Raw genomic sequence first — 221767 nt, 5'->3', positions numbered from 1 at the left:
TGATTCCAACAAGACCGGCCTTGCTGCCAAAGGCGGCGTGGCCATCTGGCAGGCCATCGCCGAATCGCTGCGCGCCGACATCGCCGCCGGGCGCTTCCCGGCGGGGCAGCGGCTGCCCTCGGCCGAGGTTCTGGCAGCGCGATTCGGGGTGCATCGTCATACGGTGCGCCAGGCCATCGCTGCCCTGACGGCCGAGGGGCTGACCTATTCCCGCCGCGGCGCGGGCGTGCTGGTGACGGCAGTTCCGGTCGACTATCCGCTGGGCGGGCGGGTCAGCTTTCGCCGCAACCTGGCTCTCGCCGGGCGCCTGCCGGGCAGGCGCATCGCCGCCATTGTCACCCGTCCCGCCGACCCGCGCGAGGCCGAGGCACTGGGCCTGGCCCCTGGCGCCTTGGTCCATGTCGCCAATGGCGCGTCGCTGGCCGATGGCGCGCCGATTGCGCTTTTCCAGTCGGCATTCCCGGCCGAGGCGCTGCCCGACTTGCCGCAGGCCCTGTGGCGCGAGGGTTCTGTCAGCGCCGCGTTTGCCGCATGCGGCATTCCCGACTGGCGGCGCGCCTCGACCCGGATCGCGGCCGAGTTGGCGGATGCAGCGCAGGCGGCGCAACTGGGCCTGCCTTCCGGTGCGCCCCTGCTACGGACCGACGCTATCAACATCGATCACCGTGACCGTCCGATCGAATATGGCCGCAGTTGGTTTGCCGGCCCGCGGGTAGTTCTGACGGTCGGGGGCTGAGGGGGGTGGCGGCCCGCCGCCTATGCGCCGCCGACTGTCACGGCGCCGTCACCGCATGTCGCCACGGTCCGGCCGTAGGTAACGAGTAGCGTTGTTTCGGCGTGGGCGCCCCCTGGCGTCCGCGCCTGCGCCCGTCCTAGGCCATCTTGTCCAACAGCCGCGCCGATTCGTCGCGAAGCGACGCCAGTTCGTCGCGCGATGCCTGCAGTTCGGCGATCTGGCCGTCCAGCACGCTCAACTGCCCGTCCGCAAGTTCCAGCCAGACCTGGTACTGCTCGCGCGTGCCCTTCTCGCCATAGATGCCCAACCACTGGCGAATCTGCTCCAAGCTGAAGCCGAACCGGCGGCCGCGCAGGATCAGCGTCATGCGCGCCACCTCGCGCGGGCTGTAGTAGCGGGCCCGGCCCTCTTTACGGGGGCTGAGCAGTTCGATGTACTCGTAATAGCGCAGTGTGCGCGGGGTCACGTCGAACCGGCTGCACATTTCCTTGAAGGTCAGTTCGGGCGCTTCGATCATCGGCTCGTCCCGCAAGGAGGATTTACGCCACGGTAGTGCGGCTGGCCGCCGATCTCAACCGCGACGGGTCCGGTAGCTCGGCTTGCGCCGCGCCGCAGGTCCGGTAAGCGTGGCGCGGGCAATGCGGAGGATCAGACGCATGGATGACGAGACGAGGGTCCGCGTGGCCCGGCAGTTCATCGAGGCGATCCCGCTGGCGCAGGCTCTGGGCATGCGGCTGGTGAACATCGGTGCCGGCGAGGCCGAGATCGCGATGGACTGGGACCCGCGCTTCGTCGGCGATCCGGCCAGCGGGGTGATTCACGGCGGCGTCGTCTCGGCCCTGCTGGACACCGCCTGCGGCGCAGCAGTGATGAGCGATCCTGCCCAGCCGGGCAGCACCGCGACACTTGATCTGCGGATCGATTACATGCGGGGCGCGGCGCCGGGACAGGGCCTGCGGGCCAAGGCAATCAGCTATCACGTCACTCGCAGCGTCGTGTTCGTGCGCGCTACCGCCCATGACGACGACGAGGCGCGGCCGGTGGCCACCGCAGCGGGGGCGTTCACGAATGGCTGAGGTCGAAAAGAAGACTGAGCCTGCCGCGGCTGATGCACCCGGCCCGCGCAACGAGCCGCTGGCGCAGATCAAGTCGCGCCGCGATGGCGTGCTGCAATCGATGGTCGAATCGATTCCCTACCTGCAATTCCTCGGCATCCGCTTTGACCGGCGCGGGGACGAATTGACGGCGGTCATGCCGTTCGATCCCAAGCTGATTGGCAACCCGCTGCTGCCGGCGCTGCATGGCGGCGCCACCGCCGCGTTCCTGGAGACCGCGGCCATTGTCGAACTGGCCTGGAGCCTGCTCTGGGACGAAATGGAAAGCGCGCCGCGCGCCGCCGATGCCGCGATCGGGGACCGCCTGCACCGGCTGCCCAAGACCATCGACCTTACCGTCGATTACCTGCGTTCCGGCCTGCCGCGCGATGCCTATGCGCGGGCGCGTGTGGTGCGTTCGGGGCGGCGCTATGCCAGCGTTCAGGTCGAGGCATGGCAGGATAACCGCGCCAAGCTGCTGGCGCAGGCGACCGGGCATTTCCTGCTGCCGCAACGCCGTGACTGAGGCGACGGCCACCGTGCCCATGCCCCTGACGAACCGCCGCGTGCTGGCGGTGGCGGTGCCGATCGTGCTGTCGAACGCGACCATCCCGCTGCTGGGTGTGGTGGATACCGGCGTCATCGGCCAACTTGGCTCGGCCGCGCCCATCGGGGCTGTCGGCATGGGCGCGGTGATTCTCGCCTCGATCTACTGGGTTTTCAGTTTTCTGCGCATGGGCACCACCGGGCTGGTGGCGCAGGCTCATGGTGCGGGGCGCAACACCGGCGTTCACCTGATGCGGGCGCTGGTGATCGGGCTGGGGGCGGGCGCCTTGTTCATCGCAACGCAGTGGCTGTGGATGCGCGCCGCCTTCGCGCTGTCACCAGCTTCGCCTGAGGTAGAGGCGCTGGCCCGCCAGTATCTGCAGATCCGCATCTGGGGCGCCCCGGCGACGATTGCGCTGTACGCGGTAAACGGCTGGCTGATCGGGGCCGAGCGGACGCGCGCCGTCATGGTCCTGCAATTGGTCATTACCGTGACCAATATCGTGCTGGCCCTGTGGTTCGTCCTCGGCCTGGCCTGGGGCGTGCCCGGGGTGGCGGCGGCGACGCTGGTCGCCGAATGGGCCGGTCTGGCACTGGGCCTGTGGCTGGCGCGCCATGCCATCGTGCCGGCGCTGCGCCGGGCCGATCTGTTTGCGCGCGACCAGATGGTGCGGTTTGCGCGGGTCAACAGCGACATCATGGTCCGCTCGATCCTGCTGCAGGGGGCGGTCACCGCGTTCATGTTCCTTGGCGCGGGGCTTGGCGATGTCACGCTGGCGGCCAACCAGGTGTTGCTGCAATTCCTGCAGATCACGGCCTATGCGCTGGACGGTTTTGCCTTCGCGGCCGAGACGCTGGTCGGGCAGGCGGTGGGCGCGGGGCGGCCGGCGTCGGTGCGCCGCGCGGCGGTGCTGACCTCGCAATGGGCGCTGGCTGGCGCGGCGCTGCTGGCGGTTGCCTTCTGGGTCGGCGGCGGGCCGATCATCGACCTGCTGACCGTCGCCCCCGACGTCCGCGGCGCGGCGCGCGAATATTTGCCCTGGCTCGCCGCCGTGCCGCTGGTCGGGGTCGCGGCGTGGATGCTGGACGGTGTTTTCATCGGCGCCACGCTGACCGCCGAGATGCGCCGCGCGATGATGGCGGCGGTCGGCCTCTATGTGGTGGCGGTGGTGGTACTGATGCCGGTCATGGGCAATCACGGGCTCTGGGCGGCGCTGACCATCCTGAACCTTACGCGGGCAGTGATGATGTACCGCCTTTATCCCGCAGCCGAGCGGGCCGCGCTGGCGAACGCCTGACCCGTCAGCCCTGCGGGTCGGCCTCCACGGGCGCAGGCGGCCGGACCGGAGTGGGAGCCGGCGCAGGGGCCGAAGTTGGCGCGGCCGGGAACTCGGCCGGGGTTTCCTGGCGCGCCGGTGTCACGGGCGGCACGGGCGGCAGGGGAGCGGGGGTCGTGACTGGCGGCCGGGCCGCGGGCGTGACGACCTCAAGCGCGGGCGCGGCACGAACACCGCGGCGAAAAATCAGCAGGTTGTGCCAGACGGTCGTGCGCCCGGTCAGGCCGCTACGCTCCTCCGAGGGCAGGGTCTCGGCACGGACATATTCCCAGCCGCGCTCCGCCATGTCATTCAGCACTGCCGTTAGCGACTGGGCGAAGCGGTCGCCCGGCGTCTTGGCGCCGCGGACCTTGTCGCCGCGCTGGGGGGCGGGGATGGCGGTGTATTCGTATCGGCTCATCCGGCGGCTCCGTTCGGGTGGCTGGGGGCGGGTGTAGCAAGGCCGGGCCCCGCGCGCCAGACGCGCGCGCCCGGCCGGCGCCCCGCCAGCAAAGCCGTGCCACTGGACCTGCGCACCCCTTTGCGCGATACAGCGGACCAACACTGACCCGCCGCCATCCAGGGGATGCCGCCATGAGTTTTTGGACCCGCGTTTTCGGCTGGTGGGACCGCCAGACCCTGAACACCCGGCTGTGGACCTGGCGCCATGGCGAACGGGTCGGCGAGGATTCCTCGGGCAACGTCTATTACCAGACCGCCGGCGGCAAGCGTCGCTGGGTGATCTACCAGGGCGAGGCCGAGGCGAGCATGGTCCCGGCCGAGTGGCACGGCTGGCTGCACCACACCTACGCGCTGCCCCCGACCCGCGATCCGCTGCCGCGCAAGGATTGGGAAAAGCCGCTGCTGTCGAATCTGACCGGCACGCCCGGGGCCTATTACCCGCCCGGCTCGATCATGAATGCCGTGCCGCTGCCGCGCAGCGATTACGTCGCCTGGTCGCCGGATCAGCAATGACTGACACACCGCGCGCCGAACTGATCGCGGGGGCGGTTGTGCTGGCCGTCGCGGCTGGCTTTCTGGCGTGGTCGACGATGCGCGGCGGCGCGGCGGCCACCGGCAGCTATGTCCTGCGCGCGGCCTTTCCCAATATCGAGGGGGTCGAGGTCGGCACCGACGTGCGCCTGGCCGGGGTGCCGATCGGCCGCGTGACCGGCATCCGCCTGAACCCCGAGACCTACTATGCCGAGGCGACGCTGTCGGTACCCAACAGCGTCAAGCTGGCGGTCGATAGTGCGGCGCTGATCCAGCAGAACGGCTTGCTGGGCGGCGGTTATCTCGAGTTGCAACCCGGCGGCAGCCCCGACTTGCTGGCCCCGGGCGACGAGATCGAGGACGTGCAGGGCAGCGTCAGCCTGCTGTCGCTGATGATGAAATTCGTGGACAGCAAGGGTGCGCCGGCTCCGGAAGGAGCGGCCCCCGCAGGCGCGGCCCCTCCGCCTGCGGCGGCCGCCCCCGCGACCTCTGCGCCTGCAGAAGTGACCCCCACATCGGGTCCGTCCGATGCCACCCCCGCCCCGGTGCCGGCACAGTGACCCGGGCGTGGCTGATCGTGGCAGCGATGGCGGTACTGCTGCCGCTGCCAGCCCTCGCGCAAGACGACAATCCGCCCGCACCGGCGCCGCCGTCAGGCGCGGCGCGGTCCGATGCCGCGTTGCTGCGCGGGCTCGACAAGATCACCGGTACGACCCGCGACATGCCGTTGAAGGTGGGGGAGGCGACCAATTTTGGCCGTCTCGAAGTGCGCCTGGGCGAGTGCCGCTATCCCGCAGACGATCCCGATTCGGACGCCTTTGCCGAACTGACGATCACTGACAGCATCCGCAAGCAGACCGTATTCGCCGGGTGGATGATCGCCTCGTCCCCGGCCCTCTCGGCCCTCGACGACGCGCGCTATGATATCTGGGTGGTCAACTGCGTAACAGGCAAAGCACCGCTGCAGTTCGAGCCGGACCCGGTGCCGCCGGAAGACGGCGAGACTGCCGCGGATGCCGAAGCAGACCTTGGCGAAACCGCGCCGATCCAGCCCTGATCGGGCCGCCTGCGCTGCATATCGGGCGCGCGAGCAACTCAGTCGTGACGCGAGCGAGGCCGGCGACCGTCCATACTTCCCGGCGGCGTCTCGCGTCTCTTGTCGGGGCTCTGGCGGCGGCAGTTCGGCGCCGAACAGGGCAACGCCGCGGCCGCGCAGCCGTGATCGCAGCTGCCTGCGAGCCCTCCTAGCCGCGGGCCAGCAAATCGCCGGCGTCCGGCAATGGCCCAGCCAGCCGGGCCTCCGCCAGGATCGCCGTGGCGAGGCGGCGGTGATAGGCGGCGCGGCTGATCTCCACCCCGCCGAGGCTGGCGAGGTGCGGCGTCAGGAACTGGGTGTCGAACAGCTTGAAGCCGCAGTCCTGCAACTGCACCGACAGCCAGTGCAGCGCCAGTTTCGAGCCGTTGGTCCGGGTGGAAAACATGCTCTCGCCAAAGAACGCCCCGCCGAGGCTGACCCCGAACACCCCGCCGGCGAGGGCGCCGTCCTGCCAGACCTCGACCGAATGTGCCCGCCCGGCCGCGTGCAACTGGGCATAAAGGCGGTGCAGGGGGGCGTTGATCCAGGTCTCGGGCCGGGCGGCGCAGGCCTTCACGGTGCCGGCGAAATCGGCGTTCAGCGTCGCGCGCCACCCGCCGCGCGCGAGACTGCGACGGGTCGAGCGGGACAGGTGGATGCCCCCGACCGGCAGCACACCACGCCACGGCGGGTCGACCCAGTAGAGTTCGGGATCGTCGGCCCGATCGGCCATGGGAAATACACCCGAGGCATACCCCGCCAGCAGTTGCGCGGGGCTCAGCATGCAGGGGACTCGGAGGGACTGTGGCAGGATCTGACGCGCCTCAGTCCCGGGTCTGGGTCGAGATCCACCATGTGGTGCCATTCCCGTCCGCGACTCCGCCGCGCAGATCGCCCTCATCGTCCTGGGTCGGCGGCTTGACCACCTCGCCGCCGGCGGCAAGTGCCCGCTCGTAGGCGGCCAGCACGTCGGGGACATAGATGTGGACGTGGCTCGGCACCGCCTCGGGCATCTCGCCCATCATGACGACGCCACTGCCAATGCGCGCCTCGGCATGCATCAGCCCCTTGCCGCCCTGCCGGGGCATGACGCGCAGGCGCGTCGCCCCGAAGGCACGTTCCAGAAAGGCCAGGGTGCGCTCGGCGTCACTGACGATCAGATAGGGGCTGACCTCGGGGTAGCCGTCCGGTTTCCAGGCCATCGTGATCATCCTCGGGTTGCGGCAGGACCGCCTCAGGCCAGGTTCTGCGCCAGCCAGCGCTCCAGCCAGTGGATCGAATAATCGCCGCGCTGGATGTCGGGCTCTTCAAGCAGCGCGCGGAACAGCGGCACGGTGGTATCGACGCCATCGACGATCAACTCGCCCAGCGCACGGCTGAGGCGGGCGATCGCCTCGGGGCGGTCGCGGCCGTGGACGATCAGCTTGCCGATCAGGCTGTCGTAATAGGGCGGGATCTTGTAGCCGTCGTAAATCGCGCTGTCGATCCGCACGCCGAGGCCGCCGGGCGCGTGATATTGGGTGATCCGGCCCGGCGAGGGCGCGAAATTGGGCAGCTTCTCGGCGTTGATCCGGACCTCGATGGCGTGGCCGCGCGGGACCAGGTCGGCCTGCGCGAAGGACATCGGCTCGCCGGCCGCGACGCGGATCTGCTCGCGCACCAGATCGACGCCATAGACCGCCTCGGTCACCGGATGCTCGACCTGCAGGCGGGTGTTCATCTCGATGAAATAGAACTCGCCGTCTTCGAACAGGAACTCGATGGTGCCGGCGCCGCGGTAGTTCAGCTTGGCCATGGCCTCGGCGCAGATGCCGCCGATGCGCGCGCGCTCCTCGGCGGTGATGACCGGGCCGGGCGCTTCCTCCAGTACCTTCTGGTGACGTCGCTGCAGTGAGCAGTCGCGCTCGCCCAGATGGACGGCGCGGCCGTTGCCGTCGCCAAAGACCTGCACTTCGATGTGGCGCGGGCGCTGGAGGTATTTCTCCATGTAGACTTCGGGGTTGCCGAAGGCGGCCTTGGCCTCGGAGCGTGCGGTGCGGAACGCGACCTCCAACTCACCGGCGTTATGCGCGACCTTCATGCCGCGCCCGCCGCCGCCAGCCGTGGCCTTGATGATGACCGGGTAGCCGATTTCCGCGGCGGTGCGCAGCGCGGTCTCGACATCGGCGACGCCGCCGTCGCTGCCGGGCACGACCGGGATGCCCAGGGACTTGGCGGTTTCCTTGGCGGTGATCTTGTCGCCCATCAGCCGGATATGTTCGGCCGAGGGACCGATGAAGGTGATGCCGTGATCCTCGAGCACCTGAACGAAGGCCGCGTTCTCGGACAAAAAGCCGTAGCCGGGGTGGATCGCCTGCGCGCCAGTGATCTCGCAGGCCGAGACGATGGCCGGGATCGACAGGTAGCTGTCGGTCGAGGGCGGCGGCCCGATGCAGACGGATTCGTCGGCCATGCGCACATGCATCGCGTCGCTGTCGGCGGTCGAATGGACCGCAACAGATGCGATCCCCATCTCGCGGCAGGCACGCACGACGCGCAGCGCGATTTCGCCCCGGTTGGCGATCAGGATCTTGTCGAACATCGGCCCTGCCTCACTCGACGATCATCAGGGGCGTGCCGAACTCGACCGGGGTGCCGTCCTCGACCAGGATGCGCTTGACGATGCCGGCGCGCGGGGCCGGGATGTGGTTCATCGTCTTCATCGCCTCGATGATCATCAGCGTGTCGCCCTCGGCCACCTGTTGGCCGACGGTGACGAACACCGAGGCCCCAGGCTCGGGCGAGAGATAGGCCGTGCCGACCATGGGCGAGGGCACCGCGCCCGGCAGCGAGGCCGGATCGGAGGATGCCTCGATGGCGGCGGGCGCGGAGAGCGGCGCCGGGGCGTAACCGCCCATCGGCGTCGGCATCTGCTGCATCATCGGCGCCTGAACCAGGACCTGTCCCGCCTGCTTGACGACGCGCACGGTCAGGCGGTCGTTTTCGCCGTATTCGCGGTCGACCTTCAGTTCGGTCAACTCGTTGCTGTTCAAAAGCTGGGCCAGCGACTGGATGAAGGCCACGTCGGCCTCGTGCTGGCGGCCGGCCTTCGGGGTTCCGGTGTCGTCGGTCATATGCCCTCTGCCCTTGTGGCAAGCCGCATTCGGGGCGGCCCGTTGCGCCGCTTTATAGTCCGGAATCTGCCATGAGGGAAAGCGGCGTCAACGTGCTGCTTTCTCGGCAAGACCCGAGGTCGTTTCGCGCCGCGCCAGCTCGGCCTCGACGTCCGCGAGGGTCAGATCGCGCGCGGCCAGCATGACCAGCAGGTGATAGAGGACATCGGCCGCCTCGGCGGTCAGCCGGGCGCGATCGCCCTTGACCGCCTCGATGATCGCCTCGACCGCTTCCTCGCCGAATTTCTCGGCGCATTTCTCGGGGCCGCGCGACAGCAGTTGCGCGGTCCAACTGGCCTGCGGGTCGGCGTCCTTGCGGGCGGCGATGGTCGCGGCCAGCCGCGCCAGGGGGGTGGCCCCGCTCATTGGCGCACCGGGATGCCTGCAACGGCCATATGCGCCTTTGCTTCGGCGATGGTGAAGGTGCCGAAATGAAAGATCGAGGCCGCCAGCACCGCCGAGGCATGGCCTTCCACGACCCCTTCGACCAGATGGTCGAGCGTCCCGACGCCGCCCGAGGCGATCACCGGGATCGGCACGGCATCGGCGATGGCGCGCGTCAACGGGATGTTGAAGCCGGCGCGCGTGCCGTCGCGGTCCATGCTGGTCAACAGTATTTCCCCCGCGCCCTTTTCGGCGACCGTCCGTGCAAAAGCGACGGCGTCGATGCCAGTCGGCTGGCGGCCGCCATGTGTAAAGATTTCCCAGCGTCCGGGCGCGACGGTCTTGGCGTCGATCGCAACGACGATGCACTGGCTGCCAAAGGCATCGGCGGCAGCGGCGATCACGTCGGGGTTGGCGACGGCGGCCGAGTTGAACGAGACCTTGTCGGCCCCCGCCAGCAGCAGCGCCCGGACATCCGCCGGGCTGCGCACGCCGCCGCCGACGGTCAGCGGAATAAAGCACTGCTCGGCTGTGCGGGTCACCAGATCGAACATGGTGCCGCGATTTTCGTGGGTGGCGTGGATGTCGAGAAAACACAGCTCGTCCGCGCCGGCGGTGTCATAGGCCGCGGCCGCCGCGACCGGATCGCCAGCGTCGACCAGATCCACAAAGTTCACGCCCTTGACCACGCGGCCATCGGCCACGTCGAGACAGGGGATCAGGCGGGTCTTGAGCATCATGCGCCCCCTTGGAAGTGGGAAACCTCTAGCCGCGCCGGCCGCCGGAGGCCAGCGGCAGGTGCGCGAAAGCGGCCCCGGACAAGCGGCTCAGCGGAGCGCCGCAAGCGCCTCGCCAAGGTCCAACGCCCCGTCATAAAGGGCGCGGCCGCTGATTGCCCCGGCGATGACACCGGTGTCGCGCAGGGCGGTCAGATCGGCCAGGCGCGACACCCCGCCCGAGGCGATGACCGGAATTGTGACGGCGCGCGCAAGGGCCTCGGTCGCCTCAATGTTGGGCCCGCCCATGGCGCCGTCGCGGTCGATGTCGGTGTAGATGATGGCGGCCACGCCTGCGTCCTCGAACCGGCGGGCGAGGTCGGTCACCTCGACCTGCGTTTCCTCGGCCCAGCCGCGGGTGGCGACGCGTCCGCGACGGGCGTCGATGCCCACGGCGATCCGGCCGGGATGGGCGTCCGCCGCCTCGCGGACGAGCGCCGGGTTCTCGACCGCCACGGTTCCCAGGATCACGCGCGCGATGCCCTTGGCCAGCCAGTCCTCGATTCCCGCGCGGTCGCGGATGCCCCCGCCCAGCTGCACGGGGACCTTCACGGCGCGCAGGATTGCCTCGACCGCGTCGGCGTTCACCGGTTGGCCGGCAAAGGCGCCGTTCAGATCGACCAGATGCAGCCACTGCGCGCCGGCATCCGCAAAGGCCTTTGCCTGCGCCGCGGGGTCGGTGCCGAACACGGTCGCCGCCGCCATGTCGCCGCGCAGCAGACGCACGCAGGCGCCATCCTTCAGGTCAATCGCGGGGTAGAGGATCATGGCGCGGTCCCGTGTTTGTTGCCCGGACGCCCTGCCACAGTCTGCCGCCGCCGGAAAGATGCACCGGCCCGAGCCGGCGGCGCGTCGCGATCAGGCGCGGAACCCCACGTCATTCTTGATCGGCGGCCCGGCGCCCGCGCAATTTCGCGACAGGGATCGCAGCGATGGGGAGGATCATGATGCGGACTTTTCTGGCGGCGGCGGCGCTGGCCGTCCTTGGCAGCACGGCAGCGCAAGCCGAGGGGATCAACGGGATTTTCCAGACCCAGGCCAATGACCAGGGCGACGTCGGCATGGTGCAGTTCGCCAAGTGCGGCGACAAATATTGCGGCAAGCTGATCAAGTCGTTCCACAAGGACGGCAAGGAGTTCGCTTCGGCCAGCCACGGCCGCAACATCGTGGCGAACATGGTCGACAACGGCGGCGGCAGCTTCAGCGGCGGCACGATCTGGGACCCGGGCGCCGACAAGACCTACAAGTCCAAGATGACGCTCAGCGGCAAGACCTTGAACGTGTCGGGCTGCATCGCGGTGTTCTGCAAGACGCAGACCTGGACCAAGGTGCAGTAAGCGCGGCCCGGGCTGGCGTGGCCGTTGCCGGTCATGTCGGCCCTGAATGCATCGACTGGCGAAGTCAGGCACTGCTGCGGGTCACCGATCCAGCGTGACTGATCGTCACGCTGGGACCTCGACCCACATCCTAGGGCTTCCAACGCAGGAAGTTCTCGATCATGCGCAGCCCGGTCGCCTGCGATTTCTCGGGGTGGAACTGCAGGCCGACGATATTGTCCCGGCCGACGACGGCGGCGACCGGGCCGCCGTGGTCAACCTCGGCGAACAGATGCGCGCTGCTGGCGACGGCAAAGCGCCAGGAATGGACGAAATAGGCGTGATCGCCCGCGCGGATGCCGGCGAGGACTGGGTGCGGCCGGCCGACCTGCAACGCGTTCCAGCCCATGTGCGGCACCTTGAGGCCGGGGCCGGGTTCGATCCGCACCACCTCGCCCGGCACCCAGCCGAGGCCCGGGGTCGTCCGGTACTCGTGCCCGGTGCTGGCCAACAGCTGCATGCCGACGCAGATGCCCATGAACGGCACGCCGCGCGTCAGGACGGCATCGGCCAACGCCTCCGCCATGCCGGGCGCGGCGTCCAGTGCCGCGCGGCAAGCCGGAAAGGCGCCGTCGCCGGGCAGCACGATACGGTCGGCGCCCGCCACCTCGGCCGGGTCGGCGGTGACGATGACCTGATCGCCCGGGCCCGCCATCCGCTGGAACGCCTTGGCCGCCGAATGCAGGTTGCCGCTGTCGTAATCGACCAGCGCCAGACGCATCAAAGCGCCCCCTTGGTCGAGGGCAGAACGCCGGCCATCCGCGGGTCAGGTTCGACCGCCTCGCGCAGGGCGCGGGCGACGGCCTTGAAGGCGGCCTCGGCAATGTGGTGGCTGTTCAGCCCGGTCAGCCGGGCGACGTTCAGGGTCATCCCGGCATGGGTCGAGAGGGCCTGAAAGAACTCGCGCACCAGCTCGGTATCGAAATTTCCGATCTTCGCGGTGGGGAAGGGCACGTCCCAGACCAGGAATGGCCGGCCTGACAGGTCGAGCGCGGCGCGAATCAGCGCGTCGTCCATGGCCAGGTGAAAGCTGCCGTAACGGCGGATGCCGCGCTTGTCGCCCAGCGCCTGCGCCAGCGCCTGGCCGATGGCGATGCCGGTATCCTCGACCGTATGGTGATCGTCGATGTGCAGATCGCCGGTGGCGCGGACCGTCAGGTCGATCAGCGAATGACGCGCCAACTGGTCCAGCATATGGTCGAAAAACCCGACGCCCGTGCGGTTGTCATAGCTGCCGCTGCCGTCGAGGCGGACCGTGACCTCGATCTGGGTCTCGGCCGTCTGGCGGCTGATCGTGGCCTCGCGCATTGCAATCCTCCACCGCTGCTGGGCGCGCTTCACCTAGCGCGACCTTGCCGGCGTGGCCAGCGTGTGCGTCAGGTTCTTGTCACCCGGTGACGCGGGTGCGACAACAAGGTGACCTCCGAAGGAGCCGACACGATGAGCGATATTGCCGCCAGCGAGCAGCGCCTGATCGCGGCGCTTGATCGGATTGACCGCAGCATCGACGCCGGCACTGCCCGGCGCGCCGATCTGACGGCTGCAGTTCCCGCGCCCCCCGACGACGGGGCGCTGGCTGCGGCGCAGGCGGCGATGGCGCGGCTGACGGCGGAATTGGCGGACCTGCGCGTGCAGCGCGCCGCCGATGTCGCCCAGATGGAGGCAATGCTGACCACCATCGAGGGGCTGCTGGCGGATGACGCCGGCGCCCGCGACGACGATCTGCCCGCGCCTGCCGCGAGCCTGTCGGACGATCCGTCCGGGGCTGCCCTGGATTCGGTTTTCAGCGAAGCGGAGGGCCGCTGACATGGCCACGGTCGAATTTCAGATCGGTCACAAGGACTATACCCTCGCCTGTCAGGCCGGCGAGGAGCGCGCGCTGCGCCGCGCCGCGCAGTTGCTGGACGCCGAAGCCGCCCAGATCGTCGAGCAGGCGGGCCGCATGCCCGAGGCGCGGCTGCTGTTGCTGGCCGGCCTGATGCTGTCCGACCGCATGGCCGGGCTGGAGGATCGCATGGCCGCCACCGAGCGCGAGTTGACGCGGTTGAAGACAAATCCGCTGCAGGTCGAGGTGCCGGTGATCCCGCAGCAGATCGGCGAGGCGCTGGCTGAACTGGCCGCGCGGGCCGAGGCGATTGCCTTGCGGGCCGAGGATGCGCTGGCCGATGAAGGAGCCGGGGACGAGGGCGAAAGTACCGCTGGCGCCCCTGCCTGAGACCCCCCGCGGCAGCGATCACTCCAGTGGAGCGGCCTCGCCTTAGGCCAGCCGTTCCACCAACGCGCCCAGCTTGGGATCGGACAACCGAGCACGGTTGGCGAACAGAGTCGCCTGGCTCGCATGGATCAGCGCATCCGGCAGCACCTTGAGGTGGTTGGCGCGCAGCGTCTCGCCCGAGCTGGTGATATCGGCGATCGCCTCGGCCGTGCCGTTCGCAACGGTCCCCTCCGTCGCGCCCTTGCTGTCCACCAGTTGATAATCGGCGACCCCCTCGGCCGCGAGGAAGGCGCGCACCAGACGGTGATACTTGGTTGCGATCCGCAGGCGGCGGCCGTGGGTCGCGCGAAAATCGCGGGTCACGTCCGCGAAGTCGTCCAGATGCTCGACATCGCGCCAGCAGGCCGGCACGGCGAGGATCAGGTCGGCATGGCCAAAGCCCAGGGGGGTCACCTCGGTCACGTCGCTGCGCCAGCCTGCCATGGTCTCGCGCAGCAAGTCGCTGCCGGTAACGCCGAGGTCGATCCGCCCGGCCGCCAACTCGCGGGGGACCTCGGCCGCGCTCAGCAGCACCAGCGTCAGGCCATCGGCCCCCTCGACCCGGCCCGCGTATTCGCGCGTTCCGCCGGCCCGGCCCAGCGTGATGCCGCGCCGCGCGAACCAGGCGAAGGTATCCTCCATCAACCGGCCCTTGGAGGGCACGCCGAGCCTCAGCATGCGCCCTCCATCTCGGCGACAAGGCCGGGGCGGATGATGCCGCCGACCGCCGGAATGGCGGCGCCGCGACCGAGTTCGGCAGTCAGGCGGTCGTAGCGGCCGCCCGAGGCGACCGGTGGCCAGTCCGGCCGCGCAGGGGCGATGAAGGTAAAGGTCATGCCGTCGTAATATTCCATCGTGCCGCGCCCGTGGCTGGCGTCGAACCGCAGGCTGCCCGGCGCGATGCCGGCCCGCGCCAGATGGGCCAGCCGCTCGGCGAGCCGGTCGATGGCCGGCGCCAGCGCCGGCTGGCCGAGGGCCTGCAGCTCGGCCACGGCGCGGTCCGCCGGGCAGGCAACGGCCAGCAGCGCGTGCAGACGGTCGACCGCGGCAGGCGACAGGGGCGGCTGGCCCGCGTCGTCGTCCATGCGGGCGATCCGGGCAGCCATCTCGGCCTGGGTGCGCAGCCCGGTCCAGGGAGTCTTGCCTGCGGGGGCGAGGTTGCGGGTGGTTCCGGGGAGGGAAAACCGGACCAGCAGGCGATCGAACCGGCCGGGCCGCCAGATGTGATGCGCCAGCGCGGCGCGGCGCGGCTCCGACAAGGGGAGGGCTGCGATTGCCGCGTCGATCAGGGCCATGTCGCCCAGCGTCGCGGTCAGGCCGAACGGCGCCAGCAGGCGGTGGAACAGGGCGAACACTTCCGCATCCGCGCGGGCGGTATCGCGCGAAAAGGCCTCATAGCCGACCTGCAGGTATTCGTTGTCGCGCGGCTTTTCGGGGCGGGTGTCGCCGTGGTCCTGCTTGCGGAACACCTCGCCCAGATAGCAATAGCGGGCCGGCTCGGCCCCGCCGGCCATGTGCATCTGCACCACCGGGACGGTGAAATCGGGGCGCAGCATCACCTCGCCGCGGATCGGGTCGTCGGTGACATAGGCGCGGGCGCGGATGTCCTCTCCGTAAAGCTCCAGCAGGGTTTCCGCCGGCAGCAAGACGTCGGGCGCAACCTCGACCGCGCCTGCCTCGCGGAATGCGGCCAGCAGGCGCTGGCCGGTGCGGGCGCGGGCGGATTTGGGCGTCACGACTGCGCCCGCTGCGCCTCGCGGGCGAGGATCGCGCGCACGCCCGCAACCAGATCGGCGCGGGGCGCCTCGACCTGCGCGGGCTGGGCCTTCCATTCGTCATGGCTGACCTCGGCCGCCAGACGCGCGCCGAGGGCGAGGTCCTTCAGCTGCACGACACCCCGCGCGGCCTCGTCGGCGCCCTGGATGACGGCAACGGGCGAGCCGCGTTTGTCGGCATATTTCAACTGGTTGCCAAAATTCTTCGGGTTGCCCAGATAGGCTTCGGCGCGGATGCCGGCGGCGTGCAACTCGGCGGCCATGGCGAGGTAGTCAGCCATGCGGTCCCGGTCCATGACCGTCACCACGACCGGCCCGGCGCCGGCCTGACCGCCCACGCGGCCCTTGGCCCGCAGCGCGGCCAGCAGGCGGTCGACGCCGATGCTGACGCCGGTCGCGGGGACCTTTTGCCCGGTAAAGCGCTCGACCAACCCGTCATAGCGCCCGCCCCCGGCAACGCTGCCGAACTGGCGCTTGCGGCCCTTTTCGTCCAGCACCTCAAACGTCAGTTCGGCCTCGAACACCGCGCCGGTATAATAGCCAAGGCCACGCACGATCGAGGGGTCGATGACCACCCGGTCCGGTCCCATCCCCAGCGCAGCGAGCATGTCGGCGATTTGGGCCAGCTCGGCCACGCCCTCGGCGCCGGCGTCCGAGGTGCCGACGGCGGCGCGCAGGTTCCCCAGCGTCGCGGCGTTGTCCCCCCCGCGCGAGGTCAGGAATGCCAGGATCGGCGCCGCGCCCACATCCGACAGGCCGACGCCCTCGATCTCGGCGCCGGACTCGTCGCGGCGGCCGGCGGTCAGCAGCGCCCGGACCCCGTCCACGCCGACCTTGTCGAACTTGTCGATGGTGCGCAGGACGGCGTCGGACTGGTCCGCCGCAACGCCCGCAGCCTCCAGCACGCCATTCAGTACCTTGCGGCTGTTGACGCGCACCAGATAGTCGCCGCGCGGAATGCCGGCGGCCTCGAGCGCGTCGGCGAGCATGGCGATAATCTCGGCGTCGGCGGCCGGGCTGGCGCTGCCGACCGTGTCGGCATCGCATTGATAGAACTGACGAAAACGCCCTGGCCCCGGCTTTTCGTTGCGCCAGACCGGGCCCATGGCATAGCGGCGGTAGGGGCTGGGCAGGTCGTTGCGGAACTGCGCCGCGACACGCGCCAGCGGCGCGGTCAGGTCATAGCGCAGCGCCAGCCAGTCGCCGCTGCCGCCGCCGGGCACGGCCTCTTCCTGCCAGGCGAAGACGCCGGCATTGGGGCGGTCGACGTCGGGTAGGAACTTGCCCAGCGCCTCGACCGTCTCGACCCCGCTGGTTTCCAGCGCGTCAAAGCCATGGCGATCGTAAACCTCGGCGATGCGGTCCAGCATCGCCTTGCGTTCGGTCACGTCGGCGCCGAAATAGTCGCGAAAGCCCTTGGGCGCGTCGGCCTTGGGGCGGCGGGTCTTGTGGCTGTCGTGCATTGCAATCCCGCTGTCAGATCGTGTGCGGGTCTAGCGGAGGAGACGCGCATGAACAAGAACGGCGACGCCGACCGGATGGCACGGTTAGAGGAGGCTCTGGCCCACCTCACCCGCACCGCAGATGATCTGTCCGAAATCGTCGCCCGCCAGGAGGGGGAACTGGCGCTGCTGCGTCGCCGGGTCGGGCTGTTGCTGGACCGCGAGGCCGAGCGCGAGGCGGACGCCGGCGGGACGATCCCGCTGGCGGATCAACGTCCGCCGCACTGGTAGGGCACAGCCGCTTGCCGGCCGCCGCCGCGTCGCGCGCTATCAGCGAGAGCGGATCAGTCCCATGATTTCCTTGGTTCGCGCCAGAATCGGCTGGGCCAAGGCATCAGCGCGGTCCGCGCCTTCGCCCAGGATGCGGTCGATCTCGGCCGGGTCGGCCATGTATTCGCTCATCCGGGCGGTGATCGGCGACAGGGTCGCCGCGGCGAGGTCGGCGAGCGCAGGCTTGAACGCGCCAAAGCCCTGACCCTCGAACCGGGCCAGCACCGCATCCGGCCCCTCGTCTGCGAGGGCCGCGTAGATGTTGACCAGGTTGCGGGCCTCGGGGCGGTCCTTCAGCCCGTCCATGCTGCCCGGCAGCGGCTCGGCATCGGTGCGCGCCTTGCGGATTTTCTGGCTGATGGCATCGGCATCGTCGGTCAGGTTGATTCGGCTCGCGTCCGAAGGGTCGGACTTGGACATCTTTTTGGCGCCGTCGCGCAACGACATCACGCGCGTGGCCGGCCCTTCGATCAGGGGTTGCACCTCGGGGAAGAAATCAACGCCGTAGTCGTGGTTGAACTTGGCCGCGATGTCGCGCGTCAGCTCAAGATGCTGCTTCTGGTCGTCGCCCACCGGCACGGCATCCGCGTGATAGGCCAGGATGTCGGCCGCCATCAGCGAGGGGTAGGCCAGCAGCCCGAGGCTGACATTCTCGCTGTTCTTGCCGGATTTGTCCTTGAACTGGGTCATGCGATACATCCAGCCCAGTCGCGCGACGGTGTTGAACAGCCACGCCAATTCGGCATGCGCCGGAACCTGGCTCTGGTTGAAGAGGATCGAGCGCGCAGGATCGACGCCAGCGGCCAGGAACGCCGCCGCTGCCTCGCGGGTCTGCTGGGTCAGGCGCGCGGGGTCCTGCCAGACGGTGATCGCGTGCAGGTCCACGACACAATAGATCGTCTGCGGGCCGGTACCCTGGAAGGCCGCAAAGCGTTTCAGCGCCCCGAGGTAGTTGCCCAGCGTCAGCCCGCCCGAGGGCTGGATGCCCGAAAAGATGCGGGTAGGTGCCTTGGTCGCGGCCCCGCCAGAGGATGCGTCTGCGGGCTTGGGGTCTGCGTTTGCGGCGTCGGTCATCGGGGAACCTGCTGGTCTCGGGGACCGGGGTCGGATACATCCGGCCGGTCAGGGGCGCAACCGCCCGGCATGGGGGACGTCATGCGCCACGGTTTCGAAGAATCGCCGATCAATCCGCTGCCGGTGGTGGTCTGGGCGCTGGCCCTGCCGATCATCGCGTCCGAGATCGTCTTCGCCCTTGGCGGGGCGGGCATGATCGGTGGCGCGCAGGGCATCGGCCTGCGCCAGCAGGCGTTGCAACTGGCGGCCTATCCGCCCGAGATGGCGCTGGTGTTCTGGCAGCGCGGCGAGGTGCTGTGGGGCCAGGCCTATCGCGTCCTGACCTATCCGTTTGTCCATTACGGCTTTACCCACGCGGCCTTCGTCACGGTGTTCATCCTGGCGCTCGGCAAGGTGCTGTCGGAGGTGTTCAGCGCGCGCGCCCTGCTGGGGCTGTTCTTCGGCAGCGCGGTGATCGCGGCGCTGGTCTATACCGCCTTTTCGGCCTTAATCCCGGTGCGATTCAACCCGCTGGTCGGGGGTTATCCGCCGGTCTACGGATTTGTCGGCGCGTTCACCTTTCTGCTGTGGACGCGGCTGGGACAGACCGGCGGCAGCCGTATGCGGGCCTTCAGCCTGATCGGCATGCTGCTGGCGTTCCAGTTGGTGTTCGGGCTGATCTTCGGCAATGCCGGCACCAGCTGGATCGCCGAAGTGACGGGCTTCGTCGCCGGCTTCGGTCTCAGCTTCTTTCTGGTGCCGGGGGGCCCGGCCCGTGTGCGGCGCGCGCTGCGTCAGCGCTGACGGCGCACCGCGCGTTTCAGCTCGGACGGGCTGATGGCGCGCAGGGCGACGGCCGCCAGCCCATAGCTGGCAATCCCCGCCGCGATCAGCAGCGCCAGCGCCAGCACCCGCTGGCCCGGCGCCTGCAGCATCTCGGCGAGCCCGCGCTGCGTCAGCCATAACGCTCCGCCCATCAGGGCCGAGGCCGCGATGATGCGCGGCAGGCGGTTGCTGAGGCGGGCGTCCATGCTGGCCGCCTCGCCAAACGCGCGGCTGCCGCGCCAAAGCTGGTAGGCCATGGTCCAGCCGGCGGTGGTGGTGCCCCAAGCAGCGGCGGAAAAGCCGATGAGGGGGGCGAGGCCCACCGCCAGCGCCGCATTCACAACCATTGCCCAGAGGGCGTAGTGGAACGGGCGCCGGGTATCCTCGCGCGCGAAGAACAGCGGCTGCTGGACCTTTTGCAGCACAAAGGCCGGCAGCCCGAGGCCGTAGATCGCCAGCACCAGCGCGGTGGGGCCGATGTCGGCGGCGTCGAACGCACCGCGCCCGAACAGGACCGCAATCAAGGGCCGGGCGATCACCACCAGCGCCACCGCGCAGGGAATGGTCAGGAACAGCGCGAATTCCGCCGCGCGGTTGTAGGCGTGGCGGGCGCCGTCGTGGTCGGCGACCTTCAGCCGGCGCGCGATGTCGGGCAGCAGTACGATCCCGATGGCGATGCCCACGACGCCCAGCGGCAGTTGGTAGAGGCGGTCGGCATAGGTCAGCCAGCCGATCGCGCCCTCGAAAAAGCTGCCGACCTGGCGGCCGACCAGCAGGTTGATCTGCACGACGCCCCCGGCCAGTACCGCCGGGCCGGCGATGCCGAGCAGGCGACGCATGTCGGGGGTCAGGCGCGGCCGGCGAAAGCGCAGCGGAAAGCCCATGCGGGCTGCGGCGATCCACACCATCGCCAGTTGCGCCATGCCAGAGATCGGCGTGGACCAGGCCATCGCCGCCCCCATGTCCCAGCCGAAGTGGTCGGCCAGCACCATCGCCCCGATCAGGATCAGGTTCATCAACACAGGCGCCGCCGCCGCCGCAAAGAACCGCCCCCCGGCGTTCAGCAGCCCCGACAGCAGCGCCGTCAGCGAGATGAAGAAGATGTAGGGAAAGCAGATGCGGCCGTAGGCGACCGCCAGCGGAAACCGCTCGTCATCCGCAAAGCCTGCGGCCATGGCGAGGACAAGCCAGGGCATCGCCAGGCTGGCGATCAGCGTCACGGCCAGCACCACGGCGGCAAGGCCCGACAGCGCATCCTCGGCGAAGCGGTGTGCATCCTCGCCCGCCTCGAGCTTTTTGGCGAACATCGGAACGAAAGCGGTGTTGAACGCGCCCTCGGCAAAAAAGCGGCGGAACATGTTGGGCAGGGTGAAGGCCACCAGATAGGCCTCTGCCACCGGGCCGGTCCCGAGGAAGGCCGCGATCATCATGTCGCGGACAAAGCCCACCACCCGGCTGCCCAGCGTCCAGCCGCCAACAGTCACAAAGCCGCGGATCAGGCGGATCGGTTTCATGGACGGCCCCTCGCGCGCCTTTGTTTTGCCGGACGGCATGGACCCTTGCGGGGACGGGTGCAAGCGGGGGGGCAAAGAGGCCGGGCGGCGCAGGTGCGAGTGGATGGCTGCCGCTGAGGCTGCCAGGCGACGGCTGCGGCGCGCGGGCCATGGCTTGCTCGTGATCCTCGCGCTTACGCAATTGCCCAGCGACAAGCGGGCCAACGGCCGACGCTGACCGCCCTTCTGATCCTCAGCGTCATCGGCTGCTCTGGCCCCGAGTGCGGCCGGTGGGGCGCGGGACACGGTGCCGGGCGCAACCGTGCGAGCGAAGCTTGCACTCAGACGCGGGCGCGCTCGGCCCCTTCGGCGATGGCCTTGCGCAGCTTGCGCTCCAGCGCGTCGCGGCGGCCCTGCTGGTGCAGTTTCAGGCCGAACATGTCCTTGACGTAGAAACTGTCGATCACCTGCGCGCCGAAGGTCGCGATCACGGCGCTGGCGATCTGGATGTGGTTCGCGGCCAGCGTCCGAGTCAAATCGTACAGCAGGCCCGGCCGGTCGCGGGTGTCGACCTCGATGATGGTGTAGATATCGCTGCCCTCGTTGTCGAAGGTGATATGCGTGGGAAAGCGGAACTCGCGCTCGCGTTTCTTGACCTTGTCGCGCCCGGCGAGGGCGTCGCGCGGCACCACCTCGCCCTTCAGCGTGCGGTCGATCATCTGGCTGAGGCGCGGCAGGCGATCCTCGGCATAGGGATGGCCGGCCTCGTCCTGAACCCAGAATACCGCCGTCGCATAGCCATCGCGGCTGGTATAGGTGCGCGCGTCGACCACGTTCGCGCCCATCAGCGCCAACGCCCCGGCGAGGCGCGAGAAGATGCCGGGGTGGTCCGCGAGGGTGAAGGCCACGCGGGTCGCATCGCGGTCGGCGTCGGCGCGCAGGTCGATGCGGATCTCGTCATCGCGGATCCCGGCCAGAAGGTCGGCGAACACGGCATGGGTCTCGGTCGGCAGGCCGCTCCAATAGCCGTCGTAATGGCGCTGGGTCTCGGCGCGGATGGCCTTGGCGTCCCAGTGACGGGCGATCAGCAGGTGGCGCAGGGCACGCTTTGCCTCGCCGGTGCGGCGCTCGCGGTTGATCTCCTCCAGCCCGCCCTCCAGCACGGCCGCGGTCTCGGCGTGGAGGCGCCTGATCAGCATCGCCTTCCAGTTGTTCCAAGTGCCCGGCCCGACGCCGCGGATGTCGCAGACGGTCAGTACCGTCAGCAGGTCCAGCCGCTTGCGCGTCTTCACCGCCTTGGCAAAGTCGCGCAGCGTGCGCGGGTCGGAAATATCGCGCTTTTGCGCGATGTCGGACATCAGCAGGTGCTGGCGCACCAGCCATTCGACGGTTTCGACCTCCTCGGCCGAAAAACCCAGCCGGGCGACTACGCGTCGCGCAATCTGGGCGCCAATGATCGAGTGATCCTCGGGGCGGCCCTTGCCGATGTCATGCAGCAGCACCGCCATGGTGATGACCCGGCGGTTGATGTCGCCGCGCATGATCTCGCTGGTCAGGGGCAGGTCGTCCTCGGCCTCGCCACGCTCGATCTCGGCCAGGGCGGCGACGCATTGGATGGAGTGCTCGTCCACCGTGTAGTGATGATAGACGTTGAACTGCATCATCGCGACGATCGGCCGGAATTCGGGGATGAAGGCCGACAGCACGCCCAGTTCCGACATGCGGCGCAGCGGTCGCTCGGGGTTGCCGTGGTTGACCAGAAGATCGACGAACAGCCGCGCCGCCTCGGGATCGTTGCGCACCGAATCGTCGATCAGATCGAGGTTCGCGGCCACCAGCCGCATGGCGTTGGGATGGATCAGAAGGCCGGTACGCAGCCCCTCGGCGAACAACCGAAGGATGTTCAGCGGGTCTGCCAGAAAGGCCGCCTCGTCGCTGATCCCGAGGCGCCCGGCTTCCTCGCGAAAGGGCTTGCGCAGGCGACGGCGGCTGCCGAAGAGCCGCGTCAGCACCGGCGCGCGGTAAAGGTGCCGCGCCTCGAGCGCGGTCAGGAACACCCGCGTCAGATCGCCGACGCGGGTCGCGTGCAGGAAGTAGTCCTGCATGAAATGCTCGACCGCGCGACGCCCGCCATAATCGTGATAGCCCATGCGCCGGGCGACCTCGGGCTGCAGGTCGAACCCTAGCTTGTCAGTTGGCCGCCCGGTGATCAGGTGCAGGTGGCAGCGCACCGCCCAAAGGAAGTCCTCGGCCTGCCAGAAGGTCTGGTGCTCGTCGCGTGTAAACAGGCCCAGATCGACCAAGTTCTGCGCGCGGTCGACCTGATGGATATACTTTCCGATCCAGTAGAGGGCGTGCAGATCGCGCAGCCCGCCCTTGCCCTCCTTGACGTTTGGCTCCAGCACATAGCGCTGGGTGCCCTGACGCTGGTGACGGCCCTCGCGTTCCGCGAGCTTGGCCTCGATGAACTCGGGGATCTCCAACTCGAACAGTTCCGGCCAGAGCCGGGCGCGCAACTCCTCGGTCAGGGCCGGCTGGCCGGCGACAAAGCGGTGCTCCAGCAGGCTGGTGCGGATCGTCATGTCGCCCGCGGCAAGGCGCAGGCAGTCGTCGAGCGAGCGGGTCGCTTGACCGATCTTCAGTTTGAGGTCCCACAGGATGTAGAGGATCTCCTCCACCACGCTCTCGATCCACGGGGTGGTCTTCCATGGGGTCAGGAACAGCAGGTCGACGTCGGACTGGGGCGCCATCTCGGCCCGGCCATAGCCGCCCACAGCGACGACCGCGAGGCGGTCGGTCGGGTTGTTCAGCGGCAGAGGATGACGGTGGACGGTAGCCACGTGATGGGCGGCGGTGACCAGCCCGTCAGTAACGGCGGCAATGGCGCGCACGGTTTCACGCGCGGCGCGCGGATGGCTCTCGAAGCCGGCGATGACATCGGCCATCGCCTCGCTGCGCCAGCGGGTCAGCAGGGCGACGGCGGCCGCCCGCTGCTCGGCCCCGGGGACCGGCCCCAAGGCGTGGTCGATCAGTGGCAGCCCGCGCGCGGGGTCGAATAATGGATGCGCCCCCGGCAGGGCGGGGGCGCTTTGCACCACGGGGCGCGCCGGGGCGTCGTCCAAGGTTACGAGCCGAAGCCGCCGAAGCTGCGCGGCGCCGGATCGAGGATCACAACCTTGCCGCCGCGAACGGTGGCAACTGCGAGCCCGCGCTCGGTCGTCCCGTCGCCCTTGAGGCGGAAGACGCCGTTGACGCCGGCAAAGCCCGCGTTGCGGGTCAGCGCGGTCGAGGTCAGCGCGTCCTTGCGCCCGGTCCGGGCGAGGGCGGCAATGGCCGAGACGCCGTCATAGCCCAGCCCCGCCAACGCGTGCGGCCGCTCGCCGTAAGCTGCCTGGTAGCGGGCCTCGAACTGCTGGCGCAGGGCGGTGTCGGGCAGGGCAAAAATCCCTTCCTGCAGGCCGGGCAGCGACAGGCGCATCGCCGGCTCGTCAAAGCGGGTCAGGCCCATCAACTGCGCTTGGTTCGGCGTGATGCCGGCAGCGTGCAGCTTGTCGGCGAGGTAGGGCAGCACGGCGTCTTGGTTGGCGGTGACAAAGACCGCGTCGATCTTGCCAGCCTGGGCGGCGGCGGCGACGCTGGGAACGATCGAATCGACCCCGGCGCGCGAGACCTCGTGGCTGACTTTGCCCATGTTCATCGCGCCGGCGCGGCTGATCGCCGCCTCGATCGCGCGTGCGCCGAGTTGGCCGGCGACATCGCTTTCCGCGACGACCATGTAGCGCCGCTTGCCCTGGCGCACGCCGTAGCTGACGAGGCGGTCGGCGACGTTGCCAAAGCCGGTGCCGAGGGTAAAGACGTTGCCGCCCGCGACCTCGGAGTTGTTGGAAAAGCTCAGCAGGTTGACGTTCGAGCCCCGGGCGACGTTGCCGGCGGCGTTGGCGGCTTCGGCATGCAGCGGGCCGATCACGATCTTGGCGCCCGCGCGAATCGCCTCGCCCGTACGGGCGGCAGCAGTCGAGGCGTCACTGCCGGTCGAGTAAATCCGCAGATCGATATTGGCGCCCTGCGCGTCGGCCGCCGCCATCTTGGCGGCATTGGCGAGCGAGCGGCCAAGCCATTCGAGGTCCGCATTGCCGCTGCCGGTCGGCACCAGCAGCGCAACCGGGATCGGCTGGCCGGGGTCGATCATCTGCCCGGTGGCCGGGCCGCTCGCGCTCGAGCCCGTGCCCATCGGCTGACAGGCGGCCAGGAACGCGGCGGCGAGGCCGGCCAGCGCCGCACGAAGCGGGCGCAGGGCGGGCCGGCGGTTGCAAGGGGGGGCCTGCAGCGATTGGAACATGACGAACTTTCCTGATGGCTTGCCGTTGGAGCGTCTAGGCGGTCATGGAGACATGCGGCGAGGCTAGTCAATTCGCCCTGACGCTGCAACGAAGCAAAGGAGGGGCGCAATGGCATTGGGCATGGATCGGCACGCGGGCGGCGAGGACCGGGCAGAGCCCGTTCCGCTGAGCGTGCTGGCGGAGCGCGCGGCACCGGGCTTGTACCTCGTCTCGACGCCGATCGGGGCGGCACGGGACATCACGCTGCGCGCGCTGGACCTGATGAACACCGCCGATGTGCTGGCGGCCGAGGATACGCGCACCCTGCGCCATCTGCTGTCGATCCACGGCATCCCGCTGCGCGGCCGGCGCCTGCTGGCCTATCACCAGCACAACGAGACCAGTGGCGGCGACACTCCGATCCTCGCGGCGCTGGCGGGCGGCGCAGTTGTCGCCTACGCCTCCGAGGCGGGCACGCCGCTCGTTTCCGACCCCGGCTTTCGCCTGGCGCGCGGGGCGATTGCCCAAGGCGCGCAGGTGTTTGCCGCGCCGGGCGCCTCGGCAGTCCTGGCAGCTCTGGCGGTTTCGGGCCTGCCCAGCGACAGGTTCCTGTTCGCCGGTTTTCCTCCCGCCACGGATGCGGCGCGCAACCGCTGGCTGGACGGCGTTTTGGGGATCGATGCCACCGTGATCGCTTTTGAAAGCCCGAGGCGCGTTAAGGAATTCTTGAGAAACCTGTGCGAAAAGGATGGCGAGCGGGGTATCGTGATCTGCCGGGAGTTGACCAAGCGGTTCGAGGAGGTGTTGCGGGGAACGGCAGCCGAATTGGCCCGCGATCTGCGCATTGAGGGCATGAAAGGCGAGGTCGTGGTGCTGATCGACCGCAAGGTCGCTGAGGGGACCTCGATGGAGGAGGCGCGAAAGATGGTTGCAGCGGCAATGAAGGGCGGCTTGTCGATGCGCGACGCCGCCCAGGCCGTGGCCGAGGCAAGCGGTCTGCCACGACGCGCGGTCTATCAGGCCGCCTTGGCTGGGGGTGGGGAATGACACGCAAGACGCCATGTGCCCAGCGTGCCAGTCGGGGGGCGCTGTCGCACGCGGCGGGTCACGCCGCCGAGGATCAGATCGCCCGGCGCTACGAGATGGCCGGCTGCGATATCCTTGCCCGGCGCTGGCGTGGGGCGGCGGGCGAGATTGACCTGATCGTCCGCGACGGCGAGACGATTGTGTTTGTCGAGGTGAAGAAGGGGGCGAGCCACTCGGATGCCGCGGAGCGGCTGCGCCGCCGCCAGATGGACCGCATCTGTCTCGCTGCCTGTGAGTACTGCGGGATGGACGCCGAAATGCGCTTTGACGCGGCGTTGGTCGACGACCTGGGCCGGGTAGAACTGCTCCACAACGCATTCGAGGCCGCCTGAGCTGGACCTTGCGAAGCGGCGCGATCCGTCCCAAGAACCGGGACCGAACTTGGGCGCAAGGAACGACCGCATGGCATTGAGCGTCGCATTGCAGATGGATCCGGTCGAGCATGTCTCGATCACCGCCGACAGCACGTTCCGCCTCGGCATCGAGGCGCAGGCGCGGGGCCACCGGTTGTTCCAGTACACGGTCGACCGGCTGATGTTCGTTGATGGCCAGGTGCGTGCCACCGGCCGTAGGGCGACCCTGCATCAGCGCGAAGATGCGCATGTGACCTTCGGGCCGTGGGAAGAGGTTGATCTGGCCTCGTTCGACGTGGTCTGGCTGCGCCAGGACCCGCCGTTCGACATGGGCTATATCACCTCGACCCATCTGCTCGAGCGGTTGGCGCCGGGGACACTGGTCCTCAACGACCCGTTCTGGGTCCGGAACTGTCCGGAAAAACTGATGGTCCTGGACTTCCTCGACCTGACCCCGCCGACCATCATCACCCGTGATCTGGCGGCGATTCGCGCATTTCGCGCGCGTCACGGCGATATCGTGGTCAAGCCGCTCTACGGCAACGGTGGTGCCGGCGTGTTCCACCTGCGGCCCGAGGATCCCAACCTCGCGTCGCTGATGGAGACGTTCACTGCCATCAACCGCGAGCCGGTGATCGCCCAGAAGTACCTGCCCGCGGTGACGCTGGGCGACAAACGCATCATTCTGGTTGACGGCGAGCCAGTCGGGGCCATCAACCGCGTTCCCGCGGCGGGCGAGGCGCGCTCGAACATGCATGTCGGCGGCCGCCCCGAGCCGGCCGCCCTGACCGAGCGCGAGCGCGAGATCTGCGCTCGGATCGGGCCGGCCCTGCGGGACAAGGGCCTGCTGTTCACCGGCATCGACGTGATCGACGGCTGGCTGACCGAGATCAACGTGACCTCGCCCACCGGCATCCAGGAACTCGAGCGGTTCGACGGCACCAACGCCGCCGCCGCTATTTGGGATGCCGTTGAGCGGCGCCTCGCCGAAGGGGTGACGGTCCGCCGTTAAGGCGTTCGCGGTTCGGCTTTCCTTGAGGCGTTAACCCTATCTTAAACCCGTTATGCGACCTGACGGGTAAGCTCAGCGCGGGGCAGGAGGGTGAATGGTCGCGATCGCCTATACTGTCGCTTTTCAAGGGGTCGAGGCCCGGCTGGTCGAGGTGCAATGCTCGGTGGCGGCCGGCCTGCCGGCCTTCACCCTGGTCGGGCTGCCGGACAAGGCGGTCAGTGAAGCCAAGGAGCGGGTGCGGGCTGCATTCGCGGCCCTGTCGATCGCGATGCCTTCCAAGCGCATCACGGTAAACCTGTCGCCGGCGGACATGCCCAAGGAAGGCTCGCATTTCGACCTGCCCATTGCGTTGGCGGTCCTGGCCGCGCTCGAGATCATTCCCGGCGAGGAGATCGAGGGTGTCGTCTCGCTGGGCGAACTGGCGCTCGATGGCCGGCTCGTGCCGGTCGCCGGCGCTCTGCCTGCCGCGATGGCGGCGGGCGAGGAGGAGCGGGCGCTGATTTGCCCGCGCGCCTGCGGACCCGAGGCGGCCTGGGTCAGCGCGGTCCCGGTCTTTGCCGCCGGCCACCTGCGTGAGGCCGTCGATCATCTGACCGGCCGAGCGCCGCTTGCCCCGGCGCGGCCCGGAGAGGTGACGCGGCCCGTTGCGAGCCGCGATCTGTCGGAGGTGCGCGGTCAGGAGATTGCCAAGCGCGCGCTGGAGATTGCGGCCGCCGGGCGGCACCATCTGCTGATGGTTGGACCGCCTGGCGCGGGTAAATCGATGATTGCCGCCTGCCTGCCGGGGCTGATGCCGGCGCTGACCCCGGCCGAGGCGCTGGAAACCTCGATGATCCATTCGCTGGCCGGCACGCTGGAGGAGGGGGGGATCTCGCGGGTCGCGCCTTACCGTACGCCCTCGCAGACCGCCTCGATGGCGGCGATGACCGGGGGCGGGCGCGCTGCGAAACCGGGCGAGGTCAGCCTCGCGCATAACGGCGTGCTGTTCCTCGACGAACTGCCGGAGTATTCCCGCCCGGTGCTGGAAACGCTGCGCCAGCCGATCGAGACTGGCGAGGTCGTGGTTGCCCGGGCCAGCGCGCATATCCGCTATCCGTGCCAGTTCCTGCTGATCGCCGCGGCGAATCCCTGTCGTTGCGGCTATCTGGCTGACCCGGCGCGGGCCTGTTCCAAGGCGCCGATTTGCGGCGCCGATTACATGTCACGGATTTCGGGACCACTGCTCGACCGCTTTGACCTGCGCATCGAGGTGCCGGCGGTGTCGCTGGATGATCTGTCGCAACCGCCGCGCGGCGAGGGCTCGGCTGCGGTCGCGGCGCGCGTTGCCGCGGCGCGGGAAATCCAGTTGGCGCGCTTTGCGGAGGAGGATGGGGTGCGGGTGAATGCCGCGGCGACGGGCGCGCTGCTGGAGCGAATCGCGCCCCTCGACGAGGCCGGGCAGGCGCTGATCCGGCGGGCGGCCGACCGCCTGGGCCTGACCGCGCGTGGCTATCACCGCGTGCTGCGCACGGCGCGCACGATTGCCGATCTGGACGGAGCCGAGGTGATCGAGGTGAACCACTTGGCCGAGGCGATCAGTTACCGGCTGCCTTTCGTCGCTGGCGGCTAGGCCCCGCGCCGCCCTGCGCCGTGGATCGCCTGCAGAACCGCGCACCTAAGTCGGCCGCGCGGACTGGCTGGCCGTTCCTTGCCGCGACGGCGAGAGCGGCTTAGCTAGGTGCCGGGACAGGTCGGTTCTGCGAGGGCGCGATGCACGGCAAACGGGTTCTTCTGGTCATCGGCGGCGGCATTGCGGCATACAAGACCCTGGAACTGATCCGGCTTTTGCGCCGCGAAGGGGTCGAGATCGCGCCAGTGCTGACCGAGGCGGGTGCGGAGTTCGTGACCCCGCTCAGCGTCGCGGCGTTGGCGGGGCAGGCGGTGAATCAGGAGCTGTTCGACCTGACGCGCGAGGCCGAGATGGGCCATATCCAGCTGTCGCGCGCGGCCGATCTGGTGGTCGTCGCCCCGGCCACGGCCAATCTGATGGCCAAGCTGGCGGCGGGCCTCGCGGATGATCTGGCCTCGACCCTGTTGCTGGCAACGGACAAGCCGGTGCTGATGGCGCCGGCGATGAACGTGCGGATGTGGGATCACGCCGCGACCCGTCGCAACCGGGCGCAGTTGGGCGCCGATGGCGTCAGCTTCGTCGGCCCGGACGAGGGGCCGATGGCCTGCGGCGAGTTCGGCCCCGGCCGCATGGCAGAGCCGCCGGCGATCCTTGCCGCGATCCGGCGGGCGCTGGGCGGTGCATTGCAACTGACCGATCTGGCAAATCCGCCGCTTGCCGCCCCGGCGCCGCTGGCGGGGCGGCGGGTTCTGGTTACCTCGGGGCCGACGCACGAGCCGATCGATCCGGTGCGCTACATCGCCAACCGCAGTTCAGGCGCGCAAGGCACGGCGATTGCCGCCGCGTTGCGCGATCTGGGGGCGGAAGTGGTGTTCGTCACGGGACCTGCCGAGGTGCCGCCGCCCCCCGGGGTTGAGGTGGTCAAGGTCGAGACCGCGGCCGAGATGGCGCGGGCCGTGGAAGCCGCGTTGCCCGTCGACGTGGCGGTCATGGCGGCCGCTGTGGCAGATTGGCGTGTTGAAAACGGCTCGGACCGCAAGATCAAGAAGGACGGCAGCGGCCGCCCGCCGAGCCTGCAGATGGCCGAGAACACCGATATTCTGGCGACCGTCAGCCAGCCCGGGCCGTGCCGGCCGGCGCTGGTGGTCGGTTTTGCAGCCGAGACTCACGACGTGATCGCCCATGCCACGGCCAAGCGTGCACGCAAGGGCTGCGACTGGATCGTGGCCAATGACGTCAGCCCGGGCACCGGGATCATGGGCGGGACCGAGAATGCCGTCACCCTGATCACACCGGCGGGCGCCGAGGAATGGCCGCGCTTGCCCAAGGCCGAGGTCGCCCGCCGCCTTGCCACGCGGGTTGCCGAGGCGCTGGCGGCGCCGGCGCCTCTTGTGCCGCCCGCCCCGCGATGAGTCGAGTCTATCTGGACTGGAACGCGACCGCGCCCCTGCGCCCCGAGGCGCGGGCGGCAATGGCCGAGGGCTTTGCACTGGTCGGTAACCCGTCGTCAGTTCACGCCGAGGGGCGGGCCGCCAAGATGGCGCTGGAACGCGCCCGCGAGGCGGTGGCGACCGCGCTGGGCGCAGAGGCGGCCGATGTCGTCTTCACCTCGGGCGCGACCGAAGCAGCGGCGCTGGCCCTTGCGGGGCGCGATCTGTCCTCAGCCGCGGTCGAGCATGACGCCATCCTCGCCTGGACGCGGGCCGATCTGGGGGTGGCGGACGACGGCCGGGTGACGGTGCCCGACCCGGCGCGCGCGACCCTGCAGGCCGCGAACAGCGAGACCGGGGTGCTGCAGGACCTGCCACCGGGCCTCGCCCTCAGCGATCTGACGCAGCTCTTCGGCAAGCTGCCCTTTGCGTTTGACTGGTCCGGCATAGATGCCGGCATCGTCTCGGCCCACAAGCTGGGCGGCCCCAAGGGCATTGGCGCGCTGGTCCTGCGCAAGGGGCTGGACCTGCAGGCGCGAATCAGGGGCGGCGGGCAGGAGAGCGGACGCCGCGCGGGGACCGAAAATCTGGTCGGCGCCCTGGGGTTTGCCGCCGCGGCAACCGCCGCGCAGGCCGATCTGAGCCGAGGTATCCCAGAAAAACTGTCGGAGTTGCGCGATTACCTGCAAAGCAGGGTGGAAGCCTCCGCCGGAATGACTAGATTGCCGGGACGCGAGACGCGGCGTTTGCCGGGCACGCTGTGCATCCTGACGCCCGGCTGGCTGGGCGAGACGCAGGTCATGCAGATGGATCTGGCCGGGTTCGCCGTTTCGGCAGGCTCGGCATGCTCGTCCGGGAAGGTCCGGCCAAGCGGGGTCCTGCGGGCCATGGGCGTCAGTGAAGACGATGCCTCGTGTGCCATTCGCGTATCGATCGGACCGGACACCAGCCGGGACGAAGTTGAACGTTTCGCCGACGCCTGGTGCGCTGCCCGTGATCGCTGGCAGGCACGCAGGCGCGGATCCGGCGCAGGCCGGGCAGGAGGTTGACCATGGCCGAGGCCGCACTTGATCTTGACGTCCGCGAGGGTGTCGACGCCGCGACGGTTGCAACCGTGCAGGGCATGGGCGCCTACAAATACGGCTGGGATACCGAAATCGAGATGGAGTATGCCCCAAAGGGCATTTCCGAGGATATCGTCCGACTGATCTCGCAGCGCAACGAAGAGCCGGAATGGATGACCGAATGGCGTCTGACCGCCTTCCGCCGCTGGCAGCAGATGGAAGAGCCGCGCTGGGCGATGGTCGATTACCCCGACATCGATTTCCAGGACCAGTATTATTACGCGCGCCCCAAAAGCATGGTGGTGCGCCCGCAATCGCTGGATGACGTCGATCCCAAGCTGCTGGCGACCTATGCCAAACTGGGTATCCCGCTGAAGGAACAGGCGATCCTCGCTGGAGTCGAGGGCGAGGACGCGGCCCCCGCCGAGGGCCGCCGGGTCGCCGTCGATGCCGTCTTCGACAGCGTCAGCGTGGGCACCACCTTCAAAGAAGAACTGGCCCGAGCCGGCGTGATCTTCTGCCCGATCAGCGAGGCGATCCGCGACTATCCCGAGCTGGTCAAGAAGTACCTCGGCAGCGTCGTGCCCCAGTCGGACAACTATTTCGCGACGCTGAACAGCGCAGTGTTTTCGGACGGCAGCTTTGTCTACATCCCGCCGAACACCCGCTGCCCGATGGAGCTGTCGACCTATTTCCGCATCAATGCCGAGAATACTGGCCAATTCGAGCGGACGCTGATCATCGCCGACAAAGGCAGCTATGTCAGCTACCTCGAGGGCTGCACCGCGCCCAAGCGCGACACCGCGCAGCTGCACGCCGCGGTGGTCGAACTGGTGATCCTCGAGGATGCCGAGGTGAAATACTCGACTGTCCAGAACTGGTTTCCGGGCGACGAGGAAGGCAACGGCGGAATCTACAACTTCGTCACCAAGCGCGCTGATTGCCGCGAGGCGAACGCCAAGGTGATGTGGACCCAGGTCGAGACCGGCAGCGCGATTACCTGGAAATACCCGTCCTGCATCCTGCGCGGTGATGGCGCGCAGGGCGAATTCTATTCGATCGCGATCACCAACAACCGCCAGCAGGCCGACACCGGAACCAAGATGCTCCATCTTGGCCGCAACACCCGCTCGCGCATCGTATCCAAGGGGATCAGCGCCGGCCGCGCCCAGAATACCTATCGCGGGCTGGTGACGATGCACCCCAAGGCGACCAATAGCCGCAACTACACGCAGTGCGACAGCCTGCTGATCGGCGATCGATGCGGCGCCCACACGGTGCCCTATATCGAGGTCAAGAACATGTCCTCGCGCGTCGAGCACGAGGCGACCACGAGCAAGGTCGATGACGAGCAACTGTTCTACTGCCGTCAGCGCGGCATGGACGAGGAGGAAGCCGTCGCCCTGGTCGTGAACGGCTTTTGCCGCGAGGTGCTTCAGGCCCTGCCGATGGAATTCGCCATGGAGGCGCAGGCGCTGGTCGCCATCAGCCTCGAGGGCAGCGTCGGCTGACAAAGCCGCCGCCCCGTGCCTGGGGCGGTCGCCATCAAACCATCGTTCCGGCCAATGGCCCAGCCCGCCATGGGAATGTCTTGAGCATGTCTAACGCGCCCAGTCCCATATCGCCCCAAGGCACATGCGCCTTTGGCGCCCCGCGCCGGATGGCGGACGGTCTGGCCGCGCGGGGGAAATCGGGATAGGCGATGGCCTGCGGACGACACGAACTTTGACGGATCAGTTATTCTAAGCCCGGCCGACCGCGGCGGGCCTTGCGGACAGGTAGGACCATGCTGGAAATCAACGACCTTCACGTCAAGCTCGAGGACGAGGACAAGCAAATCCTCAAGGGCGTCACGCTGAGCGTTCCGGCCGGCGAGGTCCATGCCATCATGGGGCCGAACGGCTCGGGCAAGTCGACCCTCAGCTATGTGCTGTCAGGTCGCGACGGCTATGAGGTGACCGAGGGTACAGCCACGCTGGACGGCGTCGACCTGCTGGAGATGGAGCCCGAGGACCGTGCCGCCGCGGGCCTGTTCCTGGCGTTCCAGTACCCGGTCGAGATCCCGGGCGTGGGCAATATGACCTTCCTGCGCACCGCGATGAACGCCCAGCGCAAGGCGCGCGGCGAGGCCGAGCTTTCGGCCGGCGACTTCCTCAAGCTGGTGCGCGAGAAAGCCAATGCGCTGAAGATCGACGCCGAGATGCTGAAGCGTCCGGTCAACGTCGGTTTCTCGGGCGGCGAGAAAAAGCGCAACGAAATCCTGCAGATGGCCATGCTGGAGCCGCGGATGTGCATCCTTGACGAGACCGACAGCGGCCTCGACGTTGATGCCATGCGCCTCGTCTCCGAGGGGGTGAACGCCCTGCGCGCACCGGATCGCGCCTTCCTGGTCATCACGCACTACCAGCGGCTGCTGGACCATATCCGCCCGGACGTGGTGCACATCATGGCTGATGGCCGGATCGTGCGCAGCGGCGGCCCCGAGCTGGCGCTGGAGGTCGAGCGCGACGGTTACGGTGCGATCCTGTCGGAGGCCCGCTGATGGCGGACCTGTCACCTGTCCTGACCCGAACCCCGGCGAGCGATTCGCCCCTAGGCGTCGCCCGGCAAGCGGCCGAGGATCGCCTGGCGCAATTGGGCCTGCCCGGCCGCCGGGACGAATACTGGCGCTTTGCCGGCCCAGCCGATTTCTCGCAGGGCGATGCGCCTTCCGTCGCCCTGCCGCAGGGCGACGGCACGCTGTTCTCCGATCTGGACCGCCTGACGCTGGTTTTCGTGGATGGCCGTTTTGACGCCGCAGCCTCCGATCCGCTGCCGCTGGACGGGGTCGAGATTGCGCCCTTGGCGGCAGCGCCGGACTGGGCGCGCCGCGCCTACGGCGCGCGCGAGGCGGCGGCGCATATCCCGGTGCCGCGTCCCCTGGCGGCGATGAATACCGCAAGGGCCGCGGATGGCCTCGCGATCCGCGTCACCGGCCGCCCCACGCGGCCGCTTCACATCCTGCATCGGCGCACCGAGGCGGCCGGCGATGCGGTCTGGCACCATGTCATCCACCTCGAACCGGGGGCCGAGCTGACACTGATCGAGACCGGCTCGGCCGGCTCGCGACAGAACTCGGTGATCGAGGCCGATCTCGCCGACGGTGCCAAGCTGCACCTGATCGCCGCCAAGCGCCGCGGCGACGAACTGGCGCTCTCGCATCTGTTCGCGCGTCTCGGCAACGAATCGGTGCTCAAGTCCTTTGCGCTGGCGCTGGATGGCCGGCATCTTCGTCGCGAGGCAGTGATCGATGTCGTCGGCGATGACGCGGTGGTCCATCTGGCCGGCGCCGCGCTGGGCGATGGCCGCGATTTCATCAACGATGACACGGTATTCATCATTCACGGCGGCCTGCGCGGTGAAAGCCGCCAAGTGTTCAAAAAGGTACTACGGGGCAGCGCGACCGGCATCTTTCAGGGCAAGATCCTGGTCCGGCCGGGCGCGCAGAAAACCGACGGCTACCAGATCAGCCAGTCGCTGCTGCTGGATGAACTGTGCCAGTTCCTCGCCAAGCCCGAACTGGAAATCTACGCCGACGACGTGAAGTGCAGCCACGGCAGCACCACCGGCGCGATCGACGAGACGGCGTTGTTCTACCTGCGCTCGCGCGGCGTGCCCAAGGCTCAGGCCGAAGTGCTGTTGGTGCTCTCCTTCCTCGCCGACGCGCTGGCCGAGATCGAGGATGACGGCCTGCGCAGCCGCATTTCTGCCCGCGTCGAGGAGGCGTTGACCGCCGACGCCGGCCAGATTGGCAACGGCGGGTGAGACCGGCGCCGCCCCGCGCCGCCCGCGGCCTGGCGCCGCGCGTGCTGGAAAGCTGGTTCGCACCGGGGCGGGTCGTGCGCGGATTGCGCGGCATGCCCGAGGGCGCCCTGCTGGCGCTCCTGCTGGCGGCGCTGCTGGTCTTCCTGATCGCGCAGGCGCCCGGCCACGCGCGGGCAGCGGCGCTGGACCCGGGGATTCCGTTGGGACCGCGCCTGGCCGGGGCAGGGCTTGCCGTCATGTTCCTGATGCCGCTGGCTGCCTACGGCGCGGCGCAGGCGCTCAGTTGGCTGCTACGCCTTGGCGGATGGGTGCTCCACCCAGCCGATTCGCGGCTCGCGCTCTTCTGGGCACTGCTGGCCGTTGCCCCGGCGATGTTGCTGGCTGGTCTCACCGAGGGGCTGGTCGGTCCCGGCCCGGCGCTGACCGCGACGCGGCTGCTGGCCGGGACCGGGTTCCTGTTCATCTGGCTCTCGGGTGTGCGGGCGTTGATCGAAAGGCCAGGAAAATGAACCCGTCGGCCTTCACGCGCATGGCCATGCTGACCCTGCAAAGGCCGGACCGCGCCATCGCCATGATGCGCGGGCTGCAACTGCCGATGGCGGACCGCTGGGCAGCCCTGGCCCTCGCGACGGTCCTGTCTTCGATTCTGGCCGGCCTTGCAAACCTGATGTTTCCTTCTCAGGCCGGGGGCGCCAGCGCGCTGCTGGTCGCCTCGCCCATTGTACTGACGGTGCTGCAGTTCTTTGCCCTGACGGCTGCCGCCGCGCTGATGGCGCGCGTCGGCCAGATGTTTGGCGGCCATGGCAATTTTCCTGACGCGTTGCTGGCGCTGACCTGGATCGACCTGATCATCATCGCCGCGCAGGCCGTGCAACTGGCGCTCATGGTGGTCCTGCCCTCTGCCTCTACCATGCTGTCGCTGGCGACGCTGGCGCTCTATGTCGTTCTGGCGGTGCGAGTGACGACCGCGCTGCACGGATTTTCCAATCCCTTCCTCGTCGCCCTTGGCATGGTCTCGACGCTGATGTTGACCGGCGCCGTCCTCAGCGTCGTTCTGGCCATGCTTGGCCTGCTGCCCGCCCCGGAGGCGCTGCCATGACGCTTGATCTGCCCGCCATCCGCGCCGATTTCCCGATCCTGTCGCGGCAGGTCAACGGCCGGCCGCTGGTCTACCTCGACAACGGCGCCAGCGCGCAAAAGCCGCGCGTCGTGATCGACGCCATCTCGCGCACATACGAAGGCGAATACGCCAACGTCCACCGCGGGCTGCACACGCTGTCGACCCTTGCGACCGAGCGTTACGAGGCGGTGCGCGGCACCATCGCCCGCTTCCTCAAGGCGCGCCATCCGGCCGAGGTGATCTTCACCTCCGGCGCGACCGAGGCCATCAATCTGGTCAGCTATTCCTGGGCCGCCCCGCGCCTGAAGGCCGGGGACGAGATCCTGCTGTCGGTGCTGGAGCACCACGCCAATATCGTCCCCTGGGCTTTCCTGCGCGAGCGTCAGGGCGTCGTGCTGAAATGGGTCGAGCCAGAACCCGACGGCAGCTTGCCGCCGGAAAAGATGCTGGCTGCGATCACCCCCCGCACCAAGCTGATCGCCGTCACCCACATGTCGAACGTGACGGGCACCGTCGTCGATGTCGGCGCCATCGCGCGCGGCACTGACGTTCCGGTTCTGGTCGATGGCAGCCAGGCTGCCGTCCACCTGCCGCTGGATGTGCCGGCGCTTGGCTGCGCCTTCTACGCCATCACCGGGCACAAGCTGTATGGCCCGTCCGGCTCGGGTGCGATCTGGATCGACCGCGCCCGCCAGGACGAGATGCGCCCCTTCATGGGCGGCGGTGACATGATCCGGGAGGTCACGCGCGAGGCCGTGACCTATGCCGACCCGCCGCTGCGGTTCGAGGCCGGCACGCCTGGCATCGTCAACCAGATCGGCCTGGGCGTCGCGCTCGACTACATGATGGGCCTCGGGATGGAGAACATCGCCGCGCATGAGCGTGCGCTGCGCGACCACGCCCGCGCGCGCCTGCGGGAATTGAACTGGCTGACCGTCCAGGGGGATGCACCGGGCAAAGGGGCGATCTTCTCGATGACGATGGAGGGGGCGCATGCGCATGACCTCTCGACCATCCTCGACAAGCGCGGCATCGCCATCCGCGCCGGCACCCACTGCGCCATGCCGCTGATGCAGTTCTACGGCGTTACCGCGAGCGCCCGTGCCAGCTTTGCCCTCTACAACACCGAGGCCGAGGTTGACGCCCTGATCGACGGCCTGATCTTCTGCCGCGAGCTGTTCGCCTGACCTTGCCCGGTCCCCGCGCTGCGTGTAGGAACGGCGCCAGGCACCCGTAGCTCAGCTGGATAGAGCGCTGCCCTCCGAAGGCAGAGGTCACAGGTTCGAATCCTGTCGGGTGCGCCACTTCATCGCTGATCGCCATTGCCCGTCTGAGGCGAGCCAGCGCTGAACTGCGGGTCCGCGCGCCCGTTCGACGGCGTCAGAGATCCGTCTGAATCCAGGTTGGCGAATGATGGATGTCGATGGTTTGCAGCCGGCCCGGCCCGAGATTTTCAAATCTATGCGGGATGGCGGCGGGGCCGAACACCACCTCGCCGGCGGCTGCGTCGATGGTCGTCTCACCAACATGGAAACGCGCGTGACCGGCGATTACGACGAAAGTTTCATCGTAGGGGTGGACATGAAGACGCGGCCCCTTGCCTACCTCGTCAGTGCCGTAAGCCAGAACCGTGATCGGTCCCCCTAACGCCAGACCCTCGAGGCTTCCGCGCCAGGGGCCTTCGTTCCCCGCTTTAACCAGAACGCCCTTGGACGGGGCACGCCCGTCGGGCTTGACCGTCGCGGGGTCGAAATCTCTGCGCGCCATGGTCTCTTGTCCCTGCGCCTGGCACTCGCGGACAGCACTGGCGTGCCGCGAGACCCTCCTGGGTTGGCATATCTGAACACTAAGCAGGTTAGCTGCGCTCACTTCCACCGGAAAACGAAGATCGTCTCCCGCGCTCCGAGCGCACGACGCGGTGACGTTGGCGCGATGGCGCTTGCTTTAACGACTTGCTCGAAGCCGCCGCTGTTCCGCCCGGCTGATGTTTGTCCGGCTGAAGTGGACCCTGCCGGGGACCCGCGCGGTGGGTTGCCCGAGAATTACGGTAGAATTGCCCCTTTTCACATCGATGCGGATGCGGTGTCGCGCCGCGCGGTCTTGTAGTCCGACGCCCGGTCGGGGAGTTTGGCGCCAGCTTCAGCGCGGACCACGGCATGGGCCGGCGCCACCATCAAACCTCAGATGCACCGGGCCTCGGCGCCGCGCGCTTCGACTGACAAGGACCAAGACATGACCGAAATCGCCACGACCGCCCAGGACATCCTGACCCGCCTTGGCGTCCAGCCCGCGCGTTACACGGACGGTACTCTGGAGAGCTTTTCCCCCGTTACGGGCGAGCGTATCGCCGCGCTGCCGGAGCAGAAGGCGGCCGAGGTGACCCAGGCGATCGATCGCGCCGCCGCCGCCTTCCGTGAATGGCGCCTCGTTCCCGCCCCGCGCCGGGGCGAACTGGTCCGCCTGCTGGGCGAAGAGTTGCGCGCAGCCAAGGATGACCTCGGCCGGCTGGTGTCGATCGAGGCTGGCAAGAGCCCCTCGGAAGGCGCCGGCGAGGTGCAGGAGATGATCGATATCTGCGATTTTGCCGTCGGCCTGTCGCGCCAGTTGTACGGCCTGACCATCGCTACCGAGCGTCCCGGGCACCGGATGATGGAAACCTGGCATCCGCTGGGGGTCGTCGGGGTAATCTCGGCCTTCAACTTTCCCGTCGCGGTCTGGTCGTGGAACGCCGCGCTCGCGCTGGTCTGCGGCAACCCGGTCGTCTGGAAGCCGTCGGAAAAGACGCCGCTGACGGCACTTGCCTGCCAGGCGATCCTCGAGCGGGCCGCGGCCCGCTTTGGCGATGTGCCGGACGGGTTGAGCCAGGTCATCATCGGCGGCCGCGAGACGGGCGAGGCGATGGTGGACGATCCGCGCGTCGCGCTGGTGTCGGCCACGGGTTCGACCCGCATGGGCCGGCAGGTCGGACCCAAGGTCGCGGGCCGCTTTGGCCGCGCGATCCTCGAACTCGGCGGGAACAACGCCGGCATCGTCTGCCCCTCGGCCGATCTGGATATGGCGCTGCGCGCCATTGCCTTTGGTGCGATGGGCACGGCCGGACAGCGCTGCACCACGATGCGCCGCCTGTTCGTCCATGAAAGCGTCTATGACCAGTTGGTGCCCGGGCTGATCAAGGCCTACGGCTCTGTCTCGGTCGGCAACCCGCTGACGACGCAGGCGCTTGTCGGACCGCTGGTCGATGGCCAGGCGTTCCAGGCGATGCAGGACGCGATCGCGGCGGCGACTGCTGCGGGCGGCAAGGTCCACGGCGGCACGCGTGTCACCGAAGCCGGTCCCGAGGCGGCATTCTATGTGAAGCCGGCCCTGATCGAGATGCCCGAGCAGACCGGTCCGGTGCTCGAGGAAACCTTTGCCCCGATCCTCTACGTCATGCGCTACGGCGATTTTGACGAGGTGATTGCCCAGCACAACGCGGTGGGCGCGGGCCTGTCCTCGTCGATCTTCACGACCGATCTGCGCGAGAGCGAGATGTTCCTGTCGGCCGCGGGGTCGGACTGCGGCATTGCCAACGTCAACATCGGCACCTCGGGCGCCGAGATCGGCGGCGCCTTCGGCGGCGAAAAGGAAACGGGCGGCGGGCGCGAAAGCGGCTCTGACGCGTGGAAGGCCTACATGCGCCGGGCGACCAACACGATCAACTACTCGCGCCAGTTGCCGCTAGCCCAGGGCGTCGTTTTCGACATCTGATGGTGCTGAGCGTCAGCACGAAATCGTTCCGCCGCAACGTGGCCGTTGCGGCGGGCTTTTTTTGGGCCATCGGGATTTTCACAATGCGAGGCTGGAGCCTTTGTGCGGCGCACCGCCGCCGCAGATGCCGTTGACCTCGCGAGCCGAGTGGGCAGCGGATCGGCGTAACTCCCCTTACCGAAGAGATATCTAAATCCCGAATGACGCGAGGATCGGGCAGGGGCCCTTGACGCCATGCTCGCATTCGTTTGCGAGCCGCCGCAGGGCGTCCCTTGCGCGCTCTAAATCGGCGATCTTGGCGTTCAGATGCTCGACCCTTGCGTGGGCGAGTTCGCGCGCCCGCGCGCGGTCCTCGCCGGCGTCGAGGAGCAGCAGTTCCTTGATCTCCTCCAGTGTAAACCCGGCCGCCTGTGCCTGGCGGATAAAGCGCAGGCGGCGCAGATCCTCGCCGCCGTAGCGACGGATCCCGCCAACGCGGTGGGGCGTGCCGAGCAGACCCTTGCGCTGGTAGAATCGGACCGTCTCGACCCCGACCTTCCCGCCTGCTGCAAGGCCGCCAATCGTCAGCGTGTTCGACTCTTGACTCTGTACCATGGTACAGACCCTATATCTGCCCCGGCCCCACCACAAGGAACGTGAGATGTCGGACCTGAGCAAACATCCAGCACCCGGAACGAAAGCGGCGCTGTACCGCATGGTGATGCCCGGGCACACCTGCCCCTATGGGCTGAAATCCATGCATCTGCTCAAGCGCGCCGGCTACCAGGTCGAGGATCATCACCTCGAGACACGCGAGCAGACCCAGGCCTTCAAGGCCGAACACGGCGTTGCGACCACGCCCCAGATCTTTATCGACGGCAAACGAATCGGCGGGCATGACGACCTGCGCCGCTTCCTCGGCAAGAGTGTCGCGGATCCCAAGGCGACCAGCTATCGCCCGGTCATCGCGCTGTTCGCGACGACGGCGTTGATGGCGATGGCGGCAAGCTATGCTGTCACCGGAAACCCGCTGACGCTGATGGCCGCGGAATGGTTCATCGGCTTCTCAATGGCCGTGCTGGCGCTGCTCAAGCTGCAGAACGTCGAGACGTTCGCCACGATGTTCCTGAACTACGACCTTCTGGCCGAGCGCTGGGTGCCCTACGGCTATATCTATCCCTTTGCCGAGGGGCTGGCAGGCGTTCTGATGATCGCGGGCGCGCTGACCTGGCTGTCGGTGCCCATCGCACTTTTCATCGGGACGGTCGGCGCGGTGTCGGTCTTCAAGGCGGTCTATGTCGAGAACCGCGAGTTGAAATGCGCCTGCGTCGGCGGGGGCAGCAACGTGCCGCTGGGCTTTATCTCGCTGGTCGAGAACCTGATGATGATCGCCATGGCGGTGTGGATGGCCCTCGCTGCATTCGGCGTCGCGCCCGAGGGCGTCCACCGTCTGGGCTAGCGCGGTGCAGGATGGCGGGCCGACCCGCAGCGGGAGGGTTACCAGAGGCGGAAGGCGGCCCCGTAACCCGCTGCGTGCATCGCCTGGATCGCCGCGGCCAGCGGGATTGCGGTCAGAAACACCAGTGCATCGGCCAGGTTGCGGCGCAGGACGGACAAATCGACCGTGATGCGCGGGGGGGTGTGAAAATTGGACAGGCGCGGCATCAGGCGGGGCACGTGGGCGGCGTAGGCGTCGTAAGCGGGGCCAAAGGCGGCGCGCAGGAAACGCTCCTCCCGTCGGGCGGTCAGCCACAGGACAGCAGCGGCGAGCGCGCCGAGCGCCACCGCCAGCACCACGCTGCCGAGCGCGAGGCCAAAGCCGACCACCCCGATGATCGAGAAGGAATAGAGCGGGTGGCGGCAGAGCGAATAGGGGCCGTCCTGCATGACTGTCGCGTTCTTGCGACCGCCGATATAGAGAATCGCCCAGAACCGGCCCAGCACCGCGGCGATGATCGTTAAGGTGCCCAGGGTGTGCACCAGCGACAGCGCGGCGCCGTGCCAGACGGGAACGCCCAGGAGGATCGGCAGGGCGGCGAGCACGAACAGGATGCGCAACACCGCGATCCGAAGGCGCTGGTTGGCGGGGGTGATGGTGTGGTTTGAGTCGGCGGTGACGCTCATCAGCTGGCAAATCCCATCTCGGGCTCCAGGGCCTCCCAGCTCTGGTCCATGGGCCAGGCGGCGGTCAGCGGCAGCGAGACATGGCCAAAACGGAAAGATATCTGCGACTCGGCTGCCTCTTCGCCGCCGCCGTGACGCGCTAGCCACAAGGCGGACGCGAGGCCGGTACGGTCGGCCCCCGACTTGCAGTGGATCAGCACCGGGCCGGGCATTGAATCCAGCAACGCGAGCAATTCGTTGGCCCGGGCCGGGGTCAGATGCTCGCCGGCGCTCATGCGGAAATCGGCATGGGCGAGGCCAAGGCGCTTCGAGGTTGCAATCTCGTCGCGATACCAGTCGGAGTCCGAGGCGCCACGCAGGTTGACCACGCTGCGAATGCCGTTGACGCCAGCCCAGTTGGTCAGCGCCTCGGGGCTCGGCTGGGCCGAACGATACATCTCGCCGGCGCGAACCGGATGGAAGTTGCCGCGGTATTGCAGGAAGCCCGCCCAGCCGGCGGCGGCGATCAGCAAGCCGATGAAAAACAGCCCCGCCCGCAGCAAGAAGCGCAGGGCGAGGCGTGAGGGCGGGCGCGACGGCATCAGCGAAGTCATCCGGATATCTTGCGCCTTCAACCTGAACGCTGGCTGAACGCATCTGCCAAAGGCTGGTCTTGCCTTGCATTTCGCGTCACCGTGCGATCCTGTCGCGTGGGGACGTCGGGTGCGGATCTTGCTGATCGAGGATGACGAGGGGATCGGCGCCGCGGTGCGCGACCGGATCGCCGCCGACGGTCACCTCCCCGACTGGATGACCACGCTGGACGATGCGGATGCCTGCATGTCGGCCATGAGCTATGATCTGGTGCTGCTCGATCTGATGTTGCCGGATGGCGACGGGCTGGCCTTCCTGCGCCGGCTGCGGGCGGCGGGGCACCAGGTGCCCGTGATCGTGATGACCGCGCGCGACCGTATTTCCGAGCGGATCGCGGGGCTCGACGCCGGGGCGGACGACTATCTGGTCAAACCCTTCGATCTGGCCGAACTGTCCGCCCGGATCGGCGCCGTCGCCCGCCGATATGGTGGCAACCCCAGCCCGATCATAAGCCTGGGCGCGTGTCAGGTCGATCTGGCCCGGCGTCGGGTCACCGGCCCGGACGGCCCCGTCGAGGTCGGCCGCCGCGAATGGATCGTGCTGGAAACCCTCATCGCGCGTGCCGGCCGCTTTGTGAGCCGGGCGCAGATCGAGGACCGCATCTATTCCTTCGAGGAGGGCGCCGAGAGCAACACGGTCGAAGTCTATATCAGCCGGCTGCGGCGCAAGCTTGGCCGCAGCGCGATCGAGACGCAGCGTGGCGTCGGCTACCGGATCGCGCCGTGACGAGGACGCCGCCGCGAAGCCTGACGCGCGATCTGACGCTCGGCTTCGGCTGCGGGCTGGTGGCGGTCTGGCTGGCCGCGCTGGCCATCGGCTGGGCTGTTCTGGGGGTGGAAATTGACGAGATCTATGACGCAGCTCTGACGCGTACATCCGAGCGTCTGGCGGTGATCGGGGCGGGTGCGGGTGCAGCGGGACTAGGGGATCGCCGCCCTGCTGGGGCGCTGCGGGCGCGACTGACCGCGACCGATGGCCAGACGGTTTACGCTGTCGGCGAGTTGCCCGCGGAAACGCCCATCGGCTTTTCGCGCGTGGATGGCCTGCGGGTGCTGACGCAGCGACTGCCCGATGGCGGACTGCTGCAGGTCGCGGACCCGCTGGCCGAGCGACGTGAGGCGGTGCGCGAGACGCTGCTGTCCGCGCTCGTGCCCTTCGCATTGTTACTGCCGCTGGCCATTTTCGGGCTGTGGCGCTTTGTCCGGCGGCAACTGGCCCCGGTCAACGCCTTGTCGCGCGAGGTCGCGGACCGCGGGGCAGCAGATCTGCGACCGCTGTCGGCGGCACCACTGCCGGTCGAACTGCAGCCGATGCATGACGCCGTCGACCGACTCATGGGGCGGCTCGACGAAGCGCTCGCAGCCGAGCGCGCCTTCTCCTCGAACGCCGCGCATGAGTTGCGCACCCCCATCGCCGCCGCCCTCGCCCAGGCCGAGATGCTGGAGGCCGAGGCGACCGACCCGCGCCTGGCGCGGCGCGCCTCAACTCTGGCGGCGCAGTTGCGCCGGGTCGGCCGGCTCGCTGGCAAGCTGCTGGAACTGGCCCGGGCCGAAGGCGGGGCCGCTTCGGGGCCGAAGGCGGCCCCACAGGATGTGCGGCAGGCGCTGCAACTGGTGGCGGCCGAGTTTCCGACGACCGAACTGGCCCTGCCGGAGAAGCCACACCTGCTGGCCGTCGATCTGGACGCCTTTGCCGTCATCGCCCGCAACCTGATCGAGAACGCGGTCTTGCACGGGACCGATCCGATCACCGTGGTGCTGGCAGGCGACACGCTAACAGTCTGCAACGGCGGGCAGGTGCTCGATCCCACTCTGCTCAATCAACTGACCCGGCGCTTCCAGCGCGGCGCCAGCCGCGCGTCAGGCAGCGGCCTTGGCCTCGCCATTGTCGAGGGCCACGCCCTGCGGGAAGGCGCGGCCCTGACCTTGGCCTCGCCCGCACCGGGGCGGGGCGACGGCTTTTGCGCGACGGTCCGGTTCCGCACCTAGCGGGGTGGGATGCTTTCCTCAGGCGCGGACCTCGGGGGCCGGGTCCTTGCGACCGCGGCGGCGGACCATGCGGGTCGCCTGCATCACCGCAACATAGAACACCGGCACAAGGAAGATACCGATGGCGGCGGAGGCGGCCATGCCACCCAGAACGCCGATGCCGATGGACCGCTGCGCCCCGGCACCCGCGCCGGAGGCGATCGCCAGCGGCATCACCCCCAGCATGAAGGCAAAGGTCGTCATCAGGATCGGCCGCAGGCGCATGCGCGAGGCTTCAATCGCAGCCTCCAGCAAGGGGCGTCCCTCCTTGACCAATGCCTGCGCGAACTCGACGATCAGGATCGCGTTTCGCGCGGCGAGGCCGATGGTCGTCAGCAGGCCGACTTTGAAATAGACGTCGTTCGACTGGCCGAAGTAAAGCGCCGCTGCCAGCGCGCCGACGATTCCGATTGGCACGGTCATCATGACCGCCAGCGGCACCGTCCAGCTCTCGTAAAGGGCGGCCAGAGCAAGGAACACGATCAGCGCCGACAGCGCGAACAGCATGGGTGCCTGGTTGCCGGACAGACGCTCCTGATAGGACAGCCCGGTCCAGGCGGTCGCGTAGCCGCCCGGCATGGCGCTGACCAGTTCCTCCATCGCGTTCATCGCGGCACCCGAGGACAGGCCCGCCGCGGCGCTGCCACTGATCTCCAGCGCCCGGGTGCCGCCGAAGCGGGCCAGCGCCTGCGCCTGCTCGTCCCATTCGCGGCTGGCGAAGGCGCCGAACGAGACCATCTCGCCGCCGCTGTTGCGGGCATGCCAGAGGTCGATGTCCTCGGGTTGCGAGCGGGCAGCCGCCTCGCCCTGCACGATCACCGGCCGCAGTTCGGTCCCGAGGGCAAAGTCGTTGACCTCGCGCCCCGAGAAGATGACCGACAGCATGGCGTTCACTTCGGATACCGAAAGGCCATAAGCGGCTGCGCGTTGCTGGTCGATGTCCAGCCGCAGCGCGCTCTGGTAGGGGGCGTCGTTGCCGCGCAGGTTGGTCACGCGGCCATCCTTTTGCGCCGTCGCGACCAGCGTGTCGGCGGCCTTGGCCATCTGTTCCTGGCCCTGGCCGCTCTGGTCGAGCAGATACATGGTAAAGCCCGACGAGGTGCCCATGCCCTGAATGGCCGGCGGTTGCAGCACGAACACCTGCCCGGCGCGGTTGGTCATGAAGAAATGGGCGTTGGCCCGATTGACCAGCGCGGCGGCGTCCTGCCCCTCGCGCTCCGCGTAGTCCCGCAGCTTGACGAACACCATCGCGGTGTCCTGCCCCGGCCCGGTGAAGCCGAAGCCAACGGCGGCGAAGACCGATTCCACGGTCTCTTTTTCTTGCTCCAGCAGGTATTTCTCGATGTCCTCGACCAGCGCGGTCGTCTGCGCGATGGTCGAGCCGTCGGGGGTCGAGACCATCGCCATCAACACGCCCTGGTCCTCTTGCGGGATGAACGAGCCGGGCATCTTCTGGAACAGGGTGAAGGCGCCGTAGCCAAAGGCCAGCAGCACCAGCAGCATCATGAACGGCCGGCGCACCAGCCGCGTGACGACCCCGGCATAGCCGCCCGTCACCTTGTCGAGGCCGGTGTTGAACCAGCGCGCCGGGGCGATGCCGCCACCATGGGCGCGCTTTTTCAGCAGGCTGGCGCACATCGCCGGCGTCAAGATCAGCGCCACCCCGAGGGACAGCACCATCGCGGTGATGATGGTGATCGAGAACTGGCGATAGATGACCCCCGTGGCGCCGCCCATGAAGGCCATCGGCAGGAACACTGCCGACAGCACCAGCACGATGCCGACCAGCGCCGAGGTGATCTCGTCCATGCTGCGCTCGGTCGCGGCAACGGGGTCGAGCCCCTCTTCCTCCATCACGCGCTCGACGTTCTCGACCACAACGATGGCATCGTCGACCAGCAGGCCGATGGCCAGCACCAGCGCAAACATGGTCAGCGTGTTGATCGTGAAGCCCGCCATGGCAAGCACGCCGAATGTTCCCAGCAAAACCACCGGGATTGCGATCACCGGGATCAGCGTCGCGCGCCAGCTTTGCAGGAAGACGAGGATCACGAGGAACACCAGCACTACGGCCTCGGCCAGCGTCTTGTAGACTTGGTTGATTGATTTCTCGACGAACGGCGCGGTGTCGTAGGGATAGACCACACTGACCCCTTGGGGCAGCGAGCTTTCGATCCCGGCGATGGTCGCGCGAACGGCGGCGGCGGTGTCGACCGCGTTTGCGCCAGTGGCGAGGTTCACGGCGAAACCCGCTGCCGGATGGCCGTTGTAGCGCGAATCGACGCCGTAGGATTCCTGCCCGATCTCGATCCGGGCGACATCGCCCAGGAACACGGTCGAGCCGTCCTCGGCCACGCGCAGCAGGATGTTCTCGAACTCGGGCACGGTCGACAGTTGCGACTGGGCCGAGACGGGGATCGTGATCCGCTGTCCCTCGGCCGAGGGCTGGCTGCCGAGGTTGCCGACGGTAACGTTGGTGTTCTGCTCGGACACCGCGGCCATCACGTCCGAAGGCGTGACCTGGTACTGGACCATCTTCAGCGGGTCCAGCCAGACGCGCATCGCGTAACCCGAACTGAAGGTGTTGATCGAGCCGACGCCCGGCGTGCGCTGGACCGGGTTCTCGATCATCTGCGCGGTGATGTCGCCCAACTGGACCGAGCTGTAGCGCCCGTCCAGCGATGTCAGCGCCCCGACCAGCAGGATCGACGAGGTCGAGCGGGTGACGCTGACGCCGCTCTGCTGCACGACCGAGGGCAGTTGCGAGGTCACCAGTTGCAGCTTGTTCTGCACCTGCACCTGCGCAATGTCCGCATCGACCGTGTCGTCGAAGGTCAGCGAGATCGACGCCGAACCGGGCGTCGAGGAGGAGGTCATGTAGATCAGCCCCTCGATCCCGGTCATCGCGTCCTCAAGGACGGTCGTCACCGAGGATTCGACGATTTCGGCCGAGGCGCCGGTATAAGTCGCGCGCACGCTGACCGTGGTTGGCGCGATCTGGGGATATTGCTCGATCGGCAACTGCGTCAGCCCGAGGCCGCCGGCCAGCATGACGATCAGCGCGATGACCCAGGCAAAGACGGGCCGGTGGATGAAAAAGCGGGCCATGGGACTACTCGGCCGGTTTGGCCGCCGCGTCGCCATTCGGCTTCGCATCAGCTGCGGGATCGGTTTCGGGGGCCGCCGGTGCCTCGGCGCTGTCCGTGGCGTGGGTGCTGGCTGGGGCGGCCGCCTCGGACGAGTTCGTCTCTCCGCTACTGGCTGCCGCATCGGTGCCGGTTGAGACGGCTGCTGGGGCCTTCGCCGCCGGGGAAGCCGCGCCATCGGTCGGGGTTGCGGCCGGCGCGCCGCCAGCGGGGGTCGCCTGTGCCGCGCGCACCACGCCCTGCTCGTCATAGGTCACTGGCAGGGTTTGCACCGCCGTGCCGGCCGTCAGGCCGGTCAGGTTGTCCGCCACCACCAGATCGCCCGCCTTCAGGCCATCGGTGATAATCCAGTTGTTGTTCCAGCTGCCATCGTCCTTCAGCTTGCGCTGGACGACCTTGCCATCCTCGACCACCCAGACCGAAAGCTCGCCGATCCGGTCGCGCGTCGCGGCAGATTGCGAGACGAGGAAAGCCTGGGTTGTCCCCAGCTCGATCGTGCCGCGAAGGAACATGCCGGGCAAAAGCCTGCGGTCCGGGTTCTCGAACCGGAAGCGGTTGTCGACCGACCCGGTCGTGGTCGAGACGCTGAAACCGGGGGCCACAAGTTCGCCCTTGGCCTTGTAGGTCTGCCCGTTCTCCAGCGTCAGGGTGGCGTTCAGGGTCTTGTTCATCTTCAGCCGGCCCGATTCGATGTCGTCGATCACCGACTGCAGCCGCACTGACGGCACCAGGATATCGACTTCGATCGGATCGAGGCGCGTGACCGTGGCCATCGCCTCGCCCTGATTGGCGGTGACGAGATCGCCGACCGAGACTGCGGCCACGCTTGCGAAGCCGTCGATGGGGCTGGTGATGGTCGTCCAGCCAAGCTCGGCCTTGGCGACGTCGAGCGCGGCCTTGGCCGACCGCAACTGGGCGGCGGCCTGGTCGGCAGCGGCCTGGGCGCTGTCCGCCTGCACACGGGTCGAGCCCGAGCCGAGCAGGCGCTTGGCCCGGCCGGCGGCGGCGTCAGCCTCGGTCGAGGCGGCCTGTGCGGATTCCACGTTCGCCTCGGCCGTCACGACGCCGGACTGGTAGGTGGTTGCGTCCAGCCGGAACATCGGCGCGCCGGCTTTCAGCGGGACCGCCGGATCATAAAGGATCTCGGTGACCATTCCCGAGACGCGCGGGCGGATCGCCGCCTCGGCCCCGGCAACCGCACGGCCGGGCAGGGTGACGATGCGCGGCACCGGCTGCAGCTGCATCTCGACCACGCCGACCTGCTTGGGCGGCATCTGCCCCGGGACCTGGGCGAGGGCCGGGGCGCCGGGGGCGAGCCCCGCGAGGCTCAGCGCCAGCAGGCCGGCGGCGATGGGGCGATGGAACATGGCAAACCTCGGCGGCAGGGCAAAGGGGCGGGATAGGGGGTTAGGGGCGTACATGCAACGAAGCGGCCTGCCGCAACAACCGTGAAACCGAATACCGTCGCGACGTACCGCGCCATTCGACAGTACCACCTCAGGTTGAGGCTAGCCGCGACGATTTCGGCGCCCAGCGCCGATATGCAGTTTGTCGGGCGCCAGATCGCTGACAGGGACTCGCTGCCGGGCGCCCTCGCCGAGCCGGCGCGTGCCCTCAGACCACCCCCGACAGGTCAAGCGCGGCGGTCTGCAGGACGTCAAGGTGACGCAGCCCGTCCTGCAGGCTTAATCGCTGCGAAGGCGCGTGGAATGACAGCGTGGCGCAAAAGCGCCCCTTGCGGTCGCGGATCGGGACGGCGACGGCGATCATGCCCTCGACCAGTTCCGCGCTGTCGGTCGCGTATCCCGCTTGCCGGACGCGGGCGATCTCGGCGCGCAGGGCGGCGGCGGTGGTGATGGTGCGCGCGGTGTAGCTGCGCATCCGCACCCGCGCGAGGTAGCTTTCCAGCGCCGCGTCGCTCAGCTGCGACAGGGCCATCTTGCCCGAGGCGGTGGCATGCAGCGGCACGCGCGAGCCGATGCCGAGGTCGATGCGCAGCGGCCACTGCGTCTCGACCCGGTCGATGTAGACCATCGCATCACCGTCCGGGATGGCGAGGTTGCAGGTCTCGCCGACCTTCTCGGCCAGTCCGACCAGCACCGCGTGACGCGGCAGCAGGCTCAGGCGCGAGCGCATGACCCCCAGCATCATCTCGCGCAGCCGCGGGCCAGGCAGAAACCCCCTTCCTTCAAGGTCGCGGGCCAGAAACCCTTCGGTCTCCAGCGAGACGACGAGGCGGTGGATGGTCGGCTTTGGCAGGCCCAGCGAGGCGTTGATCTCGGCCGCGGTCAGTGCGCGCGCGGCGGACGCGACGACCTCGATGATCTGAAGGTTTCGCAGGCTGGTCTGGCTCGTGGCCGCGGGCGCGGTGGGGCGGGTGTCGATCTGCGGCTCCATCAATTCTCATTCCAGGGCGGCTCCCTGCTACCTTAGCCGGAGCTTACGCCAAGGCAACTTTCGCGCGGCGATTAATGAGACCAAGATTCTCAAAAACCGTTGACACGATGTGACGTCGCGTAAAACATGGCCCGATCGGCGCATCCGTTTGCCGACCCGATGGGGAGTCGGGACAACAAGGTCAAAACCTGTGGGAGGGATGAGATGTCGGATATGTCCGGTCTGGGCCGCGTGCCGGCGGCCGCCGTGCGAACGCGCGAGCAGGACGTCAGAAAGGTGGTCTTCGCCAGCCTCGTTGGCTCGACCATCGAATGGTACGATTTCTTCCTCTATGGCGTGGTTGCCGGGATCGTCTTCAACCAGCTGTATTTCCCCGTCCACGACCCGACCATCTCGATCATGCTGGCCTATGCCACCTTCGCGGTGGGCTTTGTCGCGCGGCCGCTGGGCGGTCTGATCTTTGGCCATTTCGGCGACCGGCTGGGCCGCAAGACGATGCTGGTCATCACCCTGCTGATGATGGGCGGGGCGACCGTGGTGATCGGCCTGCTGCCGACCTATTCGCAGACTGGCATCGCCGCGCCCCTGCTGCTGCTGCTCATGCGCGTGCTTCAGGGCATCGGCATCGGTGGCGAATGGGGTGGCGCGGTGCTGATGGCCTATGAATACGCGCCCGAAGGCAAGCGCGGCTTTTACGCCTCGATCCCGCAGATCGGCCTGTCGCTGGGGTTGTTCATGGCCTCCGGCGTGATGGCGCTGCTGACCATGCTGCCCGAGGCATCGTTCATGGCCTGGGGCTGGCGCGCAGCGTTCATCGCCTCGATCCTGCTGGTCGCATTGGGCACCTGGATCCGCAGCAACATCGACGAAAGCCCCGAGTTCCTGGCCGCCAAGGAGGAATCGCGCGGCCGCGATCAGGGCCTGCCGTTTGCCACCATGATGCGCCGCTACCCGGGCAACGTCGCGCTGGGCATGGGCGCGCGCTATATCGACGGCGTCTTCTTCAACGTCTTTGCCGTGTTCTCGATCGTCTACCTGACCAAGTATGTCGGGATGGAGAGGACCTTTGCGCTGTGGACCGTGTGCACGGCCGCGGTGGTGATGATCTTCCTGATCCCCTTCTTTGGCCGCGTTTCGGACCGCTTTGGCCGGCCGCAGACCTACGCCGTCGGCTCGGCCCTGCTGTGCCTGAGCGTATTCCCTGCGTTTGCGCTGCTCTCGACCGGCAACCCGTTGCTGGTGGTACTGGGGATCGTGCTGCCGTTCGGGATCGTCTACCCGATCTGCTATGGCCCTGAGGCGGCGTTGTTCGCCGACCTGTTCGATCCCAGCGTGCGTTACACGGGCGTGTCGTTCGTCTACCAGTTCTCGGGCATCTTCGCCTCGGGGATCACGCCGATGATCGCGACCTGGCTGCTGGCCAAGAACAACAACGACCCGTTCTGGCTATGCGCCTATGTGGTGTTTGCCGGCGTGGTGTCGATGATCTGTGCGATCCTGATCGCAAGACGCGGTCAGCGCACGGCGTTCGTGGCCTGACCTCCGGCGCTCCGCTGCTGCGGGCGCCCAACAATCCTTCGGACGAAATGGCGGCGACATGACCCAGGCACCCGAGATTTCCGATTATATCGTCGTCGGCGCAGGCTCGGCCGGTTGCGTCATCGCCAATCGCCTCAGCGCCGATCCGGGCGCGCGGGTCACCCTGCTGGAGGCGGGCAACCGCGACAGCAGCCCCTGGATTCACGTTCCGGTCGGCTATTTCCGGACCATGCACAATCCTGCCTTCGACTGGTGCTACGAGACCCAGCCGGATGCGGGCCTTGGCGGGCGAAGCTTGCACTGGCCGCGCGGCAAGGTGCTGGGTGGGTCATCCTCGCTGAACGGGCTGCTGTATGTCCGTGGCCAGCGCGAGGATTACGACCACTGGGCCCAGATGGGCAATCGCGGCTGGTCCTGGTCCGAAGTCGGGCCGATCTTCGAGGGGCTGGAGACCTTCCAGCGGCCCGACACCGCGGAGGGCCGTGGCCAGCAGGGCGAATTGCAGGTCTCCGACCCAGCCCTGCGCCGCGAGATCTGCGAGCGTTGGATCACGGCGGCCGAGGCGAATGGTTATAGCTACAACCCCGATTACAACGGCCCCGTGCAGGAAGGTGTCGGCCATTTCCAGCTGACGGTGAACCGGGGCCGGCGCTGCTCAGCTGCGGTGGCATTCCTGAAGCCCGTTCGTGACCGGGCCAACCTGTCGGTAGTCACAAATGCGCAGGTACTGCGCGTAGTCATCACTAACGGCCGCGCCACGGGGGTCGAGATCCGGCGCCCGGATGGCGTCACCCAGATCCTGACCGCGCGGCGCGAAGTGATCCTGTCGGCCGGCGCGATTGGCTCGCCTCAGATCCTGATGCTGTCGGGTGTGGGCGACGCGGCCGCCCTTGCCGGCCATGGCATCACTGTCCAGCACCATTCGCCCGAGGTCGGGCGCAACCTGCAGGACCACCTGCAGGCGCGGCTTGTGTTCAAGTGCCGCGAGGCGACGCTGAATGACGAGGTGCGCAGCCTGGTGAACAAGGCCCGGATCGGGCTGGAATACGCCTTGTTCCGCACCGGCCCCATGACCATGGCGGCCAGCCTCGTGTTCGGCTTTCTCAAGACGCGGCCGGATCTGGCGACGCCCGACATCCAGTTTCACATCCAGCCGTGGTCGGCGGACAGCCCGGGCGAGGGAGTGCATCCCTTCTCGGCCTTTACGCAGTCTGTTTGCCAATTGCGGCCCGAAAGCCGGGGCACGATCACGCTGGCATCCGCCGATCCGGCTGAGGCGCCGCTGATCCAGCCGAACTACCTGGCCACCCAGACCGACCGCGACACGTTGGTCGCGGGGATCGAGATCGCGCGCCAGATCGCCCGGACCGAGCCGCTCGCCTCGGCCATCAGCGAGGCCTTTCGCCCGACCGAGGACGTGCAGGGCTATGACGAGGTGCTGGCCTGGGCGCGCCAGAACTCGACCACCATCTACCACCCGACCGGCACCTGTCGGATGGGCCCGGACGAGGGCGCGGTCGTTGATCCGCGCCTGCGCGTCAACGGCGTCCACGGGCTGCGCGTGGCTGACTGCTCCATCATGCCCGAGATCGTCTCCGGCAATACCAATGCCCCGGCAATGATGATCGGCGCCAAGCTGGCGCAGATGGTGATCGAGGATCACCGCGCCGACGCACTGCCCAACGTGGCGTAGAGGGTGGCGGGCCGGACCGGGGCGCTACCGCGCGCCCCAGGTATCGCTTAGGCGGTAGCCCCCAGGCCAGGGATCATCCGGGTCCAGCATGTGCTGGTGCATCCCGGTGATCCAGCCGCGGCCCGAGATTTCGGGCCGGATCGCCGGCAAGCTGCCAACCGCGGTCTCGCCAAGGATCCGGCCGCGAAAGGTCGAGCCGATCACCGATACCGCCTCGAGGCTGTCGCCGACCGCCATGTGTCCGCGCGCATGCAGCAGGGCCATGCGCGCGGACAGCGCCGTGCCGGTGGGCGAGCGGTCCACCTTGCCGGGCCGGATCGCAACCGCGGCGCGGGCGCGCAATCCGGCCTCGGTCCGCTGCAACGGACCCGCAAAGAGGCAGAACGAGATGTGGCGCAAGTCGGGGTTTTCCGGATGGATAAAGCCGAGTTGCTCGGTCGCGGCGTCGCTGATGCGCACGCCGAGGCGAGCAATGTCATGCGCCTCATCCTCGGTCAGGCCGAGGCCCATCCGCGCGGCATCGACCACGACAAAACTGTCGCCGCCATAGGCGGTGTCGACCGTCAGGCTGCCGAGGCCTTCGACCTCCAACGCGGCATCGAGACGGCCGGCAAAGCTGGGTAGGTTTTGCACAAAGATGCGCTGCGCCTTGCCACCGCTGCATTCGGCACGCACCTCGACCAGCCCGCCCGGCGCCTCGAGGGTCAGGTGCGTCGCCGGCTCGGTCATCGGCAGGATACCGGCGTCCAGGAGGACGGTCGCGACGCAAATGCTGTTCGAGCCGGACATGGGCGGCGTGTCCTCCGGCTCCATGATGATAAAGGCGGCGTCGGCGCGCGGGTCCTTGGGCGGAACCAGCAGGTTGACGTGGCGAAAGACGCCGCCGCGCGGCTCGTTCAGGACAAAGGCGCGCAGGGTGCCGTCGCGGGCGATCCAGCGCGATTGCTCCCACAGGGTTGCGCCGGGGGGCGGGGTGACGCCTCCGACGATGACGTCGCCGACCTCGCCCTCGGCATGGGCGGAAATGACGTGGACGATCTTGGTGCTGCGCATGAAACCCTCAGGAAAGCCAGGCGGGGGGCGGGGGCGCGACGCCGCCCAGCGCCGCCTCGACGCAGGCGGCAAGGCCGCCAAAGCGGAAGCGGCGGCCGGTCAGGCCGGGGCCGTAATGGGCATATTTGCCCGAATTGGTCATCACCACGCGGGCCGAAGGCGGGAACACCGGCTCGCTGATCGAACACCAGCAGAGGTCTGGCACGACCCGGACGCCGCGCGCCGCCAGCCGCGCGGCAATGCCGCTGCCGCCGAGTTGTTCAAGCGTCTCGCGCCCCAGCGTCACGATCAGCGACAGGCGCGGCGCCAGCGGGCGCGGGTCGGCCTCCAGCGCCGCCAGCAGCGCCCGGCACTCCGCGGCCGAGGCATGAGGGCTGCCGATCGCCACCAGATCGACCCGGTCCGGCGCGTCGTTCAGCGCCGCGAAATCGGCCGCCATTATCGGCAGGCCGACGGCGATGGTCCGCGCGCCGGGAACAGGCGGCAGGGTCGCTTCGGGCGTGTGCCCCTCCAGATGCAGCATCGGCGCGGCCGAGGTGGTGCCGAAGGCGGCGCAGAGTGCGCGCAAGTCGTCGGGCGAGACCGGCATCGCCGCGCAGCCGCGGATCAGGGGGATGGCGTCGGGCGCTAGGCTGCCGGCGAGATGGCCAAGCAGCGGCCAGAAGGCATCATCTGCCTGCGGCGGCGGGGTCACGTCCAGAATGACGGCCGGTCGCCGCGCCTCGGTCTGGTAAACGCCGGCCAGCGGCGCGCGGCCGGTCAGGGCGATGCACAGGTCGAGAAAGTCGGGATGCTTCAGCGTCCGCGCGCCCAGCACGCTGTTGGCATAGATCACCGCGTTCGATTCCGCCCAGCCGATCACTTCGCCAAAGGCTGGCGGGTCGTTCTGGTAGGGTGCGCAGGTAAAGCTGGGGCTGGCGCCCATGGCCACGTAAGCATCGGCCAGCGCCTGCGCCGGCTCACCAAAGGACGAGGGCACGCCCTGCGCTGGCCATCCGTCATGATCGACCGAGATCGCGTTGGTCGTCGTCGGCACGCGCACCCGCGCGCGCATTGCGGCCATTGTCTCGGCAAAGCGCAGGTTGGCGGGGCTGGCGTAGATGCAGCCGTCGATATGCACGCGCGAGACATCTGTCAGCTCCGCCGCCCCCTGCTGCGCAGCCGATGCGATCAACAGGCGCATGGCGATTTGCACGGCCGGTCCGTCACGCCCGTCGCGCATCGCCCGGTCGTCGTCGCTCAGCGCGAGTTCGGCGGTCTGGGGCCTCAGGGGGATGTGCAAGCCGGGCGCGATGATGGCGTCCGGCGTGATCGCGGCCGCCGGCACCGCCGCAAGCGATGCATAGGCACTCGGAGCGAGACGCGCGACGGGCAGGGGGCGTCCGAGCATGATGTCGGCGACCCGGGCGCCCAAAGTCAGGATGTCCTCCGCCTCGCGAAACACCAGGGCGGCGGGCGCGGTGCCGGACAGCGCCAGGTTCAGCAACACGCCGCTGCCGCTGCACGACCCGCGCGAGGTCGGCATCAGCACCACCCGCCCGGCGAGATCCTGCCCCGCCTGCGGGTGATGTGCATCGATGATCCGCCCGCTGAGCGGGTCGACCCCGCCCCAGAGGCTGAGGCGTTCGGTCAGTTCCAGCACCGGGCCGCTGGCCGTGCCGGGAAGGATCGCGAGGCCCGTCACGTCACGACAAAGCCATGCGCGAACGGGTCGCGGTCGTCGATGAAGATCGTGTTGATCCCGGTCTGGCGCGCCCATCCGGCGATCGAGGGGATGATCGCCGGCTGGCTGGCATTTTCGCCGCTACCCACCGTCGCGGCAGCCTCGACGCGGCCCTTGAACAGGCTGCCGATGATCGATTCGTGGACGAAATCATCGCCGACCGCGAGGCGCCCCTTGGCCGCGAGCTGCGCCATGCGGGCCGAGGTGCCGGTTCCGCAGGGCGAGCGGTCGATGGCCTTGTCGCCATAGAACACTGCGTTCCGCGCATGGGCGCCGGCCTGCGTCGGTGCGCCGGTCCACTGGATATGCGACAGGCCGCGGATTGCCGGATGGTCGGGATGCACGAACTCGTATTTCGCGTTCAGCGCCGCCCTCAGGCGGCGGGCCCATTCGATCAACTGGCCCGCGCTGTGGTCGGCCATGTCGCGGAAATTGGCCTGCGGCTCGACGATGGCGTAGAAGTTTCCGCCATAGGCGACGTCGACCGCGATCTCGCCCAGGCCCTCGACCTCGGCGGTCAGACCCTCGGCATGGAGATAGCTGGCGACGTTGGTCAGCCGCACTTCCTCGATGAAACGACCCTCCTCGACGTAGGCGACCTCGACCCGGCCGGCGGGGGCGTCGACCGCGAGGCGACCCGGTGCGCGCGGGGTGATGAGGCCGTTCTCGATGCCCATGGTAATGGTGCCGATCAACCCGTGGCCGCACATCGGCAGGCAGCCCGAGGTCTCGATGAACAGCACGCCCACGTCGCAATCCTCGCGCGTCGGCGGATAAAGGATCGAGCCGGACATCATGTCATGGCCCCGCGGCTCGAACATCAGGCCGGTGCGGACCCAGTCGTGGTTGGCGAGGAAGTCGGCCCGGCGCTCCAGCATGGTGGCACCATTGAGGCGTGGGCCGCCGCCCGAGACCAGCCGGACCGGGTTGCCGCAGGTGTGCCCGTCGAGGCAGGAAAACATGTGAACGGCCATCAGAACCTCGAAAATCTTTGGGGCGAGAAGGGGGACAGATCCAGCGCGGCTGGCCGTCCGGTCACCAGGTCGGCGACCAGCCGCGCCGTGCCGGGCGATTGCGTCAGGCCAAGATGCCCGTGGCCGAAGGCGAACACCACGCGCGATGTAGCGCGCGCTGGGCCGATGGCGGGCAGGCTATCCGGCAGCGAGGGGCGAAAGCCCATCCATTCCGTGCCGCCCGATGGATCAAGGCCCGGCAGGAACGCGCGTGCCTTGTCCAGCATCGCCCGCGCGCGGCGAAAGTTCGGCGGGGCGGTCAGTCCACCAAGCTCGACCGCGCCGCCGACGCGGATGCCGGTCGACAGGCGCGTGACGACAAACCCGTGACCGCCAAAGGTGACCTGGGTGCGCAGGTCGAAGGCGCCGGGGGGCAGGGTGGTGTTGTAGCCGCGCTCGGTCTCAAGCGGGATGCGCTCGCCCAAGGTGCGGGCGATGCGGTGCGAATGGGCGCCGGCGGCGAGGACGACGTTCGCAGCGCGGCGGATGCCGGCGGAGGTCGCCACGCGGACGCCGCTATCGAGAGGGCGGAGGGCGGTGACCTCTGCCTGTTCGATCCTGCCGCCCATGGCGATGAGGCGGTCAGCGAGGGCGAGCGTGTAAAGCCGTGGATCGGCTATGGAGAACCAGCCGGGGGTGAAGGTTCCGCGCAGGAACCGGGGTGCCAGGCCGGGCTGGATCGCGGCCATGCCGGCGGGGTCGAGGTGCTGGAACGCGATGCCATGCGCGGCGCGCGCATCCCAGCCCGGCAGGCTCGCCTGAAACTCTGCCTTGGATTCATAGACCTGCAGGTTGCCGTCGCGGCGCAGCATGGCGCTGGTGCCGGTGGCGGCCAGAAACCCCTCCAACTCGGCCCGGGACAGGTCCATCAGTGCGGTCTGCGCGGTGGTCGAGGCGGCGACCCGGCTGGGGGCGCACGCGCGGGCAAAGCGGATCATCCATGGCGCGACGCGCAGCGCATAGCGCGGCGGCACGCTGAGCGGGCCGAGTGGATCGAGCAGCCAGGCCGGCGCCTTGCGAAAGATGCCGGGCGAGGCCAAGGGCAGGATATCGGTAAAGGCAAAGGCGCCGGCATTCCCCGCCGAGGCGCCGGCCGCGGGGCCCGCGCGATCCAGCACCGTGACCTGCCGGCCGCGCGCCGTCAGCGCCAACGCGGCCGACAGGCCGACCACCCCGGCACCGATGACTATGACATCCGCGGCATGGCCGCCCGCCGCGCCGATCATGTCAGTGGGTTGCGGCAAGGAACTTGCGCAGTTCGGGCGATTGTGGCGCGTCGAACAGCTGGCCGGGGGGCGCGATCTCGGCCATCACCCCCTGATGGAAGAACGCGACGCGGTCCGAGACCTCGCGTGCGAATTTCATCTCGTGCGTGACGCAGATCATGGTCATGCCTTCGTGCGCGAGCAGACGGAGAGTATCGAGCACCTCACCCACAAGTTGCGGGTCGAGGGCCGATGTTACCTCGTCGAACAGCATGTAGTCGGGCGACATCGCCAGTGCCCGGGCAATGGCCATGCGCTGCTGCTGGCCGCCCGACAGTCGGCCGGGATAGACCTTCAGCTTGTCGCCAAGGCCGACATGGGCCAGCTGCCGCTCGGCGATCGCCTCTGCCTCGGCCCGCGCCAGCCCCAACACCTTGCGCGGGGCGAGGGTGACGTTTTCCATCACCGTCAGGTGCGGAAAGGCGTTCCATTGCTGGAACACGATCCCGACCTTACGCCGCAGCTTGTTGAGGTCGGTTCCCTTGGCATGAACCTCGGTCCCGTCGATGGCGATGCGGCCGGAATCGATCGGCTCCAGCCCGTTGATGCAGGTGAGCAGGGTGGACTTGCCCGACCCCGAGCCACCGATCACCGACACCACCTCGCCGCGCTGCACGGTCAGGTCGATCCCCTTGAGGACCTCAAGCGCGCCAAAGGATTTTCGGACATTCTGAATCTCAATCATTTTCACGCCACCGTCGTTCAAGGCGACCGCCCAGGCGGGCGATGGGAAAGCTGAGCAAAAAGTAGATCGCCCCGGTCAGCAGCAGGATCGTCATCGGCTCTTGCAGGCGGGTGACCAGGATCTGGCTGGAGCGCAGCAGTTCGATGATGCCCAGCCACAGGACCAGCGCGCTGTCCTTCATCACGCCGAGGACGAGGCCGATCCAGCTGGGCAGCCCCACGCGCAGCGCCATGGGAAAGACGATCTGCGTCATGTCCTGGCCCCAGGTCAGCCCCAGCGAGCGGGCCGCCCGGCGCGTCGTCTGCGGCACGGCAGAAATCGCGCCGCGCACGATCTCGGTGCAATACGCTGAGGTATAGAGGGCAAGGACGATGCAGCTGACCGTGAAGGGGCTGATGCCGAGGCGCGCGATGGCCTGAAAGGCATTGGCCAGGATCAGCTGGATGAGCAGCGGGACCGATCGGAACACGTCCAGCACGAAGGTCAGCGGCAGGGCGAGGACCGGGTTCAGCACGCTGCGCACGACGCCGAACATGAGGCCCAGAAGGGTGCCGAACAGCACCGCAATGGCTGTGATCCACAGCGTCATCCCGGCGCCCCTTGCCAGGAACAGCAGGTCGGAAGCGGTGAGGCTGGTGTCAAACATGGTCAGCCCCCTCAGTACCGGAACATGCGCCAGGCGAGCAGCCGCGCGCCGACGGTCAGGATCTTGGCCAGCGCGTAGTAGATCACGGCCGCCAGGGCGAAGAATTCAAAGGTCCGGAAGCTGCGCGAGTTCAGGTCTTGCGTGACGCCCGCAAGGTCGGTGTTCATGCCCACGGTGACCCCCAACGACGTCATCAGGATCGCCCAGACCATCTGGTTGGTGGTCGGCAGAAAGGCGATGCGCAGCATCTGCGGCGCTACGATCAGCCGGAACGCCTGCGCCGCGCCCATGCCGAGCGAGCGCGCGGCCCGCGTCTGGGTCGCGGGAATGGCGCGCAGCGCGCCGCGGAAGGTCTCGGCCAGGTAGCCGGCGTTGTTGAAGGCGATCCCCGCGAGCAGCGAGGTGTAGGGCGACAGGTGAATGCCGAACGAGCCCAGGCCGAAATGCGCCATGTAGATCTGGAACAGCGCGGGTGTGTTGCGGGCGACCTCGACCCAGGCGGTCGCCGGCGCGCGCAGCCAGCGCGATTGCGAATTGCGCGCCACCGCCAGCAGGATCGCAAAGGCGCCGCCGATCAGCATCGACAGCACAGCGATCTGTAGCGTCACCAGCGCGCCGTCCAGCATCTGCGGCAGGGCGCGAAACGCCTGCCGCCACTGGAAGGTATAGTTGAACATCGGTCCCCCCCGATGGAATTGCCGGGCGCGCGGGCTGTCCCGCGCGCCGCGCGCCTTAGCGGTAGACCTTGGCGATGGTCAGGTCGGGCGCCTCGCCGCCGACATGCTTTTCAAACAGCTCCTGGTACCGGCCGGTGCGGACCTGCTGGTTGACGAACAGATCGAGGTAATTCAGCAGCCCGTATTCGTTGCGCAGCGCGATCAGCGCGACATAGTCGATGTTGTAGGGCGCATCGCCCTTGATGGTCAGGCCCGGGAACTTGCCCGACTTGACGGTCGCCGCGGCGACGGTCGAGGTCACGACGGTGGCGTCGATCTGGCCCTGCGACAGTGCAAGGAACACGTCGGCCTGCGTCTGGTAAGGGCGGAAGCTGCCGGCGCCCCATTTCTTGACGTCGTTTTCCAGCGCGATCGCCTCGTAGGTGCCGGCGACCGAGCCGACGGTCTTGCCGTTCAGCGCGTTGAAATCGGCGATGCCCGCATCCTCACGGGTCAGCACGACGTTCTTGAAGGCGAAATAGGGGATCGAGAAGCCGACGGTCTTTGCCCGCTCGAGCGTATCCGAGGTCGAGGCGACGCCGATATCGGCGCGGCCCGAGACGAGCGCAGGGATGCGGTCGGGGAAGGGCGTCTCGACGATCTCGGCCTTGACGCCAAGGGCGGCGGCGAGGTCGTTGCAGTAGTCGACGTCAAAGCCGACCGGGTTGTTCTGCTCGTCCCGCGCGCCCATCGGCGGGAAATCCAGCACCACCGCGCAGCGCAGCGTGCCCGAGGCGATGATGTCGTCAAGCTGGTCGGCTTGCGCCGCGGGGGCGAAGGCAGCGGCAAGCCCTGCGGCGGTGGCAGCGGCGGCAATGAAGGCTTTCATGACGTCTTACTCTCCCATGTGTCGAAGGCTGTTCTGAATTCTTGTCGACTATGTGTCGGCAAAGTGAGTCGGGCAACAAATTTTTGTGGCTGCCCGACCCTCCGGTCTGGATTTTTTCGTCAGTATTGCAGGTCGTCGGGCATCAGTGCCCGGGGCAGGTTCTGGTAGGCGACCGGGCGCAGAAAGCGGCGGATCGACAGCGTGCCGACGCTGGTTGCGCCGAAGTTGGTCGAGGCCGGGTAGGGGCCCCCATGGACCATCGAATCCACGACCTCGACCCCCGTGGGAAAGCCGTTGACAAGAATCCGGCCGGCCTTGCGCTCGAGGATCGGCAGCAGCTCGCGCGCGATGGGCAGGTCGGCGTCGTCCATTTGCAGCGTAGCGGTGAGCTGGCCGTCAAAGCCCTGAGCCAGCGCCAGCATCTCGGCGCTGTCGGCGGCGCGCACGACGAGGCCGAGCGGGCCGAAAACTTCGTCGCCAAGGTCGTGGTCCTGCAGCCAGTCTGCGCCGCGAACCTCGTAAAGGTTGGGCGCTGCGCTGCGGCCCTCGGACCGGGTGACGTGCACCGGCCGGACCGCGTTGCGGGAATCGAGGCGCGCCTGCCCCTCGCGATAGGCGGCGGCGATGCCATCGGTCAGCATCACCTGCGGCGCGACTGCAGCCAGCGCGGTGCGCGCTGCCTCGATGAAGGTATCGGCGCCAGGGCCGTCCTGGACGATGGCGATGCCGGGGTTGGTGCAGAACTGCCCCGCGCCCAAAGTCAGCGATCCGGCCCAGCCCTGCGCGACCGCCTGCCCGCGCGCCGCGGCGGCGGCGGGCAGTACGAACATCGGGTTGACGCTGCCTAGCTCGCCAAAGAACGGGATTGGCTCGGGGCGCTGCGCGCAGAGGTCGAACAATGCGCGCCCGCCTGCGAGGCTGCCGGTAAAGCCGACCGCCTTGATGCGCGGATCGGTCACGAGCGCCTGTCCGACCGCGCGGTCGCCGCCCTGGATCAGCGAGAAGACGCCGGCCGGCATGCCGCAGCGCATCGCGGCCTCGGCAATGGCGTCGGCGACGATCTCGCCGGTGCCGGGATGGGCGGAATGACCCTTCACGACGACGGGGCAGCCGGCCGCAAGGGCGGCGGCGGTGTCCCCACCGGCGACGCTGAAGGCCAGCGGAAAATTCGAGGCCCCGAAAACCGCGACCGGCCCGATGGGCCGCTGCATCATGCGGATCTCTGGCCGCGGCGCGGGCTGGCGGTCGGGCAAGGCCGGATCGACCCGGCGGTCCAGATAGGCGCCGTCGCGCAAATGATCGGCAAAGAGGCGCAGCTGGCCGGTGGTCCGGCCGCGCTCGCCCTCCAGCCGGGCGGTAGGCAGGCCTGTTTCCTGGGTGCCGATCTCGGTGATCTGGTCGGCGCGCGCCTCGATGGCGTCGGCAATGGCCTCGAGAAAGACCGCGCGCTGCTCGCGCGTCGTCGCGGCGTAGGCTGCAAAGGCGTCCTCCGCCGCGGCGCAGGCCTCGGCAACCAACTCAGGCGTGCCGACGGCATAGTCATGCGCGGGACCGGTTGCCGGACTGGAGGCAAAGCTGCGCGCGCCCGGTACCTTCTGGCAGGCGATGATGTGCTGGCCGTGGGGGGTAAAGCTGCTCATGATGGTTCCTCGGGTGTCGGCGACTGGCCGGCTTGCTCGAATTTGCATACCTCTTGTATGCAAATACAATGAATGGCCGGAGGCAAGACATGACCGCACCCCAGACCCTGACGATTCCCGCGCTTACTGCGAAGATCGAGGCGATCTTCCAGCGCGCCCGCTTCAGCGCCGCGCAGGCTGCCGCAATCGCTCCGGTCATTGCCGCGGGCGAGCGCGACGCCTGCAAGTCGCACGGTGTCTACCGGATCGAGGGCTGCCTGCGCTCGCTCAAGATCGGCAAGGTCAACCCGGGCGCAGTGCCGGAGGTCATTGCCTCCGAAGGCAGCATCGTCCGCGTCGATGCCAAGGGCGGCTTTTCCCCACTGGCCTTCGAGCTGGGACTGCCGCTGCTGGTCGAGCGGGCGCGCACTCAGGGGCTGGCAGCACTGGTCATCAACGACTGCTTCCATTTCTCGGCCCTGTGGGTCGAGGTTGAACGGCTGGCGGCCGAGGGCTTGGCGGCAATGGCCATGTGCCCCAGCTATGCCACCGTAGCCCCGCATGGCGGCAGCGCCCCGCTGCTGGGCACCAACCCATTTGCCTTTGGTTGGCCGCGGCCCGACGGCGCGCCCTATGTTTTTGACTTCGCCACCAGCGTCGCCGCGCGCGGCGAGGTCGAGTTGCACCGCCGCGCCGGCACGCCCCTGCCAGAGGGTTGGGCGGTGGACGCCGAGGGCCAGCCTACGACCGACCCGCAGGCGGCGCTGGACGGCGCGATGCTGACCTTCGGCGGCCACAAGGGCAGCGCCATCGCGACGATGATCGAACTGCTCGCCGGTGCGATGATCGGCGATCTGAACAGTGTCGAGGCACTGGACTGGCTCGGCACCACCGCCGTTGCGCCCAAGCATGGCGAGTTGATCCTCGCGTTCGATCCCGCGCGCTTTGCCGGCGGCCGGCGCGACCCGTTGGCCGCGGCCGAGCTGATCCTGTCGGGGATCGAGGGGCAGGGCGCGCGTCTGCCGTCGGGCCGGCGCCGCGCGGCGCGCGTCATTTCCGAGGCAGAGGGGATCACTCTGAGCGCAGCCGAGATCGAGGGGCTGGAGCGCCTCGCGCGGGACGGGCTGGCGGCGGTGCCGTAAGGCCGCCGCTGCCGCTTGTGTCCGTCCCGTCAGCATCGGCGCGCTTCAGGCCGCGAACCGGCGCAGGTCGTCCTGCTGGGACCAGTTGGCATACCAGTCGCGGAACAGGTTGTATTGCGCCTCGACATAGCCCCGCTGGCTGTCGCTGAGGGCATCGTCGGCGTTGAAATGCAGCCGGTATTCCTGATCGCCGTTCAGCACCATCAGGTGCTTGTAGAACAGAACCAGATCAGGGCCCTCGTCGAAGGAAGACAGGACGGCCAACGCGGCCTCCAACTCGTTCGCCCGGGTGCGGGCGGCGGCATCGCCCGCGGCGGCGGCTTGCGACAGGGCGACCAATTGCAGCACCTCGCGCGGCAGGGCGTTGCCGATGCCGGTGATGGTGCCGGAGGCGCCGCAGTTGACGAAGCCGTGGACCACGGCAGTGTCGACACCGATCATCAGGGTGATGTCGTCATTGCCGCTGGTGATGTGCTCGGCCGCGTAGCGCAGGTCGGCTATGCCGCCGAATTCCTTGAAGCCGACCAGGTTCTTGTGCTGCTCGCGCAGGGAAAAGAACAGATCCGCGCGTGTCGCAAAGCCGTAATAGGGGCTGTTGTAGATCACCGCCGGCAGATCAGGCGCGGCCGAAAGTACAGCCGCGAAATGGGCGCGCTGGGCGCTGGCGGAACTGCCGCGCGACAGCACGCGCGGGATCACCATCAGACCCTTGGCGCCGACCTTTTGTGCATGGGCGGCGTGTTCGGCGGCAAGCGCGGTGTTGACCGCGCCGGTTCCGACCACGACCGGCACGCCCGCGCCCACCAGGGCCTCGACCCCCTCCATCCGCTCGGCGTCGGTCAGCAGCGGCCAGTCGCCCATCGAGCCGCAATAGACCACGGCAGACATTCCCAGATCGACAAGCTCGCGCCCCTTGCGGGCCAAGGCCGCGAAATCGGGACGGCGGTCCGCGGTGCAGGGCGTCATCAGGGCGGGCATGCAGCCCGAAAACACGGTGTCGGTCATCGGTGGCTCCTGTTGCGAATCGGGCGCCCGGGGCGCGGGGTCGGGGCATAGTGACATCATTGTATTCTTGTTGTCGACAACAATCTGATCTCCGCCCTATGGTCGGCGTCTGCAAATCCGGCAATGATCCGCGTCGAACAAAGGAAGTTGCCAATGGCCAGTGACGCCCCGCCCCACGATCGCGCCAAAGCCCGAGGCCGCGGGGCTGGCAAGGCGGCGACCTCCCGGCCCGCATCCGGCAAGCACACGAAAGCCGACTCGACCATGCCCGACCGGCGTCGGGGCGAGGGCGTCAAGTTCGTCTATGACATGCTGCGCGACGAGATCATCGACCTTGCCCTGCCACCCGGAAAGGCCATCGACGAGATCCAACTGGCCGAACGCTTTGCCATGTCCCGCACCCCCATCCGCGAGGCGCTGGTGCGGCTTGCCGCCGAGGGACTGGTCACGACCCTGCCGAACCGCTCGACCATCGTGTCGAACATCGACTTCCTGAACCTGAACCCGTTCTTTGACGCGATCACGCTGATGTATCGCGTCACCACCCGTCTCGCAGCCGAATTCCATCGCCCCGCCGATCTGCCCGCCATGCAGGCGGCGCAGGCTGAATTCGCGGTTGCGGTGCGCGCGCAGGACGCGCTGGCGATGATCGCGACCAACCGCGACTTTCACGCCGCCATCGCCGCTGCCGCGCACAATCCTTATTACGAAGGCCTTTTCTGCCGCCTGCTGGACGAGGGCCGCCGCATCCTGCGCCTGTATTACCAGAGTTTTGACGACCGCCTGCCCGAGCAATACGTGGCCGAACATGACGAGATGATCGCCGCCATCATCGCCCGGGACATTGACCGCGCCGACCGCATCGCCCGCGCCCATGCCGACCAGATCGTCAGCCAGATCCGCGCACTGGTGCACACCGACCGCCGCCGCGAGATCGCGCTTTAGCCCGTCATTCTGTTGCAAAGGCTGAAACTGTCTGCCTCAGTTTGAGAGGTCCGCGGCGCATTGTCGCGCCCTAGTCTGGCGCACAAAACGGGGAGAATGACGACGATGGCCGATCTGTTTCGCCTGCGGGCGCATGGCACCACGACGCGCACCGAAGTGGTCGCAGGTCTGACGACCTTCCTGACCATGGCCTACATCATGTTCGTGAACCCGGACATCCTGTCGACCACCGGCATGGACCGCGACGCGGTGTTCGTCGCCACCTGCCTCGCCGCAGCCATCGGCTCGGCTATCATGGGCCTCTGGGCGAACTGGCCCATCGGCATGGCGCCGGGCATGGGGCTGAACGCCTTCTTTGCCTTCACCGTCGTCGGCGCCATGGGCTACACATGGCAGCAGGCGCTGGGCGCGGTGTTCATCTCGGGCTTGGTGTTCCTGTTCCTGTCGGTGACCGGCATCCGGCGCTGGTTGATCGCCGGCATCCCGCAATCCATGCGCAGCGCCATTGCCGCCGGTATCGGCCTGTTCCTGGCGATCATCGCGCTGAAATCCTCCGGATTGGTCGTCGCCAATCCGGCGACCTTCATCGCGCTCGGCGATCTGACCGCGACCGGCCCGCTGCTGACCATCGCCGGGTTTTTCGTCATCGCCGCGCTGGACGCGCGCAAGGTGCCGGGCGCGATTCTGATCGGCATTCTGGTGGTCACGGCGGTCTCTATCGCGATCGGCCACAGTGCCTTCGGCGGGATCGCTGCAGCCCCGCCGTCGATCGCGCCGACCTTCATGCAACTGGACATCGTCGGCGCGCTGGGCACCGGGCTGGTGCATGTCGTGCTGGTGATGGTGCTGGTCGAGGTGTTCGACGCCACGGGCACGCTGATCGGAATTGCAAAGCGCGCCGGCCTGCTGACCGAGGGTCCGGCCCACACGAACGAGGGCCTCAGCCGTGCGCTGATGGCCGATTCGACCGCTATCCTCGCCGGCTCGATGCTGGGCACGTCCTCGACCACGGCCTACGTCGAAAGCGCCTCGGGCGTGCAGGCCGGGGGCCGCACCGGCCTCACCGCGCTGGTGGTCGCAGTGCTGTTCCTGCTCTCGACGTTCCTGTCGCCACTGGCGGGCTCGGTTCCGGCCGCGGCGACCGCGCCGGCACTCCTTTATGTCGCGACCCTGATGCTGCGCGAACTGGCCGAGATCAGCTGGAACGACGTGACCGAGGCGGCACCCGCGGTGCTGACCGCCATCGCCATGCCGTTCACCTATTCCATCGCCAACGGCCTCGCCTTCGGCTTTGTCAGCTACGCGGTGATCAAGCTGCTGACTGGCCGCGCGCGCGAGGTCCATCCTGCGACCTGGATCGTGGCGGCCCTGTTCGTGGCGCGGTTCGTGCTGTTCCCCGACGGCTGATCGGGCGCTGAGCGGCGCTGGACCTTGACCATGTTTCGCGCCAATCTCCAGCGCCGATTGCCAGGAGCCCGCGATGTCCCAAGCCCGTCCGTCCCCCGTCGCGAATGCCCCAGCGCATCACGGCGACTATCCCGGCCGCCTGGGCCAGTTGCGCGCGCAGATGGACGCGCTGGGGGTAGATGTCGTGCTCGTCCCGCGCGCCGATGCCTATCAGGGTGAATATGTTGCGGATGCCGACGCCCGGCTGCGCTGGCTGACGGGGTTCTCAGGCTCGGCCGGGTTTGCGGCCGTCACGCGCGAACGTGCCGGCGTTTTCATCGACGGCCGCTATCGCGTGCAAGTCAAGGCCGAGACCGACCCGGCGTATTTCACGCCCGTCCCCTGGCCCGAAACGACGCTGGCCGCATGGCTGCGCGAGGCGTTGCCCGAGGGCGGCCGCGTCGGTTTTGACCCCTGGCTGCACACCATGCGCGAGGTCCAGGAGCTGGAGGAGGCGCTGACCGGCGCCGACATCGCGCTGGTGCCGATTCCGAACCCGATCGATTCTATCTGGCACGATCGCCCGGACACGCCGGTCGGCTCGGTGCGGCTGCACGACGATGCGGTCGCCGGCGCCACCGCCGCCGAAAAGCGTGCGCGTCTGGGGGCAGAGCTGGACAAGGCCGGTCAGGCCGCGGCGGTACTGACGCTGCCCGATTCCATTTCCTGGCTGCTGAACATCCGCGGCAGCGACCTGCCCAGCAACCCGGTCGTGCAGGCCTTTGCCATCCTCGAGGCGGACGGCCATGTCGCGCTCTTCACTGACCCGGCCAAGTTCGGCGATGAGGTGCGCGCCGCGCTGGGCAATTCCGTCTCGATCCTGCCGCTGGCCGGTTTCACCCCGGCACTGCAGGCCCTTAGCGGGCCGGTGCGCCTCGACCCCGGCAGCGCGCCGCAGGCCGTGGCGACCCTTCTGACCGAGATCGGGACCGAGATCGCCGAGGGTCAGGACCCCGCCGTCATGCCCAAGGCGATGAAGAACGCCGCCGAGATCGAAGGTATGCGCGCCGCCCATCTGCGCGATGCCGTCGCGATGGTTCGCGTGCTGCATTGGCTCGACACATCCCCGCCCGGCACGCTGACCGAGATGGCAGTCGTGCGCCATCTGTCCCAGTTGCGGCGCGAAGCCGGGTGCATCGACCAGTCCTTTGCTACCATCGCGGGCTCTGGTCCCAACGGCGCCTTGCCACATCACCATCCGACCGAGGCGGCGGACCGCACGCTGTCGTCGGGCGAATTGCTGGTCCTCGATTCGGGCGGCCAATACGAGGTCGGGACCACCGACATCACCCGCACCATTCCCATCGGCGAGGTTCTGGTAGAGGCGCGCGATCCCTACACCCGCGTGCTGCGCGGCATGATCGCGATCAGCCGCGTGCGCTTTCCGCGCGGCATCGCCGGGCGCGACATCGACCCGCTGGCGCGCCAGTTCCTCTGGGCGGCCGGCCTCGATTACGACCACGGCACCGGCCACGGCGTCGGCGCCGCGATGTGCGTGCATGAAGGGCCGGTCCGCATCTCGCGCGTGTCGGGAATTCCGCTGGCGCCCGGCATGATCCTGTCGAACGAGCCGGGCTACTACCGCGAGGGCGCCTTCGGCATCCGGATCGAGAACCTGTGCGTCGTGACCGAACTTGGCCGCGATGCCAGCCCCGACGGCCGCGACATGCTGGGGTTCGAGACGATCACCTGGGCGCCCATCGACCGCCGCCTGATCGACATAGGCCAGATGGCGCCGGAGGAGATCGCGTGGCTCGACGCCTATCACGCCGGGGTGCGCGAGCGCTTGCAGGATGCGGTCGAGGGCGAGGTGCGGGACTGGCTGCTGGCGGCCACCGCACCGCTGGAGGGCTGAGGGCAGGCCCGGCGCGGCAACAAAGGGAACGCGGGCATGGCGATTTCACGCGAAGCGACCGAGAAGCTTGCGGCCCTTCTGGGCGAGCGCCTGTCCACCACCCAGGCGGAACGCGACCTGCACGGCGGCTCCGAGACCTGGCACCGGGCGCCGCCGCCCGATGCCGTCGTCTGGCCGGTCGATACCATCGAGGTCGCGGCCATCCTGCGGATCGCCAGCGCGCACCGCATCCCCGTAATCGGCTGGGGCACCGGCACCTCGCTCGAAGGGCATGCCCTGGCGGTACGCGGTGGCATCAGCCTCGATACCAGCCGCATGGACCGCGTGATCGAGATCCGCCCCGAGGATCTGCAGGTGACCGTGCAGCCCGGCGTCACGCGCGAGGCGCTGAACCGAGAGCTGCGGGCGACTGGCCTGTTTTTTCCGGTCGATCCCGGCGCCAATGCCAGCCTTGGCGGGATGGCCGCGACCCGCGCCAGCGGCACCACCGCCGTGCGCTATGGCACGATGCGCGACAACGTTCTGGGGCTCGAGGTCGTGCTGGCCGACGGGCGCGTGATCCGCACCGGCAGCCGCGCCGCGAAATCCTCAGCCGGGTATGACCTGACCGGCCTGATGGTCGGCAGCGAGGGCACGCTGGGGATCATCACCGAACTGACCTTGCGCCTGCACGGCCAGCCGGAGGAGGTCGCGGCGGCGGTCTGCGCCTTTCCTACGCTGGAGGAGGCGGTCGAATGCGTCACCGCGACGATCCAGTCCGGCATTCCCATGGCGCGGATCGAGTTCGTGGATGCCGGCATTGCCCGCGCCTTCAACCGCTCGGCCGGCACCCACTTGCCCGAGCAGCCGCATCTGATGGTCGAGTTTCACGGCGCCAAGACCTCAGTTGCTTCCGATGCAGATTCGTTCGGCGCCATAGCGGCCGAGTTTGGCGGCGCCGGCTTTGACTGGGCCAGCACGCCCGAGGCACGCAACCAACTGTGGCGGATGCGGCACGGTGCCTATCCCGCCGCGCTCGCGCTGCGTCCGGGCGCGACCGCGGTCGTGACCGATGTCTGCGTGCCGATGTCGCATCTGGCCGAGGCCGTCAGCGCTGCCGCCGCCGATATCGCGGCCGAAGGGCTGATGGGACCGATCGTGGGCCATGTCGGCGACGGAAACTTCCATGCGCTGCTGCTGATCGAGCCAGGAAACGAGGTCGAACTGACTGCCGCCAAGCGCATCGCCACCCGCATGGCCGAGCGCGCGCTGGACGTGGGCGGCACGATCACCGGCGAGCATGGCGTCGGCATCGGCAAGCGGGCGCTGATGACCGCCGAGCATGGCGACGGCTGGCAGGTCATGGGCGCGATCAAGACCGCGCTGGACCCGCTGGGCATCCTCAACCCCGGCAAGCTGGTGCCGGACGCCAACTGACGCTTTCGTGAGGGCCGCAGTCCAGTGACTTTCCCGCCGCCGCTTGCGATAGAGCGGCAAAACAAACCGTCGGGGGAGTGGTGGCGATGAAGCGTTTGGTGTCCCTGTTCTTGATGATGACGCTGGTAATCATCGCCGGGTGCGCCCGCACGCCGCCGCGGGGCGGCGGCGGCGGCGGCGGTGGCGGAAGCTACGTTGGCGGGACCGTTCCGGCGCTGGGCGACACTGCCCCGCATGTCTGGCGTAACGGACACCCCTACAATCAGGAAGTTCACGGCATCGATATCTCGCGCTACCAGGGCGATATCGACTGGCAGCGCGTGCGCGCCTCGGGCGTCAGCTTTGCCTTCATCAAGGCGACCGAGGGCGGCGATCACAGCGATCCGGCCTTCCGCCGTTACTGGGCCGAGACGGCCGCCGCCGGCCTGCCGCGCGGCGCCTATCACTACTTCTATTTCTGCCGCTCGGGCGTGCAGCAGGCGGCATGGTTCATCGCCAACGTGCCGCGCGACGGCCGCTCGCTGCCGCCGGTGATCGACCTCGAATGGACCGCCTCGCGCACCTGCCCGCGCCGCCCGTCGGGCGCCGAGGTCCGGGCCGAGGCCGAAAGCTTCATGCGCGTGCTGCAGGCCTATTACGGCCAGCGCCCGATCATCTACACGACTGTGGATTTCTACCATGAAAACCAACTGGGCCAGATGAATGCCGAGTTCTGGCTGCGCTCGGTCGCCGACCATCCCAGCCGAATCTACCCCGGCCAGCGTTGGACCTTCTGGCAATATACCGGCACCGGGACCGTGCCGGGCATCCGCGGCAACGTCGATCTGAACACGTTCGCCGGCAACTCGGCCCAGTGGCGTCAGTGGCTGGCGACGCACTTGCGCTAGCCCGCCCTCGGCGCGGCTGGTTGTGGGCCGAGTTCGCGGCCCTCTACCTGCTGACGCCGCTGGCGATCGCGGTGCTGCTGCCGCCGGGACAGATGTTCACGGCCCTCTTCGCCTCGACGTTGGTCGGCATCGGCCTTCTGTGGCGCACCGGCGGGTTCGAATGGCGCTCGCTGGTGCGCGGTTGGCGCCGCGTGCCCTGGGCCGAGGTGGCGCTGGTCGCCGCCGCGGTGCTGGTCACCGGCCTGATCGTCATCTCTGTCTTGCGGCCCGCCGCGCTGTTCAGCCTGCTGCGCACGCAGCCGGCGTTCATGGCGCTAATCTGGCTTCTTTATCCGTTCCTGTCCGCCCTGCCGCAGGAGCTGGTCTTTCGCGCGCTTTTCTTTCACCGCTATCGCGCGCTGCTGCCGCGGGGACCGGCGATGCTCTGGATCAACGCCGCGATCTTTTCTCTCGCGCACCTGATGTACTGGTCGCCCGTGGTGCTGGCCATGACGCTGGTCGGCGGCTTTCTGTTCGCGCGCGCCTACCTCTCGCGCGGCTTTCCGGCGGCCTGGGTGCTGCACGCCGTCGCCGGCAACGTGATCTTTGCCGTCGGGCTTGGCGCGTGGTTCTATTCGGGCGCCGTGGTGCGCCCGTTCTAGTCCATCATGTAGTCGCGGGTGATCGGCAGCACGTCGTTGCGGCGGGTCAACTGAAGCTGGAAATTGACCAGATCGTGCAGCCGGAAGGTCATCTCTGACCCCAGAAGGTAGTAGCGCCACATGCGCACGAACCGCTGATCATAGAGGGCCTCGGCTTCGGCCGCATGGGCCGTGAAGCGTTCCTCCCATTTCTTCAGCGTCTCGGCATAGTGGCGGCGTAGCACCTCGATATCGGTGAAGAAGAGCTTTTCAAGCTCGACCGCGCGGGCGATTTCCGACAACGAGGGCAGGGCCCCGCCGGGAAAGATATAGCGGCGAATAAAGCTGGATGTGGCGGCGGGCGGGCCATTGACGCCGATGGTGTGGATCAAGGCCACTCCATCTTCGGTCAACAGCTCGCGCACGCAGCGGAAATAGCGCCGGTAGTGCGGTCCGCCCACATGCTCGAACATGCCAACCGAAACGATGCGGTCGAACTGGCCGCGAACATCGCGATAGTCGCGAAGCTCCAGCGTGATGAGATCCTCGAGGCCGGCCTCGGCCACCCGCTTGCGCCCGAGGGCCAACTGCTCCTCCGAGAGGGTGATCCCGGTGACGCGGACGCCGTAATCACGCGCCAGGGTCAGCGCCATGCCCCCCCAGCCGCAGCCGATGTCGAGGACCGACATGCCCGGCCGCAACGCCAGCTTCTTGATGATGTGGCGCTTTTTCGCCTCCTGCGCCTCGTCCAGCGTCAGGTCGGGCGTCGGGAAATAGGCGCAGGAGTATTGCCGGTCCCGGTCGAGGAACAGATCATAGAGGGCACCGGACAGATCGTAGTGATGTGCCACGTTGTGACGCGCCCGCGGGGCCGGGTTCCACTGCAGCAGCCGCCTTATCCGCCGCCGCAAGGGCAGCATCCGCCACAGCGCATAGGCCGGCGGATTGTCGGCGCGGTTGCCGATGGCGAGCGTCAGGAAACCGCGCAGGTCGTCATGCTCGATCGTCAGCCGCTGGTTCATGTAGGCTTCGGCCACGCCGAGGTCGGGATCGCGCAACATGGCGCGGATCGTGGCCTTGTCATGGATGGTGACCGCAACCTCTCCCGGAACCGGCGTTTCGCTGCGGGGGCCATTGGCGGGGGGCGGGGGGCCCGCGCCGGGTCCGTACCGGCGGGTGCTGCCATCAGGATAGGTAACGCTGAGCCCGCCCCGACGGATGAGGCGGCGCAAAAGCGCATCGAGCGCGCGTTCGAGCATTCGTCAATTCCTGGGAATTCGCTGCTACGGCGATCATCTTGCCAGCCCGGGTGGCGGAGTGAAAGGCCCGCCGGCCCGCCGGGCGCTTGACTTCGCCGGAATGACGCGATTGATCGGCCCCACCCGACCGGGGGCCCGCCGAGAGATCCGAGGAATGCCATGACTGCCTACCGCACCCACACCTGCGGCCAGCTTACCGCCGCCGATGCCGGGGCCGAGGTCCGCCTGTCGGGCTGGGTCCACCGGGTCCGCGACCATGGCGGCATGCTGTTCATCGATCTGCGCGATCACTACGGCATCACCCAGATCATCGCCGACAGCGAGAGCCCGGCCTTTGCGACGCTGGAAAAGCTGCGGGCCGAAACGGTCGTGCAGATTGACGGCAAGGTCAGGCTGCGCGACGCGAGCCTCGTGAACCCCAAGCTGCCGACCGGCGAGATCGAGGTCTATGCCACCGCCGCGACGGTCCTCGGCCCGTCCGACGATCTGCCGCTGCCGGTGTTCGGCGATCAGGACTACCCCGAGGAAACGCGCCTCGCGTATCGCTTTTTGGACCTGCGCCGGCAGTCGCTGCACGACAACATCATGCTGCGCGCGCGCGTCATCAAATGGCTGCGCGATTCCATGTGGGACGCCGGCTTTACCGAGTTCCAGACCCCGATCATCACCGCCTCATCGCCCGAGGGCGCGCGCGACTTCCTGGTGCCCTCGCGCCTGCATCCGGGCAAGTTCTATGCCCTGCCGCAGGCCCCGCAGCAGTTCAAGCAGCTGATCATGGTCGCGGGCTTTGACCGTTATTTCCAGATCGCGCCCTGCTTCCGCGACGAGGACCCGCGCGCCGATCGCTCGCCGACCGACTTCTACCAGCTTGATGTCGAGATGTCGTTTGTCGAGCAGAAGGACGTCTTTGCCGCAGTTCAGCCGGTCATCCAGGGCCTGTTCGAGGAGTTCGGGGGCGGCCGCCGCGTCGACAGCGACTGGCCGCTGATCGCCTATGCCGACTCGCTGAGGAAATACGGCACCGACAAGCCCGACCTGCGCAACCCGATCGAGATGCAGGACGTGTCGGACCATTTCCGCGGCTCGGGCTTTGGCATCTTTGCCAAGCTGCTCGAGCAGTCGGGCACCGAGGTCCGCGCCATTCCCGCGCCGACCGGCGGCAGCCGCAAGTTCGCCGACCGGATGAACGCCTTTGCGCAACAGCAGGGCCTTCCGGGGATGGGTTACATCATCTGGCGCAAGGCCGAGGATGGCAGCACCGAGGCCGCCGGCCCTATCGCCAAGGCCCTCGGCGCCGAGCCGACCGAGGCGATCCGAGTCCAACTGGGATTGGGGGAAGGCGATGCTGCCTTCTTCCTCGGCGGCAAGCCCTCGGACTTCGAGGCGGTCGCAGGCCGCGCCCGGACCGAGATCGGGCGCGAGCTTGGCCTGATCGACGAAAATCAGTTCAAGTTCGCCTGGATCGTCGATTTCCCGATGTACGAACGCGGCGACGACGGCAAAATCGACTTCAGCCATAACCCGTTCAGCATGCCGCAGGGCGGGATGGAGGCTCTAGCAGGCGATCCGCTGAAGGTGCTGGCCTATCAGTATGACCTGGCCTGCAACGGCTATGAGCTGATCTCGGGCGGCATCCGCAATCACACGCCGGAGGTCATGTTCAAGGCGTTCGAGCTGGCGGGGTATGACAAGTCCGAGGTCGAAAAACGCTTTGGCGGCATGGTCAAGGCCTTCCGCTATGGCGCCCCGCCCCACGGCGGCTGTGCCGCCGGCATCGACCGCATCGTCATGCTGCTGGCGGACGAGAGCAACATCCGCGAGGTCATCATGTTCCCGATGAACCAGCGGGCCGAGGACGTGATGATGGGCGCCCCGTCCGAGCCGACGAACGAGCAGATGCGCGATCTGCGCCTTCGGGCGGTCCCGAAGGAGTGAAGTGACTTTACCCGGGCCGGGTGGCATCCTCCACCTGGCCGACCCCCCGGCCGTCCGCCGCAAATGCGAGAGACCCGGTGACTGTCCAATTTCCCGAACTCGCCGCGATACGTCTTGGCTTTGGCCTGTCGCCGGTCCTGCCCCCGCCCGCTGATCCGGCGGCCGTGCTGGCTGATGTCGCTGCGACCGCGGCCGCTGCGCCGTCGCTGACCACCGCCCAGGCGCAGCAGATGCACCTGCATTTCCGCGAAATCGACAAGAAGGCACGCGACGCCGGCACCCCCGATTCGCCCGAGGCCAAGGAGGTGCGCCGCACCATGGTCGATCGCCGGGCCATGTTCTCGCGCCTCAGGATGGCCGATTGCGCCACGGCGCAGGTCGGCTTTGGCGAGCGCCTGGTGCAGTTCTGGTCCGACCATTTCACGGTCAACCCGCAAGGCCCCGGCGTCGCGCCGATGGTGGTAGCCTTTGTCGAGGAGGCGATCCGCCCCAATATCAACGGCAGTTTCCTGGACCTGCTGACCGCCGCCGAGACGCATCCGGCGATGCTGCTTTATCTGGACCAGACCCAGTCTGTGGGCGACCGCTCGCCCTTCGCCCGCAAGGCCAAGAAGCCCAAGCAGGTCGGCCTGAACGAGAACCTGGCGCGCGAGATGATGGAGTTGCACACCCTCGGGGTCGGCGCGGGCTACACCCAACAGGACGTGCGGCAGCTTGCCAACCTTCTGACCGGCCTCGGTTATGTGCCGGACGATCCCGACCAGCGGTATTTCCCGCGCCGTGCCCAGCCGGGGGCCGAGACCGTGCTGGGACAGACCTTCGGCGGCGGCCGCCGGGACGGGATCGACGCGATTCACCAGATGTTTGCGGTTCTGGCCAACCGCCCCGAAACGGCGAAGTTCGTCGCCCGCAAGCTGGCCGTGCATTTCGTCGCCGACGAGCCGGACGATGCCCTCGTGTCGGACCTGGCGGCAGCCTGGGGCAAGAATGGCGATTTGCCGGCGGTCTATGCCGTTCTGGTCTCCCACCCGCAACTGGCCCAGCATTTCCGCGGCAAGGTGCGCCAGCCCTTTGACTATATCGCCAGCGGCCTGCGCGCGCTGGGGATGGACCGGCAGTCGATCCTCGGCCTGCCGGACCAGCAATCGCGCCGCTGGTTCAACCGGGCGATGGCGCTGATGGGCCAGCCGTTCATGAACCCCTCCGGCCCCGACGGCTGGAAGGAAGCGGCCGAGGCCTGGATCAATCCGCAACTTCTGGCCCAGCGCATCGACTGGGCGATGAGCGCGCCGCGCATCCTGCTGCCTGAACTGCCCGATCCGCGGAACTTCATGCAAGCCGCGCTTGGCGGGACCGAGTCCGAATTGCTGGCGCGCGCGGTGCCGCGGGCGGAATCGATCCGCGATGGGCTGGGCGTCGTCCTCGCCTCCAACGACTTCAACCGGCGCTGAGGGGGCGGACGATGGACCGACGCTTTTTCCTGAAGGGTGCGGCGCTGATCGGCTGCTCTGCCGCGGCCATGCCGCTGTTCACACCGGTCAGCTTTGCTGCGATGCCCGGCGAGAACCGGCTGGTGGTCATCATCCTGCGCGGCGCGATGGACGGCCTTGATGTCGTGCAGCCCTATGGAGATCCGGACCTGCGCCGCCTGCGCCCTGCCCTCAGCATGGGACCGCAGGGCGGGGCGCTGGACCTCGACGGGTTCTATGCCATGCACCCCGCGCTGAAGTCGCTGATGCCGCTGTGGCAAAAGGGACAGCTGGCCTTCGCCCATGCGGTCGCGACGCCCTATCGCGACAAGCGCAGCCATTTCGATGGGCAGGACCTGCTGGAGGCCGGGATTGCCGGCAACGGCCCGGTACCGTCCAGCCAGGACGGCTGGCTGAACCGGCTGCTGCAGACCATGCCCGAGACGAGCGCCGAGACTGCTTGGTCGGTGGGCGCGCAGGAGATGCTGCTGCTGGCCGGGCGAGCCCCGATCCGCAGTTGGGAGCCCGATACCGATCTGGCCCTGACCCCGCAGGCGCAACTGCTGCTAGGCCAAGTCTATCATGACGATCCCCTGTTCCGACAGGCGGCCGAGGCCGCGATCGAGATCGACACCCGCGCGACCGAGGTGATGAACGCCGACGCCGCCCCCCAGGCCAAGGACGCGCCGCGCCCCTCGAACGCGGCGCGGCTGGCCGCCTACAGCGCTGCGCGCCTGAATGAGGAGGCGCGGATCGCCAGCTTCTCGATAACCGGCTGGGATTCGCACAAGAACCAACCGGGCGTGCTGGGCGGCGCGCTGAAGCAACTGGCCGAGGCGATCCTGACCCTGCAGCGCGATCTGGGTCCGCATTGGGACAGGACCACGGTCATGGCCCTGACCGAGTTCGGGCGCACCGTGCGACAGAACGGAACGCAGGGCACCGACCACGGCACCGGCGGGGCGATGCTGATGGCGGGCGGCGCGGTCCGCGGCGGGCGGGTTTATGGCGACTGGCCGGGCCTTGCGGATGGCAAGCTGTTCGAGGACCGCGACCTGATGCCGACCCGCGACGTGCGCGCCTATCCCGCCTGGGCCATGGCCGGGCTGTTCGGCATTGACGCCACGCGGTTGACCGGGACGGTATTTCCCGGGCTGGATCTTGGGCAGAATCCGGGGATTCTGCTGTAGGGCACGCCGCTTTCGCTCGCGCGCGAAGGCAGCCGGGCGCGGGCAACTCCTCCCACCCTTGCGCAAATTGCCGGGACCGCCATGCTGCCCGCAACCAGCAGCGAGGTCGTCATGTCCCAGTCCCCCGCCGATCCGACCCGCCCGATCGATGAGACGGTCGTCGGCTTTACCCCGCCGCCCGCGCCGGGCGATGACGCGGTGATCGAGGGGCGCACCGTCCGGCTCGAACGTCTGAACGCGGCGCGGCACGCCGCTGACATCCACGCGGCCGCCCATGGGGCGGACTGGATCTGGGACTATCTCGGATACGGCCCGTTTCGGTCCGAGGCCGAATACCGGGCTTGGATGGAGGGAGTCGAGGCCGGCCGCGATCCCTGCTTTTATGCCTTTGTCGACAAGGCGAGCGGACGGGCCTTGGGCCTCGGCTCGCTGATGCGCGTCGACGTCCCGAATGGGGTGATCGAGGTCGGCCATATCATGATCACCCCCGCCATGCAGCGTACCACCGCGGCGAGCGAGGCGATCATGCTGATGGTCGGCTGGGCGTTCCGGAACGGCTATCGCCGCGTGGAATGGAAATGCGACGCGCTGAATGCCCCCTCTCGCGCGGCCGCGGACCGCTATGGATTTTCCCCCGAGGGGGTATTTCGCCAGCACATGATCATCAAGGGCCGCAATCGCGATACCGCCTGGTTTGCGATGACGGATCGCGACTGGCCCGCCATTCGCGCGCGCTGGGACGCCTGGTTGGCGCCGTCGAATTTCGACGCCGAGGGCCGTCAGCGCGAGCCCCTGATGGGGCGTGACCGGCAGGCAGGCTGACCGGCTGGCGCCTGTCGCTGCGTTACACCGCGCGCAGATCCGACAGCCGCTTGCGCAGCAGCGCCTGAAGGCGATGGACCGCGGGCATCGGGCTGGCGCGGTCGGTACTGCGCGCCTGATCGGACAGCATCACCTCGGCCGCGTCCTCCAGCGCCGCGTCATGGGCGGATCGCGCGACACCGGCGACAAAACGGCCGAGGTAGGTCCGGTCGCTTCGCTCGACTCCGTCCTCCAGCAAGGTCGCGGCATGGGCCAGATCGTCCCGCAGAGCGGCGGCATCTGGCACCACCAGCTCGGTCGGCAGGATGCGCGGGCCCTTGGGGCGCGCGTCCTCGGGCAGGGCGTTCAGGATCGTCTGCTGGAATACCGCCACGCTCTCGACGGGCTTGGTCAGGAAGTCCTGCGCGCCGGCGGCGAGGGCGCGGCCACGGGCAGCGGGCTCGCCCGAGATTCCCAGGATGACCGGGACGCGGGGGGCGATGTGGGCAATCGCGCGAATCAACTCGGCCCCGTCGCCGTCGGGCAGGCCCATGTCGACCAAAACCACCGCCGGGCGGTAGGTGGCGAGGTGACGGCGCGCCGAGGCGAGGCAGTCGGCGCGGCGAATGCGCGCACCCGAGCGCAGGCAGATCAGGCGCACTGCCTCACTGGCGACGCGCGAATCCTCGACCACCAGCACCGTCAGCCCGGCAAGCGGCCGCGCGGCGGTCCGGGCAGGCGCAGCGACCGCCGGCGGGTGCTCGGGTGGCTGCTTGTTCACATGCAGCTGCATCATCTTGGGTCCCCTTCTGGTCCGGGGCGAATCGCCCTTCTGAGCCCATTAGAAAGCCCGGCCGCTTAATGCGCCGTTAACGGCCCCGTTCTTTTCAACCGAGGGTGTGCCCTGTAGAAGGACAGCTTGAGACGAAAGGATGCGCAATGAACCTTACCGGCGGAGTCGTCCTGTATGCCGTGCTGTGGTTTCTGGTCATGTTCGTCTTGTTGCCGATTGGCCAGCGCAGCCAGGCCGACATGGGCGAGGTCGTACCCGGCACGCCGGCCGGCGCGCCGCACGAGCCGGCGCTGCGCCGCAAGGCGCTGTGGACGACGGTGATCACGACAATCCTGTGGGGCATCATCGCCCTAGTCATCTTCAAAGGCGGGATTACCCGCGCGGATATCGGGACCTGGGATCAGATCCTGCGGCGCTGAGGTGATAGAGGTGGGTGAAGGCGGCCATCGCCATCACCGGCACCAGGATGTTCAGCACCGGCACAGTCAGCAGCAGGGCGACCATCGTGCCGGCGGCCGTCACCTTGCCTGACATCGACCGTCGCAGCGCCGCCGCTTCGACCGCGGGCAGGTGGCGGACGGCGGCGGACTGAAAGAACTCGCGTCCCAGCAGCCAGCCGTTCCCACCGTAGAACAGCAGGTGCGCGGCGGGCCCCAGCACCGGCGACAGCACCAGCATGGCCAGGCTGAAGACCAGCACGATCAGCATGACGGAGATGCCATCGGCAAGACCGGCGCGAAAGGACTGCTCGCGGCCGCGGCGGGCCGGGTAGTGGATGCCCTCGATCCGCGAGGCGACGTTGTCCGACATCATGCCGCAGAACAGCGCCGCGACCGGCGCCATCAGCACCAGCGCCAGCACCGGCAGCAGCGCCAGCGAGCCCCAGGACAACAAATTGCCGACCGCCACCGTCCCCAGCCAGGGCAGGTCGAGGTCGTGCGGCGCGAAAAGCCGGATGGCCACCGTCACCGAGGCCTGCAGGGCAATCAGCACCGCTAGCGTCAGCAGCAGCGCGCGGCCGACCAGCCCCAGCAGGGACGGCCGAAGCATGTCTGACAGCGCCAGCACGAGGGCCCTGAGAACCACCATGTCAGACGCTGCGCGCCAGCATGCGAATGCGCCACACGTCAGTGGATGCGTCGGACTGGCGGTTCAGGAAAAACGTTCCGACGGGCAGCGGACAGCCCGCGGGCCGGCCGGGATGTTCATACTGGGCCATGTTGACGCTGGCGAGGTCCCGCCCCAGGCGCCGGTACAGCCGGACCTGGGCGGGGGCGGCGCTGATGGCACAGCGCAACCCGCAGCTGCCGAGCCATTGCGGTTCGTCGCTACCGCCCACCTTCCGCGCGCCGGATGTGTCGACGATCATCGCCGGGTGCAGCCAATAGCGCTCCGCCATGGCAGCATGACCGCCGCAAAAGCCGGCGTAGCAGCCGGAAATAGCCGCGAGGACGCTGTCAATCTCGCTCGACATTTGATCTCGCAATGGCGACAGGCGGCAGCACCCGTCCCGACAAGCGTACAGCAGGGGGAAAGCTAGAGAAAGCTCACTTTGTCCGCCAGCTCGGGGCGTGGACGGTCGGGCAGGGCCTCGCCGTCAAAGCGGCCGATGTGGATCAGGCCCGCGACGCTCTCGCCCTCGCCGAGGGCCAACAGGTCTCGCGCCAGTTTGTCCTCTGCCAGCGGGCCCGTCAGCCAGGCGGCTCCCCAACCTGCGGCCAGTGCGGCCTGCAGCAGCGTCAGGCACACCGAAGCCGCCGACATCACCTGCTCGCGCAGGGGAATCTTGTCGCTGGCGACTGGGGACAAGATCACTGCGACAATCAGAGGCGAGGCGAGGGCCGAGATCGCCTTGGCGATTACCGCCTCGCCCGCGCCCTGTGCGGTCATGGCAGCGGTGATCGGCGCCACCATCTGATCAAGCCGCGTTCGGGACAGGACGATCAGCCGCCAGGGCGCGAGCTTGCCATGGTCGGGCACCCGGATGGCGAGGGTCAGCAACTGTTCCAGCGCCGCGCCCTCCGGGCCCGGTCCGCTGAGGAGTTTCGGTGGCACCGACCGGCGGCTTGCCAGAAACGCGAGAGCTGCATCGCTGCGAACTGGCATGGGAATCCCCGCTGAATTTGCGGCTGTTTGGCCCGGCCTTGGCTGACGGGTCAAGCAAACATAAAAGGGGTGGCAAGGATTGGCCGATGGCATTGATGGTACCAGGCCCGCAGTGTCCGCGCGCCTATATCCGCCTAACCTCTTGGCCGCAAACGATAACTTCCCTCGGGCAGATCGAGCGCGGCGCGCAGGTCGGCGAGTTGCGCCATGCTCAGCGTGATTCGCCGTACCAGCCCGCTTAGCGGGTCCGGTTGTTCGATCACCACCCGGTCATCAAAACCCAGGATCACAACATCTTCCTCCAGCGGGCGGGCCTCCCCATGGCCCTCGTCCACCAGCGTGATGACGGTGGCGTCGAATTCGTGCTCTATGGTGAACATCTGCAGTCCCTCTGGTCGGCGCCAACAATCGCGTGAGTGGGCGCTGGCCGCAATGGCGCCGGTTGAAGCCGCAGCGCGCGCGGGCCAAACTGCACCCGGACCGGTTGGTCAGCTACGGAGACGATGGGACATGACGCTGCGCGCCTCACTTGCGGCCCTGTTGGCCGGTATGTCCTTTCTGGCGGGCTGCGCACCGGTTTCCGCTCCGGTGTACGCGCCAACAGCGCCCGTGCGTACGGCGCCGCCCCCGGCCACAGCCTCGCGCGACTTTTCCGGGGATGCCGCCGGCACCGCGCGTGCCTTCGTGGAGGTCCTGAAGCGGATGGAGCCAGCCGTAGAGCGCGAGTGCCTGCAGCGTCGGACGGCACCGATCAACTGCGACTTCCAGTTCACCGTCGAATCCGACCCGCGCCAGGAGATCAACGCGTTCCAGGCGGTTGATCCGTATGGCCGTCCGATTATCGGCTTTACGCTGGCGCTGATTGCCGCGGCAAGAAATGCCGACGAATTGGCATTTGTGGTGGGCCACGAGGCCTCGCACCATATTCTCAACCACATCACGCAAAAGAACGCCTCGGCCCGCAATGGAGCGCTGATTTTCGGGGCGCTGGCCAGCGTCGGCGGGGCCGATCCTCGCGCGATCCAGGGCGCCCAGCAGTTCGGCGCGCAGTTCGGCGCGCGTTATTATTCCAAGGACTGGGAGCTGCAGGCCGACTATCTGGGCGCGATCATTACCCGGAACGCCGGATACGATCCGCTGCACGGGGCACAGTTCTTCATGCGCATTCCCGATCCGGGCAATCGCGTACTTGGCTCGCACCCGGCCCGGGCGGAACGAATTGCGACGGTTCAACGTGCAGTTGCGGACCTGCAGCGAGGCCGATTTTACTGAATCACAACGAGGCGCGGCAATCTGCCTCCGACGTAGCGTTTGGATATGAAAACGCTTTCACTTTGCGTCAAAGCGCCTAATTGTCGGCCAAGCGCGTGGCAATCGCGCAAGGGCCGGGGAAAAATTGATGATCGGTGTCGTCGTTTGGAGCAATCGAGTACGCGAGCAAGCGGTCATCTGGTGCGATGACCATGCTGCGCTGGCCTATCTTGTGGGCCGGATCGATTACCCCGCTGAATATGGATGGCCCGAGCCGGGAGACATGCTGGAATTGCATACCGAGGTCGAAGGCGAATTGCGCTGCGCCCGCTGCGTCAAACCCTTGGGTGATTCGGTCGTCTCGCCGCTGCCGCAGATGTTGACCGGCCGTGCGTCCCATCTGTCGGTGATCCAGAGCAACGACACCGCCCCGCCCACCGCCGAGATCATTGTCCTTCCGCAGCGCGTCCTCGCTGCGAGCTAGTTATTCGGGCCGTCGCTGAGGCGGCGCCTCAGGCCCCGCGCCGTAGCGCCGCGACGCCGGTGCGCGCCATATCCATCAATCCCAGAGGGCGCACCAGATCGGCAAAGGCATCCAGCTTTTCGGGCGCCCCGGTCACCTCGAACACAAAGCTTTCAAGCGTCGAATCAACCACCTTGGCGCGGAAAATCTCGGCGATGCGGAGCGCCTCGACGCGACGCTCGCCCTGTCCCTGCACCTTGTAAAGGCCAAGCTCGCGCTCGACGCTAGGCCCCTCGACGGTCAGGTCATGCACGTCATGGACCGGCACGATCCGGCCGAGTTGGGCCTTGATCTGCTCGATCACCGCCGGGGTGCCCCGCGTGACCATCGTGATGCGCGAGGTGTGGCCGGTATGGTCGACCTCGGCCACGGTCAGGCTGTCGATATTATAGCCGCGACCAGAAAAAAGGCCGATCACGCGCGCAAGCACGCCCGGTTCGTTCTCGACCATGACGGCGAGGGTGTGGCGCTCTTCGCCCTGCAGGTTCGGGTCGCGCAGATCATAGGCGGAATGGCTGGATGCGCCGCTGTCGAGTTTCAGTGCCATCATCGTTTCCTAAACCAGAACCGCGCCGCCGGCGTTGATCGCCGAGCCAATGTCTTCGGCCGCCTCGGAATCGCTCAGCAGCATCTCGTTATGGGGCTTGCCCGACGGAATCATGGGCAGGCAGTTCTCGTGCTTTTCGACCAGCACATCCAGGATAAATGGCCCGTCGTATTCCAGCATCTCGCGGATCGCGTCGTCCAGTTCGGCCGGATCACGCACCTGACGGCCGCGACAGCCGAAGGCCTCGGCCAGCTTGACGAAATCGGGCAGGCTCTCTGACCAGGACTGGCTGTAGCGCTCGCCATGCAGCAGTTGCTGCCACTGGCGGACCATGCCCAGGCGCTCGTTGTTCAGGATGAACTGTTTGACCGGCGCGCGAAACTGGATCGCGGTGCCCATTTCCTGCATGTTCATCAACCAGCTGGCATCGCCTGCGACGTTGATGACCAGGGCCTCGGGATGGGCGACCTGCACGCCGATGCTGGCCGGCAGGCCGTACCCCATCGTCCCCAAGCCGCCCGATGTCATCCAGCGGTTGGGCTCGTCGTACTTCAGATACTGCGCCGCCCACATCTGGTGCTGGCCGACCTCGGTGGTGATGTAGCGATCCCGGTCGCGGGTCAACGCCTCCAGCCGCTCCAGAGCGTATTGCGGTTTGATGACCTTTTCGGATTTGCGATAGGCAAGGCAGTCGCGTGCCTGCCATTCTTTGATCTGGATCCACCAGCGGCCGACAGCTTCGCTGTTGGTGCGCCGGCCGCGCGCCGTCCACTGGGCGAGCAGTTCGGCCAGCACCTCGCCGACATCGCCGACGATCGGCACATCGACGCGGATCACCTTGTTGATGCTCGAGCGGTCGATATCGACATGCGCCTTGATCGAGCCGGGCGAGAAATCCGCGACTCGGCCGGTGATCCGGTCGTCAAAGCGCGCCCCGAGGTTGATCATCAGATCGCACCCGTGCATCGCCATGTTGGCCTCGTAAAGGCCGTGCATGCCCAGCATGCCCAGCCAGTTCTTGCCCGAGGCCGGGTAGCAGCCGAGGCCCATCAGCGTCGAAGTGATGGGAAAGCCCGCGCCGTCCGCAAACTCGCGCAGCAGGCGGCTGGCCTCGGGGCCCGAGTTGATGATGCCACCACCCGAATAGATGATCGGCCGCTCGGCCTGCTCGATCAGGTTGACCAGTCGGGCGATGGCCTCGCGGTCCGGCGGGGGGGCCTTGCGCGCCGCCTCCGCCGGGACGGCTGGCGGGGTATAGGTGCCGGTCGCGAACTGCACGTCCTTGGGGATGTCGACCAGCACGGGACCGGGCCGGCCCATGGTCGCGACGTCGAAGGCGCGATGGATGGTCGCGGCCAGTGTGTCGGTATCCTTCACCAGCCAGTTATGCTTGGTGCAGGGCCGTGTGATGCCGACCGTGTCCGCCTCCTGAAAGGCGTCGGTGCCGATCATGAAGGTCGGCACCTGTCCCGACAGCACCACCAGCGGAATGGAATCCATCAGCGCATCGGTCATGCCCGTGACCGCATTGGTGGCGCCCGGCCCCGAGGTCACCAGAACCACACCCGGCTTGCCCGTCGAGCGGGCATAGCCCTCGGCCATATGCACTGCGCCCTGCTCGTGCCGGACGAGGATGTGCTGAATGTCGTTTTGCTGGAATATCTCGTCATAGATCGGAAGGACAGCGCCCCCGGGATAGCCGAATACCGTGTCGACGCCCTGATCGCGCAGGGCCTCGACCACCATTCTCGCTCCCGTCATCGTCTGGGACATGCCGACCTCACGTAATTTGCGCAAAAAGAAACGACCCGGTGTCGCTTGCCGCGGGCCGCAACCTATGAGCCGTCTGCGACAGGGTCAACGGCCCGCGCGATAAAAAGTGACCGTAAACGCCGTTTCAACGTAATTTTATGTCGAAAGACGAGGCACGTGCGCAAGGATATATCAGCGCGTTGCGCCGTTCGGCAAGGAAATGCGGGTCACTTGCTCGACGATGGGATCGACCGACAGCGGATGGGCCTCGTCATTGTGGGAGTTCGGATCGCCAATCTCGCGCCAGACGCCGCCCTTGTAGATCTCCAGCGCTCCGAACCGCGCCTTGTAGTCCATCTTCCGGCTGCCCGGCACCCAGTAGCCCAGATAGACGAAGGGCATCCCGGCCGCTCGCGCCAGTGCGATATGATCCAGGATCACATGCGTGCCCAGGCTGCGAGCGCCCAAGGCCGGGTCGTAAAAGCTGTAGACCAGGCTAAGTCCGTCATCGAGCACGTCGGTCAGGCAGACCGCCGTCAGCCGTCCGGCCCCGCCCTCTGCGGCCTGCGGGCCGAGCCGGTATTCGATCAGCCGTGTGCGGACCGGCGTCTCCTCGATCATCGCCGCGAATTCGAACACGTCCATGTCCGCCATACCGCCGTCGGCGTGCCGGGAGTCGAGATAGGTGCGGAACAGATCGTATTGTTCCTCGGTGGCCCAGGCGCTGGTCGTCAGGCGCTGCAAGTCCGCATTGCGCCGCGCGACCCGGCCCTGCGTGCGCGAGGGCTTGAAGTCGTCAACCCGGATGCGGGCCGACATGCAGGCCACGCAGCTTTCGCAAGAAGGTCGATAAAGGACGTTCTGGCTGCGGCGAAAACCCTGCCGCGACAGGGTGTTGTTCAACTCGACCGCGCCATCGCCGCCAAGGGCGGTGAACAGCTTGCGCTCGGCTCGGCCATGCAGATAGGGGCAGGGCTGCGGCGCCGTGACGTAGAATTGCGGGGTGTGGGACAGTGTATGCCGCATCACGGCAACCGGACGGCTCGGAGGCCGCAAGGGCAGACGAAGGCGCGGTTCATCGTGCGGGCGGCTCGGCGTTTTTTCCGAAGGTCAAGCCCGACCCTAACAACACCGGAACGCCACGCCAAGCGGATTGGTCGCGTTGACGCGGCGTTGGGCGGCGCTAGGCTGACGGGATGCCTTTTGCCGACGCCATCACCCGTCTGCCGCTGCCTTTCGACCCCGCGCGCGGCGCGGCTGCGGCCGCGTCCTGCCTCTGGGCGCAGGGCGATCTGGCTGGCCTGATTAGCGGGGCCGCCGGCTCCAGCCCCTACCTTGCAGGTCTGATCGAGCGCGAGGGTGCGTGGTTGCAGGGTGCGATCGCGCAATGGTCGCCCGAGGCGGACCCGGTCGCGACCGAAACCGCGGGGCTGGAGGCGCTGGACGCCGCGGCCCTCGGCGTCGGTCTGCGGCGGGCCAAGCGGCGCGTGGCGTTGCTGGCGGCACTGGCCGATTTGGGCGGAGTCTGGCCGCTGGAGCGAGTCACCGGCGCACTGACCGCCTTGGCGGACCGCGCAGTCGACCTGTCCTTTCGCGCCCATCTCGCAGCCGAACAGGCGCGAGGGCGGATGCCCCAAGGCGGGGCGGACGCCGGGGGGCTTATCCTGCTCGCCATGGGCAAGATGGGCGCGGGCGAACTGAACTACAGCAGCGATATCGACCTGATCGTCCTCTACGACGACGACGCCTATGATCCCGGCGACCGGCAGGAGGCGCGTGCCGCCTTGATCAAGGTGACGCGCCGCGCTGCGGCGACGCTGTCGGACCTGACGGCCGAAGGTTACGTCTTTCGCACTGACCTGCGCCTGCGCCCGGATGCGTCGGTGACGCCGGTCTGCATCTCGGCCTCGGCGGCGCTGGATTATTACGAGGCCGAGGGACGCACATGGGAGCGGGCGGCCTATATCAAAGCCCGGCCCTGCGGGGGCGATCTGGCGGCGGGCGGCCGTTTTCTGGAAGCCCTGCGGCCCTTCGTGTGGCGCAAGCACCTCGATTTCGCGGCGATCGAGGATGCCCATGCGATGCGCCTGCGCATCCGCGACCACAAGGGCCTGCACGGCCCGATCGAGGCCGCCGGCCACGACATGAAGCTGGGGCAAGGCGGCATCCGCGAGATCGAGTTCTTTACCCAGACCCGCCAGCTGATCGCCGGCGGGCGCGACCCGGCACTTCGGCAACGCGGCACCGTGGAGGGGCTTGCCGCCCTCGCGACCGCCGGCTGGGTGCCGGTGGATGTCGCGGGTGAGTTGACCGACCACTATCGCCACCACCGCGAGGTCGAGCATCGCGTGCAAATGGTGGGCGACGCCCAGACCCATGTCCTGCCGCCGGCCGGACCAGCGCTCGACACCGTTGCGCGGTTGTCGGGTGCTGCGGATACTGTGGCCTGGGCACAGGCAATCCGGGACCGGCTGCAGCGGGTCGAGACCCTGACCGGTGCGTTCTTTGCGCCGGCCGAAGCGCAGCCAAGGCCCGACCTGTCGCCGCAGGCCGAGGCGCTGATCGGTGCCTGGCGCGGCTATCCGGCCTTGCGGTCCGATCGCGCCCGCCAAGTGTTCAACCGGATCGAGGCCGACCTGCTGACCCGCCTCGCCCGCGCCGCCGATCCCGAAGCGGCTCTGGCGCGGTTCGACGGCTTTCTGGCGGGCCTGCCCGCGGGTGTGCAGGTGTTTTCGCTTTTCGAGGCCAACCCGCCACTGGTCGATCTGGTCGCGGATATCTGCGGCACTGCCCCCGGGCTCGCCGCCTATTTCGCGCGCCATCCGGGTGTCCTTGATTCGGTCATCGCCGGCAGTTTCTTTGCGCCCTGGCCCGGCGCGGCCGGACTGCGCGAGGCGATGGATGCCGCGCTCGGCGCGGCGATGAGTGCCCCGGGGGGAGGGTATGAGCGCGCCCTTGATGCCGCGCGGCGGTTGGTGCACGACCTGCAATTCCGCATCGGCGTCCATCACCTGCGCGGCCTCATCGATGCCGACGAGGCGGGGGTCCAGTATGCCGATGTGGCGGATGCCGTCATCGCGGGGCTGTTCGCGCTGGTGGAGGCCGAATTTTCGCGCCGCCATGGCCCGCCGCCGGGCGCGGGCGCGGTGGTCATGGGCATGGGCTCGCTCGGCGCGCGGCGGCTGAACGCAGCCTCGGACCTGGACCTGATCGTGATCTATGATGCCGCCGGGATCGAAGCCTCGTCCGGCCCCAAGTCGCTGGGTGCGCGGCCCTATTATGCCCGGCTGACGCAAGCCCTGCTGACGGCGCTGACCGCCCCGACCGCCGAGGGCCGCCTTTATGAGGTCGACATGCGCCTGCGTCCGTCTGGCCGGCAGGGCCCCGTCGCAACCTCTCTGACCGCATTTCGCGACTACCAGATGACCGAAGCGTGGACGTGGGAGCATCTGGCCCTGACCCGTGCCCGGATCGTCGCTTTTTGCGGCCCGGGGAAGGGGGCACAGAGAGAGACCGGTATTTCGCGGAGCCCGAGCGAGACGGAGCGCGGGGATCAGTCGGGTCCCGTGGCTCAGGCGACCGCGCCCCAGGCCGCCAGCTCCTCGGATCGGGCCGGTGCCCACCACGCCCTTGATCCGGTTGGTGCCGCAAATGAGGCCGGCGTCTTGGATCAGACCGCTGCCGGCGACAATCCGGCAGGACCCGTAGGCGAGCCCCGGGTGCCGGCGGCCGGGACCTCCGCGGCGGAAACTCCGGCGAGCCGCGATGGCGGCCCCCCCGCACAAACCGGCGCGGAACTGGCAGGTGAGGTCGAGGGCCTGAGGCGAGAGGTGCTTGCCTCGCGAGGCCCGGGTCCGCAGGTCATGCCCGATCTTGCCGAGATGCGCGCGCGGCTGTTCGAATCGAAAGCGTCTGCCGGCACGGAGGATGTCAAAAACGGTCCCGGCCGGCTGCAGGACATTGAGTTGCTGGCGCAAAGCCTCGCCCTGCGGGCGGCGGACCCGGCGCGGGCGACAGCGGCTCAACTGCGCGGCGGTCGCCGGGCCGGCCTTATCACTCCCGCTGACGAGGCGGTTCTGGCCCAAGCCCATCGCCTGTTCTGGAGGATCCGGGCCGCCCAGAGGCTGATCGACGCGCGGGATGCCAAGCTGTCGTCACTGGGCATTGGCGCCACGACATTCTTGCTGCGCGAAGCAGGCGCGACGGACATCGCCGAACTCTCGGCGACGATCGAGGCTGCCGCCGCCCGTGCCCAAGCCGTGATCGATGCCGCATTGGCGACCGCGGCCGTTCCGGCGGGCTGAGCGGCCCGGATACAGAGTTATCCTGCGCAAGTTGCTGCAAGGCGTCTCGCACGGCTCGACCACAACCTAGCTGGCAAGGCGAATATCCCTGTGTGACGTGGTATCGTCGCCCCTGCGCGGTGCGTTATGCCCCGGCAGGCGAAAGCGCGCGACGGAGTCGAGCAGCTCGCCCGCCTGATCCGCCAACACCTTCGAGGAATTGCTTGTCTCGGACACCATCGCGGCGTTGTCTTGTGTGGCTGCGTCCAGTTGATGCACCGCCGTGTCGATTTCCGAGAGGCCGATCGACTGCTCGCGCGAAGACAGCGCGATGGCAGAGATCTGGGCAGAAATATCGCCGACCGAGGTCAGGATACGCTGCAGCGCATCGCCGGTACGTCCGACCAGATCGGCACCGCGCGTCACCTGCTCGGTGCTTTGCGAGATCAGGCCATTGATCTCTCGCGCCGCCTCGGACGAGCGTTGGGCGAGGGCGCGCACCTCGGACGCGACCACCGCAAAGCCGCGGCCGGCCTCGCCTGCGCGAGCGGCCTCTACGCCCGCATTGAGGGCCAACAGGTTGGTCTGGAAGGCAATTCCCTCGATCACATTGACGATGGTCGAGATTCTTTTGGAGGACGCCTCGATCTGGCTCATGGCGGCAATCGCCTCGGTGACGATCTGGTTCGAGTGTTCCACCTCGTCGCGGGCACCGCGGCCGATGCGGTCAGCACGCTCTGCGCCCTCGGCGGCCGAGCGAACCGAGGCCGTCAGTTCTGTCAGGGCGGCCGAGCTTTCCTCGAGGGTGCCGGCGTTGGTCTCGGTGCGCTGCGACAGATCGCGCGCCGCACCGGCGATCGAGCCAGCCAGTTCGACGAAGCTCTCCGCGTTGTGGCGGGTCTTGGCGACCAGATCGCTCAGCGCGCGGCGCGCGGCCTCGGTCGAGGTCAATACCGTGCCGATCTGGCCTTTGGCCCGGCTCTCCACGCGCGTCGACAGGTCCCCGGCGGCGATTCGTCCGAGGACATCGCTGAGTTCCGTAAAAGTCGCCTCGAGCGTCGACAGCAGCTCATTTAGGCCGCCGCCGATTTCGGCGCCGACGGCATAGTCTTGTTCGATCCGCGCGCGAACGGACAGGTTCCCGTCCTTGGCCGCTGCGACCACGCGGGCCACCTCGTCCTGGAAGCGGGCGGCCTTTTCGGCACTCATGACCTCTTTTGCCATGCGCTGCTGTTCGCGCGCCGACAACTCCATCGCCTCCTGCGCGGCGATGCGCTGGGCGTTGGCGTGACGCGCGGCCTCCTGCGCGGTACGCCTGACCTCTTCGGACAGCCGCACGGTCTCTCCTGCCTGGACGCGAAATTTCTCGGCCTCGCGGGCGATCTGCCCGATCTCGCAGGGGCGATCGCACAGCGGCACGCTTTGTGACAGATCACCTGCGCCCATGCGAGCCATCGAGTCGCGCATCATTGTCAGGGGACGCAGCACCCGCAGTTGCAGCATCGCAGCGGCAGCCAGCGACGCGAGGATCGACAGTACCGCAAGAAACACGGCGGCGAGGCGGACCGCATCCTGGCGCGCCTTCAGGTCCGCCAGCGTGCCGTCGAGGCGCGCGTTCATCTTGTCAAAGAACTGTTGCACCGGAACCAGGATGTCGGCCTTGGTGGCATGATAGTCGGCCGAGTTCAGCAGCAGCCGTGCGCGGGGCAGGTTGGGCGCGCGGGTCACCGTGTACCTGCCCTCGCCGTCCTTGAAGATGCCCTTGGCGGCGTTCATTGCCTCGACCTCGAGCTTCACCAGGTTCTCGGACCGTTGGCGGGCTTGCTCCAGCAGGTTCAACTCGTCAGGGGCGAAGCCCTGATCCTTCATCAGATCGGCCAGCGAGCGCGGCGGCTCAGTTGCCTGGCGGGGCTCCCGGCCGGCAGCGAGAAAGCCCCAGTAAAGGCTGCCAGGGCCTTTGGGACGGGCCTTCTTGCCGGTCCGCATGGCTAGCACGTCATTATACTGCGCCTGAAATGCCGGGTTGCCGGTGATGACGTAGGTTCGGGCGAGCCGGGTGAGGTCGTCCCCGTATTGCAGCAGGTCGGCCGCCAGTTGGCTGGACTGATAGCGGTTGTCGCTGGCGTCGATGGTCTGCTCCGCGATCCGCCCGAGGTAGAGAATCCCTGCCAAGGTCAAGAAGGTGCTGACGACCGCCACCGCCGAAGTTGCGATGCCTAGTCGCCGGATACTGATGGTAAACATGGGGCCTCTATCTCACGCATGGCGAATCTCGCTGTGCGACATTGGCCATGGTGAGGTTGATTTCCCGTTAAGTGCCAAGACATTCAGTCCGGCGGGCGGCGCTGAATGTTTTGCATTCGATGCATCACGCCTTGCGGGCGCCGTGACGCGGGTCGATCTCGATCAGCCGACGTTCCAGCGCCTCGGCCAGGGCCGCGCGCGGGATGCCGGTTTCCTCAGACAGGCGCCACAGGCCGAAATGCACGCGCGCGACCTGCTGGTAGTAGCGCGTGAAGGTAAAGTTGATCGACGCACCCGCCACCGCCCCCAGCACGGGCGTCGCCTGGGCGGCGACCTTTTGTCCCAGAACGCCGGCAAGGCGCGGCGCGACGCGGGCGACCAGCCCCTGCAGGGTCTGGCCAGTGATCGAGACCTTGGCGGCCAGCAGGCCGAGGTCCGTGCCGTCGTCAGCCTCGAACGGGCCAGCTGCGGCGAACACGCGCAGGGCCTCGGCTTTGACCCGGTCATCCTCGGGGTCGAACCCGTGTTCGGCGGCGATCGCCATGATCGCGCGCATCAGCATCGTGATGGTCACCGGCAGTTCGATCATCGCGCCCGGCAGCCCGCCAAGGCCGCCGATCGCGCCCGATGCCGTCGAGGCCAGCCGGTTGACCAGATCACTGCGGTCGCGGACCACGCTGCGCGAGGCGCTGGCGGCGTGGATCGCGCTTTCCAGCGCGGTGCGAACGATGCGGTCGATCCGGTTCCGCACAAAAGCCGGAAGTTTGCGCAGCATTCCCTCGGCGCTGCCGCCGATGGTCGACAGAACCTCCATCCCCAGGCCGCCGGCATTCTTGTGGATGCGGGCGAGGCGCTCGATGGTGGCGCGGACCGTGGGGTCCGTGATCGGCGGCAGGATTTCCTGGCGGGGGGCGGGGGTGGTCATCGGTAGCTATATCCTCGGCGGAGGGGGACGCGCGGCGGGTTCGGTCGGGTCAACCTCGCGGCAGGGTGGCATCGTTCCCGGTGCCTCCGCCATCTCGGCCAGGGCTGCGTGAACGGATGGGGCGGCCTCGCGCTCGACCGGCCCGCGCAGATCAACCCACGCGCCGGGCGTCAGTTCCAGTCCCAGCACGCGGTCGGGATTGGTCGGTGGCGGCATGACGACCCCTTCGAGCCGGCGGAAGCCGAACCGGCCATAGTAGGGAGCGTCGCCCACCAGCATGACTCGCGCCCAGCCCGTGCGGCCCGCGCGCCCCAGGCTCTCACGCATAAGGTAGCCGCCGAGGCCCTCGCCTTGCGCGGTCGGGTGGACCGCGACGGGACCCAGCAACAACACGGGCAGACTGGCAACGCGCACCGGCCAATAGCGGATCGCCGCGACCAGCCCGCCATCGCCGCCGCGCAGCGTCAGGCAAAGGCCGGGCACCGGCGGCACGCCATCGCGTAGGCGATAGCTGCTGAGCGCGGTGCGGCCAGGCGCAAAGCACAGGTCCAGCAACGCCTCGACCTCTGCGGTGTCGGCCTCGGTTTCAGGGCAGAGTTCGTACATGCAGCGGCCCTCGGCAGAGATTTTCGGGTGGCGGCGGGCAGCGCGTGGCGCGTGGCGAAACGCGGCGCCCGATACCATGACCCGGGATCGAGGGAAAGCGGCCGCAGGGCGCCGTGCTGGTGCTGGCGCTGTTACATGCCCCCCTTGCGCGCATGCTACATTCCGTGATGCGGATACGGCACGCGCAAGGAAGGGACCGACCATGTTCTATCGCCCCGAGGCCGGCCACGGCCTGCCCCACAATCCCTGGAACGCGCTGATCGCGCCGCGGCCGATCGGCTGGATCTCGACCCGTGGCGCGGATGGCGACAACCTGGCGCCCTACAGCTTTTTCAATGCCGTAGCCTATCAGCCGCCGCAGCTGATGTTCGCCTCGACCTCGGCCAAGGGCGACCGCCCTGGCACCAAGGACAGTGTGGCCCATATCGTCGAGACCGGGGTATTCTGCGTCAACATCGCTGGCTTTGATCACCGTGCCGCAGTGGTCGCCTCGTCTGCGGCACTTCCTGCGGGCACCAGCGAATTCGACGCCTGCGCGATCCGTGCGATCCCCTGCGAGACCATCGACTGCCTGCGCGTGGCTGACGCCCCGGCGTCAATCGAATGCCGGGCAACGCAGGTGCTTCCGCTGGCGGGTGTGGCCAACTGGCTGGTGATCGGCGTCGCGACCGGCATCCATCTGCGCGAGGACTGCGTTGTCGATGGCCGGTTCGACGCCCGCGCGGCCGGCGGCTGGCTGGCGCGCGCCGGATACAAGGATTACGCCGTCATCACCGACATGTTCGAGATGGAGCGGCCGTGAAAACCGTCAAGGACTACATCCGCAGCATCGTCGATTTCCCGCATGAGGGGATCGTCTTTCGCGACGTGACCACGCTCTTTGCCGATGCCCGCGGCTTTCGGATGGCCGTCGATCAGCTGCTACACCCCTGGGCCGGGATGGACATCGACAAGGTCGCGGGGCTTGAGGCGCGTGGCTTTATCCTTGGGGGCGCCGTCGCCCATCAGCTTGGCACCGGCTTCGTGCCGATCCGCAAAAAGGGTAAGCTGCCCGGCGCCGTCATCAGCGAAAGCTACGTCCTGGAATATGGCGAGGCGGTGCTGGAGGTGCATGACGACGCCTTGCTGCGCGGCGAGCGGGTGCTGATCGTGGACGACCTGCTGGCCACCGGCGGCACGGCCGAGGCCGGGATCCGCCTCTGCCGCCGGCTTGGCGCCGAGGTGATCGGCTGCGGCTTCGTGATCGAACTGCCGGCGCTCGGCGGGCGCGAGCGCATCGAGGCGCTGGGCCTGCCCGTCCAGGCGCTGTGTGCGTTCGAGGGCGCCTGAGCGCCGCCAGTCACTCGTCCTTGTGCTCGGGCAGGCGCGAGGCCTTGACCGAGGCCATCTCGTCCAACTCGGCTTCGGTCATGCTGTCATACATCTCGCGGCTGGCACCCTTCAGGTCGCTGACCTTGGTCTCGCCGCGCTTGGCCGACAGGGCGGCGCCGGCGGCGTGCTGTTGGGCCTTGGACGTCGCTTTCATCATCCGGCTCCCTGCTGCATGAGGCGCGCCTTAAGCGCGGCGCCGGCTTTGCCAAAGTCCATCTGCCCGGCGTGGCGGGCACGCAACTCGTTCATCGCGGCGCCCATGTCGCGCAGGCCGGTGGCTCCGGTCGCGGCGATGGCGGCTTCGATGGCGGCGTCGACCTCGGCCGGGTCCAGTTGGCGGGGCAGGAATTCCTGGATCAGGGCTACCTCGGCCTGTTCCTTGGCCGCCAGCTCCAGCCGGCCGCCTTCCTCGTAGGCGCGGGCCGATTCCTGGCGCTGCTTGATCATCTTGGCCAGCAGGGCCGACAGGTCGGCATCTGTCAGCGCGCTGTCGACCCCGGCCTCGCCACGATGGGCGATCTCGCGATCCTTGATCGCTGCTGCCATCAGGCGCAGCGTCGACAGACGCTCGGCGTCACGGGCGCGCATCGCAACCTTGGTCTCGTCCGCCAGCCGCTCGCGCAGATCCATGTCTTATCCTTCCGCCGTGATTTTGCCGCGTCATGATAGGCGAACTGGCCGCCATGGGAAACCGCCCCGGCCGGTGCCCCCCGCTTGACCGCCGCCCGCCCCGCGCCTAAGCCCGGTCCCGCCCCTTTCAGCCGCTGGTGTCCCCATGTCCGACCCGTCAGACCGCCCGACCGCCTGCCTTGTCACCGCCGATGGCGACGTGTTCTACGGTCGCGGCTTCGGCGCGACGGGCGAGGTGGTGGCCGAACTGGTCTTCAACACCGCGATGACCGGCTATCAGGAAATCATGACCGATCCTTCCTACGCGGGGCAGGTGGTCACCTTTACCTTCCCGCATATCGGCAACACCGGCATCACCGCCGAGGATGACCAGGCTACCGATCCTGTGGCGGCCGGGATCGTGGTGCGCTGGGATCCGACCCAGGCCTCGAACTGGCGCGCGGCGGGCGAGCTGGACGACTGGATGCGCCGTCGCGGGCGGATCGGCATCGGCGGCCTCGACACCCGCCGCCTGACGCGCGCGATCCGCCAGCAGGGGGCCCCGCATGGCGTACTGGCCCACAACGCGGATGGCGAGTTCGACATCGAGGACATGCTGCGCCGCGCCCGCGGCTGGCCGGGTCTCGTCGGTCTGGACCTCGCGCGCGAGGTCAGCTGCCGGCAAAGCTATCGTTGGGACGAGCGGCTGTGGCAGTGGGGCGAGGGTTTCGCCGCGGCCGACCCGGAGGCGGACCGCCCGCTGAAGGTGGTTGCGGTCGACTACGGCGCCAAGCGCGACATCCTGCGCTCGCTGGCCCAGACCGGGGCCGAAATCGTCGTGCTGCCTGCCACCGCCACTGCGGCCGAGGTGCTCTCGCACAATCCCGAGGGGGTATTCCTGTCCAACGGCCCCGGTGATCCCGAGGCGACGGGTGAGTACGCCGTGCCGATGATCCGCGAGTTGCTTGACCAGCCCGACCTGCCGTTGTTCGGCATCTGCCTCGGCCACCAGATGCTTGCCCTCGCCGTCGGCGCCCGGACCATCAAGATGAGCCATGGCCACCACGGCGCCAACCACCCGGTGCGCCGCAACGCCGATGGCCGGGTCGAGATCACCTCGATGAACCACGGCTTTGCAGTCGACGCGCAAAGCCTGCCCGATGGCGTGGTCGAAACCCATGTCAGCCTGTTCGACGGCTCGAACTGCGGGATCGAGTTGAGCGGGCGGCCCGTGTTCTCGGTCCAGTATCACCCCGAGGCGAGCCCCGGCCCGCAGGACAGCGCCTATCTGTTCGACCGCTTCGCGACCGAGATGCGCACCCGTCGCGCCGATTGACCTGGGCAGGCTGGCCTTAACGGTTTCTTAGGCTTTACCCCGCCAATCTGGCCCCGCTGATATGCGCGGGGCCATCATGATCCAACCAGTCGTCATTCCGATCGGCGCAGTTTCGTCCGCTGCCCGCAGGGATCAGACTGATCTGCTTGGAGAAAAATCCCCGTCAGACCGCCGCGTGGTTCCGCTGCGGCGCGGAATGGCTCCGCCTCAGCAAGGGACGGCCGATTCGGCGGTGCGGCGGCCGCCCTCGCTCGGGCAGATCCTGCTCGATGCGGGCGAGGTGCGGTCAGGCGATCTGCTGAAGGCCTCCGTGATCCAGCAGCGCGAGGATGCGCCGCTGGCCGAGATCCTGATCGCGCGCGGCTGGCTGACGGACGCCGGCCTGCGGCGGGCACTGGCCCGGCATTGGCGCACCGGCCATGTCGATTTGGCCCATAGCCCGCCCGATCCGCGCATGATCGACGCCCTTGGCGCACCGCTGTGCCTCGCCCATGGGGTGGTGCCGTGGCGCCGCATCGGCGGCATCCCCTTTGTCGCCACGTGCCGTCCCGAAGGTTTCGAGGCCGCGCTCGCCCTGCTGCCGCCCGCCTTTGCCCAGGCGCGCATGGTGCTGACCGACGAGGCCGGGCTGCAGGCCGCGATCCTCGCCACCCGCCGCACCCGCCTGATCCGCGAGGCCGAATTGCGCACCCCCGCCGCGCTCAGTTGTCGCACGCGGGACGAGCGCCGGGTGGGTGAGGTCGCCGTCCTGATCCTCGGTGCGCTCGCGGTCGGGCTGGCGGCGGCGCCGCTATCCGTCCTCGCCGGGCTATCGCTGCTGGCGCTGGGGCTGCTGGCCGCCGCCTCGGTGATGAAGGCCGCCGCTTTCGCGGCCCGCCTGCGCGCGGACGCCGCTATCATGGCAGAGCGTCGCGCCTATGCAGAGTTGCAGCGCAGCCCGGCACAGATGCGTCAGCCGCTGCCCGTCATCTCGGTCATGGTGCCGATGTTTCGCGAGGAAGATATCGCCGCCCGCCTCGTCGGGCGCCTGTCGGCCCTCACCTATCCGAGCGAGCTGACCGACATCGTTCTTGTGGTCGAGGAATGCGACATGCTGACTCGCGATGCCCTGGCGGCAGCCTCGCTGCCGCGCTGGATGCGCGTCGTCGTGGTGCCAGACGGCCCCTTGCGGACCAAGCCGCGGGCGCTGAACTATGCCCAGAACTTCTGCCGCGGCAGCATCATCGGGGTCTGGGACGCCGAGGACTGGCCCGAGCCCGAGCAACTGCACAAGATCGCCCGCCATTTCGCCGCCGCCCCGCCCGAGGTGGTGTGCCTGCAAGGTGTGCTGGATTTCTACAACCCCCGCACCAACTGGATGGCGCGCTGTTTCACCATCGAATACGCCAGTTGGTTCCGTGCCATCCTGCCGGGCATGGCGCGCCTCGGGCTGGTCGTCCCGCTGGGCGGAACCACCCTGTTCTTTCGACGCGACGCCCTGGCCGAGGTCGGCGGCTGGGACGCGTGGAACGTGACCGAGGATGCCGATCTCGGCCTGCGCCTCATGCGCCACGGCTACCGCACCGAGATGGTGGATACCGTCACCCATGAGGAGGCGAATTGCCGCCCCCGCGCCTGGGTCAAGCAGCGATCACGCTGGCACAAAGGGTATTTCATGACCTGGCTGGTGCATATGCGCCGGCCCCGTGCGCTATGGCATGACATCGGCCCGCGCGCCTTTGTCAGCTTCCAATTGCAGCTGGCCGGCACGGTGGTCGGCTTTCTGATCGCGCCCGTGCTGTGGAGCTATTGGCTGCTCTGCCTCGGCCTTGGCCATCCGATGGCAGGGGTCATCAAACCGCTCGCCGGCGGACGGGGGATGGCGCTGTTCGTCGGCGCCCTGATCACGGCCGAGGTGGTGAACCTTGTGGTCGGCGCCTGGGCCGTCAGGGCACCGGCACGGCGGCACCTGTCCCTCTGGGTGCCGTCCACTTGGCTATATTTCCCGCTCGGCTGTCTGGCGGCGTGGAAAGCAATTTACGAGGTCGTCGCGCATCCTTTCTATTGGGACAAGACTTTGCACGGCCTCTACGACGCCCAGTCCGCGCTGCCTGACGGGGTCGCCGAGGGGGCGGCAGTCCCTGACCCGCTGCGGCGGCCACCCCGGGCGCGTCCCGCAGTTCCTTCCGCCGACCGCTGGCCAGCGGGTTCGGAAACCGAACCGCGCCGCGAGTTGGAGGTGGTCGGCGCGATCAGTTAGTCAACCTGTGCGCACCGCATGGCCGCGCGAGGAGGGTAAGCAAGAGTCGCTTAGTGATCTTCAACCAGCGTTCGAGGGCCTGACCAGATGTCAGATGAGCGGCTGGTCCGGGGTTCTTGAACCTGACGCTCGCGAAGCGAGATAGGAAAGCGGCGGCCAAACTCATGCCGAACGATCTTTGACGGGGGACGGGCGTCCGACTGGGGCGCCAAAGTGCCGTCGATTTCCTGGACCGCACCTGGTGGATTTACCGAACGGCCCGCCCCCCAAGGCGATCCTCACCCCTCATCCGCCTCGGGCAGCAGCGCCAGCGGCGCGCCGCGCACGGCATCCAGATCGTCCAGCGTCAGCGGCCTTGTCGGGCGTGACAAACGCGGGCGGACGATCCAGTGCAGGCGTTCCTGCGCGCGCGTGATCGCGACATAGGCCAGGCGCTTCCAAAGTGGGATGCCCGCCTCGATTCGCCCCGCCCAGGCCGCGGCGGCGATGTCGGGGGCAAAGACCTGCACGTCCGGCCACTGGCTGCCCTGCGCCTTGTGGATGGTGACGGCCGCGCCGTGCAGGAACGCCGCGCCCATGCGCGCGGCCGAAGGAATGAAGGGTTCCTCCTCGCCGGGCAGTTCGATCTTGATGATGGAGGCGGCCGAGAGGCGCGGATCCTCGGCCCCGACAACGTGCAGGCGGGCAAAGCCCGGGCTGCGGCCGGGTCCGAGATAGACCACCTGCGCCCCCTTGATGAGGCCCCGCGCCTCAAGGTCGATGCGCTTCTTGCGGTGCTTCAGCGGCAACTCGATCCCGTCGCAGATCAGCGGCTCCCCCGGCAGCAGCGCATCGCCCGGCGCGCCATGGGCGGCGCGAAACGCGGTGATCAGGCGCACCCGCGTGGCGTTGCGCCAGACCAGGACCGGGCTGCGGGCCAGCAGGTCGACATCGACGCGCTCGGCCCAGACCACCCGGGCATCGCGCCGCGCCGCATCGGCGACCAGACGCTCGAATGCCGGAAAATCCACCGCGGGATCGCCCAGGGCATGGGCCAGATCCAGGATCGGGCTGTCATCTGCCTGGCGGTGCACCCGGTCGAGGATCAGCTTTTGCGAGGACTTGAGACTGTCGAACACCATCGCGCCCGATTGCCCGACCGGCGCCAACTGGGCCGGATCGCCAAACAGGACCAAGGTCGGGAAGATCTCACGCAGGTCATCGAACTGGCGCTGGTCGAGCATCGAGGCCTCGTCCACCAGCCCGATGTCCAACCCGTCCTCGCGCCGTTTCCAGCCGGTAATGAAGTCCGACCCGCGCAGCCCCGCCGCCGCAAGCGCGCCAGGGATCGAGGCATGGGCGTCATAAAAGGCCCTGGCGCGATCCATTGCCTCGGGCGTCATGCCCTCGATCTCGGGTCGCTCGCCCGTGCCGGCCAGCCAGTCGGCCAGCTTTTCGTACTGGGGATCATAGACCGGGGTGTAGAGGATGCGGTGGATGGTCGTCGCCGGAACACCGCGGGTGCGCAGCACGAAGGCAGCCTTGTTGGTCGGGGCGAGCACCGCAACGGTGCGGCGCTCTTTCTTGCGGCGACCTTCGTAGTCGCCCGACACCACCTCGACCCCGCCCTCGCGCAGCGCCCGCGTCAGTTGCGCCAGCAGCAGCGTCTTGCCAGAGCCGGCCTTGCCCAGCACCGCCCGGACCCGGCCGTGGCTGCCTTGGGGCGGCTGCGGGGCATCGCCCGTCAGGCTGACGCCGACCGCGGCCAGATCGCCGGCGAGGGTGTCCCAGGCGGCGGCCTGATCAGGCGAGAAAACGGGGGCCGGGGGCCGGGCGGGCAGATCGTCCATCGCCGCGATCCTAGTCGCGCCTCCCTGCATGCGCCAGCGTTCGCCGGACGCGGGGTCGCGCCGGCGGTCAAGTTGCACCCTGCCGGGCCGGCCCCTATATGGCAGCATCACGCCGCGAGAGTAGGGAGACCGCCGCCGATGTCCGAACCCGCGACTCCCTTCTATCTGATCGACGAGGCACGCCTGCGTGCCAACATGGCCCGCGTCGCTGCCCTGCGCGAGGCGTCGGGCGCGAAATGCCTGCTGGCGCTGAAATGTTTCGCCACCTGGTCGGCTTTCGATCTGATGCGTGACAGCATGGACGGCACCACCTCGTCCTCGCTGTTCGAGCTGAAGCTGGGGCGCGAGGAGTTCGGCAAGGAAACCCACGCCTATTCCGTGGCCTGGGCTGATCACGAGATCGACGAGGCTGTGGGTTATGCCGACAAGATCATCTTCAACAGCCTCGGCCAACTCGACCGTTTCGCCGGCGCGGCGGACGGGATCACGCGCGGCCTGCGGCTGAACCCGCGCTTTTCGACCAGCGGCTTTGACCTCGCAGACCCGGCGCGCCCTTTCTCGCGCCTCGGCGAATGGGATCTGAACCGGCTTGAGGCTGCGATGGACCGCATCAGCGGCGTGATGATCCATTACAACTGCGAGAACCGTGATTTTCAGCTGTTCAGCGCCCAGTTGGACCGGATCGAGGCCGAATTCGGCGGCATCCTCGATCGCCTCGACTGGGTCTCGCTGGGCGGCGGCATCCACTTCACCGCCGAGGACTATCCGCTGGAGGAGTTGGCCGCGCGGTTGCAGATTTTCGCCCAGCGCCATGGCGTGCAGGTCTACCTCGAGCCGGGCGAGGCGAGCATCACCCAGTCGGCGACGCTGGAGGTCAGCGTGCTCGACCTGCTCGACAACGGCAAGCGCATCGCCATCGTCGACAGCTCGACCGAGGCGCATATGCTGGACCTGCTGATCTACCGCGAGGAGGCCAAGCTGCCAAGCGCGGGCGATCACGCCTACCAGATCGCCGGCAAGACCTGTCTTGCGGGCGATATCTTCGGCGAGGCCGCGTTCGCGCACCCGCTGGAAATCGGCGACCGGGTCAGCATTGCCGATGCGGCCGGTTACACAATGGTCAAGAAGAACTGGTTCAACGGCGTCGCCATGCCAGCCATTGCGATACGCCAGGCTGACGGGGCGATCCGCACTGTGCGGACCTTCGGCTATGATGATTACCGCGCCAGCCTGTCCTGACGCCTTCCCCTGCCATCCCTGACGGAGACAGTCGAAGCGATGAAACCCAATGTCCTGATTATCGGTGCCGGCGGTGTCGCCCAGGTGACGGCGCACAAATGCGCGCAATGGGCGGCCGAGTTCGGCGCACTGCATATGGCGAGCCGCACCCGGGCCAAGGCCGACGCCATTGCCGAGGGCATCCGGGCCAAGGGGCTGGAGGCGGTGATCACGACCCATGCACTCGACGCGATGGACAGCGCGGCCGTGGCCGAACTGATCCGGGCGACGGAGGCGGGAATCGTCATCAACGTCGGCAGCGCCTTCATCAACATGACGGTCCTGCAAGGCTGCATCGACACCGGCGCCGCCTATATCGACACGGCCATCCATGAGGATCCCGGCAAGGTCTGCGAGACCCCCCCCTGGTATGCGAACTACGAATGGCAGCGCCGCGAGGCCTGCGAGGCAGCTGGGGTGACGGCGATCCTCGGGGCGGGGTTCGACCCGGGCGTGGTCAACGCCTATGCGCGCCTCGCCGAGGACGAGTATTTCGACAAGATCGACAGCATCGACATCGTCGATATCAATGCCGGATCGCACGGTCGCTGGTTCGCCACCAATTTCGACCCCGAGATCAACTTCCGCGAATTCACCGGCGCGGTCTATTCCTGGCAGGGCGGCGAATGGCGCGAGAACGAGATGTTCGAAGTCGGCCGCGAATGGGATCTGCCGGTGGTCGGAAAGCAGACCGCCTACCTGTCCGGTCATGACGAGGTTCACAGCCTCAGCGCCCGCTACAAGGACGCGGATGTCCGCTTCTGGATGGGTTTCGGGCCGCATTACATCAACGTGTTCACGGTCCTCAAGAACCTCGGTCTGCTGTCCGAGCAGCCGGTGACCACTGCTGAGGGGCAGCAGGTCGTACCGCTGAAGCTGGTCAAGGCGGTTCTGCCCGATCCGGCCAGCCTCGCCCCGGATTATACCGGCAAGACCTGCATCGGCGATCTGGTCAAGGGGACGCGCGACGGCAAGCCGGGCGAAGTGTTCATCTACAACGTCGCCGACCACAAGGACGCCTACAACGAAGTCGGCAGCCAGGGCATCAGCTACACCGCTGGCGTGCCCCCGGTCGCGGCGGCGATCCTGATCGCGCGCGGTCCGTGGGCCGTCAAGCGGATGGCCAATGTCGAGGACCTGCCCGCGCGTCCGTTCCTGGAACTGCTGGGCGAGATGGGCCTGCCGACCCGCGTCATCGACGCCGAGGGTGATCGCGCGATCTGAGCCGCGGCCCGCCGGGCGAGCGGGCGGGACGGCGCGTGGGTCCGCGCCGATCATGCCGCGTTGCGCCGCCCTGCGCCTGGCCCTAAGGTGAGTTCCGATGAGACTGTCGCCCGACCCTCGGCCCCGCCCGCTGACCGCTGTGCCTCCCTCGGGGGGCATCGCTTCGAACGCGGATTCTCCGCCCGCTTCCACGGGCGCATCCGAGGGCGAGGACGAAACGGGTCCGCAACGACCGCCGCTGCTGCCCGCGCCTCCCGCGCCGCGCGCGCGGCTGTCCGAAATTCTGCGCAAGATCGCCGATGACAGCCGCCTCGAGAGGGTGTCGATCGGCGATATCGTCGCCGCCATGCCCGGCCGCGCTACCGCCACTTTGCTGTTCCTGTTTGCCGCGCCAAATGCCATCCCGACGCCGCCCGGAACCTCGGCGCTGCTGGGGCTGCCGATGATCTACCTAGCCTCGCAGATGATGCTGCGCCGCCAGCCATGGCTGCCCAAGGTCGTCGCAGCCCGCTCCATGCGCCTGTCGGACTTCTCGGCACTCGTCGATCGCGCCGTGCCTCTGCTGGCCCGGGCCGAGCGGATGTTGCGCCCGCGCCTGTCGCCGCTGGTCAGCCCCGCCGCGGAAATGGCCATCGGCGCATTCTGCCTTGTCCTCGCCCTTTCCGTCGCACTGCCCATTCCGCTGGGCAACATGCTGCCCGCCCTCGCGGTTTCGGTCCTCGCTCTCGGCCTGCTCGAGCGGGACGGGCTGTGGGTTATCATGGGGGCAATCGTCGGGGCCCTGTCGCTGGTGGTGGTCAGCGGGGTCGTCTGGGCCTCGGTCAAGGCCGGAGTCTACCTTCTGAGCCATGCGTTCAGCTGAGACATGGCGATGCTGATCGAAATTCTGGCCGTCCTGCTGCTGACCGTGGTCAACGGCGTCCTTTCGATGTCCGAGCTGGCGGTCGTGTCGGCCCGCACTGCGCGGCTGAAAGTCATGGCGGACAACGGCAACCGCGGTGCCGCCACCGCCATCGAACTGGCGGACGATCCGGGCAAATTCCTGTCCAGCGTCCAGATCGGCATCACGCTGGTCGGCATTCTGGCAGGTGCGGTGTCGGGTGCCACGCTGGGCAACCGGCTGGCGAACGCGCTCGTCGGCGCGGGCCTGACGCCGGGCGTCGCCCAACCCTTGGGTGTGGGCGTGGTCGTCGTGCTGATCACCTACCTCTCGCTGGTCGTGGGGGAGCTGGTGCCCAAGCAGATTGCCTTGCGTGCGCCCGAGACGGTGGCAGCCCGCGTTGCCCCCTGGCTGCGTCGGCTGGCAGTCGTTGTCTCGCCGCTTGTCTGGCTGCTCGACCATTCGGGCAAGTCGCTGCTGCGTCTTTTGGGCCTGTCCGAGGCCAGCGAGAATTCGGTCAGCGACGAAGAGGTGAAGATGATCATCTCGGAGGCCGAGAGTGCCGGCGTCATGAAGCCGGCCGAAACCGAGATGATTGCCGCCGTCATGCGCGTGGCCGACCGGACCGCCCGCGGCATCATGACCCCGCGGCACGAGGTCTCGGTGCTGCCGTCGGACGCTAGTTTCGAGCAGGCCGTGCTGGCCTTTGCCGACAGCGGTACCAGCCGCCTGCCGGTCGCCGACGCCCGCGGCGAGATCGAGGGTGTGGTTTCGCTCTCGACGATCCTTGCGCAGCGTCAGGCGGGAGCGCCGTTCGATCTTGTGGCCGCGATGGAGCAGGTCGAGGTCATCCGCGAGGGCATGGGGGCCCTCGAAGTGCTGGAGCGGCTGCGCGCCGCGCCGACGCGGATGCTGTTTGTCTATGACGAATATGGCCATTTCGAGGGGATGGTGACCCCGATGGACCTGCTCGAGGCGATCACCGGCGAGTTCGCCGATGGCGAGGTCGAAGAGCCCAAGGTCACCACCCGCGCCGATGGCAGCCTGCTGGTCGCTGGCTGGATGCCCGCCGATGAGTTGGCCGACCAACTGCGCATCACCCTGCAGACTCCCCGCGATTACGAGACCGTCGCCGGCCTCGTGCTGGACCGGATGGGCCGCCTGCCCGAGGTTGGCGATACCGCCGAGATCGGCCCGTGGCAGATCGAGGTGATGGACATGGACGGGCGCCGCATCGACAAGGTGCTGGTGACGCGGATCGAGTAAGGGACGCGGCGCGGTGGCCGGTCGGGCTTTCACTCGTTGACGGCTGCCATCTTGTGTTGGAATTCCGGCCCTTATAGCCAGCGAGATGCGCGCCTGCACCCTCCGCTGTCGGTGGATGACGGGTGCCGAGCGGATTGGAGTTCCAGCCACTGGTGTGGGCGACTGGTGCGCTTGTCTCTCCGGTCGCGCCGGATAACGATGGGTGGCCAGACTGAGGCTGGAACCCAGCGGCCCATTGCCCCGCCTGCGCGTCGTCTCTCGGCTAGTGCTGGATCAAGGGAAGCCGCTCGTGCCCCCATTTCCAGTCGCCGAGGACGGACGCTTTGTGGGCCTATTTCGACTGAAACCGAACGCTCAAGGTCTGGGGACCGGGAGGCGCGGGCAGGCGGCCAAGACTTCTAAGCTGGGCGAGCACGCGCGAATCGACGACGGGATCGCCGCTGCTGGCTGCCAGCGAAGCGCCCGTAACCCGACCGCTGGCGGCGACGGTGATGACGACACCGACGACCCCTTTGCGACCATAGCGCTTGCGCGTCATGTGGCGGGCAACTGCAGCCTGGGCTGCCCTTTTCCAGCTGGCAATGGATTGCGGCGACCTTGCCGCAGCCTGACCAGCCGGAAGGCCCGCGGCGCGGCCCCCCGCCGAGGCAGATGCGCCAGCGGGATTGGCCGCTTTGGCTTTGGCGGGTTTGGTCGCCTCGCGTCTGCGCTCGGCCGGTTTTTCGGCTTGCCGTTTCGACTCGCGCCGCGTTTCCGCCTTGGGCTCGACCGACGGCTCGACCATCGGCTCGGCCTGAATATCCCGAGGCCGGGCGAGCGGTCGGACTGCGACAGGCTCGGAGGGGGCCTCAACAGCAGCCAGCTCAGGCAAGCTCGGCAGCGGTGGCAGCTCGATCTCAGATGGCACGACCGGCTCTGGGGCAGGCTCGGGCGCAGAAGAAGGTGCGGGGACAGGCTCCGACGCTATCTCGGGCTCGGGAAACTCCGGCGGTGAGTCGATGGGGGGTAGTGGGCTTGGCGGGACCTCGAAAGCTGTCGCAGCGGTCGAAGTCAGCACGGCGTCCGCGGGCAAGAGATCGACCACCACAGGCTCCGCCAGAACCGCTGGCGGCGGCATCTGGCGCAGCAATGCAGCCGCTGCCCCCGCGTGAACGGCGAGGGCCGCAGCGGCGGCAGCCAGCCAGGCCAGGGACCGCCCGCCAATGCCGGTCATGGCGCGTTACTCGCCGCGGCCTCCAGCCCGACCAAGGCAATGCGCGGATGGCCGCTGTCACGCAGGCTGTTCATGACCGCCATCAGCGCGCCGTATTCGACCGTTCGATCCGCGCGCAGGAAGATCCGCGCCTCGGGATCGCCGCCGGTCACCTCCGCGAGTGCCGGCCCGAGCGCCTCGGCCGCGACCGGCCGATCACCGACCAGCAGCGACAGGTCGGGCTGGACGGTGACATAAACGGGAGCATCCGGGCGCGGGGCGGACGCGGCGTTCGAGGCCGGCAGGTCGACATTGACGTCAACCGTCGCCAAGGGCGCCGCGACCATGAAGATGATCAGAAGGACCAGCATCACGTCGATAAAGGGCGTGACGTTGATCTCGGACAGTTCTGGGACGTCCTCGTCGTCGCCACGGCCGATCAACCCGCCGGCCACCTTACCGCCCCCCATTGCGCGGGGCGGCGATGCTGTGGTCGAGCGAGCGGCTGACCAACCGCTCGATCAGCGCGGCGTTGTCGCGCAACTGGGCCCGGTGAGCGGCCGTCGCGCGGGCGCAAAAATTGTAGATCACCACCGCCGGAATCGCGGCGACGAGGCCCAGCGCCGTCGCAAGCAGCGCCTCGGCGATCCCAGGCGCGACCACAGCGAGGTTGGTGGTCTGCGCGCGAGAGATGCCGACGAAAGCGTTCATGATGCCCCAGACCGTCCCGAACAGACCGACAAAGGGCGCGGTCGCGCCGATCGTCGCCAGCAGGCCGGTTCCGGCGGCGAGTTTACGGCCCGCTGCGGCCTCGATCCGCGACAAGGCCGAGGCGACGCGCTCCTTGACCCCGGCGAGGCCGGTCGCGTGCAACGCTGGACGGGCGGCCTGCACCTCGCGCCCTGCGGCGCGCAGCATGCGCGCGACCGGATCGCGCCGGCCCGCGACCGCCTGACCCGCCCCCGCCAGCGTACCAGCCGCGGCGATGCGCTTTTGGCTGGCACGCGCAGCGCCTTGGGCGCCGATCACCTCGAACAGCTTGAAAAGGGCAATCGTCCAGGTGACGATCGAGGCGACGGCGAGGCCGATCATGACCCCTTTCACAACCACATCCGCTGCCAGGAACATACCCCAAGGGGAAAGGTCATGCGGTAGCGTGTCAGCCAGGACGCCTTGGGCAGCCGCGGCCCCGGGCGCGGCAATGGCTAGAGCGGCTGCGATCGAACGGGCGCAGATGGCAAGAGTATGGCAACGCATCGAGGCTCGCTGTTTTTCGAGTGCAATCGACCGGCAGTTATTATATCTTAGTGAAATACTCAACAACGCGCCGAGCAGCTTCCACGACGAGATCGTATTACGGGGTCTGCCGACAAAAGGCAGGGGCCGGCTGCTGAACCTCGGGCAATTTCGCCGGTCTGCGCTGGATCACCCGTCGAGGGCGGCGATGGCAAACTCCATGACGGCGAAGTCGAGCGCAGGGCTCTCGTCATCGCTGATGAACCAGGCCGCGGACAGGCCACACCACGCGATGAGCCATCTGAGCAGGCGCTCGCGTCCCAGGCCGGACTGCTCAATGACAATGTCGAGCCGGCTGGCAAAGCGTTCCGGCCGGGTCGAGACGGGGATGGACGGATCGTCAAGGTCGGGATTGGTGAAGATATTGGCGTAGTCGAAGGCGCGATCGCCGGCGACACGCTTCGGATCGATCGCCAACCAGCCGCGCGCCCCGAAGTCGAGGACATTGTCGTGGTGAATATCGCCGTGAAGGACGCGAATATCGCGCTGGCTTGACAGCAGCGCCTGCGCCTCGCGGTGGCTGCGCGCCAGAAGGCCGCCATGCGTGCGCGCCGCCGGCTCCAGTTCGCGAAACCAGATTTCGAGCGGTACCAGCTCGGGACGCGGCCCGGTGCGCGGCGCATGAAGCGACGCGACTGTATCACAGAGGATGGCGGTGGCCTCCTCGTCCCGGCCGTTCCGAGCATAGTGGGATAGGGAGCGCGTGCCCGTCGCCCTCTCCATCAGGATGGCATCGCCCTCGGCCGCAAAAAGCCGCGCCGCGCCCACGCCCTGCCACCATTCCAGCAGAGCGCCCCCGAGCTTCTCCTCCTCCTCGGTCGCCAGCTTGAGCATCGCGGGTGCGCCACGCCACCGGACCGGTAAAAGCTCGGCGCCGCGCGTCGTGATCGGCTCGCCGTCCTGAACAAGATGCCAGAGATCGACCCAGGACAGGAGGGAGACGGGCGGCGGTGTCATCGCGCGCAACTTTTCACAATGTGAAAAAACCGGAGAAATCGGGTACGAAGCGCCGGGTCTGACGGGATCGAATGACCATCTTTAAACCCCGAGCCTGAACAAACCGATGGATTCCCGAGACAAAGCTAGGGCTTGAACGCGTAAACCGCCCTTGCGGGGCCGCGGGGAGGGGGAGTGCTGCGAGCCACGCGGGTTCAGGCGAGCAAAACCGCATATCCTGAAACCTCTCGCAATTGATCGACGTGATGGTGGCCCCGGCAGGATTTGAACCTGCAACCTGCCCCTTAGGAGGGGGCTGCTCTATCCAGTTGAGCCACGAGGCCACGGCCTCTTTTGCCTGCTGGCCGGGCGCGGCGCAAGCGGGGCTGCAGGCGCCGGGCGCGCGAGGGTGCCGCGCGCTGCTGCCCGCTAACATGCGCCCTCGGCGCGCTTGCCGCGTGGGCAGCCGGTGGGCTAGCATCGCTCACCCTGTGCCGATGCGAGACCCCGCGTGATCCGAACCGCCCGTCCCCGCGCGCTGACGCTGCGCGACGTGTCTGCCGCCGCCGGGGTGTCCGAGATGACGGTGAGTCGCGTTTTGCGCGACCGGGGCGATGTGTCGGCCGCCACCCGCGAAAAGGTCCTGACCGCGGCGCGCAGCCTTGGATACGTGCCGAATCGGATCGCCGGCGGCCTCGCCAGCCAGCGCGTGAACCTGGTCGCGGTCATGATCCCGTCGCTGTCGAATCTGGTCTTTCCCGACGTCCTCGGCGGCATTTCGGCCGAACTCGACGATACGCCCCTGCAGCCGGTCGTGGGCGTCACCCAATACGCCCCAGCCCGGGAGGAGGCCGTGCTGTACGACATGTTGTCCTGGCGGCCGGCCGGACTGATCCTCGCTGGGCTGGAGCACAGCCGCGCCGCGCGCGCCATGCTGCGGGCGGCCGGGGTGCCGGTGGTCGAGATCATGGATACCGATGGCGAGAGCGTCGATTGCGCAGTCGGCATCTCGCACCGCCGGGTGGGGGCCGAGATGGCGGCCACCATCCTGAACGCGGGTTACCGCCGGATCGGGTTTCTGGGCACCCACATGCCCGAGGATCACCGGGCGCGCAAACGGCTGGAGGGGTTCGAGGCCGGACTGTCAGAGGCTGGCGTTCCCTTGGCCGCGCGCGAATTCTATCAGGGCGGCTCGTCGCTGGTGAAAGGGCGCGAGTTGACTGAGCGCATCCTGACCCGCAAGCCTGATCTGGATTTCCTGTATTATTCCAACGACATGATCGGCGCAGGTGGGCTGCTGTGGTGCCTCGAGCAGGGAATCGACATCCCGGGCCGGCTGGGCCTCGCCGGGTTCAATGGGGTCGAGATGCTGAAGGGCCTGCCACGGCGACTCGCGACCACCGATGCGCGGCGGGTGGACATCGGCCGCAGGGCGGCGCGGATCGTCGCCGGCAAGGACCCGAGGCCGGATGGGGGTGTGATCGAATTGGTGCCGACCTTCCTGCCGGGGGACACGATCCGCCAAGTGTGAGGCGCTCGGCGCCTCCAGGCCGCAGGGATGTCAGCGAAAGGCGGCCTCATAGAGGCCGCCAGGCGAGAGGGTGAATATCTCGCAACCCTCCGCCGTGACGCCAATCGAATGCTCGTACTGGGCGGACAGCGAGCGGTCGCGGGTGACCGCGGTCCAGTCATCCGGGAGGGTCTTCGTCTCGGGCCGGCCGAGGTTGATCATCGGCTCGATGGTGAAGAACATGCCTTCCTCCAGCACCGCACCGCGGCCGGGGCGGCCGAAATGCAGCACGTTCGGCGGCGCGTGGAACACACGGCCGAGGCCATGGCCGCAGAAATCGCGCACCACCGACATGCGATGGCTGGTGGCATATTCCTGGATCGCGTGGCCGATATCGCCAAAGGTATTGCCCGGTCGGACCGCCGCGATGCCGCGCATCAGCGCGTCATGCGTTACCTCGATCAGGCGCGTCGCCTTGCGCGGGGCCGTGCCTGCCACATACATCCGGCTGTTGTCGCCGAACCATCCGTCAACGATGACTGTGACGTCGATATTCAGGATGTCGCCCTCGATCAGCACCTTGGGGCCAGGAATGCCGTGGCAGACGACATGGTTGATGCTGATGCAACTGGCGTGCTGATAGCCGCGATAGCCGATGGTGGCCGAGGTCGCGCCCGAGGCCTCGACCCGCATGCGGATGAAATCATCCAGCTCGGCCGTACTGACGCCGGGGCGGACGAGCGCGCCGACTTCGTCGAGGATCTGGGCGGCCAGATGCCCGGCCGCCCGCATCCCGGCAAAGTCCTCGGGGGCGTGGATTCGGATTCCGTCGCGGGTCAATCGGCTTTCCAGCATGGTTCCATCGCGGCTGCAGCGTCGGGTGATAGGGGGCTGGCCCCCAGATAGTCCGGCCGGGCGCGCGTTTCCAGTCCTGCTTCTTGCGCCCGGGCAGGGCGGGGTGCAGTTATCGGCGGCAGACCATGATCGAGGCACCCCATGCTATCCGATAATCCGAGCGCCGGCATCCTTGTCATCGGGGACGAGATCCTTTCTGGCCGCACGCGCGAGGGCAATGCCCACTACCTTGCGGGGGTCCTCGCCGCGACCGGTTTCGACCTGCGCGAGATCCGCGTCATCCCTGACGATCACGCGACCATCGTGGCCGCATTGCAGGCCATGGATCGCACTCTGGGCGGGACCTGGGATCATGTCTTTACCTCGGGCGGGATCGGCCCGACCCATGACGACATCACCGCAGACGCCGTGGCGGAAGCCTTTGGCACCGTGCTGGAGATCCACCCAGACGCCCGCGAGGCGATGGCCGCGCGCTATGCCTCGCTCGGGATCGAACTGAACGACAACCGCCTGCGCATGGCCCGCGTGCCGGTGGGGGCGCGGCTGATCGTGAACAGCGTCTCGGCAGCGCCAGGGTTCTCGATCGGGGTGACCCATGTGATGGCGGGCGTGCCGAACGTATTCCGCGCGATGGTCGAAGCGGTGCTGCCGACCCTTCAGGCGGGACGGCCGCAGGTCAGCGAAACGCTGGAGATGCGGCGGGGCGAGAGTGACGTTGCCGCCGATCTGGGCGAGGTGGCCGAGGCATACAGCGACCTGTCGCTCGGCTCGTATCCGTTCCACGACGAGGACGGCTGGGGCACCAACCTGGTGGTGCGCGGGGTGGACGCGGCGCGCGTCAGCGCCGCCATGGCGGAGTTGAAATCGCGGTTGGGGGTCGCCGGCTGATGCCGGACCCGCAGGTGCCGGCGATCCTTGCCGCATCCGAGGCGACCTGGCCGTCAGCGGAATATGCGGCGGCCGGCGGGCTGCGGACGGGCCGCGCGATGGGCGCGGGCGGACGCGTCGGCTCGACCCGCGCGGTGGGTCCGTGGACGCCCGACGATATTATTGCCGCCGAGACACAGCACCACGCCTGGGGCCAACCGGCGCTGTTTCGCGTGTTCGATGGCGAGGATGCGTTGGCCGAGGCGCTGGGCGCCCGCGGCTATCGCCCGATCCGGCCGACACCGATCCTGGCCGCGCCGGTCGGGGCGCTCGCGAGCCAGCCGGTCGGCAAGATGACCGCGTTCTGCCTGTGGCCGCCACTGGCGGTGCAGCGTCAGATCTGGGCCGAGGGCTCTATCGGCCCGGCGCGACAGGCGGTGATGGACCGCGCGCCCCAGCCCAAGACCTCGCTCTTGGGCCGGCAGGACGACCGCGCCGCCGGCGCCGGCTTTGTCGCGGTTCACGATAAGGTGGCGATGTTGCATGCATTGGAGGTCGCCCCGGCATTTCGGCGGCGCGGCCTTGGGGTTGCACTGGCTCGCAAGGCGGCACACTGGGCGGCGGGTGAGGGGGCGAGGACCTTAGCCCTGGCGGTCAGCCTCGATAACAGCGCGGCTTGCGCCCTATACGCGGCGATGGGATTCACCGAGGCGGCGCGTTATCGCTATTTCCAGCAACCGGGGACGGAGTGACCGCTTTACGCACTGCTTTACCCGGCTACAGCAGCGGGGCCGGGACGACGCCGGGCTGACCGGCGCTCGCATCGCTTTGGCCCTAAATCTGTGGACCGGCCGGCGGACGAGGGATCGCGGCGGGATCAGGTTCGGCGGGACTTGGCGCGGGGAAGGCGGCGGCTTCGGCAGGCAGCGCGGATCGTGTCGCTTCTTCTGCCGCCGCGGTTTCAACGGCGGTAGCTGGCGCAACGGTCTGCAATGCTTCCTCGGAGGTGCCGCCGGCCATCTCCGAGGCGGCGTGCAATGCTTCCTCGGGGGCGAGACCGGCCGCCGGGGGGCTGTGCGTTTCGTCGTGCGCGGCGCAACTCGCCTCAGCGGTCGGCAGAACGACAGCCAGATCGGCCTTGCGCACGAAGTCCTGCGACGCCGTGAGAGCCTCGGCGGAGTGCCGGCGAAACTCGCGCAGTAACAGGTCCATCTCGGCCCGCATCAGGGCCAGTTCGGCCTGCAGGTCGGTGGCAATCTCGGCCCCCGCGATCAGCGGCAGGCGGGCGATGATCGCGGCGGCGTCGGCGCGCTGGCCGTCGGGGCCGTCCTCTACCAGCAGAAAGGTGGTTGCGCCGTCGGTCAGCCGGTCCAGCGGCACCGTCGCCGCGATCTGCCAGCCTTCCCCGTCCGGAAGCGGAGTCAGCGTGGCTGGCCCAATCCGCTCGCCCCGATGCACCAGGGCAAGGGGCGAGGGCCGGGTAGCGCCCTCGATCGTCCCATGCCAGACCCCGCCGCGCAGGCCGTCATGCCGAAAGCTGCTCATTGCCTTGGGTCCTTTCATCAGACCTGTGCCCGTCGGTGGCGCGACAGCACAAGGTCGCGCAGCACGACCGCGTTCATGGCCGGCGCCTCGAAGATCAGGTCCAGCCAGGCCGACTCCAGCCGCTCCGGGTTAATCTCGGTCGGGGCGAGATCGAACTCGGACACATGCCGGTTGCGCCGGTCGGCCTGCATCCAGCCCAAGTGGGCCTGTTGCTGATCGGTGTTCGGGCCGTTCTTGATGTTCAACCGGGCGAACACCTCGATCCGGCGCTCGATCTCGATCTCGGTTTCCAAACGTATGATGTGGTCGCGGTCGAGGCCGTCCAGCGCCTCGGCCGGCAGCGGCAGGCTCAGCGCCAGAAAGCCGCCGCTAAAACCCAGCACCTCGAGGCGCAGGCCGTAGAGCGCAAGGTCGGTCGCCGACAGGTTCGGTACCTGACGCAGGATCATGGCCCGCAGATCGCAATCGTGAAACAATTGCGCACTGTCGCCCAGGCCCTCGCCGTTGGGCGGCCCTATGCGGACTGCCGGGTCCAGCGGCGTGCTGAGCAGCGGCGGCCGCCACCGCCAGTCGGTCCCGGCGGGCAGCGGCATCGCCGCCAGCAGAGCGCTGTGGCGGCGGGTCGCGCGCTCGGTCGAGGCCAGGAAGGCATCGATCGCACGTCGCTGATCGCGCGCAGCGCCCCGCAGCCGGTCGATTTCGGCCGTGGACAGTGCTGCGGTCCGCATGCCGCGCCAGTGGCCGGCATCGCCTCCGCCCGCGCCGCGACCCAGCAACTTGCCCAGCGTGGCTGCAGGTCCCCGGCGCGCCACGTCATTGGTCCATATAGACGTGGGTTTCGGCCTCGGCACCCGGATGGGTCACGGCGCCCTGCCGTGCTGGTCCGACCAGCCGGGCATATTTCCACAGCGCCCCGGCGGCATAGTCGGTCGGCCGCGGGCCCGCCCATGCGGCCTTGCGCGCGGCGAGCTCGGCCTCGTCCAGCGCGACACTGATCTCGCCCTTGATGGCGTCGATGGTGATGACATCGCCGTCGCGCAGCAGGGCGATCGGGCCGCCATGCGCGGCCTCGGGGCCGACATGGCCGACGCAAAAGCCGCGTGTCGCGCCGCTGAAGCGGCCGTCGGTGATCAGCGCGACCTTCTTGCCCATGCCCTGCCCGGAGAGGGCGGCGGTGGTCGCCAACATCTCGCGCATGCCGGGGCCACCCGCAGGACCCTCGTTGCGAATGACGATGACCTCACCCTCGCGATAGCCGCGAACCTGCACGGCGGCAAAGGCGTCCTCCTCGCATTCAAAGACGCGGGCAGGGCCGGTAAAGACCTGCTCTTCGGGGGCCATGCCGGCGACTTTGACCACGGCGCCGTCGGGGGCGAGATTGCCCTTGAGGCCGACCACGCCGCCGGTGGCGCTAAGGGGGGTCGCGACGGGATGGATCACCTTGCCGTCGATCTCGCGCGTGACGAGCGCCAACTCCTCGCCGATGGTGCGCCCGCTCGCGGTCATGCAATCGTCGTGGATCAGCCCGGCCTTTTGCAGCTCGCGCATGACCACCGGCACGCCGCCGGCCTCGTAAAGGTCCTTGGCGACATATTCGCCGCCTGGCCGCAGGTTCACGAAATAGGGCGTCTCGCGGAAGATGTCGCAGACGTCGAACAGGTCGAAATCGATGCCTGCCTCATGCGCCATGGCGGGCAGGTGCAGGGCTGCGTTGGTCGACCCGCCGGTGCAAGCGACGACGCGCGCCGCATTCTCCAGCGCCTTGCGCGTCACGACGTCGCGGGCACGGATATTGCGTTCGATCAGGGTCATGACCGCCTCGCCCGACGCCAGGCCGTAGGCATCGCGGCTCTCGTACGGCGCGGGCATGCCGGACGAGTTCATCAGCGCAAGGCCGATCGCCTCGCTGACGCAGGCCATGGTGTTGGCGGTGTATTGGCCACCGCAGGCGCCAGCCGAGGGGCAGGCCACGCGCTCGAGGATATCCAGTTCCGCGTCCGTCAGCTTGCCGGCGGCGTGCTGGCCGACGGCCTCGAACACGTCCTGCACGACCACGTCGCGGCCGTTCAGCTTGCCGGGGAGGATCGAGCCGCCATAGATGAACACCGACGGCACGTTCAGCCGCAGCATCGCCATCATCATTCCGGGCAGCGACTTGTCGCAGCCGGCAAGACCGACAAGCGCATCATAGCAGTGGCCGCGCATGGTCAGCTCGACCGTGTCAGCGATCGCATCGCGGCTGGCGAGGGACGACCGCATGCCCTCGTGGCCCATGGCGATGCCATCGGTCACGGTAATGGTGGTGAACTCGCGCGGGCAGCCGCCGGCCTTCTTGACACCCTGCTTGACCGACTGCGCCTGCCGGTTCAGGGCGATGTTGCAGGGCGCGGCCTCGTTCCAGCAGGTGGCAACGCCAACCCAAGGGGCGTGGATTTCCTCGTCGGTAACGCCCATGGCGTAGAAATAGCTGCGGTGCGGGGCGCGAGCCGGCCCTTCTGTCACGTGACGGCTGGGCAGTCTGGACTTGTCGAAGCGGCTGTTTTGCATGGCTGACCCTCTTGGCTTGGCCAGTGGATACTGGCCGCGCCCAAGGGGGGCAAGCGCCAGAGCCGTTGTCAGGCCAGAATCCGGTCCAGACGGGCGGCGCAAATAAAGTCGTTCTCGCTGAGCCCGCCTATCGCGTGGGTACTGTAGCTGACCTCGCAGTAGCCCCACCCAAAGCGGATGTCCGGGTGGTGCCCCTCGCGGTCGCCTGCCCATGCGGCGACATTCGCGGTCTGCTGGGCCTTGGCAAAACCCTTGAAGGTCAGGCGCCGGGTGATGGTCGTCCCATCCTCAGAGAGGGTCCAGCCGTCCAATTTGATCAGCATAGCCTCGGCATCTGGCCGGGACAGGGCGGGCGTGCCGCCCTCGCAGGGGGCACAGTGCTTGTTGGCGAGATCGCAGGTGTCGTCGTCGGTCATCTGGCGGCCTCCTTGGCGCTGCTTGCCATGTCCGGGCCTACAGGCAATCCGGCACCAGCCGCCGCGGTTCCCCGACTTGTGCGGTCAGGCCCCACTGAACCGGGGGATACCGGATCAGCGGATGCGGGCGTCGGCGACAGTGCGTGCCGAGGGCCCGGCCCTTATCTCCTTTTCCGCAAGCGGATCAGGGCTTGATGTAGGCAAAGCCTTCCATCTGCAGCTTGCCGAGTTCGGCGACGCCCGAGGGGACGACGTCCTCCTCGCTGACCTCAAACAGGGAGGCCGGGTCGATCTTGCGCGCGACGAGGGTGTTGTTGCACACGAGGAAGCGCACGCCCTTGTTGCGCAGATCGATGATCGTGCCCTGCAGGGCCTGATCGTCAACCGCGTCCTGGACCATGCCGATCCCGTCGCCATGCATCACGACGCGCAGGTCCAGCTTGTCAGCGCCGACGGCGTCGATGTGATTGCGGATATTGCCGAGGATGGCGCGATAGGCCTTGCCCTCTTCGCCGCCTTTGCCGTTGACGTGATAGACGACCTTCTGCGCCTCGTAGGCCGCGGTCGGGGCGCCGGTCTCGGTGGTCGGCGCGGCGGCCGCGGCAGGGGCAGCGGGGGTGGTCGCAGGGGCAGGGGCGTCGGCCGGTGCGGCAGGCGTCGTTGCCGGGGCGGGCGCGGGGGCCTCGGCCGCAGGCGGGGTTGCAGGTGCCGGGGCTGCGGTCTGCGCGGCCAGCGGGCTTGCGGCAAAAGTCATGAGGACGGCGGCAAGGCCGAGCGGTGTCATCGCGAATCGCTGCTTGGTCGTTTGCGGCGATAGGTTCATCGGGATTCTCCTCCATCGATGTTCACACAACTCCATGGACACATTCCGAACCAGCAATGCAACCCTGATCGGACCCTGCAAATCCTGCGCTGCAGGGTGGCGTGCTGACTGAAACAGGGGCGTCGCACCCAGCGAAGTGATTGACAAGTCAGCCAGTTCGCCCGACGCATGTCGATTTTTCTGCCCAACCTGTTTGGCCCTTCCGGTCGGCAAGTTGACCCCGCTCCCACCTCAAAGCAGGGGCGCTGCGACGGCGGCCAGGTTATTGCGGATGCGGCGCAGGCGGCTCCAAGCCTCGACCTCGCGCAGGGTCAGGCGGCGGGCGCGGGCGACGTAGCTGGCCTGCCGCTCGTCCAGTTCGGCGGTGAAATCATCATCAACCACCAGCAGGTTGACCTCGTAATTCAGGTCAAAGCTGCGGCGATCCAGGTTGGCCGAGCCGATCAGCGCCATCTGCCCGTCGACGGTGATGATCTTGGCATGCAGCAGGCCGCCGCGAAACAGGGTGATCCGCACGCCGGCACGCAGTAAGGCGCGAAAATATCCCTCGCTCGCCGCCGCCACGGTCAGGCTGTCGTTGCGCTCGGGCAAGACCAGGGTGACGTGCACCCCGCGCCGCGCGGCCGAGCGGATCGCGGCATCGACCGCCTCATCGGGGACATAATAGGGCGTCGTTATGGTCAGGCGCCGGCGCGCCGCATAGATCAGCGTCGCCATGCAATCGGGCAGCGATGCGCCGTTCTGATCGGGCCCCGTGGCCATGACCTGCGCGATCTGACCGGGGTCCGCCACCGCCGGAACCATTTCCAGCATCGCGCCCAGGTCCTCGCCGGTATAGCTCATCCAGTCTTGCAGAAAGACCCCTTGCAGTTCGCGCACGGCCGGACCTTCGATCCTGATCAGGATGTCGATCCAGGGCGCGTAGCGGGGTTTGATCGCAAAGGCCGTGTCCGAGCAGTTACGGCTGCCGGTAAAGGCGATGCGGTTGTCGATCACCACGATCTTGCGGTGATTGCGCAGATCCAGTCGCTGGACCAGTGCGCGCAGCACCGGATTGCCCCAAGGAAAGGCACGCACGCATTCGGCCCCGGACGCGCGCATCCGCTCCCAGAGTTCGGACCGGGCAAGAAGGCGCGAGCCGAGGGCGTCGATCACCACCCTGACCGTCAGGCCGCGGGCGCGGGCGCGGATCACGGCTTCGGCCACCTTGGCGCCGCTGGTATCTGGCAACCAGATGTAGAACAGCAGATGCACGCTGCTGTGCGCGGCATCGATCGCCCCTACCAGATGGTCGATGGCCGCGTCGCTCTCCTCCAGCAGGGTCAGGCGGTTGCCGGACACCGGCAGCATTCCCCCGGTGGCGCGGCAGGCTGCGATGACCTGCTGGGCGTAATCGGGCGGCGCGGTCACCACATCAGGCGAGGGTTTCCAGACGCCGGTCAGCGCGGCCCGCACATCGGCCATGCGCTGCTTGTCGGCGCGGCGCATGCGCACCTCGCCGAACAGCAGATAGGCGACGATGCCGATCAGGGGCACCGCCTCGATCACCAGGATCCAGGCCAGCCGGGCCGAGGGCGAAATGCGCGGGCGCAGCAGCACGCGGGCCGAGATCAGCAGCGCGGCGCCCAGATGGAAAACGGCAACGGTCAGACCCCACATGCCGGCCATCAAACCGGGCCGGCGCGCGGGGCGCAATTGCAATCGCGGTGCGGCCGGCCTATTTCAGGCGCGACCCTGCGGCTGGCCCAAGGCGCCCGATGAACTGGATTACCAATTACGTTCGCCCCCGGATCAACTCGCTGTTCTCACGGCGCGAGGTGCCCGAGAACCTGTGGACCAAGTGCCCCGAATGCGGGACCATGCTGTTCCACCGTGAATTGGCCGAGAACCTGCAGGTCTGCACCAATTGTGGTCACCACCTGCCCATCTCGCCCCGCGCGCGCTTTACCGCCCTGTTCGACGGCGGCGCCTTCAACGAGATCCGCGTGCCCGAGCCGGTCACCGATCCGCTGGGCTTTCGCGACCAGAAAAAATATCCCGACCGCCTGAAGGCCGCCCAAAAGGCCACGGGCGAGCGCGAGGCGATGCTGGTGGTCGAGGGCAATGTCGGGCGCACCCCGATCGTTGCCGCAGCCCAGGATTTCAGCTTCATGGCCGGCTCGATGGGGATGGCGGTGGGCAATGCCATCATCGCCGCTGCCCAGACTGCGGTCCGGCTGAAGCGGCCGATGGTTCTGTTCAGCGCCGCAGGCGGGGCACGCATGCAGGAAGGCATTCTCAGCCTGATGCAGATGCCGCGCGCCACGGTCGCGGTGCAGATGCTCAAGGAAGCCGGGCTGCCCTATATCGTCGTGCTGACCCATCCGACCACGGGCGGCGTGACAGCGAGCTATGCCATGCTGGGCGATGTCCAGATCGCCGAGCCGAACGCGCTGATCTGCTTTGCCGGTCCGCGCGTGATCGAACAGACCATCCGTGAAAAGCTGCCCGAGGGCTTTCAGCGCGCCGAATACCTGCTTGAGCATGGGATGCTCGACCGGGTGACCAAGCGCGGTGATCTGCGGGGCGAGTTGATCTCGATCCTGCGGATGCTGATGCGCCAGCCTGCGCCGGTCGTGGCCGACCTGCCCGCACCGGGAACGCCGGTCAGCCCGGTGCACCCCGAGCCGCAGGCCGAGGCGGCCGCCGAGGCACCGCGCACCGCGCAGCCGGCCTGAAGGGCGCGGCCTTGAGCGACGCACCGCTGCTGCCGGGGAAGGTCGGGGCCGGTCCCGCCCCTGATGACAGCGCAAGCGACGTCATCCTCGCTCGGCTAATGTCGCTGCACCCCAAGGTGATCGACCTCAGCCTTGGCAGGATGCAGCTTTTGCTTGAAAAGCTGGGCCACCCGGAGCGGGCGATCCCGCCGGTGATCCACATCGCGGGCACGAACGGCAAGGGCAGCACCCAGGCCATGATTCGCGCCGGGCTGGAGGCTGCGGGCCTGCGCGTGCACGCCTATACCTCGCCTCATCTTGCCCGGTTCCATGAACGTATCCGCATCGCGGGCCACCTGATCCCCGAGCCGGACCTCGCTGCCCTTCTGGAGGAGGTCGAGGCAGCGAATGCCGGCGATCCGATGACCTTTTTCGAGATCACGACCGCCACCGCCTTCCTGGCATTTTCCCGCAACCCCGCGGATTTCACGCTGCTTGAGGTTGGGCTTGGCGGGCGGCTGGATGCCACCAATGTCATCGACACGCCGCGCCTGACGGTCATCACCCCGGTCAGCATCGACCACACACAATATCTGGGCGAGACCCTGCCCGAGATCGCGGGCGAAAAGGCCGGCATCCTCAAGCGCCGGGTCCCTTGCGTCGTCGCCCGGCAGGCGGATGCCGCGCTCGAGGTGATCGAGGCGCGGGCGGCGCGGCTGATGGCCCCGCTCAGCATTGCAGGCCAGCATTGGGCTGCCGCGCGCGAGGGCGATGCGCTGATCTATCAGGACGAGCGCGGGCTGATGGATCTGCCGCGGCCGAGCCTGCCCGGCCCGCACCAGATCGACAATGCCGGCACTGCCATCGCCAGCCTGCGGGCCCTCGGGTTTGGCGCGGCCGAGGCGCGCGCGGCGGTGACCGGGGCCGAATGGCCGGCACGGATGCAACGCCTGACCCACGGCCCGCTGGTCGAAGCTGCGGGCACATGCGAATTGTGGCTGGACGGCGGCCACAATCCGGCGGGCGGCGCGGCGATTGCGGCGACGCTGGCGGCGATGCCGGCGCGGCCCACGCATCTGATCTGCGGGATGCTGAACACCAAGGACGTGACCGGCTACATGCGCCCGCTCGCCGCCGTCGCGAAAAGCCTGACCGCCGTTGCCATCCCCGGCGAGCCCAACACCCTGCCGGCCGAGGCGACCGCTGCTGCCGCTGCCGAAGTTGGGTTGTCCGCCCGAATCGCCGCCGATGTGGCCGAGGCGGTCAGCAGCCTCGCGCAGGCCCATCCCGGTGCGCGGCTGCTGATCTGCGGCTCGCTATACCTCGCCGGGCGGGTGCTGCGCGCCAACGGCTGACGCGGGCAATCCCCCTCAGGCGGGCACGAGGTCCCGCTGGCGCGGCAGAAAGATCGTCAGCAGACCCATGAGCGGCAGGAACGAACAGACTAGATAGACGAACTGGATCCCGCGCGCGTCCGCCAGGACACCCAGCAGCGCCGCCGCGATCCCGCCCATGCCAAAGGCAAATCCGAAGAAGATGCCGGCGATCAGGCCGGTGCGGCCTGGCACCAGCTCTTGCGCGAAAACTACGATGGCAGGGAAGGCCGAGGCGAGGATCACGCCGATGGCGATGGTCAGCAGGGCCGTCGCCTGCAGCCCCACATGCGGCAGCGCCAGCGTGAAGGGCAGCACCCCGAGGATCGAGATCCAGATCACCGTGCGCGGGCCGACCCGGTCGCCCAGCATGCCGCCCAGCATCACGCCCGCCGCCATCGCCCCCAGGAACAGGAACAGCATCAACTGCGACTGCTGTGCGGTCAGCTGGAATTTGTCGATCAGGAAGAACGTGTAATAGCTGGAAAGCGATGCGGTGTAGATGTTCTTGGTAAAGGTCAGCAGCGCCAGGACGATCAGTGCGGTCATGACCTTGCCGCGGGGCAGGGGCGGTGCCTGAACGGTCCGCGCGGCCGCCGCCCGGCGCCGCGTTTCCGCCCACGAACCGACGCGCCACAGCAGCGTCATGCCAATCGCGGCGCCAATGGCGAACACCGAAACCCAAGGCCGCCCGAGCGGCACCACGATGAAAGCCGCGAGCAGCGGTCCCATGGACTGGCCGAAGTTGCCGCCGAGCTGGAACAGCGATTGCGCGGTGCCATAGCGCCCGCCCGAGGCGAGGCGCGCGACGCGGCTCGATTCCGGGTGGAACACGGCGGAGCCGATGCCGATCAGCATCGCGCCGGCAAACAGCACATGATAGCTGGGCGCAAAGGCCAGCATCAGCACCCCGACCAGGCTGCTCGCCATGCCCCAGGGCAGCGAGCGCGGCATCGGGTTGCGGTCGGTATAGCCGCCGATCACTGGCTGCAGCAGCGACGCGGTGACCTGAAACGCAAAGGTCAGCAATCCGATCTGCGCATAGGTCAGGCTGAACTCGGCGCTCAGCAGCGGATAGATCGCCTGCAGCATCGACTGCATGATGTCGTTGAGCATGTGGCAGATGCTGATCGCCACCAGAACGAACCATGCGGTTGCAGCACCGCGGGCTTGAGGGGCGGCAGTAACGGACATCTGGACCTCGCGCGAATATTCCGGCGACGCAAGCCGACCGTGCAGCCAGAAGTCAAGCGCGCCACGCGCATGGGTGGGTTGCAACAGCGTTCAGGGACGCGCGCCACCGCCCCGACGGCGGCGCGCCGAAGGATCGGTCAGCGGCGCAGGCGCGCGAAATCGGGGCTGCGTTTTCCGAGGAAGGCGGCGATCCCCTCCGCGGCCTCGGGTTGGCCGAGGGCGGCGCCCATCGCATCGGCCTCGGCCTCGAACTGCGTGGCGCGCAGGCTGGCTTGCGCCGAGCCGATCAGGCCCTTGATCGCTGCCTGTGCCGCGGCGGGCCCGGTGGCTAGCTGACTTGCCATCAACTCGGCCTCGGCCAAGGCGCTGCCGGGTTCGGTCAGCAGGTTGATCGCGCCCGCGGCAAAGAGGCGCTCTGCGGAGACGGGACGGCCCATCAGGCAGATCTCGGCCACGAGTTGGGGCGGCAGCGCGGCCGACAGCGCGGCGGTTAGGCCGCCATCGGGGACCAGGCCGGCGTTCACATAGGCTGCGGTAAAGCGGGCATCGCGGGCCGCGACCACCAGGTCACAGGCCAATGCCAGCGAGAGGCCCGCCCCGGCCGCGCCGCCCTCGACCGCCGCGATGACCGGGCGGGGGCAGGCGTGGATGGCGCGAATCACGTGATGCAGCGCGTCGATGCGGGCCCGCCGCTCAGCCAGCACCATGTCCTGGGCCTGGACCAGAAAGCCCAGATCGCCGCCGGCGCAGAAAAACCCCTCGGCCCCAGTGATGACCACTGCGCCGATGCGGGGGCTGCTGGCCGCGGTCCGCAGCGCCTCGGTCAGGCCGTCGTAAAAGCCTTGGCTCAGGGCGTTGCGGCGCGCCGGGTTGATGTTGGTCACGACCAACCGGTCACCCTCGTCGCGTATCTCGCAGGTCGCATCGCTCATCTGCCGGCCCTTCCTGTCACGTGTCCTGTTGGCGCTCCGCGCAACCTTGCACAACCCCGTGGGGTGGTGTGATCGGACGTTGCGGCGGGGTGCGACGTTCGGCACGTTAGCGGCAGCATTTCGCTGACCGACGCCTGCCAGAATTCCGAATGGAGACACCATGCCTGCCTGCCAACCGCTATCCCGCCTTGCCCTGCTGATGGCCAGCGCAGCACTCTCCTTCGGCGCCGTAACCCCGGCCGCGGCGCAGGCGCCCGCTTCGGGCAGGCCGGCAACAGCTGGCACGGCGGCCCCGGTGCACCGGGCGCCGATCCCGCGCCCGGCGGCGGCGGCGCTGGCCGCGAGCGTCGCGGCAGCCGGCGACAGCGCCGCAACCCCGGCCGCACCGGCGCGAGTCGTTCAGCCAAACACCCCCTTCCTCGGCAGCGACATCGAGGCCGCGCCCTATACCGGGGGCGATCTGCCCGACGGGCGCTCGCCCATTACCGCCAAGGTGCAGGTGCTGCTGGACCGCGCCGGGATCTCGCCGGGGGTGGTGGACGGCTTCAAAGGCGGCATGAGCACCAGCGCTATCAAGGCGTTCGAGCGCAAGCTGGGCCTGCCGACCGATGGCGTCATGGACCCCGAGGTCTGGGCGCAATTGCAGCAGTTCATGTCCGTCGGCCCGCTGACTCAGACCTACACGATCACGGATGCTGACGCTGCGGACCTGGTCGAAAGCATTCCCACCGACTACGCCGAAAAGGCCAAGATGGAGCGGCTGGGATACACCAGCGTCGCGGAAAAGCTGGGCGAGCGCTTTCACATGGACGACAAGTTCATCGCCTTCCTGAACCCCGGCGTCGATTTGAAGCCGGGCGCCACGATCACGGTCGTCACGCCGGCCAAGCCGATCAAGGCCAAGGTGACGCGGATCATCGTCGACAAGGCAAGCGGCCGGGTTGCCGCCTATGATGCTGGCGGCAAGCTGGTGGTCGATTTTCCGGCGACAGTCGGCTCGACCGACACGCCCTCGCCCTCGGGCAAGCACTTTGTCGAGGGCGTGGCGACGAATCCCAACTACACCTATAACCCCAACGTCAATTTCAAGCAGGGCAAGAACGACAAGGTGCTGACCATTCCGCCGGGGCCGAACGGGCCGGTGGGGTCGGTTTGGATCGATCTCGACAAGCCGACCTACGGCATCCACGGCACCTCGACCCCCTCGCGCCTGTTCCGGAACGAGAGCCATGGATGCGTGCGCCTGACCAACTGGGACGCCGAGGAGCTGTCGCACATGGTCAAGGCCGGAACGACCATGGTCGAGTTCCTCGAGCCGGGGCAGACCATCGCTGACGTGACGGACAAGGTTGTGCCGCCGCCGCCCGCCGCCGCCGCGGCAAATGCGGCTGCGGTGACCGAGCCGGCCACGACCGAGCCGGCCACGACTGCGCCGGCCGCGACAGCCCCGGCGACGGCGGCGCCGGCGCCCTCCACGCCGACGGCGCCGGCTGGGACCCTGGCGCCACCGGCGCCGGCGACGCCGGGTGCCCTGTCCGCCGACCCGCTCGCGGCGGCAATCGATGCGGCCAGCGGAGGCGATGCGCCGGTCCAGCCGGTGCAGCCAACGCCCTCGACGACGGATCCCGCCCGGTGAGGGCCGTTTGCGCGGCGGCGGCGCTGATCCTCGGCGCGGCGTCCGCCGTTGCCCAGGATCGTCCTCCAGCGACCCCTGTCACCGCCGTGCAGCCGCCCCCCGCTAAGCCAGAGAGTCCCGACGCTGCCGATCTGACCGCAACCGAAAATGCGGCCGCCCCGCCGGAGAAACCCGTGCCTGCCGCGAAGAAGACCCCAGGTGCGGACGCCGAGGCCGGCCAGCCCGCCACCAGTCGCCCTGGCTCGGTCGGTCGTCTGATACCGCCCGCCGAACCCGCTGGACCGCCGGCTCACAGCCTGTTGCGCGAGGATGATTTCGCCTATTCCGCGTGCCAACTGGCGCTCGCTGGTCTGGGAACCGTTTATACCGAAGCGCCACCGGTCACCGGCGAGCAGCGTGACTGCGGCATCGACCGGCCATTGCAGGTGACCGAAATCCTTCCCGGCGTCACGCTGGAGGGCGGACCTCTGATGCGCTGCGATACGGCCCGGGCGTTGGCGTGGTGGATGCGCGATTTCGTCCAGCCGGCCGCGCGCCGCCTGCCGGGGGCGCCGCAGGTGACCTCCATGGCCCTCGGCTCGACTTATGAATGCCGAGGAACGGTCGGGGCCACGACCAGCGGTCTGTCAGAACATGCGCTCGGCAACGCCATCGACATCGCCAGCTTTACCTTTGACGACAAGGCCGTGCTGCCGGTCGCGGCGACGGACGAGGGCAGCGCATCGCAAGCCTTTTTGGCGGCCGTGCGCTGGGTGGCCTGCATGGATTTTGCCACGGTCCTTGGGCCGGGCAGCAACGCCGCCCATGCCAACCATCTACACCTCGACGTCAAGAAACGGCGTGGAGGATACCGGGTCTGCGAATGAAAAAGGGCGGCCTTGCAGCCGCCCTTTTCGTCATCCGATCAGAAGCGAATCAGATCTTGTCTTCGTCGCGCAGAACACCACCGCGGAGGCTGTCGTTACGCTCGTCAACGACTTCGACCTCGGTCTTGCGCACCGAATCCCGGACGACCTGGTCGCGGGAACTCTGCTCTTTCTTCAGCGCGATCTCTTCGACCACGCGGGCTTCCTTGTTGACGACGGCTTCCTCGGCGTATTCCCGGGCCTCGACCGACTGATCGCGGAAGTCGGCGTCGGTCGCCGCGCGGTCCACTGGACGACGCTCGATCGAGACATGCTCCTCGCGGAGGTTCACGGTCTCTTCGACCGGGGTTTCCTTGACGTAGGAGCGGACGCGGACGCGGCCCAGTTCCTGCTCGCGCTTGGCAATCGAAAGGCGCTCTTCGACAATGTCGATCTTGCCGTCGCGATTCAGGTCGTCCTCGGCATAGGTGCGATCCGCGGCATAGGTGCGGTCACCGGTCAGGGCGTCGGCAGCGCGGTCAACCGTGCGGCTGGCGACGGTGCCCGGCAGACCTTCGTCACGGGTAGTGGTCGCTGCAGCCATCGAGCCGACCATCGGATCGTTGGTCCAGCCTTCCGAACGCCACTCGGCCTCACGGGCGTCCAGATCGACGGCGCCTTCGTCGTCGAGGATGTCCAGCGCACGCTCGTACTGATCCGGCGGGATGTTGTCGACGGTGACCAGGAAAGCGCCCCGGTTCAGGCCTTCGGCATAGGTGTAGCGGTCCTCATCGGGGAAGAAGAAGTCGCCCAGCTGCTCGAAAAAACCGCGGTCGCGGTTCTCGGCCAGCGTCGGGTCGGTGGCGACCGAGCCGTAGCCCTGGTTTTCCCCGCCGGTCAGGACGGCGTCGGCGATCCCGGCCTCCATCAGCGCGGCGACCGCGCGATCGGCTTCGGCGCGGGTGTCGAACATCGCCGAAAGGCTACGAGTCGAACCATAGTCGGTGGTCATGGACATGAGATATTCCTCGTTTACTGGTTAAACACGGTCGTCTGCGCCGCAGCCTACAAAGGCTCGTCGCGGCTTGCGCCCGAAGGGTCCAGCCGCTCGACCACGGCATGCTGGCGACGCAGAGTCACCGGAAGTTCCACATCTTCGGTGTGGCGCTTGCGGCGAATGTGAATTTCTTCGGTGACGAACAGGCGCTTTTCTACCACCAGCCGTTCTTCAACCACCGGTACAATCGTGACGTCGCCGTCCTCGCGCTGAGCCGGCATCTGATCGACGAACTGGTTGATCGGGTGGTGCGTCACTTCGGCTGTCTCGAACTCGAGCGCCGCGCGCTCGATATGATCCACCGATTCGGTGACGGTCCGCACGCGAACCACACCGGATTCATAGCGCCGCTTGGTGACCAGGGCCCGTTCCTCGACCAGCGTCACCACGTCATCGTCCGTCAGGGACACGTTCTCCGCCAACGTTGCTTCATCAGCGACGCTGCGGCGCGGGTCGTCGGTCGCATCAAGGTCTTTCTGCACCACATACTCCCCGTTGCCTGGCCCGACCTCACGTTGTGGTGCCGGACTGCGGGAAAACGGAAATGCGGCGTGAAGGTTCCCTGTGACGGCGTACTTACGTCCCGCCATGGCCCGTGGGCGGCGCGACGCCGAGAGCAGTTGCAAGGCACGCAAAGCTATCGCTGACACTGGCGGACGACAGCCCGACAAATCTGTCGATGGCCGGGTTCAGTCGCACGGCCTCGTCCAGTTGCGGGTCCGACCCAGGGGCATAGAGGCCGGCGCGGATCATCAGTTCCGATTCGGCATAGGCGCCGAGCATGGCCCGCGCGCGCATGAGAAGGGCGTTTTCCGCTGCGCTCGCGGCCGCCGGCAGCGAGCGCGAGACCGAGCGCAGGACGTCGACGGCTGGAAAGCGACCCCGCTCGGCAATCGCGCGATCCAGCACGACATGCCCGTCCAGAACGCCGCGCAGGATGTCGGCGACCGGCTCGTCCATGTCAGAGCCCGCGACCAGCACGCTGAAGATGCCGGTGATGTCGCCGCTGCCTTCGACGCCGGGGCCGGCGCGTTCGGCGAGCGACATGATCAGATGCGCCGTCGAGGCGGGAAAGCCGCGATAGCTGGGCGCCTCGCCCGCGGCGAGGGCGATTTCGCGGTGCGCCTCGGCGAATCGGGTGATCGAGTCGGCCATGAACAGGACATGCTTGCCTGCATCGCGGAAATGTTCGGCCACCGTCATGGCTGCCCAGGCGCAGCGTCGGCGCAGCAGGGGCGATTGATCCGATGTCGCCGCGACGATCACCGCGCGGGCCATCCCCTCGGGCCCCAGAACCTCCTCGACGAATTCGCGGAGCTCGCGCCCACGCTCGCCGATCAGGGCGATGACCGCGACATCGCATTCCATCCCGCGCGAGAGATTGCCGAGCAGGGTCGACTTTCCCACGCCCGAGCCTGCGAAGAGTCCGATTCGTTGGCCGCGCACGATCGGCAGCAGCGTGTCGAACGCGGCGAGCCCGGTGCGAATCCGCGCGCCCAGGCGGCCCCGCTCAGCCGCCTGGGGCGGGGGGGCGCGAAACGCCCGCGGAACGGCGCCTGCGTTCAGGGGGCGGCCGTCCAAGGGATTGCCAAAGCAGTCCACTACCCGCCCGAGCCACCCGTCGTGCGGCGCAATCTGCGCGCGAGCCCCCAGTTCGGCCAGGGCGCCGATGGCTAGGCCGTCGAGGCTGCCCTCGATCAAGGCGCTCGCACCCTCCGGGCCAAGGCGCACGACCTCGCCCGCGACACCGGTGGCGAACTGCAGCCGGTCGCCGATGGCCGCGCGCGTGCCGATTCCACCGACCGTCACGACGCCCGCGCCGATCGACACGATCCGGCCAAGCCGCTGAACGGGATCGATCGCGGCGATCCGCCGGACGATGGATTGCATCTGGTTCATCCGCCACCTCCGCGGCCAAAGAGTCGGCGCCGCGAAACGATTTCTAAACCATTGCCGGTTAAGACCGGGTTTATCGCAGGGTGTTTGACGGAAAATGCAGAATGCTCGACCGCAGCGGAATGATGCAGATGGCGCGCTCGGCCATGGCCCATGCGGCCGGGCGGCAACTCGAAATCGCGCGCAACGTCGCGAATGCGGACACGCCCGGCTATCGCAGCCGCGACGTCGTGCCGTTTGACCCCGATACGGGCGCGGGCCAACTGGCGCTGCGCCAGACCCGACCCCAACACCTCGGCGAGATCGGCCAGGCGCATCTGCCGCGGACCAGGGATGCGGGCGGCGAGCCGTCGCCCAACGGCAACAGCGTCTCGCTGGAGGATGAGATGGTGCGGGCCGCCGAGGCGCGGCGCGAGCACGAATTGGCCGTCACGGTCTACCAGTCCGGCCTGCGCCTGATGCGCAGCGCCATCAACAAGCGCGGCTGACGGCCATGGCCGATCTGTCGCCCGGCGATATCGCCGCCTCGGGCCTCAAGGCTCAGGCCATTCGGCTGCGCCACGTGGCCGAGAACATCGCCAATGCCGACACCCCCGGCTACCGCCGCAAGATGGTCGCGTTCGAGCCGGGTCGCGATTTCGGCCACGAGACGGGCGGCGTCGTCGCCGGCCGGGTGCAATTGGATCGCACCCCGCTGCCGCGGGTCTTCGATCCGTCCCATCCCATGGCCGATGCACAGGGGTTCTACGACGGGTCGGGCGTCGATCTTGTGGTCGAACTCGCCGACTCCCGCGAGGCGAGCCGCAGCTACGAGGCCAACCTAAAGGTGTTCGAGCAATCGCGCGCGATGAATGGCGCGCTGCTCGACCTACTGCGCCGCTAGAGAGGGAATGGAAATGTTCACACCCATCACTTCGGCCGCCGCATCGGCCTATGACCGGGCGCGCGTGACCATCGCGCCGCAGCCGGGACACAGCGCCGCCGCGGTGACTCCCGCAACCGGACCGCTCACTTCGGGCGATCGGTTCATGCAGGCGCTCGAGGCGGTCGACAGTACCGCCACCGGCGCGCTGAAAGGCAGCGTTGCCGTGCCGCAGCTGGTCCAGACCGTCGCCGAGGCGGAACTGGCGCTCGAGACCGTGGTCGCGATCCGCGACAAGGTTGTCGAGGCCTATCAGGAAATCCTGCGGATGCCGGTCTGAGGAGGCGGGCTATGGACGAAAACATGCTGTTCGACATGGTCCGCCAGTCCCTCTGGGTCGCGGTGCGCATGTCTGCTCCGCTGCTGGCCGTCGCGTTGATCACTGGCGTCGTCATCGGCCTCTTCCAGGCGCTGACCTCGGTCCAGGAAATGACGCTGACCTTCGTGCCCAAGGTCGCGCTGATGTTGGGCGTATTCTGGGTCACCATGAGCTTCATGACCACGACGCTGGCGTCGCTCTTCAGCGACCGCATTCTGCCCTTGGTTGCGGGGGGCTGAGGTATGGACAACGCCATATACGCCACGCTGTCGCGTCAGGCTGGCCTGCTGCGCGAGATGCGCGTGGTGGCCAACAACGTTGCCAACGCCGACACGACCGGCTTTCGCCGCGAGGGCGTGATCTTTGCCGAACATATGAGCGCGCTCGGCCCCGGCCCGGAGGGCGGCACCCTGTCGATGGGCCATGCCCGCGGCCGCATCGCCGACCTGCGCCAGGCTGCCTTGGCCAAGACCGGAGGGCAATACGACCTGGGACTGGAGGGGGACGGGTTTTTCATGGTCGCGACCCCCGACGGTAACCGCCTGACCCGTGCCGGGGCCTTCCAGCCCAATGCCGACGGCCAGCTGGTGAACGGCGACGGCAACCGCCTGCTGGACGATGGCCTGGCGCCGATCACCCTCCCGCCGGGCGTCCGCTCGGTCGCGATCGGCCCGGACGGCACCGTGTCGGCCGATGGCGAGCCCGTCGCGCGGATCGGCGTCTTTGCCGTCGAGGATCCTGCCGCGCTTCAGCACCGGCGCGGCACGCTTTTCGAGGCGAGCACCGCGCCGGTGCCGGCCGAGGGCACGCGCCTCCGCCAAGGCTTTCTCGAGGCATCGAATGTCGATCCGGTGTTCGAGGTCTCGCGCATGGTCGAGGTGCAGCGGAACTACGAGCTGGGCCAGTCCCTGCTGGACCGCGAGGACGAGCGCATCCGCGCCGCCATCACCACGCTGACCCGATGAACCAGACCAATCCCGTGATCGGCGGCAACAACCCCGCCCCGAACCGCAAGGCTGATTGATGAACGCCCTTCAGATTGCCGCGACCGGCATGAGCGCCCAGCAGACCCGCGTGGATGTCATCTCGAACAATCTCGCGAACATGTCGACCACCGGCTACAATGCCCGCCGGGCAGAGTTCGCGGACCTGTTTTACCAGCAGGCCGTGCGTCCCGGCAGCATCGCCGCCAGCGACGGCACGATGGTCCCGGCCGGCGTGCAACTCGGCCTCGGGGTGCGTCCGACGGCGGTCTCGATCCAACCGCAGCAGGGCACGCTGGTGCACAGCCAGGGTGACCTCGACATCGCCATCGATGGAAACGGTTACCTCGAGGTGACGCTGCCCTCTGGCGGGGCGGCCTACACCCGTGACGGCGGTCTGAAACGCTCGGCCGAGGGGCAGATCGTCACCTCGGACGGCTTTCCGGTCGCCCCGGGCGTGACCATCCCCGAGGAGGCGCGCAGCATCTCGATCAATCCGGCGGGCGAGGTGTATGCCTATTTCAACGGCCGCGCCGAGCCCGAGATGCTCGGCCAATTCACGCTGGCCGGCTTTGTGAATGAAAAGGGCCTCGAGGCGATCGGATCGAACCTGTTCCTCGAGACGGGCGCCTCGGGCGCCCCGACCGTGGGGCCCCCCGGGGCCGAAGGTTTGGGCACGCTGCGCCAAGGCTATCTGGAGGAAAGCTCGGTCGATCCGGTGCGCGAGGTGACCGAACTGATCAAGGCCCAGCGTGGATACGAGCTGAACGCCAAGGTTATTACCGCCGCCGACCAGATGCTCAGCGCAACCGTGCAGGTGCGGTGATGCGCGCTGAGATTCTTGCCCTGCTCATGGGGATTGTCGCGCCGGCCGTCAGCCAGGCGGCCAGCCTGACGGCGCTGCGCACTTTGCCAGCCGGAACGGTGATCGCCGAGGACGATCTGGCCCTGTCGCCCGCGGCGGTGGGCGGCATCGAGGATCCCGCTGCGGCGATCGGCCGCCAAGCGCGCACCACCATCTACGAAGGCCGCCCGCTTTTGGCGGCCAACCTGACGAATCCCACGCTGGTCGAGCGCAACGCCCTCGTCACCGTACTTTACACACGCGACGGACTGTCGATCTCGACCGAGGGCCGCGCCCTTGGCCGGGGCGGCGCTGGTGAGACCATTCGCGTGCTGAACATCGCCTCGCGCGTCACGCTGACCGCGACAGTCAACCCCGACGGCACGTTGAGTGTCGTGACCCGCCCATGAGGAGCAGAATGTCCCGCACTCTATGCCTGGCCTATACCGGCCTGCCGCTGATCGCCCTGATGGCGATTGCCGGATGCGAGCGTGCCGCCAACGTCGGCCGCACCCCCGATCTGACCGCCCCCAAGGAGTCGGCCGACTACGCCGCGATGACCAACCCTCCGCTGTTTATCCCGCCGGGTCCCGCGACCCCCGATGCCGGCGCGTCCCTATGGGCGGGTTCGCAAAATTCGCTTGTGCGTGACCGTCGCGCCTCCGCCCGCGGCGATATCGTCACCGTTGTGATCCAGATCGACGACCGGGCCGAGATGCAGAACACCTCAGGCCGCTCGCGCAGCGCCTCCGATAACGTCGGCATCGACGCATTGGCCGGTCTGCCCCAGCGCCTCGACCCGATGTTGCCCGAAGGCGCATCGCTGGCCGACCTGGCCAGCGCGAAAGCGCAGTCCAGCTACAAGGGTAGCGGCAATATTTCGCGTCGCGACAAGCTGACGGTGCGCGTCGCGGCCACCGTCCTTGAGACGCTGCCTAACGGGGTTTTGCGGATTGAAGGCTCGCAAGAGGTGCGGGTGAATTACGAACTGCGCGAGCTGACGGTCGGCGGCTTTGTTCGCCCGCAGGACATCGACCGCCATAACGAGGTTGCCTACGACCGGATCGCCGGGGCGCGAATCTCGTATGGCGGCCGCGGACAGATCACCGACGTCCAGCAGCCGCGGTACGGTCAGCAAGTGGCTGACATCGTTCTGCCATGGTGACGGGGTGATCCGGCGCATTCTGCCCTTGTTGCTGGCGCTGCTGGGCGTCGCCGCCGGCGCGTTCGGGGGCGACGTCCTGCGCGCCAGGACGTCAGCGCCCGTACCGGGCCAACCTGCGGCCGCTGACGACGCGGAGGCCGCCACAGGGGCAGAGGGGGCCGAGACACCGACGTTGTCCGAGGCACCTAGCGCGGATGGCGAAGCTGACAGCCTCGAAAAGACGGGTGCGAAACTCGCCAGCTTCAGCTTTCCCCAGCAATTCTTTGTCCCCCTCGTCCGCGGCGGGACCGTGCAGGGGATGATGATCCTGTCGCTGTCGATCGAGACCGCGGAGGATCAACAGGAGGCCGTGTTCAAGAAGGAGAACCAGCTTCGGGACGCGCTGCTGCGCCAGCTAATGATCCATGCCAACACCGGCGGCTTTGACGGCAACTTCACCGCCGAGGCGCACACGGCCCTGCTGCGCGGCGCCTTGCTGGCGAGCGCGCGAAAAGTTGCCGGTGACGCTGTCCTTCAGGTGCTGATCGGCGATATCACCAAACAGGACGGGCGGACTTAGGGCGGCAACGGACGCGTGATGCGAATTCTCTATGTCTGCCATGATCTGGACTATTGGCGCGCGCACCGCGAGGGCATGGCGCGGATCATGGCCGGGCAGGGGGCCAGCGTTGCGCTGCTCTGCGGCGTCGCGCCGGATGCGCCGCTGCCGGATTCTCCGGCGTCCGTTGCGCGGGCGGCTGCGGGCATCCCGGCCGACCCGGGGCAATCGGGCGAGGCTGTCGCCGCCGGCCCGTCGATCTACGCCGAGCTTGATCTGTTTCCACTCGCGCGGCACAGACTCGAACCGTGGCGCGATCTGCTTTTGGGCCGGCGTGTGCTCGCGGCGGTGCGCCATTTCAGACCGGATGTCATCCATCTCATTACGCTGAAGCCAGCGCTGTTCGGGGGCGGTGCGCTGCGCTTCGCGGGACCAAAAGGCCTCCGGGTAATCGCCACGTTTCCAGGGCTTGGCCGAGTTTTCGCAACTGACCCGCCAGACCGACGCCAGCGGCTTGTGACCTCCGGACTGCGGCACGCTCTGGGTGGCGGCATGACGGTTGCGACCTTCGAAAACCCCGCGGATCGGGCGCGCTTGGTGGCAGCGGGCGTTGTGTCACAGGAGAGATCCGTCGTTATTTCGGGCGCCGGATTCGATCCGGCTGAATTTCCTCCCGCGCCGATGCCTGCTGGGCCGGCCGAGGGCGCGCCGCTGCGGTGCCTCTTCGCTGGACGGCTGCTCCAGGCCAAGGGGGTGGGCGGGGTGCTGGAGGCGGCGCGGCTGCTGAAGGCTGCAGGCGCGCCGGTCCGGATCGGACTGGCAGGTCCCGCAGGCGGTGATCCTGATGCCGTTCCGATGGACGTGATCTCCGCGATGGCGGGCGAGGGGCTGATCGACCATTTCGGCCAAGTTCCCATGGACGGCATGGCCGAGTTGCTCGCCCGCCAGCATGTCCTGCTGCTGCCCACGCGCTACCCTGAGGGCACGCCGCGCATCATTGCCGAGGCGGGGGCAGTCGGGCGGCCGTCGATCGTTTCGGCGCACCCGGGCTGCACTGCCTTTGTGCGGCATGGGCGCGAAGGTATCGTCCTCGATCCTGCCGACGGACGAGCCTTGGCGCAGGCTATTCAGCGGCTGGTCGATCAGCCTGAAACTCTGGAGCGGATGGGGGCGCAGGCGCAGCGTCGCGCGCTGGATGGCGGTTTTACCCTTGCGGCGGTTACGGCACAGTTCCAACGCCTCTACAGCGGTTCGAACTCCGCCTAGGTCGTCAATCCCCGGCGCCAACGCGCAGGGCAATCTTTCCTATGTGCTCCGAACTCTCCATCCTCCGATGGGCCTCGGTCGCCTCGGCCAGAGGGTATTCGCTGTCGATCAGAACCTTGACTGCGCCGCCCTCAATCATGGGCCAGAGGTGCGTGCGCAATGCCGAGGCGATGGCCCCCTTGGCGCGGTCGGATTGGGGTCGCAGGGTCGAGCCGGTGACGGTCAGCCGCTTGCGCATGATGGTCGAGAGGTTGACCTCCGTCTTGATCCCCCGCAGCTGGGCGATCATCACCAGCCGGCCATCCTCCGCCATGGCGGCCAAGTTGCGGGCCATGTAGTCGCCGCCGACCATGTCGAGGATCAAGTCGGCGCCGCCTGCCTCGTTCACCACGGTGACGAAATCGGCCTCGCGATAATTGATAGCCGTCGCGCCGAGCGCCTCGCAGGCGGCGCATTTGGCATCGCTGCCGGCGGTTGCGAAAACGCGGGCCCCCAAGGCTTTCGCGACCTGAATTGCCATCGTTCCGATCCCGGACGAGCCGCCATGGACAAGAAAGACCTCGCCCGCGGTTAACCCGCCGCGCTGGACGACATTCGACCAGACGGTAAAGGCGGTCTCGGGCAGGCAACCCGCGGCCTGCAGGGTCATACCGGCTGGGACGGCCAAGACATGCGCCGCGGGTGCCAGCGCGTATTCGGCATAGCCGCCACCGGGCAGCAGGGCACACACCGCCTCGCCTTGGGCGAGGCCGACGACGCCCGGGCCGATTGCCGCGATATGGCCGGACGCCTCAAGTCCCGGCAGCGGCGAGGCGCCCGGGGGCGGTGCGTAAAGCCCGCGGCGCTGCAGCACGTCGGGGCGGTTCACCCCGGCGTAGGCCACGCGAATCAGCACTTGCCCGTGGCCCGGTACCGGCACGGCGGTGCGAACCGGGCGCAGCTGCTCCGGGCCGCCGGCCTCGGCGATCTCGACCGCGGTCATCTCGTCGGGAACACCGTTCATGGCTTGCCGCCTTCCCGGTGCGGCGCGCGGATCCAGCCGGTCGCCGCCTGGGCCATCGCGGCGACACCGGGCACGCGGCGCACGCGCGCCTTAAGGGTCTCGAACCCCATGACCTCGCCGATTCGTCGGTCCAGAAACTCGCGGGTCGCCGACTGATCGGCCGTCCGATCGCCCAGCCAGTAGAGCACTGTCGCGCCGATCACCGCACCGAGGCTGAGGCGCTTGGTCCACCATGCGACATCGTCCGAGGTGTCGCCGAGCGCGTTCCAGATGACATGCGCCGTCTCGCCCATCAGCCGGGGCCCGAGGGCGAGGTTCGGCGGCAGCGCCATGACCGCCGCACCGGCGCGCACGACCTCGGCGTCGGCCAGCGCCAGCCGACGCATCACCGCCTCGGCAATCCGGTCACGAAAGCGACCCTGCGGCGGCTCGGCCGCGAGGCTGGCGCGCAGTTCCGCATCGCCGCGCCGGTGATAGGCCGCGGCCAGGCCGGCCGCGCCGCCGGGCAGCAGCGCCTCGGCCAGGCGCATCGCGACGCCCAGATCGCGGGCGCCGGCGACCAAGGCCCGATGGTTCATTCCCTCGAACGGGACATGGACCAGCACGGCATCCAGCAGAGTGTCGGCGGAGGGTGCGGATTTGGCGTCGGTCATGGCTGCTTCCTACTGGACAAGCGGGCACGGCTTTGCTAGGCGCCGGGCTTCCTGCAGATCAGATCAACTTTAACCCAGGAAGGTGGTGACAACCACATGCAGGTCAGTGTTCGCGACAACAACGTTGAACAGGCGCTCCGTGCGCTGAAGAAAAAGCTTCAGCGCGAAGGTGTGTTCCGTGAAATGAAGCTCAAGCAGCATTTCGAGAAGCCTTCGGTCAAGAAGGCACGCGAGAAGGCCGAGGCCGTGCGCCGTGCGCGCAAACTCGCGCGCAAGAAGGCCCAGCGCGAAGGCGCGCTGTAAGAAGGTCCTGACGACGTCAGCGAACTTTTCATTCAATAGCCCCGCAGCCCGGCTGCGGGGCTATTTCTCTATCCCGCCCTCCATTCGCGTCGCTATCGAGAGCGACGGCGGTAAGGACGCCCCGGACGGCTGGGCACTCGGCGCGGACCGATCTTACTTAACTATTGGGATAAGAAGCTATAGGAAATCATTCAGCCCCAAAAATTATCGACCGCGATGGTTGCATCGCTGAATTTGAGGAACTCGACATTTGCGAAAGTGTCGGTGCCGTCGCGGCCGATCCCGCCCGCATGGCTGATGACATAGTTCCCGTTGACCAAATTGATCTCGTAATCGGCGCGCGCGCCGGAGAAGATCATGGTGTCCGAGCCGTCGCCGCCGTCGATGATGTCGTTCCCCCCGCCGCCGTTTAGGAGATCGTCACCCGCGCCCCCATTCAGGCGGTCGAGGCCCCGATCTCCGCCCAGGGAATCGTTCCCCTCGTTGCCAAACAGATAGTCGTCACCCCCTCCGCCCCGGAGGGTGTCGTCGCCTTGGCCGTTAAGGTATATGTAATCCGCCTGCGCGCTACCGGTGACCCGGTTATTGTAGGGCGCATCCCAAAAGACATAGCCTCCGGCGCCCGCAAGCCCGCTTAAGTCGAGGTGACGGACAGCGGACATGTCGCCCTGAACCGGCACGTTGGTCTGGACCTGGTTGTTGTCCGTGACAGTGATCGCACCCAAGGAGTAATGAACACTGATCCGGCTGTAGCCATTCGAGACCGACGCTGTCCCCGAAACCGTCAGTACTTGCCCATTCGCTATCGGCTGAAGATTTGTAGGTGTGGAGTCGACCGCGATGGTTGCATCGCTGAATTTGAGGAACTCGACATTTGCGAAAGTGTCGGTGCCGTCGCGGCCGATCCCGCCAGCATGGCTGATGACATAGTTCCCGTTGACCAAATTGATCTCGTAATCGGCACGCGCGCCGGAGAAGATCATGGTGTCCGAGCCGTCGCCGCCGTCGATGATGTCGTTCCCCCCGCCGCCGTTTAGGAGATCGTCACCCGCGCCCCCATTCAGGCGGTCGAGACCCCGATCTCCGCCCAGGGAATCGTTCCCCTCGTTGCCAAACAGATAGTCGTCACCCCCTCCGCCCCGAAGGGTGTCGCCGCCTTGGCCGTTAAGGTATATGTAATCCGCCTGCGCGCTACCGGTGACCCGGTTATTGTAGGGCGCATCCCAAAAGACATAGCCTCCGGCGCCCGCAAGCCCGCTTAAGTCGAGGTGACGGACAGCGGACATGTCGCCCTGAACCGGCACGTTGGTCTGGACCTGGTTGTTGTCCGTGACAGTGATCGCACCCAAGGAGTAATGAACACTGATCCGGCTGTAGCCATTCGAGACCGACGCTGTCCCCGAAACCGTCAGTACTTGCCCATTCGCTATCGGCTGAAGATTTGTAGGTGTGGAGTCGACCGCGATGGTTGCATCGCTGAATTTGAGGAACTCGACATTTGCGAAAGTGTCGGTGCCGTCGCGGCCGATCCCGCCCGCATGGCTGATGACATAGTTCCCGTTGACCAAATTGATCTCGTAATCGGCGCGCGCGCCGGAGAAGATCATGGTGTCCGAGCCGTCGCCGCCGTCGATGATGTCGTTCCCCCGCCGCCGTTTAGGAGATCGTCACCCGCGCCCCCATTCAGGCGGTCGAGGCCCCGATCTCCGCCCAGGGAATCGTTCCCCTCGTTGCCAAACAGATAGTCGTCACCCCCTCCGCCCCGGAGGGTGTCGTCGCCTTGGCCGTTAAGGTATATGTAATCCGCCTGCGCGCTACCGGTGACCCGGTTATTGTAGGGCGCATCCCAAAAGACATAGCCTCCGGCGCCCGCAAGCCCGCTTAAGTCGAGGTGACGGACAGCGGACATGTCGCCCTGAACCGGCACGTTGGTCTGGACCTGGTTGTTGTCCGTGACAGTGATCGCACCCAAGGAGTAATGAACACTGATCCGGCTGTAGCCATTCGAGACCGACGCTGTCCCCGAAACCGTCAGTACTTGCCCATTCGCTATCGGCTGAAGATTTGTAGGTGTGGAGTCGACCGCGATGGTTGCATCGCTGAATTTGAGGAACTCGACATTTGCGAAAGTGTCGGTGCCGTCGCGGCCGATCCCGCCCGCATGGCTGATGACATAGTTCCCGTTGACCAAATTGATCTCGTAATCGGCGCGCGCGCCGGAGAAGATCATGGTGTCCGAGCCGTCGCCGCCGTCGATGATGTCGTTCCCCCCGCCGCCGTTTAGGAGATCGTCACCCGCGCCCCCATTCAGGCGGTCGAGGCCCCGATCTCCGCCCAGGGAATCGTTCCCCTCGTTGCCAAACAGATAGTCGTCACCCCCTCCGCCCCGGAGGGTGTCGTCGCCTTGGCCGTTAAGGTATATGTAATCCGCCTGCGCGCTACCGGTGACCCGGTTATTGTAGGGCGCATCCCAAAAGACATAGCCTCCGGCGCCCGCAAGCCCGCTTAAGTCGAGGTGACGGACAGCGGACATGTCGCCCTGAACCGGCACGTTGGTCTGGACCTGGTTGTTGTCCGTGACAGTGATCGCACCCAAGGAGTAATGAACACTGATCCGGCTGTAGCCATTCGAGACCGACGCTGTCCCCGAAACCGTCAGTACTTGCCCATTCGCTATCGGCTGAATCATCCCTACCCCCTCATGCAGATCCAGACTCTCCCTAGAGGATTAGTTCAATAACTCAAGGGGGTAGTTTCCAATGGGGCCCCCCATGGTTAACGGATCACGGCGGTCTACAACCAAGCTCAACGGCGGCCCCCATTCTGCAGGTTCCGCGAGAAGATTAACGACCGAGCGTGACTCAACCAGGGTCGCGCGGCGGCGCGCTATTGAGAGCAACCTGATCCCCGTCTGTCTGAGGACGTAGGATACCGGCCGTCTGCTCTAGGGCGAGCGCGCACGCTGCCTCGCGAACCGCAAAGAAGGCCGTCACTTAGCATCATCAAAAGCTGTGGCGTCATCGCGCAAGGCCGAAATGGAGCCATGGACATTGGTAGCTTTGCAGTCGGTCAGATGACCCTTTCCCTCGCGTGACAAACGCAACTTCGAGGAAGCATTTTCCGCGGCCAGGCGATCCAACGACAGCGCCGGGCGAGACATCGCGGCCGCCTTGCGCCAAGCTGCCCACACAGACAAATCAACGGGGAATCAACATGAAGATCGGATGCCCGACGGAGATCAAACCACAGGAGTTCCGCGTCGGCCTGACGCCGGCCGCGGCGCGCGAGGCCGTCAGTCACGGCCATGACGTCGTGATCCAGGCCGGCGCGGGCCTTGGTTCAGGCTTTAGTGACGACGACTATATCGCGGCAGGCGCCGCGATCCTGCCCGACGCGGCCAGCGTTTTTGCCGCCGCCGACCTGGTCGTGAAGGTGAAGGAGCCGCAGGCGACCGAGCGTCACCTTCTGCGCCCGGGGCAGGTGCTGTTCACCTATCTGCATCTCGCCCCCGATCCCGATCAGACACGCGACCTGCTCGCCTCGGGCGCGACCGCCATCGCCTACGAGACGGTCACCGACCGCATGGGCGGCCTGCCGCTGCTGGCCCCAATGTCCGAGGTCGCGGGACGCCTGGCCCCGCAGGTCGGGGCCTGGACGCTGCAAAAGGCCAATGGCGGACGCGGGGTCCTGCTCGGCGGCGTTCCGGGCGTGCGCCCGGCACGGGTCGTGATCGTCGGCGGCGGGGTCGTCGGCACCGCGGCGGCGCGGGTTGCGGTCGGCATGGGCGCGAACGTTACCGTCCTCGACCGCTCTATCCCGCGGCTCAGCTATCTTGATGATGTCTTCATGGGCACGCTGACCACCCAGTATTCCAGCGAAGCCGCGATTGCCGAACTGCTGCCGACCGCCGATCTGGTCATCGGCGCGGTGCTGATCCCGGGTGCAGCCGCACCCAAGCTGGTGACCCGCGCGCAGCTGTCGACGATGATGCCCGGCTCGGCCCTCGTGGACGTCGCCATCGATCAGGGCGGCTGCTTCGAGACCTCGCATGCGACCACTCACCAGGATCCGATCTACGAGGTCGACGGGGTGATGCATTACTGCGTGGGCAACATGCCGGGCGCCGTGGCGCGGACCTCGACACAGGCGCTCGGGAACGCGACGCTGCCGTTCGTGCTGCAACTGGCCGACAAGGGCTGGCGCGAGGCGCTGCTCGCCAACCCGCACCTGCGGGCCGGGCTGGCGATCGATCAGGGGCGTCTGACCTCGCCGCCGGTGGGCGAGGCGCTGGGGCTGGAAAGTCTGACCCCCGAGGCCGCGCTGGGCCTCTGACAAAGTAGGCCCGGGGTCTGGACCCCGCGCACATCCCTCAGGCGAGGCGGTCGGGGATCGGCGTTCCGACCGTGGCGCGACGTTCGGCCAGCAGGTCGCGGATCTGGGCCAGCAGTTCCTCCTGGGTCGGACCCGCGGCGACCTCGGCCACCTCCTTCTTGCGGATGGCGGTTTCCTTGATCCGGTTCACGGCCTTGACCAGCAGGAAGACGACAAAGGCGATGATCAGGAAGTTGATGATGGCCGACAGGAACGCGCCGTAGGCAAAGACCGAGGCGCCGGCATCGCGCGCCTGCTGCAGGGTCGCGCCCTCGGGGACGGTGCCCTTGAGGACGGCGTAATAGCCGCTGAAATCGGTGCCGCCGGTGATCAGGCCGATCAGGGGGTTGATCAGGTCACCGACCAGCGAGGTGACGATGGCCGTGAAGGCGGCGCCGATGATGATGCCCACGGCCATGTCCATGACATTGCCCCGGGCGATGAATTCCTTGAATTCCTGGATCATGTGTCCCTCGGTGTTTCGGCGCGGGTTGTTCCCGCCCGGGCGCGAGCATACCTCATTTCGAGCAATCGCCACAGTGGAACGCAAGATGCAGATCACCGATTTTCCGATCACGCGGCGTTGGCCGCCCCGCCACCCTGAACGGCTGCAGTATTACGGGCTGCCGACGCCCAACGGCGTCAAGGTTTCGGTCATGCTCGAAGAGCTGGGCCTGCCCTATGAGACGCACCACATCGACATCGGCGAGGCCGCCGACCAGATGACGCCCGAGTTCCTGAGCCTCAGCCCCAACAACAAGATCCCCGCGATCCTCGATCCAGACGGACCGGGCGGGAAGCCATTGGGCTTGTTCGAATCAGGCGCGATCCTGATCTATCTTGGCGACAAGACCGGCCGCTTCCTGCCGAAGGACGGTGCAGAACGCTACCACACCCTGCAATGGCTGATGTTCCAGATGGGCGGCGTCGGGCCGATGTTCGGCCAGGTCGGCTATTTCCACCGCTACAAGGGCAAGGAGATCGAGGACCCGCGCCCGCGAGAGCGCTACTTTGCCGAGGCGAACCGCCTGCTGGGCGTCCTCGACCGGCAACTCGAGGGACGCGACTGGATCACGGGCGAATATTCGATCGCGGATATCGCGACCGCCCCTTGGGTTCGGAACCTGCGCGGCAATTACAACGCCGCAGCCGAGACCGGCCTCGATAACTTCGCCAATGTCGGCCGCTGGGTCACGGCCTGGGAGGCCCGGCCGGCGGTGCAAAAGGGCCTGACCGTAGGCGCTGCCTGACAGTCAGACCTTGGCGGGTGGCGCGCGGCTATGACCGCAGCGCGCCACCCGTGGCCTTGGCGACCTTTTCGACGATCTTCGCGGCCACCGCCTCGATCTCGGCCTCGGTCAGTGTCTTGTCGCGCGGCTGAAGGCGCGCGGTGATCGCGACCGACTTGCGCCCGTCCGCGAGGCCGGTGAACTGGTCGAACACCCGCACGCTTTCGATCAGCGCCTTGTCCGCGCCCTGGGCGGCATTGACGATCGCCAGTGCCTCGACTTGCGGGTCGACCACGAAGGCGAAGTCCCGCTCGACCGCCTGAAGGTCCGAACTCGCCAGCGGCGGCCGGGTCGGGGTTTTGGTCTTGGGCAGCGGCACATTGGCGATGTGGATGGTAAAGGCGACCGCGGGACCCTTGATCCCCATCGCCTTCACAACGCGCGGATGAACCTCGCCAAAGCTGGCGAGGCGGGTCTTGCCCAGACCCATGTTGCCGGCGCGGCCCGGATGCCACCAGCCGTCGAGGCGGCGGTCGATCTGGGTGCGCGCGGGCGCGCCGATGGTCGACAGGATCGCCTCGACATCGGCCTTGGCGTCATAGACATCCACCGGCCGCTGCGAGTTGTAGGGATCGCGCGGCGCCGCCGCGCCAACCAGCAGCCCGGTCAGATGCACGGCCTGCTCGCCCGGCTCGCCGCCGGCAAAGACCGGGCCAAGCTCGAACAGGGCGAGGTCCATGAACCCGCGCGCCTGGTTGCGCGCCGCCGCCGCGAGGAGGCCGGGCAGCAGGTCGGGCCGCAGATGCGTCATCTCGCTGCTGATCGGGTTTTCCAGCCGCACGGCCTCGCTGCCGCCACCGAACAGGGCGGCCGCGGCGCCGTCGATGAAGCTATAGCTGACGCATTCGTTATAGCCGAGCGCTGCCGCCATGCGCCGGGCCGCGCCCTCGCGCTGCTGCTGCGCGGTCAGGACCGGGGCCGGAACGCCGGGCGCCGGACGCGGCAACGGCACGCCCTTGAGGCGGGTCAAGCTCGCGATGCGCGCGATTTCCTCGACCAGGTCAGCCTCGCCCTGAACGTCGGGGCGCCAGCTCGGCACCTGCGCCATGTCGCCGTCCATGCGAAAGCCCAGCGCCTCCAGCGTGCGGCGCTGATCGGCCTCCGGGATGTCCATCCCCACCAGTCGCTGGGTCCGTGCCGGGTCGAGCCGGTAGGCACGCGCGGTGTCCGGCAGCGCGCCAGCGGTCACGGCATGCGAGGCCGTGCCGCCGCACAGATCGAGGATCATCTGCGTCGCCAGATCGAGTCCCGGAATGGTGAAGGCCGGATCAACCCCGCGCTCGAACCGATAGCGGGCATCGCTGTTGATCTTCAGCCGGCGACCGTTGGCGGCAATGGTGATAGGGTCCCAATAGGCGCTTTCCAGGAACACGTTCACCGTGTCGGCTGACACGCCCGAGGCTGCGCCGCCCATGATCCCGGCGATGCTCTCGGGGCCGCTGTCATCCGCGATGATTATCATGCCCTCGGGCAGAGCATAGGTCTTGTCGTCGAGCGCGAGGATGCTTTCCCCCGCCCGCGCCGGGCGCACATGCAGGTCGCCCGCGACCTTGTCGGCATCAAAGACGTGCAGCGGCCGGTTCAGATCGAAGGTGAAGAGGTTGGTGATGTCCACCAGCGTGCTGATCGGCCGCAGCCCGATCGCCTTCAGCCGCCGCTGCAGCCATTCGGGCGAGGGGCCGTTCGTGACGCCGCGGATGACGCGCCCGGCAAAGACCGGGTTCTGGGTGGCCACGGCCGGATCGATGATGACCTTTATCGGGCTGTCGAAGGTGCCCTCGATTGCCGACGTCTTTTCCGGCCGCAGCGTGCCGAGGCCCCGCGCCGCGAGGTCGCGGGCAATGCCGCGGATGCCGAGCGCGTCGGGCCGGTTAGGCGTGACCTTGATCTCGATCACCGGGTCGATCTTTTCGGGCGCGTTCTGCGCCAGCCAGTCCACGAATTTCTGCCCGACCTCGCCCGAGGGCAGCTCGATGATGCCCTCATGCTCCTCCGACAGCTCCAGCTCGCGCTCAGAGGCCATCATGCCGTGGCTCTCGACGCCGCGGATCTTGCCGATGCCGAGGGTGGTATCGATGCCGGGGACATAGTCGCCGGGCTTGGCTAGAACGACCGTGATCCCGGCGCGCGCATTCGGCGCCCCGCAAACGATCTGCTTTTCGCCCTCGTCGGTCATGACGCGGCAGACACGGAGGCGGTCGGCGTCAGGATGTTGCTCGGCATGCTCGATCCGCGCGACGGTGAAGGGGGTGAGCTTGGCGGCGGGATCGGTGACGCCCTCGACCTCGAGGCCGAGGTCGGTGAGGGCGTCGGTGATTTCAGAGAGCGCAGCGGTGGAGTCTAGATGATCACGGAGCCAGGAGACGGTGAATTTCATTCAGAATAAACTCAGTACTCGTCTGGGGTCTTCGGAAAGGGGCTGTTTAATCCCAACCGCCTGTCGATGTACGCCACCGTCTGGTGACATAGGGGCTCAGGTCCATAGTCTGGCAGAGTCACGCTCGATCCGGTCGAAGCGGTGATCCGACGCACATGGTCCACGCCCACCACACCGTCCTCGACCCGACATCCTTGTCCCAATGCCCATTCGATGTACGCCTCTAACTTGGGCGACGGAGCGAAGGGAGCAGACATAAGACCTCAAGCAGCGGCTAAAGATTCAAGACGAAGCTCAGGTGATTCCCACATTTTGTGGAACTCTTCTGGCGCTGCCCCAATATGTGCTAAGTTGTCACCTTCCGCCAGTAAAACGGTAAGAAGGCGATCTTTGAGAAGCTGCTCCGTAGGAGCTTGCACACAGATATCGTGGTCGAGGCATTGCGCGACGTAGGTCCCACACTCCGTCTGGAAAACCACCGTTCGGATAGCACTGGAAAGTTGCGTCATCGGTTCACCCTCGTCAAAAGCACGACTCCTAATCATAAAGCCCATCCGTTAACAAGATGTAAACACCCGTGCGCGTTCCGCACGTCGACGGCGGACTATTGCACGCCGATCAGCTACTCAACCCGCCACTCACCGCCGGCACATCCCCCGCCGCAAACCCGTAATGCCGCAGCCACCGCAGGTCGCTCTCGAAAAACGCCCGCAAATCCGGGATTCCATATTTCAGCATCGCAATCCGGTCGATGCCCATCCCGAAGGCAAACCCCTGCCACTGCGTCGGATCAACCCCGGCCGCCTCCAGCACCTTCGGGTGCATCATCCCGCTGCCGAGGATTTCCAGCCAGCTGTCGCCCTCGCCCAGTTTCAGCTGGCCGCCCTCCCATGAGCAGCGGATATCGACCTCGGCGGAGGGCTCGGTAAAGGGGAAATGCGAGGCGCGGAAGCGCAGTTCGACCGATGGCACCTCGAAGAAGGCGCGGCAGAATTCCTCCAGCGTCCATTTCAGCTGCGCCATCGAGATGTCGCGATCGATGGCCATGCCCTCGACCTGGTGGAACATCGGTGTGTGGGTCTGGTCCATGTCCATGCGGTAGACGCGGCCGGGGGCGATCACGCGTACGGGCGTTCCGCGCTCCTGCAAAGCGCGGATCTGGACGGGGCTGGTGTGGGTGCGCAGGACGTGGGGCGGGCGGTTGTCGCCTTCCGCGCGGGCCATGAAGAAGGTGTCATGCTCCTGCCGGGCGGGATGCTCGGGCGGGATGTTCAGCGCGTCGAAGTTGTACCAGTCACTTTCGACCTGCGGACCCTCGGCGACGGCGAAGCCCATGTCAGCGAAGATCGCGATGACCTCCTCGGTCACCTGGCTGACAGGGTGGATGGTGCCGCGCGGGCGGGGACGGCCGGGCAGGGTCACGTCCAGCCACTCGCCCGACAGGCGTGCGTCGAGGGCGGCGTCCTCCAGCCCCAGCTTGCGGGCGCGCAGGGCGGCGTCGACCTCGTCACGCAGCTGGTTCAGGGCGGCGCCGCGGGACTGCCGTTCCTCGGGGGTCATTCGCCCCAGTTCCTTCATCAGGCCGCTGATCTCGCCCTTCTTGCCGAGGGCGGCGAGGCGCACGGCCTCCAGCGCAGGCGCGTCGGCGGCCTCGGCGACGCGGGCCAGCCAATCGGTGCGCAGGGTGTCGGTATCGGTCATCGCGGCCTCGCTGTCATGCGGGGCCGGGTTTACACGCCGGGCGCCCCGGCGGAAAGGGCATCAAGGGGCGAAGATCAGCGCCAGATAGGCCAGGAACATGACGATATGGACCGCGCCGTGCAGCACATTCGTGCGCGCGGTGCCAAAGGTCAGGATTGCCGTCATCAGCGAGGTCGCGAGCAGGATCTGGTTGACCGGCGACAGGCCCAGAACGACGTCCTGCCCCAGCCAGGCGCCGATCCCCAGCGCCACCGGCACGGTCAGGCCGATTGTCGACAGTGCCGCCCCGAGGCAGAGGTTGATCGCGCGCTGCAGCCGGTTGCGCAGCGCCGCCTTGACCGCGCTCGAGCCCTCGGGGATCAGCACGATCATGGCGATCAGAACGCCGCCCAAGGCCGCCGGCAGGCCGAGAGAATCGAGGCCGAGGTCAACGAACTTGGCCAGCGTCTTGGACAGCAGCACGATCGGCACGAGAGTCGCGAGCATCAGCAGCGCGTGCACCCAGGTGGCGTATTGGGCGTGGCCGTGCTCCTCGACCTTGGGCTCCTCCGGTTCGGTGAAATAGCCGCGGTGACGCACGGTCTGCATCAGCAGGAACAGGCCATAGAGGACGATCGTCACGATCGAAAAGAACAGCGCCTGAAAGCTGGAGAAGGTCGGTGTCCGGTGCGAAGTGGTGTAGGCAGGCAGGATCATCGAAAAGATCGCCAGCGGCAGCATCAGCGACAAAAAGGCGCGCGCGCCGGCAAGGTTGTAGTTCTGCTCGCCGAATTTCAGCGCGCCCAGCAGCAGCGAGATGCCGGTCAGCAGGTTCAGGACGATCATCACGACGGCGAACATTGTATCGCGCGCGAGGGTCGGCTTGCTCTCGCCCGTCAGCATGACCGAGGCGATCAGCGCCACCTCGATGCCGACAACGGCGAGGGTCAGCACCAGGGTGCCCAGCGGCTCGCCCAGGCGCTCGGCCACCGCCTCGGCGTGGTGCAGAACGCCGCCCGCGCCCCAGATCATCACGATGAACAGCCAGATGAACATGGCCAGCCCCGCGACGCCCGAGGTGGGCGCGGCGTAGGATTGCAGCGCCAGCCAGGTCAGGGCCAGGGACAGCAGCGGCGATTCTTGGCGAATGCGTGTGAGGATTGGCATGCGCAAGGGATAACGCGGCCCGGGCCGCGAGGCGAGGGGTGCCGCAGAGGACCATCCGCTTTTTTGCCGAACCGCAGATGAATTTTTCGTTGCAGGTCAGCGACGTGGGGTCACGCTCAGCCAGCATCCGCCGTGGGGGCGCAGGGTCAGGATCATGCGTGGCTGGGGCCGGCGGCCGGGGATCGTCGCAAGGTTAAAGCGCGCCAGCAGGGTGGCCAGGATGATCGCGGCCTCTTGCAGGGCAAAGTTGGCGCCGATGCAGATCCGCGGGCCCGCGCCGAAGGGCAGGAAGGCAAAACGGTCGGGGGGCGTCGCGCCGGGGCCAAAACGCGCGGGGTCGAAGGCGTCGGGCCGGTCCCACAGCAGGTGGTGGCGGTGCAGCGCATAGATCGGCAGCATCACCGTCTCGCCCGGCGCCACAGTGCGCCCGCACAGTGTGTCGGGCGCGCGGGCGGTGCGCGACAGGAACGCCGCCGGCGGATAAAGACGCAACGCCTCCTGCACGATGGCCTGGATGTAGGGCAGAGCGGGCAGATCAGCGGCGGTCGCAGCGCGCGGTCCGAGGGCGGTCTGCGCCTCGGCCGCTGCCCGCGCCTGCACCGCCGGGTCGAAGGCGGTAAGCCACAAGGACCAGGCCAGGGTCAGTGCAGTCGTCTCGTGCCCCGCGACGATGAAGGTCAGCAGATTGTCGCGCAACTCGCCCGGGTTCATAGCGCGCCCGGTTTCGGCATCGCGGCCCTCGCGCAGCAGGTCCAGTAGGTCCGGCGGGGTGCGTGGGCCGCTAGCCGCACGGGCGGCGATGGCGCGGTCGGCCAGGGCCCGGGTGCGGCGCAGATCGGCCCCGGCGCGCAGGCGGCCGGGCCGCGGCAACCAGCCGGGCGCACCCATCACGTCGAGGACCGAGATCCGGGCCGCGCCTGCGATGTAGCGCTCGATAGCGTCATGCACCGTCGCGCTGTCAAAGCTGGCGCCCGAGGACAGCGTCACGTCGGCGATCACCTCGAAGGTCGCGGTCACCATTTCAGCGAACATGTCCACGGGGCCGGTGGCGGCGGCGAGGCGTGCGCTCGCGGCCTCGGCGGCTGCGGTCATGACCGGGGCGAGGGCCTCGACGTTGCGGGCGGAAAAGGCGGGCGCCGCGGCCAGCCGCTGCCAGCGCCAATGCGCTCCCTCGGCCACGAACATGCTGTCGCCGATGGCCGGCTCGAGAATGGCGCGGGTAACGACCGACTTGGGATAATCCTCGGGGCGTTCCTTGAGGATGCGGCGCAGGGCGGCGGGGTCCACGACCATGTGCCAGCGCGTGCCGACCTTGCCGGACACGATCGGCTGGCGGGTCGCGATCTCGGGGATCAGTTCCAGCACGTTGCGGCGCGCCGTGAGGGCCGAACCGAGGATGCCGAGCGGCTGACGGGCGAGGGCGACGCGGGGCGGCAGGGGAGACGGAGCGATGTTCATCCCTGCGAGATAGGGAGCCACGAGGGCGATTGCAGCAGGAACAGCGCGGGACGGGCCTCATCGGCCCTTTCGCGCGACAGCACTGGCGTCGGCTGGGCGGTTAGTTGCTATAGCGCTACTCCTCGTGGCCGAGGGGGCCCGCCCGCTACCGCCGTTGGCGACGCCTGCAGGCCTGCGTCAGCTCCGCCCCGAGCCCTAACAAATGCAAAAAGGCCCCGCCTTGGTGGCGGGGCCTCGAATTTGCTGGTCGCCGATCAGGCTGCCGCGGCTTCGGTGCCGGCAGCGGCCTTGGCTTGGGCCACGATCGCACCGAACGCATCGGGCTCGTGCACCGCGAGGTCGGCGAGGACCTTGCGGTCCACCTCGATCCCGGCCTTCGCCAGCGCGGCGATGAAGCGCGAGTAGGTCATCTCGGCATCGACAGCGCGAACGGCGGCGTTGATTCGCGCGATCCACAGCGCGCGGAAATTGCGCTTGCGGGCTTTGCGGTCGCGGGTCGCGTACTGGTTGGCCTTGTCGACAGCCTGGGTCGCGGTGCGGAAGTTGCGCGAACGGTTGCCGTAATAGCCTTTGGCGGCCTCGAGGACCTTCTTGTGGCGGGCGTGGGTGACCTTGCCGGATTTAACGCGGGACATGGTTCAGATCCTCTCAGCGGTCGTAGGGCATGTATTTCTTGACGATCTTCGCGTCCGCGGCGGACAGGAGCATGGTCCCGGTCACTTCGCGGATGAATTTCGTCGAGCGTTTGATCATGCCGTGGCGCTTGCCGGCCGGGCCGGCCTTGACGCGTCCGCTGGCGGTCATCGAGAACCGCTTCTTGGCTGCGGCCTTGGTCTTCATCTTCGGCATTTTCGACTCCTTTGCAGAGCGTGTTCGCGCGGCTCGGCAATGCCAATCGGCCGGCAGCGCGGGGATGGAAGCGCGCCCTATACGCGGGTGCGCGAAAGATCGCAAGGTGTTACAGCGACAGCGTGCCTGCCATCAGGTGACGCCAGGCGGCGGGAATGTCTTGGACCACGAACGGGTCGGGCGAGAGGAACGCGCCGAGGAATATCAGCAAGATCCCCAGCACCAGCATCGCGGCGGCACTGCGCGGCGCCTCTGTCCGGGCGACCGCAACCGCCGCCATCAGAACCGACAGGGCGCATAGCGCGGTGCCAGCGATCAACAGAAGGTCGGTCATGGTCTAAGCCTTTGGGTTGCCGGACGCGGTCCCCTCTATTCGGGATCGGTGCGATAGATCAAGCGTTCGTCACAGGGGGCGACGCGCAGGATGTTGGTGGAACCTGCAACGTTGAACGGCACCCCGGCGATAACGGCGATCTGGTTGGTCTCGTCCGCAAAGCCGTAATCGCGCGCCGCGCCGACGGCGGCGACGACCGCCTCGCGGAACCTGTGCAGCGCAGGGGTCGCGACGCAATGCGTTCCCCAGGTCAGGCACAGGCGGCGCAGCACCGCGTCGACCGAGGAGAGGGCGACGATCGGCACCCGCGGGCGTTCGCGGGCGATCAGGCTGGCGGTCGTGCCGGACTGGGTGAACGCGCAGATAGCGCTGATGTCGGTTGTCTCGGCGATCTCGCGCGCGGCAGCCACCATTGCATCGGCGACCGAGGTGCGGTCCGCCCGGCGCGAACTTTCGATGATCTCGCGGTAGGTTGGGTCGGATTCAACGCTGCGGGCGACGGAATCCATGGTCGAGACCGCCTCGACCGGATAGCGGCCGGCGGCGCTTTCGGCCGACAGCATGACCGCGTCCGCGCCTTCGTAGATGGCGGTGGCGACATCGCTGACCTCGGCCCGGGTCGGCATCGGGCTTTCGATCATGCTCTCCAGCATCTGGGTCGCAACGATCACGGGCTTCGCGGCCGCGCGGCAGGCGCGCACCAACCGCTTCTGAATCGGCGGGACCGCATGGACCGGGCATTCCACACCCAGGTCACCGCGCGCGACCATGATTCCGTCCGAGGCGGCGAGGATGGCGTCAAAAGCGCGCACCGCCGCCGGTTTTTCGATCTTGGAGAGGATCGCCGCCCGGCCCTGGGCTAACTCGCGCGCCTCGAACACGTCCTCGGCCCGCTGGACAAAGCTGAGCGCCAGCCAGTCGGCGCCGATCTGGCAGGCGAATTCCAGATCGTCGCGGTCCTTGGCGGACAGAGCCGCCAGCGGCAGGACGACATCGGGGACGTTCACGCCCTTGCGGTCGGAAATGACGCCGCCCGAGGTGACCACGCAGTCGGCGAAATCGGGTCCGCAGGCCAAGACCCGCAGCCGAATCTTGCCGTCGTTCACCAGCAATTCGGTGCCGGGAACGAGCGCGGCAAAAATCTCGGGGTGCGGCAGGCTCACCCGCTGCGCGTCGCCGGCTGCCGGGTCGAGGTCAAAGCGGAACGGCGCCCCTTCGGCCAGCGTCTGGGGGTTGCCGAAGGTGCCGACGCGCAGCTTTGGGCCCTGAAGATCGGCCAGGACCGCAATCGGACGTCCGGTTTCCGCCTCGATCCGGCGGATGATGTCATATCGCGCCTTCTGGTCGGCATGGGTGCCGTGGCTCATGTTCAGGCGAAAGACGTCGGCGCCAGCCTCGAACAGGGTCTTGATGGTCTCGTAATCGCTGGATGACGGGCCGAGGGTTGCTACGATCTTGACCTTGCGATGTCGCCGCATGACACGCCCTTCCTGTGTTTGCGCTAGCAGCGCCATCTAACCCGCACGGGCAGGCGCCCACAACCAGCCAGCACGCCACCTTTCGCCTTTCGCGCAGGCCGGCTAGGTTCGGCCCCGATATGACAGACGAACCTTACGATATCGTGAATCCGCATGGCGCCTCGCGCTGGCTGATCACCTGCGATCATGCCACCAACCGCGTGCCGGTCTGGGTTGGTGGCGGGTCCCTGGGAATCGCGGCCGAGGACATGGACCGCCACATCGCGCTGGATGTCGGCGCGGCCGGGCTGACGCGGGCCCTGGCGGGGCGGCTGGACGCGCCGGCGATCCTGTCGGATTTCTCGCGTCTGGTGATCGACCCAAACCGGGGCGAGGACGACCCGACGCTGGTCATGCGCCTTTATGACGGCACGGTGATCCCGGCGAACCGCGATATCGACGAGGCAGGCACCGCCGAGCGGCTGGAGCGGCTGCACCGCCCCTATCACGCGGCCTACGCCCAGTTGGCATCCCGTCATCCGGCCCGAGCGATCTGCGCCATTCACAGCTTCACCCCGCAACTCCGCGGCCGCCCGCCACGCCCGTGGCAGGTGGGAGTGCTGTATTCGCACCGCGACGAGCGGCTGGCGCTGCCGCTGATCGCCGCCTGCCGGGTGCAGGGCTGGGTCACGGGCGACAATCAGCCCTACAGCGGCCATCTCGAGGGCGATTCCATCGACCGCCACGCGCTGGAGGGGGGCCGGCCCAATGTGCTGATCGAGCTGCGCAACGACTTGATCAGGGATCCGGCCGGTCAGCAGGAATGGGCCGATCGGCTCGCCCCCGTCCTGACAGCGGTGCTGTTGGAAAGCGGCCTTTAGCGGGGCGCGTCTTTCGGGGAGCGTCCCCGCGCCGCCTTTAAGGCGCGAGGGCCGCGCTCCCCGCTCAGATCGCGGCCTTGCGGCTTTCCTCGACGTAGATCTCGCGCAGGCGGCGGGCCACGGGGCCCGGCTTGCCGGTGCCGACGGGCGTGCCGTCGATCGAGACCACCGGCATGACGAAGGACGAGGCCGAGGTCGCGAAGGCTTCGTCGGCGGCCTGCGCCTCGGCGATGGTGAAGGGGCGCTCCTCAACCTCCATCTGTGCCTCGGCGGCAAAGCGCAGGACGGCGGCGCGGGTGATACCGTGCAGGATGTCCTTGGACAGCTCGCGGGTGATGATGCGCCCGTTCTTGACAATATAGACGTTGTTGCTGGTGCCCTCGGTCACGGTGCCGTCCTCGACCAGCCAAGCGTCATCGGCGCCTTTGGCCTTGGCTTCCATTTTCGCCATGCTGGGATAAAGCAGCTGGACCGTCTTTATATCGCGCCGGTGCCAGCGGATGTCGGGCAGCGAAATCACCGTCCAGCCGCGCTGGGCATCGGGGTTGTCGACGAGCAATGGCTTTTGCCAGGTGTAGGCGACCACGGTCGGGGCGGTGTCCGAAGGCGGATAGACGAAGTCGCGATCCCCGCCATTGCCGCGGGTGACCTGCAGATAGACAGCGCCGTCGGCAATCTCGTTCTTTTCGATCAACGCGCGATGAACCGCCAGCCATTCGTCGGTCGTCAGCGGCTTGGCGATACCCAGTTCCCCGAGCGAACGCTCGAGCCGCGCCATGTGGCCGGCAAAATCGACCAGCTTGCTGTCGATGACGCTGGTCACCTCGTAAACCGCATCGGCCATGATGAAACCGCGGTCAAAGATCGAGACTTTGGCCTCGGTTTCCGGCAGGTAGTCGCCGTTCAGATAGACGGTTCGTGTCATGTCATCCCCAAAGCTGCGGGTCGGCTGGATGCGCGCCTTGGGCGTCGTAGCGGACCGGGTGCGCGCGGTCTTCGGCCAACAGCAGCGGGCCGTCAAGGTCGGTGAAATCGGCGCCCTGGGCGACCAACAGCGCCGGCGCCATGGCAAGGCTGGAGGCGGCCATGCAGCCGACCATGATGCCAAAGCCGGCGTCCCGCGCGGCCTGCCGCAGCGCCAGCGCCTCGGTCAGGCCGCCGGTCTTGTCCAGCTTGATGTTCACCGCGTCATATTTCCCGACCAGCCCCGGCAGGCTGGGGCGATCATGGCAGCTTTCATCGGCGCAGAGCGGCACCGGGCGCGGCAAATGGCGCAGCGCCTCGTCATCGCCCGCAGGCAGGGGCTGTTCGATCAGTGCGACGCCGAGAGCGGCCAGTTGCGGGCCGAGTTCGGCATATGTCGCGGCATCCCAACCCTCGTTCGCATCGACAATCAGGCGCGCGTCTGGGGCGCCGGCGCGAACCGCGCGCAGCCGGTCCAGATCGACCGCCGCCTCGCCGCCCAGCTTGATCTTCAGCAGCGGCATATGGGCATGGGCAGCGGCGCTGGCGCCCATGGCCTCGGGATTGGCCAGCGACAGGGTAAAGGCGGTCGGCATCGGCCCCGGCTTTGCAAGACCCGCGAGGCGCCAGACGGGGGTCGCGGCGCGCTTTGCCTCCCAATCCCACAGCGCGCAATCGACGCCGTTGCGCGCTGCGCCGGGCGGCAGACGGTGTTGCAACTCGTCCCGAGTGATGCCCTCGGGAAGGCTGGCGATCTGGGCCAGCACGCTGCCCACCGTCTCGCCATAGCGGCCATAGGGCACGCACTCGCCGTGGCCGGTGACGCCCTCTGCGGTGACGGTGACCTCGACCACGGTGACATGGGTGCGGGCATTGCGGCTGATGGCGAAAACGCCGTCGAAGGGAAAATCGCGTGGGGTGGCGTTCAGCATGGCGGCATCAAAGCGATCGGTTGAGGAGAGGGCAAGGGCGGCTTGTTGTTCTATCGGCCGCGCGGGGCCGTGTATCAGTCATTCGCCGGATTATATCGGGCAAGCGTCACGAGCGTATCGCCATAGCGGCGTTGGTCGATCTGCCTCAGGGCGGCGGGTATCGCAGGTGCGACCGATTCCTCCCAGACGATCAAGGCATTGTCGGCGATCCAGTGACCGGCGACTGCGCTGCCAATCGTCGCCTCGCCCATCGAACGGGCGTAGGGCGGGTCGAGGAAAACCAGGTCGAAGCCGGGGCCCGTGCAGGGCGGCAGGCGGGTTGCGTCGCGGGGCAGCAGCGTGGCGCAGTCCTCGGCGCGCGCGAGGGTCAGGTTGCGCCGGATCAGCGCCTGCGCCGCGCGACCGCTTTCGACCAGCGTGGCCTCGCTCGCGCCGCGCGACAGCGCCTCGAGCGCCATGGCGCCGGTCCCTGCGAACAGGTCGAGGACCCGCGCCCCGGCCAGCGGATTGCCATGCCCGCCGTTGACCAGCAGGTTGAAGATCGCCTCGCGCACCCGGTCGGAGGTGGGGCGCAGATGGGCGGCGGGATCGCCCGCGCCGACCTCTGCCAGCTTGAGGCCCCGCATCCGGCCGCCGACGATCCGCATCAGCTGCGGCCTCTCGCGGGGAGATTTGCCCCGGGCCCACGCAGCGGTGTCGCAGGCTTGGAGTTGGCGACCATTTGCGATGCGCGAACGCTCGGCCGAAAGCGGGCCGTCCGCCGCTGGCCCGCGCTGTCCCCAAAAACGTCGCAGCCAAACATCAGCGCATCAGCGACTTGATGTCTGTCGCGGGGTCGGCGACCGCTGCCGGGTCGGCCGAGCGGCCCGCGTCGATCAGCCGCTTGCCGACCATGTAGGCGCGCGGGTCGTTCAGTGCCTCAACGCAGAGCAGCCGGTCGCCGGCAAAGGACCAGACGCTGGCGCCCCCGGCCTCGGCCGCGCCAGCCTCGTGCCCGCGCAGGATTTCGCGGTCGGCCCCGGTCGCGAGGCCGGTGATCTGCAGCTTGGCGTCAAACTGGTCGGACCAGAACCAGGGCTTGGCGATGTAGTCCGCCCCGGCGCCCATGATGTTGGCTGCGACGGCTTCGGCCATGTCGATGGCATTGCCGACGCTTTCCAGGCGCATCCGCCCGCCATTCTGGGGAAAGCTCGCACAATCGCCCGCAGCCCAGATCGCCGGCTCCGAGGTGCGGCCCAAGGCGTCCACCGCGATGCCGTTGTCGAGCGCAAGCCCGGCCCCCGCGGCAAGCGCGGTTTCGGGCAGCACGCCAATGCCGCAAATGACCAGATCGCAGGGCAGACTGCGCCCGTCGCTCAGCCGGACGGCCGCGACGGACGCCTCGCCCTCAAGGGCTGTGACGCCGACCCCCTCGATCACCTCGACCCCGCGCGAGATGTGCAGATTGCGGATCAGCCCGGCCATTGGCTGCGAGGCGACCCGGCCGAGAATGCGTGGGCCGGCCTCGACCACCGTGACCTGCAGGCCCAGCTTTCGGGCGACGGCCGCGGCCTCGAGTCCGATGTAGCCGCCGCCGATGACCACCAGACGCCGGCCGGGACCGAGAGACGGGATGAGGCCGTCGATATCGGCAAGGCTGCGCACGACATGAACGCCGGGCAGATCGCCCCCGATCGCCGAAGGCAGGCGCCGCGGCGCCGCGCCAAGGCATAGCGCCAGCACGTCATAGGATTGCAGCCCGCCCTCGGTTTCAACGACGTGGGCAGCCGGGTCGATGGCAGTCACGGGGCAGCCGGTGCGCAGCGTGATGCGGTTATCCGCCCACCATTCGGTGCCGCGCAGCATCAGTCGGTCCAGCGGCATCTCGCCCAGCAGATAGGCCTTGGACAGGGGCGGGCGCTGGTAGGGCGCGGCGGGTTCGTTGCCGATGACCACGATCTCGTCCTGATGACCCAGCGCGCGCAGCTTTGCCGCCATGGCTGCTGCGGCCTGACCCGCACCGGCAATCGTGATCTGCACCCTATCCCCCGCTGGCAGCCAACCGCCGGGCAGCCTACGGTCGCGCCGATGGCGATGCAACGCCACGACCCTTGAGGAGAAGTGCAACATGACGATCAAGACGGGTGACCGGCTGCCGCAAGTCACGGTGCTGAAAAAGGGTGCCGACGGAATTGAAAGCGTCGATCTGTCGGCGATTCCGGGACGCGTCGCGCTGTTCGGGGTGCCGGGAGCGTTCACCTCGACCTGCTCGAACGCGCATATGCCGAGCTTCGTGAAGGCCTCGGGCGCGCTGCGCGATGCGGGCATTTCGCGGATCATCTGCGTGACGGTGAACGACCCGCATGTCGCGGATGCCTGGGGGCGCCAGACCGGGGCCGAGGCTGCCGGGGTCGAGGTCATGGCCGATGCCGACGGCAGCTTGACCCGCGCGATGGGGCTGGAGTTCGATGCCCCGCAAGCAGGGCTCTATGGTCGCTCCAAGCGGTTCTCGGCGTTGGTGCGCGACGGTGTGGTCGAGGTGCTGAACCTAGAGGCGAATCCGGGCGCGTTCGAGGTCTCGGGTGGGGACCGGCTGCTGACGCAGGTCTGACGGGGCGCGAACGCGCGCCGCCCGCTGATTGCGACGGCACCAAACGGCACTGCCGGCCGAACGCGAGGGGGCAGAGCGTGCGATGCTCGCGACCAAGCTATTCCGGCGCGGGGAGAATACCCGCGCCGGTCTGTGCCTGTCAGGAGCGGACGAGGGCCTCGTAGGCGTCGCTGACCTCGCGGGTCATCGGGCCGACCTGAAAGTGCCAGTCGCCGATCTGTCCCACCGGGGTGATCTCGGCGGCGCTGCCGGTCAGCCAGCATTCCTGGAAACTTTCCAACTCATCCGGCATGATGTGGCGCTCGTGCACCGTCACGCCCTTGTCCTTCAGAAGTTGGATCACCGTCTGGCGGGTCAGCCCGTTCAGGAAGCAGTCGGCCAGCGGCGTGTGCACCTCGCCGTCCTTGACGAAGAAGATGTTGGCGCCGGTCGCCTCGGCGACATAGCCGCGGTAGTCATACATCATCGCATCCGAGCAGCCCTTGGCCTCGGCCGCGTGCTTGGACATCGTGCAGATCATGTAGAGGCCGGCGGCCTTGGCATGGCTGGGGATCGTCTCGGGGCTCGGCCGCTTCCACTTGCTGATGTCCAGCTTCGCGCCCTGCCACTTGGCGTCGCCGTAGTAGTTGCCCCATTCCCAGCAGCAAACGGCCATCCGCACCGGGTTGTTCTTGGCCGCAACGCCCATGTCGGGCCCCGAGCCCCGCCAGGCGATGACGCGGACATACGCATTCTCGAACCCGTTTGCCTTCAGCGTTTCTTCCTTGGCGGCGACGATCTGGTCGGCGGTCCACGGCAGCTTCATGTCGAGCGCCTCGGCGCTGGCGATCAGCCGCTCGGCATGCTCGCGCGACTTGAATATCTTGCCGTTATAGCACCGCTCGCCCTCGAAAACGGCCGAGGCATAATGCAGTGCGTGGGTAAGAACGTGGACTTTGGCGTCGCGCCAGTCCACCATCTCCCCATCCATCCAAATCTTGCCGTCACGATCGTCAAACGGGGCCGACATGTCGTATCCTCTCGTCATTCTTTTCGATTGTTGCGGATCATCGCTTTAGACTGATCGATTGTTGCGCGAACCTGATTGCCAGCTATCGTTTGATTCTTGGAAAGTCAACGACGCTGCCATAATATTGATACCAGAAATTGAAGATGAGGGCGGAAATGCAGGATCGGGTGAGGCTGGCGGCACAGGGCGGCGGCGGCGAGGCACTGCTGTTTCTGACGGACGATCAACTCCGCCGCGGGATCGAGGCGATGTTCTTTGCCTATCGCGCGTTCACCTCGGATCCGGACGCGATACTCGAAGAACTGGACTACGGTCGCGCCCATCATCGCGCACTGCACTTCATCAATCGTGAACCCGGGCTGAGGGTCTCCTCGCTGCTCGAAGTGCTGGGGGTTACCAAGCAGTCGCTGAACCGGGTGCTGCGCGCATTGGTCGAGGACGGCCTGGTCGAGGTGCGCGTCGGCCGCCGTGACCGGCGCGAGCGGCTGCTGGTGCTGACTGCGCAGGGCGAGGCGCTGGAGCGCAAGCTGTCCGAGGCGCAGCGCGCGCGGATGCGCCAGGCGTTTCGCACGGCCGGCCCCCAAGCCGTCGCCGGCTTTCGCCAGGTGCTGGAGGCGATGATGGACCCCGACTCGCGGCGCCGGTTCCAGGCCTTGGCCGACCCGCCCGAGCGGCAGTCGATGGCCCGCGTGCCATGAAGGACGCCGATGGCCAGGTCGAGGCGCATATTCTGGTCGTCGACGACGACCAACGTATCCGCGATTTGCTGACCCGGTTCCTGCGCCGGTCAGGCTATCTGATCACCTGCGCGCGCGATGCCGCGCAGGCGCGCCGGCTGCTGACCGGGCTCGATTTCGACATGATCGTGCTGGACGTGATGATGCCGGGCGAGGACGGTTTGACGCTGACCCGCGACCTGCGCCGCCATGTCACTACCCCGATCCTGCTGCTGACGGCGCGAGGCGATACCGACCATCGCATCGCCGGGCTGGAGTCGGGCGCTGACGATTACCTCGCCAAGCCCTTCGAGCCGCGCGAGTTGCTGCTGCGGATCGCCGCAATCCTGCGCCGCATGCCCGCCGTCGAGGCGCGCGGACCGAAATATCTGGCGCTGGGCGGTCTGCGGTTCGACACCACCAAGAGCGAACTGTGGGACGGCGAGGCCTTGGTGCGCCTGACCCAGACCGAGGCGGCACTGATGGCGCGCCTCGCCGCCACCCCCGGCGAGGCGATCAGCCGGGCCGAGCTGATCGACGATCTGGGCCGCACCCCGCGCGAGAATGTCGGCGAGAGCAGCGAGCGGGCGATCGACGTGCAGATGACCCGCCTGCGCCGCAAGATCGAGGTCGATCCGCGAGAGCCGCGCTACCTGCAGACGGTGCGTGGGACCGGCTACATGCTGGTTCCGGACTAAGGACAGGGGCCAAGCGGCGGGGACCGAGGCCAGCGACGTGACGGGCCGGCCAGTCAGGCCGGCCCAGCCGCCTCAGACGAGGCTGCCGTGGCAGTGTTTAAACTTCAGGCCGGACCCGCAGGGGCAGGGATCGTTGCGCGAGGGGTTACCCCAGGTCGCCGGATCGGTCTCGTCAAAGCCGGGGGCCGCGGCAGTGGCTGCGCCACCATCGGCCTCCTCGTGCTGCGGCCGCATCGATTCCTGCTGGGCGGTCAGCTGGTCCTGATACTGGCGCATCATCTCGGCCCGCTCCTCGTCCGACAGCGGGCGGATCCGGGTCAGGTTAGTCGTGACCTCGCCGCGCAGGCTGTCGAGCAGGCCCTCGAACAGCTGAAAGCTCTCGGTCTTGTATTCGGACAGCGGGTCGCGCTGGGCGTAACCGCGGAAGCCGACGACGCTGCGCAGGTGTTCGAGCGTCACCAGATGTTCGCGCCACTTGCTGTCGATCTGTTGCAGCAGCACCTGCTTTTCGATCTGGCGCATGGTGTCGCCGCCGAACTGCTCGGCTTTCTTGGCCATATATTCATCCGAGGCGGCCTCGATCCGCTCGAGCATGGCGGCCTGATCGACACCGTCCTCGGCAGCCCATTCCACGATCGGCAGGTCCAGGTTCAGCCGCTCGATCGCGGCCTTTTTCAGACCCTCGACGTCCCACTGCTCGGGATAACTGCGCGGCGGCAGGAACTCGTCAACCAGATCGTCGATGACCTGATGGCGCATGTCGGCGGCGATCTCGGACACCTCGCCCGATTCCATGATCTCGCGGCGCTGGGCGAAGATCGCCTTGCGCTGGTCGTTCATCACGTCGTCGAATTTCAGCAATTGCTTGCGGATGTCGAAGTTACGGCCCTCGACCTTGGCCTGCGCGCGCTCCAGCGACTTGTTCACCCACGGGTGGATGATCGCCTCGCCCTCCTTCATGCCGAGGGTCGAGAGGACCTTGTCCAGCCGCTCGGAGCCGAAGATCCGCATCAGGTCGTCGTCGAGCGACAGGAAAAACAGCGAGCGTCCCGGGTCGCCCTGACGGCCGGACCGGCCCCGCAGCTGGTTGTCGATGCGCCGGCTCTCGTGCCGCTCGGTCGCAAGCACGAAGAGGCCGCCGGCGTTCAGCACGGCCTGCTTGTCGGCGGCATGCTCGGCCTCGATCCGGGCGCGCACCGCGTCGGGGTGGGCCTCGGGGTCGGCGGCCAGCGCCTCCATCACCTTCATCTCGACGTTGCCGCCCAGCTGGATGTCGGTGCCGCGGCCGGCCATGTTGGTGGCGATGGTCACGGCGCCCGGCTTGCCGGCGTCGGCGACGATCTGCGCCTCGGCCTCGTGCTGGCGGGCGTTCAGGACGTTGTGCGGGATGCCGGCGTCCGTCAGCAGGCGCGAGAGCATCTCGGACTTTTCGATTGAGGTGGTGCCGACCAGCATCGGCTGGCCGCGTCCATGTGCCTCGCGGATCGCCTCGATCACCGCGGCATGCTTTTCGTCGGCGGTGCGATAGACGCGGTCATGCTCGTCCACGCGCTGGATCGGTCGGTTGGTTGGCACCTCGACCACGCCCAGCTTGTAGATCTCGGCGAATTCCTCGGCTTCGGTTGCCGCGGTGCCGGTCATGCCGGCCAGCTTGTCGTAAAGGCGGAAGTAGTTCTGGAAGGTGACGCTGGCGAGGGTCACGTTCTCGGGCTGGATCTCGACATTTTCCTTGGCCTCGATGGCCTGGTGCAACCCGTCAGACAGGCGCCGGCCCTTCATCATGCGGCCGGTAAATTCGTCGATCAGCATCACCTCGCCGTCGCGGACGATGTATTGCTGGTCGCGGTGATACAGCTTGTGGGCGCGCAGGGCCTGGACCAGGTGGTGCACGATCGTTGTGCTCTCCGGGTCATACAGGCGCTGATTCTCGGGCAGCACGCCCGCTTGCAGCAGGCGTTGCTCGAAATATTCATTGCCCTCCTCGGTGAGGGTGGCGCTGCGGGCCTTTTCGTCGATCTTGAAATGCTCGGGACGGATTTCCGGCATGAACGCGTCGAGCGTGCGATACAGATCGCTGCGGTCCTGTGACGGACCGGAGATGATCAACGGGGTCCGCGCCTCGTCCACAAGGATCGAGTCGACCTCGTCCACGATGGCGTAGAAATGGTCGCGCTGGACCATCTCCTCCAGCGAGGCCTTCATGTTGTCGCGCAGATAGTCGAACCCAAGCTCGTTGTTGGTCGCGTAGGTGATGTCGGCGGCGTAGGCCTGGCGCTTTTCGGGCTCGGGCTGGAAGGGGTAGACGACGCCGGTGGTCAGGCCCAGCTGGGTGAACACCTTGCTCATCCATTCGGCGTCGCGCTTGGCCAGGTAGTCGTTGACCGTGACGACATGCACGCCCTTGCCGGCAAGGGCATTCAGGTAGGCCGGAAAGGTCGCGACCAGGGTCTTGCCCTCGCCCGTCTTCATCTCGGCGATGTTGCCTTCGTGCAGGAAGATGCCACCCAGCAGCTGCGTGTCGAAGGCGCGCAGGCCGAGGGCGCGGCGCGCTCCCTCTCGGCAGTTTGCGAAGGCCTCGACCAGCAGGTTGTCCAGCGGCTCGCCCTTTTGGGCGCGGGCCTGCAATTCGCGCGTCTTGGCGATCAGCTGATCGTCGGAGAGTGCTTGAAACTGCGGCTCGAGCGCGTTGATGCGATGCACTGCCGGCCACGTGGCCTTGATCTTTCGATCGTTGGGCGTGCCGAAGATCATCTTCGCCAGATTGCCGATCATTGCGTTCCCTAACTCGTGTCCCGGAGGGAAGGCGGCGGGGTGGACGGCCCACTTGCCCGCACCGATCGGCTTGCCGTATCAGGGGGCCTGCACGAAAAGCGGCGGGTGCGCTTTCCCGGTTTCGCGCCGGATGTATGCGCCCCCTGCCGCCCTGTCAACGTCAGCCCCGGTCACGCCCGCGCGTGTCCACAGCCCGTGAAAGGGGCCCTTGCCCATGCGCCTCAACCTTAAGATGCTTTGCACCCTCGCCGCGCTCGGTCTTGCCGCTCCCGCGACCTATGCCGCACCGGCCGCCGGGGACGACACCACCGTCGCCACGGTAAATGGCGAGGTCATCACCCTTGGCGAGATGCGGGCGCTTGCCGCCAATATCGGTCCGCAGGCGGCTGAGCTGCCGGCAACGGCCCTGTGGGACATGGTGCTGGACCAGATCACACGGCAAGTGGCCGTGGCCCAGCAGTCCGAAGGCAAGCTGAGCCCGCAGGACAAGGCCGGCCTTGCGCTGCAGCGGCGCGCCTATCTGGCAAGCGTAGCGCTGGAAAAGATCGCGGCGCCCGAGCCGACCGAGGCCGAGCTGCGCGCCGCCTATGACAAGATCTACGGCAAGGCGGGCGAGGTTACCGAATACAACGCCAGCCATATCTTGGTCGAGACCGAGGAGGCGGCCAAGGCCGTCGAGGCCGATCTCGCCGCCGGCAAGGAGTTCGGCGCGGTCGCCGAGGCGCGCTCGACCGGCCCGTCCGGCCCGAACAAGGGCGATCTGGGCTGGTTCACGCTGGACATGATGGTCAAGCCCTTCGCCGACGCCGTCGCCAAGCTAAAAAAGGGAGACGTCAGCGCACCTGTGCAGACCCAGTTCGGCTGGCACGTGATCAAGCTGAACGACGAGCGCATCAAGACCGCGCCGAAGTTCGAGGAAGTGACCGCCGAGCTGGCGCAGGCCGTTCGTCGCGAGCGGGTGGACGCCGATATCGCGCGTGTGCTGGGCGAGGCAAAGGTCGACAAGGTCGAAGGCCTGTCGCCCGACCTGCTGAAGGAGGCTCAGTGACCCATGGCCAAGGCTGATAACCCCGTCTCGCCACTCGCGCCCGCGCGGTTTCCCGACCTGCCGGTGATCGACGGCGCCGCCTTCGCCGCCGGTGCCGCCGGGGTCAAGTACAAGGGCCGCGCCGACGTCATGCTGGTCAGCCTGGCGCCAGGCACGACGCTGGCGGGGGCCTTCACCCGGTCCTCGACCCGCGCGGCCTGCATCCTCGATGCCCAGGCCAAGCTGGCGGCCGGGGGCGATGATGCAGCCGGCGCGGCTATCGTTGTCAATTCCGGCAACGCCAATGCCTTTACGGGGCGCCTGGGAGAGTCCGCGGTCGCCGAGGTCACCGGCGCCGTAGCGGCAGCCCTCGGCGTGCCGGGCGGGCGGGTGCTGTCCTCCTCGACCGGGGTGATCGGCGAGCCGCTGCCCGCGGATCGCATCAGCGAGATCGTCCCGGCGCTTGTCTCCGAACTGTCGCCCGGCGGCATCGCCGCTGCTGCGCGCGCGATCATGACCACCGACACCTTCCCCAAGGGCGCGGCGGCGGAGGTTGCCGTCACCGGCGGCAGGGTACGCATCGCCGGCATCGCCAAGGGAAGCGGCATGATCGCGCCCGACATGGCGACCATGCTGGTCTATATCTTTACCGATGCCACGCTCCCGGCTCCCGTCCTGCAGCAGATGCTGAGCGACAACATCGACGCCACCTTCAACGCGATCACGGTCGACAGCGACACCTCGACTTCGGACGCGCTGGTTCTGGCGGCGACCGGCCGGGCTAAGGCAGCCGCGATCACTGACGCTGGCAGCGCGGACGGCCAGGCGTTCAGCACCGCGCTGGCGGGAGTGATGCGCGATCTGGCACAGCAGGTGGTGCGTGACGGCGAAGGCGCGACCAAGTTCGTCGAGGTGCGCGTCACCGGTGCGGCAGATGTGGCCGACGCCCACCGCGTCGCGATGTCGATTGCCAACAGCCCGTTGGTCAAGACGGCCATCGCCGGCGAGGACGCCAACTGGGGCAGGGTGGTCGCGGCCGTCGGGAAATCCGGCGCCAAAGCCGATCGGGACCGGCTGGCCATCGGCTTTGGCGACATGATCCTGGCGCGCGACGGCTTCCGCGTGCCCGATTATGACGAAGCCGCGGCCTCGGCCTACATGCGCCAGCCGGAGCTGGTGTTGACGGTCGATCTCGGCCTTGGCGACGGCGCGCGGACTGTGTGGACCTGCGATCTAACCCATCGCTACATCGACATCAACGCCGATTACCGCTCGTGAAACTGCTCCTCGTCGCGGCGGCGGCGCTGATCGACCCCGAAGGACGCGTGCTTTTGGCGCAACGTCCCGAAGGCAAGTCGCTGGCTGGCCTCTGGGAATTTCCTGGCGGCAAGGTCGAGCTGGGCGAGACCCCCGAGACCGCGCTGATCCGCGAGCTGCAGGAGGAACTGGGGATCGAGACCTGGCAAAGCTGCCTCGCGCCCCTGACTTTCGCCAGCCATGACTATGAACATTTTCATTTGCTTATGCCGCTTTTCGCCTGCCGACGCTGGACCGGGCAGGTGATCCCGCGCGAGGGGCAGGGGCTGGCCTGGGTGCGCGCACGCGATCTGCAAAGCTACCCGATGCCGCCCGCGGACAAGCCGCTGATCCCCATTTTGCGCGACTGGCTGTAGGGCTTCTCGGCCCCGCCGGGGCATGTTCACGACAACCGCAGGTTATTTTTTTAAGGCCGATACAATTTTTTTAAGTGGCCATTAACGAATTTGTCGCAATCATGGGCTTACGGGGAAGAGGAGATCTGGAACGTGATTCGCACCATCACCATCGGCAGCTACATCTCGGTCCAGGGGATGTTCGAGCGGCAGAACTCCAACGGCACCATCGCGGTGCGCGTCGGGGACAAAGTCTTTCAGGGCAAGCCGGTTACTGGCTGATCTGGCAGACAGGCGTCGCGGGGGGTTGGGGGAAGCCAACAACTCGAGTCGGGGCCGATCGACGTCGTCAAGACAGTGTAGAATTGCGCGAATAAAAGCCGGTCAAGAGTAAACCGGTCGATACGAGCCGGACGAAGCGATAGCATCCCTTACGCGTTATCGGACAAGGCGGCGGACAGTGATCTGAAGACGAGGGGCGTCCTTTGCAGAGCGCCCCTTTCATCTGTTCCGGCTCTGGACTCTGGGCTCTGGGCTCTCGCCTCTCAGCTCAGCTCAGCTCCCGGCCGCAGGCCTCCAGCTTTGCATGCGGCGTTCAACTGCTAGCTTAGCGAATGCGTGACACGATGACCGCAGATGGACTCGTCTTCGCCAGTTCTCGGTGCGGTGGTCCAGACAGGAAAGTGCGGGACCTCCAGCTCCTCGATGCGCCGCGCCAGTATAAAAACCGGGTACCTGTCTGCCACTGGCAGACCCTGATCCATCCCGAGACCGAGGCAAAAGAAAAGGGCCGGTTGCCCGGCCCCCCTTATGCTTCGTGACGCTTGGGATCAGAGCTTGCGCTCGATCTCCTCGCGCTCAAAGATTTCGATGAGGTCGCCCTTGCGGATGTCCTCGTAATTTTCGAACGCCATGCCGCATTCCTGGCCGGACTGGACCTCTTTGACCTCGTCCTTGTGGCGCTTCAACGTCTTCAGCGTGCCTTCGTGGATGACCACATTGTCTCGCAGCAGGCGCACACCCGCGCTTCGGCGGGCGATTCCCTCGGTCACCAGGCAGCCGGCGACGTTGCCGACGCCCGAGACGCGGAACACCTCGCGGATTTCCGCATAGCCGATGAAGTTCTCGCGCACTTCGGCTTTCAGCAGGCCCGAGGCGGCGGCTTTGATGTCGTCCACCAGATCGTAGATGATCGAGTAGTAGCGGATCTCGACACCTTTCTGGTTGGCGGCATTCCGAGCCGGCGCATTGGCGCGGACGTTGAAGCCGATGACCGGCGCGCCCGATGCCTCGGCAAGGCCGACGTCGCTTTCGGTGATCGCGCCGACGCCCGAATGCAGCACGCGCACGCGGACCTCTTCGTTGCCGACCTTTTCCAGCGCCTGGACGATGGCTTCGGCGCTGCCCTGAACGTCGGCTTTCACCACGACGCTCATTTCAGCGACGTTCTGGTCGGCCTTGGCGCGGGCCATCAGCTGTTCCAGCGTGGTCGCGGCGCCGGCCGCGGCGCGCTTGTCCTTGGCGGCCTTGATCCGGTAGTCCGCGATCTCGCGCGCCTGCGCCTCGGTCTCGACCACGTTCAGCACGTCCCCGGCCTCGGGGGTGCCGCTCAGGCCCAGGACCTCGACCGGGACAGACGGGCCGGCCTCGGTCACGCGATCGCCCTTGTCGTCGATCAGCGCGCGCACCTTTCCCCACTGCTCGCCGACGACGAAGATGTCGCCCTGCTTCAGGGTGCCGTTCTGCACCAGCACGGTCGCGACCGGACCGCGGCCGACATCCAGCTTGGCTTCGATCACTGCACCCGACGCAGCCCGCTTGGGGTTGGCGCGCAGCTCAAGGATCTCGGCCTGCAGGGCGATGCTTTCCAGGAGCGAATCGAGGCCCTGACCCGTATGGGCCGAGACTTCGACGTCCTGCACATCGCCGGACATGGCCTCGACCACGACCTCGTGCTGCAGCAGGTCGGTGCGGACCTTCTGCGGATTGGCGGCCGGCTTGTCGATCTTGTTGATGGCAACGATCATCGGCACTTGCGCGGCCTTAGCGTGATTGATCGCCTCGACCGTCTGCGGCATGACGGCGTCATCGGCGGCAACGACCAGCACGACGATGTCGGTGACGTTGGCGCCGCGCGCCCGCATCGAGGTGAACGCCGCGTGGCCAGGCGTGTCGAGGAAGGTCAGTACCGCGCCGCTGTCGGTCGTCACCTGGTAAGCGCCGATATGCTGGGTGATGCCGCCAGCCTCGCCCGAGACGACGTTGGCGTGGCGGATCTTGTCCAGCAGGCTGGTCTTGCCGTGGTCGACGTGGCCCATGATCGTGATGATCGGCGGCCGGGTCGCGAGGTCTTCGCTCTTGTCCTCGACACTGTCGATCACTTGCTCGACGTCGGCATCGCTGACGCGAACGGCACGGTGGCCGAATTCCTCGATCACCAGTTCCGCCGTGTCGGCGTCGATCGACTGGTTGCCGGTGACCATCATGCCCATCCGCATCAGTGACTTGATGACGTCAGGCGCGCGCTCGGCCATGCGGTTGGCAAGCTCAGTCACGACGATGGTTTCGGGCAGCTGCACATCGCGCACCTGCTTTTCGGCCTTCTGGCCAAGGCCCATCGCCTTCTGACGGGTCTTTTCCTGCTTGCGCTTCATCGCCGCGAGGCTGCGCGTGCGACCGCCCTCGCCACCGCCAGACAGCGCCTGACTGAGCGACAAGCGGCCGGTGCGGCGATCCGATTCGCGCGCGGCCTTGGCCTTGGCATCGCTCTCCGGCTCGCGGCGATCGCGGTCGGTGCGGCGCGGGCCGGTGGCAACGCCGGGCTTTTCGGCGCGCGAGGCAGCGGCCTCGGCCGCGGCGCGGTCGGCGGCGGGCTTGTCGGCGGCTGCGGGCTTGGCGGTGACCTCGGCCTTGCGCTGGGCGCGGACCTCGGCTTCGCGCAGCTTGCGCTGATCTTCCTCGGCCTTCAGGCGCAGCGCCTCTTCGCGCTCGCGGTCCTCACGCTCCTTGGCTTCGATCTCGGCGCGGCGACGCTCGCGCTCTTCCTCGCGCGCCTTTTCGTCGGCGGCCCGCTGAACAGCCTCATCGGCCTCGCGGGCCCGCGCGGCCTGCAACGCCTTGAGGCGACGCTCCATTTCCGCTTCGCTGATGCCAGCCGGGCGCTTGGACGGGTCCGATGCCACAGCCGCGACCGAGCCCGGGCGCGGCGCGGCTGCGCCGGTTTTCGGCACCACAACACGCTTGCGCTTGGTCTCGACCTGCACCGTCTTGGTGCGGCCGTGGCTGAAGCTCTGCTTCACCTGGCCCGAACGGCCAGCACCACCACCACCCAAACCCAGCGGCTTCTTCCCGTCAGTATCGCTCATTCCGTACCCGAATCCCTTTCGGCGGCCGAACTGCCGCCTTGCCCGCGCAGACCCGTCAGTCTGCTGGCGTCCCTGATAACCCTGATGGTCAGGCCCCCTGGCGCGAGCGCGCCGTGTATGACATGGCCGCGACCGAAGGACAAACCCAATTCTGACGCCGTCAGACAGCCAAACCAGCGGCTGCCCTCGGGTGTCCACAACTTGCCCTTGCCGCGATCCGACCCGTCCGAGGCCTGCAGCAGGACCTTGACTCGGCCGGCGGCAAGCGCGCCCTTGACCTTCTCGAACCCTGCGATGGCGAGGCCCGCTTTCCGGGCCAGCGACACCAGGTCGATGACCCTGTGCGCAAGGCCTGCCTCGACCATGTCGCCCAGACCCTCGGGCGCCCGCGCCGGCGCCTTGGCGGCGCGGGCGAACAGACCCTTGCGGGCGGCTGTATCGATGGCCGCGCGATCGGCGCTGACCCAGATACCGCGGCCGGGCAGCTTTTCCGCCAGATCCGGCACGACCTGCCCGTCAGGGCCGATCACGAACCGGACCAGGCCGGCCTTGCCGCCGGTCTCGCCGGTGACGATGCAGCGGCGCTCGGCCTCGTCGGTGTCCTTGGTGCGGCCGCCGCGGGTCATGGTGGCGTCGCGGACCGTCAGGTCCGCACCTCCGCGTCGGTGTCCGCATCAGCCTCGGCGTCAACCTCGTCATCCGCGTCACCGGTGTTCAACTCGTCCGGGTCGACCCAGCCGAGCATCACGCGTGCGGTCATGACCATGTGCTGCGCTTCTTCGAGGCTGACATTGAACGGCTCGAGCAGCCCCTCGTCCTTCTTGCGCTGCCCGTTTTCGGTGGTCCAGCCGCCGGCTAGTTCCCAGTCCGCGCAGGTGGCAAAGTCCTCGAGGGTCTTGATGCCGTCCTTGGCCAGTGCCTCGACCATCTGGGGGCTGAGGCCGTCGAATTCAATGAGGCTGTCCTCGGCGCCGAGCGCGCGGGCGTTTTCCAGCGCCGCACGGGTCGCCGCTTCGAGGTGGTCGCGGGCGCGGGCCTGCAGCTCGGATGCGGTGCCCTCGTCCACGCCGTCGATGGCCAGCAACTCGCCGAGGTCGACATAGGCGACCTCCTCGAGGTTGGTGAAGCCTTCGGCGACCAGCAACTGGGCGAAGAATTCGTCCAGGTCCAGCACTTCCATGAAGAGGCCGGTACGGCTGTTGAACTCGGCCTGGCGGCGCTTGGATTCCTCTTCCTCGGTCATGATGTCGATGTCGAGGCCGGTCAGTTGGCTGGCCAAGCGCACGTTCTGGCCGCGCCGGCCGATGGCCAGCGACAGTTGCTCCTCGGGGACGACGACCTCGATGCGCGGGGCCTCCTCGTCGAACACGACCTTGCTGACCTCGGCCGGCTGCAGCGCGTTCACGAGGAACGTGGCCTGGTCGTCATTCCACGGAATGATGTCGATCTTTTCGCCCTGAAGCTCGCCCACCACGGCCTGAACGCGGCTGCCGCGCATACCGACGCAGGCCCCGACCGGGTCGATGCTGTTGTCATAGCTGATGACCGCGATCTTGGCCCGGCTGCCCGGGTCGCGGGCGACGGCCTTGATCTCGATGATGCCGTCGTAGATTTCCGGCACTTCCATCTTGAACAGTTCGGCCATGAACTGCGGATCGGTGCGCGACAGGAAGATCTGCGGGCCGCGCGCCTCGCGGCGGACGTCCTTGACGTAGGCGCGGATGCGGTCGTTCGGGCGATAGCTCTCGCGGCCGATTTTTTCGTTACGGCGCAGGATGGCCTCGCCGCGGCCGATGTCGACGATGATGTTGCCGTATTCTTCGCGCTTGACGATGCCGTTGATGATCGTGCCGGCGCGATCCTTGAATTCCTCGTACTGGCGGTCACGCTCGGCCTCGCGCACGCGCTGCAGGATGACCTGCTTGGCGGATTGCGCGGCGATGCGGCCCAACTCGACCGGGGGAACCTCGTCGATGATCTCGGCGCCGACTTCGGGCGAGTCGAGATAGGGACGTGCCTGCTCGACGGTCAGCTGCGCCTGGTAATTCTCGACCGCGTCATCCTCGACCACGGTGCGCACGCGGGTAAAGCGGGCATTTCCGGTCTTGCGGTCGATGCTGACCCGGATGTCCATCTCGGCGCCATAGCGCGACTTGGCGGCGCGGGCGAGGCTGTCCTCCATCGCCTCGATCACCAGATCGGGGTCGATCATCTTCTCGCGGGCAACCGCCTCGGCGGTCTGCAGAAGCTCAAGCTGGTTGGCAGAGGTAATGGCCATCAGGCGCTTACTCCTTGGCGTCAGTTTGGGGGGCCGCGTCGGATTCGTCCGCGGCGTCGGTTTCAATGGAATCGAACGCGCCTTCGTCGAGGGCGCTGGCATCAAGGGTGCCGGCCTCCTTGCGCTGGCGCAGCATCTCGGCGATCAACTCGTCGGTCAGCAGCAGCTTGGCATCGGCCAGCCAGTCGAAATTCAAGCCGATGGTGTGGACCTTGCCCGCCTCGTCGAGGTTGATCAGCACCTCGTCGCCCTCGACCCCAGCCAGCGTGCCCTTGAAGCGCTTGCGCCCGTCAATGGCCTGGTTCGTCTCCAGCCGGGCCTCATAGCCCTCGAATGTGGCGAAGTCCTTGAGGCGGGTCAGCGGCCGGTCGATGCCGGGACTGGACACCTCGAGGTGATAGCCCTCCTCGAGGGGGTCGTCGACGTCCAGCATGGCGCTGACGGCGGTCGAAATATCGGCGCAGTCATCGACGTTGATCCCGCCTTCGGGGCGGTCGGCCATGATCTGCAGCGTGGCGGTGCGTCCGCCGAGCAGGCGCAGGCGGATCAATTCGAACCCGAGGTCCTCGATCACCGGGCGCACGATCTCGGCGAGGCGCCTGTCGATGGCGGTCTTGGCGGTCAGATCATGCATGCCGGAGGTCCTGCGGAAATTAAAAACGGGCCGTCAGCGGCCCGTGCGGAAGCATCCGGTGGGGCAGGGGGTGGAAGCCTGCGCCGCTGTTGAGCCAGCATATAGACGGGCGGGGGCGGGGTTGCAAGGGCGTTGCCCCTCAGGGCCAGTTGTCCATCACCCGCAGCAGCTCGGCGGCGATTGCCGCCTCGCTCAGCGCATGGCCGGACGCGGGTACCATGCGCAGATCGCAGCGGTCCCAGCCCTCGGCCAGTTGATGCGCGCTGATCGGCGGGCAGACCATGTCAAAGCGGCCTTGCACAATCACCGCGGGCAGATGTTCGATGGCCTTGCGGTCCTGCAGCAACTGCCCCTCACTCAGGAAGCAGTTGTTGTGGAAGTAGTGGCATTCCAGACGGGAAAAGACCCGGGCGTAGTCGGGCGGCCCGCCGCCGCAATGGCTGCTGTGCAGTCCTGCCAGCGAATTTTCCCACGCCATCCAGGTCAGGGCGTGGCGCGTCTCGACCGCCATGTCGCCACTGAAGAGGCGCCGGTGGTACGCGGCAATCAGGTCGTCACGCTCGGCTTCGGGGATTGGCGCTGTGAAATGCGCCCAGAGGTCGGGAAAGAATTGCGCCGCACCGCCCGCATAGAACCAGTCCAGTTCGCGCCGGCGGCCCAGAAAGACGCCCCGCAGGATCAGGCCGGTTACGGCCTCCGGGTGGGCCTCGGCATGGGCGAGGGCCAGCGTCGCGCCCCAGCTGCCTCCGAACAGCAGAGCAGGCCCGATGCCGAGGGTCGCGCGGATCGCCTCGATGTCGGCGATCAGATGGGCGGTGGTGTTGCGCGCCACCGCCGCCAACGGGCGCGAGCGGCCGCAGCCGCGCTGGTCGAACAGCACCACACGATAGCGGGCCGGGTCGAAAAAGCGGCGCAGGTGGGGCGAGGCGCCGCCGCCCGGCCCGCCATGCAGCACGATCACCGGCTGGCCGTCGGGATTGCCGCTTTGCTCGACATAGATGCTGTGGCCGTCACCCATGTCGATCATGCGCCGGTCGAACGGCTCGGTGGTTGGGTGAAGGCGCGGGCCGGCGCCGATTTGCCCTGCAGTCCTGTCCATCATGACAGTATAGATGCGGCTACGGGCGACCGCCACCAGAGGGAGAGGCCAATGAACAGCAGCGTCGATCAGGCCGAGCTGGACAAGTTCGAGGCGATGGCCGCCGAGTGGTGGGATCCGGCGGGTAAGTTCAAGCCGCTGCACGGGATGAACCCGGTGCGGCTGGATTACGTCACCGACCAGATCGCCCAGGCCTGCGGGCGCGAGCGCAAGGGCGCGCGGCCATTTGCCGGGCTGCGGGTGCTCGATATCGGCTGCGGCGGCGGGCTGCTGTCAGAGCCGCTGGCCCGGCTGGGGGCCGAGGTCCTCGGCGCCGACGCCGTCGCCCGCAACATCGAGGTCGCGCGCCTGCACGCCGCACAGATGGGGCTGGAGATCGACTATCGCGCGACCACCGCCGAGGCACTCGCGGCCGCGGGCGAGGCGTTCGACGCCGTCCTGGCCTTGGAAATCATCGAGCATGTCGAGGGACCGGCCGAGTTCGTCGCCACCTGCGCCAGCCTCGCCCGTCCCGGCGGCGCGGTGATCGTGTCGACCCTGAACCGCACGCCGCAGAGTTTCGCGATGGCGATCGTCGGCGCGGAATGGGTGATGCGCTGGCTGCCCAAGGGCACTCACGACTGGCGCCGCTTCATCACACCGGCCGAGTTGGAAACGATGATGAGCGCCGCCGGGCTGCAGCCGGTCGATCAACGCGGGATGCAGTATAACCCACTGACAGGGGACTGGCGGCTGAGTTCCAGTGATTTCGGCTGCAATTACATTGCGACAGCGCTGCGCCCGGCGAATTGAGGTCACGCCCTGTAAGGCAGAGCGTCCGGCCTCGGACGCTCTGGTCCGGGGGTCGGGGCCGCTGGCCTCATGCTCCTGTCAGCAGAACCCACCAGATCTTGCCCGACGGCTCCTGGAACCAGGACATGCCCAGGTTCCGGGCGTCGGGGTCCATGATGACGTCACGGGTGTCGCGCGTCTGCATCCAGGCGCTGAGCGTCGCGATGTCATTCTCGTAGGTTTCCGAGATATTCTCGCCGATCAACTGGCCCATGTAGCCTTGGCGCTGAATCCGGTCGATGGGCGAACTGCCGTCCGAGCCGAAATGCCAAGCCCGGTTCTGGGCGGACATGTCGCGTGCATGGGCGGCGGCGGCCGCGTTCAGCTGGGGGTGCAGGATCAGCGCCGGGGCCCCGCTCGCCGAACGCAGGCGGTTCACCTCACCCAGCACGCGCGGGCCGATTGCCGCCTGCTCGGCCGGGGTGATCTTGTAGGCCACCGGCAGCGGCTTGCCATCGGGTCCCAACTGCACCGGCTGGCGGGCGCAGGCACCGAGGGCAAGGGCGGCGCAGAGCACCATCAGGCCAAGCTTGGTCATGCTGCGCAATCCTCATTATCCGGCGGCAGGGGTAGAGCGGGATGCAGCCTTAGCGAAAGCCCCGCGCAGCGCAAAGCCAAGATTGCGTGAAAAATCCCACACTGCCCAACAATGACGGCGGAGTGATTTGCGGGCACGCAGGCGCCGGGTTTATCGCGGGCATCAGAGCAGTCCGCAAAGAGGCCAGCGCAGGCCCGCGCCCGTGGAGAACGCCCCATGACAGACCCCGTTTCCATTCCCGTCAGCCGCCGCCGTCTGCTGACGTCCGCCGCCGTTGGTGCCGGCGCGGCAGTTATCGGCTTTCCGGCCCTGGCGCAGGGGTTCGACCCCTACACCGGCGCCCCGCTGCAGGGCGCGCCAGCCGCTGGCGCGACCCCGGATGCCGGCGTCGTTCAGGTGGACCCGAATGCCGATTCGCGCCACAACATCTCGTCCTGGCGCGCGCATGCCGACTGGCGACCCTATTTCTCCAACCTGACCAACGGCGCGATCCTGGTCGACATCACCTCGCGCGCGCTGACCTTCTGGTCCGAGGACGAGAGCGTGGTGAAGGTCTATCCGACCTCGGTCCCTGTCAGTTCTGACCTGACGCGCCGCGGCCGGACCGAGATCATCAAGAAGGTCGAGGGTCCGACCTGGGCGCCGACGCCGGAGATGAAAAAGCGCAACCCGGAATGGCCGGACTTTGTGCCGGCCGGACCGGACAATCCGCTGGGCACCCACGCCCTCTGGCTGAGCTGGCAGTATTACCGCATCCACGGCACGCATGACACGCGCAAGATCGGCCGCAAGTCGTCGAACGGTTGCGTTGGACTTTACAACGAGCACATCAAGGAACTGTTCGGCCTGACCACCATCGGCACGCAGGTGCTGCTGATCTAGGACGGCCAAAAGGGAATGCAAAACGCCCCGTCCGAAAGGCCGGGGCGTTTTCGTGTCCGGCGCAGCAGTCGCGCCCCGCTCACATCAGGACAGTGCGGATCGCCAGCGCCACGATGCCCAGCGCCGCGACGCTGGCCAGCCACAAGCCGACGAACCACACCCAGCGCATCAGTGATAGCCTTGGTCCGGGTCGACCACGCCGCGGAACACCCAGTAGGAATAGGCTGTGTAGGCGAGGATGGTCGGGATCAACACCGCCGCCCCGACCAGCAGGAAGCGCAGCGAGGTGTCGGGCGCGGCAGCCTCCACAATGGTCAGGCCGGGCGGGACGATGTTGGGATAAAAGCTGATCCCGAGGCCAGTGAAGGTCAGCACGAACAGCGCCAGCACCCCCAGAAATGGCCACATGACCCTGCGGTCATTGTCACGGGTCGCGGTCCAGGCGATGCCGCCGGCCAGCACGACCAGCACCGGCACGATCACCGACCAGACCAATCCCGCCCCGCTGAACCAGCGCTGCATGTATTCGGGGCGCACCCACACGGTCGCGAGGCTGACCGCGCCGATCACGGCGATCAGCGCCGGCAGCCCGAGGCGCAGTATTCGGGTTGCATGCACGCGCGTTGCGCCGTCGGTTTTCATCCGCAGCCAGGCCGCGCCGAGGGTCGCGTAACCGATCAGCACCGCCACCGCGCAGAGGGCCGAGAACGGCGTCGCCCAGTCCCAGGTACCACCGGCGAAGGCGCGGTCCTGAACCGTGATGCCCTGCACGAGCGCGCCCAGGATCAGGCCCTGGGCGATCGCCGCGGCCAGTGAGCCGATGGCAAAACCCCATTCCCAGAACGCTTGGGCTCGCTTGGTTCGAAAAGTGAACTCGAACGCGACGCCGCGAAAGATCAGGCCGAGCAGCATGATGATGATCAGCGGATAGACCGCCGGCATCACCACCGCATAGGCCAGCGGAAACACCGCCAGCAGCCCGCCCCCGCCGAGGACCAGCCAGGTCTCGTTGCCATCCCACACCGGGGCGATGGTGTTCATCGCAAGGTGCCGCTCGCGCCGGTCCCGCAGCCAGGGAAACAGGATGCCGATGCCCAGGTCGAAGCCGTCGAAGACCACATAGGCCAGCACCGCGAATGCGATCAGGCCGGCCCAGATATGTGCGAGATCAAGCGGAAACATGGCTCATGTCCGGTGCTGGTGGGTTTCGGCGATCGGTGTGACGCCGGCGGCGCGTGTCGTGCCCAGCCCCTCGACATCGACCCGCTGGCTGGGAAGCCGCGCGATCAGCCGAAGGATGTAGAAGGTGCCAGAGCCGAAGACGAGGAAGTAGACGATCACGAAAGCGACCAGCGAGGTGCCGACCATCTCGGCCGACAGCGGCGCGTGGCTCTCGGCCGTGCGCAAATGGTTGTAGATCGTCCAGGGCTGCCGGCCGACCTCGGTCGTGACCCATCCGCAGAGGACGGCGAGGAAACCGGACGGTCCCATCAGCAGAGCCGCGCGGTGCAGCCAACGGTCGGTGTAAAGTTGTCCGCGCCAGCGCGCCAGCAGGGCCCACAGGCCCACGCCCAGCATGGCGACGCCGACGGCGACCATGACCCTGAAGGTCCAGAAGATGATCCGCGCCGGCGGCCGGTCCTCCTTGGGGAAGGCGTCGAGGCCGAGGACGGGCTTGTCGAGGCTGTGGGTCAGGATCAGCGAGCCGACCAATGGAACCTCGATCTTGCGGCGGGTGACGCCAGCCTCGTCATCGGGGATGCCGAAGAGGATCAGCGGGACGCGGCCCTGGGGGTAGCTTTCGTAATGCCCCTCGATCGCCGCGATCTTGGCCGGCTGATGCTCCAGCGTGTTCACGCCATGCATGTCGCCTGCGAGGATCTGCAAGGGGGTGACAAGCACCGCCATCCACATCGCGTGGCTGAACATGCGACGCGAGCCGGGATCCTCGCCGCGCCGCAGCAGGTGCCAGGCGCCCGCCGAGCCGACGACAAAGGCCGTTGTCAGATAGGCGGCCAGCACCATATGCGCGAGGCGATAGGGGAACGACGGGTTGAAGATCACCGCCCACCAGTCGGTGGGGACAAACTGGCCGTTAGGCGCGATCTCGAACCCGGCCGGGGTCTGCATCCAGCTGTTCACCGACAGGATCCAGAAGGCCGAGAACAAGGTGCCCAGCGCGACGATGCAGGTTGCCGCGAAATGCAGCTTGTCGCCGACCTTCTCGCGGCCGAACAGCATGATCCCCAGGAAGCCGGCCTCGAGAAAAAAGGCGGACAGCACCTCGTAGCCCATGGGCGGCCCGATGACCGGCCCTGCGCGGTCCGAGAACACCGACCAATTGGTCCCGAACTGGTAGGCCATGACGATGCCCGAGACGACGCCCATGCCGAACACCACGGCAAAGATCGTGCGCCACTGCTCGAACAGGTCGAGGTAGGCGCGGTCACGAGTCTGCAGCCAGCGAAAGTTCAGCAGTGCCAGCCAGCTGGCGAGGCCGATGGTGAAAGCGGGAAAAATGATATGCGCCGACACCGTGAAGGCGAATTGCATGCGCGCCAGCGTCAGTGCTGTCAGACCAAAGTCCATGACATGTCCCGATCACAGAGGTTGGCCAAGGCTAACACTACCGGCGCCGCGTGACGAGGCGATGCGGCCGGCGCGAGGTGCGACACAGCCGCGCCCCCGCCCCGTCCGATGATGTCAGAGCCAGCCGCCGACGTTCTCGGCCACGATGCGCGCCATCATGGCAATATGTTCGGGATCGTCGTTCAGGCACGGCACATAGGTGAACTGCTGGCCGCCGGCGTCTTCGAAGGCGTGGCGAATCTCGCCGTTGATCTCCTCCAGTGTCTCGATGCAGTCGGCGCTGAAGGCGGGCGAGATGACGGCGATGTCGGTCACGCCCTCGCGGGCCAGCTCGGCCACATGCTCGACGGTGTAGGGCCGCAGCCATTCCTCGGGGCCAAAGACCGACTGGAAGGTGGTGTCGATTGTCCCCTCGGGCCAGCCGAGGCGCTCGGCCAGCAGGCGCGCGGTCTTCTGGCACTGGCAGTGATAGGGATCGCCCTCCAGCAGATAGCGGCGCGGCATGCCGTGAAAGCTGGCGACCAGCCGCTGCGGGATGCGCCCGCCCAGCGTCCGCTCGACCGAGGCCGCAAGCGCATCGATATAGTCGGGGCGGTCAAAATAGGGCGCGACCGTGCGGCTCGCGGGCTGGCGCTTGAGATCCATCAGCGCGCGAAAGAACTTGTCGTTGGCGGTCGCGGTCGTCGGTCCCGCATATTGTGGATAGAGGGCGAAGAACACGATCCGGTCGCAGCCCGCGGCAACCATCCGCTGCACCGTGGCGGGGGTCGAGGGGTTGCCGTAGCGCATGGCAAACTCGACCATGACCTGATCGCCCCATTCCTCGGCCAGCACCTTGCGCAACGCGTCGGTCTGCGCGCGGGTAATGGTCATCAACGGGCTTTCGTTCAGCTCTTCATTCCAGATGGTGCGGTAGTTTGCCCCGGAAGTGAACGGCCGCTTGCCCAGGATCACGGTCTGCAGCAGCGGCTGCCATTTCCAGCGCGGGTAGTCGATTACCCGCCGGTCGCTGAGAAATTCGTTCAGATAGCGGCGCATCGACCAGTAATCGGTGCCGTCGGGCGTGCCGAGGTTGGCCAGCAGCACGCCGACCTTGGGCCGCGGCTGGGGCGGGTGGCCTTCGGGGGCGTAGTCCGGGACGCGGGCGTCGGGGGCGGGCAAAGTGTCTGCTGGCTTGCGATTCACGCTGGCCTCACGTTGAGGGCCGCAGCCAACGGCATCTTGGCCGAGCCGGGGCGGAGGGGTTGTTGTTGTCCGGGCGCGGGCGCCCAGCCGGTCAGGAAGAGGAGGTCGATCCGGGCCAGAACGCGCGAGGCGTCATTCGGATCGCGGTGCGCGGTCTGATATCTCGCGCTGGCCTCGGACAAAACGTCGCGGCGCAGGGGCTGGCGGCGGCGATGCAACAGGGCGTTGCCCTCGCCCATGGCGCGCAACTCGCGGCCGAGGTGGATCAGGCTCTGGTAGCTGAGGGTCAGGGGCATCACGTCGGCCACCGTCAGTGCCAGCCCGACGCGCCCCAGCAACCCTCCCAGCTCGCGCACATCACCCATTGGCAGGACATGGGGGGACAGACCTCCGGTCCGGGCGATCTCGGCCGCAGACAGCGCCTCGCGCAGGCCGGCGAGCGTCTCGCCTCCCGGCAGCACGGCGAGCAGCAACCCGTCGGGGCGCAGCGCGGTGCGGCACTGGATCAACTGGCCCACCGGATCGTCAGCCCAGTGCAGCGCCAACGCATGGATCACCAGGTCCCAGGAGGCCGGCGCGAGATCCAGCACCGCCTCGTCCGCCACGATCCGTGCCGTGGGAAAGCGGGCCTGCCACAATTCGGGCCAGCCGGTGACGATCGCGATATCGGTAAAGGTTCTGTTAACCTCTGCGAGCCTATCTTCGATCTCGTCCATGGCGATGGCGTGGACCAGATCGACGACGCCCTGGCGGCGCGCCCGCGCACGGCCGCGCAGCAGCGCCGTGCGGTCCGTCAGGCGCGGGGCCTGACCGGCGCCCGGCTGTGGTGCGGTCGGCTGGCTGGCTGGCTGGTCGGGGGGCATCTTGGGCGGCGCTGGCCGGTCGGCGGGAGGGATCATGGGGCTCAACGCTAGTGGCTTGGCGCGGATTTGGGAAGGCACGCTGGGCCTTGTCTATCCGCCCCAATGTCCGGGCTGCGACGCTCCGGTGGGCGAGGCGGGCAGCCTCTGCCCGGATTGCTGGCGCGAGGCGCGGTTCATCACCGGGGCCGCCTGCCTTTCTTGCGGCGCGCCGATGGCGAGCGACGGCGGGGCGAGTGGGGCCGGCGCATGGGACGGCCAATGCGACGAATGCTTGGCTCTCGCGCGGCCGTGGACGCGCGGCGTCGCGGCGCTGACCTATGCAGGGACGGCGCGGCGGTTGGTGTTGATGCTGAAACACGGCGACCGGCCGGACCTTGCGCCGACTCTGGGAAGATGGCTCGCGGCGGCTGCGGCGCCGGTGGTCGTCCCGGGGACGGTTGTCGTGCCGGTGCCGGTCCATCCCGCCCGCGCCCTGCGCCGCCGGTATAACCAGGCGGCGTTGATCGGCCGGGCCGCGGCCCGTGCGCTCGGCGTTGCGCACCAGGCCGGCGCCCTGCGCCGCCTGCGCAACACGCCAATGCAGGATCACCGCAGCGTCGCCGACCGCTTTGCCAACCAGTCGGGCGCGATCGAGGTGGCGGCGCGCGCGGCCCCGGCCCTGGTTGGCCAGCCGGTGCTGCTGGTCGATGACGTCATGGCCTCGGGCGCGACGCTGGGCGCGGCGAGCGAGGCGCTGATTGCGGCGGGTGCTGGCGCGGTGACGATTGCGGTGGTGGCCAGGGCGGTCAAGGATACCTAGATAGAGGGCCAACCAAGCCAAGAGGTCATGATGCCTGACGCCGCCAAGGCCGACGCACCCCGCGCAGATGCGCGCGCGCCGGATTCGCCCAAGGTCGAAATCTACCTGACCCGCACCTGCCCCTACTGCATCGCCGCGAAGGCCCTGCTCGACCACAAGGGCGCTGCCTACCAGGTCATCGACGTCGGCGTCGAGCCTGCCCGCCGGGCCGAGATGACCCAGCGCGCCAGTGGCCGGCGCACGGTGCCCCAGATCTTTATCGACGGGCGGCATATCGGCGGTTGCGATGACCTGCAGGCGCTGGACCGGCGCGGCGGCCTCGACCCGCTGCTGGCGCAGTAGGCCCAGACCGTTGCGCGCCGGGCTGGTGCAACTGTGCGGTGGCGATGATCCGGCGGCGAATCTCGGGCCGACGCAGGCACTGATCGCCGACGCCGCGGGGGCGGGCGCGCAACTGGTCCTGACCCCGGAATGTACCAATATCGTCAGCGCTGACCGTGCCCACCAGCAGGCAGTGCTGCGCCGCGAGGGCGATGATCCGACCCTCGCCGCGCTGCGCGCACAGGCGGCGCAGGCCGGGATCTGGCTGCTGGTCGGCTCGCTGCTGCTGAAGGCAGAGGACGCGGGCGAGGCGCGACTGGTCAATCGCAGCCTGCTGATCGCCCCGGATGGCCGCGTCGCCGCGCGCTACGACAAGATCCACATGTTCGATGCCGAGGTCGCCACGGGCGAGACCTACCGCGAAAGCGCCGCGGTCCGCCCCGGAGATCGCGCAGTGCTGGCCACCGCCGATCTGCCCGGCGGCCCACTGCCGCTGGGCCTGACCATCTGCTACGACCTGCGCTTTCCCTATCTTTACCGCCGTCTGGCTCAGGCTGGGGCGATGGCGCTGACCGTTCCCTCGGCCTTTACGGTGCCGACCGGCAGCGCGCATTGGCATGTGCTGCTGCGGGCCCGTGCCATCGAGACGGGCTGCTTTGTCCTTGCCCCGGCGCAGTGCGGAACCCACGCCGTGAACACCCCGTCCGAGCGCCCGCCGCGCCAGAGCTACGGCCACAGCCTTGCGGTCTCGCCTTGGGGCGAGATTCTGGGCGATGGCGGTTCGGATCCCGGCTTGGTGCTGGTCGATCTGGACCCGGCCCAGGTCGCCGAGGCACGGCGGCGTGTCGCCTCGGTGCTGCGCGATTCGGCGGTGATGGGACCTTAGACGTAGTGAGGGCGGCCGGTTGCCCGGCCGCCCTCACTATTCCGCGCGACTCTCTGCCCCCTCAGGGCTGGATGACGATTGGCACGCCTGGCCGCAGCATCGAGAATACTTCCTCGATCTCTTTGTCGTTCACGGCGATGCAGCCCGCGGTCCAGTCGCGGATCTTTTTCTTGGCCGCCAGCGCGCCCTCGGCTCCGCGGCCGTGAATAAAGATGTCACGTCCGGCCGGCAGGCCATAGGTCGCCGCGCGCGCCGTGTCGGCCGGCGACGGATACGAGATACCGACCGACAGGTGATAGAGGCTGTTGGGGTTGAAGCGGTCGATGAAATAGACCCCCTCGGGGGTGCGGCCGTCGCCCTCGAACATCTTGCTGCCGATCGGCTCGTAGCCGAGGCCGACGTCATAGGACTTCAGCACCTGATTATTGTGCATCAGGTAGAGCTTGCGCGAGCTTTTCTGGACCAGCGCCATCGTGACGGCCGGACCCGTGTAGGTCTTGATCTTGGACGGCGTGGGGGCGCAGGCGACCAGCACGCCCAGCAGAAACACCCCGAACAGGGCGCGGAAATAACGTGTCATCACTGCCTCGACCGTCGTTTGACGTTTTTCTTGTGGATCAAGTCCTAGCATGACCGGGCGCCCGGCGAAATACCGCCGAGGTCTCGACATGGGGTGACCACAGGAACTGATCGACCACCTCCAGACGCGCCAATTCGTAGCCGCCAGCGACCATAACGCGCGCATCCCGGGCAAAGGTTACGGGATCGCAGGAGATCCAGACCACTTGCGGCACGTCCGAGGCCGCGATCTGGGCCGCTTGCGGTGTCGCGCCAGCGCGGGGCGGGTCAATCACGATTGCGTCAAAGCCGGCCAGTTCGGCCGCGGTCATCGGACGCCGGGCCAGGTCGCGCGATTCGACGGAGAGCTGGCGCAGCCCGGGCATGGCGCGCCACGCGGCCTGCAGCGCGTCCAGCGGCGGGGCCAAGCCCTCAATCGCGACCACTTCCGCGGTTTGCGCCAGCGGCAGGCTGAAAGTGCCGCAACCGGCAAACAGGTCGACCACGCGCCGCGCGCCGGCCGTGCCGGCCAGAACCGCCGCGGTCAGCGCCGCTTGGCCCTCGGCCGTGGCCTGCAGGAACCCACCGGGCGGCGGGACGACCCGGGCCGGCCCTATCGCGATCCAGGGGCGGCGGCGCGTCAGGGATTCCCCGTCCCAGGTCAGACGGGCCAGATTGCCGGCTTCGGCGAGTCGGGCAAGATCGCTCGTCAGCGCCGCATCCGCCGGCTTGCCGCCGGTGACGGAAACGTCCAGCCCTTCGGGGCCGTCGATCACGGTCAGGTCCAAGGTGCCCGCGCGCGAGGCGCCGGCGACGGTCAGTTCACGCAGCAAGGGGAGGGCGGCGAGGATTGCGGGCGTCACGACGAGGCATTCGTGCAGATCGACGATCACGTCGCTCGCGCGGGCGTGCAGGCCGACCAGCGCGCCGCGCTTGGTCCGGCGGCCTGCCAGTACCGCCCGCCGGCGCGAGCGTGGGGGCGAGGCGTGTTGCGCCGCGACTGTCGCGGCGATGCCCTGCGCAGCCAGCGCGCCGGTCACAATCCCGACCTTCCAGTCCGCCACAAAATCATCGCGCGCATGCATCAGCGTGCAGCCGCCACAGGCCCGGTAATGCGGGCAGGGGGCAGCAACCCGATCGGGCGAGGGCGTGACGATTGCCGGTTGAGCGATGCGTCCGTCGACAGGCGTGCCCGCGATGACCTCGCCGGGCAGGGTCAATCCGGCGAGGGCCCGGGCGCCGCTGCCGTCAAGCGCATGGGCGACGCCATCGCCGCGGCGACCCAGCCGCTCGACCTGCCACTGGTTCACTCGGCCGCCTCGGTCGCTTCGTCATCGTCGGTGCCGAGGAAGCCGCCCGACTGTCGTTCCCAGAAGCGGGCATAAAGGCCGCCGAGGGCGAGCAATTCCGCGTGGCTGCCCTGCTCGGCAATGTGGCCGCCATCGAGGACGACGATCCGGTCAAGCTCGGCGATGGTGGACAGGCGGTGGGCGATGGCGAGGACCGTCTTGCCCGACATGGCGCGGGTCAGCGCGGTCTGGATCGCTGCTTCGACCTCGCTGTCGAGGGCGCTGGTCGCCTCGTCCAGCACCAGGATCGGCGCGTCCTTCAGAAACGCGCGGGCGAGCGCGATGCGCTGGCGCTGCCCACCCGACAGCTTGACCCCGCGCTCGCCCAGATTGGCGTCATAGCCGGTGCGCCCGGCGTGATCGCGCAGCGCCAGGATGAACTCATGCGCCTCGGCCGCGCGCGCGGCGGCGACCAGTTCGGCCTCGCTGGCATCGGGCCGGCCATAAAGGATGTTGTCCCGGGCGCTGCGATTGAACATCGCCGTTTCCTGCGTGACCATGCCGATCTGGCGGCGCAAGCTCTCCTGGGTCAGGTCGCGAATATCGCTGCCGTCGATGCGGATGGCCCCCTTTTCGACATCGTAAAGCCGCAGCAACAAGGCGACCAGTGTGGTCTTTCCGGCGCCGGAATGGCCGACAATCCCGACCCGTTCGCCCGGGGCGATGGACAGGGTTAGATGGTCGATCCCGCCGCTGCCGCGCCCGTAGCTGAAGCTGACGTGGTCGAAGTCGATCCGCCCCTCGGATGCGGTCAGGATGCGCGCGCCGGGCCGGTCGGTCAGGTCATGCGGCGGCGAGAGGGTGTTCATGCCGTCCTCGACCTCGCCGATGCTGCCCCAGACCCCCATCAGGGACATGCTGACCCAGCCGGTCATCTGCGCAAGGCGCAGCGCAATGGCGCCCGATGCAGCGATGTCGCCGGGCGTCGCCGCGCCCTGCCGCCACAGGATCAGAGTGGTCGCGATCAGCAGGATCGGCAGGATGCCGGCGACCAGCATCAGTGAGAAACGGAACGTGGTCGAAATGCGGCCGAAATCCAGCGAAGCGTCGCGAAACCCCTCCATCGCGCCCAAGGCCGCGCGGTCCTCGTAATCGGCATGAGCGAACAGCTTGACCGTCTTGATGTTGGTGATCGTGTCGACCACCTGCCCGGTCACATTGGCCCGGGCCGAGGCGCGGCCAGCAGAACTGGCGCGGATGCGGGGCAGGAACGAGCGGATCAGCCAGATGTAACCGCACAGCCACAGCAGCAGGATCACCGCCCCCCAGCGATCGACCGAGATCAGGAACGCGGCCGAGCCGACCACCGAGGCGAGCGCGAAGGCGACGGTATTGACCGCCTCGGACGCCACATCCGTGACCGCACGGGCGGTCTGCATCTGCTTTTGCGCGATCCTCCCCGCGAAATCATTGTCAAAGAACGTGACTGCCTGGCCCATCGTCCAGCGGTGCAGGCGCGAGAGCACCAGGGGCAGCACGTTCGGGCCGATCATGACGCTGCTGGAGGCGGTCGAAAGGCCATAGACCAGCGGCCGGACGACCAGAAAGAACAGGACAAAGCCGACCAGCAGCCCGCCATGATCGGGCAGCAGCCGGTCGGGGGGCGAGCCCGCGGCGGCGTCCACCACCTTGCCCAGCAGCGTCGCCGACAGCACATCCGCCACCCCGCCGGCCGCCGAGGCGAGGCCGGCAACCGAGAGGCCCGGCCACGCGCCCGCTAGGCACCAGCGGAAGAACGCCAGAAGGCGGCGCGGCGGCGGTCCGTCCGCTGGGCGGAACGCGTTGATCATGTTGGCGAAAGTCTTGTGCAGCAGCATCAGCGATCCTCATCGCCGGCAAGCAGGGCGGCGTCAATCAGGGCGGGGGCGGGAATGGCAAAGCCGGATTCGATCCATAAGGCCTCGGCCGCGCGCAGGCCGCGGCCGATGGCGGGGCCTGCCAGCGGCGGGGCAATGTCGGCGGCGGCGATGGGCAGGGGCGCGGCCGAGGCCTCGGCCAGCCGTTGCGGCCAGCCGGCGGGCAGGTTGGCGCCGTTTGCCTGCGCGATCAGCGCAGCATCGCGGCCGTCGCCTGCACCGAGGTGATAGCCGGCCGGGTCGATGCGGAACGGGCGTATCTGGCTGGCCTTGGCGAGGCGTGCGTGGCGCGATGCCTCGCTGCGGGACAGCCGCAGGGCCTCGGGTGGCAGTTCGGGGGCGAGAAGAGCGAGGCGTCGCTGCCAGTCTGGCGTGACCCCGAGGGCCGCCTCGGCCGCGACGAGGGCTGGCATCGAAGCCGGGTCCGCGCTCGGCAGAACCGCGGCCAGAACGCCGGTCTGGGCCATCAGCCGTAGCGCCTCCGTCGGATCGGGCGCGTCGAGCAGGCGGCGCACCTCGGCCCCGACCCGCTCGCGTGAGAGGGTTTGCAGACCGGGGGCATGGGCAGCGGTTGCCGCCAGCGCCTCTGGGTCGGCCCGCCCGGGCGCGCCGTAATGCGCGTGAAACCGGAAAAAGCGCAGCGCGCGCAGGTAATCCTCGGTAATGCGCGCACTTGCGTCGCCGACGAACCGCAGCCGGCGCGCGGCGAGATCGGAAAGGCCGCTGCCGGTCGGGTCCAGCACCGCGCCGGCCGCGTCGGCGTAAAGGGCGTTCATGGTGAAATCGCGCCGCGCCGCGTCCTCGGCCAGATCGGCGGTGTAAGCCACGGTCGCGTGCCGGCCGTCGGTGGCGACATCGCGGCGAAAACTGGTCACCTCAAAGTGCCGGCCGCAGGCGATCAGGGTCACGGTCCCATGTTCGATGCCGGTTGGTACGCTGCGGATGCCGGCTTCCCTCGCCAGGGCCACCACAACATCGGGCGCGGCACTGGTCGCGATATCAATGTCCCGCACCTCGAGGCCGAGCAGCGCGTCGCGCACTGCGCCGCCGACGATCAGCGCCTGGTGCCCGGCTGAGGTCAGCAGCGACAGCACCGATTGCAGCGCCGGATCGGCGATCACCGCCTTGGGCAACATTTCGGGCGGGCGATCCGTCATTGCCGCGCCTCGCCATCAAGGGCGTGGGCCAAGGCATGCAGCATCCGCGCGGTTGCCCCCCAGATGTAGTAGGGGCCGAAAGGCACGATGTCATAGCTACGCCAGGTGCCGCGCCACATGCGCCGCTCGACCCGGTAGCGCGTCAGATCGGCGACGTGAGCCAGCGGCACCTCGAACACCTCCTCGACCTCGCCGGGTTCGGGGACGGGGGTGAACGGGCCGTGGATCAAGCCGATGACCGGGGTCACTGCAAAACCGGTGACGGTGCGGTGGACCGGCATGCCGCCCAGCACCTCGACCTGGGCCTCGGGCAGGCCGATTTCCTCCCTCGCCTCACGCAGGGCGGCGGCGATGGGCCCGCTGTCGGTGGGATCGACCTTGCCGCCTGGAAGGGCGATCTGGCCGGGGTGGTGACGCAGGCCGCTGGCCCGTTGGGTCAGCAGCAGGTTGCCGCCATCCGCGCGGAACGCCGCGAGGACGGCGGCACGGCGGAGCCCCGCCGCGGGCGGCGCCGGGGGCGCCTCGGGGTTCAGGTCGAAGTCGGACGACGGCACCGCGCTGGCGGCGACCGCCGCAACAAGGCGGGACCGCAAATCGATCATTCCGCGGCAGCCTCGCCCACGCGATTACCGTCCTCGTCGATGACGGCATCAAAGCCGAGGCTGCGCGGGTCGAACACGTAATGCGCGCCGCAGAACTGGCAATCGGCTGTGACCGTGCCCTCGGGCGTGGTCATCTGGGCGATGTCCTTGGCCGAATAGATCGACAGCGTGCCGCGCACCCGCTCAGCCGAGCATGAGCAGCCGAACTCGACCCGCTGCGGCTCGTAGACGCGCGGCTCCTCCTCGTGAAACAGGCGGACCAGCAGGTCGGTGGGTGCAACCGTGGGACCGATCAACTCAAGCTCCTCGACGGTGTCGAGCAAGTGGTTGGCGCGGTTCCAGTCCTCGGACTGGGCGCCCTGCAGGATGTCGGCAGCCTGGATCAGCCCCTCGGCATTGCCCTCGCCCTCGGCGGACATGGCGGTCTTGGGCAGCGTTTGCAGCATCACCCCCCCGGCCCGCCAGTCAGGCGCACCGCCGGGCATCTGCGAGACGCCGGCGCCCAGCGAAAAGCGGGTCGGCAGCTGTTCGGACTGGGCGAAATAGGTCTGCGCGCAAGCCGCCAAGCTGCCGCCGGTCAGCGGCGTGATGCCCTGATAGGGCAGCGAGCCCTGACCCTGGTCGATCAGGATGGCAAAATAGCCTTCCCCGATCTGTTCGAAATGCGGCGCATCCGCATCGAGGTGCTTGTCATCGAAACTGGCCCAGGCGCGCATCCGCGCGGGGCCGCCCTCTACCTCGGGCGCGTACCAGTCGGCAGCCAGCGTGCGGATCGGGCCGGTGCCGCGGACCTGCAGGCTCAGCTTCCAGCGCAGCTTGATGGTCGGGCCGATCAGCGCCGCCAGCAGCGCAAGCTCGGCCACGGCGGCGGCGACGACTGGCGGGTAGTCATGTCGCGACAGGATATGGCCCAGCACCCCGTCGAGGCGGGCAATGCGGCCGCGCAGGTCCGAACGGTCAAGCTGGAAGGGCAGGACGGTGTCGTCCCAGGCGATCTGGTTCAATTTGGACATGAGGGTCCCTTGTCTGGCAGAGGCCGGCCGGCGCCGTTTCAGGGAAGGATATAGGTTGTGCGCCGCCCCGGGAAAGGGGCGGGCGGCCCAAGCCTGCCATTCGGCCATGTCGGGCAGGTGAATGATCGCGCTCGGGAAGCGCCCCTCAGGACAGCGCGGGCAGGATCCGGTCACGCTCGATCAGGACGGCCGAGATATCGTCTGTGCGCTTGCCCTGGGTGAATTGCGCGACCGACCAGCAGAGCGATTCCAGAAAGGGCGATCCGCCGAGGAAGGCGTTGGTACGCAGGATGGCGATCAGCCCGTTCTCGGCCAGCATCGCGCCGACGTGGTTTTCCGCCTCGGTGATGCCGTCCGAGCAGACGAAGAGCCGGCCGCCGGGCTCAAGCTGAAAGGTCACCTCTTCCCAACTGGCGCCGCTGATCAGGCCGATCGGCATGCCGCCAAGGCCCAGCACCTCGACCGAGCCATCGGCGTGCTGCAGCAGTGGATGGGGGTGGCCGGCCTGCACCAGCTGGCCCTTGCCGCTCATCACGTCGAGATCGACATAGACCATGGTGAAATAGGCCTCGGTCGCCATCTCTTCCAGCATCAGGCGGTTGAAGATCTGGGCCACCTCGGCCGGGCGCCGCGCGTCATAAAGGTCGTTCTCGTCCAGCCGCAGGGCGATATTCTCGCCCGCGATACCGCTGAGATAGGCAGCCAGCCGCGCCGTCAGCAGCGCCGCCGCGACGCCGTTGCCTGAAACGTCGATGGCGTAGAGCGCCACGCGGCGGGCGTTGATCGGGAAAAACCCCACCAGATCGCCGCCGACATGCCCGGCCGGACGCAGCAGCAGCGACACCTCGACCTCGCCAAAGCGGGCGTTGCGCGCGCCCAGCAGGCCCTGTTGCAGGCGGCGGGCGGCAGAGAGGTCGGCCTCCGTCTCGGCCTGGATGGCCTGCAGGCGGGCCAGCGTCTCGGCCATCTCGCGCCGCCCTTCGGACAGGCGTCCGGCCATGGTCAAAAATCGCTCGCCGGCGGCGAGGCGGGCAGCCAGTTCGATCGGCACGACCGGGCTCATCAGGAAGTCGTCGGCGCCGGCGCCCAACGCGGCCTCGACCCGTTTGCCGGCCGTGGGGGGAATGATGACGATGAAATAGGCGAACTGATCCTCGGCCCAGCCGGCGCGGCAGGCGCGGCACAGATCCGCGGCCGTCAGATCGCCGACTTGCCAGTCGCAGAGGATGAAATCTGGCCGCTCGGCCGCGGCCCGCAGCGCCTCGGCCGCAGTGCCGGCCACGGTCACCTGCAGACCGATGGCGGCCAGCTGAAGAGCCAGCCCCTGGCGCGCGTCGCCGGGTTCGGCAGCCAGCAGGACGCGGCGGCCCCCCGAGGGTCGCAAGACACCTGACACCGGTGCGATCTGGCGATTCGGCTTGGCCACGCGGGATGGGTAACGCATTGGTCTGAAGGCGATGTTAATGGCAGTCGGGACCGTGGGCCGGCCCGACCCCTCGAACCTTGTCGGGTGCGCCGTTTCGGCCTATGCCGGCGCATCATTTCACGAGGGGATATCTGGCAGATGCCGCAGGAAAACGCGCCGAAGAAAGTGGTTCTCGCCTATTCGGGCGGTCTGGATACCTCGATCATTCTCAAATGGTTGCAGACCGAATACGGCTGCGAGGTCATCACCTTCACCGCCGATCTGGGCCAGGGCGAAGAACTGGAGCCTGCGCGCGCCAAGGCCGAACTGCTGGGTATCGCGCCCGAGAACATTCACATCGAGGATCTGCGCGAAGAATTTGTGCGCGATTTTGTCTATCCGATGTTCCGCGCCAATGCCCTTTACGAGGGGTTGTATCTGCTTGGCACCTCGATCGCCCGTCCGCTGATCGCCAAGCGGCTGGTCGAACTGGCTCACCAGCACGGCGCGGACGCGGTGGCGCACGGCGCGACCGGCAAGGGCAACGACCAGGTGCGGTTCGAGCTCAGCGCCTATGCGCTCGACCCGTCGATCAAGGTGATCGCGCCGTGGCGGCTGTGGGACCTGACCAGCCGCACCAAGCTGATCGAATTTGCCGAGGCGAACCAGATCCCGATCGCCAAGGACAAGCGCGGCGACTCGCCGTTCAGCGTCGATGCGAACCTGCTGCACACCTCGTCCGAGGGCAAGGCGCTGGAGAACCCGGCCGAAGCCGCGCCGGACTATGTCTATCAGCGCACCGTGAACCCGGAGGACGCCCCCGATACGCCCGAGTTCATCGAGATCGGTTTCGAGCGCGGCGATGCGGTGTCGATCAACGGCGAGGCACTGTCGCCGGCGACCGTCCTGACGCGCTTGAACGAGCTGGGCGGCAAGCATGGCATCGGCCGGCTCGATTTCGTCGAGAACCGCTTTGTCGGGATGAAATCGCGCGGCATCTACGAGACGCCCGGCGGCACCATCCTGCTGGAGGCGCATCGCGGGATCGAACAGATCACGCTCGATAGTGGCAGCGGCCACCTGAAGGACAGCCTGATGCCGCGCTATGCCGAGTTGATTTACAACGGCTTCTGGTTCAGCCCCGAGCGCGAAATGCTGCAGGCGCTGATCGACAAGAGTCAGGAGCATGTGACCGGCACCGTCCGGCTGAAGCTCTACAAGGGCCTCGCCACCTGCGTCGGCCGCTGGTCGGACCACAGCCTTTACAGCGAGGCGCATGTGACCTTCGAGGAGGACGCCGGCGCCTATGACCAGAAGGACGCGGCTGGCTTTATCAAGCTGAATGCCCTGCGCCTGAAGCTGATCGGCAACCGCAACGCCCGCTTCCGCTAAGCGCCCAGCGATGGGCGGCGTCCCCGCTCATCGGTCCCGCCAGCGCGGAACATCCGCACACTGTTGCGCGTTCCCGCGCCAGCCGAGCTTTCGGGAGGGCGCTGAACATGGCAATTGCGAAAAACACGATCTGCCTCTGGTTCGAAAAGGAAGCCGAGGCGGCTGCGCGCTTTTATGCCGCGACCTTTCCGGACAGCGCTGTCACCGGCTTTCAGCGTGCGCCCGCCGACTATCCGTCAGGCAAGGCGGGCGATGTGCTGACGGTAGATTTCACCGTCGCCGGCATCCCCTGCATTGGGCTGAACGGCGGCACCGCGTTCAAGCAAAGCGAAGCCTTCTCGTTCCAGATCGCCACCGAAGATCAGGCCGAGACCGACCGCTACTGGAACGCCATCGTGGGCAATGGCGGGCAAGAGAGCGCCTGCGGTTGGTGCAAGGACCGCTGGGGCGTCTCGTGGCAGATCACGCCGCGTACGCTGACCGAGGCGATGAGCGCCGGCGGGGAAGAGGCGAAGCGGGCGTTTACGGCGATGATGGACATGAAAAAGATCGATGTCGCCAAAATCGAGGCGGCGCGGCGGGGGTGAGGATCATCAGCTTTCCATTGTCGCGCTGTGCTGACATCTTGACCGCATGACCCAGCGCACAACCGCCCGCATCGCCATCGTTACCGTCTCGGATCGCGCGAGCAGTGGCGAATATACCGACAAATCCGGCCCCGCGATCGAGGATTGGGTCCGCCGGACCATTACCTCGCCGATCGAAGTCGCGCGCCATATCGTTCCGGACGGTCGTGAGATCGTGGCCGAGATGCTGCGCCGGCTGGCCGATGACGACGGCGCGGACCTGGTTCTGGTGACCGGCGGGACTGGCCCCGCGCCGCGCGATCTGACCCCCGAGGCGGTCGCCGACGTGATGGAAAAGGAACTGGAAGGCTTTGGCGAGGAAATGCGCCGGGCAAGCCTGCGCGAGGTGCCCACCGCGATCCTCTCGCGCCAGACCGCCGCGATCCGTCACAAGAGCCTCATTATCACGCTGCCCGGCAAGCCCGCCGCAATCGACACCTGCCTCTCGGCGGTCTTCGCGGCTGTGCCCTATTGCCTCGATCTTATGGGCGCTGCGCGGATCGAGACGGATCCCGACATCATCGCGGCCTTCCGACCCAAGGCCTGAGGACAGTGCAGGTCCTGGCCCTGTCCGGCAGTGCGCGGACGGCCTCGACCAACACCGCCATGCTGCGTGCGGTGGCGGCGGCTGCACCGCCCGGTTGGTCTGTCGATGTGTTCGCCGATGTCCACCGCCTGCCGGTGTTCTCGCCCGACATCGAGGCCGATCTTCCAGCCGCCATCAGCGCCTTCACCGACCGCGTCGCGGCCTGCGATGGCATCCTGGTGGCCAGCCCGGAATACGCCCATGCCATCCCGGGCGGGTTGAAGAATGCCATCGACTGGCTCGTGGGCGGCGGTGCGGTTATCGGCAAACCGATCGCGTTGTTACATGCCTCGCATCGGGGCGAAGACTTGCTTGCGCAGTTGCGCCTCGTGCTGGGCACGATCAGCGACGGGTTCCAGCCGGACACCTTCTTGCGGTTCAGCCTGATGAAGCTGGCGCCGGCCGAAATTGCCGAGACCCTCGCCCGGCCAGCAGAGGCGGCGCGGATCGCGGAGTTTCTGGACCGGTTCGCCAAGGTGGCCGGCCGCGTTTAGGACGGTCACCTGGACGCGGGCCACTCAGTCCCGCAGCAGTTCGTTGATGCTGGTCTTGGACCGGGTCTGCGCGTCCACCCGCTTGACGATCACGGCGCAATAAAGATTTACCCCGCCCGAGGAGGGCATCGAGCCGGCGACGACGACCGATCCGGCCGGCACCTCGCCGTAGGTGACGTTGCCGGTCGCGCGGTCGACGATCTTGGTCGACTTGCCGATGAAGACGCCCATCCCGAGGACGCTGCCCTCGCGCACGATGCAGCCCTCGACCACCTCGCTGCGGGCGCCGATGAAGCAGTCGTCCTCGATGATGGTCGGGCCGGCCTGCATCGGCTCCAGCACGCCGCCGATGCCAACGCCCCCCGACAGGTGGACGCGCTTGCCGATCTGGGCGCAGCTGCCGACCGTGGCCCAGGTGTCGATCATCGTCCCTTCGTCAACGAAGGCGCCGATGTTCACGAAGGACGGCATCAGGACGACGCCCTTGGCGATATGCGCGCTATAGCGGACCACGGCAGGCGGCACGGCGCGAAAGCCCGCGTCGCGCCACTGGTTGTCGCCCCAGTCCTTGAACTTGTTGTCGATCTTGTCCCACCAGGTTCCACCTTGGGGGGCGCCGCTGAAAATCTCCATGTCCTTGAGGCGAAAGCCCAGCAGGACAGCTTTCTTGGCCCATTGGTTCACGTGGTAGTCCTGCCCGCGCTTTTCGGCGACGCGCAACTTGCCCGCGTCTAGCGCGCTGAGCGTCTCCTCGATGGCCTCCCGCGCCGGACCGCGGGTGGCGGGGTTGATCGCGTCGCGCCCCTCCCATGCGGCCTCGACCGCGGCCTCGAGGTTGGCTTTTTCGTCTGCGGTGAGGGGGATGGACATGGGGCCTCCTGCGGCGGGCGATGGGTGGAACATTCAGCCTTTCGCCTATATGCCGGGCCGGTGCGGTGCAACGGGGCAGCGAGGATGTCAGCATGATGGACGACGAGGCGCACGAGGACGTCTTTCGCGACAGCCGCCAGGACGTTGCGGCCGCCGAGGCCGAGCCGAGCACGCCGCAAAGCCTGTCGCCCACCAATCGCCTTGCCTTTACCGACATCGATTTCCTCCTGCGCGAGGAACTGCGGCCGGTTCGCCTGCAGCTCGAGTTGCTGAAGACGCAGATGATCTTGGACGAGCATGGCATCGTCTCGACCGTGGTGATGTTCGGCGGCGCGCGCATCCCCGCGCCGCAGGACCGCGCCCGCGCGGCCACTCCGATGCTGGCGGACCTCAGCCACTACTATACCGAGGCCGAGCAGTTCGCCCGCTTGATGACCGAGCGCAGCATTGCCAGCGGCGGACGCGACTTCGTGATCTGCACCGGGGGCGGTCCCGGCGTGATGGAGGCTGGAAACAAGGGCGCGCAGGATGCGGGCGGGAAATCCATCGGCCTGTCGATCGTGCTACCGCATGAGCAGGCTCCGAACCTTTACGTGACGCCGGACCTCTGCTTCAACTTCCATTACTTCGCGATCCGCAAGATGCATTTCCTGATGCGCGCGCGGGCAGTCACGGTGTTCCCCGGCGGCTTCGGCACGCTGGACGAGTTGTTCGAGACACTGACCCTGATCCAGACGCGCCGCATGAAGCGCATGCCGGTGTTGCTGTTCGGGCGCGAGTTCTGGGAGGCGATTGTGAGCTGGCAGGGGCTGGTGGAGGCCGGCACGATCTCGGCCGAGGATCTGGACCTGATCAGGTATGTCGACACTGCGGACGAGGCGGTCGCCATCATCGACGCCTGGGTGCCGCAGGAAGATATCTGATCGTGCAGCGGTTCAGGTGGGTTTCCATCTTTGACCCGCAGCGAGGCGACGGTCAGGCCAGCCGGTCGCGGAAGGCTGCAAACACCTGGGCATAAACCTCGCGCTTGAACGGCACGATGCTGGCGAGAATTTCGTCCGGGGTCATCCATTGCCAGCGGTCGAACTCTGGATGCGCGGTGTCGATGTGCACATCGGCGTCGGTGCCGTGATAGCGCAGCAGGAACCAGCGTTGGCGCTGGCCGCAATACCGGCCCTTCCAGACCTTGCCCAGCAATTCTGGCGGCAGGTCATAGGTCAGCCAGCCCGGGACCTCGGCCTCGACGGTCACCAGGTCGGCGGCGAGACCGGTTTCCTCGCTTAGCTCGCGCAGGGCAGCTTCGCGCGGGGTCTCGCCCGTGTCGATGCCGCCCTGAGGCATCTGCCAGGCGGCGCCCGGGTTGTCGCGGCGACGGCCGGCGAAGACCCGGCCCCCGCTGTCCGCCAGGACGACGCCAGCGCAGGCGCGATAGGGCAGTCCCATCGCGCCGGTGCCCTGCGGCATTTCATCCGGCGTGCCTTGATCGGCGCCGGGGACTTCCCCGGACGCCTTGCCCGCGCCTTTCGGGCCGGCCTGACCCTTGGTCACGGCTTGGGCGCGGTTGCTGGCGCGGGGGTGGCCGGGCGGTCCGCCGGCCGTTCGGCCGGAGGATGGGCGGCGGGAGCGGTCGCGGCGGGGGCAGCCGCTGGAGCCGGGGCTGCAGGGGCAGGCGCGTTGCTGGCGCCGGGAACGCTCGCAGGATCGGGCGTCGCTGGGCCGCCGGCGGGGGCGCCGGGGGTGCCGCTGCCCGCGCCAGTCACCGCCGGCTTGGCCTCGGCGGGAACCTGGCCGGCCTCATGCGCAACCGCCGACAGGCCCTTGAGGATATCGACCGCATAGGCCAGCTGATAATCCTCTTCGCGCAGCTTGGCGGTCGCCTCGGCGTCGACCATCTCGGCCTCGATCTGCTTTTTCTCTTCGTCGCTGATCGCGTCGTTGTTCAGCGCGCCGCGCAAGTCGGCTTCCGAGCGGTCAAAGCGTGAGGCGCTGCGCGGCTTGTTCGCGTCCTCCGCGCCCGTCTCGCCATCCACGCCCGCGACCTGATCGGTCGGCGGCCGCGGCTGGGCCACGACGATGTCGGGGCTGATGCCCAGCGCCTGAATCGAGCGGCCCGACGGCGTGTAATAACGCGCCGTGGTCAGGCGGATGGCGCTATCGCTGGTCACTGGCATGACCGTCTGCACGCTGCCCTTGCCAAAGCTGCGCTCGCCCACGGCAATGGCGCGTCGCTGGTCCTGCAGCGCACCTGCGACGATTTCCGAGGCCGAGGCCGAGCCGCCGTTGATCAGCACAACCATCGGCTTGTGCTGGGCCAGATCGCCCGGCTCTGCGTTCCAGCGCTCGGTATCTTCGGGCAGGCGCCCGCGGGTCGAGACGATCTCGCCCCGATCCAGGAACGCGTCGCTTACCTTGATCGCCTGATCGAGCAGGCCGCCAGGGTTGTTGCGCAGATCGAGGACAAAGCCAGTCACCTTGTCGATTCCACCTGCCTCCTTGACCGCTTTTTCCAATTCGGTCTTGAGGGTGTCATAGGTCTCGTCGTTGAACGTGCTGACGCGCAGCACGACCGCATGTCCGGCGACGCGCGTCTTGACCACCGTCAGTTTGATCGTGTCGCGCGTCATCGTCAGGTCGAACGGTTCTTTCTCGCCCTTGCGCAAGATGGTGATCGTGATGTCCGACCCGACCGGGCCGCGCATCTTGTCGACGGCCTCGTCCAGACCCAGCCCCATCAGGCTCTCACCGTTGACATGGGTGATGAAATCGCCGGCCTCGACGCCTGCTTCGGCGGCGGGGGTGCCGTCGATGGGAGAGATCACCTTGATCAGGCTGTCCTCCATCCCGACCTCGATGCCGAGGCCGCCAAAGCTGCCGCGGGTCTGGGTCTGCATGTCGGCGTAATCGTCCTTGGACAGGAACGACGAATGCGGATCGAGCGAGGTCAGCATGCCGTTGATGGCTGCCTCGATCAGCTTCTTGTCGTCGGTCTGCTGGACGTATTTCTCGCGCACGGTCTCGAAGATGTTACCGAACAGGTCGAGCTGTTCATAGACCGTAGCGCTCTTGTTGGCGTCCTGGGCCAGCAAGGGCCCAGCGAGCTGCGTGGTGACGAGGATGCCCGCCAGCGTGCCGCCGATGCCGGCGAGAAGGTAATTCTTCATTCGTCCGTCCCGTTGTCCTCGGCGCCGCCGACAGCGGTAGCGTCCGTTGTGGTGTCCTCGGCCGCGACAGGTCCATCCTGGCCGCTGTCCGAACCTTCCTCGGTTGTCTCTTCCCCGTTCGCGCCTGCCGCCGCGACCTGCGCCACGACGGCTGGATCCGTCACGAACCAGTCGGCAGGATCGAGCGTGTTCTTATCCTTGCGAAGCTCGATATACAGGCTCTCGCCGGAAGTTGCATTCGTGCCATGCGCGGCATCGACGACAAAATTGATTCCGAACTCGGGGCCTGTGCCTTCATCTCCGCCCATCAGGCCGACAGGCTCGCCCGCGGTCAGCACATCGCCGGTCTCGCCGAACACCTGGGCCATCCCTGCCAGGACCAACAGATAACCCCGCGCGGGCTCGAGGATCATCACGTTGCCGTAATCGAGGAGCGGGCCGCGATATCGGATGGTCGCGGCCCAAGGCGTCGTGACCAGTGCGCGCGGCGCGGTCGCCAGCACCAGCCCGGGACGGCGCACGCCGGCGCGGTCGGGCTTGTTATAGCCGCGCAGCACCTGGCCGATGGCCGGCAGCGGCAGGCCGCCTTGCGCGCCCTCGAAGTCGGAGAGGGGCGGGCCGACATCGGCCTCGAGCGCGGCGACGCCCTTGGCAAAGGCGTCCAGCGACTCGGCCGAGGCAGCCAGTTGCTTCAACTCGTCCGGATCATCTAGGAACCGCTTGGGCAGGGTCGAGCGATCGGTCACGGCCGAGGCGAGCAGGCGCCGCGCCTCTTGCACCCGGCCAAGGCCCGACGCGAGCGTCTCGGCCGCATTCTCCTGCGCCTTGCGAATGGTCGCGATCTCGTCGAGGTCTGTGCGCAGCCCGTCGGCCTCGGCCCGCAGGGCGGGGGCAACGCTGGCCATGACCATGCCAGCGCGGGCCGTCGCTTCTGGACCGCGCGGGTGCAGCAGCAAGGTTGCCTCGGGTGCGCGGCCGAGGTCGGCCATCACCGCCAGCATGCGCGACAACTCGCCCCGCCGCGCGTCAAAGCCGTCGCGGATCTGATCCTCGCGCGCCGAGGCGCGGCGCAGGCCCTGGCGCAGGGCAGCCTGGCCCTGCTCGTAGGCGCGGATCACCTCGGAGAGGGCCACCACCTGGTCATCGGCGCTCAGCGCCTGGTCCAGCTTGCCGGTCGCCGCCCGCAGGGCGCTGGCAGCGGCCCCCGCCTCGGCCGCGGCGCCATCGGCCGGAGTGGTCGCGGCGAGCACGGGTGTGCCGACCAGCAGCGCGGCGCAGATGGCAAGGCTGCGACGGATCATGCCATGCCCTCACGCTGGATCAGGCTGGTGCCGGTCATTTCGGGCGGCGGGGCAAGGCCCATCAGGTCCAGCACCGTCGGCGCGAGGTCGGCCAGCCGGCCATCGCGCAGGTGCGTCCCGGCCGGGCCGCCATGGACGATCACCGGCACCGGGTTCAGCGTATGGGCGGTGTGCGGCCCGCCGGTCGCGGGATCGACCATCAACTCGCAATTGCCGTGATCGGCGCAGATCACTGCCGCACCGCGCGCCGCATCCAGCGCAGCGATGATCCGGCCAAGGCCGCTGTCCACCGCCGCGCAGGCGCGGATCGCCGCGGGTAGGCTGCCGGTATGGCCGACCATGTCGGGATTGGCGAAATTGACCACGATCAGATCGTAATCGCCCTGCGTGATGGCATCCACCACGCTCTCGGTGACCTCCTCTGCCGCCATCTCCGGCGCCAGGTCATAGGTCGCAACCTTGGGGGAGGGGCGCATCACGCGGTCCTCGCCGACCTCGGGCGCCTCGCGGCCGCCATTCAGGAAGAAAGTGACATGCGGATATTTCTCGGTCTCGGCGATGCGGATCTGGCGCAACCCGTGTGATGCGACCCAGGCGCCGAGCGTGTTCGTAATCTGCCGCTTGGGGTACATCGCGCTCATGTAAAGGTCATGCAGCGCGGAATAATCGGCCATTCCCATGACCGCTGCCCAGGCCGGGCGGCGGCCAGGATCGAAGGCGGTGAAATCCGGTGCGGCGAGGGCGGCCATGATCTCGCGCGCCCGGTCGGCCCGGAAATTTAGGCAGAAGAAGCCGTCGCCGTCGCGCGGCCCTGTGTAGCCGGCGATGACGGCCGGTTCGATGAACTCGTCTGTGGTACCGGCGGCATGGGCATCCGCGACCGCGGTCGGACCGTCCGGCGCGGGCGTGCCCTTGCCATGCAGGATGGCGTCGGTGGCGCGGGCGATCCGCTCCCAACGGTTGTCGCGGTCCATGGCCCAGTAGCGGCCGATGACGGTGCCGATGCGGGCGCCCTCGGGCAAAGCGCCTGCAAGCTCGGTCACGAAGCCCAGCGCGGACGAGGGCGGCACGTCGCGCCCATCGGTGATGGCATGAATGATGACCGGAACGCCGGCCTCCACGATGGCTCGCGCCGCGCCAATCAGATGGGCGATGTGGCCGTGCACCCCACCGTTCGAGGCGACGCCCATCAGATGCGCCGTCCCGCCCGAGGCCTTCAGCGCTGCGACGAATGCGCCGAGCGCGCTGTTGGCGGCGAAGCTGCCATCCTCCAGCGCCAGGTCGATCTGGCCGAGGTCCATCGCCACCACCCGCCCCGCGCCGATATTGGTATGCCCGACCTCGCTGTTGCCCATCTGCCCGCGTGGCAGGCCGACATCGGGACCAAAGGTCGTGAGCGTCGCATGCGGGTCCTGCGCCAGCAGGCGGTCCATGACCGGCGTGTCGGCCTGCGCCGGGGCGCTGTATTCGGGGATGGCCCCGATACCCCACCCATCGAGGATGCACAGCATCACCGGGCGCGGATGTGCAGGGGTAGGCGTCATTTCGGGGCCTCTGGCGGCGGCGGGTGCGGGCCGTTCTACGCGCACGGGCCCGGCGCGGCAACCGGAAGGGAGGCCTCCCGGCGGGATGCGGCGCGGGGGTGCCGGGGTCGTGATCTGGGGATGATCGGGTGTGTCGGGTTGGTGGGCTCTCCGTCGGGATTGAACGCGCGACGGGGAAGGGCAGGGCGTCAGCCAGCGCGGCTCACCGAGTCGGCGGGGCTGCGATCTTTGCTGCGACCCCCGCGAATCTCCCCGCCATAGGGGCCGCGCGGGCGGGTGCGGACGCCTCGAAGAACTGTGACATCTTACGAATTTGCGCAACCCAAACACGAAATCGCGAGCACTTCCCATGCGTCATACACGCAAGCGATGTAACTTGCGGCTGGTGGCCTGATTTCCATTTACCCCGGCGCGAAAATTTCTTTCTTCAACAAGATCAAAATCTTTTGCCGAGGACGACGCGCCATGTTCCGCCCAATTCTTCTTGCCCTCACCCTGGCCGTCGCCGGTTGCGCCGGGCAAGAGCAGTGGAAAACCGACTACACCCAGATCGACCCTGCCACGACCGCCGGCTGGTCCGTGCGCAGCGTCAGCGTCGCGGTTCCTGAAACCCTGACCGTCAGCGAACAGAACGTCCCGCTGCCGAACGCGGACATCGTCTGGCACGGCGAGGCCGAGGGCGACCGCCGCGCCCAGGTGGCCGAGATCATGCGCGAGGGGATCACCGCAGGCGCGGCTGGCCTTGGCGGCAAGCGCGGGGTGACCATCGCCGCCACCGTCACCCAGTTCCACGCCCTGACCCCCCAGGCGGCGCAACTGATCCAGAACTTCAGTGGCGCAGGCGTCGACAACATCTCGTACACCGCGCAGGTGTTCGACGCCCGCACGGGCGAGGCGCTGACCGAGCCGCAGGCGATCCAGGCGGCGATGCCCTCGACCACCCTCGACAACCGTGCCGAGATCGTCGCTCATATCGCGGCCGTGACCCAGAACTGGCTGGGCCGGGGCGCCGATCCGCGCGTCACCTTCAACCGCTTCGGCCGCTGAGGGCTGCAACTGGTTCGCGCCACCCCCTTGCGGGTTGGCGCGGATTTTGAAACGCCGTCCCCCATGACCGGGGTAATCGCACTCTACGACCAGGCTGTAGCCGCTGGACGGATCGCCGACGATCCGGCCCAGCGCGCGGTCCTGCCGGCGCTGGACCGGGCGCTGGCCGCGGTCGGCCGGACGCCACCCGCTGCGGGCGAAGGCTGGCTAGGCCGCCTCTTTGGCGGCGGCAACGCGCGCGAGGGGCAGGCTGCTGTCCCCGGCTCGGGCGGCCTTTACCTTTGGGGCGGGGTCGGGCGCGGCAAATCGATGCTGATGGACCTGGCGATGGCCGCCGCGACAACCACGGCCCGGCGCCGCGTGCATTTTCATGCCTTCATGCAAGAGGTGCAGGCTGGCCTGAACGAGGCACGCCGCGCCGGCGCGCAGGACGCCGTGCGCCCGGTGGCCGAGCATATCGCGGCCGAGGTCCGGCTGCTCTGCTTTGACGAGATGCAGATCACCGACATCGCCGATGCGATGATCGTCGGCCGCCTGTTCCAGATCCTGTTCGATCATGGCGTGGTGCTGATCACGACCTCGAACCGGGCGCCGGACGAACTGTACAAGAACGGCCTGAACCGCGACCTGTTTCTGCCCTTCATCGACCTGATCAAGACGCGCATGGAAATCGCGGAACTGGCCAGCCCGCGCGATCATCGCCAAGACCGGCAGGCCGGATCGCAGGTCTGGTTCACCCCGGCTGATGCTGCCGCGCGCGCCGCTATGGACGCCATCTGGGCAAGGCTGACCCACGGCGCGCCGCCGCGGCCGAAGACCCTATCGGTGCAGGGGCGCGATCTGGTGCTGCCGGCGTTTCACGAGGGGGTCGCCCGCGCATCGTTCTGGGATTTGTGCGGCCAGCCGCGCGGCCCAGCCGACTATCTCGCCATTGCCGCCGCGGTGCGGGTGCTGATGATCGACAGCATCCCGCGCCTGTCGGCCGCCAACTTCAACGAGGCGCGGCGCTTTGTGACGCTGGGCGATGCGCTTTACGAGGCGCGGGTGCGGCTGATCGCATCCGCGGCGGATCTGCCGGACCGCCTCTACTTAGAGGGCGAGGGCGCCTTCGAGTTCGAACGGACCGCCAGCCGCCTCGCCGAGATGCAGGCCGCCGACTGGGGAAGCTGAGGGACTTGCGTTGCGGCCCCGCGCTTGCGAGCAAGGGGACCGAACTTCCCGTGGACGACCCGAAAGCCGCCATGCAGATCGCCATCGAGCCCCTGACCGCTGACGCCTTCGCCCCCTTCGGCGAGGTGCTGGCCCCCCGCACCGAGCCGAGCCGGATGATCAATGCTGGCCGCTGCGAGCGGCACCACGCGCTGGCGACTGTCGAGCGCGGCGAGGGCGAGGCAATTCTCTCGATCTTTCGCAGCCAGGGCGTTGATCTTCCTTACAGTTTCGACCTGCTGGAACGCCACCCTTTGGGCAGCCAGGCCTTCATGCCTCTGTCCGATCGCCCTTGGCTCTCGATCGTCGCGCCCGACGCGGACGGCCGGCCGGGCACGCCACGCGCGTTCCTGGTGCCGGCCCATACTGGTGTAAACCTGTGGGCTGGCACTTGGCACGGGGTGCTGACTCCACTCGGCGGCGCGGCGGAATTTTTTGTTGTCGATCGAGAGGGTAACGGGGAAAACCTCGAGGAAATCTCGATTCCTCCCGTGACGGTGTGCGCGTGAAAGGCGGCCTCCAGTTCGAGCGCGCGGCCTGGGCCGAGGGGGCGGTGCTGGTCGCCGGCGTGGACGAGGTCGGCCGCGGCCCGCTGGCCGGGCCGGTGACCGCGGCGGCGGTGATCCTGCCCGCCCGCGGAATCCCGCGCGGGATCGACGACAGCAAGAAGCTGACCGCCGAGGCGCGCGAGCGCCTGGCGGTGCGCATCATGGCCGTCGCCGAATTCTGCGTCGCCCATGCCAGCGTCGCCGAGATCGACGAGGTCAACATCTACTGGGCCAGCCACCGCGCCATGTGTCGGGCCATTGCCGGCCTCGCCCGGCGCCCCTGCCTCGCGCTGGTCGATGGCAATCGCGTCCCGCGCGATCTGGACGTCCCAGGCCGCGCCATCATCTCGGGCGACGCCCGCAGCCTGTCGATTGCAGCCGCCTCGATCCTGGCCAAGGTTGCCCGCGACCGGATCATGGTGGATTTGGCGCAACAGCACCCCGGTTATGGATGGGAGCGGAACGCAGGTTACGCGACGCGAACGCATTGCGACGGGCTCGAGCGCTATGGCCCGACCCCACATCATCGCCGCAGCTTTGCCAGGGTACACAAGATGTTGTGCCAAGATGAATTCGTAAGTTGCTGATTCAATATAGTTTTTGACGCCGATTCGGCGATCGGTCAGAATCATCCACAAGCACGGCCACCAAGCGCCGGCACGAGGGACGAGCATGACTGCGATCCAGACCAAGCCGCGCAAACCTGCGCCGGCGCTGCCACTGAACACGATCCTTTCGGGCGATTGCATCGAGATGATGGCGACCCTGCCGGATGCCTCGGTCGATCTGGTTTTCGCCGACCCGCCCTATAACCTGCAGTTGAAGGGCGCGTTGCACCGTCCCGACAACAGCCTGGTCGATGCGGTCACCAATGACTGGGACCAGTTCGCCAGCTTTGCCGCCTATGACCGGTTCACCTGCGAGTGGCTGGCGCAGGCCCGCCGGGTGCTGAAGCCGGACGGGGCAATCTGGGTGATCGGCAGCTATCACAACATCTTCCGCGTCGGCGCGGCGCTGCAGGACCTGGGCTACTGGCTGCTGAACGATGTCGTCTGGCGCAAGTCGAACCCGATGCCGAACTTTCGCGGCAAGCGCCTGACCAACGCGCACGAGACGCTGATCTGGGCCAGCCGTGCGGAAGGCGCAAAATACACCTTCAATTACGAGGCGCTGAAGGCCTTGAACGAGGGCGTGCAGATGCGCTCTGACTGGACCTTTCCGATCTGCACCGGGGGCGAGCGGCTGAAGGGCGCGGACGGCGCCAAGGCCCATCCCACGCAAAAGCCCGAGGCGCTGTTGCACCGCGTTCTGGTGGCGACCACCAAGCCCGGCGACGTGGTGCTGGACCCGTTCTTCGGCACGGGCACTACCGGCGCGGTGGCTAAGATGCTCGGCCGCGACTGGATCGGGATTGAGCGCGAGCCAGACTATATCGCTGCTGCCGAGGCACGGCTGGCCCGCGTGCGGCGCGTCGATGAGGGCGCGCTGGGTATCACCACGCCCAAGCGGGCCGAGCCGCGCGTGCCCTTTGGCCAGCTGGTCGAGCGTGGGATGCTGCGCCCCGGTGAGGAGCTCCACAGCATCAACGGCCGCCATTCGGCCCGGGTCCGGGTCGACGGCACGCTGATCGGGCGGGACGTCAAGGGCTCGATCCACCAGGTCGGAGCCGCGCTCGAGGGGGCGCCGAGCTGCAACGGCTGGACCTACTGGCACTTCCGGCGCGAGGGGCAACTTGTCCCGATCGACCTGCTGCGCCAGCGGCTGCGCGCCGAGATGGACAGCTCCGGTCCGAACTGATCCTCATTGCTTGCCTCGGTCCCGACGCGCCTGGGCGCGGGACCAACTGTGACCCGCCGGCAGCTGCCCTCCGGCGGGTCTTTTTTTCGCGCTAGAGAGCGTTGCGCGGCATCGGCGTCCGGCCCTTGTTGTAGTCGGACCAGTCCTGGATGTCGGGATAGAACTGCCGCCGCCAGGCGCGCACCCGCGGGTTCATCCGCCGCCGCCACAGGGGCGGGACCATCGCCATGAAGGTCATCGCCGGATAACCCAGCGGCAGCTGCGGCGCTTCGTCCTCGCCATAGGTCTGCAACAGCGGAAAGCGCCGGTCCGGCTTGTAGTGGTGGTCCGAATGGCGCTGCAAGTTGATCAGCAGCCAGTTGGACGCGGTGTGGGCCGCGTTCCAGGAATGGCGCGGCATGACATGCTCGTACCGGCCATTGCCGAGGTGGCGGCGGGTCAGGCCGTAATGCTCGACGTAATTCGTCAGCTCCAGCTGCCAGATGGCGATGAAGGCCTGCCAGACGAACAGCAGGACGCCCTGCCAGCCGCCCAGGGCGAGGGCTAGGGCCAGCATCGCCAGTTGCAGGGCCGCAAAGCGCCAGAACGGGTTGCGATGGTGCCAGACAGGCAGGCCGCGCCGGGCCAGCAGCGCCCGCTCGGCCCGCCAGGCGCTGCGCGGCGATTCCCACAGGACGCGCGCGAAAAAGCGGTGGAAGCCCTCGTTATAGCGCGCCGACACGGCATCGCGCGGCGTTGCCACCCAGGAATGATGCACCAACAGGTGTTCGGTGCGGAAATGGGAATAGAGCGTGCTGGCCAGCAGCAGATCGCCCAGCCAGCGCTCGAACCCGACCTTCTGATGCAGCAACTCATGGGCGTAGACGATGCCGATGGTGCCTGACGGCACGCCGATGCCAAAAAACAGGCCGGCCTTTTCCCAGCCCGACAGGTGGGCCCTGTGGGTCACGTACCAGATGGTGCCGAAGATGACGCCCGCCTGAACCGGGAACCACAGCCAGGTGATCAGGCGATACCACAGCAGATCCTCGACCGGCGTTTCGGTTTCGGGGTTTTCCTCGTTCAGGCCGAGCAGGCGGTCGAGAACTGTGACCATGAACCAGCCGTAAAGCGGCAGGATCAGGAACCACAGCCCGCCCAGCCGCGCGGCGATCACGACCAGCGGCACCATGCCCAGCGACAGCCAGAAGGGCAGGGCGTCGCGAAACAAAGGGCTGATGGGGCGCGTATTCTGCATGGCGCATCTCATAAACGCGAATCGGGCTGTCCCGCCAGCGAGGCGTGGCGTCGCCCTTGCTGGCCAGGGTCAGGGCCCACCTTCGCGGGCCAACGCCCAGGCCTTGCGCATCAAGCCGGGCATGGCCGTGCCGTCAAAGCCAGCCTCGGGCGTCCAGTGTCCCCGCCTGGCGGGCCCGGTCGCGATCCCGGTCAGCACCGTTAAATCGAGCGCGAAATGCGTGAACACATGCCGCACCAGCCCGACGTCGCTCCAATCGGCGGCGACCGGCGGCCCGGCATCGGTTCCGTCCCAGCCGGCCGTCGGAAAGCCGAGCGTGCCGCCGAGCAGCCCGCGCGCCGGACGCGTCTCGACCAGCAGCTCGGGGCCGTTGCGGGCAATCCAGACCCTTCCGAGACGCTGCGGCTTTGCCGCCTTGGGTAGTTTGCGCGGCAATTCGGTGGCGATCCCCATGGCGCGGGCTCGGCAGGGGCCGAGCAGCGGGCAAATCCCGCAGGCCGGGCTGCGCGGGGTGCAGATCGTGGCGCCCAGGTCCATCATCGCCTGCGCGAAATCGCCGGGCCGGTGCTGCGGGGTCAGTAGCCCCGCGAGGCGTGTGAGTTCCGGCTTTGCAGCGGGCAACGGTGTCTCGACCGCAAAGAGGCGCGCGGTCACGCGCTCGACGTTGCCGTCGACCACGGTCTCGGCGCGATCGAAAGCGATCGCAGCGATGGCGGCCGAGGTATAGGGGCCGATTCCGGGCAGGCTCGCCAACTCGTCCCGTGTGTCCGGAAAGCCCCCGCGTGCTGCGACCGCACCTGCGCAGGCGATCAGGTTGCGGGCGCGGGCGTAGTATCCGAGGCCCGCCCAGGCGGCCATGACCTCGGCCTCGGGCGCGGCGGCGAGGGCCTCGACGGTGGGCCAGCGGGCGGTGAAGCGGTGGAAATAGCCCGCCACGGCGGCAACGGTAGTCTGTTGAAGCATAACTTCGGAAAGCCAGACGCGATAGGGGTCGGTCCGCTGATTGCTGCCCGGCGGCGTACGCCAAGGCAGCATGCGCGCATGGCGATCATACCAGCCGAGCAGCGCCGGTGCGATCTGATCGGGCGCAAAATCGAGGGAGGGGGGTTGCGGGCCACGGGACATCGCGGGGGATGTGGGCCGCGCGGCGCGGGGCTGTCAATGGTGCCAGGTTGACGGGCCTGTCACGCAATTTTCAGTGCCCGGCCTCTGGCGCGGGGCGCGGCGCGGGGTCACAGTGGCCGCGATATGGCCGCCCGCACGCCCTCAAGCACGCCCGCCTCTGCCCCCCGCCGCAGGATGCGCGGGTTCGAGCCTGCTGCCGGACTGCTGGCCGACGCCGTCCGGCGTGCCGGCGAGGGGCGGGGTTTTGCCGTCGCGCGCCTGCTGACCCACTGGCCAGAGGTCGTGGGCCGCGACATCGCCATGCTGTGCCGGCCGGTTCGCATGACCCATGCCCGCAACGCCGGGCCTGCCGGCGCGAGCGTGGCCCCCGGCGCAACGCTGGTGTTGCTTACGACGGGCCCTAATGCCCCGCGGCTGGAAATGATGCTGCCGCAGATCCGCGAGCGGGTGAACGCCTGCTACGGCTGGAATGCCGTATCGCGTGTGACGCTGACCCAGACCGCGCCGGCCGGCTTTGCCGAGGGGCAGGCCGTCTTTGCTAGGCCAACCGCCCCCGAACCCCCGACGCCAGGGCCGGAGGCGCTTGACCGCGCCCGCGCCGCGGCCGAGGGAATTGACGACCCGACACTCGCCGCTGCGGTGGCGCGTTTTGCGACCCTCTATCTGTCCCACAGGGACACCATCAGAAAGGCCCGCCAATCATGACGGACATCGCCACCCCGAACCTGCGCCGCACGATCACAGTGCTGCTGGCAAGCGCCGCGCTGGGCTTTGCCGCGCTGCCGGTCGCCGCCCAGACCGCGGCCCCTGCGACTGCGCCGACCACGGCTGCCCCCGCCGCCCCGGCCGCGCCCGCGGCCGACGCCAAGGCAGCGGATGCCACCCCCGCCGAGCCGACGCCCGGCCCGGCACCCAAGCTGCTGGATGACATCGTCCTCGGCCAGCCGGATGCGCCGCTGACCATCATCGAATACGCCTCGTTCACCTGCAGCCACTGCGCGGATTTCGCCAAAGAGAACTTTCCGACCCTGAAGTCGGAATATATCGACACCGGCAAGGTCCGCTTCATCCAGCGCGACGTCTATTTCGATGCGGTCGGCCTTTGGTCCGGCATCCTCGCGCATTGCGAGCCGACGAAATACTACCCCGTCGGCGAGATGCTTCTGACCACGCAGGACAAATGGCTGGCCCCGGCCAAGTCGGGTGACGAAGTCGCCGCCAACCTGCGCAAGGTTGGCCTTTCGGCTGGCATGACCGAGGCGCAGATGGACGCCTGCTGGAACGACACCGCCATGATCGAGCGGCTGGTCGCGACGTACCAGAGCAACGCCACCAAGGACGGGCTGGAGGGCACGCCGACCTTCATCATCGGCGGCGAGAAGGTTCCGAACCAGGCGTGGAAGGACCTCAAGGCCAAGATTGACCAGAAGCTGGCCGAGGCCGAGGCCAAGCCCGCAGGGGCTGCGGCCCCCGCCACCCCCGCCGCGCCGGCAAACTGATGCCGGCCCCCCTCGAGGGTCTGAAGGTCGTCGAGTTGGCGCGGATTCTGGCTGGCCCCTGGGCCGGTCAGATCCTCGCCGATCTCGGGGCCGAGGTCACGAAGATCGAGGCCCCCGAGGGCGACGACACCCGCCAGTGGGGCCCGCCCTATGTCGAGCGCGAGGGCGAGCGCTCGGCCGCCTATTACCACGCCGCCAACCGCGGCAAGCAGTGCGTCATCGCGGATTTCCGCACCCCCGAGGGTCAGGCGCGCGTGCGCGCACTGATCAAGGGGGCCGACGTTCTGATCGAGAATTTCAAGGTGGGGGGCCTCGCGAAATACGGCCTCGACTGGCCGTCGGTGCAGGCGCTGAACCCGCGGCTGATCTATTGCTCGATCACCGGCTTTGGCCAGGACGGCCCCTATGCGCATCGTGCGGGCTATGATTACATCATCCAGGGCATGTGCGGCCTCATGAGCGTGACTGGCGAGCCGGCGGACCAGCCGCAAAAGGTCGGCGTCGCCGTCATCGACCTGTTCACGGGCATCTATGCCTCGACCGCGATCCTTGCCGCGCTGCGTCAGCGCGACCAGACCGGCACCGGTCAGCAGATCGACATGGCGTTGCTGGACGTCGGCGTCGCGGTGATGGCCAACCAGGCGATGAACTACCTCGCCTCAGGCAAGGCGCCGCAGCGGCTGGGTAATGCGCATCCCAATATCGTCCCCTATGCGGTGTTCGAATGTGCAGATGGCTGGATCATCATCGCCGCCGGCAATGACGGACAATACCGTCGGTTGGTCGGGCTGCTGGGCCTGCCGGGGCTGGCCGATGCGCCCGATTACCGCACCAATGGCGACCGGGTCGCCAATCGCGACGCGCTGAGCGCGACGCTGGGGGCTGCGACGCGCGGCTGGCAGCGCGCTGATCTGCTCGCCGGGCTGGAGGGGGCGGGCGTCCCCGCCGGGCCGATCAACGACATGGCCGATGTGTTCGCCGACCCGCAGGTGATTGCCCGCGCCTTGCGGATCTCCCCCGACGGCGTGCCGGGCGTGCGCACGCCGATCCGCTTTTCGGATGCCGAACTGGCGCTGGACCGGGCCTCGCCCCGCCTTGGCGGCTAGCGAGGCATGCCGCGACCGCGCTAGAGAAAGCTTTGCGGATCGATGTCGACCGCAAGGCGCATGTTGGTCGGCAACTTCACGCCCGAGAGCCAGCGGCGCACGGCGTCCTGCACTGGCGCCTGCCGGGGCGCCCGGATCAGCATCCGCACGCGATGCCGTCCGCGGATGCGCGTGATCGGGGCGGGGGCGGGCCCCCACAGCTCGGCCCCGATTTCGGCCAGCGGCGCGGCGCGCCCGGCCAGATGTCGGGCAAAATCGGTCACCGCGCCAAGGTCGGGATGGCTGAGGATGATGCCGACCAGCCGCCCAAAGGGCGGCATTCCGGCCTGGCTGCGGGCTGCCGCCTCGGCGTCCCAGAACGCCTCCTCGTCGCCTGACAGGATCGCGCGAATGACCGGGTGGTCGGGTTGGTGAGTCTGCAGCAGGGCCTCGCCCCGGTCGCCCGCGCGCCCGGCGCGGCCGGCCACCTGCTGCATCAGCTGAAAGCTGCGCTCTGCCGCGCGCAGGTCCGCGCCCTGCAGCCCCAGGTCGGCGTCGATCACGCCGACCAGCGTCAGGTTGGGAAAGTTGTGCCCCTTGGCGACCATCTGGGTGCCGATGATGATGTCCGCCTCGCCGGCCGAGATGCCGGCAATCGCCTCTTTCAGCGCCCGCGCGCTGGAGAACAGGTCGCTGCTGAGGATCGCCGCGCGGGCATTCGGGAAACGGGCGGCGACCTCTTCGGCGAGCCGTTCGACCCCCGGCCCGACCGGCGCCATCTTCCCCTCCACGCCGCAGGCCGGGCAGACGGTCGGGATCGGTTTGGTGGCGCCGCACTGATGGCAGACGAGGCGGTTCAGCACCCGGTGCTCGACCATCCGCGCATCGCAATCGTCGCAGCCGACCTGCGCGCCGCAGGCCCGGCACACCGTGACCGGGGCATAGCCGCGCCTGTTCAGGAACAGCAGCGACTGCTCGCCCCTGGCCAGTCGTGCCTCGACCGCGCGGGCCAGCGTGGGCGAGATCCAGGTGCCGGGGCGCATCTCCTCTGTCCGCAGGTCGATGGCGGCCATCTCGGGCAACTCGGCCGTGCCGTGCCGGCTGGGCAGGTCCAGCCGCTCGTACTTGCCGGTCTGCGCGTTCACCCAGCTTTCCAGCGAGGGCGTGGCCGAGGCGAGCACGACCTGCGCGCCCTCGATGCTAGCGCGCAGCACGGCCATGTCGCGGGCCGAATACCAGACCCCATCCTCCTGCTTGTAGGCGCTGTCATGCTCTTCATCGACGACGATCAGGCCGAGGTCGCGGAACGGCAGGAAAAGGGCCGAGCGCGCGCCGACCACCAGATCGACGCCGTGCCGCCCGGCCATGTGCCACAGGCGCCGGCGCTCGGCCCCGGTGACGCCGCTGTGCCATTCGCCGGGACGCGCGCCGAACCGCGCCTCGACCCGGTCGAGGAACTCGGCCGACAGGGCAATTTCCGGCAGCATGACCAGTGCCTGCCGGCCGTGGCGCAGGCATTCGGCCACCGCCTCCAGGTAGGCCTCGGTCTTGCCGGAGCCGGTGACCCCGCGCAGCAGGGTCGCGGAGAAACCGCCCTTGCGCTGGGCGGCGGCAAGGCTATCCGCGGCAGCGCGCTGGTCGGGTGACAGAGGCTTGCCGGGCCGACCCGGATCAAGGCGCGGGAAGGGGGCGTCGCGCGCGGCCTCGGTCTCGGTCAGGGTGCCGGCGGCGATCAGGCCCTTGACGACGCTGCTGCCGACCCCCGCGAGGCGCGCCAACTCGCCCGGCTCCAGCGGACCGCCACCATGCTCGTCGAGCGTATCGAGGATGCGGGCGCGGGCATCTGTCATCCGCTGTGGCGGATCGCCGGTGCGGTGGACCACGCGGCGCGCGGCCGGCGGGTCGGCCAGCCCCGGCGCGCGCGTCGCCATTCGCAGCAGATGGGGCAGGGGCGTCAGGGTGTATTCGGCGGTGCGGTTCAGGAACTCGATCATCGAGGGGGCCAACGGTTCGGCGTCAATCAGCCGGCCGACGGGCCGCAGGCGCGCTGCGTCGAAATCGCCTGCGCCCGGCCCCCAGACGCAGCCCATCACCCTGCGCGGCCCCAGTGGCACGACGACAAGCTGGCCCAGTGCCACCCCGCCCTCGGGCGCGAGATAATCCAGCAGGCCGACCGGCTCGGTGGTCAGCACACCGATCCGCTGGCCGGCAGCGTAGTGAAGGGGATCAGTCAAGGTCGTCCGCGAACCTCAGTCCGGGCAGGAACTGCCGGTGAAGCAGGCGCGGGCATCGCGCCCGCCGCTGCATGTGCGCCATACGACAATATCGCCCACGCAGGCCAGCCCGCGCAACCCAGCCGCCAAAGGCCCGCGGCGACAGCGCCGTCATGTCTTCGCGCGTCCGTCAATGCGCTTCCGCCCCGAGGCGTTTCGCGTTAGACCGCAGCGACCCCCCTCGCCGGAGCCTGAACCATGCGCTTTTTCGTCGACACCGCCGATATCGACGCCATCAAGGAACTGCACGCCCTGGGCGTCGTCGATGGCGTGACGACCAACCCCTCGCTGATCGCCAAGTCGGGGCGCAGCATCCTCGAGGTCACCAAAGAGATCTGCGATCTGGTCGAGGGCCCGGTCAGCGCCGAGGTGGTGGCCGACAACGCGAAGGACATGATTGCCGAGGGCAAACACCTGGCAGCCATTGCGCCCAATATCGCGGTCAAGGTGCCACTGACCTGGGAGGGATTAAAGGCCTGCAAGGCACTGTCCGACGACGGCCACATGGTCAACGTGACGCTGTGCTTTTCGCCTGCGCAGGCGCTGCTGGCGGCCAAGGCGGGCGCGACCTTTATCTCGCCCTTCATCGGCCGGCTGGACGACATCAATCTGGACGGGCTGCAACTGATCGCCGACATCCGCCAGATCTATGACAACTACGGCTACGAGACGAACATCCTCGCCGCTTCGATCCGCTCGGTGAACCATATCACCGAATGCGCCAAGATCGGCGCCGACGTGATCACCGCGCCGCCGGCGGTCATCAAGGCGATGGCGAACCATGTGCTGACCGACAAGGGTTTGGCCGCGTTCGACGCCGATTGGGCCAAGACCGGCCAGAAGATCTTGGGCTGACGCCGTGTCGGGGGCTGACGAGGCGGGTATCGACGAGGCCGTGCGGGCCCGGCTGCTGGCGGCGCCGGACCTGATCCTGGGGGATCGCGACCTTATGCGCGCGCTGATCGGCGCGCGCGAGGCCGAGGCCGGCGCGAATGTCATCGACATCCGCGGCCGCGCCATGGAGGCGCTGGAGGCGCGGCTGACGCGCCTTGAATCCGCGCATGAGAACGTCATCGCCGCCGCCTATGACAACCAGGCGGGGATGCAGACCATCCATCGCGCGGTGGTCTCGCTGCTGGAACCCGATGATTTCACCAGTTTTCTGGAAAATCTGAACACCACCGTCGCGCCGATCCTGCGCGTCGAGACGCTGCGCCTAGTGATGGAAAGCGACGCGGTTCAGGCGCCGCCGGCCGGCGAGAGTGGCGCGCTGGCGATGGTCCAGACCGGGACCGTGGCCCGCATGATCGCCGCGGGGCGCCGGGCTCCGCGCGGCAATGACATCATCCTGCGCCGCGCTTCGGCCGAGACTGCGCTGACCCATGGGACCGCGGCCGGCGCAATCCGGTCCGAGGCTCTGTTGCCGCTGGATCTGGGCGCGGGCCGCTGGCCGGCGCTGCTGCTGATGGGGTCGAACGATCCGGCGCGCTTCACCCCGACCCAGGGCACCGACCTGCTGCGGTTCTTTTCGCAGGTGTTCCGGCTGGTGCTGATCGGCTGGCTGCGCGAATGACCAAGCCGCCACCACCACTGGCGCTTGCCCCGGCAATGGCCGAGGCGCTGGCGCAGTGGCTGGCGGTGCAGCAGGGCAGCCGCGACCGCTCGCCCCAGACGATCCGTGCTTACCAGACCGATCTACTGGCGTTTTTGCAGTTCCTCGGCGGCCATCAGGGCGCGCCGGCGCTGCCGGCCAGGCTGGCCGGTCTGGGCCACAGCGACATGCGCGCCTTTGCAGCGGCCGAGCGGTCGGGCGGCCTCGGCGCGCGATCGCTGGCGCGGCGCTTGTCGGCGGTGCGCAGTTTCCTGCGCTGGATCTCGGACCGCGAGGGGTTTGACGCCTCGCCTGCGCTGGCGGTGCGCGGCCCGCGTGCGGCGCGCAGTCTGCCGCGCCCGCTCGCGGCGGAGGACGCGCGTGCGGTGATCGATATGGCCGCAGCCGATCATGACACGCCGTGGATCGCTGCCCGCGATACCGCCGTGCTGACGTTGCTTTACGGCTGCGGCCTGCGAATCTCCGAGGCCTTGGGGCTGGACGGGCGCGACTGGCCGCCACAGGGCGGGGGGCTGCGCATCCGCGGAAAGGGCGGCCGCGAGCGGATCGTGCCGGTCCTGCCGGTGGCCGAGGCGGCGGTCGCCGCTTACCTCGCGCAATGTCCGTGGCGGTCCGAGGCAGATGGACCGCTGTTCCGCGGCCTGCGCGGCGGGCGTCTGAACCAGCAGACGGTCGGGGCGGTGATGGCCCGTGGTCGCGCCGCGCTTGGCTTACCGCAGACTGCCACGCCCCACGCCCTGCGGCACAGTTTTGCGACCCATCTGCTGGCCGGCGGCGGCGATCTGCGTGCGATCCAGGAGTTGCTGGGTCATGCGCGCCTGTCGACGACCCAGATCTATACCGGCGTCGACGACGCCCGCTTGCTGGAGGCATTCCGTGCCGCCCACCCCCGGGCCTGAGGCGGGGCACCTGTCACGCAACCTTCATCTTTGACATGACGCTAACGCAGGCCGCCGTTGCGCCGATGTGCGGCGCATGCGAAAAGCCGGCGATGCAGAGATCGAACCTCAATGCACTTTCCGTCCATCTTCTGACCGCCAGCGGCGCAGTGCTGTCCATGCTGGCGATGCTCGCCGCGGTCGAAGAACGCTGGTCTCTGATGTTCTTTTGGCTGGTGATCGCACTGGTGGTCGACGGCGTTGACGGCCCACTGGCCCGGCGTTTCGATGTACGTCGGAACTGGCCGACCTATGACGGCGTCCTGATGGACCTGATCATCGATTATCTGACCTATGTGTTCATCCCGGCCTACGCCCTGTTCAAGAGCGGGCTTTTGCCCGGCTGGACCGGCTGGCTGGCGATCATCGCCATCGTCTATGGCAGCGTGATCTATTTTGCCGACACGCGGATGAAGACCCGCGACAACAGCTTTGCCGGCTTTCCGGCCTGCTGGAACATGGTTGTGCTGGTGCTGTTCGCGATCAAGCCGAACTTCTGGCTGATCCTGGTCATCGTCGTCGGCCTGACCATCGCCATGTTCACCAACATGAAATTCATCCATCCCGTGCGCACCGCGCGCTGGCGGGCGATCTCGTTGCCGATGGCGGCGGCTTGGGTGCTGTTCGCGATCTGGGCGGTGGCCGTGCGGTTCCACCCGCAAAGCTGGGCGCTGTGGGGACTGGTTGTCACCTCGGCCTGGCTCATGTTCGCGGGCGCCGCACAGCAATTGCTGCCGCGCCACGCCACGGATCCCGGCGGTCGGACTGACTAGGCGCGACGGCGGCCTGCGACCAACATCCCCTTTGCAAAACAGCGGGCTTGATCGACGGGCCCGCCGCTTCCATGATCGCGCCGGCCGGTTTTCGGCAATCCGTGGAGGCTGAATGTCCCGATCCCTCACCTTGACCCTCGCCCTCGGTGCGGCCCTGGCCGCTGCTGCGGCCGCCGTCCCGGCGACGGCAGCGCCGCCCGACAGCCTGACCCTCGGCATGGTGCTGGAGCCGCCAAACCTCGACCCCACCACCGGCGCCGCCGCGGCCGTGGACGAAATCGTCTATGCCAACGTCTTCGAGGGTCTGACCCGCATCGCCGAGGATGGCAGCGTGGTCCCCGGCCTCGCCGCCAGCTGGGACGTCGCGCAGGACGGCAAGCAATATGACTTTCACCTGCGCACAGGGGTGAAGTTCCAGGACGGCGCCGATTTCGACGCCTCCGACGTGGTCTTTACGCTCGATCGCGCGCGGGCGCCGGATTCGACCAACGCCCAGAAGGCGTTGTTCGAGGGGATCGACACGGTCGAGGCCGTTTCCCCCGATCTGGTGCGGGTGGTGCTGAAGGCGCCGGACGGGGCCTTCCCGTGGAAGATGGCCTGGGGGGATGCGGTCATCGTGGATCCCGCCTCGGCCAAGGACCTGGCGACCAAGCCGGTCGGCACCGGGCCTTTCGCCCTCGGTGAATGGAAGCAGGGCGATCACGTCACGCTGAAGGCGTTCGACGGCTACTGGGGTGAGAAGCCGGCCCTGAAAAGCGCGACTTTCCGCTTCATCAGCGATCCCAGCGCTGCCTTTGCCGCGCTCATGGCAGGCGACGTGGACGCGTTCCCGAACTACCCGGCGCCGGAAACCCTGCCGCAGCTGCAGGCCGATCCACGTTTCAAGGTCGTGGTCGGCACGACCGAGGGCGAGACAATCCTGGCGATGAACAACGCCAACCCGCCGCTGGATAACATCAAGGTGCGCGAGGCCATCGCCCACGCCATCAACCGACAGGAAATCATTGACGGCGCCATGTTCGGCCAGGGCACGCCCATCGGCAGCCATTTCGCGCCGCACAACCCCGATTACGTCGATCTGACCGCGCAGTCGGCCTATGACCCCGAAAAATCCAAGACGCTGCTGGCCGAGGCGGGCTCGCCTGAGTTGAAGCTGCGCCTGGCGCTGCCGCCGCCGCCCTATGCCCGTCGCGGGGGCGAAATCATCGCCGCCCAGCTGAAAGCCGTGGGGATCACCACTGAGGTGACCAACATGGAATGGGCGCAGTGGCTGGAAACGGTGTTCAAGGGGGGCGACTTTGACCTGACCGTCATCAGCCATACCGAGCCGATGGATATCGATATCTACGCCCGTCCGGACTATTACTTTCACTACGCGAAGCCGGCCTTTGTCGAGTTGATGGACCAATTGAAAGGCGCCATCGACCCGGCGCAGCGCAGCGCCCTGCTGAAGCAGGCGCAACAGATGCTGGCTGACGACTACGTCAATGCCTTCCTGTTCCAGCTGGCCAAGACCAGCGTCGCCGATGCCCGTCTGGAAGGGCTGTGGCAGAATGCGCCGAACCAGTCGAACGACCTGACCAAGGTCCACTGGAAGATGTGATCGCGCCGACTGCCGCAAAATCGAAGGCCGGCCCTGCAATCGCAGGCCCGGCCTTTTTCATCTCACGACGTCAGCGGTTCTTCAGCACCAGGCATTTGCCACCCGCCGCCCGCAGCCGCGAGCAAAAGGTGAAGGCCTCGGTTTTCGAACTGTAGCCGACCTGCGCGGTATATATCGTCTTGGGCATGCCGCTGATCCGCTTGCGGACATAGGCGACGCGCTTTCCAGCCAACAGCGGGCGCAGCTGGCGGTTCAGCCGATTCACCTGCGAGGCCGCCCCCGACTGGCGTGGGTGCGAGGCCAGGATCACGCCCCAGGGCCAGACACGCTCGGGCGTCTTGAACTCTTTCAGCGCGCGCTTGGCCGCAAGGCTGACGCAGGCGTCGTGGAACGGGGTATCGCCCTTCAGGCGCAGGTCGACCTTCTCAGGCGGCTCGTCACGCCATTTCCAGGCATTCTCGCCGGTGATCGCCTCGACATAATCCTGCGTCTCCCATGGCAGGACGGTTCCCCCGGCGATGAACCGAGCGGCCCGCGACTCGCCGCCGTTGTAGGCGACTGCCGCCAGCCCGAGGTTGCCGAACCCGTCGCTGAGCTGGCGCAGGTAGCGCGCCGAGGCGACGATGGCCTTGGCCGGGTTGTAAGGATCGTCGAGGCCGACGATGCGCGCGGTCTCCGGCATGAACTGCGCGATGCCTTGGGCGCCGGCGGGGCTGATCGCCGACGGCTCGAACAGGCTTTCCTTCCAGAGCAGCCGGGCAAAGAAATGCGGATCGAGGTTCACGTCGCCCGCAGCGAGTTCGATGGCGGCGCAGACGTCGGGGACATAGCTCTCGGCCGTGATGCAGATGCGGCCATCCGCCGTGCAGCGCCGTGCGGGCGTGTCGGTGGCATTGGCCGGGACGACCACCGGCAAGGCGCCCGTGACCGCGTCATCGGCAGGGCGCGCCAAGGCGGGCGCACCGATCAGGGCGGCCAGAGCAAGGGCGGTCAGGGCAGGATAGGTCATCACGTCTCCGGCGCGGGTTGGGGCGAAGTTATCAAACCCCACGCGCCGGTGGAATGCGGATCAGGCCTTGGCCTTCTTGCCCTTCTTGGCGCTGGCCTTCGCCTTAACCTTCTTGTCGGACTTGGACTTGGTCTTCTTGTCCGACTTGGCCTTCTTGTCGGCATCAGCCACCTTGGCCTTGGCGTCCTTTTTGGACTTCTTGTCGGCCTTCACCTTGGTGGCAGCCGCGTCCTTTTTCGCCTTTTTGCCGGCGGCTTTGACCTCGGGGCTGGCGGATATCACCGACTCGGCCACGGGCTCCGACACACGTGCGGCCGGCACCGCGACGGAGGCGGACGCCGAAGCTGCCGCCGGCTTGCGCGGCACAGGCTTGGCGCCGGTGCGGCGGTCGGCCGCGGTCCGCTTGGCACCGGTGGCGGCCGCGCCCCGCGTTGCGGTGCGGGTGCGGGCCACGGCTGCGGGGCGGGTCTTCGCGGCCTTGGCCGGTTGCGGCGCGGTGGCGGCGTCGCCCTTGCGCTGGCGTACCGGCTTGGGCGTCGGGCCGTCCTCAGCCGAGACGCGATCATGTTGCGGGGTCAGCGGGATCGCGGCGGACGCCTTGCGCCGGCGGGTGGCTGCGGCGGCGCGCGATGATGGCGCAGCGGCGGCAGGCGCAGCGCTGACGTTGTGCCGCGCCGAGGCGGCCTTGGCGGCAGCCCCCGGTTTTACGGCCCGAGAGGGCTTGTTTATGCCTGCGGCGCGGCGGCGCCGCTCCTCATGCGCGCGGCGCAGGGCCGAGCGCAGGTAGCTGGAGGCAGGGCCATGGGTCCCGGATTTCACCAGGCTGTCCAGTTGGGCGATGGCATCGGCCAGCTTGCTGTCCGAAAGGTCGTTGATCCCCGGCCGTCGCGTGCTGCGCGTCAGGGCGAGCGTGGTGCTGTCCAAGGCCGCGGCCTCGGCCTGCGCGTGATTTGGCATGTGGACGTCCCTCCGGATGCGCGAGGCGGCGAGCGCGAGTTTCGCACGTAAACCTCTGACTCGCAACGCGCTTCTGCGAGCCTGCGTGACCTGCTTCTTGGCAGGAAAAAGGCCCCTGCCGACGGGCAGGGGCCTTTCAGAGCTGTGTGCGTGCGGGGCGGTATCAGCCGGCCGGCACGGCGCTTTCGACGATCGAGGGGGTGGTGGCCGCGGCAACGTCGCCTGCGACCGCGCCCGTCGGGGCGCTGTGGACGACCGTGCCGCCGACCGGGGTCAGGTAACCCTCGGGCGATTCGACCAGCTCGCCTTCGTAGCGGCGGCTTTCCTCGGGCGAGCGAACGCGGACCGCGGTCCCGATCGGAACCTGCTGGAACAGGTCAAGGATGTCCTGGTTGAACAGGCGGATACAGCCGGCCGAAGTGGCCTTGCCGATGGACGACGGGTCCATCGTGCCGTGGATCCGGTAGTAGGTGTCCTTGCCGCCGTTATAGAGGTACAGCGCGCGCGAGCCGAGCGGGTTGTCGAGGCCACCCTTCAGGCCGTTCTTGACCGGGCCGTACAGCTCGGGGTTGGTGCGAACCATGTTGGCGGTCGGCGTCCACGACGGCCAGGCCGCCTTGCGCTGGATCGTGGCCGAGCCGGAAAAGCCCGTGCCTGCCTTGCCCACGGCGACGCCGTAACGCATCGCCTGACCGCCTTCCATTACGTGGTACAGGAAGCGCGAATAGGGATCGACGACGATGGTGCCGGGTGCCTCGGGACCGTTGTAGGGCACTTGCTGACGGCGGTTGCGCTCGGTCAGGTACGCGATGTTGACGGCCGGGATCGGTACCGGCTCGCCGTTGGGGCCGACGTCCGTACGCGCCTGGTAGGTCGGCGGCACACTGGTCAGCGTGCTGCCGGTCGAGGCGGTCGGGGCAGGGGTATCGGTGCAGGCCGCAAGGCCCAACGCAAACATCAGCGCCAGAGAGGCGATACGCATAAATCATGTCCTTCGTTCATGCGGGCCGCGGGCGAGCAAGGCCGGGACCACAGGGCAGCAGATGGAATCGCAATGGCCGAGACAGACGGCAGCGGTGCGATTCGTCCATCGCCCATTGGTGCGGGAACGCAAGTCAGCGTCAACGCGGGCACGCGCGGCGCGCGTGCGGCGTGACAAAAATGTTGCGCCAAGTCAGGCGGGTGAAATTGCTGACCGGCCCTCAACTAACCCCTTATGCCTTCAGTCGCGCCGTGACGAAAATGTCGCACCCGGCCGATCGTGCCAAAGCACGGGATTCATAGCGGAACTGTCACCCGTTTGGTCATGTTAGACTGGCGTATAGCGGCGGGCGCGACCCGACCGGACATCAAGAAAGGACTTCATAATGGCTGCTTTCAGTGGGATCGGGTTGATCGTCTCGCTTATCATCGGTGCGATCGCCGGCTGGCTGGCTGGCGAAATCGTGAAAGGCCATGGCCAGGGCGTGATGATGAACATCGTCGTCGGCATCGTCGGCGCGCTGCTGGCCTCCTGGCTCTTCCCGGCGCTTGGCTGGAACATGGCTGGCGCTGATGGCCGCATGTCGATCCTGGGCTCGATCATCTTCTCGACCATCGGTGCCGTCATCCTGCTGCTGATCCTGCGCCTCTTCAACCGCGCCTGATCGCCGCAAGACTTGCATCAGAACGGCCCCTGCCAGTGGCAGGGGCCGTTTTCATTTGCGCGACCGCGATCAGGGATTTCAGCCGACTACGTTCTCGGCCGGACCATAAGGATAACTGGTGATGTCCTCGGCCCCGTCCTCGGTGATGACGAGGATGTCGTGCTCACGATAGCCGCCGGCGCCGGGTTGGCCCGCGGGGATGGTCAGCATCGGCTCCATGCTGATGACCATGCCCGGTTGCAGCACGGTGTCGATATCCTCGCGCAGTTCCAGCCCGGCCTCGCGGCCATAGAAATGCGACAGCACGCCAAAGCTGTGGCCATAGCCGAAGGTGCGGTATTGCAGCAGCTGGCGCTCCTCCAGCCAGTCGTTGATCAGGTGCGTCACCTCGGCGCAACTGACGCCCGGCTTCAGCAGGCTCATGCCGTATTCGTGGGCGCCGATGTTCGCCTCCCAGATCCGCAGCGAGGCATCGTCCACGCTCTCGACGAACATCGTGCGCTCGAGCGCGGTGTAATAGCCCGAGATCATCGGGAAGGTATTCAGTGACAGGATGTCGCCCGCCTCGAGCACGCGACCCGTGACGGGGTTATGGGCGCCGTCGGTATTCAGCCCGGATTGGAACCAGACCCAGGTGTCGCGGTATTCAGCGTCGGGAAAGCGCCGCGCGATTTCGGATTCCATCGCGTCGCGGCCGGCCATGGCGACGTCGATTTCGCGGACGCCGGCCCGCACGGAATCGCGGATGGCATAGCCGCCGACATCGGCGACATTTGCGCCGGCCCGGATCAGGGCGATCTCGGCCGGGGACTTCATCATCCGCTGGCGCATGGTAGCATCGCTAATGCATTTGCGCTCGGCCGGGGCGAGGAAGCTGTCCAGCTTGGCGGACTGCACCAGTGTCAGGTGATCGCCCTCAACGCCGATGCGCTGGCCGGTGCCGGCGACCGAGGCGATGGCCCGCCAGAAGTTGTCGCGCTGCCAGTCGGTGTAGGTGATGTTGTCGCCATGGCAGCGCCGCCACGGCTGGCCCGCGTCGATGCCGGCGCTGATGGTCACACTGTCGGTGGGCGTCACGACCAGCCCGTAAGGCCGGCCAAAGCTGCAG

At 67.9% G+C, this 221767-nt stretch carries 219 protein-coding genes, 2 tRNA genes and 2 pseudogenes (2 of these 223 only partly in view); 106 read left to right on the top strand and 117 right to left on the bottom strand.

Features of this window, described 5'->3' with window-relative positions:
• On the top strand, positions 1 to 736 hold the 3' portion of the coding sequence (phnF, locus tag DRW48_RS02310; protein ID WP_241963347.1) for a phosphonate metabolism transcriptional regulator PhnF. 29 nt of this gene lie to the left of the window's left edge; only the last 736 of its 765 coding nucleotides appear in the window; its start codon lies beyond the left edge, outside the window; it ends in the stop codon at positions 734 to 736.
• Between the two features lie 136 nt (positions 737 to 872).
• Here phnF and DRW48_RS02305 read toward each other — a convergent pair whose 3' ends face one another.
• Positions 873 to 1250 (bottom strand): MerR family transcriptional regulator, encoded by a 378-nt coding sequence (locus DRW48_RS02305; protein ID WP_422385757.1) that lies wholly within the window; start codon positions 1248 to 1250, stop codon positions 873 to 875.
• Between the two features lie 142 nt (positions 1251 to 1392).
• On the opposite strand from DRW48_RS02305, the gene DRW48_RS02300 reads away from it, so the two are divergent.
• From DRW48_RS02300 to DRW48_RS02290, 3 genes are read left to right on the top strand one after another with little or no spacing between them, the layout of a single operon-like run.
• Positions 1393 to 1812, top strand: coding sequence for a PaaI family thioesterase (locus DRW48_RS02300; protein WP_114074991.1), 420 nt, complete (start codon positions 1393 to 1395; stop codon positions 1810 to 1812).
• The gene (locus DRW48_RS02295) at positions 1805 to 2356 is read left to right on the top strand and encodes a PaaI family thioesterase (protein WP_114074990.1); all 552 of its coding nucleotides are present in this window, start codon (positions 1805 to 1807) and stop codon (positions 2354 to 2356) included. The genes DRW48_RS02300 and DRW48_RS02295 overlap by 8 nt, the downstream gene beginning before the upstream one ends.
• Positions 2349 to 3674 (top strand): MATE family efflux transporter, encoded by a 1326-nt coding sequence (locus DRW48_RS02290; protein ID WP_422385742.1) that lies wholly within the window; start codon positions 2349 to 2351, stop codon positions 3672 to 3674. Before DRW48_RS02295 ends, DRW48_RS02290 begins: the two co-directional genes overlap by 8 nt.
• A gap of 4 nt (positions 3675 to 3678) precedes the next feature.
• On the opposite strand, the gene DRW48_RS16065 is transcribed toward DRW48_RS02290, so the two are convergent.
• Positions 3679 to 4113 (bottom strand): DUF4177 domain-containing protein, encoded by a 435-nt coding sequence (locus DRW48_RS16065; RefSeq protein ID WP_199286141.1) that lies wholly within the window; start codon positions 4111 to 4113, stop codon positions 3679 to 3681.
• Positions 4114 to 4286: 173 nt separating this feature from the next.
• Between DRW48_RS16065 and DRW48_RS02280 the strand changes: the two genes are divergently transcribed.
• The 3 genes from DRW48_RS02280 to DRW48_RS02270 are packed head-to-tail and all read left to right on the top strand — an operon-like array spanning position 4287 to position 5742.
• Positions 4287 to 4667, top strand: a complete 381-nt coding sequence (locus DRW48_RS02280) for an NADH:ubiquinone oxidoreductase subunit NDUFA12 (RefSeq protein ID WP_114074989.1) — start codon at positions 4287 to 4289, stop codon at positions 4665 to 4667.
• Positions 4664 to 5245 carry an MlaD family protein gene (locus DRW48_RS02275; RefSeq protein ID WP_114074988.1) on the top strand — a complete coding sequence of 194 codons (582 nt, stop codon included), beginning with the start codon at positions 4664 to 4666 and terminating at the stop codon, positions 5243 to 5245. Before DRW48_RS02280 ends, DRW48_RS02275 begins: the two co-directional genes overlap by 4 nt.
• Positions 5242 to 5742, top strand: a complete 501-nt coding sequence (locus DRW48_RS02270; RefSeq protein WP_241963346.1) for a DUF2155 domain-containing protein — start codon at positions 5242 to 5244, stop codon at positions 5740 to 5742. Before DRW48_RS02275 ends, DRW48_RS02270 begins: the two co-directional genes overlap by 4 nt.
• 187 nt (positions 5743 to 5929) lie before the next feature.
• On the opposite strand, the gene aat is transcribed toward DRW48_RS02270, so the two are convergent.
• The 7 genes from aat to hisA all read right to left on the bottom strand — a co-directional run bounded on the left by aat (position 5930) and on the right by hisA (position 10840).
• Complete coding sequence (gene aat / locus DRW48_RS02265; protein ID WP_114074987.1) at positions 5930 to 6544, bottom strand: leucyl/phenylalanyl-tRNA--protein transferase; 615 nt, start codon at positions 6542 to 6544, stop codon at positions 5930 to 5932.
• Positions 6545 to 6584: 40 nt separating this feature from the next.
• Positions 6585 to 6962 (bottom strand): VOC family protein, encoded by a 378-nt coding sequence (locus DRW48_RS02260; protein WP_114077307.1) that lies wholly within the window; start codon positions 6960 to 6962, stop codon positions 6585 to 6587.
• Between the two features lie 32 nt (positions 6963 to 6994).
• A complete protein-coding gene (gene accC / locus DRW48_RS02255) occupies positions 6995 to 8341 on the bottom strand; it encodes an acetyl-CoA carboxylase biotin carboxylase subunit (protein ID WP_114074986.1) in 1347 nt (448 codons plus the stop codon).
• A gap of 10 nt (positions 8342 to 8351) precedes the next feature.
• Complete coding sequence (accB, locus tag DRW48_RS02250) at positions 8352 to 8873, bottom strand: acetyl-CoA carboxylase biotin carboxyl carrier protein (protein ID WP_114074985.1); 522 nt, start codon at positions 8871 to 8873, stop codon at positions 8352 to 8354.
• 87 nt (positions 8874 to 8960) lie between these two features.
• A complete protein-coding gene (locus tag DRW48_RS02245) occupies positions 8961 to 9278 on the bottom strand; it encodes a phosphoribosyl-ATP diphosphatase (protein ID WP_114074984.1) in 318 nt (105 codons plus the stop codon).
• Positions 9275 to 10033, bottom strand: coding sequence for an imidazole glycerol phosphate synthase subunit HisF (gene hisF / locus DRW48_RS02240; RefSeq protein WP_114077306.1), 759 nt, complete (start codon positions 10031 to 10033; stop codon positions 9275 to 9277). Before hisF ends, DRW48_RS02245 begins: the two co-directional genes overlap by 4 nt.
• Positions 10034 to 10123: 90 nt before the next feature.
• A complete protein-coding gene (gene hisA / locus DRW48_RS02235; RefSeq protein ID WP_114074983.1) occupies positions 10124 to 10840 on the bottom strand; it encodes a 1-(5-phosphoribosyl)-5-[(5-phosphoribosylamino)methylideneamino]imidazole-4-carboxamide isomerase in 717 nt (238 codons plus the stop codon).
• A 176-nt stretch (positions 10841 to 11016) separates the two neighbouring features.
• Between hisA and DRW48_RS02230 the strand changes: the two genes are divergently transcribed.
• Positions 11017 to 11409 carry a DUF2147 domain-containing protein gene (locus DRW48_RS02230; RefSeq protein WP_241963345.1) on the top strand — a complete coding sequence of 131 codons (393 nt, stop codon included), beginning with the start codon at positions 11017 to 11019 and terminating at the stop codon, positions 11407 to 11409.
• A 130-nt stretch (positions 11410 to 11539) separates the two neighbouring features.
• On the opposite strand, the gene hisH is transcribed toward DRW48_RS02230, so the two are convergent.
• Together hisH and hisB are read right to left on the bottom strand one after the other, a co-directional pair.
• Positions 11540 to 12169, bottom strand: a complete 630-nt coding sequence (hisH, locus tag DRW48_RS02225; protein ID WP_114074982.1) for an imidazole glycerol phosphate synthase subunit HisH — start codon at positions 12167 to 12169, stop codon at positions 11540 to 11542.
• Complete coding sequence (gene hisB / locus DRW48_RS02220) at positions 12169 to 12756, bottom strand: imidazoleglycerol-phosphate dehydratase HisB (RefSeq protein ID WP_114074981.1); 588 nt, start codon at positions 12754 to 12756, stop codon at positions 12169 to 12171. The genes hisH and hisB overlap by 1 nt, the downstream gene beginning before the upstream one ends.
• Positions 12757 to 12888: 132 nt before the next feature.
• On the opposite strand from hisB, the gene DRW48_RS02215 reads away from it, so the two are divergent.
• Both DRW48_RS02215 and DRW48_RS02210 read left to right on the top strand, forming a co-directional pair.
• Positions 12889 to 13254 carry a hypothetical protein gene (locus DRW48_RS02215; RefSeq protein ID WP_114074980.1) on the top strand — a complete coding sequence of 122 codons (366 nt, stop codon included), beginning with the start codon at positions 12889 to 12891 and terminating at the stop codon, positions 13252 to 13254.
• 1 nt (position 13255) lies between these two features.
• Entirely contained in the window at positions 13256 to 13663 is a 408-nt protein-coding gene (locus tag DRW48_RS02210) for a cell division protein ZapA (RefSeq protein WP_114074979.1), read from the top strand.
• A gap of 42 nt (positions 13664 to 13705) precedes the next feature.
• Here the strand turns inward: DRW48_RS02210 and hisG are convergent, their stop codons facing one another.
• From hisG to hisS, 3 genes are read right to left on the bottom strand one after another with little or no spacing between them, the layout of a single operon-like run.
• Positions 13706 to 14380 (bottom strand): ATP phosphoribosyltransferase, encoded by a 675-nt coding sequence (gene hisG, locus DRW48_RS02205; RefSeq protein ID WP_114074978.1) that lies wholly within the window; start codon positions 14378 to 14380, stop codon positions 13706 to 13708.
• Positions 14374 to 15438 carry an ATP phosphoribosyltransferase regulatory subunit gene (locus DRW48_RS02200; protein WP_241963344.1) on the bottom strand — a complete coding sequence of 355 codons (1065 nt, stop codon included), beginning with the start codon at positions 15436 to 15438 and terminating at the stop codon, positions 14374 to 14376. The genes hisG and DRW48_RS02200 overlap by 7 nt, the downstream gene beginning before the upstream one ends.
• Positions 15435 to 16940 (bottom strand): histidine--tRNA ligase, encoded by a 1506-nt coding sequence (gene hisS / locus DRW48_RS02195; RefSeq protein WP_114074976.1) that lies wholly within the window; start codon positions 16938 to 16940, stop codon positions 15435 to 15437. The genes DRW48_RS02200 and hisS overlap by 4 nt, the downstream gene beginning before the upstream one ends.
• Positions 16941 to 16988: 48 nt before the next feature.
• Here hisS and DRW48_RS02190 point away from each other — a divergent pair, with 48 nt between their 5' ends.
• Positions 16989 to 17210, top strand: coding sequence for a SlyX family protein (locus DRW48_RS02190; RefSeq protein WP_114074975.1), 222 nt, complete (start codon positions 16989 to 16991; stop codon positions 17208 to 17210).
• 39 nt (positions 17211 to 17249) lie between these two features.
• Here the strand turns inward: DRW48_RS02190 and trpS are convergent, their stop codons facing one another.
• A complete protein-coding gene (gene trpS / locus DRW48_RS02185; RefSeq protein ID WP_114074974.1) occupies positions 17250 to 18323 on the bottom strand; it encodes a tryptophan--tRNA ligase in 1074 nt (357 codons plus the stop codon).
• Positions 18324 to 18404: 81 nt separating this feature from the next.
• Here trpS and DRW48_RS02180 point away from each other — a divergent pair, with 81 nt between their 5' ends.
• Positions 18405 to 19106 carry a rhomboid family intramembrane serine protease gene (locus DRW48_RS02180; RefSeq protein ID WP_114077304.1) on the top strand — a complete coding sequence of 234 codons (702 nt, stop codon included), beginning with the start codon at positions 18405 to 18407 and terminating at the stop codon, positions 19104 to 19106.
• Here the strand turns inward: DRW48_RS02180 and murJ are convergent.
• The 3 genes from murJ to DRW48_RS02160 form a co-directional block, all read right to left on the bottom strand.
• Positions 19097 to 20641, bottom strand: a complete 1545-nt coding sequence (gene murJ / locus DRW48_RS02175) for a murein biosynthesis integral membrane protein MurJ (RefSeq protein WP_114077303.1) — start codon at positions 20639 to 20641, stop codon at positions 19097 to 19099. The two genes, DRW48_RS02180 and murJ, sit on opposite strands and share 10 nt — an antisense overlap.
• 320 nt (positions 20642 to 20961) lie before the next feature.
• Positions 20962 to 23742, bottom strand: a complete 2781-nt coding sequence (locus tag DRW48_RS02165) for a [protein-PII] uridylyltransferase (RefSeq protein ID WP_241963343.1) — start codon at positions 23740 to 23742, stop codon at positions 20962 to 20964.
• A 2-nt stretch (positions 23743 to 23744) separates the two neighbouring features.
• The gene (locus tag DRW48_RS02160) at positions 23745 to 24959 is read right to left on the bottom strand and encodes a penicillin-binding protein activator (RefSeq protein WP_114074972.1); all 1215 of its coding nucleotides are present in this window, start codon (positions 24957 to 24959) and stop codon (positions 23745 to 23747) included.
• 109 nt (positions 24960 to 25068) lie between these two features.
• On the opposite strand from DRW48_RS02160, the gene rsmI reads away from it, so the two are divergent.
• From rsmI to DRW48_RS02095, 13 genes are all read left to right on the top strand, one after another.
• The gene (gene rsmI / locus DRW48_RS02155; RefSeq protein ID WP_241963342.1) at positions 25069 to 25986 is read left to right on the top strand and encodes a 16S rRNA (cytidine(1402)-2'-O)-methyltransferase; all 918 of its coding nucleotides are present in this window, start codon (positions 25069 to 25071) and stop codon (positions 25984 to 25986) included.
• Entirely contained in the window at positions 25983 to 26357 is a 375-nt protein-coding gene (locus DRW48_RS02150; RefSeq protein WP_114074971.1) for a YraN family protein, read from the top strand. Before rsmI ends, DRW48_RS02150 begins: the two co-directional genes overlap by 4 nt.
• A gap of 70 nt (positions 26358 to 26427) precedes the next feature.
• Entirely contained in the window at positions 26428 to 27390 is a 963-nt protein-coding gene (gene gshB / locus DRW48_RS02145) for a glutathione synthase (protein WP_114074970.1), read from the top strand.
• 94 nt (positions 27391 to 27484) lie between these two features.
• Positions 27485 to 28999, top strand: a complete 1515-nt coding sequence (locus tag DRW48_RS02140; protein ID WP_114074969.1) for a YifB family Mg chelatase-like AAA ATPase — start codon at positions 27485 to 27487, stop codon at positions 28997 to 28999.
• A 140-nt stretch (positions 29000 to 29139) separates the two neighbouring features.
• Positions 29140 to 30411 (top strand): bifunctional phosphopantothenoylcysteine decarboxylase/phosphopantothenate--cysteine ligase CoaBC, encoded by a 1272-nt coding sequence (coaBC, locus tag DRW48_RS02135; protein ID WP_114074968.1) that lies wholly within the window; start codon positions 29140 to 29142, stop codon positions 30409 to 30411.
• The gene (locus DRW48_RS02130; protein ID WP_114074967.1) at positions 30408 to 31478 is read left to right on the top strand and encodes a cysteine desulfurase family protein; all 1071 of its coding nucleotides are present in this window, start codon (positions 30408 to 30410) and stop codon (positions 31476 to 31478) included. The genes coaBC and DRW48_RS02130 overlap by 4 nt, the downstream gene beginning before the upstream one ends.
• A 2-nt stretch (positions 31479 to 31480) precedes the next feature.
• Positions 31481 to 33004: a Fe-S cluster assembly protein SufB gene (gene sufB, locus DRW48_RS02125; protein WP_114074966.1), complete on the top strand. Its 1524-nt coding sequence runs from the start codon at positions 31481 to 31483 to the stop codon at positions 33002 to 33004.
• A gap of 275 nt (positions 33005 to 33279) precedes the next feature.
• Positions 33280 to 34035, top strand: coding sequence for a Fe-S cluster assembly ATPase SufC (gene sufC / locus DRW48_RS02120; RefSeq protein ID WP_114074965.1), 756 nt, complete (start codon positions 33280 to 33282; stop codon positions 34033 to 34035).
• Positions 34035 to 35297: a SufB/SufD family protein gene (locus tag DRW48_RS02115; protein WP_114074964.1), complete on the top strand. Its 1263-nt coding sequence runs from the start codon at positions 34035 to 34037 to the stop codon at positions 35295 to 35297. Before sufC ends, DRW48_RS02115 begins: the two co-directional genes overlap by 1 nt.
• Positions 35294 to 35806, top strand: a complete 513-nt coding sequence (locus DRW48_RS02110) for a hypothetical protein (protein ID WP_114074963.1) — start codon at positions 35294 to 35296, stop codon at positions 35804 to 35806. The genes DRW48_RS02115 and DRW48_RS02110 overlap by 4 nt, the downstream gene beginning before the upstream one ends.
• Entirely contained in the window at positions 35803 to 36396 is a 594-nt protein-coding gene (locus tag DRW48_RS02105) for a YIP1 family protein (protein ID WP_114074962.1), read from the top strand. The genes DRW48_RS02110 and DRW48_RS02105 overlap by 4 nt, the downstream gene beginning before the upstream one ends.
• The gene (locus DRW48_RS02100) at positions 36393 to 37604 is read left to right on the top strand and encodes a cysteine desulfurase (protein WP_114074961.1); all 1212 of its coding nucleotides are present in this window, start codon (positions 36393 to 36395) and stop codon (positions 37602 to 37604) included. Before DRW48_RS02105 ends, DRW48_RS02100 begins: the two co-directional genes overlap by 4 nt.
• Before the next feature lie 40 nt (positions 37605 to 37644).
• Positions 37645 to 37721, top strand: a tRNA-Arg gene (locus DRW48_RS02095).
• 76 nt (positions 37722 to 37797) lie between these two features.
• Here the strand turns inward: DRW48_RS02095 and DRW48_RS02090 are convergent.
• Positions 37798 to 38184, bottom strand: coding sequence for a cupin domain-containing protein (locus tag DRW48_RS02090; protein ID WP_114074960.1), 387 nt, complete (start codon positions 38182 to 38184; stop codon positions 37798 to 37800).
• Positions 38185 to 38649: 465 nt separating this feature from the next.
• Between DRW48_RS02090 and amaB the strand changes: the two genes are divergently transcribed.
• Complete coding sequence (gene amaB / locus DRW48_RS02085) at positions 38650 to 40164, top strand: L-piperidine-6-carboxylate dehydrogenase (RefSeq protein WP_114077300.1); 1515 nt, start codon at positions 38650 to 38652, stop codon at positions 40162 to 40164.
• A gap of 189 nt (positions 40165 to 40353) precedes the next feature.
• Here amaB and DRW48_RS02080 read toward each other — a convergent pair whose 3' ends face one another.
• The gene (locus DRW48_RS02080; RefSeq protein WP_114074959.1) at positions 40354 to 40758 is read right to left on the bottom strand and encodes a MerR family DNA-binding protein; all 405 of its coding nucleotides are present in this window, start codon (positions 40756 to 40758) and stop codon (positions 40354 to 40356) included.
• Positions 40759 to 40804: 46 nt separating this feature from the next.
• On the opposite strand from DRW48_RS02080, the gene DRW48_RS02075 reads away from it, so the two are divergent.
• A complete protein-coding gene (locus DRW48_RS02075) occupies positions 40805 to 41602 on the top strand; it encodes a MauE/DoxX family redox-associated membrane protein (RefSeq protein WP_114074958.1) in 798 nt (265 codons plus the stop codon).
• A gap of 38 nt (positions 41603 to 41640) precedes the next feature.
• Here the strand turns inward: DRW48_RS02075 and DRW48_RS02070 are convergent, their stop codons facing one another.
• Both DRW48_RS02070 and DRW48_RS02065 read right to left on the bottom strand, forming a co-directional pair.
• Positions 41641 to 42267, bottom strand: a complete 627-nt coding sequence (locus DRW48_RS02070; protein ID WP_114074957.1) for a methyltransferase family protein — start codon at positions 42265 to 42267, stop codon at positions 41641 to 41643.
• Positions 42267 to 42848 carry a tyrosine-protein phosphatase gene (locus DRW48_RS02065; protein WP_114077299.1) on the bottom strand — a complete coding sequence of 194 codons (582 nt, stop codon included), beginning with the start codon at positions 42846 to 42848 and terminating at the stop codon, positions 42267 to 42269. The genes DRW48_RS02070 and DRW48_RS02065 overlap by 1 nt, the downstream gene beginning before the upstream one ends.
• A gap of 121 nt (positions 42849 to 42969) precedes the next feature.
• Between DRW48_RS02065 and DRW48_RS02060 the strand changes: the two genes are divergently transcribed.
• Entirely contained in the window at positions 42970 to 43626 is a 657-nt protein-coding gene (locus DRW48_RS02060) for a response regulator (RefSeq protein ID WP_114074956.1), read from the top strand.
• Positions 43623 to 44888, top strand: coding sequence for a histidine kinase dimerization/phospho-acceptor domain-containing protein (locus DRW48_RS02055; protein WP_114074955.1), 1266 nt, complete (start codon positions 43623 to 43625; stop codon positions 44886 to 44888). The genes DRW48_RS02060 and DRW48_RS02055 overlap by 4 nt, the downstream gene beginning before the upstream one ends.
• Positions 44889 to 44906: 18 nt before the next feature.
• Here DRW48_RS02055 and DRW48_RS02050 read toward each other — a convergent pair whose 3' ends face one another.
• The 3 genes from DRW48_RS02050 to DRW48_RS02040 all read right to left on the bottom strand — a co-directional run bounded on the left by DRW48_RS02050 (position 44907) and on the right by DRW48_RS02040 (position 50470).
• A complete protein-coding gene (locus DRW48_RS02050; protein WP_114074954.1) occupies positions 44907 to 48035 on the bottom strand; it encodes a multidrug efflux RND transporter permease subunit in 3129 nt (1042 codons plus the stop codon).
• 4 nt (positions 48036 to 48039) lie between these two features.
• Positions 48040 to 49440, bottom strand: a complete 1401-nt coding sequence (locus DRW48_RS02045) for an efflux RND transporter periplasmic adaptor subunit (RefSeq protein WP_114074953.1) — start codon at positions 49438 to 49440, stop codon at positions 48040 to 48042.
• A 247-nt stretch (positions 49441 to 49687) separates the two neighbouring features.
• Entirely contained in the window at positions 49688 to 50470 is a 783-nt protein-coding gene (locus DRW48_RS02040) for an IclR family transcriptional regulator (RefSeq protein ID WP_114074952.1), read from the bottom strand.
• Positions 50471 to 50674: 204 nt separating this feature from the next.
• Between DRW48_RS02040 and DRW48_RS02035 the strand changes: the two genes are divergently transcribed.
• Together DRW48_RS02035 and DRW48_RS02030 are read left to right on the top strand one after the other, a co-directional pair.
• Positions 50675 to 52009, top strand: coding sequence for an MFS transporter (locus DRW48_RS02035; protein WP_241963341.1), 1335 nt, complete (start codon positions 50675 to 50677; stop codon positions 52007 to 52009).
• A 58-nt stretch (positions 52010 to 52067) separates the two neighbouring features.
• Positions 52068 to 53702 (top strand): GMC family oxidoreductase, encoded by a 1635-nt coding sequence (locus DRW48_RS02030; RefSeq protein WP_114074951.1) that lies wholly within the window; start codon positions 52068 to 52070, stop codon positions 53700 to 53702.
• Between the two features lie 24 nt (positions 53703 to 53726).
• Here DRW48_RS02030 and DRW48_RS02025 read toward each other — a convergent pair whose 3' ends face one another.
• The 9 genes from DRW48_RS02025 to DRW48_RS01985 form a co-directional block, all read right to left on the bottom strand.
• Positions 53727 to 54755 carry a trans-3-hydroxy-L-proline dehydratase gene (locus DRW48_RS02025; RefSeq protein ID WP_114074950.1) on the bottom strand — a complete coding sequence of 343 codons (1029 nt, stop codon included), beginning with the start codon at positions 54753 to 54755 and terminating at the stop codon, positions 53727 to 53729.
• 7 nt (positions 54756 to 54762) lie between these two features.
• Entirely contained in the window at positions 54763 to 56439 is a 1677-nt protein-coding gene (gene lhpI / locus DRW48_RS02020) for a cis-3-hydroxy-L-proline dehydratase (protein ID WP_241963340.1), read from the bottom strand.
• Positions 56436 to 57452 (bottom strand): 4-hydroxyproline epimerase, encoded by a 1017-nt coding sequence (locus tag DRW48_RS02015; RefSeq protein WP_114077297.1) that lies wholly within the window; start codon positions 57450 to 57452, stop codon positions 56436 to 56438. Before DRW48_RS02015 ends, lhpI begins: the two co-directional genes overlap by 4 nt.
• Positions 57452 to 58717: an NAD(P)/FAD-dependent oxidoreductase gene (locus DRW48_RS02010; protein ID WP_114074948.1), complete on the bottom strand. Its 1266-nt coding sequence runs from the start codon at positions 58715 to 58717 to the stop codon at positions 57452 to 57454. Before DRW48_RS02010 ends, DRW48_RS02015 begins: the two co-directional genes overlap by 1 nt.
• 1 nt (position 58718) lies before the next feature.
• Complete coding sequence (locus DRW48_RS02005; RefSeq protein ID WP_114074947.1) at positions 58719 to 59441, bottom strand: amino acid ABC transporter ATP-binding protein; 723 nt, start codon at positions 59439 to 59441, stop codon at positions 58719 to 58721.
• The gene (locus DRW48_RS02000) at positions 59434 to 60087 is read right to left on the bottom strand and encodes an amino acid ABC transporter permease (protein WP_114074946.1); all 654 of its coding nucleotides are present in this window, start codon (positions 60085 to 60087) and stop codon (positions 59434 to 59436) included. Before DRW48_RS02000 ends, DRW48_RS02005 begins: the two co-directional genes overlap by 8 nt.
• Positions 60088 to 60098: 11 nt before the next feature.
• Complete coding sequence (locus tag DRW48_RS01995; protein ID WP_114074945.1) at positions 60099 to 60764, bottom strand: amino acid ABC transporter permease; 666 nt, start codon at positions 60762 to 60764, stop codon at positions 60099 to 60101.
• 55 nt (positions 60765 to 60819) lie between these two features.
• Complete coding sequence (locus DRW48_RS01990) at positions 60820 to 61632, bottom strand: ABC transporter substrate-binding protein (protein ID WP_114074944.1); 813 nt, start codon at positions 61630 to 61632, stop codon at positions 60820 to 60822.
• 119 nt (positions 61633 to 61751) lie between these two features.
• Complete coding sequence (locus DRW48_RS01985) at positions 61752 to 63272, bottom strand: aldehyde dehydrogenase (NADP(+)) (protein ID WP_114074943.1); 1521 nt, start codon at positions 63270 to 63272, stop codon at positions 61752 to 61754.
• Positions 63273 to 63361: 89 nt separating this feature from the next.
• Between DRW48_RS01985 and DRW48_RS01980 the strand changes: the two genes are divergently transcribed.
• A complete protein-coding gene (locus DRW48_RS01980) occupies positions 63362 to 64393 on the top strand; it encodes an Ldh family oxidoreductase (RefSeq protein ID WP_114074942.1) in 1032 nt (343 codons plus the stop codon).
• A 45-nt stretch (positions 64394 to 64438) separates the two neighbouring features.
• Here the strand turns inward: DRW48_RS01980 and DRW48_RS01975 are convergent, their stop codons facing one another.
• Positions 64439 to 65398 (bottom strand): dihydrodipicolinate synthase family protein, encoded by a 960-nt coding sequence (locus DRW48_RS01975; RefSeq protein ID WP_114074941.1) that lies wholly within the window; start codon positions 65396 to 65398, stop codon positions 64439 to 64441.
• 264 nt (positions 65399 to 65662) lie between these two features.
• Here DRW48_RS01975 and DRW48_RS01970 point away from each other — a divergent pair, with 264 nt between their 5' ends.
• The 6 genes from DRW48_RS01970 to DRW48_RS01945 all read left to right on the top strand — a co-directional run bounded on the left by DRW48_RS01970 (position 65663) and on the right by DRW48_RS01945 (position 72588).
• Complete coding sequence (locus tag DRW48_RS01970) at positions 65663 to 66343, top strand: GntR family transcriptional regulator (RefSeq protein ID WP_199286185.1); 681 nt, start codon at positions 65663 to 65665, stop codon at positions 66341 to 66343.
• Positions 66344 to 66448: 105 nt separating this feature from the next.
• Positions 66449 to 67750 (top strand): NCS2 family permease, encoded by a 1302-nt coding sequence (locus tag DRW48_RS01965; protein ID WP_114077296.1) that lies wholly within the window; start codon positions 66449 to 66451, stop codon positions 67748 to 67750.
• A gap of 73 nt (positions 67751 to 67823) precedes the next feature.
• On the top strand, positions 67824 to 69644 hold the full coding sequence (locus DRW48_RS01960) for an aminopeptidase P family protein (protein ID WP_114074939.1): 1821 nt from the start codon (positions 67824 to 67826) through the stop codon (positions 69642 to 69644).
• 36 nt (positions 69645 to 69680) lie between these two features.
• Entirely contained in the window at positions 69681 to 71060 is a 1380-nt protein-coding gene (locus tag DRW48_RS01955; RefSeq protein ID WP_114074938.1) for an FAD-binding oxidoreductase, read from the top strand.
• A 98-nt stretch (positions 71061 to 71158) separates the two neighbouring features.
• The gene (locus tag DRW48_RS01950; protein WP_422385741.1) at positions 71159 to 71947 is read left to right on the top strand and encodes a glycoside hydrolase family 25 protein; all 789 of its coding nucleotides are present in this window, start codon (positions 71159 to 71161) and stop codon (positions 71945 to 71947) included.
• On the top strand, positions 71923 to 72588 hold the full coding sequence (locus DRW48_RS01945) for a CPBP family intramembrane glutamic endopeptidase (RefSeq protein ID WP_241963338.1): 666 nt from the start codon (positions 71923 to 71925) through the stop codon (positions 72586 to 72588). The genes DRW48_RS01950 and DRW48_RS01945 overlap by 25 nt, the downstream gene beginning before the upstream one ends.
• Here DRW48_RS01945 and DRW48_RS01940 read toward each other — a convergent pair.
• The gene (locus DRW48_RS01940) at positions 72585 to 73826 is read right to left on the bottom strand and encodes an SAM-dependent methyltransferase (protein ID WP_114074937.1); all 1242 of its coding nucleotides are present in this window, start codon (positions 73824 to 73826) and stop codon (positions 72585 to 72587) included. The genes DRW48_RS01945 and DRW48_RS01940 overlap by 4 nt on opposite strands.
• Before the next feature lie 159 nt (positions 73827 to 73985).
• On the opposite strand from DRW48_RS01940, the gene aspS reads away from it, so the two are divergent.
• The 4 genes from aspS (at position 73986) to DRW48_RS01920 (ending at position 79242) form a co-directional block, all read left to right on the top strand.
• Positions 73986 to 75761 (top strand): aspartate--tRNA ligase, encoded by a 1776-nt coding sequence (gene aspS, locus DRW48_RS01935; RefSeq protein WP_114074936.1) that lies wholly within the window; start codon positions 73986 to 73988, stop codon positions 75759 to 75761.
• 77 nt (positions 75762 to 75838) lie between these two features.
• Positions 75839 to 77212, top strand: coding sequence for a DUF1800 domain-containing protein (locus DRW48_RS01930; RefSeq protein WP_114074935.1), 1374 nt, complete (start codon positions 75839 to 75841; stop codon positions 77210 to 77212).
• An 11-nt stretch (positions 77213 to 77223) separates the two neighbouring features.
• On the top strand, positions 77224 to 78420 hold the full coding sequence (locus tag DRW48_RS01925; RefSeq protein ID WP_114074934.1) for a DUF1501 domain-containing protein: 1197 nt from the start codon (positions 77224 to 77226) through the stop codon (positions 78418 to 78420).
• A 111-nt stretch (positions 78421 to 78531) separates the two neighbouring features.
• On the top strand, positions 78532 to 79242 hold the full coding sequence (locus tag DRW48_RS01920) for a GNAT family N-acetyltransferase (protein WP_114077293.1): 711 nt from the start codon (positions 78532 to 78534) through the stop codon (positions 79240 to 79242).
• Between the two features lie 22 nt (positions 79243 to 79264).
• Here DRW48_RS01920 and DRW48_RS01915 read toward each other — a convergent pair whose 3' ends face one another.
• Positions 79265 to 80017: a response regulator gene (locus DRW48_RS01915; protein ID WP_241963336.1), complete on the bottom strand. Its 753-nt coding sequence runs from the start codon at positions 80015 to 80017 to the stop codon at positions 79265 to 79267.
• Between the two features lie 143 nt (positions 80018 to 80160).
• On the opposite strand from DRW48_RS01915, the gene DRW48_RS01910 reads away from it, so the two are divergent.
• The gene (locus tag DRW48_RS01910; RefSeq protein ID WP_114074933.1) at positions 80161 to 80433 is read left to right on the top strand and encodes a DUF1467 family protein; all 273 of its coding nucleotides are present in this window, start codon (positions 80161 to 80163) and stop codon (positions 80431 to 80433) included.
• On the opposite strand, the gene DRW48_RS01905 is transcribed toward DRW48_RS01910, so the two are convergent.
• The 4 genes from DRW48_RS01905 to DRW48_RS01890 form a co-directional block, all read right to left on the bottom strand.
• On the bottom strand, positions 80387 to 81103 hold the full coding sequence (locus DRW48_RS01905) for an EI24 domain-containing protein (protein ID WP_241963335.1): 717 nt from the start codon (positions 81101 to 81103) through the stop codon (positions 80387 to 80389). The genes DRW48_RS01910 and DRW48_RS01905 overlap by 47 nt on opposite strands.
• Before the next feature lies 1 nt (position 81104).
• Positions 81105 to 81488 carry a hypothetical protein gene (locus DRW48_RS01900; RefSeq protein WP_114074932.1) on the bottom strand — a complete coding sequence of 128 codons (384 nt, stop codon included), beginning with the start codon at positions 81486 to 81488 and terminating at the stop codon, positions 81105 to 81107.
• A 62-nt stretch (positions 81489 to 81550) separates the two neighbouring features.
• Positions 81551 to 82120, bottom strand: a complete 570-nt coding sequence (locus DRW48_RS01895; protein ID WP_114074931.1) for a nitroreductase family protein — start codon at positions 82118 to 82120, stop codon at positions 81551 to 81553.
• A 134-nt stretch (positions 82121 to 82254) separates the two neighbouring features.
• Positions 82255 to 82500 (bottom strand): hypothetical protein, encoded by a 246-nt coding sequence (locus tag DRW48_RS01890; RefSeq protein ID WP_114074930.1) that lies wholly within the window; start codon positions 82498 to 82500, stop codon positions 82255 to 82257.
• 130 nt (positions 82501 to 82630) lie between these two features.
• On the opposite strand from DRW48_RS01890, the gene DRW48_RS01885 reads away from it, so the two are divergent.
• Positions 82631 to 83392 carry a M48 family metallopeptidase gene (locus tag DRW48_RS01885; protein WP_114074929.1) on the top strand — a complete coding sequence of 254 codons (762 nt, stop codon included), beginning with the start codon at positions 82631 to 82633 and terminating at the stop codon, positions 83390 to 83392.
• Between the two features lie 127 nt (positions 83393 to 83519).
• Entirely contained in the window at positions 83520 to 83855 is a 336-nt protein-coding gene (locus DRW48_RS01880) for a hypothetical protein (RefSeq protein WP_114074928.1), read from the top strand.
• Positions 83856 to 83883: 28 nt separating this feature from the next.
• On the opposite strand, the gene ilvN is transcribed toward DRW48_RS01880, so the two are convergent.
• The 3 genes from ilvN to DRW48_RS01865 all read right to left on the bottom strand — a co-directional run bounded on the left by ilvN (position 83884) and on the right by DRW48_RS01865 (position 87219).
• Positions 83884 to 84444 (bottom strand): acetolactate synthase small subunit, encoded by a 561-nt coding sequence (gene ilvN / locus DRW48_RS01875; protein ID WP_114074927.1) that lies wholly within the window; start codon positions 84442 to 84444, stop codon positions 83884 to 83886.
• 6 nt (positions 84445 to 84450) lie between these two features.
• Positions 84451 to 86214, bottom strand: a complete 1764-nt coding sequence (locus tag DRW48_RS01870) for an acetolactate synthase 3 large subunit (protein WP_114074926.1) — start codon at positions 86212 to 86214, stop codon at positions 84451 to 84453.
• A gap of 171 nt (positions 86215 to 86385) precedes the next feature.
• Positions 86386 to 87219: an arginyltransferase gene (locus tag DRW48_RS01865; protein WP_114074925.1), complete on the bottom strand. Its 834-nt coding sequence runs from the start codon at positions 87217 to 87219 to the stop codon at positions 86386 to 86388.
• Positions 87220 to 87389: 170 nt separating this feature from the next.
• On the opposite strand from DRW48_RS01865, the gene DRW48_RS01860 reads away from it, so the two are divergent.
• Positions 87390 to 90497 carry a [protein-PII] uridylyltransferase family protein gene (locus DRW48_RS01860; RefSeq protein ID WP_114074924.1) on the top strand — a complete coding sequence of 1036 codons (3108 nt, stop codon included), beginning with the start codon at positions 87390 to 87392 and terminating at the stop codon, positions 90495 to 90497.
• 66 nt (positions 90498 to 90563) lie between these two features.
• Here DRW48_RS01860 and DRW48_RS16230 read toward each other — a convergent pair whose 3' ends face one another.
• The 3 genes and pseudogenes from DRW48_RS16230 to DRW48_RS01845 form a co-directional block, all read right to left on the bottom strand.
• Positions 90564 to 92720: a methyl-accepting chemotaxis protein gene (locus DRW48_RS16230; RefSeq protein ID WP_114074923.1), complete on the bottom strand. Its 2157-nt coding sequence runs from the start codon at positions 92718 to 92720 to the stop codon at positions 90564 to 90566.
• 124 nt (positions 92721 to 92844) lie between these two features.
• Positions 92845 to 93645, bottom strand: coding sequence for an EcsC family protein (locus DRW48_RS01850; RefSeq protein ID WP_114074922.1), 801 nt, complete (start codon positions 93643 to 93645; stop codon positions 92845 to 92847).
• 123 nt (positions 93646 to 93768) lie between these two features.
• Positions 93769 to 94251: pseudogene (locus DRW48_RS01845) on the bottom strand (GNAT family N-acetyltransferase); the annotation flags it as partial.
• 202 nt (positions 94252 to 94453) lie between these two features.
• Here DRW48_RS01845 and DRW48_RS01840 point away from each other — a divergent pair.
• Positions 94454 to 95053 carry a flavin reductase family protein gene (locus DRW48_RS01840; protein ID WP_114074921.1) on the top strand — a complete coding sequence of 200 codons (600 nt, stop codon included), beginning with the start codon at positions 94454 to 94456 and terminating at the stop codon, positions 95051 to 95053.
• Positions 95050 to 95580 carry an adenine phosphoribosyltransferase gene (locus tag DRW48_RS01835; protein WP_114074920.1) on the top strand — a complete coding sequence of 177 codons (531 nt, stop codon included), beginning with the start codon at positions 95050 to 95052 and terminating at the stop codon, positions 95578 to 95580. The genes DRW48_RS01840 and DRW48_RS01835 overlap by 4 nt, the downstream gene beginning before the upstream one ends.
• A gap of 10 nt (positions 95581 to 95590) precedes the next feature.
• Here DRW48_RS01835 and DRW48_RS01830 read toward each other — a convergent pair whose 3' ends face one another.
• Positions 95591 to 95776, bottom strand: a complete 186-nt coding sequence (locus tag DRW48_RS01830; RefSeq protein ID WP_114077289.1) for a DUF3008 family protein — start codon at positions 95774 to 95776, stop codon at positions 95591 to 95593.
• Positions 95776 to 96252 (bottom strand): GatB/YqeY domain-containing protein, encoded by a 477-nt coding sequence (locus tag DRW48_RS01825; protein WP_114074919.1) that lies wholly within the window; start codon positions 96250 to 96252, stop codon positions 95776 to 95778. Before DRW48_RS01825 ends, DRW48_RS01830 begins: the two co-directional genes overlap by 1 nt.
• Positions 96253 to 96397: 145 nt before the next feature.
• Between DRW48_RS01825 and carA the strand changes: the two genes are divergently transcribed.
• Positions 96398 to 97567, top strand: coding sequence for a glutamine-hydrolyzing carbamoyl-phosphate synthase small subunit (carA, locus tag DRW48_RS01820; RefSeq protein ID WP_114074918.1), 1170 nt, complete (start codon positions 96398 to 96400; stop codon positions 97565 to 97567).
• Between the two features lie 196 nt (positions 97568 to 97763).
• Positions 97764 to 99806: a glycosyltransferase family 2 protein gene (locus DRW48_RS01815; protein ID WP_114077288.1), complete on the top strand. Its 2043-nt coding sequence runs from the start codon at positions 97764 to 97766 to the stop codon at positions 99804 to 99806.
• Positions 99807 to 100084: 278 nt separating this feature from the next.
• Here the strand turns inward: DRW48_RS01815 and DRW48_RS01810 are convergent, their stop codons facing one another.
• Positions 100085 to 101635: an ATP-dependent DNA helicase gene (locus tag DRW48_RS01810; RefSeq protein WP_114074917.1), complete on the bottom strand. Its 1551-nt coding sequence runs from the start codon at positions 101633 to 101635 to the stop codon at positions 100085 to 100087.
• Positions 101636 to 101773: 138 nt separating this feature from the next.
• Between DRW48_RS01810 and DRW48_RS01805 the strand changes: the two genes are divergently transcribed.
• The 4 genes from DRW48_RS01805 (at position 101774) to DRW48_RS01790 (ending at position 106283) form a co-directional block, all read left to right on the top strand.
• Complete coding sequence (locus tag DRW48_RS01805; protein ID WP_114074916.1) at positions 101774 to 102874, top strand: carboxynorspermidine decarboxylase; 1101 nt, start codon at positions 101774 to 101776, stop codon at positions 102872 to 102874.
• Positions 102875 to 102913: 39 nt separating this feature from the next.
• The gene (locus tag DRW48_RS01800) at positions 102914 to 104137 is read left to right on the top strand and encodes a saccharopine dehydrogenase family protein (RefSeq protein ID WP_114074915.1); all 1224 of its coding nucleotides are present in this window, start codon (positions 102914 to 102916) and stop codon (positions 104135 to 104137) included.
• Between the two features lie 97 nt (positions 104138 to 104234).
• Positions 104235 to 104999 (top strand): exopolysaccharide biosynthesis protein, encoded by a 765-nt coding sequence (locus DRW48_RS01795; RefSeq protein ID WP_114074914.1) that lies wholly within the window; start codon positions 104235 to 104237, stop codon positions 104997 to 104999.
• A 9-nt stretch (positions 105000 to 105008) separates the two neighbouring features.
• Positions 105009 to 106283, top strand: coding sequence for a hemolysin family protein (locus DRW48_RS01790; RefSeq protein ID WP_114077287.1), 1275 nt, complete (start codon positions 105009 to 105011; stop codon positions 106281 to 106283).
• A 331-nt stretch (positions 106284 to 106614) separates the two neighbouring features.
• Here the strand turns inward: DRW48_RS01790 and DRW48_RS01785 are convergent, their stop codons facing one another.
• From DRW48_RS01785 to DRW48_RS01765, 5 genes are all read right to left on the bottom strand, one after another.
• Complete coding sequence (locus DRW48_RS01785; protein ID WP_114074913.1) at positions 106615 to 107496, bottom strand: energy transducer TonB; 882 nt, start codon at positions 107494 to 107496, stop codon at positions 106615 to 106617.
• Positions 107493 to 107930 (bottom strand): TonB system transport protein ExbD, encoded by a 438-nt coding sequence (gene exbD, locus DRW48_RS01780; protein WP_162784658.1) that lies wholly within the window; start codon positions 107928 to 107930, stop codon positions 107493 to 107495. The genes DRW48_RS01785 and exbD overlap by 4 nt, the downstream gene beginning before the upstream one ends.
• 1 nt (position 107931) lies before the next feature.
• Positions 107932 to 108603 carry a tonB-system energizer ExbB gene (gene exbB / locus DRW48_RS01775; protein WP_422385756.1) on the bottom strand — a complete coding sequence of 224 codons (672 nt, stop codon included), beginning with the start codon at positions 108601 to 108603 and terminating at the stop codon, positions 107932 to 107934.
• A gap of 297 nt (positions 108604 to 108900) precedes the next feature.
• On the bottom strand, positions 108901 to 109728 hold the full coding sequence (locus DRW48_RS01770) for an aminoglycoside phosphotransferase family protein (RefSeq protein WP_114074910.1): 828 nt from the start codon (positions 109726 to 109728) through the stop codon (positions 108901 to 108903).
• A 246-nt stretch (positions 109729 to 109974) separates the two neighbouring features.
• Positions 109975 to 110051 (bottom strand) — tRNA-Arg (locus tag DRW48_RS01765).
• 170 nt (positions 110052 to 110221) lie between these two features.
• Here DRW48_RS01765 and DRW48_RS01760 point away from each other — a divergent pair.
• On the top strand, positions 110222 to 111238 hold the full coding sequence (locus DRW48_RS01760) for a LacI family DNA-binding transcriptional regulator (RefSeq protein WP_114077286.1): 1017 nt from the start codon (positions 110222 to 110224) through the stop codon (positions 111236 to 111238).
• A gap of 30 nt (positions 111239 to 111268) precedes the next feature.
• Here the strand turns inward: DRW48_RS01760 and map are convergent, their stop codons facing one another.
• Positions 111269 to 112072: a type I methionyl aminopeptidase gene (gene map / locus DRW48_RS01755; protein WP_114074909.1), complete on the bottom strand. Its 804-nt coding sequence runs from the start codon at positions 112070 to 112072 to the stop codon at positions 111269 to 111271.
• Positions 112073 to 112213: 141 nt separating this feature from the next.
• Between map and DRW48_RS01750 the strand changes: the two genes are divergently transcribed.
• Both DRW48_RS01750 and DRW48_RS01745 read left to right on the top strand, forming a co-directional pair.
• Positions 112214 to 112960, top strand: a complete 747-nt coding sequence (locus tag DRW48_RS01750) for a competence/damage-inducible protein A (protein WP_114074908.1) — start codon at positions 112214 to 112216, stop codon at positions 112958 to 112960.
• A complete protein-coding gene (locus DRW48_RS01745; RefSeq protein WP_114074907.1) occupies positions 112960 to 113691 on the top strand; it encodes a GNAT family N-acetyltransferase in 732 nt (243 codons plus the stop codon). Before DRW48_RS01750 ends, DRW48_RS01745 begins: the two co-directional genes overlap by 1 nt.
• 82 nt (positions 113692 to 113773) lie before the next feature.
• On the opposite strand, the gene DRW48_RS01740 is transcribed toward DRW48_RS01745, so the two are convergent.
• The 6 genes from DRW48_RS01740 to cls all read right to left on the bottom strand — a co-directional run bounded on the left by DRW48_RS01740 (position 113774) and on the right by cls (position 119938).
• Positions 113774 to 114484 carry a hypothetical protein gene (locus DRW48_RS01740; protein ID WP_114074906.1) on the bottom strand — a complete coding sequence of 237 codons (711 nt, stop codon included), beginning with the start codon at positions 114482 to 114484 and terminating at the stop codon, positions 113774 to 113776.
• Between the two features lie 17 nt (positions 114485 to 114501).
• Complete coding sequence (locus DRW48_RS01735; RefSeq protein WP_114074905.1) at positions 114502 to 115296, bottom strand: DUF6478 family protein; 795 nt, start codon at positions 115294 to 115296, stop codon at positions 114502 to 114504.
• 1 nt (position 115297) lies between these two features.
• Entirely contained in the window at positions 115298 to 117031 is a 1734-nt protein-coding gene (gene ilvD, locus DRW48_RS01730) for a dihydroxy-acid dehydratase (protein ID WP_114074904.1), read from the bottom strand.
• A gap of 68 nt (positions 117032 to 117099) precedes the next feature.
• Positions 117100 to 117447 carry a 4a-hydroxytetrahydrobiopterin dehydratase gene (locus DRW48_RS01725; RefSeq protein ID WP_114074903.1) on the bottom strand — a complete coding sequence of 116 codons (348 nt, stop codon included), beginning with the start codon at positions 117445 to 117447 and terminating at the stop codon, positions 117100 to 117102.
• A 184-nt stretch (positions 117448 to 117631) separates the two neighbouring features.
• Positions 117632 to 118270, bottom strand: a complete 639-nt coding sequence (locus DRW48_RS01720; protein ID WP_114074902.1) for a DsrE family protein — start codon at positions 118268 to 118270, stop codon at positions 117632 to 117634.
• Positions 118271 to 118501: 231 nt separating this feature from the next.
• Positions 118502 to 119938, bottom strand: coding sequence for a cardiolipin synthase (gene cls / locus DRW48_RS01715; RefSeq protein WP_241963333.1), 1437 nt, complete (start codon positions 119936 to 119938; stop codon positions 118502 to 118504).
• An 89-nt stretch (positions 119939 to 120027) separates the two neighbouring features.
• Here cls and accD point away from each other — a divergent pair, with 89 nt between their 5' ends.
• Both accD and DRW48_RS01705 read left to right on the top strand, forming a co-directional pair.
• A complete protein-coding gene (accD, locus tag DRW48_RS01710) occupies positions 120028 to 120987 on the top strand; it encodes an acetyl-CoA carboxylase, carboxyltransferase subunit beta (protein WP_114074901.1) in 960 nt (319 codons plus the stop codon).
• Between the two features lie 98 nt (positions 120988 to 121085).
• Positions 121086 to 122321: a bifunctional folylpolyglutamate synthase/dihydrofolate synthase gene (locus DRW48_RS01705; RefSeq protein WP_114074900.1), complete on the top strand. Its 1236-nt coding sequence runs from the start codon at positions 121086 to 121088 to the stop codon at positions 122319 to 122321.
• 15 nt (positions 122322 to 122336) lie between these two features.
• On the opposite strand, the gene DRW48_RS01700 is transcribed toward DRW48_RS01705, so the two are convergent.
• Together DRW48_RS01700 and DRW48_RS01695 are read right to left on the bottom strand one after the other, a co-directional pair.
• Positions 122337 to 123533, bottom strand: coding sequence for an MFS transporter (locus tag DRW48_RS01700; protein WP_114077284.1), 1197 nt, complete (start codon positions 123531 to 123533; stop codon positions 122337 to 122339).
• Positions 123534 to 123670: 137 nt separating this feature from the next.
• Positions 123671 to 124465 carry an oxepin-CoA hydrolase, alternative type gene (locus tag DRW48_RS01695; protein ID WP_114074899.1) on the bottom strand — a complete coding sequence of 265 codons (795 nt, stop codon included), beginning with the start codon at positions 124463 to 124465 and terminating at the stop codon, positions 123671 to 123673.
• A 160-nt stretch (positions 124466 to 124625) separates the two neighbouring features.
• Between DRW48_RS01695 and DRW48_RS01690 the strand changes: the two genes are divergently transcribed.
• Together DRW48_RS01690 and DRW48_RS01680 are read left to right on the top strand one after the other, a co-directional pair.
• Positions 124626 to 126101, top strand: coding sequence for a L,D-transpeptidase family protein (locus DRW48_RS01690; RefSeq protein ID WP_241963332.1), 1476 nt, complete (start codon positions 124626 to 124628; stop codon positions 126099 to 126101).
• A 173-nt stretch (positions 126102 to 126274) separates the two neighbouring features.
• Complete coding sequence (locus tag DRW48_RS01680; protein ID WP_241963331.1) at positions 126275 to 126967, top strand: extensin-like domain-containing protein; 693 nt, start codon at positions 126275 to 126277, stop codon at positions 126965 to 126967.
• A gap of 49 nt (positions 126968 to 127016) precedes the next feature.
• Here DRW48_RS01680 and DRW48_RS01675 read toward each other — a convergent pair whose 3' ends face one another.
• The 3 genes from DRW48_RS01675 to DRW48_RS01665 form a co-directional block, all read right to left on the bottom strand.
• On the bottom strand, positions 127017 to 127964 hold the full coding sequence (locus DRW48_RS01675; protein ID WP_199286139.1) for a YsnF/AvaK domain-containing protein: 948 nt from the start codon (positions 127962 to 127964) through the stop codon (positions 127017 to 127019).
• A 47-nt stretch (positions 127965 to 128011) separates the two neighbouring features.
• Complete coding sequence (locus DRW48_RS01670; protein ID WP_199286138.1) at positions 128012 to 128485, bottom strand: YsnF/AvaK domain-containing protein; 474 nt, start codon at positions 128483 to 128485, stop codon at positions 128012 to 128014.
• A 94-nt stretch (positions 128486 to 128579) separates the two neighbouring features.
• Complete coding sequence (locus DRW48_RS01665) at positions 128580 to 129893, bottom strand: FliI/YscN family ATPase (RefSeq protein WP_114077282.1); 1314 nt, start codon at positions 129891 to 129893, stop codon at positions 128580 to 128582.
• Positions 129894 to 130003: 110 nt separating this feature from the next.
• Here DRW48_RS01665 and DRW48_RS01660 point away from each other — a divergent pair, with 110 nt between their 5' ends.
• The 10 genes from DRW48_RS01660 to DRW48_RS01615 are packed head-to-tail and all read left to right on the top strand — an operon-like array spanning position 130004 to position 135936.
• Positions 130004 to 130387 (top strand): FlgB family protein, encoded by a 384-nt coding sequence (locus tag DRW48_RS01660; protein ID WP_114074896.1) that lies wholly within the window; start codon positions 130004 to 130006, stop codon positions 130385 to 130387.
• A 5-nt stretch (positions 130388 to 130392) separates the two neighbouring features.
• Positions 130393 to 130782 carry a flagellar basal body rod protein FlgC gene (gene flgC / locus DRW48_RS01655; protein ID WP_114074895.1) on the top strand — a complete coding sequence of 130 codons (390 nt, stop codon included), beginning with the start codon at positions 130393 to 130395 and terminating at the stop codon, positions 130780 to 130782.
• A gap of 13 nt (positions 130783 to 130795) precedes the next feature.
• Positions 130796 to 131101 (top strand): flagellar hook-basal body complex protein FliE, encoded by a 306-nt coding sequence (gene fliE, locus DRW48_RS01650; RefSeq protein ID WP_114077281.1) that lies wholly within the window; start codon positions 130796 to 130798, stop codon positions 131099 to 131101.
• A gap of 11 nt (positions 131102 to 131112) precedes the next feature.
• A complete protein-coding gene (locus DRW48_RS01645) occupies positions 131113 to 131379 on the top strand; it encodes a flagellar biosynthetic protein FliQ (protein ID WP_114074894.1) in 267 nt (88 codons plus the stop codon).
• 3 nt (positions 131380 to 131382) lie between these two features.
• Positions 131383 to 132105 carry a flagellar hook-basal body complex protein gene (locus DRW48_RS01640; protein ID WP_114074893.1) on the top strand — a complete coding sequence of 241 codons (723 nt, stop codon included), beginning with the start codon at positions 131383 to 131385 and terminating at the stop codon, positions 132103 to 132105.
• Between the two features lie 58 nt (positions 132106 to 132163).
• On the top strand, positions 132164 to 132949 hold the full coding sequence (flgG, locus tag DRW48_RS01635; protein ID WP_114074892.1) for a flagellar basal-body rod protein FlgG: 786 nt from the start codon (positions 132164 to 132166) through the stop codon (positions 132947 to 132949).
• Complete coding sequence (gene flgA / locus DRW48_RS01630) at positions 132949 to 133377, top strand: flagellar basal body P-ring formation chaperone FlgA (RefSeq protein WP_114074891.1); 429 nt, start codon at positions 132949 to 132951, stop codon at positions 133375 to 133377. The genes flgG and flgA overlap by 1 nt, the downstream gene beginning before the upstream one ends.
• Before the next feature lie 8 nt (positions 133378 to 133385).
• Positions 133386 to 134132, top strand: a complete 747-nt coding sequence (gene flgH / locus DRW48_RS01625) for a flagellar basal body L-ring protein FlgH (protein ID WP_241963330.1) — start codon at positions 133386 to 133388, stop codon at positions 134130 to 134132.
• Positions 134133 to 134136: 4 nt separating this feature from the next.
• Positions 134137 to 134691, top strand: a complete 555-nt coding sequence (locus DRW48_RS01620) for a hypothetical protein (RefSeq protein ID WP_114074889.1) — start codon at positions 134137 to 134139, stop codon at positions 134689 to 134691.
• A gap of 18 nt (positions 134692 to 134709) precedes the next feature.
• Positions 134710 to 135936, top strand: a complete 1227-nt coding sequence (locus DRW48_RS01615; protein WP_114074888.1) for a glycosyltransferase — start codon at positions 134710 to 134712, stop codon at positions 135934 to 135936.
• Positions 135937 to 135940: 4 nt separating this feature from the next.
• Here the strand turns inward: DRW48_RS01615 and DRW48_RS01610 are convergent, their stop codons facing one another.
• Positions 135941 to 136939, bottom strand: coding sequence for an NAD(P)H-quinone oxidoreductase (locus DRW48_RS01610; protein WP_241963329.1), 999 nt, complete (start codon positions 136937 to 136939; stop codon positions 135941 to 135943).
• Positions 136936 to 137592 carry a COQ9 family protein gene (locus tag DRW48_RS01605; RefSeq protein WP_114074887.1) on the bottom strand — a complete coding sequence of 219 codons (657 nt, stop codon included), beginning with the start codon at positions 137590 to 137592 and terminating at the stop codon, positions 136936 to 136938. The genes DRW48_RS01610 and DRW48_RS01605 overlap by 4 nt, the downstream gene beginning before the upstream one ends.
• A gap of 96 nt (positions 137593 to 137688) precedes the next feature.
• On the opposite strand from DRW48_RS01605, the gene rpsU reads away from it, so the two are divergent.
• A complete protein-coding gene (gene rpsU, locus DRW48_RS01600) occupies positions 137689 to 137895 on the top strand; it encodes a 30S ribosomal protein S21 (protein WP_011748553.1) in 207 nt (68 codons plus the stop codon).
• A gap of 191 nt (positions 137896 to 138086) precedes the next feature.
• Here the strand turns inward: rpsU and DRW48_RS01595 are convergent, their stop codons facing one another.
• Both DRW48_RS01595 and DRW48_RS01590 read right to left on the bottom strand, forming a co-directional pair.
• Positions 138087 to 139502, bottom strand: coding sequence for a calcium-binding protein (locus DRW48_RS01595; protein ID WP_114074886.1), 1416 nt, complete (start codon positions 139500 to 139502; stop codon positions 138087 to 138089).
• Positions 139499 to 140584 carry a calcium-binding protein gene (locus DRW48_RS01590; RefSeq protein ID WP_114074885.1) on the bottom strand — a complete coding sequence of 362 codons (1086 nt, stop codon included), beginning with the start codon at positions 140582 to 140584 and terminating at the stop codon, positions 139499 to 139501. Before DRW48_RS01590 ends, DRW48_RS01595 begins: the two co-directional genes overlap by 4 nt.
• A 524-nt stretch (positions 140585 to 141108) precedes the next feature.
• Between DRW48_RS01590 and ald the strand changes: the two genes are divergently transcribed.
• Entirely contained in the window at positions 141109 to 142227 is a 1119-nt protein-coding gene (gene ald / locus DRW48_RS01585) for an alanine dehydrogenase (protein WP_114074884.1), read from the top strand.
• A gap of 37 nt (positions 142228 to 142264) precedes the next feature.
• Here the strand turns inward: ald and mscL are convergent, their stop codons facing one another.
• Positions 142265 to 142732 (bottom strand): large conductance mechanosensitive channel protein MscL, encoded by a 468-nt coding sequence (gene mscL / locus DRW48_RS01580; protein WP_114077279.1) that lies wholly within the window; start codon positions 142730 to 142732, stop codon positions 142265 to 142267.
• 85 nt (positions 142733 to 142817) lie between these two features.
• Between mscL and DRW48_RS01575 the strand changes: the two genes are divergently transcribed.
• Positions 142818 to 143516 carry a glutathione S-transferase N-terminal domain-containing protein gene (locus tag DRW48_RS01575; protein ID WP_114077278.1) on the top strand — a complete coding sequence of 233 codons (699 nt, stop codon included), beginning with the start codon at positions 142818 to 142820 and terminating at the stop codon, positions 143514 to 143516.
• Positions 143517 to 143544: 28 nt separating this feature from the next.
• Here the strand turns inward: DRW48_RS01575 and pheT are convergent, their stop codons facing one another.
• The 9 genes from pheT to pyk all read right to left on the bottom strand — a co-directional run bounded on the left by pheT (position 143545) and on the right by pyk (position 152898).
• Positions 143545 to 145932, bottom strand: coding sequence for a phenylalanine--tRNA ligase subunit beta (pheT, locus tag DRW48_RS01570; RefSeq protein WP_114074883.1), 2388 nt, complete (start codon positions 145930 to 145932; stop codon positions 143545 to 143547).
• A gap of 263 nt (positions 145933 to 146195) precedes the next feature.
• Positions 146196 to 146441, bottom strand: a complete 246-nt coding sequence (locus DRW48_RS15830) for a hypothetical protein (protein WP_162784657.1) — start codon at positions 146439 to 146441, stop codon at positions 146196 to 146198.
• A 109-nt stretch (positions 146442 to 146550) separates the two neighbouring features.
• A complete protein-coding gene (gene pheS / locus DRW48_RS01565; protein ID WP_114074882.1) occupies positions 146551 to 147633 on the bottom strand; it encodes a phenylalanine--tRNA ligase subunit alpha in 1083 nt (360 codons plus the stop codon).
• A 60-nt stretch (positions 147634 to 147693) separates the two neighbouring features.
• Positions 147694 to 148779 (bottom strand): calcium:cation antiporter, encoded by a 1086-nt coding sequence (locus tag DRW48_RS01560; RefSeq protein WP_114074881.1) that lies wholly within the window; start codon positions 148777 to 148779, stop codon positions 147694 to 147696.
• A 96-nt stretch (positions 148780 to 148875) separates the two neighbouring features.
• Positions 148876 to 150237 (bottom strand): cytochrome P450, encoded by a 1362-nt coding sequence (locus tag DRW48_RS01555; protein ID WP_114074880.1) that lies wholly within the window; start codon positions 150235 to 150237, stop codon positions 148876 to 148878.
• A gap of 254 nt (positions 150238 to 150491) precedes the next feature.
• Positions 150492 to 150872, bottom strand: a complete 381-nt coding sequence (gene rplT, locus DRW48_RS01550; protein ID WP_114074879.1) for a 50S ribosomal protein L20 — start codon at positions 150870 to 150872, stop codon at positions 150492 to 150494.
• A gap of 13 nt (positions 150873 to 150885) precedes the next feature.
• Positions 150886 to 151086 carry a 50S ribosomal protein L35 gene (gene rpmI / locus DRW48_RS01545; RefSeq protein WP_114074878.1) on the bottom strand — a complete coding sequence of 67 codons (201 nt, stop codon included), beginning with the start codon at positions 151084 to 151086 and terminating at the stop codon, positions 150886 to 150888.
• Positions 151087 to 151195: 109 nt separating this feature from the next.
• The gene (locus tag DRW48_RS01540; RefSeq protein ID WP_114074877.1) at positions 151196 to 151420 is read right to left on the bottom strand and encodes a hypothetical protein; all 225 of its coding nucleotides are present in this window, start codon (positions 151418 to 151420) and stop codon (positions 151196 to 151198) included.
• A 35-nt stretch (positions 151421 to 151455) separates the two neighbouring features.
• A complete protein-coding gene (gene pyk, locus DRW48_RS01535; protein ID WP_114074876.1) occupies positions 151456 to 152898 on the bottom strand; it encodes a pyruvate kinase in 1443 nt (480 codons plus the stop codon).
• A 119-nt stretch (positions 152899 to 153017) separates the two neighbouring features.
• Between pyk and DRW48_RS01530 the strand changes: the two genes are divergently transcribed.
• Positions 153018 to 153758: an N-formylglutamate amidohydrolase gene (locus DRW48_RS01530; RefSeq protein ID WP_114074875.1), complete on the top strand. Its 741-nt coding sequence runs from the start codon at positions 153018 to 153020 to the stop codon at positions 153756 to 153758.
• A gap of 64 nt (positions 153759 to 153822) precedes the next feature.
• On the opposite strand, the gene DRW48_RS01525 is transcribed toward DRW48_RS01530, so the two are convergent.
• The 4 genes from DRW48_RS01525 to DRW48_RS01510 form a co-directional block, all read right to left on the bottom strand.
• Complete coding sequence (locus tag DRW48_RS01525) at positions 153823 to 154683, bottom strand: D-amino-acid transaminase (RefSeq protein WP_114074874.1); 861 nt, start codon at positions 154681 to 154683, stop codon at positions 153823 to 153825.
• Between the two features lies 1 nt (position 154684).
• Entirely contained in the window at positions 154685 to 155653 is a 969-nt protein-coding gene (dgcA, locus tag DRW48_RS01520) for an N-acetyl-D-Glu racemase DgcA (RefSeq protein WP_114074873.1), read from the bottom strand.
• A gap of 74 nt (positions 155654 to 155727) precedes the next feature.
• Positions 155728 to 156300, bottom strand: a complete 573-nt coding sequence (gene rsmD / locus DRW48_RS01515; RefSeq protein WP_114074872.1) for a 16S rRNA (guanine(966)-N(2))-methyltransferase RsmD — start codon at positions 156298 to 156300, stop codon at positions 155728 to 155730.
• Between the two features lie 154 nt (positions 156301 to 156454).
• Positions 156455 to 157630, bottom strand: a complete 1176-nt coding sequence (locus DRW48_RS01510) for an NAD(P)/FAD-dependent oxidoreductase (protein ID WP_241963426.1) — start codon at positions 157628 to 157630, stop codon at positions 156455 to 156457.
• Between the two features lie 130 nt (positions 157631 to 157760).
• On the opposite strand from DRW48_RS01510, the gene DRW48_RS01505 reads away from it, so the two are divergent.
• Positions 157761 to 158243: a peroxiredoxin gene (locus tag DRW48_RS01505; RefSeq protein WP_114074870.1), complete on the top strand. Its 483-nt coding sequence runs from the start codon at positions 157761 to 157763 to the stop codon at positions 158241 to 158243.
• A 139-nt stretch (positions 158244 to 158382) separates the two neighbouring features.
• On the opposite strand, the gene DRW48_RS01500 is transcribed toward DRW48_RS01505, so the two are convergent.
• Positions 158383 to 159252, bottom strand: a complete 870-nt coding sequence (locus tag DRW48_RS01500; protein WP_114074869.1) for a branched-chain amino acid aminotransferase — start codon at positions 159250 to 159252, stop codon at positions 158383 to 158385.
• Between the two features lie 155 nt (positions 159253 to 159407).
• On the opposite strand from DRW48_RS01500, the gene DRW48_RS01495 reads away from it, so the two are divergent.
• Positions 159408 to 159950 (top strand): MarR family winged helix-turn-helix transcriptional regulator, encoded by a 543-nt coding sequence (locus DRW48_RS01495; RefSeq protein ID WP_114074868.1) that lies wholly within the window; start codon positions 159408 to 159410, stop codon positions 159948 to 159950.
• Positions 159947 to 160666, top strand: coding sequence for a response regulator (locus DRW48_RS01490; protein ID WP_114074867.1), 720 nt, complete (start codon positions 159947 to 159949; stop codon positions 160664 to 160666). The genes DRW48_RS01495 and DRW48_RS01490 overlap by 4 nt, the downstream gene beginning before the upstream one ends.
• 72 nt (positions 160667 to 160738) lie before the next feature.
• Here DRW48_RS01490 and secA read toward each other — a convergent pair whose 3' ends face one another.
• On the bottom strand, positions 160739 to 163438 hold the full coding sequence (secA, locus tag DRW48_RS01485) for a preprotein translocase subunit SecA (protein ID WP_114074866.1): 2700 nt from the start codon (positions 163436 to 163438) through the stop codon (positions 160739 to 160741).
• Positions 163439 to 163652: 214 nt separating this feature from the next.
• On the opposite strand from secA, the gene DRW48_RS16220 reads away from it, so the two are divergent.
• From DRW48_RS16220 to DRW48_RS16455, 4 genes are all read left to right on the top strand, one after another.
• Positions 163653 to 164486: a peptidylprolyl isomerase gene (locus DRW48_RS16220; RefSeq protein ID WP_241963328.1), complete on the top strand. Its 834-nt coding sequence runs from the start codon at positions 163653 to 163655 to the stop codon at positions 164484 to 164486.
• A 3-nt stretch (positions 164487 to 164489) separates the two neighbouring features.
• Positions 164490 to 165743, top strand: coding sequence for a bifunctional glutamate N-acetyltransferase/amino-acid acetyltransferase ArgJ (gene argJ, locus DRW48_RS16215; RefSeq protein ID WP_114074865.1), 1254 nt, complete (start codon positions 164490 to 164492; stop codon positions 165741 to 165743).
• Positions 165740 to 166138: an 8-oxo-dGTP diphosphatase MutT gene (gene mutT / locus DRW48_RS01470; protein ID WP_114074864.1), complete on the top strand. Its 399-nt coding sequence runs from the start codon at positions 165740 to 165742 to the stop codon at positions 166136 to 166138. The genes argJ and mutT overlap by 4 nt, the downstream gene beginning before the upstream one ends.
• Positions 166139 to 166270: 132 nt before the next feature.
• Positions 166271 to 166399, top strand: coding sequence for a hypothetical protein (locus DRW48_RS16455; RefSeq protein WP_277870789.1), 129 nt, complete (start codon positions 166271 to 166273; stop codon positions 166397 to 166399).
• Positions 166400 to 166947: 548 nt separating this feature from the next.
• Here DRW48_RS16455 and infB read toward each other — a convergent pair.
• The 5 genes from infB to pip form a co-directional block, all read right to left on the bottom strand.
• Positions 166948 to 169482, bottom strand: a complete 2535-nt coding sequence (gene infB, locus DRW48_RS01465) for a translation initiation factor IF-2 (RefSeq protein ID WP_114074863.1) — start codon at positions 169480 to 169482, stop codon at positions 166948 to 166950.
• Positions 169479 to 170108, bottom strand: coding sequence for an RNA-binding protein (locus DRW48_RS01460; protein ID WP_114074862.1), 630 nt, complete (start codon positions 170106 to 170108; stop codon positions 169479 to 169481). The genes infB and DRW48_RS01460 overlap by 4 nt, the downstream gene beginning before the upstream one ends.
• A 17-nt stretch (positions 170109 to 170125) precedes the next feature.
• On the bottom strand, positions 170126 to 171760 hold the full coding sequence (gene nusA / locus DRW48_RS01455; protein WP_114074861.1) for a transcription termination factor NusA: 1635 nt from the start codon (positions 171758 to 171760) through the stop codon (positions 170126 to 170128).
• Between the two features lie 7 nt (positions 171761 to 171767).
• Complete coding sequence (gene rimP / locus DRW48_RS01450; protein ID WP_114074860.1) at positions 171768 to 172394, bottom strand: ribosome maturation factor RimP; 627 nt, start codon at positions 172392 to 172394, stop codon at positions 171768 to 171770.
• 139 nt (positions 172395 to 172533) lie between these two features.
• Positions 172534 to 173493: a prolyl aminopeptidase gene (pip, locus tag DRW48_RS01445; RefSeq protein WP_114077276.1), complete on the bottom strand. Its 960-nt coding sequence runs from the start codon at positions 173491 to 173493 to the stop codon at positions 172534 to 172536.
• A 51-nt stretch (positions 173494 to 173544) separates the two neighbouring features.
• Between pip and ubiG the strand changes: the two genes are divergently transcribed.
• Entirely contained in the window at positions 173545 to 174285 is a 741-nt protein-coding gene (gene ubiG, locus DRW48_RS01440) for a bifunctional 2-polyprenyl-6-hydroxyphenol methylase/3-demethylubiquinol 3-O-methyltransferase UbiG (protein WP_114074859.1), read from the top strand.
• Between the two features lie 67 nt (positions 174286 to 174352).
• Here ubiG and dalA read toward each other — a convergent pair whose 3' ends face one another.
• Positions 174353 to 174862 carry a divisome-associated lipoprotein DalA gene (dalA, locus tag DRW48_RS01435; RefSeq protein WP_114074858.1) on the bottom strand — a complete coding sequence of 170 codons (510 nt, stop codon included), beginning with the start codon at positions 174860 to 174862 and terminating at the stop codon, positions 174353 to 174355.
• A gap of 216 nt (positions 174863 to 175078) precedes the next feature.
• On the opposite strand from dalA, the gene DRW48_RS01430 reads away from it, so the two are divergent.
• Positions 175079 to 175744 (top strand): L,D-transpeptidase, encoded by a 666-nt coding sequence (locus DRW48_RS01430; protein ID WP_114074857.1) that lies wholly within the window; start codon positions 175079 to 175081, stop codon positions 175742 to 175744.
• A 79-nt stretch (positions 175745 to 175823) separates the two neighbouring features.
• Here DRW48_RS01430 and DRW48_RS01425 read toward each other — a convergent pair whose 3' ends face one another.
• The 5 genes from DRW48_RS01425 to DRW48_RS01405 form a co-directional block, all read right to left on the bottom strand.
• Positions 175824 to 175913, bottom strand: coding sequence for a DUF2474 family protein (locus tag DRW48_RS01425; protein WP_114074856.1), 90 nt, complete (start codon positions 175911 to 175913; stop codon positions 175824 to 175826).
• Positions 175913 to 176926 (bottom strand): cytochrome d ubiquinol oxidase subunit II, encoded by a 1014-nt coding sequence (cydB, locus tag DRW48_RS01420; protein ID WP_114074855.1) that lies wholly within the window; start codon positions 176924 to 176926, stop codon positions 175913 to 175915. Before cydB ends, DRW48_RS01425 begins: the two co-directional genes overlap by 1 nt.
• Before the next feature lie 3 nt (positions 176927 to 176929).
• Positions 176930 to 178333, bottom strand: a complete 1404-nt coding sequence (locus DRW48_RS01415) for a cytochrome ubiquinol oxidase subunit I (RefSeq protein ID WP_114074854.1) — start codon at positions 178331 to 178333, stop codon at positions 176930 to 176932.
• A 114-nt stretch (positions 178334 to 178447) separates the two neighbouring features.
• A complete protein-coding gene (hemH, locus tag DRW48_RS01410) occupies positions 178448 to 179518 on the bottom strand; it encodes a ferrochelatase (RefSeq protein ID WP_241963327.1) in 1071 nt (356 codons plus the stop codon).
• Positions 179515 to 180381, bottom strand: a complete 867-nt coding sequence (locus DRW48_RS01405) for a class I SAM-dependent methyltransferase (protein WP_114077274.1) — start codon at positions 180379 to 180381, stop codon at positions 179515 to 179517. The genes hemH and DRW48_RS01405 overlap by 4 nt, the downstream gene beginning before the upstream one ends.
• 34 nt (positions 180382 to 180415) lie before the next feature.
• Between DRW48_RS01405 and DRW48_RS01400 the strand changes: the two genes are divergently transcribed.
• The 3 genes from DRW48_RS01400 to DRW48_RS01390 are packed head-to-tail and all read left to right on the top strand — an operon-like array spanning position 180416 to position 182387.
• Entirely contained in the window at positions 180416 to 181180 is a 765-nt protein-coding gene (locus DRW48_RS01400; protein ID WP_114074853.1) for a ComF family protein, read from the top strand.
• Between the two features lie 30 nt (positions 181181 to 181210).
• The gene (grxC, locus tag DRW48_RS01395; RefSeq protein WP_114077273.1) at positions 181211 to 181522 is read left to right on the top strand and encodes a glutaredoxin 3; all 312 of its coding nucleotides are present in this window, start codon (positions 181211 to 181213) and stop codon (positions 181520 to 181522) included.
• Between the two features lie 10 nt (positions 181523 to 181532).
• Complete coding sequence (locus DRW48_RS01390) at positions 181533 to 182387, top strand: carbon-nitrogen hydrolase family protein (RefSeq protein WP_114074852.1); 855 nt, start codon at positions 181533 to 181535, stop codon at positions 182385 to 182387.
• A 61-nt stretch (positions 182388 to 182448) separates the two neighbouring features.
• Here the strand turns inward: DRW48_RS01390 and DRW48_RS01385 are convergent, their stop codons facing one another.
• From DRW48_RS01385 to DRW48_RS01355, 7 genes are all read right to left on the bottom strand, one after another.
• The gene (locus tag DRW48_RS01385; protein WP_114074851.1) at positions 182449 to 182967 is read right to left on the bottom strand and encodes a L,D-transpeptidase family protein; all 519 of its coding nucleotides are present in this window, start codon (positions 182965 to 182967) and stop codon (positions 182449 to 182451) included.
• 37 nt (positions 182968 to 183004) lie between these two features.
• Complete coding sequence (locus DRW48_RS01380) at positions 183005 to 184255, bottom strand: class I SAM-dependent RNA methyltransferase (RefSeq protein ID WP_114074850.1); 1251 nt, start codon at positions 184253 to 184255, stop codon at positions 183005 to 183007.
• Positions 184252 to 186111 carry an ABC transporter ATP-binding protein gene (locus tag DRW48_RS01375; RefSeq protein ID WP_114074849.1) on the bottom strand — a complete coding sequence of 620 codons (1860 nt, stop codon included), beginning with the start codon at positions 186109 to 186111 and terminating at the stop codon, positions 184252 to 184254. The genes DRW48_RS01380 and DRW48_RS01375 overlap by 4 nt, the downstream gene beginning before the upstream one ends.
• Positions 186111 to 187307 (bottom strand): CCA tRNA nucleotidyltransferase, encoded by a 1197-nt coding sequence (locus DRW48_RS01370; RefSeq protein WP_241963326.1) that lies wholly within the window; start codon positions 187305 to 187307, stop codon positions 186111 to 186113. Before DRW48_RS01370 ends, DRW48_RS01375 begins: the two co-directional genes overlap by 1 nt.
• Complete coding sequence (locus tag DRW48_RS01365) at positions 187304 to 187909, bottom strand: CoA pyrophosphatase (RefSeq protein WP_114074848.1); 606 nt, start codon at positions 187907 to 187909, stop codon at positions 187304 to 187306. Before DRW48_RS01365 ends, DRW48_RS01370 begins: the two co-directional genes overlap by 4 nt.
• A complete protein-coding gene (hslO, locus tag DRW48_RS01360; protein ID WP_114077271.1) occupies positions 187906 to 188922 on the bottom strand; it encodes an Hsp33 family molecular chaperone HslO in 1017 nt (338 codons plus the stop codon). The genes DRW48_RS01365 and hslO overlap by 4 nt, the downstream gene beginning before the upstream one ends.
• 145 nt (positions 188923 to 189067) lie before the next feature.
• On the bottom strand, positions 189068 to 190348 hold the full coding sequence (locus DRW48_RS01355; RefSeq protein WP_162784656.1) for a PP2C family protein-serine/threonine phosphatase: 1281 nt from the start codon (positions 190346 to 190348) through the stop codon (positions 189068 to 189070).
• Positions 190349 to 190486: 138 nt separating this feature from the next.
• On the opposite strand from DRW48_RS01355, the gene DRW48_RS01350 reads away from it, so the two are divergent.
• From DRW48_RS01350 to DRW48_RS01335, 4 genes are all read left to right on the top strand, one after another.
• Positions 190487 to 191719, top strand: a complete 1233-nt coding sequence (locus tag DRW48_RS01350; RefSeq protein ID WP_114074846.1) for an argininosuccinate synthase — start codon at positions 190487 to 190489, stop codon at positions 191717 to 191719.
• 107 nt (positions 191720 to 191826) lie between these two features.
• Positions 191827 to 192306, top strand: a complete 480-nt coding sequence (locus DRW48_RS01345) for a VOC family protein (protein WP_114074845.1) — start codon at positions 191827 to 191829, stop codon at positions 192304 to 192306.
• A 46-nt stretch (positions 192307 to 192352) separates the two neighbouring features.
• A complete protein-coding gene (gene mog, locus DRW48_RS01340) occupies positions 192353 to 192892 on the top strand; it encodes a molybdopterin adenylyltransferase (protein ID WP_114074844.1) in 540 nt (179 codons plus the stop codon).
• 5 nt (positions 192893 to 192897) lie between these two features.
• Positions 192898 to 193425 (top strand): NADPH-dependent FMN reductase, encoded by a 528-nt coding sequence (locus tag DRW48_RS01335; RefSeq protein ID WP_114074843.1) that lies wholly within the window; start codon positions 192898 to 192900, stop codon positions 193423 to 193425.
• 24 nt (positions 193426 to 193449) lie between these two features.
• On the opposite strand, the gene dapD is transcribed toward DRW48_RS01335, so the two are convergent.
• On the bottom strand, positions 193450 to 194295 hold the full coding sequence (gene dapD / locus DRW48_RS01330) for a 2,3,4,5-tetrahydropyridine-2,6-dicarboxylate N-succinyltransferase (protein WP_114074842.1): 846 nt from the start codon (positions 194293 to 194295) through the stop codon (positions 193450 to 193452).
• Between the two features lie 95 nt (positions 194296 to 194390).
• On the opposite strand from dapD, the gene DRW48_RS01325 reads away from it, so the two are divergent.
• The gene (locus tag DRW48_RS01325) at positions 194391 to 195218 is read left to right on the top strand and encodes an LOG family protein (protein ID WP_114077270.1); all 828 of its coding nucleotides are present in this window, start codon (positions 194391 to 194393) and stop codon (positions 195216 to 195218) included.
• Between the two features lie 52 nt (positions 195219 to 195270).
• On the opposite strand, the gene DRW48_RS01320 is transcribed toward DRW48_RS01325, so the two are convergent.
• The 4 genes and pseudogenes from DRW48_RS01320 to gpmI form a co-directional block, all read right to left on the bottom strand.
• Positions 195271 to 195759, bottom strand: a complete 489-nt coding sequence (locus DRW48_RS01320) for an RNA pyrophosphohydrolase (RefSeq protein WP_114077269.1) — start codon at positions 195757 to 195759, stop codon at positions 195271 to 195273.
• A gap of 338 nt (positions 195760 to 196097) precedes the next feature.
• Positions 196098 to 197456 (bottom strand): annotated as a pseudogene (locus DRW48_RS01315) (S41 family peptidase); the annotation flags it as partial.
• Entirely contained in the window at positions 197453 to 198757 is a 1305-nt protein-coding gene (locus tag DRW48_RS01310) for a murein hydrolase activator EnvC family protein (RefSeq protein ID WP_114074841.1), read from the bottom strand. The gene DRW48_RS01310 and the pseudogene DRW48_RS01315, both read right to left, overlap by 4 nt.
• The gene (gpmI, locus tag DRW48_RS01305) at positions 198754 to 200301 is read right to left on the bottom strand and encodes a 2,3-bisphosphoglycerate-independent phosphoglycerate mutase (RefSeq protein ID WP_114074840.1); all 1548 of its coding nucleotides are present in this window, start codon (positions 200299 to 200301) and stop codon (positions 198754 to 198756) included. Before gpmI ends, DRW48_RS01310 begins: the two co-directional genes overlap by 4 nt.
• Positions 200302 to 200766: 465 nt before the next feature.
• Here gpmI and DRW48_RS01300 point away from each other — a divergent pair, with 465 nt between their 5' ends.
• The 5 genes from DRW48_RS01300 to DRW48_RS01280 all read left to right on the top strand — a co-directional run bounded on the left by DRW48_RS01300 (position 200767) and on the right by DRW48_RS01280 (position 204902).
• Positions 200767 to 201348: a DUF6778 family protein gene (locus DRW48_RS01300; RefSeq protein ID WP_114074839.1), complete on the top strand. Its 582-nt coding sequence runs from the start codon at positions 200767 to 200769 to the stop codon at positions 201346 to 201348.
• Between the two features lie 63 nt (positions 201349 to 201411).
• Positions 201412 to 202518, top strand: coding sequence for a cell division protein ZapE (gene zapE / locus DRW48_RS01295; protein WP_114074838.1), 1107 nt, complete (start codon positions 201412 to 201414; stop codon positions 202516 to 202518).
• A 71-nt stretch (positions 202519 to 202589) separates the two neighbouring features.
• Positions 202590 to 203066: an ureidoglycolate lyase gene (locus DRW48_RS01290; protein WP_114074837.1), complete on the top strand. Its 477-nt coding sequence runs from the start codon at positions 202590 to 202592 to the stop codon at positions 203064 to 203066.
• Complete coding sequence (locus tag DRW48_RS01285) at positions 203063 to 203692, top strand: ribonuclease HII (RefSeq protein ID WP_114077268.1); 630 nt, start codon at positions 203063 to 203065, stop codon at positions 203690 to 203692. Before DRW48_RS01290 ends, DRW48_RS01285 begins: the two co-directional genes overlap by 4 nt.
• Positions 203693 to 203777: 85 nt before the next feature.
• Positions 203778 to 204902 carry a site-specific DNA-methyltransferase gene (locus DRW48_RS01280; protein WP_114074836.1) on the top strand — a complete coding sequence of 375 codons (1125 nt, stop codon included), beginning with the start codon at positions 203778 to 203780 and terminating at the stop codon, positions 204900 to 204902.
• Between the two features lie 91 nt (positions 204903 to 204993).
• On the opposite strand, the gene DRW48_RS01275 is transcribed toward DRW48_RS01280, so the two are convergent.
• Together DRW48_RS01275 and DRW48_RS01270 are read right to left on the bottom strand one after the other, a co-directional pair.
• Positions 204994 to 206139, bottom strand: coding sequence for an alkane 1-monooxygenase (locus DRW48_RS01275; RefSeq protein WP_114074835.1), 1146 nt, complete (start codon positions 206137 to 206139; stop codon positions 204994 to 204996).
• A gap of 69 nt (positions 206140 to 206208) precedes the next feature.
• Positions 206209 to 207264, bottom strand: a complete 1056-nt coding sequence (locus tag DRW48_RS01270; protein WP_114074834.1) for an A/G-specific adenine glycosylase — start codon at positions 207262 to 207264, stop codon at positions 206209 to 206211.
• 123 nt (positions 207265 to 207387) lie between these two features.
• Between DRW48_RS01270 and DRW48_RS01265 the strand changes: the two genes are divergently transcribed.
• The 3 genes from DRW48_RS01265 to DRW48_RS01255 are packed head-to-tail and all read left to right on the top strand — an operon-like array spanning position 207388 to position 209869.
• Positions 207388 to 207969: a DUF721 domain-containing protein gene (locus DRW48_RS01265; protein WP_241963325.1), complete on the top strand. Its 582-nt coding sequence runs from the start codon at positions 207388 to 207390 to the stop codon at positions 207967 to 207969.
• Entirely contained in the window at positions 207966 to 208763 is a 798-nt protein-coding gene (locus DRW48_RS01260) for a DsbA family protein (RefSeq protein ID WP_114074832.1), read from the top strand. The genes DRW48_RS01265 and DRW48_RS01260 overlap by 4 nt, the downstream gene beginning before the upstream one ends.
• Positions 208763 to 209869, top strand: a complete 1107-nt coding sequence (locus tag DRW48_RS01255; protein ID WP_114074831.1) for a CaiB/BaiF CoA transferase family protein — start codon at positions 208763 to 208765, stop codon at positions 209867 to 209869. Before DRW48_RS01260 ends, DRW48_RS01255 begins: the two co-directional genes overlap by 1 nt.
• Positions 209870 to 209889: 20 nt before the next feature.
• Here DRW48_RS01255 and DRW48_RS01250 read toward each other — a convergent pair whose 3' ends face one another.
• A complete protein-coding gene (locus tag DRW48_RS01250) occupies positions 209890 to 212082 on the bottom strand; it encodes a primosomal protein N' (protein WP_114074830.1) in 2193 nt (730 codons plus the stop codon).
• A 237-nt stretch (positions 212083 to 212319) separates the two neighbouring features.
• Here DRW48_RS01250 and fsa point away from each other — a divergent pair, with 237 nt between their 5' ends.
• The 5 genes from fsa to DRW48_RS01225 all read left to right on the top strand — a co-directional run bounded on the left by fsa (position 212320) and on the right by DRW48_RS01225 (position 217047).
• Positions 212320 to 212976 (top strand): fructose-6-phosphate aldolase, encoded by a 657-nt coding sequence (gene fsa / locus DRW48_RS01245; protein ID WP_114074829.1) that lies wholly within the window; start codon positions 212320 to 212322, stop codon positions 212974 to 212976.
• A 4-nt stretch (positions 212977 to 212980) separates the two neighbouring features.
• The gene (locus tag DRW48_RS01240) at positions 212981 to 213694 is read left to right on the top strand and encodes a DUF484 family protein (protein WP_114074828.1); all 714 of its coding nucleotides are present in this window, start codon (positions 212981 to 212983) and stop codon (positions 213692 to 213694) included.
• On the top strand, positions 213691 to 214632 hold the full coding sequence (locus tag DRW48_RS01235) for a tyrosine recombinase XerC (protein WP_114074827.1): 942 nt from the start codon (positions 213691 to 213693) through the stop codon (positions 214630 to 214632). Before DRW48_RS01240 ends, DRW48_RS01235 begins: the two co-directional genes overlap by 4 nt.
• A 92-nt stretch (positions 214633 to 214724) precedes the next feature.
• Entirely contained in the window at positions 214725 to 215444 is a 720-nt protein-coding gene (locus DRW48_RS01230; RefSeq protein ID WP_114077267.1) for a CDP-alcohol phosphatidyltransferase family protein, read from the top strand.
• Positions 215445 to 215556: 112 nt separating this feature from the next.
• Positions 215557 to 217047: an ABC transporter substrate-binding protein gene (locus tag DRW48_RS01225; protein WP_114074826.1), complete on the top strand. Its 1491-nt coding sequence runs from the start codon at positions 215557 to 215559 to the stop codon at positions 217045 to 217047.
• Between the two features lie 70 nt (positions 217048 to 217117).
• Here the strand turns inward: DRW48_RS01225 and DRW48_RS01220 are convergent, their stop codons facing one another.
• The 3 genes from DRW48_RS01220 to DRW48_RS01210 all read right to left on the bottom strand — a co-directional run bounded on the left by DRW48_RS01220 (position 217118) and on the right by DRW48_RS01210 (position 219995).
• On the bottom strand, positions 217118 to 218056 hold the full coding sequence (locus DRW48_RS01220; RefSeq protein WP_114074825.1) for a lytic transglycosylase domain-containing protein: 939 nt from the start codon (positions 218054 to 218056) through the stop codon (positions 217118 to 217120).
• Positions 218057 to 218116: 60 nt separating this feature from the next.
• Positions 218117 to 219013: a hypothetical protein gene (locus DRW48_RS01215; protein WP_114074824.1), complete on the bottom strand. Its 897-nt coding sequence runs from the start codon at positions 219011 to 219013 to the stop codon at positions 218117 to 218119.
• Between the two features lie 163 nt (positions 219014 to 219176).
• Positions 219177 to 219995, bottom strand: a complete 819-nt coding sequence (locus tag DRW48_RS01210) for a L,D-transpeptidase (protein WP_114074823.1) — start codon at positions 219993 to 219995, stop codon at positions 219177 to 219179.
• Positions 219996 to 220380: 385 nt separating this feature from the next.
• Here DRW48_RS01210 and DRW48_RS01205 point away from each other — a divergent pair, with 385 nt between their 5' ends.
• A complete protein-coding gene (locus tag DRW48_RS01205) occupies positions 220381 to 220659 on the top strand; it encodes a GlsB/YeaQ/YmgE family stress response membrane protein (protein WP_114074822.1) in 279 nt (92 codons plus the stop codon).
• A gap of 78 nt (positions 220660 to 220737) precedes the next feature.
• Here DRW48_RS01205 and DRW48_RS01200 read toward each other — a convergent pair whose 3' ends face one another.
• Positions 220738 to 221767, bottom strand: partial view of an aminopeptidase P family protein gene (locus DRW48_RS01200; RefSeq protein ID WP_114074821.1) — the 3' portion only. 191 nt of this gene lie beyond the right edge of the window; only the last 1030 of its 1221 coding nucleotides appear in the window; its start codon lies beyond the right edge, outside the window — the gene reads right to left on this strand; the stop codon is at positions 220738 to 220740.

Source organism: Paracoccus suum, from assembly GCF_003324675.1.
GTDB lineage: Bacteria > Pseudomonadota > Alphaproteobacteria > Rhodobacterales > Rhodobacteraceae > Paracoccus > Paracoccus suum.
This window is presented reverse-complemented; position numbering and strand designations above follow the sequence as displayed.

What these genes read in the sequence shown, in the direction of transcription:
- hisG (WP_114074978.1), bottom strand. Translation starts at nt 14,380, where the DNA reads ATGCTGAGGCTCGGCGTGCCCTCCAAGGGCCGGTTGATGGAGGATACC.
- DRW48_RS01225 (WP_114074826.1), top strand. Translation starts at nt 215,557, where the DNA reads ATGTCCCGATCCCTCACCTTGACCCTCGCCCTCGGTGCGGCCCTGGCC.
- DRW48_RS02015 (WP_114077297.1), bottom strand. Translation starts at nt 57,452, where the DNA reads ATGGCCGTTCACATGTTTTCCTGCCTCGACGGGCACACCTGCGGCAAC.
- pheT (WP_114074883.1), bottom strand. Translation starts at nt 145,932, where the DNA reads ATGAAATTCACCGTCTCCTGGCTCCGTGATCATCTAGACTCCACCGCT.
- DRW48_RS16220 (WP_241963328.1), top strand. Translation starts at nt 163,653, where the DNA reads ATGCGCCTCAACCTTAAGATGCTTTGCACCCTCGCCGCGCTCGGTCTT.
- dgcA (WP_114074873.1), bottom strand. Translation starts at nt 155,653, where the DNA reads ATGCTGAACGCCACCCCACGCGATTTTCCCTTCGACGGCGTTTTCGCC.
- ubiG (WP_114074859.1), top strand. Translation starts at nt 173,545, where the DNA reads ATGAACAGCAGCGTCGATCAGGCCGAGCTGGACAAGTTCGAGGCGATG.
- DRW48_RS01405 (WP_114077274.1), bottom strand. Translation starts at nt 180,381, where the DNA reads ATGCCCCCCGACCAGCCAGCCAGCCAGCCGACCGCACCACAGCCGGGC.
- DRW48_RS01805 (WP_114074916.1), top strand. Translation starts at nt 101,774, where the DNA reads ATGTCCGAACCCGCGACTCCCTTCTATCTGATCGACGAGGCACGCCTG.
- DRW48_RS01210 (WP_114074823.1), bottom strand. Translation starts at nt 219,995, where the DNA reads ATGCGTATCGCCTCTCTGGCGCTGATGTTTGCGTTGGGCCTTGCGGCC.
- gshB (WP_114074970.1), top strand. Translation starts at nt 26,428, where the DNA reads ATGGCATTGAGCGTCGCATTGCAGATGGATCCGGTCGAGCATGTCTCG.
- fliE (WP_114077281.1), top strand. Translation starts at nt 130,796, where the DNA reads ATGTTCACACCCATCACTTCGGCCGCCGCATCGGCCTATGACCGGGCG.
- DRW48_RS01275 (WP_114074835.1), bottom strand. Translation starts at nt 206,139, where the DNA reads ATGCAGAATACGCGCCCCATCAGCCCTTTGTTTCGCGACGCCCTGCCC.
- DRW48_RS16230 (WP_114074923.1), bottom strand. Translation starts at nt 92,720, where the DNA reads ATGTTTACCATCAGTATCCGGCGACTAGGCATCGCAACTTCGGCGGTG.
- fsa (WP_114074829.1), top strand. Translation starts at nt 212,320, where the DNA reads ATGCGCTTTTTCGTCGACACCGCCGATATCGACGCCATCAAGGAACTG.
- hisA (WP_114074983.1), bottom strand. Translation starts at nt 10,840, where the DNA reads ATGATCCTCTACCCCGCGATTGACCTGAAGGATGGCGCCTGCGTGCGT.
- DRW48_RS02000 (WP_114074946.1), bottom strand. Translation starts at nt 60,087, where the DNA reads ATGTTTGACACCAGCCTCACCGCTTCCGACCTGCTGTTCCTGGCAAGG.
- DRW48_RS02275 (WP_114074988.1), top strand. Translation starts at nt 4,664, where the DNA reads ATGACTGACACACCGCGCGCCGAACTGATCGCGGGGGCGGTTGTGCTG.
- DRW48_RS02295 (WP_114074990.1), top strand. Translation starts at nt 1,805, where the DNA reads ATGGCTGAGGTCGAAAAGAAGACTGAGCCTGCCGCGGCTGATGCACCC.
- DRW48_RS01310 (WP_114074841.1), bottom strand. Translation starts at nt 198,757, where the DNA reads ATGATCCGTCGCAGCCTTGCCATCTGCGCCGCGCTGCTGGTCGGCACA.
- pyk (WP_114074876.1), bottom strand. Translation starts at nt 152,898, where the DNA reads ATGCGGCGACATCGCAAGGTCAAGATCGTAGCAACCCTCGGCCCGTCA.
- DRW48_RS01890 (WP_114074930.1), bottom strand. Translation starts at nt 82,500, where the DNA reads ATGTTCACCATAGAGCACGAATTCGACGCCACCGTCATCACGCTGGTG.
- DRW48_RS02140 (WP_114074969.1), top strand. Translation starts at nt 27,485, where the DNA reads ATGGTCGCGATCGCCTATACTGTCGCTTTTCAAGGGGTCGAGGCCCGG.
- DRW48_RS02075 (WP_114074958.1), top strand. Translation starts at nt 40,805, where the DNA reads ATGTCGGACCTGAGCAAACATCCAGCACCCGGAACGAAAGCGGCGCTG.
- DRW48_RS01965 (WP_114077296.1), top strand. Translation starts at nt 66,449, where the DNA reads ATGGCCGATCTGTTTCGCCTGCGGGCGCATGGCACCACGACGCGCACC.
- DRW48_RS01705 (WP_114074900.1), top strand. Translation starts at nt 121,086, where the DNA reads ATGTCGCTGCACCCCAAGGTGATCGACCTCAGCCTTGGCAGGATGCAG.
- accC (WP_114074986.1), bottom strand. Translation starts at nt 8,341, where the DNA reads ATGTTCGACAAGATCCTGATCGCCAACCGGGGCGAAATCGCGCTGCGC.
- DRW48_RS01690 (WP_241963332.1), top strand. Translation starts at nt 124,626, where the DNA reads ATGCCTGCCTGCCAACCGCTATCCCGCCTTGCCCTGCTGATGGCCAGC.
- DRW48_RS02160 (WP_114074972.1), bottom strand. Translation starts at nt 24,959, where the DNA reads ATGTTCCAATCGCTGCAGGCCCCCCCTTGCAACCGCCGGCCCGCCCTG.
- murJ (WP_114077303.1), bottom strand. Translation starts at nt 20,641, where the DNA reads ATGAAACCGATCCGCCTGATCCGCGGCTTTGTGACTGTTGGCGGCTGG.
- DRW48_RS01505 (WP_114074870.1), top strand. Translation starts at nt 157,761, where the DNA reads ATGACGATCAAGACGGGTGACCGGCTGCCGCAAGTCACGGTGCTGAAA.
- DRW48_RS01695 (WP_114074899.1), bottom strand. Translation starts at nt 124,465, where the DNA reads ATGAGCGATGCGACCTGCGAGATACGCGACGAGGGTGACCGGTTGGTC.
- DRW48_RS01675 (WP_199286139.1), bottom strand. Translation starts at nt 127,964, where the DNA reads ATGTCCATGACCACCGACTATGGTTCGACTCGTAGCCTTTCGGCGATG.
- trpS (WP_114074974.1), bottom strand. Translation starts at nt 18,323, where the DNA reads ATGACCGACGCCGCAAACGCAGACCCCAAGCCCGCAGACGCATCCTCT.
- DRW48_RS01860 (WP_114074924.1), top strand. Translation starts at nt 87,390, where the DNA reads ATGCCTTTTGCCGACGCCATCACCCGTCTGCCGCTGCCTTTCGACCCC.
- DRW48_RS02005 (WP_114074947.1), bottom strand. Translation starts at nt 59,441, where the DNA reads ATGATTGAGATTCAGAATGTCCGAAAATCCTTTGGCGCGCTTGAGGTC.
- DRW48_RS01350 (WP_114074846.1), top strand. Translation starts at nt 190,487, where the DNA reads ATGCCGCAGGAAAACGCGCCGAAGAAAGTGGTTCTCGCCTATTCGGGC.
- DRW48_RS01205 (WP_114074822.1), top strand. Translation starts at nt 220,381, where the DNA reads ATGGCTGCTTTCAGTGGGATCGGGTTGATCGTCTCGCTTATCATCGGT.
- carA (WP_114074918.1), top strand. Translation starts at nt 96,398, where the DNA reads ATGTCCGACCCGTCAGACCGCCCGACCGCCTGCCTTGTCACCGCCGAT.
- DRW48_RS01665 (WP_114077282.1), bottom strand. Translation starts at nt 129,893, where the DNA reads ATGCAATCCATCGTCCGGCGGATCGCCGCGATCGATCCCGTTCAGCGG.
- DRW48_RS01920 (WP_114077293.1), top strand. Translation starts at nt 78,532, where the DNA reads ATGTCCCAGTCCCCCGCCGATCCGACCCGCCCGATCGATGAGACGGTC.
- DRW48_RS02150 (WP_114074971.1), top strand. Translation starts at nt 25,983, where the DNA reads ATGACACGCAAGACGCCATGTGCCCAGCGTGCCAGTCGGGGGGCGCTG.
- pip (WP_114077276.1), bottom strand. Translation starts at nt 173,493, where the DNA reads ATGGACAGGACTGCAGGGCAAATCGGCGCCGGCCCGCGCCTTCACCCA.
- ilvN (WP_114074927.1), bottom strand. Translation starts at nt 84,444, where the DNA reads ATGATGGCACTGAAACTCGACAGCGGCGCATCCAGCCATTCCGCCTAT.
- DRW48_RS01615 (WP_114074888.1), top strand. Translation starts at nt 134,710, where the DNA reads ATGCGAATTCTCTATGTCTGCCATGATCTGGACTATTGGCGCGCGCAC.
- DRW48_RS01825 (WP_114074919.1), bottom strand. Translation starts at nt 96,252, where the DNA reads ATGGATCTGCGCGAGCGGCTGGCGGACGAGACCAAGGTTGCGATGCGC.
- DRW48_RS01370 (WP_241963326.1), bottom strand. Translation starts at nt 187,307, where the DNA reads ATGACGGATCGCCCGCCCGAAATGTTGCCCAAGGCGGTGATCGCCGAT.
- DRW48_RS01260 (WP_114074832.1), top strand. Translation starts at nt 207,966, where the DNA reads ATGACGGACATCGCCACCCCGAACCTGCGCCGCACGATCACAGTGCTG.
- DRW48_RS01900 (WP_114074932.1), bottom strand. Translation starts at nt 81,488, where the DNA reads ATGTCGAGCGAGATTGACAGCGTCCTCGCGGCTATTTCCGGCTGCTAC.
- DRW48_RS01400 (WP_114074853.1), top strand. Translation starts at nt 180,416, where the DNA reads ATGGGGCTCAACGCTAGTGGCTTGGCGCGGATTTGGGAAGGCACGCTG.
- dalA (WP_114074858.1), bottom strand. Translation starts at nt 174,862, where the DNA reads ATGACCAAGCTTGGCCTGATGGTGCTCTGCGCCGCCCTTGCCCTCGGT.
- hisB (WP_114074981.1), bottom strand. Translation starts at nt 12,756, where the DNA reads ATGCGCGAGGCCACGATCAGCCGCCAGACGGCCGAGACCCAGATCGAG.
- DRW48_RS01300 (WP_114074839.1), top strand. Translation starts at nt 200,767, where the DNA reads ATGTTCCGCCCAATTCTTCTTGCCCTCACCCTGGCCGTCGCCGGTTGC.
- DRW48_RS01850 (WP_114074922.1), bottom strand. Translation starts at nt 93,645, where the DNA reads ATGACCACCCCCGCCCCCCGCCAGGAAATCCTGCCGCCGATCACGGAC.
- DRW48_RS01895 (WP_114074931.1), bottom strand. Translation starts at nt 82,120, where the DNA reads ATGCCAGTTCGCAGCGATGCAGCTCTCGCGTTTCTGGCAAGCCGCCGG.
- DRW48_RS01725 (WP_114074903.1), bottom strand. Translation starts at nt 117,447, where the DNA reads ATGACCGACGACGACACCTGCGATCTCGCCAACAAGCACTGTGCCCCC.
- DRW48_RS01925 (WP_114074934.1), top strand. Translation starts at nt 77,224, where the DNA reads ATGGACCGACGCTTTTTCCTGAAGGGTGCGGCGCTGATCGGCTGCTCT.
- exbB (WP_422385756.1), bottom strand. Translation starts at nt 108,603, where the DNA reads ATGTTCCTGGCAGCGGATGTGGTTGTGAAAGGGGTCATGATCGGCCTC.
- DRW48_RS01590 (WP_114074885.1), bottom strand. Translation starts at nt 140,584, where the DNA reads ATGATTCAGCCGATAGCGAATGGGCAAGTACTGACGGTTTCGGGGACA.
- DRW48_RS01425 (WP_114074856.1), bottom strand. Translation starts at nt 175,913, where the DNA reads ATGCGCTGGGTGTGGTTCGTCGGCTTGTGGCTGGCCAGCGTCGCGGCG.
- DRW48_RS02280 (WP_114074989.1), top strand. Translation starts at nt 4,287, where the DNA reads ATGAGTTTTTGGACCCGCGTTTTCGGCTGGTGGGACCGCCAGACCCTG.
- DRW48_RS01995 (WP_114074945.1), bottom strand. Translation starts at nt 60,764, where the DNA reads ATGTTCAACTATACCTTCCAGTGGCGGCAGGCGTTTCGCGCCCTGCCG.
- DRW48_RS01745 (WP_114074907.1), top strand. Translation starts at nt 112,960, where the DNA reads ATGCCGGACCCGCAGGTGCCGGCGATCCTTGCCGCATCCGAGGCGACC.
- DRW48_RS01430 (WP_114074857.1), top strand. Translation starts at nt 175,079, where the DNA reads ATGACAGACCCCGTTTCCATTCCCGTCAGCCGCCGCCGTCTGCTGACG.
- coaBC (WP_114074968.1), top strand. Translation starts at nt 29,140, where the DNA reads ATGCACGGCAAACGGGTTCTTCTGGTCATCGGCGGCGGCATTGCGGCA.
- DRW48_RS01770 (WP_114074910.1), bottom strand. Translation starts at nt 109,728, where the DNA reads ATGACACCGCCGCCCGTCTCCCTCCTGTCCTGGGTCGATCTCTGGCAT.
- DRW48_RS02115 (WP_114074964.1), top strand. Translation starts at nt 34,035, where the DNA reads ATGGCGGACCTGTCACCTGTCCTGACCCGAACCCCGGCGAGCGATTCG.
- dapD (WP_114074842.1), bottom strand. Translation starts at nt 194,295, where the DNA reads ATGTCCATCCCCCTCACCGCAGACGAAAAAGCCAACCTCGAGGCCGCG.
- pheS (WP_114074882.1), bottom strand. Translation starts at nt 147,633, where the DNA reads ATGACCGATACCGACACCCTGCGCACCGATTGGCTGGCCCGCGTCGCC.
- cls (WP_241963333.1), bottom strand. Translation starts at nt 119,938, where the DNA reads ATGGCCGGCATGTGGGGTCTGACCGTTGCCGTTTTCCATCTGGGCGCC.
- DRW48_RS01555 (WP_114074880.1), bottom strand. Translation starts at nt 150,237, where the DNA reads ATGAACATCGCTCCGTCTCCCCTGCCGCCCCGCGTCGCCCTCGCCCGT.
- DRW48_RS02065 (WP_114077299.1), bottom strand. Translation starts at nt 42,848, where the DNA reads ATGCCGTCGCGCCCGCCCTCACGCCTCGCCCTGCGCTTCTTGCTGCGG.
- DRW48_RS01560 (WP_114074881.1), bottom strand. Translation starts at nt 148,779, where the DNA reads ATGCCAATCCTCACACGCATTCGCCAAGAATCGCCGCTGCTGTCCCTG.
- DRW48_RS01750 (WP_114074908.1), top strand. Translation starts at nt 112,214, where the DNA reads ATGCTATCCGATAATCCGAGCGCCGGCATCCTTGTCATCGGGGACGAG.
- DRW48_RS01640 (WP_114074893.1), top strand. Translation starts at nt 131,383, where the DNA reads ATGGACAACGCCATATACGCCACGCTGTCGCGTCAGGCTGGCCTGCTG.
- rpmI (WP_114074878.1), bottom strand. Translation starts at nt 151,086, where the DNA reads ATGCCGAAGATGAAGACCAAGGCCGCAGCCAAGAAGCGGTTCTCGATG.
- DRW48_RS02040 (WP_114074952.1), bottom strand. Translation starts at nt 50,470, where the DNA reads ATGGAGCCGCAGATCGACACCCGCCCCACCGCGCCCGCGGCCACGAGC.
- DRW48_RS01815 (WP_114077288.1), top strand. Translation starts at nt 97,764, where the DNA reads ATGGCTCCGCCTCAGCAAGGGACGGCCGATTCGGCGGTGCGGCGGCCG.
- DRW48_RS01385 (WP_114074851.1), bottom strand. Translation starts at nt 182,967, where the DNA reads ATGACACGTTATTTCCGCGCCCTGTTCGGGGTGTTTCTGCTGGGCGTG.
- rsmI (WP_241963342.1), top strand. Translation starts at nt 25,069, where the DNA reads ATGGCATTGGGCATGGATCGGCACGCGGGCGGCGAGGACCGGGCAGAG.
- DRW48_RS02230 (WP_241963345.1), top strand. Translation starts at nt 11,017, where the DNA reads ATGATGCGGACTTTTCTGGCGGCGGCGGCGCTGGCCGTCCTTGGCAGC.
- DRW48_RS02210 (WP_114074979.1), top strand. Translation starts at nt 13,256, where the DNA reads ATGGCCACGGTCGAATTTCAGATCGGTCACAAGGACTATACCCTCGCC.
- DRW48_RS02130 (WP_114074967.1), top strand. Translation starts at nt 30,408, where the DNA reads ATGAGTCGAGTCTATCTGGACTGGAACGCGACCGCGCCCCTGCGCCCC.
- DRW48_RS01810 (WP_114074917.1), bottom strand. Translation starts at nt 101,635, where the DNA reads ATGGACGATCTGCCCGCCCGGCCCCCGGCCCCCGTTTTCTCGCCTGAT.
- DRW48_RS01795 (WP_114074914.1), top strand. Translation starts at nt 104,235, where the DNA reads ATGAGACTGTCGCCCGACCCTCGGCCCCGCCCGCTGACCGCTGTGCCT.
- DRW48_RS01970 (WP_199286185.1), top strand. Translation starts at nt 65,663, where the DNA reads ATGCCCGACCGGCGTCGGGGCGAGGGCGTCAAGTTCGTCTATGACATG.
- mscL (WP_114077279.1), bottom strand. Translation starts at nt 142,732, where the DNA reads ATGATCCAGGAATTCAAGGAATTCATCGCCCGGGGCAATGTCATGGAC.
- flgG (WP_114074892.1), top strand. Translation starts at nt 132,164, where the DNA reads ATGAACGCCCTTCAGATTGCCGCGACCGGCATGAGCGCCCAGCAGACC.
- DRW48_RS01530 (WP_114074875.1), top strand. Translation starts at nt 153,018, where the DNA reads ATGACAGACGAACCTTACGATATCGTGAATCCGCATGGCGCCTCGCGC.
- DRW48_RS01870 (WP_114074926.1), bottom strand. Translation starts at nt 86,214, where the DNA reads ATGTCCCAGACGATGACGGGAGCGAGAATGGTGGTCGAGGCCCTGCGC.
- grxC (WP_114077273.1), top strand. Translation starts at nt 181,211, where the DNA reads ATGCCTGACGCCGCCAAGGCCGACGCACCCCGCGCAGATGCGCGCGCG.
- DRW48_RS01610 (WP_241963329.1), bottom strand. Translation starts at nt 136,939, where the DNA reads ATGAACGGTGTTCCCGACGAGATGACCGCGGTCGAGATCGCCGAGGCC.
- DRW48_RS01490 (WP_114074867.1), top strand. Translation starts at nt 159,947, where the DNA reads ATGAAGGACGCCGATGGCCAGGTCGAGGCGCATATTCTGGTCGTCGAC.
- DRW48_RS01265 (WP_241963325.1), top strand. Translation starts at nt 207,388, where the DNA reads ATGGCCGCCCGCACGCCCTCAAGCACGCCCGCCTCTGCCCCCCGCCGC.
- ilvD (WP_114074904.1), bottom strand. Translation starts at nt 117,031, where the DNA reads ATGCAAAACAGCCGCTTCGACAAGTCCAGACTGCCCAGCCGTCACGTG.
- DRW48_RS01785 (WP_114074913.1), bottom strand. Translation starts at nt 107,496, where the DNA reads ATGACCGGCATTGGCGGGCGGTCCCTGGCCTGGCTGGCTGCCGCCGCT.
- DRW48_RS01495 (WP_114074868.1), top strand. Translation starts at nt 159,408, where the DNA reads ATGCAGGATCGGGTGAGGCTGGCGGCACAGGGCGGCGGCGGCGAGGCA.
- DRW48_RS01800 (WP_114074915.1), top strand. Translation starts at nt 102,914, where the DNA reads ATGAAACCCAATGTCCTGATTATCGGTGCCGGCGGTGTCGCCCAGGTG.
- DRW48_RS01910 (WP_114074933.1), top strand. Translation starts at nt 80,161, where the DNA reads ATGAACCTTACCGGCGGAGTCGTCCTGTATGCCGTGCTGTGGTTTCTG.
- DRW48_RS01880 (WP_114074928.1), top strand. Translation starts at nt 83,520, where the DNA reads ATGATCGGTGTCGTCGTTTGGAGCAATCGAGTACGCGAGCAAGCGGTC.
- DRW48_RS02190 (WP_114074975.1), top strand. Translation starts at nt 16,989, where the DNA reads ATGAACAAGAACGGCGACGCCGACCGGATGGCACGGTTAGAGGAGGCT.
- DRW48_RS01830 (WP_114077289.1), bottom strand. Translation starts at nt 95,776, where the DNA reads ATGAAAGCGACGTCCAAGGCCCAACAGCACGCCGCCGGCGCCGCCCTG.
- DRW48_RS01740 (WP_114074906.1), bottom strand. Translation starts at nt 114,484, where the DNA reads ATGAGCAGCTTTCGGCATGACGGCCTGCGCGGCGGGGTCTGGCATGGG.
- gpmI (WP_114074840.1), bottom strand. Translation starts at nt 200,301, where the DNA reads ATGACGCCTACCCCTGCACATCCGCGCCCGGTGATGCTGTGCATCCTC.
- DRW48_RS01575 (WP_114077278.1), top strand. Translation starts at nt 142,818, where the DNA reads ATGCAGATCACCGATTTTCCGATCACGCGGCGTTGGCCGCCCCGCCAC.
- DRW48_RS01790 (WP_114077287.1), top strand. Translation starts at nt 105,009, where the DNA reads ATGCTGATCGAAATTCTGGCCGTCCTGCTGCTGACCGTGGTCAACGGC.
- hslO (WP_114077271.1), bottom strand. Translation starts at nt 188,922, where the DNA reads ATGTCCAAATTGAACCAGATCGCCTGGGACGACACCGTCCTGCCCTTC.
- DRW48_RS02010 (WP_114074948.1), bottom strand. Translation starts at nt 58,717, where the DNA reads ATGATCGGCGCGGCGGGCGGCCATGCCGCGGATGTCATAGTCATCGGT.
- DRW48_RS01230 (WP_114077267.1), top strand. Translation starts at nt 214,725, where the DNA reads ATGCAGAGATCGAACCTCAATGCACTTTCCGTCCATCTTCTGACCGCC.
- DRW48_RS01915 (WP_241963336.1), bottom strand. Translation starts at nt 80,017, where the DNA reads ATGATGCAGCTGCATGTGAACAAGCAGCCACCCGAGCACCCGCCGGCG.
- DRW48_RS01595 (WP_114074886.1), bottom strand. Translation starts at nt 139,502, where the DNA reads ATGATCTTCTCCGGCGCGCGCGCCGATTACGAGATCAATTTGGTCAAC.
- DRW48_RS01960 (WP_114074939.1), top strand. Translation starts at nt 67,824, where the DNA reads ATGTCCCAAGCCCGTCCGTCCCCCGTCGCGAATGCCCCAGCGCATCAC.
- DRW48_RS01905 (WP_241963335.1), bottom strand. Translation starts at nt 81,103, where the DNA reads ATGGTGGTTCTCAGGGCCCTCGTGCTGGCGCTGTCAGACATGCTTCGG.
- ald (WP_114074884.1), top strand. Translation starts at nt 141,109, where the DNA reads ATGAAGATCGGATGCCCGACGGAGATCAAACCACAGGAGTTCCGCGTC.
- nusA (WP_114074861.1), bottom strand. Translation starts at nt 171,760, where the DNA reads ATGGCCATTACCTCTGCCAACCAGCTTGAGCTTCTGCAGACCGCCGAG.
- DRW48_RS01220 (WP_114074825.1), bottom strand. Translation starts at nt 218,056, where the DNA reads ATGACCTATCCTGCCCTGACCGCCCTTGCTCTGGCCGCCCTGATCGGT.
- zapE (WP_114074838.1), top strand. Translation starts at nt 201,412, where the DNA reads ATGACCGGGGTAATCGCACTCTACGACCAGGCTGTAGCCGCTGGACGG.
- DRW48_RS01270 (WP_114074834.1), bottom strand. Translation starts at nt 207,264, where the DNA reads ATGTCCCGTGGCCCGCAACCCCCCTCCCTCGATTTTGCGCCCGATCAG.
- hisF (WP_114077306.1), bottom strand. Translation starts at nt 10,033, where the DNA reads ATGCTCAAGACCCGCCTGATCCCCTGTCTCGACGTGGCCGATGGCCGC.
- DRW48_RS02180 (WP_114077304.1), top strand. Translation starts at nt 18,405, where the DNA reads ATGCGCCACGGTTTCGAAGAATCGCCGATCAATCCGCTGCCGGTGGTG.
- DRW48_RS02215 (WP_114074980.1), top strand. Translation starts at nt 12,889, where the DNA reads ATGAGCGATATTGCCGCCAGCGAGCAGCGCCTGATCGCGGCGCTTGAT.
- DRW48_RS01365 (WP_114074848.1), bottom strand. Translation starts at nt 187,909, where the DNA reads ATGATCGATTTGCGGTCCCGCCTTGTTGCGGCGGTCGCCGCCAGCGCG.
- flgA (WP_114074891.1), top strand. Translation starts at nt 132,949, where the DNA reads ATGCGCGCTGAGATTCTTGCCCTGCTCATGGGGATTGTCGCGCCGGCC.
- DRW48_RS01980 (WP_114074942.1), top strand. Translation starts at nt 63,362, where the DNA reads ATGACCGCACCCCAGACCCTGACGATTCCCGCGCTTACTGCGAAGATC.
- rpsU (WP_011748553.1), top strand. Translation starts at nt 137,689, where the DNA reads ATGCAGGTCAGTGTTCGCGACAACAACGTTGAACAGGCGCTCCGTGCG.
- DRW48_RS01345 (WP_114074845.1), top strand. Translation starts at nt 191,827, where the DNA reads ATGGCAATTGCGAAAAACACGATCTGCCTCTGGTTCGAAAAGGAAGCC.
- accB (WP_114074985.1), bottom strand. Translation starts at nt 8,873, where the DNA reads ATGACCGACGACACCGGAACCCCGAAGGCCGGCCGCCAGCACGAGGCC.
- DRW48_RS02030 (WP_114074951.1), top strand. Translation starts at nt 52,068, where the DNA reads ATGACCCAGGCACCCGAGATTTCCGATTATATCGTCGTCGGCGCAGGC.
- accD (WP_114074901.1), top strand. Translation starts at nt 120,028, where the DNA reads ATGAACTGGATTACCAATTACGTTCGCCCCCGGATCAACTCGCTGTTC.
- DRW48_RS01320 (WP_114077269.1), bottom strand. Translation starts at nt 195,759, where the DNA reads ATGCCGCAGGGCACCGGCGCGATGGGACTGCCCTATCGCGCCTGCGCT.
- argJ (WP_114074865.1), top strand. Translation starts at nt 164,490, where the DNA reads ATGGCCAAGGCTGATAACCCCGTCTCGCCACTCGCGCCCGCGCGGTTT.
- rplT (WP_114074879.1), bottom strand. Translation starts at nt 150,872, where the DNA reads ATGTCCCGCGTTAAATCCGGCAAGGTCACCCACGCCCGCCACAAGAAG.
- amaB (WP_114077300.1), top strand. Translation starts at nt 38,650, where the DNA reads ATGACCGAAATCGCCACGACCGCCCAGGACATCCTGACCCGCCTTGGC.
- DRW48_RS02050 (WP_114074954.1), bottom strand. Translation starts at nt 48,035, where the DNA reads ATGGCCCGCTTTTTCATCCACCGGCCCGTCTTTGCCTGGGTCATCGCG.
- aspS (WP_114074936.1), top strand. Translation starts at nt 73,986, where the DNA reads ATGACTGCCTACCGCACCCACACCTGCGGCCAGCTTACCGCCGCCGAT.
- DRW48_RS02260 (WP_114077307.1), bottom strand. Translation starts at nt 6,962, where the DNA reads ATGGCCTGGAAACCGGACGGCTACCCCGAGGTCAGCCCCTATCTGATC.
- mog (WP_114074844.1), top strand. Translation starts at nt 192,353, where the DNA reads ATGACCCAGCGCACAACCGCCCGCATCGCCATCGTTACCGTCTCGGAT.
- DRW48_RS02100 (WP_114074961.1), top strand. Translation starts at nt 36,393, where the DNA reads ATGACGCTTGATCTGCCCGCCATCCGCGCCGATTTCCCGATCCTGTCG.
- DRW48_RS01540 (WP_114074877.1), bottom strand. Translation starts at nt 151,420, where the DNA reads ATGACCGACCTTCTGTTGATCGCTGGCACCGCGCTATGCGCCCTGTCG.
- sufC (WP_114074965.1), top strand. Translation starts at nt 33,280, where the DNA reads ATGCTGGAAATCAACGACCTTCACGTCAAGCTCGAGGACGAGGACAAG.
- DRW48_RS01510 (WP_241963426.1), bottom strand. Translation starts at nt 157,630, where the DNA reads ATGGCGGCAAAGCTGCGCGCGCTGGGTCATCAGGACGAGATCGTGGTC.
- DRW48_RS02245 (WP_114074984.1), bottom strand. Translation starts at nt 9,278, where the DNA reads ATGAGCGGGGCCACCCCCCTGGCGCGGCTGGCCGCGACCATCGCCGCC.
- DRW48_RS01940 (WP_114074937.1), bottom strand. Translation starts at nt 73,826, where the DNA reads ATGCTCGAACGCGCGCTCGATGCGCTTTTGCGCCGCCTCATCCGTCGG.
- DRW48_RS01375 (WP_114074849.1), bottom strand. Translation starts at nt 186,111, where the DNA reads ATGCTGCTGCACAAGACTTTCGCCAACATGATCAACGCGTTCCGCCCA.
- rsmD (WP_114074872.1), bottom strand. Translation starts at nt 156,300, where the DNA reads ATGCGGATCGTCGGCGGCCGGATGCGGGGCCTCAAGCTGGCAGAGGTC.
- DRW48_RS01605 (WP_114074887.1), bottom strand. Translation starts at nt 137,592, where the DNA reads ATGACCGACGCCAAATCCGCACCCTCCGCCGACACTCTGCTGGATGCC.
- DRW48_RS01985 (WP_114074943.1), bottom strand. Translation starts at nt 63,272, where the DNA reads ATGAGCAGCTTTACCCCCCACGGCCAGCACATCATCGCCTGCCAGAAG.
- hisS (WP_114074976.1), bottom strand. Translation starts at nt 16,940, where the DNA reads ATGCACGACAGCCACAAGACCCGCCGCCCCAAGGCCGACGCGCCCAAG.
- DRW48_RS01885 (WP_114074929.1), top strand. Translation starts at nt 82,631, where the DNA reads ATGACGCTGCGCGCCTCACTTGCGGCCCTGTTGGCCGGTATGTCCTTT.
- DRW48_RS01955 (WP_114074938.1), top strand. Translation starts at nt 69,681, where the DNA reads ATGGCGATTTCACGCGAAGCGACCGAGAAGCTTGCGGCCCTTCTGGGC.
- DRW48_RS01840 (WP_114074921.1), top strand. Translation starts at nt 94,454, where the DNA reads ATGTTCTATCGCCCCGAGGCCGGCCACGGCCTGCCCCACAATCCCTGG.
- DRW48_RS01865 (WP_114074925.1), bottom strand. Translation starts at nt 87,219, where the DNA reads ATGCGGCATACACTGTCCCACACCCCGCAATTCTACGTCACGGCGCCG.
- aat (WP_114074987.1), bottom strand. Translation starts at nt 6,544, where the DNA reads ATGCTGAGCCCCGCGCAACTGCTGGCGGGGTATGCCTCGGGTGTATTT.
- hisH (WP_114074982.1), bottom strand. Translation starts at nt 12,169, where the DNA reads ATGCGTCTGGCGCTGGTCGATTACGACAGCGGCAACCTGCATTCGGCG.
- DRW48_RS02090 (WP_114074960.1), bottom strand. Translation starts at nt 38,184, where the DNA reads ATGGCGCGCAGAGATTTCGACCCCGCGACGGTCAAGCCCGACGGGCGT.
- DRW48_RS02035 (WP_241963341.1), top strand. Translation starts at nt 50,675, where the DNA reads ATGTCGGATATGTCCGGTCTGGGCCGCGTGCCGGCGGCCGCCGTGCGA.
- DRW48_RS01290 (WP_114074837.1), top strand. Translation starts at nt 202,590, where the DNA reads ATGCAGATCGCCATCGAGCCCCTGACCGCTGACGCCTTCGCCCCCTTC.
- DRW48_RS02025 (WP_114074950.1), bottom strand. Translation starts at nt 54,755, where the DNA reads ATGCGCAGCACCAAGATCGTCCACGTCATTTCCGCCCATGCCGAGGGC.
- DRW48_RS02070 (WP_114074957.1), bottom strand. Translation starts at nt 42,267, where the DNA reads ATGAGCGTCACCGCCGACTCAAACCACACCATCACCCCCGCCAACCAG.
- rimP (WP_114074860.1), bottom strand. Translation starts at nt 172,394, where the DNA reads ATGCATGATCTGACCGCCAAGACCGCCATCGACAGGCGCCTCGCCGAG.
- sufB (WP_114074966.1), top strand. Translation starts at nt 31,481, where the DNA reads ATGGCCGAGGCCGCACTTGATCTTGACGTCCGCGAGGGTGTCGACGCC.
- secA (WP_114074866.1), bottom strand. Translation starts at nt 163,438, where the DNA reads ATGATCGGCAATCTGGCGAAGATGATCTTCGGCACGCCCAACGATCGA.
- DRW48_RS01700 (WP_114077284.1), bottom strand. Translation starts at nt 123,533, where the DNA reads ATGTCCGTTACTGCCGCCCCTCAAGCCCGCGGTGCTGCAACCGCATGG.
- DRW48_RS02045 (WP_114074953.1), bottom strand. Translation starts at nt 49,440, where the DNA reads ATGTTCCATCGCCCCATCGCCGCCGGCCTGCTGGCGCTGAGCCTCGCG.
- DRW48_RS02080 (WP_114074959.1), bottom strand. Translation starts at nt 40,758, where the DNA reads ATGGTACAGAGTCAAGAGTCGAACACGCTGACGATTGGCGGCCTTGCA.
- flgH (WP_241963330.1), top strand. Translation starts at nt 133,386, where the DNA reads ATGTCCCGCACTCTATGCCTGGCCTATACCGGCCTGCCGCTGATCGCC.
- DRW48_RS01280 (WP_114074836.1), top strand. Translation starts at nt 203,778, where the DNA reads ATGACTGCGATCCAGACCAAGCCGCGCAAACCTGCGCCGGCGCTGCCA.
- DRW48_RS02300 (WP_114074991.1), top strand. Translation starts at nt 1,393, where the DNA reads ATGGATGACGAGACGAGGGTCCGCGTGGCCCGGCAGTTCATCGAGGCG.
- DRW48_RS01525 (WP_114074874.1), bottom strand. Translation starts at nt 154,683, where the DNA reads ATGACACGAACCGTCTATCTGAACGGCGACTACCTGCCGGAAACCGAG.
- DRW48_RS01255 (WP_114074831.1), top strand. Translation starts at nt 208,763, where the DNA reads ATGCCGGCCCCCCTCGAGGGTCTGAAGGTCGTCGAGTTGGCGCGGATT.
- DRW48_RS01415 (WP_114074854.1), bottom strand. Translation starts at nt 178,333, where the DNA reads ATGGACTTTGGTCTGACAGCACTGACGCTGGCGCGCATGCAATTCGCC.
- map (WP_114074909.1), bottom strand. Translation starts at nt 112,072, where the DNA reads ATGCTGGAAAGCCGATTGACCCGCGACGGAATCCGAATCCACGCCCCC.
- DRW48_RS01720 (WP_114074902.1), bottom strand. Translation starts at nt 118,270, where the DNA reads ATGAACCTATCGCCGCAAACGACCAAGCAGCGATTCGCGATGACACCG.
- DRW48_RS16065 (WP_199286141.1), bottom strand. Translation starts at nt 4,113, where the DNA reads ATGAGCCGATACGAATACACCGCCATCCCCGCCCCCCAGCGCGGCGAC.
- DRW48_RS02105 (WP_114074962.1), top strand. Translation starts at nt 35,803, where the DNA reads ATGAACCCGTCGGCCTTCACGCGCATGGCCATGCTGACCCTGCAAAGG.
- DRW48_RS01975 (WP_114074941.1), bottom strand. Translation starts at nt 65,398, where the DNA reads ATGACCGACACCGTGTTTTCGGGCTGCATGCCCGCCCTGATGACGCCC.
- cydB (WP_114074855.1), bottom strand. Translation starts at nt 176,926, where the DNA reads ATGTTTCCGCTTGATCTCGCACATATCTGGGCCGGCCTGATCGCATTC.
- DRW48_RS15830 (WP_162784657.1), bottom strand. Translation starts at nt 146,441, where the DNA reads ATGACGCAACTTTCCAGTGCTATCCGAACGGTGGTTTTCCAGACGGAG.
- DRW48_RS01990 (WP_114074944.1), bottom strand. Translation starts at nt 61,632, where the DNA reads ATGAAAGCCTTCATTGCCGCCGCTGCCACCGCCGCAGGGCTTGCCGCT.
- DRW48_RS01500 (WP_114074869.1), bottom strand. Translation starts at nt 159,252, where the DNA reads ATGTCGGCCCCGTTTGACGATCGTGACGGCAAGATTTGGATGGATGGG.
- DRW48_RS01660 (WP_114074896.1), top strand. Translation starts at nt 130,004, where the DNA reads ATGCTCGACCGCAGCGGAATGATGCAGATGGCGCGCTCGGCCATGGCC.
- flgC (WP_114074895.1), top strand. Translation starts at nt 130,393, where the DNA reads ATGGCCGATCTGTCGCCCGGCGATATCGCCGCCTCGGGCCTCAAGGCT.
- infB (WP_114074863.1), bottom strand. Translation starts at nt 169,482, where the DNA reads ATGAGCGATACTGACGGGAAGAAGCCGCTGGGTTTGGGTGGTGGTGGT.
- DRW48_RS01460 (WP_114074862.1), bottom strand. Translation starts at nt 170,108, where the DNA reads ATGACCCGCGGCGGCCGCACCAAGGACACCGACGAGGCCGAGCGCCGC.
- DRW48_RS01645 (WP_114074894.1), top strand. Translation starts at nt 131,113, where the DNA reads ATGGACGAAAACATGCTGTTCGACATGGTCCGCCAGTCCCTCTGGGTC.
- DRW48_RS01235 (WP_114074827.1), top strand. Translation starts at nt 213,691, where the DNA reads ATGACCAAGCCGCCACCACCACTGGCGCTTGCCCCGGCAATGGCCGAG.
- DRW48_RS01325 (WP_114077270.1), top strand. Translation starts at nt 194,391, where the DNA reads ATGGACGACGAGGCGCACGAGGACGTCTTTCGCGACAGCCGCCAGGAC.
- DRW48_RS01215 (WP_114074824.1), bottom strand. Translation starts at nt 219,013, where the DNA reads ATGCCAAATCACGCGCAGGCCGAGGCCGCGGCCTTGGACAGCACCACG.